The following is a 230,686-nucleotide window of genomic DNA, read 5'->3' on the forward strand; positions in this document are numbered from 1 at the left end:
GATCGTGGGGGTGGCGTGCCGGCTGCCGGGCGGCGTCGACGGCCCCGACGGGCTGTGGCGGGCGCTGGTCGAGGGCCGCGACCTCGTCACCGCGCCGCCCGCGGACCGGTTCGACCCGGACCGGTTCACCGACCCCGACCGGCCGCGGCCCGGCCGCGGTCGCACCGCCGCGGGCGGCTACCTGGCGGACCTGGCGGGGTTCGACGCGGCGCACTTCGGCATCTCGCCGAAGGAGGCCGCGCAGGTGGACCCGCAGCACCGGCTGCTGCTGGAGCTGGCGGCCGAGGCGCTCGACGACGCCGGGATCGCCCGGGACCGCCTGGCGGGCAGCGACGCGGCGGTGTTCGTCGGCATCTCCGACGCCTCCTACGGCGTCCTGCAGATGATGGACGTGCGCGCGATCAACGCCTACACCATGACGGGCGCGGCGTCGTCCATCGCGGCCAACCGCGTCTCGCACTTCCTGGACCTGCGCGGGCCGAGCATGGCCGTGGACACCGCGTGCTCCTCGTCGCTGGTGGCGCTGGACCAGGCGTGCCGGGCGCTGCTGGACGGCACCAGCCGCACCGCGCTGTGCGGCGGGGTGAACGCGCTGATCAGCCCGCACCACTACGTCGGCTTCGCGCAGGCGTCGATGCTGTCGCCCCGCGGCCGGTGCGCGGCGTTCTCGGCCGACGCCGACGGCTTCGCGCGCGCCGAGGGCGGGGTGGTGGTCGTGCTCAAGCGGTTGGCCGACGCCCTGGCCGACGGCGACCGCGTCCACGCGGTGGTGCTCGCCTCGGGGACCAACAGCGACGGGCGCACCGCCGGCCTGTCGCTGCCCGACGCCGAGGCGCAGGAGCGGCTGCTGCGGGAGGTGCACCGGCGGGCCGGCGTGCACCCCGACGACCTGGCCTACTTCGAGGCGCACGGCACCGGCACGCCGGTCGGCGACCCCGTCGAGTGCGCCGCGATCGGCCGGGCGCTGGGGCGGGGGCGCACCACCGGGCCGCTGCCGATCGGGTCGGTCAAGACCAACCTCGGCCACCTGGAACCCGCCTCCGGCCTCGCCGGCGTGCTCAAGGCGCTGCTGGTGCTGCGGCACCGGCGCATCCCGGCGTCGCTGCACGCCGACCCGCCCAACCCGGGCATCGACTTCGCCGGGCTCGGCCTGGTCGTGGCCGCCGAGCCGCGGTCGATCCCCGCCGGCGGCCGGGTCGTGGTGGGGGTGAACTCCTTCGGCTTCGGCGGGGCCAACGCCCACGTCGTGCTGGCCTCCCCGCCGCCACCGCCCGCGCCCGCCGGGCCGCCGGGCGACGCGCCGCGGCCGGTGCTGGTGTCGGGCAGCACGCCGGCGGCGCTGGCCGCCGCGACCGCGGCCCTGGTCGAGCGGCTGGCCGACGCGCCGGACTTCCACGACCTGGCCCACACCACCTGCCGCCGCCGCACCCGCCACCGCCACCGCGTCGCCGTGCTCGCCGACGACGCGGCCGACGCGGCGCGGCTGCTCGCCGAAGCCGCCCCGGTGGAGGCGGTCGGCGCGGGCCGGATCGGGTTCGTCTTCTGCGGCAACGCCTCCCAGTGGGCCGGCATGGGCGCGGACCTGTTCCGCGACAAGGACTTCCGGGTCGCGGTGGAGCAGGTGGACACCGCGCTGGCCCCGCACCTGGGCTGGTCGGTGGCGCGGCGCCTGGCCGAGGTCACCGAGCAGGAGCTGTCGGCCACCGAGGTGGCCCAGCCGCTGCTGTTCGCCGTCCAGGTGGGCCTGACCGAGCTGCTGCGCGCGCACGGGGTCCGGCCCGAGGTGGTGCTCGGCCACAGCGTCGGCGAGGTCGCCGCCGCCTGGGCCGCGGGCGCCCTCGACCTCGACCAGGCGGCCTGGGTGGTCGCCGAGCGCAGCCGCGCCCAGGCGGCGACCGCGGGCGCCGGGCGGATGGCCGCGGTGGCGCTGTCGGCCGCCGACCTGCGCCGGTGGCACCCGGAGGTGGAGATCGCCGGCATCGGCACCGCCGACGACGTCACCGCCGCGGGCCCGGCCGAGGAGGTCGGGCGGCTGCTGGCCGACCTGGCGGCGCGCGGCGTCGCCTGCGCCGACCTCGGCCTGGACCACCCCTTCCACACCGCCGCGATGGACCCGCTGCGCGAGCCGCTGCGGGCGGCGCTGGCCGGGCTGGTCCCCGCCGCCACCGCGATCCCGCTGGTGTCCACCGTGACCGGCGCGCGGGTCGACGGGACCGAGCTGGGCCCGGAGTACTGGTGGCGCAACGTCCGCGAGCCGGTCCGGTTCGCCGACGCCGTCACCGAGGTCCTGGCGGGCGGCGCGGACGTGCTGGTCGAGGTCGGCCCGCACCCGGTGCTGCGCGGCTACCTGCGCAAGCTCGCCGCCACCCGCCCGCGCACCCCGACCGCCGTCGTGCCGACCCTGCGCCGCCACGCCGACGGCCCGGCCGCCGTGCGCACCGCGGTGGCCGCGGTGCTCGCCGCCGGCGGCCGGGTGGACTGGGACCGCTACTTCCCGACCCCCGGCCGGGTGGTCGACCTGCCCGCCTACCCGTGGCAGCGGGAGCGCCACTGGAGCGGCGACCCGCGGCTGTGGGTGCGCACCAGCGGCGACGCCCGCGTCCACCACCCGCTGCTGGGCGAGCGCGTGCCCGCCCCGCACCCGTTGTGGCACAACGAGGTCGAGCCGGTGCGCGTGCCGTGGCTGGCCGACCACCTGCTCAGCGGCGAGGTGGTGGTGCCCGCCGCCGGGTTCGCGGAGATGGCGCTGGCGGCGGGCGCGTCGGCCCTCGGCCGGCCGGTGGAGGTCCGTCGGCTGGAGATCAGCCGCCCGCTGGTCGTGCCCTGGCCGGACACCGCGGGCGTGCGCACCCAGGTCTCGGTCGACCCGGGCGACGGCGCGGTCGCCATCACCAGCACGCAGGGCGCCGATGCCGAACCCCGCCCGCACGTCCGCGGCCGGGTGCGGGCCGCGGTGGGCCGCCCGCCCGCGCCGCGGGACCCCGCCGCCCTGCGCCGCGGCCTGACCCGCCGGCTGGGCGGCGCCGAGCTGTACGACCGGCTGGACGACCACGGCCTCGCCTACGGCCCCGCCTTCCGCGTCCTCACCGGGCTGTCCACCGGCGACGGCCGGGTGCTCGCCGGGTACCGGCACGACGCGCCGGCCGGCGGCTTCGTCGTCCACCCGGTCCTGCTCGACGGCGCGCTGCAGGCGGGGGCGCCGCTGATCAGCGGGAAGCTGGCCGGCGAGGTGTTCCTGCCCGCGGCCTTCGACGCCGTGCGGGTGTGGCGCACCCCCGCCCCGGAGGGGCTGGTGGCGGTGCGCGAGCGGGCCCGCACCACGACGGAGGTCTGCTGGGACATCGAGGTGCTCGACCCCGACGGGGCGGTGGCGGTGGAGCTGGAGGGCGTGCGGGTGCGCCGGATGGTCCGCCCGGACGGGACCGCCGTCGGCCGCCTGCGCACCGCGCTGCGCGCCGCGCCCCGGGCCGGGGAGCCCGCCGGGCCCGGCCCGCTGCCCGGCGCGGAGGTCCTGCTGGCCGCGGCCGGGCCGCGGCTGGCCGACCTCCGGGCGGCCTACGAGGCCGACCTGGCCGGCGCCGCCGAGCTGGGCGAGCAGATCGCGGCGCACCGGCTGGCGGGCGCCCTCGGCGAGCTGGCCGGCCCGGAGTTCGGCCTCGACGACCTCGTCCCCGCCGGGGTGGCGGCCCGGCACACCCGGCTGGTGGAGCTGCTGCTGCCGGTCTGCCTGGCCCGCGGCGCGCTGGTCGGGACCGGCCGCGGTCGCCTGCGGGTGCGCGGCGACGGCCGCGACGTCGACCGCGCGGTGCGCCGGCTGCTGGCGGAGCACCCGGCGGCCGGCGCGGAGGCGGTGCTCGACCTCGCCCTCAACCACGACCTCGCGGCCCTGCTGACGGGGGCGCGCGACCCGGCGCGGCACGCGGCCACCGAGGAGAACGAGCGGTTGCTGGACCGGCACTTCGACCTCGCGCCGAGCTGCCGCTCGCGCAACCTGGTGGTGCAGGAGCTGGTGCGGCAGGCCGCGCGGCGCTGGCCCGCGGACCGCCCGCTGCGCGTCCTGGAGGTCGGCGCGGGCGGCGGCGGGCTGACCGCCGCGGTGCTGCCCGTGCTGCCGGCCGACCGCACCCGCTACACCTTCACCGACGTCTCGGCCCCGCGCCTGGCCCGCGCCGCGCAGCGCTTCGCCCACCACGCCGGCGTGGAGTTCCGCGCCCTCGACCTCGACCGCGACCCCGCCGGGCAGGGCTTCCCCGAGGGCGGTGTCGACCTGGTGCTGGCCGCCGACGCCCTGCACGCCGCACCCGACCTCGGCCGGGCCCTGGCCGGGGTCGCCGCCCTGCTGGCCCCCGGCGGCAGGCTGCTGGCCACCGAGCCGCACAACCCGGTCCGGCTCGCGCCGCTCTTCGGGCTGCAGGCGGAGTTCTGGCAGCCCCGGGACCGGGACCTCCGGCCGCGCACCGCGCTGCTGCCCGCCGACGAGTGGCCGCCGTTGTTGCGGCGCGCCGGTTTCACCGACGTCCGGCAGCTCGGCTGGGGCGGCGGCGACTACTCGGTGCTGGTGGCGACGGCCCCCGACGCCGCCCGCGCTCTCCCCGCGCTGCCGCCGGGCGACCCCGGCCGCCCGTGGCTGCTGCTGGTCGAGGCCGACGACGGGGTCGAGCTGGCCGAGGGGACCGCCCGGCTGCTGCGCGCGGCCGGGTGCCCGCCGCCGCGGGTCCTCCCCGCCGCGCGGTGGGCGCCGGACGGGACCGACCCGCAGGTCGTGCTGGTGCTGGGCGGGCCGGTCGACGACCCGGTGGAGCGCACCACCCGCTGCGCGGCGCTGCTGCGGGCGGTCGCCGGGCGCCCCGGCACGGGGTCGGTGTGGCTGGTGACCCGCCCGTGCGGCGCGCTGCCCACCGAGGTCGAGGAACCCGCCGACGCGGCGGTGTGGGGCGTGGCGCGGGTGCTGGGCAACGAGCACCCCGACCGCGCGGTGCGCCGGATCTCGCTGTCCCGCGCGGGCGACCCGGCCCGGCGGCTGGCCGCGGAGCTGCTCGCGCCCGACGCGGAGGACGAGGTCGCGCTGACCCCCGGCGGCCGGTTCGCGCCCCGCGAGGTCGACCTGCCCGCCGAGCCGACCGAGCCGGGGTCCTTCCGGCTGGAGGTGCGCGGGCACGGGCTGTCCTACGAGCTGGGCTGGCGGGCGGTGGCGCGCCCGCGGCCCGGTCCGGGGCAGGTGCGGGTGGCGGTGCGGGCCGCCGCGCTGAACTACCGCGACGTCATGCAGGCCACCGGGTTGCTGCCGGCGCGCAGCTACGGGTCCACCGGTGAGCACGCGCCGGGGCTGGAGTGCGCGGGCGTGGTCAGCGGCGTCGGCCCGGGGGTGACCGGGTTCGCCGTCGGCGACCGGGTGGCCGGCCTGGCGCCGGGCGCCCTGGCCTCCGAGGTGACGGCCCCGGCGCACGCGCTGGTCCGCGTGCCGGGCTCGCTGACCGACGCCGAGGCCGCGACCATGCCCGTGGCGTTCGCCACCGTCGCGCACGGCCTGGGCGCCCTGGCCCGGCTGGAGCCGGGGGAGACCGTGCTGGTGCACGGCGGCGCGGGCGGGGTCGGGCTGGCCGCGCTCCAGTACGCGCGGGCGTGCGGCGCGACCGTCGTCGCCACCGCGGGCAGCCCGGCGAAGCGGCGGCTGCTGCGCGCCCTGGGCGTGGAGCACGTGTTCGACTCGCGGGGCCTGGAGTTCGCCGACGGGGTCCGGCGGATCACCGGCGGGCGCGGGGTGGACGTCGTGCTCAACTCGCTGGCCGGTCCCGCGCTGGTCCGCAGCCTGGAACTGCTCCGCCCCGGCGGCCGGTTCGTCGAGCTGGGCAGGCGCGACATGTACGAGGACAACGCCCTGCCGCTGCGGCCGTTCCTCGCCGACCTCAGCTTCTTCGCCTTCGACCTGTCCGCGGCGGCGGCCGACCCGGCGCTCGCGGCGCGGGTCCTGGCCGGCGCGCGGGACGCCGTGGCGGGCAGGGCCTTCCGGCCGCTGCCGCACGCGGTCCACCCCGCGGGCCGGGTCGCCGAGGCGTTCCGGCAGCTGCAGCACTCCCACCACGTGGGCAAGGTAGTGGTGGCGTTCGACCCGGACGCCGAACCGGTGGTGGTGCAGGGCCCGCCCGCGCCGCCCGCGCTCGACCCCGGCGGCACCTACCTGGTCACCGGCGGGCTCGGCGGCTTCGGCGCGGCCACCGCGCGGTGGCTGGCCGACCGGGGCGCCCGGCACCTCGCCCTCGTCGGCCGCCGCGGCGCGGACTCGCCCGAAGCGCCCGCCCTGCTCGCCGAGCTGGCCGCGCGCGGCGTCCGGGCGCGGGCGCACGCCGCCGACGTCGCCGACCCGGCCGCGCTGCGGCGGGTCCTGGCCGCGCTCGACCCGCCGCTGCGCGGGGTCGTGCACGCCGCGATGCACCTGGACGACGCCCCGCTGGCGGAGCTGGACGACGAGCGGTTCCGCGCCGTGCTCGCCCCGAAGCTGGGCGGCGCGGTGGTGCTCGACGAGCTGACCCGGGACCTCGACCTCGACCTGTTCCTGCTGCACTCCTCGGTCTCGGCGCTGGTGGGCAACCCGCGGCAGGCCCCCTACGCGGCGGCCAACCTGTTCCTGGAGGCCCTGGTCCGGCAGCGCCGCGCCCGCGGGCTGCCGGGGACGGCGGTGGCGTGGGGCGTGCTGGGCGAGGCCGGCTACGTCGCCCGCAACGGCCTGGCGCCGGCGATGGCCGCGGCCGGCCTGGCCGCGATCGGCACCGGGGAGGCGCTCGCGGCGCTGGACGAGGTGGTCGGGGCGGCCGAGCCGGTGGTGCGCGTGGGCCGCACCGACTGGGCGCGGTTGGGCGCCCTGCTGCCGGCGGTGCGCGGCCCCCGGTTCGGCGCGCCGGCGCGGTCGGCCGGCGACACCCGGGAGGAGCTGGTCGACCGGTTGGCGGCGCTGCGCCCGCAGCAGGCCGTGGCGGCGCTGGCCGGGCAGCTGGCCCGGCTGCTGGGCGAGGTCCTGCGGATGGACCCGGCGGAGGTCGACCCGCACCGCGGCCTGGCCGACTACGGCGTGGACTCGCTGCTGGCCGCCGAGCTGCTGGTCGCCGTGCGCCGGCGGTTCGGCGTCGAGGTCCCGCCGCTGGCGATGACCCGCCACGACGGGACGCTCGCCGACCTCGCCGCCCTGGTCCACGAGCGCCTGGGGTTGCCGCGCCCGGCCGGGACGTCGCCGTGAGCGCGGCGGCCCGGCCGCCGCGCCCGCCGTCCCGGGCCCGCGCCGCGCGGTTGTCGCGGGCGGTGCGGGGCCGGGTGGTGGCCACCGACGCGTCGCACGGCATCGGCAGGCGCACCGCGGCTGCCGGCCGGCGCGGTCGCGGTGGTGGTCGTCCCGGCCCGGTCGGCGCACCCGCTGCGCGGGCCGACCGGCGGTCGCACCTGTCCGGTGGGCCCGGCTGACTTCGACGCCGTGCGGGCGCGGGCCGTGCGCGGCGCGCCGGGGCCGCAGACCCGCGGGCGTTCGCGCACCGCGGGGAATTCCGCGGCGCGCGAATCCCGGCGCGCCGGGCGGAATCCGGTCCGGCGAACCGGACAAGCGGGAGAAAAGGTGATCCGCCGCGCGGGTGGAACGCGCGAACCCGATCGCGCGGAACGCCGCCGCGGGCCGGGGAACCGCTTTCCGACCAGCGGGAACACCCGATCCGGCGAATCGGTCGCGAAACCGGGCCGGCTCGTCCGACTTTGGTAGGTTGGCCGATCACCCGCCCGGTGCCTACAGTGCGTTCAGCCCCTGACCGCCGATATCCCGGGCCGCGCTGTCGCGGTCCGGTGCGGTGACGCCCGCGTTATGAGGTTCAGGTGCCGGCAGACGCAGGACCCGCCCCCGCTGCGCCGGGCGAGCTCGCCCGGGCGTTGCGCTACGGCCCGTTCGACCGCGCGCTGGCGGCGGCCATCCGGCGGCGCGGCCTGTCGCTGTCCCGGCTGCGGGCCCACCTGAGGTCGCACGGCATCACGATCGCCCAGTCGACGCTGAGCTACTGGCAGCGCGGGCTGCGGCACCCGGCGGCGCCGCGCGCGCTGGACGCCGTGCGGGCGCTGGAGCGGGTGCTGCAGGTGCCGGAGGACAGCCTGGTCGTGCTGATCGGGCCGCAGCAGCGCACGCCCGAGCCGGACGCGCGGCTGCGGTCGATCCCCGAGCTGAGCCGCAGCTGGGAGCGCACCGGGGCGCTGCTGGCCGAGTTCGACGGGGTGTCCGGCAGCCCGTGCAACTCCCACCTCGACGTCGTCACCGCGTTCGACGACGTGCGGCTGACCGCGGCGGGCGGGATCGCGGCGATCACCTCGACCGTGGCGGTGCGCGCCCGCCGGTCCGGGCCGGACGGGTTCGTGATGACCCACCAGGGCGAGCCGGGCTCCGACATCGGCGCCGCCCTGCTCCGGGCCGGCGACGGCTGCCGGGTGGGCCGGGTGCGCAAGCAGCGGTCCTCGGCGGGGATGGTGGTGGAGCTGCTGTTCGACCGCAGGCTCACCGAGGGCGACGTGCACGTCTTCAGCTCCACCATCGTGTGCGCCGAGCCGGTCCGCGCGCCGACGTTCTTCCGGGTGGTCCGCGCCCGGATGCGCAACTACCTGATCCGGCTGCGCTTCGACCCGTCCCTGCTGCCGGTCCGCTGCACCCGCGTGCAGCGGGAGCGGGAGGGCCTCGCGCCGGCGGTAAGCGAACCGCTGCTGTGCGGGCCGGACGGCTTCGCCTGCGCCTACTTCGAGGAGCTGGAGCCCTCGCTGGCGGGCGTCGACTTCCTGTGGGAGTAGCCGAGCGCGTCCCGCGCGGGCTGCGGCTCGTGCCGGTCCTGTGCCGGTCCTGTGCCGGTTCAGGGGAGCGGCGGGCCGTCGGGGCGGCAGGTCTAGGCCGACCGCCCGCGGGAGTGGCGCCGCCGCCGCAGCAGCGCCACCGCGAGCGCCAGCACCAGGACCGCACCGCCGGCCGACCACCCGACCACCGCCGCGGAAGGCCCCCCGTCGGCCTGCGCGGCGGCGTCCGGCCCGGTGAACCCGATGCCGCGGTCCCGGTCGGGGGAGGAGCCCGGCAGCCGGTCGCCGTACCGGGAGCGGACCTGCTCCTGGTAGCGGGCCAGCGGGACGAACTCGCCGACGGGGGTCTGCGGCAGGCTCGCCCGCAGCAGCACGACGCCGGTCGCGGTCAGCTCGTACCAGCCGTTGATCTGGGGTTCGTTCAGCAGCACCGAGTCCGGCCGCAGGCGCTTGCTCAGGGTCTCCTCGTCGTCGCCGGAGAACACGCTGCCGACCTGCCAGCCGCCCGCGCCCTGGCGGTCGGCGCGCAGCGTCGCGCGCGCCCCGCTGTCGGCGGTGGCGGTCACCGCGATGTACTGCAGCACCCCGGCCGGCGCGCCGGCGACGCCCCGGACGAAGTCGGGGTTGAGCACGTAGGCCGCGACACCGCGGTCGGCGACCGCCACCGCGCTCGGCTCGATGCCGTGGACCTGCCGGAAGTTGGTCTTCGCGAAGCTGATCGCGGCCGGCGCCCGCGCGGCGTCGAGCGCGGCGGCGAAGTCCGCCGGAGAGGGTGGCGGCACCGCCTCGCGCGCCGAAGCCGGGGAGCACGGCAGTGCCAGGGCCAGCACGACCGCGGTGAAGACGGACAACTTCCGGCAGATCACGACCGCACCCCCGCTACGCCTTGGTGATGTTGACGATGGTGTCGTTCCAGCGGAACCTGCTGTTGCTGCGGTACTGGGTGTAGTTCCAGGTCTGGTAGCGCTGGTAGGACGGCCAGGGGTCGCCGACCATGATGGTCTGGTTGGTGGTGTCGTAGCCGTAGATGACCTCGGCGTGGCCGCCGCCGGAGGTCCAGTAGATGCCGGTCAGGTGCGGGATGCCGGCGTCGATCTGCTGGGTGATCGAGGCGAAGCTGATCGGCCCGCGGGCGTCCTGGGCGTTGAAGCCGGTGCCCCGGAAGCCGCGCACGATCTCGGGGATCTGCGCGGGCTGGTTCGGGCAGTAGCCCGCCGAGGTCCCCTTGCCCGCGGCGCAGAACGCCTGCTGGCTCACGGTTACGCCGAGCGTCTGCTCGATGCTGGCGCCGGTGGCGGCCCAGCACCACTGGTTCTGCTGCTGCACCTGCTGGGTGTAGTTCAACTGCTTGGCCGCCAGCGGCACCGCGCTCAGCGACGCGCGCGCCGGCGCGATCTCCCTGACCTGGGTGTGCTCCTCGGTCTTGATCAGGCCGTGCGGCGTGCCCGGGTCACCGGCCGCCACCGCCGGTGACGGGAGCACGACGGAGGCGGCGAGGGCTGCGGCGACGGCGAGCAGGCTGGGGAGCCCCCGTCGGGTGGTTGTCCGATCCACGAGCGTTCTCCTTGCAGGGAGGGGAAAAGTCTGCGCCGGTCCACCGCTGGTGGGCGGTCCGGCCGGGAACACCGTGACGCGCCCCCGCCACCCCGGACAACGACCGAGCGCTCCCGGGCCGCCGCGGTGTGATCGTTCACCGCCGCGCGGCTCGCGCCCGTGAACCGCGACAACAGCCCTTCCCCGTGCTCCGCGGGCCGCCGGGCGGTGTTACGGCCGAGAACGTTCACCCGGCGTTCACGGCGGGTGAACGCCCTCGGCCCGGGTGGGGCGGATCAGGCCCGCTCCCAGCGGATGCCGCACGGGCCGGGTCGGGCGTCGTGGGCTGCCGTCAGGGCCGGGGAACCGGCCGCCCTCGCCCGGCGGGCCCGAGCCGGCGGTGACCGGCTCCACTGCTGGACCGCCGGTGAGGCGCGCCGGGCGCCCCGCTCGCCGCCGAGCGCGAATGCCGCGCGTTCCCGGGTCGCGGGGAATAACCGCGATTCGCCGGTTCGGCGCGGATGCCGCAATCGGTCGGCGTGTTCGGACCGGTTCCCGATCGCGACCGGGTACCGGGGCCGATTCCACTTCGCTGATTACCGCATCTTGCGTTGCCCGCCCGCGGGCCCGTGCAAAGAATGTGGTCGCGCACAACCCAACGTCCCCACGAAGTTCTCGTAGAGGTGACAACAGTGGTCAGGAAACACTTGTCGGCCCGTCCGCCGCGACCGCTCGGCCGACGTGCCGTGGCCGCGGTGGCGGGTCTGCTCGCCGCCGCCGCCCTCGTGGCGCCGCCCGCGTCGGCCGGGTCGGGCCGGCCGGAGGTCATCGCCACGGTCGACGTCAAGGTCGAGCCGTTCGGGGCCACCACCAGCCCGGACGGCCGCACGGTGTGGGTCGCCAACTCCGGCCCGCTGGACGGGCACACCGGCAACCGCGGGCGCACCGTCACCGTCCTGGACGCGAAGACCCACCGGGTCCAGTCGGTGATCGAGGTCGGCGTCTTCCCGGAGGACATCGCGTTCGCGCGCGGCGGGCGCCAGGCGTTCGTCACCAACTCGACCTCCGCCACCGTCTCGGTCATCGACACCCGCACCCGCCGGGTCACCCAGACGATCGACCTCGCGCCGGTCCCGATGACCTACCCGTTCGGGATCATCGCCTCGCGCGACGGCAAGAAGGTCTACGTCACCACCTTCGGCGGGGCCTCCGACGCCGGCATCGCCGTCCTGGACAACCGCGACCCGCACGACGTCAAGCTCGGCGGGACGATCAGCCTGCCCGGGTTCACCGGCCGCCCGGCCCTCACGCCCGACGGCTCGCTGCTGGTCGTGCCGCGCGGCCAGATCCGCGGCGGCGCGGCCCCGGAGGCGGCCCTGGTCGACACGGCCACCGACCGGGTCGTGGCCACCGTGCCGCTCTCCGACGCCGGCGCGCCCCAGGCCGCCTCGGTCACCCCCGACGGCAAGTACGCCTACGTCGGCATCTTCGGCGGGGTGCTCGGCGGCCGGGGCGGCGTGGCGGTCGTCGACCTCGCCCGGCGGACCACCGTCAAGCTGATCGCGACGCCGGCCCCCGAGGTCCACGGCGTCCGCGTCAGCCCGGACGGGCGGCTCGTCATCGCCACCCTCTTCCGCAGCGCCTCGATCTCGATCATCGACACGCGGACCAGGGAGATCACGGACACCATCGGGGTGGGCGCCAAGCCCAACGACATCGCGTTCACCGGGAACGGCCGCCGGGCGCTGGTGACCAACCAGGGCGAGACCACCGTCTCGGTCGTGTCGCTGCCCAGGAGGTAGCGGCCGCCGTGCCCGGCCCCGCGCCCGTGCGGCGCGGGGCCGGGCGGCGGCCGGTCAGGCGTGGAAGCCCAGGGACGCGACGAAGCTGTGCTCCGCCGACCGGTTCGACAGCCGGACCAGCAGGAAGTCGTCGTAGAGGCCGGGCGGGACCCCGGTGTCGACCCGGACCCGGACGCTGACGAACGCGGGCGACCGCCGGCCCGCCAGGTCCAGCGCGATCTCCTTGCGGTTGCCGTCCGCGCCGGTGAGCCGCTCGGTCTCCAGCACCGTCTCGGTGAACCTGTCCGGCTCGTCGGACGGCTCGTAGAGGGTCACGGTGATCAGGTGCCCGTTGTAGCCGCCGAAGGTCTCCACGTTGAGCGTCTCCACGACCAGGGTCGTGGTGTCCGGACCGGCCGGGTCCAGCTTTTCCAGCGTCACCGGCAGTTCCGCGGCCAGCCCGGAGTAGGCGGCGTCGCCGAACACGCCGGGTTCGTCGCCCAGGTGGAGTCGCCCCTGCCAGATCAGCTCCGCTTTCGGACTGAGCATGAAAACTCCTCGTAATTCAGGTGGTGGCCGCGCGTGCCCGATCGCGCGACCATCATCCCGGTGAGGCGGTCCGGTCGTCGCCCCGCCACGGCGATTCCGCCGGGTGAATCCCGCCCCGACACCCCGGTGACGACCGGACCGGCGCGGAAAACCGAGCGGTCCTGTTCCGCGGCGGTGAATCCGCCGGCGCCCGGCCCGCGCGGGGGAGACCCCGGCGGGCGGGGGCCGGCTCAGCGGGACCGGCGGCGCAGCAGGTAGGTGTCCATGATCCAGCCCTTGCGCTCGCGGGCCTCGGCGCGCAGCGGCGGGATGCGGTCGGCGACCTCGGCCAGCGGCCCGGCCACGGTCAGCTCGTCGGGCGTGCCGAGGTAGGCGCCCCAGTAGATGTCGAGGTCGGGGTCGTCCAGCCCGGTGAAGGCGTTGTGCGCGTCGAGCATCACGACCACGTCGTCCACCCCCTCGGGGAACCCCTCGGCGGCCAGCCTGCGCCCGGTCGTGACCAGCACCGGCTTGCCGATCTGGTTGACGCTCGTGCGGTGGGTCGCCACCAGCGCGGACACGCTGCTGATGCCCGGCACCACCGAGTAGTCGAACGCCACGTTCCCGCGCCGGTGCACCTGCTCGACCACCGCGATGGTGTTGTCGTACAGCGTCGGGTCGCCCCAGCACAGCACCCCGCCGACCTCGTCCTCGCCCAGCTCGTCGCGGAACACCCGCTCGTAGAGGTCGGCCCGGCGCCCGTGCCACTCCGCGACGGTCTCCACGTAGTTCGCGGGCGCGCGGTCGCGCTCGACGTCGGCCACCTGGACCACCCGGTAGCCGGGCTCCCGGACGTGCCGCTCCAGGATCGCGCGCCGGGCGTCGACCAGGTCCTTCTTCGCCTCTCCCTTGTCCAGCAGGAAGAACACGTCGACCTCGTTGAGCCGGTTGATCGCTTGGACGGTCAGGTGGTCGGGGTCCCCGGCACCGATGCCGATGAGGTGGATCGCGCGCATGACGGCAGTCTCCCACGCCGCCCGCCCGCGCCGGCCGGAGTCCACCGCGGGCCCCGGGCCTCACCCGGCCAGGTGGCCCCACCGGTCGGCCAGCCGCGCCCACGGGCCCGCCGCCGCGGCGACCCCGTCGCACAGCACCAGCACGGTGTCGGCCCGCACGAGGGCGGCGCGCTTGGACGTCGAGCCGATGACGGTCGTGCCGCGGGCGCGCAGCGCCCGCCAGAGGTCCAGCTCGGTCGCCGGGTCGAGGGCGGAGGACACGTCGTCGACGACCAGCAGCTCGGTGTGCGGCGCCAGCGCCCTGGCCAGCGCGAGCCGCTGGAGCTGGCCGCCGGACAGCCGGACGCCCCGGTGCCCGACCGGCAGCGCCGTGCCCCGGCCGGCCACCGCGAGGTCGTGGTCGAGCTGCGCCGCGGTGACCGCCCCGGCCAGGTCGACCTCCCGCCCGAGGTGGATGTTGTCGGCCACGGTGCCGGAGAGCACCCGCGGCTGCTGGGCGACGTACCCGACGCGGGCGGGCCGCAGGAACAGCTCCGGGTCCCGCACCGGCTCGCCGTCCCACCGCAGGGACCCGGTGTGTCGCACGAGCCCGGCCAGGGCGCGCAGCAGGGACGACTTGCCGGCCCCGACCCGGCCCACCACCAGCACCAGCTGCCCGCGGGTGACGGTCAGGTCGACACCGCGCACGCCCACCGTGCCGTCGTCGTGCACCGCGCCGAACCCGACCAGCTCCAACCGGTGCAGCGGCTGCCGGGTCAGGGCGGGCGGCTCGGGCGCGACCCCCGCCGCCAGGTCCACGCCGGGCACCGGGGCGGAGTACGCGCCGGTGCCGGTCATGGCCGCGGTGCGCGCGGTCCACACCCCGGCCGAGCGGACCTGCGAGACCAGCGAGGCGGTGGTCGACGCGAACCAGCGGGCGCCGCCCAGCACGGCCACGGCGACCAGCGTCGCGCCGGGCGACAGGTCGCCGGACAGGTACAGCGCCCACGCCGCGATCGGCAGCAGGCCGCTGAGCGCCGACGCGGTCGAGCCGGCCCACAGGCGGGCGGCGACCTCCCGCCGCGACCGGTCGCCGCGCGCGCCGTCGAGCCGCGCGAGGTGGGCCAGCACCGGTCCGGTGGCCCCGGCCAGCTTGACCGCGCGGGCGGCCGACAGCGCCGAGCCCAGGGCGGTGGCGAACGCGGCGCGGGCGGCGACGGTCCGCCGCGCGCGCCGCCCCAGCGCCGGCCCGAACAGGGCGGCGGACAGCCCGGCGAGGACCATCGTGCCGCCGAAGAACGCCGCCGGCGCCCACGAGCCGGAGACCACCGTCATGGCCACCATGGCGAGGACCGCGACGAGGTGGTCGTGCAGGCCGTCGGCGAGCACGACCGCCCGCCCGGCGTCGCCGCCGTGCGCGACGACGTCCGCGGCCGGGTGCCTGCCGACCCGGCGCGGGCCGGTCTGCCCGTGCACCAGGCGCAGGCTCACCCGCAGCACCTGGCGCGCCCACCACTCGGGGTACCACCGGCCGGCCCAGTAGCTCAGCGGCGTGGTCGCGAGCAGCACGGCGGTGATCACCAGGGCGGGCCCGAACGGCTCGCCCCGGCCGTCGCTCACGTCCGCCCACAGCCACGCCGGCACCGGGCCGTCCAGGGCCAGCAGGACCAGGCCGAGGAAGAGCAGGACGCCGGTGGTCCCGTAGCGCGGGTCGTTGTGGGACAGCCGGAACACCTCGCGCAGGGTGCGCGCGGGAGGGGGCTCGGGCATCGGCGGGGGATCGACCCGGCGGGCGGCGGGCGGCCCCTGCGACGCGCACCGCCCGTCCGGCGCGCCCCCCTCGGCTCGCTCGTCCTGCTCGGCTCGCTCGTCCTGCTCGGCTCGCACGTCCCCCTCGACTCGCTCGTCCCCCTGGGTTCGCGCGTCCTGCTCGGTCTGCTCGTCCTGTTCGGTTCGCGCGTCCTGCTCGGTCTGCGTGCCTTGCTCGGTCTGCGCGCCCTGCTGGGCCCACGTGCCCTGCTCGGTTCGCGCGCCCTGCCCGATCGGGCCGCCCCGCTCGACCGCCGGCGTCGGCCCGTCGGCGTCGAGCAGCCGGGCGAACCGCTCGGACCCGCGCAGCGGGCCCGCCTCGACCACCCGGCCGTCGGCGAGCACGACCACCTCGTCGCACCGCCGCACCGACGACGGCCGGTGCGCGATGACGATGCCGATCCGGTGGCGCAGCAGCCGTTCGCCGGCCCGCTGCACGCGCGCCTCGGTGACCGGGTCCAGCCGCGCCGTCGCCTCGTCCAGGACGACCACCCGCGGGTCGCGCACGAGCAGCCGCGCGAACGCCAGCAGCTGCTCCTGCCCGGCCGACAGCACGTGCCCGTCCTCGCCCAGCCTGGTGCCCAGCCCGGCGGGCAGCCCGGCGGCCCACGCGGTCAGGCCCAGCTCCGCCAGCGCCCCGGGCACGGCCGGGAGCAGCCGGTCGTCGAAGAGGGTGATGTTCTCCGCGAGCGTGCCCGCCAGGATCTCGGTGCGCTGCGGGACCAGGCCGATCCACCGCCGCAGCGCGTCCACGTCGAGGTCGACCAGGTCGGCGCCGCCCAGCCGCACCGCGCCGCGCGGCACGTCGACGGTCCGGGTGAGCACCCTGGCCAGCGTGGACTTCCCGGCCCCGGTGCGCCCGACGAGCGCGTACGACCGGCCGCGGACGAACGTCAGGTCGACGTCGCGCAGCGCCGGCCCCCGCCCGTCGCCCGGGTAGCGGAAGGTCAGCCCGCGGACCACCAGGTCGCCGTCGGCCGGCTCGGCCCCGCCGGAGGGCTCCTGCGGGGCCGAGCGCAGCGACCGCAGGCGCTCCCACGCGCCCAGGGCCTGCTCCAGCCGGGGCGCCGTGCGGCTCACGTGCTCGACGATGCCGCCGAAGGCGATGGCCAGCAGCCACACGGAGGTCAGCTGCGCGGCGTCGACGCGACCGGCGGCCAGCGCCGCGACCCCGCCGAGCACGACGGCCGCGACGCCGCACCGGACGACGCCGGTGGCGGTGGCGGTGACCCGCGCGGACAGCGACCACACCCGCCGCCCCCGGACCAGCACGCGGCGGGCCTGCCGCGCGCACAGCCGCAGCACGTAGGGCTGGGCCAGGCTGGCGCGCACGTCGTCCTGCCCGTGGACGGCCTCCTCCACCACCGCGGCCAGGTCCGACCACGCCTCCTCCTGCGCGGCGCGGGCCTCGGCGATCCGGCGCGCCCGCCCGCGCAGGCAGACCGCGAGCAGCGCGGCGAGCCCGACCATCACGAGGCCGGCGGGCCACCAGACGAAGGACGTGGTGACCACCGACAGCACGCCCAGCACCAGCGACTGGGCCAGCCGCACCCACGTGCCGCGCAGCTCGGACGCCACCTGCTGCACGTCGCCGTCGACGCGGTCGAGCAGCTCGCCCGCGGGCGTGGCCTCCAGCGCCGGCAGGTCCTGCCCGAACGCGACGCGGCACAGCCTGCGGCGCACGTCGGTCGCCCAGTCGGTGGTCAGCCCGGCGGTGACCAGGCCGACGGCCAGGTCGCCGGCGACGGCCACCACCAGCGCCGCGGCCAGCGCCGCGAAGTGCCCCGGCGAGCGGTGCAGCAGCACCGCCCCGGACAGCGCGGGCGCGGCGGCCTGGCCGCAGCCGGCGAGCAGCAGCAGGCAGGCGACGGCCGCCGTGCGGCCGGGCGAGGTCGCCCAGAGGTCCCGGAGGAGGCCCACCCCGGCCCGCCCTACGCGGTGCGCCCGGCGCGCAGGCGGTCGCCGAACGCGGTGCCGAGGGCGTCCAGCGCGGGCCGCCAGCGGGCGCGCCACCGCTCCTGCGCCCGGACGTCGCGCTCCAGCGCGGTCACCACCAGGTGGAGGCGCTCCAGCGCGGCCCGCGGGTCGGGGAAGCGCCCCCGGCCGCGCAGCGAGCGCACGAAGCGCGGGTCCAGCGACCCGACCGCGTTGCGCACGAGCACCGCCCGCACCCGGTGGTCCCACCGGAGGAAGGACACCAGTCCCGGCCACGCGGCGGCGCGCCAGTGCCGGAGGGCGGCGGGGTGGCGGTCGGCCCACTTGGCGGCGACCCCGGCGAACCGCTCGGCCGCCGCCTGCTCCGAGCCGGCCGCGTAGAGGGGCTTGAGGTCCCGCAGCAGCTCGGCCCGGTCGCGCTTGGCCATCGGTCCGGCCGGCCGCGGGAAGGCGGTGCGCACCAGGTGCGCGGTGCTGGGCTGCACGACCGCCCCCGGCCAGAGCCCCCGCACGGCCGCGGGCACGCCCTCGACCCCGTCGCAGACCACCAGGCACGCGTCCTGCGCGCCGCGGTCCCGGATGCCGGCCAGGGCGTCCCGGTCGGGCTCGTCCGCCCACAGCGCCAGGAAGTCCCGCCCGCCCTCGGCGGTCACGCCCACCGCCAGGCGGAAGTCGCGCCCGCCGGGCGTGCGGACGCCGGGCAACTCGTCCACGAAGATCGCCGCGTACACCGGTTCCAGCGGCCTGGCGCGCCAGGCCGCCATCCCGTCGACCACCCGGCCGACGACCTCGGCCACCGCCTGCTCGGTCACCCCGGCGCCCCACGCCCGCGCGGCGCGCGCGGCGATCTCCCGGTGCGCCAGGCCGGTGGCCGCCAGGCAGAGCACCAGGTCGTCGAGCGCGGGCCGGGGCCGCGGCAGGCCGCCCGCCGGTCGCCTCCGGTGGGCGGCGCCCTGCTCCCGCAGGGCGGTCGCCTCGGCGGCCCGGCCCGCGGCCCGGTAGGCGCGCGCGAGGTTCTCGCGCGTGGCCGCGGTGCCGGGGTGGTCGGGGCCGAGCACCTCTTCGCGGGTGGCGAGGGTGTGCCGGTGCAGGGCGATCGCCTCGGCGGTGCGGCCCGCCGCCTGGTAGGCGAGGGCGAGGTTGTTGCGGGAGGCGAGGGTGTCGGGGTGGCGGGGGCCGAGCACTCGCTCGCGGGTGGTGAGGGTCTGGTGGTGCAGGGCGATCGCTTCGGTGGTGCGGCCGGCGGCCCGGTAGGCGAGGGCGAGGTTGTTGCGGGAGGCGAGCGTGCGGGGGTGGTCGGGGCCGAGCACCCGTTCGCGGGTGGTGAGGGTCTGGTGGTGCAGGGCGATCGCCTCGGTGGTGCGGCCGGCGGCCCGGTAGGCCAGGGCGAGGTTGTTGCGCGCCGCCGATGTGGCGGGGTGGTCCGCGCCGAGCACCCGCTCGCAGTCCGCCGCCGTCCGCTCGTGCAGGGCGATCGCCTCGGTGGTGCGGCTCGCGATCCGGTAGGTCACCGCGAGGTTGTCGCGCGCCGCCAGGGTCTTCGGGTGGTCGGCGCCGAGCGCGCGGCCCTCGTCCGCGGCCAGCGACCGCGCCGTCAGGACCGCCTGCGCGGGGCTGTCGCCCAGCTCGTTGAGCAGCGTGGTGGCCCACCAGCGCAGCCGGGTGATCCCGCCGGTCGCGGCGTCGTCGCCCCGGCCGCACGCGGCCGCGTCGTGCAGGGCGGCGATCTGCCCGACCAGGTCCCGCACGGCGCGCGGGTCCCGGTGCCGGTCCGGCCACAGCTCGACCGCCCGCGCGTCCAGGAGGGCGGTCGCCGCCGCGCACGCGGCGTCGCCCGCCCGCTCCCGGCGGACCACGTCCAGCACCAGGCGGTGCGCGCAGACGCCGGCGGTCGTGGTCACCAGCGACGCCCGCGCCAGCCGCGCGAGCGCGCGGTCGACCACCTCCGGGGCCGCCCGGACGCCACCGGGCAGCCCCGCCCCGCCCGCCGCGCGCACCAGCGCCGCCGGCGCCCCGTTCGGCGACAGCACCGACAGCAGTTCCAGCAGCGGACCGCACACCCCGGTGGGGTCGTCCTCCCGCACGGCCTCCAGCGCCAGCAGCGCCGCCCCCTCGGCCGGCCCGCGCACCTCCAGGGCCCGCAACCGCTCCAGGAGCGCCCGGTACCCCACGCCCCGGGTGCGGATCACCCCGGCGGCCAGCTCCAGCGCCAGCGGCAGGTTGCCCAGCCCCGCCGCCAGCTCGCGCGCGCCCGCGTCCTCGGCCAGGCCCGCCCGCTCCGCCAGGAACGCCGCGGCCTCGGCCCCGGTGAACGCGCCCACCGGCACCACCTCGCCCAGCCCGGCGGCCCCGTCGCCCACGACGACGACCCGCGCGCGGCCACCACGGGGGAGGAACGGCCGCACCAGGCCCGCGTCCGCCACGTCGTCGAACACCAGCAGGCACCGGTCGCCGCCCGCCTCCAGCCGCCGCCGCACCGCCGGCCCGGCCTGCTGCTCGTCGCCGCACCGGGCCAGGCCCAGCGCGCCGCAGACCTCCGCGAGACCGCCCAGCACGCCGCGGACGTCCGAGGCGTCGACCCACGCCACGAGCCACCCCTCGGCCCGGCGGGCCCGCGCGACGGCGGCGGCCAGGTGCGTCCGCCCGGCGCCCGGCGGCCCGGTCAGCACCCGCACCCGCGGGCCGGGGCGCGACAGCGCGGCCACCAGGTCCGGTCGGGGCCGGAACCCCGGCGGTGGGGCGGGCACCCGGCCCGACCGCACCGGACCGGTCTCGGCACTGGACAAGTCGGCGCCCCCTCTTCGCCCGTTCGGCCGCGCCGCACGGCAGGACGTGGACGAGCCGCCGGCGCCGGGACGCGGCCCATCCTGCCGGCACCCGGCCGCGGTGCGCCGCAACACCGTGCGGGGGACCGGAGCGACGCCCGGCGCGGCGCGCGCGGCGCGGGACCGCGGCGCACCCGGTGTAGGACACTGGGGCCGCCCACCGCGCGGGGGCAGGAGGGAGCGCAGCGCCGATGGAGGTCGAGTTCATCGGGTACGTCCCGGCCGGCACCAGGGAGTCCGCCATCGACCTGCCGCGCATCCGGGAGGGCGTCCGGCGGCACGAGGAGGCCGGGTACGACACGGTCCTCATCGGCTACGGGCCCGACAGCCCGGACCCGTTCCAGGTCGCCGCCTACGCCGCGGCGCACAGCAGCCGCATCCGGATGCTGCTCGCGCACCGGGCCGGGGTGGTGTTCCCGACGGTGGCGGCGCGCATGATCGCTTCGCTGGACCACTTCACCGGCGGCCGGATCAGCCTGAACCTGGTGCCCGGCGGCACGCTCGACACCCACCCCCGGCAGGACGGGGACTACCTGTCCAAGGACGAGCGCTACGCGCGCACCGGCGAGTACCTCCGGGTGCTCAAGGCGGCGTGGACCTCCCCGACGGCCTTCTCCCACCACGGCGAGCACTACCGCTTCGACGACTACGAGCCCCACGTCCGCCCGCTCCAGCGGCCCTGGGTCCCGCTGTACGTCGCCGGGTCGTCGCCGGCCGCGCAAGCCGTCGCCGGGGCGCACGCCGACTGCTACGCCTGCTACGGCGAACCCCTCGCGCGCACGGCCGAGGTCGTGTCGTCGGTGCGCGCCGAGGCGGCCCGCGCGGGCCGCTCCACCGCACCCTGCTTCGTCGCCCGGTTCACCGTGGTCCTGGGCGAGGACGACGACCACGCCCGGGAGCGCGCGCGGCAGCACGTCCGCAGAGCGGGCGCCCCGGTGGACCCGGGCATCCTCAACAACGAGGGCAACAGGCGGTTGAAGGCGGCGGCGAGCGCGGCCGAGCACCACGACCGGGCACTGTGGACGGTCCCGATCGGCTCCTGGGGCAGCGTCCTGAACGCGCTGGTCGGCAGCCCCCGCACGGTGGCCGACGCGCTGCTGGACTACGTGCGGCTGGGGGTCACCGGTTTCCGGATCAGCGGCATCTCCGAACCGGAGGACACCGTGGCGATCGGGCGTGAGCTGATCCCGCTGGTCCGCTCGGCCGCGGCCGGGCGCGGACCGGGCGCCGGCTGACCGGGCAGGGGTGGCGATGCTGTTGCGCAGCCCGCGATGGGTGCTGCTGGACCTGACCTCCGCGCGGCCGGGCGCGGCGCGCCGGCTGGCCGACTTCCTGGCGTCCTGGGACATCCCGACCGAGCTGCGCGCCGAGGAGTCCGAAGTGGACCCCGAGCCCGCCGGGCGCGCCCCGGTGGGACCGCCGCGGATCACGCGGCACGTGCTCGCCCTCGACCGGCTGCCGGCGGGGGAGTGGGTCGAGACCGGGTCGGTGCGCCGCACCTACCTCCGGGGCGCCGCCGTGCTCTACGCCGCCAGGGTGGACGGACCGCCCGGCGCGCACCCGCTGCTGGCGTGGGCGGACCGCACGAGGACGCCGGTCGTGCTGGTGCTGCCGGCCCAGGGGGGCGCGGCGGGCTCGCGGTGGGCCGACCTGGCCGACGCCGTGCTGTTCTCCGGCCCGCCGGGCGCGCCGCCCGGCCGGCCGAGCCTCGGTGTGCTCGACCCGGCGGCGACGGGGGCCGACCTGCCCGGCTTCGACCTGCCCGCCTTCCTCGAACTCGGGCTGCGCGCCCCCGAACTGTCCACACCGGACCCGCCGGGCGGGGGCGGCGCGCGGGCGCCGGGCGGGTCCGCGCCCCGGCCGGCCGGGCGGCGTCGTGCCGGGGCGGCCGTGCTCATGCTCCAGGGCACGCACAGCGCGGCGGGCAAGAGCTTCCTGACCGCCGCGCTGGCCCGCAACTTCGCCAACCGCGGCATCCGCGTCGCGCCCTTCAAGGGGCAGAACCTGTCCAACAACGCCCGCGTCGCGCGCGGCGGCGAGATCTCGGTGGCCCAGTACCTCCAGGCCCTGGCCGCACGGGTGGAACCGGACGTCCGGATGAACCCGGTCCTGCTCAAGCCCGAGTCCGGGCGCACCTACGCGATCACCCTGGGCAGGCCGCGGCCGGAGCTGACCCGGCTGCCGTGGCGGCACCGCAAACCCGTGGTGTGGCCGGTGGTCCGCGCCGCGCTGGCCGAACTGCGCGAGGAGTACGACCTCGTGCTCATCGAGGGCGCGGGCAGCGCCGCCGAACCCACCATCTACCACAACGACGTCGTGAACATGCGCGTCGCGCGGGAGGTCTCCGCGCCCACCGTGCTGGTCACCGACGCCGACCGCGGCGGCGCGGTCGCGCACTGCTACGGCACCTGGGCCCTGCTGCCGCCCGAGGACCGGGCACTGCTGCGGGGCGTGATCTACAACCGGTACCACGGCTCGCCGCAACTGCTGCACGAGGCCGGTGCGCGGCTGACCGAGCTGACCGGGCTGCTCGCGCTCGGCGTCGTGCCCAGGCTGGAGCACCACCTGCCCGACGAGGACACCACCGGCGCCGAGCTGACCCGCGACCGCGGCGACGTCGTGGTCGTCCGCTACCCGTACCTGGCCAACTTCGACGAGTTCGAGCCGCTGCGGCCCGCCGGCGTCCGGTGGGCGCGCCGGCCCGCCGACCTCGACGGGGCGAGGCTGGTGGTCCTGCCCGGCTCCAAGGACGTGGCGGCCGACCTCGCGTGGCTGCGGGAGTCCGGGCTGGCCGACGCGGTCACCGCCCGCGCCGCCGCCGGCGGGCTCACCCTGGGCGTGTGCGGCGGGCTCCAGATGCTCGGGCTCGAACTGTCTGATGTGGACGGACGGGCCGGGGTGCGCGCGACCGGGCTCGGGCTGCTGCCGCTGCGCACCGGGTTCTCGCCGGACAAGCGGCAGGACACCGTCACCTGCCGGTTCGCCGACCTGCCCGAGCCGTGGCGCGGGCTCTCCGGCGTGGAGTACACCGGCTACGAGATCCGCCACGGCCGGACCGGCGTCGTGCCCGGCGGCGAGGTCGCCGCGGTGCTGCCCGGCGGGCGCGGGTTCGCCGCCGGGCCGGTGCTCGGCGTCTACACGCACGGGATGTTCGAGAACGCCGCGGTGCTGCGCGCGCTCGGCGACCTCGGTCCGGGCGCGCGGCTCGACCGGACCTTCGACGCGCTCGCCGCGGCCATGGACGAGCACGTCGACGTGGACCGGCTGCTCCGGCTGGCCGGGCTGTGACCCCCGCGCGCCGCCTTCGGCCTGCCGAAGGCGGCCGAAGCCGCCGGGAAGCCCTTGCCGGGAAGCGTTCTCCGGCAAGCCCCCGCAGGGCTTCCGCGCAGGCGGGCCCTCGTCGCCCCGCCGGGATCGCCGCCGCCGCCGGGTGCCCGCCCGCGCGTCGCGGGCACCGCAGGCCCCGCGGCGCCGGCCGGTTGCCCGATCGGCCGCGGTGCGCGACCCTGGCTCCCGTCGTCGGCGCGACGAGCGCGGGGGGAGCGTGACTGACCGGGTGCTCTACGACCTGTTGGCCGACCGCCGGGTGGCCGTGTTCGGCGGTGGCGCCCCGGTGCTGCCCGAACTCGGCCGCCTGCTCGCCGCCGGCGCCCTGATCACCGCGGTGGCCCCGGAGGTCTGCCCGGCGGTCGAGGCGCTGGCCGCCGCCGGCCGCCTCGACCTGCGGTCCGGGCGCTGGCGCGAAGACGACCTGGACGGGGTCTGGTACGCCTTCGCCGGCACCGCCGACCCGGTCGACGACGCGGCCATCGCCGAGGCCGCCGAGCGCCGCCGGGTGTTCTGCCGGGTGCTCCGCGGCGCGCCGGCCCCGGCCGCCGAACGGTCCACTTCGGACGGTGGCGTCGCGCTGGTCGGCGCCGGGCCGGGCGACCCGGACCTGATCACCGTGCGCGGCCGGGCGCTGCTGGCCGCCGCGGACGTCGTCGTGGTCGACCGCCTGGCGCCGCTGGAGCTGCTGGCCGACCTGCGCCCCGGCGTCGAGGTGGTCGACGCCGCCAAGATCCCCCACGGCCGCGCCGCCGCCCAGGGCGAGCTGAACCGGCTGCTGGTCGAGCACGCGCGGGCCGGCCGGTCCGTGGTCCGGCTCAAGGGCGGCGACCCGTACGTCTTCGGCCGGGGCTTCGAGGAGGTCCTGGCCTGCGCCGAGGCGGGCGTCCCGGTCACCGTGGTGCCGGGGGTCAGCAGCGCGCTCGCCGTCCCGGCCCTGGCCGGCGTCCCGGTCACCCACCGGGGGATGACCCACGAGCTGACCGTGGTGTCCGGCCACCTGCCGCCCACCCACCCCGACAGCCTGGTGGACTGGGCGGCGCTCGCCCGCCTGCGCGGCACGGTCGTCGTGCTGATGGGCGTCACGCACCTGGCCGGCATCGCCGAGGCGCTGGTGGGCGGCGGCCGGGACCCGTCGACCCCGGCCCTGGCCGTGCAGGACGGCGGGACGCCGGCCCAGCGAGTGCTGCGGTCGACCCTGGCGGCCCTGGCGGGCGACTGCTCCGCGCACGGGATCCGCCCGCCCGCGGTGTTCGTCGTCGGCGAGGTCGCCGGCCTCGCCCGCACCGCCGGGGCCGGCGGTGGTTGACCGGCTGGTCGTCGCCGCGCCCTCGTCCGGCAGCGGCAAGACCACCGTGGCGACCGGCCTGATGGCCGCGCTGCGCGCCCGGGGCCGCGTCGTCGCGCCGTTCAAGGTCGGCCCCGACTACATCGACCCCGGCTACCACGCGCTGGCCACCGGGCGGCCCGGCCGCAACCTGGACCCGGTGCTGGTGGGCGAGCACCGCGTCGCCCCGCTGTTCGCCCACGGCGCGGCCGGGGCGGACATCGCCGTGGTCGAGGGCGTCATGGGGATGTTCGACGGCCGCTCGCCCGACTCGGACTCCGGCTCGACGGCGCACGTGGCGAAGCTGCTCTCCGCCCCGGTCGTGCTGGTGGTCGACGCCTGGGGGCAGGCCCGCAGCATCGCGGCGCTGCTGCACGGGTTCCGCGCCTTCGACCCGGAGGTGCGGCTGGTCGGGGTGATCGCCAACCGGGTCGGCTCGCCCGGCCACACCCGCATCCTCGCCACCGCCTGCGCGCAGGCGGGCCTGCCGCTGCTGGGCGGCCTGCCCCGCACGGACCTCGTCGGGCTGCCCTCCCGGCACCTCGGCCTGGTCACCGCCGCGGAGCACGGCGCGGCGGCCACCGCCGCCCTCGACGCGATGACCGGGCTGGTCGCCGACCACGTCGACCTGGACGCCGTGGTGGAGCTGGCCCGCGCGCCCGCGCTCGACGCCGCCGCCTGGGACCCGGCGCGGGAGGTCGCGCCGGTCGCGGGCGCGCCGCTGATCGCCGTCGCGGGCGGACCGGCGTTCACCTTCGGCTACGCCGAGCACCTGGAGCTGCTGGCCGCCGGCGGGGCGCGGACCGCCACCGTGGACCCGCTGCGCGACACCGGCCTGCCGCCGGGCACCGCGGGCCTGGTCCTGCCGGGCGGCTTCCCCGAGCAGCACGCCGCGCCGCTGTCGGCCAACTCCGCGCTGCGCCGCGACGTGCTGGAGTTCGCCCGCGCGGGCGGGGCCGTCCACGCCGAGTGCGGCGGCCTGCTCTACCTCGTGCGCAGCCTCGACGGCCACCCCATGTGCGGCGTCCTGGACGCCGACGCCGGGATGACCGGCCGGCTGCGGCTGGGCTACCGCGACGCGACGGCCGCGGTGGACTCCGTCCTCGGCCCGCGCGGGGCCCGCCGCACCGGCCACGAGTTCCACCACACGGCGATCAGCCCGCCGACCGGCTCGCCGCCGGCGTGGCGGTGGCGCGGTGCGGACGGCGCGGTGGCGGCCGAGGGCTTCGTGCGGGCCGGCGTGCACGCGTCCTACCTGCACACCCACCCCGCCGGGAACCCCGACCTGGTGGCGGCCTTCCTCCGGTCGGCGGCGTCCGCCTGAGCCGCTACGGCAGGGCCTGGTCCACCCGGGCGACGCCGCCGTACCCCAGGGGGCGCGCGACGCTGGTCTCCTCCTGGTCGCCGTCCGGCCGCCAGTCGGGCAGGCACACCAGGCCCGGTTCGACCAGGGTCGTGCCCTCGTCGAACCAGGCCAGGACGTCCCGGTGGGTGCGGACGTGGACGTGCTCGTCGGCGGCGGCGTAGGCGTCCACCAGCCGGGACACCTCGGCCTGCAGCTCGGGGCCCGCCTGCTCGCTGGCGATGTGCGAGATGGCCAGGAAGCTGCCCGGCGCGAGGTGCTGCCGGTAGGTCCTGACCAGCTCGCCGGGCCGGTCCTCGTCGGAGATGAACAGCAGCACCCCGACCATCAGCAGGGCGACCGGCTCGGAGAAGTCGATCAGCCGCCGGGTCTCGGGGTGGTCCAGGATCGCCGAGGGGTTGCGGATGTCGGCCTGGACGATGGTCGCGAACGGGTTGCCCACCAGCAGCTGCCGGGCGTGGGCGTAGGCGACCGGCTCGTAGTCCACGTACACCACGCGGGAGGCCGGGTCGACCTGCTGGGCGATCTCGTGCACGTTGCCGACGGTCGGGATGCCCGAGCCGAGGTCGAGGAACTGCCGGATGCCCTGGTCGAGGCAGAACTTGACCACCCGGCGCAGGAACGACCGGTTGAGCTTGGTGACCGCGGGCACCGAGGGGGCGATGGCCAGCACCTGGTCGGCGAACGCGCGGTCGACGGCGAAGTTGTGGGCGCCGTCGAGGAAGTAGTCGTAGGCGCGGGCGGCGGACGGCACGCTGAGGTCGACGTCGCTGCGGGGTTCGAAGGACGAGGAGGACACGGTGGCGGCCTTCCGTGGTGCGGCGGTTGCGTGGGATGACGAGCCTAGGTGGCCGCTCGCGCGCACGGGACCCCAGGGTGACCGGGACGACGGCGTTCCCGCGACGGCGCGGTCGCGCTGCTCCGTTTGGGCTACGGGGGCGCGGGCACCCTCCCGGGACGACCGGGTGACGGAAAGCACCTACCGAATCGGTCGGTAAGCCGACCGGATCGGTAGGTCGATTGCTACGTTGAGGACCATGGTCCGACCACTGCGCCGACACGTCGACGAGCAGATCCTCGACCGCGCGGCAGGGTTGTTCGCGCGGCACGGCTTCGCGCACACGTCGCTGAAGGACCTGGCCGACGCCGTCGGCCTGTCCAAGGCCGGGTTGCTGCACCACTACCCGAGCAAGGAAGCCCTGTTCGACGCCGCGCAGGAGATGGGCCGCGCGCACAGCCGGCGGGTGCTGGAGCAGGTGCTGCCGCTGCCCAGCGGGCCGGCCCGGGACCGGCGGGCGGTCGAGCTGCTGGTCGACTTCGCCCTGGACCGCCCCGGCCTGATCGCCCTGGCGTCGCGCGCGATCAGCGCCCTCGGCGCCGGCGACCGCGACGGCGCCCACGACGGCGCGGACGGCAGTTCTCGCGTCAGCGCCGACGGCGCCGGCGACAGCGCTGACAACGGCTCCGGCGACAGCGCTGACAACGGCTCCGGCGACGGCGGCCGGGGCGCGGACGGCGGGCTGGACGGCGCGGACCAGTTCGTGTTCTCGGTGTTCGAGGTGGACCCGGACGCGGGCGGCACGGAACGCCTGGTGCGCGTCGTCGGGATGCTCGGCGCACTGGCCGTGCTCAGCCTGTCGGCCAACCACGAGGGCGACAAGACCGGCTGGCGCCCGCACATCATCACGACCTGCCTCGACGCGCTCGGCCACCGCGGCCCGCGTGCCGGGGCTTCCCAGGTGGAGGCTTGATCCCCATGGCACGTCTGCTCTACCGGCTCGGCTACGGCGCGCACCGGCGCCGGCTGGTCGTCGTCCTGCTGTGGCTGCTGGTCCTGGCCGGCTCCGCGGTGGGCGCGGCGACCCTGGCCGGGACGACCGCCAACTCCTTCGCCATCCCCGGGCAGGAGTCGACCACGGCCCTGGACCGGATCAAGGAGGAGTTCGGCTCCGGCGGCGGCGCGACCGCCCGCGTGGTGGTCAAGGCCCCCGAGGGGCAGAAGCTGACCACCCCGGAGAACGCGCCCGCGATCGGCGAGCTGGTCGCCCGGCTCGGCGGGCTGCCGGGCGTCGCCTCGGCGAGCAACCCGCTCGACCCCGCGGCCCCGACCGTGAACGCCGACCAGGACGTCGCCTACAGCACGGTCACCTACACCGCCGAGGTCGGTGAGGTCACCGACGAGCAGCGCGCCGCCCTGGACGACGCGGTGGCCGACGCCCGCGCCGGCGGCCTGACCGTCGAGGCCACCGGGGAGGCCACCCAGGCGCCGCCGCACGTCGGCGGCGCGGCCGAGGTGATCGGCGTCGTCGTCGCCCTGGTGATCCTCGCGCTCACCTACGGCTCGCTGGTCACCGCCGGCATGAACATGCTCACCGCGGCGGTCGGCGTGGGCATCGGCGCGCTGGGCGTCACCATCGCCACCGGCTTCCTGGAGCTGCAGTCCACCACGCCGATCCTGGCGGCCATGCTGGGCCTGGCCGTCGGCATCGACTACGCCCTGTTCATCATCAACCGCTACCGGCAGGAGCTGCGGCGCGGCCGGGACGTGGGCGAGGCCATCGGCACGGCGGTGGGCACCGCCGGGTCGGCCGTCGTCACCGCCGGCCTGACCGTGGTGATCGCCCTGGCGGGCCTGACCGTCGTCGGCATCCCGTTCCTGACCCAGATGGGCGTCGCCGCCGCCGCGACCATCGTCGTGGCCGTCCTCGTGGCCGTCACCCTGGTCCCCGCCGTGCTGAGCTTCCTGGGCCGCCGCGCCCTGCCCCGCAAGCAGCGCTCCGCGCCGGTCGAGCCGGGCGCCGAGCAGGCGGAGCACCACGAGCGGGGCTTCTTCCGCGGCTGGGTCGGCGGCGTCACCCACCGGCGGGTGGCGGCGCTGCTGCTGTCGGTGGTGGGGCTGGGCGTGATCGCCGTGCCCGTCGCCTCGATGCAGACCACCCTGGTCCTCCCGCCGGCCGAGGGCACCACCCAGGCCCGCGCGGAGCGGCTGCTCACCGACGGCTTCGGCGAGGGCTTCAACGGCCCGCTGGTCGTCCTGTTCGAGGGCGACGGCGTGGTGGAGACCGCCAACCGGACCGGTCGGTCGCTGTCCGACCTGGACGACGTCGCCCTGGTCACGCCCGCCGTGCCCAACCCCGCGGGCACCGCCGCCATGGTCACCGTCATCCCGGAGTCCGGGCCGGCCACCGCGGCGACCGAGCAGCTCGTCACCGACCTGCGCGGCCGGCTGGCCGACGTCGACGGCGCCACGACCTACGTCACCGGCACCACCGCCGTGAGCGTGGACGTCGCCGTGGCCCTGGACGAGGCCATGCCGGTCTACCTCGCCCTGGTCGTGGGCCTGGCGCTGATCCTGCTCGTCCTGGTGTTCCGGTCCCTGCTGGTGCCGCTGGTCGGCGTGCTCGGCTTCCTGCTCACCATCGGCGCGTCGCTCGGCGCGACGGTCGCGGTGTTCCAGTGGGGCTGGCTGGCCGACGCGGTCAACCTCGACACCACCGGCCCGCTGCTCAGCCTCACCCCGATCCTGATGGTCGGCATCCTGTTCGGCCTGGCCATGGACTACCAGATCTTCCTGGTGTCCCGGATGCACGAGGCCCACCACCGCGGCGACCCGCCGCGCGGCGCGATCGTCACCGGCTTCCGGCAGGCCGCGCCCGTGGTCGTGGCGGCGGCGCTGATCATGTTCTCGGTGTTCGCCGGGTTCGTCCCGGCCGGCGAGGGCCCGATCAAGTCCATCGCCTTCGCGCTGGCGGTCGGCATCCTGGTGGACGCCTTCGTCGTGCGCATGGTCCTGGTGCCCGCCGCGCTGGCCCTGCTGGGCGAGCGGGCCTGGTGGCTGCCCCGGTGGCTGCGGTGGCTGCCCGCCCTCGACGTCGAGGGCGCCGGCCTGGAGGACGACGGGTTCCCGGCCGGCCGCCACGCCCTGGTCGAGGCCGAGCGGTGAGGTGACCGCGGTCCGGCGCCGGGACCCGGCGCCGGACCGCGGCGGGCCTTGACGGTGCGTCGCGGACCGTCCTACGTTCCGGAGTCGGACTCGATCACCGGACCGCGGAGGCGGGGATGGCCACCGGCACACCGCAGCGGAGGGGTCTCGCCAGGGTCCTCGCGGCGAGCGTGGCCGGCACGACGATCGAGTTCTACGACTTCTTCCTCTACGGCACGGCCGCCGCGCTGGTGTTCGACAAGGTGTTCTTCCCCGTCGGCGACCCGCTCACGGGGGTGCTGGCGGCGCTGGTGACCTACGCCGTGGGCTTCCTGGCCCGGCCGCTGGGCGGCGTGCTGTTCGGCCACCTCGGCGACCGGCTCGGCCGTCGCCGGACGCTGTCGCTGAGCCTGGTCCTGATGGGCGGCGCGACGGTCGCGATCGGCCTGATCCCGTCCTACGCCACCATCGGCGTCGCCGCGCCGGTCCTGCTGACGCTGCTGCGGCTGGTGCAGGGGCTCGCGCTGGGCGGCGAGTGGGGCGGCGCGGTGCTGCTGGTGGCCGAGCACGGTTCGGCGGCGCGGCGCGGGTTCTGGAGCAGCTGGCCGCAGACCGGCGGCCCGCTGGGCAACATGACCGCCACCGGGGTGCTCGCGCTGCTCGGGCTCGGCGTCACCGACGCCGAGTTCCTGGCGTGGGGCTGGCGCGTCCCGTTCCTGCTCTCGGCGGTGCTCGTGGTCATCGGGATCTGGTTGCGGCACGCGGTGGAGGAATCGCCGGTGTTCCTGGCCGCCCGCGAGTCGTCGGCGGCCGGGCCGGCCCGCGCGCCGATCGCGACCGTGCTGCGCCACCACCGCGAGCCGGTGCTCATCGCGGCGCTGGCGAACGTGGGGGAGAAGGCGACCTACTACACGTTCAGCATCTTCCTGATCCCCTACCTGACGCAGGTCGTGCACCTGCCCAAGGGCGCCGTGCTGTCGGCCGTCACCATCGCGTCGGTCTTCCAGGTGGTCGCGATACCGGTGGGCGGGATGCTCGCCGACCGGTTCGGGCGGCGTCCGTGCAGCATCGCGCTGGCGGTGCTGGTCGCGGTGTGGGCGCTGGTCGGGCTGCCGCTGGTGGACACCGGCCGGTTCGCCGCGGTGACCGCCGCGGTGGTCGTCGGGCTGACCCTGCACGGGCTGCTGACCGGCGGGCAGTCCGCGTTCTTCGCCGAGCTGTTCCCCAGCGAGGTGCGCTACACGGGCGCGTCGCTGGGCTACCAGTCGGCCACCGTCGTCGGCGGCTCGCTCGCGCCGATCATCGGAGTGGCGCTGCTGCAGCGGTTCCCGTCCACGCTCCCGGTCGCCCTGTTCCTGTGCGCCACGCTGGTGTGCACGGTGGTCGCGTTCCTGTGGTCGGGCGAGACGCGCGGGCGCGACCTGCACGACATCAGCCGGCGCCACGAGACCCCGGAGCGAACCTGAGCGGTGCTCCGAGACGGGCGTGAACCGCCTCCGGCGGGTGGTCGCGGGCGCTAGCGTTCCCGCCGTGCTCGCCAGGTTGCGCTCCCTGCCCCGGTGGTTGGTGGCTGTCGTCGTCCTGGTGGTGATCGGCACGGGGCTCTGGCTGCTGCTGCGCACCCCGATCCCCACCCGGGAGGAGGCGGAACAGCGGATCTCCGCCGAGGTCGGCGCGACCGAGCGCGCGGAGGTGACCGCGAGCTGCGCGGAGCCCAGGCCGTCCGGTTACCGCTGCCTGCTGCGCGACGACGCGGGCCGCTACGGCTGGGCCGCCGTCCACTACGCGGAGCGGGAGTCGGCGGGCGACCGGGGAAGCGCCGGCACGCGCACCGAGGTGTCGACCCACTGGGACTTCCCGCTCGACCGCGACGGCCTGCTGGTCGAGCAGTTCGACGCCGAGGACGAGCAGACCCTCCGGACCCGGTTGCACGGCTCGGCGGCGCAGGCCGGCCAAGCGCTCGGCCAGGACCTGCCGGCGCAGGTCGCCTCCCGCCCGACGTGCCCGCCCGTGCCGGTCGGCGGGTCGGTCGAGTGCGCCGGCCAGGGCCTGGTCCGCACCGCCACGCTGCGCCGCCTCACCGACACCCGCTACGAGCTGCGCGCGCACTTCACCCTCCCGTGACGCGGCCGGCCGCGCCGCCCGCGGGCCGGCCGCGTCACCGCCGACCAGGGGAGAAGGTCCCGTCGCGAGCACGACGTTGATCTCTGCACGGGCCCGCGGAACCGGCGCAGAGTGGTCCCCGCGGGGTGGCCCGACCACCGGCAGCCGCGCGCCGACGGCGTCGCGCGAAGCCCGGCCCTCCCCGCCGCCGGACCCGCCGCGCCGGCCGCCCGACCCTTCCACCGCAGGAGCACACCCATGCTGTCCGCTGCCTCAGCCGAGGTGGTGCGCGCGACGCTGCCCGCCGTGCGCGACCACGCCGTCGAGATCACCAGCGCGTTCTACCCGTCCCTGTTCGCCGCCCACCCCGAGCTGCTGGACCTGTTCAACGAGGGCAACCAGGCCGGTGGGCAGCAGCGGGTCGCCCTGGCCTCGGCCGTCGTCGCGTTCGCCGGGCACCTGGTCGACCGCGACGCCGCGGGGCCCGGCGCCGCGCCGTTCGACGCCGTCGCCGAGCGCATCGCCCACAAGCACGTGTCGCTGGGCATCCGGCCCGAGCAGTACCCGGTCGTCGGCCGGCACCTGCTGGGCGCGGTCGCGGCGGTCCTCGGCGACGCGGTGACCCCGCGGGTCGCCGCGGCCTGGGACGAGGTCTACCAGCTGCTCGCCCGCCGGCTGGTCGACGCCGAGGCCCGCCTGTACCGGCGCGGCGGGATCGACCCCGGCGCGCTGTGGCGGCGCTGGCGGGTCGCCAAGCGGCGGGACGAGGCGGTCGACGCCGTGTCGTTCACCCTGGTGCCCGACGACGGCGGCGCGGTGCCGGACTTCACGCCCGGCCAGTACGTCTCCGTCGCGGTGGACCTGCCCGGCGGCCACCGCCAGCCCCGCCAGTACTCGCTGTCCCAGGCCCCGGGGGGCGACGCGCTGCGGATCACCGTGCGGCGCGTGCGCGGGGTCGGCGGCGCGCCGGACGGCGCGGTGTCCGGCCACCTGCACGACCACGTGCACCCCGACCACGTCCTGCTGGTGGGGCCGCCCGCCGGGGAGCACACCCTCGAACCGGGCACGTCGCCGGTGCTGCTGGTCAGCGCGGGCATCGGGATCACCCCCATGGCGTCGATGCTCGACCACCTCGCCCGCACCCAGCCCACCCGCCACGTGGTGCTCGTGCACGGCGAGCGCTCGCCCGACCGGCACCCGCTGCGGGCGGAGGTCGACCGGCTCGCGTCCGCGCTGACCCACGTCGAGCAGCGCACCTGGTACGAGCGCGGTCCGGGCGGCGGCCTGGTCGACGTGGACGCCATCCCGCTGCCCCCCGGCGCGACGGCCCACCTGTGCGGCCCGGTGCCGTTCATGCGGCACGTCCGGGCGGGCCTGCTGCGGCGCGGCGTGCCGGCCGCGCGCATCCGCTACGAGGTGTTCGGGCCCGGGATGCTGGACAACGCGCTCGACTGACCGCCCGGTCCGCGGCCACCGGGGCGCCGACCCCTATCATCCCGCGGGTGACCGCCTACGACGACCTCGACGCGTTCGAGCACCTGGACACCTCGGCGCTGCCGCCGCGCCAGCAGCGGATCCTGGCCGCGATCCGGGACTGGGTGGTCGAGCACGGCTACGCGCCGGGCACGCGGGAGATCGGCGACGCGGTCGGCCTGCGGTCGACGTCCTCGGTGGCCAGGCACCTGGCGAGCCTGGAGGAGAAGGGCTTCCTGCGGCGCGGCGGGTCGCTGTCGCGGCCGATCGACGTGCGGCTGTTCCTGGGCGGGCAACGCGCCGAACCCGCGGGCGACTCGGTCCGCGTGCCGGTGGTCGGCCACATCGCCGCGGGCAGCCCCATCGCGGCCGAGGAGCACGTGGACGACGTGCTGACGCTGCCCCGCGACCTCGTCGGGCGCGGTGAGGTCTTCGGGCTGCGGGTGCGCGGCGACTCGATGGTCGACGCCGCGATCCGCGACGGCGACATCGTCGTGGTGCGGCGGCAGCACGAGGCCCGCTCCGGCCAGGTCGTCGCCGCCGTGATCGACGGCGAGGCCACCGTCAAGGTGTACCGGCGCAGCGACGGCCACGTCCGCCTGGAGCCGCGCAACCCCGACTACGACGTGATCGACGGTGACCGGGCGGTCGTGCTGGGCGTGGTCGTCTCGGTGCTGCGCAGCGTCTGACCGGCCGCCCGGCCGCCGGCGCGGGCGGCCGCGGCGGTGCTCAGAGCGGGTCGAAGATGCGGATGTAGCTGCGCATCCGGGGGTCGGTGAAGCGGTAGACCCCCCTGGCCGTGCGCCGCAGGACGGACCGGCCGTCCGCGGCCGCCAGCCGGCGCAGCGGACCGGCCGGGTCGCGCCCGCCCAGCGCCGCGCGCAGCTGCGTCGTGGTGAACTCGTCGGCGTCCAGCGACGCGGCGGCCACGAGGACGGCGCGGTAGGAGTCGCTCTGGGAGCGGATGCTCTCGGAGTAGCTGGTGCGCAACGTCTCCTCGGCGTCCTCGACCGCCGTCGTCATGGCCAGGGGCAGCACCGACGGGTCGATCCGCGACCGGCCGGCCCGGATGGCGTTCTCCGCGCACTTGAGCGCCAGCAGGTGCGTGAAGTGCGGGTAACCCGCGCTGAGCCGGGCGATCCGGCGGACCACCTCCTCGTCGAACTCCAGCCGCAGCGCGTCGCCGCCGGTGCGCACGATCCGCGACAGGTCCTCCTCGTCCATCGGCTTGAGGTTGGTCTCGCGCAGCGCGCGCTGCGCGGACGGGTGCGCGTCGGTCAGCCCGGCGGCGGTCTCGGCGATCCCGACCAGCATCAGCTTGAACCCGGCGGCCTCGTCGCTGAGGTGCTTGATCAGCTCGGCGATCTTGCGGCGGGTGGTCCCGTCCGCCACGACGTCCAGTTCGTCGATCAGCACGAAACCCCGCAGCCGGGCCAGGCGCCGCGCCGCTTCGGCGGCCCCGACCACCCCGCCCGGCCGGTGGGTCGTCTCGACGCCCCGCTGCTGCTCGCGTCCGAGCGTCAGGCCCGCGTGCGAGAACTCCGCCTTGCCGGTCACCGACCGCTGGGTCGTGTACTCGACCAGCCCCACGTCCACCCCGGCCGCGAGCAGCGGCCCGGCGAAGATCGACTCGAAGGTGTCGGCGTGGTCGCAGCGGTGGCGGAAGAACTGCTGCTCCACCGTGGTCGCCTGGAGGAACGCGTGGGTCACCGCGTTGGCCAGCGAGCTCTTGCCCACCCCGCGCGAGCCGTAGAGCAGGGCGTGCTGGCCGGGCGTGTTGAGCACCGCGATGAGGTTGCCGACCTCCTTCCGGCGACCGGCCAGCGCCTCACCGGGCTTGACGGGCTGGTGCGGCGTGAAGACCTCGCGCACCCCGGACTCCACGATCGCCGCCTCGTGCGCCAGGTCGAAGTGGTCGCCGACCAGCGGGCCGGCCGCGTAGGTGTAGGTCTGGCGCGGCCGGAACCTGCCCAGGGGGCGCCACCCCTGCGCGCCGCTCACCGCCGCCTCCGGTCGAGCAGTTCGCGGTCCAGCGCGAGGTTGTGCAACGAGCCCGCGGTGTCGGGGTGGTCGTCGCCGAGGGTCCGGCGGAACCGCTCGGAGGTGTCCTCGTCCAGCGCCAGCGCCTCCTCCAGCCGGCCCAGCTTCCGGTAGTCGTCGGCGAGGTTGTTGGCCGCCAGGAGGGTCGACGGGTGGTCGTCCCCGAGGACTTCGCGGGACCGGTCGAGCGTGTCCCGACCCAGGGCGACGGCGCCGTCCACGTCGCCCAGCGCGGAGAGGTTCGCCGCGAGGTTCAGGGCGGCGGTCAGCGTGTCGGGGTGGTCGGGGCCCAGGATCCCGCGGTACTTGCGCAGCACGTCCTGGTGCGCCGCCCGCGCCCGCTCCAGTTCGCCCGCCTCGACCAGCATCGCCGCGAAGCTGCCGGTGGCCAGCAGCGTCCGGGGGTGCGCCGGTCCCAGCACCTGCCTGCTCTGCCGCACGACCCGCTCCAGCAGCGACAGCGCGTGGCCGCGGTCCCCGTGCTCGAACAGCGCTTCGGCCAGGTTGGCCTGCGCCGCCAGCGCGTCCCGGTCGTCGGGGCCGAGCACCTCGACGGCCTGGTCGACGACCGACGACAGCAGGGAGAGCGCCTCGGCCGGTCGGCCCCCGTCCCGCAGCAGCGCCGCGAGGCCGGTCGCCGCGGCGAGCCGCGCGGGGTGGGTGGCGGTCGAGTCGCCGTGGACCACTTCGCGCAGCAGCCGCAGCGCCGTGTCCTGGTGGCCCGCGTCCCGGAGCGCGTCGGCGTACCCGGTGGCCGCCTCGGCGGCTTCCGCGCTGTCGACGCCGAAGGAGTCGACCGCCGAGCGGTACCTCCGCTCCAGGACGGCCAGGCGTCCTCGCGCGCGCGAGTCGACGTGGATGCGCAGCAGGGCCGACCGCTGCTCCCGGACCCGCGCCGCCTCCGCCGCCCTCCCGGCGTCGGTCAGGTAGTCCGCCGCGCCGGCCAGCAGCCGACCGGCTTCGTGGGAGACCTCGTGCAGCGGTCGGTGGGGCTCGCAGGCGGCCAGCACGTGCGGCAGCGCCCGTTCCCACGCCGCGCGGGAGGCCCGGTCCGCGGTCGGGTCGTCGGGCAGCGCGGCGAACAGCACCCGCACCGCCGTGCCGGCCCACGTCCCCGGCCGCCGCTCGCGCTGCTGGGCGTAGTCGCGCAGCTCCGCGGCGGAGTGCCGGTGCACGGTCAGCGCGCCGGCGGCCACCTCCACGAACCCCAGCTGCCGCAGCGAACCCACGGCCTCCGCGATCGCCAGCGACGGCGCGGTCCCCCGCACGGGGTCGGGCAGCAGGTCCAGGTGCCCGGTGAACAGCGAGTAGGGCACGGGTCCGGGCGCGAGCCAGGCGGCGAGGGTGAGCACCTGCCAGGCCAGCGGGTCGCGGGTCGCCAGGTCCTCGACCACCACCCGGAGGGCCGCCGCCGTCGACAGCGCGACCTCCCGGCCGGACGACCCGCCCGGCCAGGACCGGCCCACGGCGTCCAGCCGCCGCAGGAAGTCGCGCGCGGTCCCGCCGCTGCGCTCCAGGTGGGCCGCCGCGACGCCCAGGGCCAGCGGGTGGCCGCCCACCCGCCCGGCCAGCCGCCTGGCGTCCTCGTCGTCCACCCGCGAAGCCCGGTCGCGCAGGAAGCGCACCGACTCGACCGGGTCGAACGGCGGCACGAAGACCAGGTCGCCCGGCAGGTCGTGCCGCCGGCTGGTGATCAGCACCCGGCCGGGGAGGCCGAGCAGGGGGGTGACCGACGCCGGGTCGACCACGTCGTCCAGCACCACCAACCAGTCGCCGCGGAGGTCGGTCAGCGCGGCGCGCAGCGCCTCGACCGGGTCACCCCGGCCCGGGTCGGCCCCCAGGGCGGTGGCGAGGTCCGCCAGCGCGTCCGGGACCGCCTCCGGGGTCGAGCACGACACCCACCAGGCCAGCTCCAGCCGGTCGCGCACCCGGTGGGCGTGCTCGACGGCGATGGCGGACTTCCCGATGCCGGCGGGCCCGCTCAGCAGCGAGGTCCGGCCGTGCTCCAGCTCCTGCAGGACGTCCTCGCGGCCGGTGAACCGCGGGTTGCGCGCCGGGATCGACGACAGCCGGCGGGCGGCGCCGGGCGATCCGGCCCGCAGCGCCGACAGCGCTTCGCGCACCGCCGTGTGAAGCTGCTCCGGCGAGGAGACCGTGGCGGTGACGGCCGAGGCGGCGCGCAACTGGCGGCGGAAGCCCTCCTGCCGTGCGCCGTGCTCGGGGTCGGCGAAGATCCGGGCCGGGCCGACGGTGTCCTCGCCGAGCAGGAACACCAGGCGCGGCAGGCCCAGCACCCCGGCCCGCTCGAAGTCCGCCTCGGTGGTCGACAGCCCGGAGCGCCCGTCCGGTGGGCCGTGGCGGAAGCCCACGACCGCGACCAGCGCGTCGGCCGCGTGCAGCTCCTCGGGCCGGCCGGACACGACCGGCGCCGGCCCGCAGGCCCGCCGGACCTCGTCGGCGAACGAGCGGTCCTCGGGGTACTCATCCAGTTCGGGCGTGTGGCTCAGGTACACCCTGAACGGCCTCGGCGGGACCATGGTCGACATCATCCCAGGCGGGCGGCGGCCCGCGGGGCCGCACCGCCGGGCGCGTCGGACGCCGCGCCCGGCCCGTCGCGGGTCCGCCCGTGCCGGTGGACCCGCCCGCCGCCGCGCCCGGACCGGTCAAGCGGTGCGAGTTCACCCCCACCCCGGACAACCCGGCCGCCGAGCCCGTCCGCCCGCCCCGTCCGCCCGCCCCGGCCGACGGCCCCCACCCGGGGCACCGCGACCGCGGATCCTGCGGGGCCGACCCTGCCGTTCCGACCGGATCCCCGCGGGCCGGCGCTCCGCCGCCCGCGTCGGTTCTGTCCGGTATGCCGTTATGCGTCAAGCCTGCGCATGGGTTACCGTGCGGGCCACGGCCTGCGGCACCCCCGACCCCCGCAAGCCTGCGGGAAGCGAGGTCACCGGTGCTGGAGATCGACACCCTCACCTGGGCGGTCACCGTCGGCCTGATCCTGTTGCTGCTCGCGATCGACCTGGTGGTCGCCGCGCTGCGCCCGCACCGGGTCGGGTTCGGCGAGGCCACCGCGTGGTCGGTGTTCTACATCCTGGTCGCGGTCGGCTTCGGGGTGTGGCTCACGCTCGCCCACGGCGGCGGGTTCGGCACCGAGTACTTCGCCGGCTACATCGTCGAGAAGAGCCTCTCGGTCGACAACCTGTTCGTGTTCGTGATCATCATGACCACGTTCGCGGTGCCCGAGGAGCACCAGCACAAGGTGCTGACCTTCGGCATCGTGCTCGCCCTGCTCATGCGGGCGGTGTTCATCGCGCTCGGCGCGACGCTGCTGTCGCTGTTCTCCTTCATGTTCCTGGTCTTCGGCCTGCTGCTGATCTACACGGCCGTCCAGCTCTTCCGGCACCGCAACGAGGACCCGGACGTGGAGAACAACGCGGTGGTGCGCACCGCGCGCCGCCTGCTGCCGCTGTCCACCGAGTACGACGGCGGCCGGCTCACGACCAGGGTGGACGGCCGGCGCCTGGCCACCCCGCTGGTCGTGGTGCTCGTCGCGATCGGCGGCATCGACCTGCTGTTCGCGCTGGACTCCATCCCCGCGGTCTTCGGCGTGACCGAGGAGCCGTTCATCGTGTTCACCGCCAACGCGTTCGCGCTGCTCGGCCTGCGCGCGCTGTTCTTCCTGGTGAAGGGCCTGCTCGACCGGCTGGTGTACCTGTCGACCGGTCTCGCGGTGATCCTGGCGTTCATCGGGGTGAAGCTGATCCTGCACTGGGCGCACGTCGACCTCTCGCCGAGCGTGCCCGAGATCGCCACCCCGGTCAGCCTGGGCGTGATCATCGGCATCCTGGCCCTGGTGACGGTGGCCAGCCTGGTCAAGACCCGCCGCGACCCGACCGCCAAGGCCCACCCCGGCTCGCTGCGCGCGGGTCGGTCGGTCCAGGACGCCGAGGACGACCGCTAGCCGGTCCGTCCACACCGGACGGACGGCCGGGCGGCCCGCCGGCCGGCGCCCCCTCGACCGCGGCCCGTCAGCGCAGCGGGGTGTGCGCCGGGTCCACCCGCTCGCGCGGGTCGACCGGCGCGGGCGGGGCGCCCTCGCCGAACGGCCGGCCGCCGAGCGCCTCCCGCCCGTGCGGGGTGACCCACCCGGACAGGTCCGGTCCGACGGGGACGATGCCGTTGGGGTTGATGTCGCCGTGCACGACGTAGTAGTGCCGCTTGATCTGGTCGAAGTCCACGGTGTCGCCGAAGCCGGGCGTCTGGAACAGGTCCCGGGCGTAGCCCCACAGGTTGGGCAGCTCGGCCAGCTTCTGGCGGTTGCACTTGAAGTGCCCGTGGTAGACCGGGTCGAAGCGGACGAGGGTGGTGAACAGCCGCACGTCGGCCTCGGTGATCGTGTCGCCGACCAGGTACCGCCGGTCGGCCAGCCGTTCCTCCAGCCAGTCCAGGGCGGTCCACAGCCGCTCGTAGGCGGAGTCGTAGGCTTCCTGGCTGCCCGCGAAACCGCACCGGTACACGCCGTTGTTGACCTCGGTGAAGACCCGCCGGTTGACGGCGTCGATCTCCTCGCGGTGCTCGGCGGGCAGCAGGTCGGGCGCGCCCTCGCGGTGGTGCGCGCGCCACTGCGTGGACAGGTCGAGCGTGATCCGCGGGAAGTCGTTGGTCACCACCGCGCCGGTCGTCGTGTCCACGATGGCCGGCACCGTGATCCCGCGCGGGTAGCCCGGCTCGCGCCGGAAGTAGGCTTCCTGGAGGCGTTCGATGCCCAGCACCGGGTCGCGCCCGCCGGGGTCGAGGTCGAAGGTCCACGAGCGGGCGTCGTGCGTGGGCCCGACCAGGCCCATCGGGAGCGCGTCCTCCAGGCCGAGCAGGCGGCGGACGATGATGGCGCGGTTGGCCCACGGGCACGCGCGGGCCGCGATCAACCGGTAGCGCCCGGGTTCGACGGGGAACCCGTCACGGCCGTCGGCGGTGATCCGGGTGGTGATGTAGTTGGTGTCGCGGGTGTACTCCTTGCCCTTGACCGAGTACGTGCCGCCCCGGCCGTGCTCCGGGTTGCCGCCGGTCTCCGCGTCCTGCGCAGTCTCGCTCACGAGTGGCGAGCCTACGCCGTCCCGCTGGGCGGCGGCCCGGCCCGCACGCGGCGTGAGACCGGGAACACCGCGGGTGACAAGGGGTTCCGGTGAGCCGGTGCGTCGTCAGTGGACGGTCGCGGGCCACGCGACGTCGCGCGGCTCGGCGCCGGCCAGGGCGGCCAGCGCGGTCAGCGCCCGGTCGGCCCACTCGTCGAGCCGGTGGCGCGGCAGGCCCTCGGGGCCGGTGAGGCGCAGGTCCACCGCGCTGCGGTGCGGCGCGATGCGCAGGACCCGCAGCCTGCCCGCGTAGGTCGGCGTCGCCTCGCTGGCCCACGTCACGCGCAGGTGCTCCCAGTCGATCGCGATCCGCCGCTCCACCACCTCGTCGCGGTGGGTCCACAGCCGCAGCAGGTCGGGCCCGTACCGCTCGACCTCCACGCCGGGCGGCAGCCAGGAGGACAGGTTGTCCAGGTCCGTGACGATGTCGAACACGACCTCCGCGCCCGCGGGCATGGCGCGGGCGCAGGTCGACGTGCCGTGCGCCGCGGTCATGCGGTCCGCGTCGGCACGCACAGGCCGCCCAGCCGGTGGTGGGCCAGGCGGTGCAGCATCTCGCCCAGCGCCTCGGGCACGACCTGGCCGTCCAGGTCGCGCCGCGCCGCGAACACCGTGTCGGCCACGACCTTGCGCGACAGCGTTCCGCTGAACTCGGCGGCGAGCCGGACGACGACCTGCCTGCACAGCAGGTCGCCCGGGTAGTCGTCAGGGTGCACGTCTGCTCCTTTCCGGAGTGCGGGGGATCGGCTCCATCCTCCGGGAAGTGCCTGGTGGTGGACCTGACGAGTAGCTGACGATCGGCCCTTCAGGGCCGCGGCCCGGCCGGCGCGCCGCCGGCGGCGGGGGCCGGTGCGGGCGCCGACGCGGCGGCGGGGGCCGCTGCGGGGACCGGTGCAGGGGCCGCTGCGGGTGCCGCTGCGGGCGTCGCCGCGGGTGCCGCTGCGGGCGTCGCCGCGGGAGCCGTGCCGGTTGCCTGCCCGGGTGTCGGCCCGGGTGTCGGCTCGGGGGTGGGGGTCGGTGTCGTCGGCGTGGCGGTGGGCGTCGACGGGGTGGGGGAGGGCGACGAGCGCGGGTCGGGCCGCTGGGTGAGCGTCGGGGTGGACGCCGGGCCCGCCGTGGAGGTCACCAGCGGCTGCGGCTCGTCCTGGGCCGTGACCCCGCAGCCGGCCAGGCCGAGGCCGGCCGCCAGCGCCACCCCGGCGAGCGCGACCGCCGCCCTCATCGGGGGGTCTCCGGGAGTTCGACGACGAACCGCGCGCCGCCGCCGGGCCGCTCCTGCACCCACACGGCCCCGCCGTGCCGCTGCACGTGCTGCGCGACCAGCGCCAGCCCCAGGCCGCTGCCGGTGTCCCCGCCCCGGCTGCCCGCCCGCGCGCCGCGGTGGAACCGGTCGAAGATCCGGTCCCGCAGCTCGGGGGGCACGCCCGGACCGGCGTCGTCCACCTCCAGCCGGACCACGTCGCCCACGGCGGTCACCGCGACCCGCACCGCGCCGCCGGCGTGGCGCTCGGCGTTGTCCAGCAGGTTGGCCACGACCCGGTCCAGCCGCCGCCGGTCGCCCAGCACGTGCGCGGCCGGGTCGGCCTCCACCGCGACGGGCCTGCCCGGCCGCGCGGCGACGACGTTGGCGACCAGCACGGACATGTCGATGGGCTCCAGCGTCGGGTCGTCCGCCTCCTGGTCGGTGCGGCTGATCTCCAGCAGGTCGACCACCATGCGGGCGAACCGGTCCACCTCGGAGGTCAGCAGCTCCAGCGCCTTGCCCGCCGTGCCCGGCACCTCGGCGCGCCGCCGGTGCAGCACCGCCGCGGCGTTGACCATGGTGGTCAGCGGCGAGCGCAGCTCGTGGCTGACGTCGCCGGCGAACCGCGCGTCCTTGACCACCCGCTGCTCCAGGGCGTCCGCGGTGGCGTTGAACGTCGTCGCCAGCGGGGTCAGGTCGGGGTCGGTCTGGGTGGGCAGCCGGGCGCGCAGGTCGCCGCCGGCGATCCGGGACGCGGCGCTGGTCAGCTCGGTCAGCGGGCGCAGCGCGCGCCGGCCCGCCCACGACCCCAGCGCCACGCCCAGCAGGCCGCTGACCACCGTGCCGGCCATCAGCACCCCGCTGAGGAACCGGAACGCGCGGTCGAGCTGCATCAGCGGCGCGAGTTCGACGTAGACGCCGTCGGCGGAGGTGATCGGCAGCGTCACCGCCAGCACCGGGATGCCGTCGACGATGATCCGCTGCGCCGCGGGCACGCCGTCGCGGCCCAGGTCCAGCAGCGGTCCGGGCAGCACGGCGGTGTCCACCTGCCGCCCGCTGGTGAGCACCTGGCCGGGCCGGAACAGCAGCACGGTCGTGTCCGGGCCGGTGGTCAGGCCGGTCAGCAGCTCGTTGAGCCCGTCCGAGCCGCTGCGCAGCGACTCGTCCACCAGCCGCGCGTTCACCTCGGCCTGGCGCACGCCGCTCTGCTCGCGCTGGCGCAGCATGTAGCCGGAGGTGAGGTTCCAGATCGTGATGGCCAGCGCGCTGGTGACCAGCAGCGACCCCAGCCCCAGGGTCAGCGCCACCCGCCAGCGCAGCGTCAGCCGCGGCACGGCGTCACCGGTCCGGGTCGATCCGGTAGCCCGCGCCCCGCACCGTCAGCACCAGCGTGGGGTCGTCCGGGTCCGGCTCGACCTTGCGCCGCAGCCGCCGGATGTGCACGTCGAGCAGCCGCGTGTCGCCGAAGTAGTCGTAGCCCCAGACCCGCTGCAGCAGCTGCTCGCGGGTGACGATCCGGCCGCCCGCGCCGGCCAGCTCGACCAGCAGCCGGAACTCGGTGCGGGTCAGGTGCACCTCGGCGCCGTCGCGGTGGACGGTGCCGGCGTCCGGGCGCACCTCCAGGCCGCCGAACCGCAGCACCTCGTCCTGGCGACCGCCGCCGCGCCGCCGCAGCAGGGCCCGGATGCGGGCCGCCAGCTCGCCGGCCACCAGCGGTTTGGTCACGTAGTCGTCGGCGCCGGCCTCCAGGCCCGCGATGACGTCGGCGGTGTCGGTGCGGGCGGTGACGATGATGATCGGCAGGTCGCCCCGGTCGCGCAGCGTGCGGCAGACCGCCAGCCCGTCGACGCCGGGGAGCATGAGGTCCAGCAGCACCACGTCGAAGGTCTCGTGGTCGAGCAGCCGCAGCGCCTCCTCGCCGGAGACGGCGTCGGACACGGCGAAACCCTCGTCGCCCAACGCCAGGCCGAGCGCCTGCCTGATGTGCGCGTCGTCCTCGACGAGCAGTACGGAGTAGTCCATGTCCCGTCGATCCTCGCGTCCGGCCGGGGCGTTCCTCCACCACCCTGCCGGGTCGTGCGCCGATCGCAAGCTGATCGCAAGGTTCGCCGGCGCGGTTGCGGGCCAGGCTGGACGTCGAGCGCCACGAGGATTCCCGGGTGCAAGACCAGGCGTCGGCCGCAAGGGCGCGGCCGGCGCCTGCCCCACCCGCGCCCGTCGAGAAAGCCGATGCACCCGCCGTGACCGCGATTCCCGGGCACCCGGACCCGACGACCCTGCTCCTGATCTGCGACGGCTGCGGCCGGGCCTTCGACTGCGCCGACCCGCCGCGGCGGTGGCGCGCGCTGTGGGAGCGGGCGTCCGCCTCGGGCTGGCGCGGCCTGGACCGCCAGGTGGGGCCGCACAGCTGCGCGCGCTGCGGCGACTGAGGCCGACCGGTGCGGATCGGGGCCGACCGGGATCACCGGCGGGCCGGCCGCGCTGTTCCGAACAGGTGAGGGCAATACCGGATCGCGTTCGCTGACCGGGTTCACGTGATCGGTGTCCGGTGGGCGAAGACGGAAATAGGCCGTCGTGTGCCACGAAAGAATGAATGGTTATACCGAGAGCACGTCCACGGGGTTCGCCGGGTTTTCCATTCGACCTCGCCTAAAGCCCTGAGCTGCGATTTCTTCGGAGTGCTGCGCTGTTCGGTGTACGCACGGGTGAACGTTCCCGACGAGTCTTGACAGCCCGAACGGTGGTCGGCAGGCTAATCCCGCCGTGCGGCCACCGGAGCGGATGTCCCGCCGACCAGCGTCCGGTCAGGCCCCCGGACGGCCGGCAGCACGGGCTTGTTCCCCGTCATCGGGAATGGTGCGCAACACCGGCCGGGAAAGCGCGCACGCACGTTCCCCGATCGCCCGCGAGGACCTGATTGATGTCAGCACAGACCCCGTCCAGTGTTCCGGCGGCGGGCCCCTCGGCGTGGCCCGCCGCGGTCGCCGCGGTGAGCGCGCTGGTCGTCGTGGGCGGCCCGGCCGCCTGGGCGGTGCGCTCCGCGCCGCCGGGCGCGCCGACCGCCGTCGCCTGGTGGGCCGCGGCCGTCGCGGTCGCGCTGGTGGCCGCCGCGACCGCCGCCGCGTGGCAGCGCGACGCCGCCCGGCGCTGCCGGGAGCGGGCCGACGCGCTGGCCGGCGAGTCCGCCGACCTGGCCCACCGCCTCGTGCCCGCCCTCGTGGAGCGGCTGCGCGCGGGCTCGTCGTCGGAGACGGCGCTCGCCGAGGTCGACCGGCCCGCCAACCCCGACCACGACCACGTCCTGCGCACCCTCGCCGAGGAGGTCGGCCGCGGCGAGCGCGCCCGGGCCGCCGCGATGGCCGCCTGCGGCAACGCCGCGGGCCGGATGCAGGCGCTGGCCACCACCATGCTGGCCGACCTGCGCGAGATGGAGGAGCGGCACGGCGAGGAGGTGCTCGGCGACCTGCTCGAACTCGACCACAGCACCGCGCAGGCCGGCCGGCTGGCCGACAGCATCGCCGTGCTCACCGGCTCGCGCTCGGGCCGCCGCTGGACCAAGCCGATCGTCATGGAGTCGATCCTGCGGGGCGCGGTCGGCCGGGTCAGCGCCTACCAGCGGGTGCGCACGCACTCCGCCAGCTCCGCCGCGATCGTCGGCTACGCGGCGGAGGGCGTGATGCACGCCCTCGCCGAGCTGATCGACAACGCGTGCGGCTTCTCCCCGCCCTCCGAGCAGGTGCACGTCTACGTGGAGGAGGTGCAGGCGGGCGTCGTCGTCACGATCGAGGACGGCGGCCTGGTCATGGGCGACCTGGCGCTGCGCCGCGCCGAGCGGACCGTCGCCGGCGGCGCGCTGGACCTCACCGAGCTGTCGGGCACCCGGCTGGGGCTGGCGGTCGTCGGCAGGCTGGCGCGCAAGCACGGGCTGACCGTGTCGTTCCGCCCGTCGTCGCGGGGCGGCACGGGCGTGGTGGTGATGATCCCGCGCGCGCTGGTCACCGAACCCCGGCCCAGCGGCGGGCGGCGGCGCTCGGCGGACCCGTCCGGCACGCCGACCGCCCTCCCGGTGGTCGGGGCGCCGGAGGCGCCCGCGCCCGCCGTCCCCGAGCAGGGGGTGCCCGCCGCCCGGCAGCCCGCCGAACCGACCACGTGGCACGTCGCCGAGCCCCCCGCGGAGCAGGGCGCCGAGCCGGCCGCGTGGCAGCCCGCGGAGCCCGCCACGTGGCAGGTCGAGCCGTGGCAGGTGGAACCGGGGCAGGTCGAACCGGCCGCGGACACCGGCACGTGGCGGCCCGCCGAACCCGGCGCGCGGCAGGCCGCCGACGCCGCCGGGCAGGCCGCGTGGCAGCCCGCCGACCAGCCGGACGAGGTCGTCCTGCCGCGCCGCCGGCGGGGCAGCACGCTGGGCTCCGCGTCCTCGCCCGCGCCGCGCCGCCCGGCCGAGGGCGCCGGGCCGCACCCGGACGCGGCCGTCCGGTTCAGCGCGTTCCGCAACGCCGGCCGCCCCCACCGCGACGCCCGCCCCGAGGGCCACCCGCCGGAGAACCACGGCCCGCCCGACCACGGCGACGCGACCCGCGACGAGCGGTCGGCGGGGGAGCGGTCCGAGGCCGGGCCCGAACCCGACGAGGCCCCCCGCTGGCCGTCCTGAGGTGTCCCACCAGGCCCGCCGAACACCCGAGAAGATTGGAGGCAGGGGCACGGCGCTACCGCGGCCCCGAACGCCCGGATGAACACCACCGACCGCGACCTCGACTGGTTGCTGGAGAACCTCCTCGACCGGACGCCCGGCTCCCGGCACGCCCTGGTGCTGTCCAAGGACGGGCTCAAGCTCTGCCGCACCGGCGGCCTCTCGGTGGACCAAGCCGACCAGCTCGCCGCCATCGCGTGCGGGATGCAGAGCCTCGCCTACGGCGCGTCGGTCGAGTTCGGCGACGGCACCGGCGGCGTGCGCCAGTCGATGACCGAGTTCCACGGCGGCCTGCTGTTCATCGTCGAGGCGGGCCAGGGCGCGCACCTGGCCGTGGTCGCGGCGGACGACGCCGACGCCGGCATCATCGGCCACAACATGGTCGAGCTGGTGGAGCAGCTCGGCGACTACCTCTCGGCGCCGCCGCGCCGCCACCCGCACGGCCGGCTGCCGGCATGAGCCCGCGGCTGCACGACGAGGACCCGGACCGCCTCTACACCATCACCGGCGGGCGCAGCCGGGTCCACGGCCCCTCGATCGACCTGGTGACGCTGATCGTCAGCGAGAGCGAGCCGTCGCCGGGGATGCAGTCCGAGCACGTCCGCATCCTGCGGACCTGCCGCCGCCCCACCGCCGTGGTGGAGCTGTCGGCCGAGCTGGGGCTCCCGGTCGGCGTCGTGCGCATCCTGCTGTGCGACCTGCTCGACGCCGGCGTGGTCACCGCGCGCCACCCCCGCCCCCGTCCCGCACCGGACGCGCTGCCGTCCCCGGACCTGCTGAAGCGGATTCTCCTTGGACTCCAGAAGCTCTGACCCCGCTCCGCTGCGCGCGACCGCCCGCCACGGCCTGAAGGTGGTCGTGGTCGGCGGCTTCGGCGTGGGCAAGACGACGATGGTGCGCTCGGTCAGCGAGATCAGGCCGCTGTCCACCGAGGAGACCATGACCGGGGCCGGCGCCGGCGTGGACGACACCAGCGCCGTGCGGGCCAAGACCACCACGACCGTCGCGTTCGACTTCGGCCGGATCACGCTGGACGACGAGCTGGTCCTCTACCTGTTCGGCGCGCCCGGCCAGGAGCGGTTCTGGTTCCTGTGGGACCGGCTGTTCAGCGGCACGCTGGGCGCGGTGGTCCTGGTCGACACCCGGCGCGTGCGCGACTCGTGGTACGCCATCGACCGCCTGGAGCACCACGGCACGCCGTTCATCGTGGCGCGCAACAACTTCGGCCACCCACGACACTCGCTCGACCAGCTCCGCGACGCGCTGGACCTGCCGCACCACGTGCCGCTGGTCGACTGCGACGCGCGCCGGCGCGACTCCGGCAAGGCGGTGCTGGTCGCGCTGGTCAACCACCTCTTCGCCTTGTCCTCCGCCAGGGAGCCCACGCCGTGAACCAGCAGACCGACCGCACCGCGCCGACCACGCCCCACGGCACGCCCGCGCCGCCGGGGTGCCCGGCCCACGCCAAGCCCGTGGTGGCGCTGCACGGGCCGCTGTTCCGGCAGCGGCCCGCCGAGCTGTACCGGCGGCTGCGCGGCGAGCACGGCCCGGTCGCGCCGGTGGAGCTGGAGGGCGGCATCCCCGCCTGGTACGTCATCGGCTACCGGGAGGTGCACCACGTCCTGACCAACGACCAGGTGTTCGCGCGGGACTCGCGCCGCTGGAACCAGTGGGACCGGATCCCGCCGGACTGGCCGCTCATGCCCTACGTGGGCTACCAGCCGTCGGTGATGTTCGCCGAGGGCGACGAGCACCGCCGCCGCTCGGGCGCGATCAGCGACGCGCTGGGCGCGGTCGACCAGTTCGAGCTGCGGCAGCGCTGCGAGGCGGTCGCGGACTCCCTGGTCGACGCGTTCGTGGTCACCGGCCAGGCCGACCTGATGAGGCAGTTCGCGCACCCGATGCCGTCGCTGGTGGCGGCGAAGCTGTTCGGCCTGCCCGACCGGGAGGCGCCCGCGCTGGCGCGCGACCTGTCGCTGTCCCTGGACGGCGGCGACGAGGCCATCCCCGCGTTCGGCCGGGTCTCGGTGGCGATGCGGCGGCTGGTGCACCGCAAGTCCTCCGCGCCGGGCCCGGACGTGCCGTCGCGGATGCTGGCGCACCCGGCGGGCCTGACCGAGGAGGAGCTGACGCGCGACCTGCTGGTGGTGCTGGCCGCCGCGCAGCAGCCGACCGCGAACTGGATCGGCAACACGCTGCGGCTGATGCTGACCGACGACCGGTTCGCCGTCACGCTGTCCGGCGGGCGGCGCAGCGCCGGCCAGGCGCTCAACGAGGTGCTGTGGGAGGACACGCCGACGCAGAACTTCGTCGGCCGGTGGGCCACCCAGGCGACGCAGCTGGGCGGCCACCGGATCATGCCGGGCGACCTGGTGATCATGGGGCTCGCCGCGGCCAACACCGACCCGCAGGTGCGGCCGGACCCGGTCTCGGGCGCGGTCGGCAACCACGCGCAGATGTCGTTCAGCCACGGCGAGCACCGCTGCCCGTTCCCCGCGCCCGAGATCGCCGAGGTGATCGCGAAGGCGGCGGTGGAGGTGCTGCTGGACCGGCTGCCCGACGTGGTGCTGGCGGTCGGCCCGGACGAGCTGGTGTGGCGGGAGTCGGTGTGGATGCGCGGCCTGGAGGCGCTGCCGGTGGAGTTCACCCCGGCCTGCGTCAACCGCTGAGCCGCGCCCGGTCCGCCGGGCCGCACCGCGCCGCGTCCGATTCGCAGGGCCGCACCACGCTGCGTTCGCCGGGCTACGCCGCGCCGGGCGGCACCGGGGTGAACTCGACCGGCAGCTCCGCCGGGCCGCGGGTGAACACGCCGCGCTCGCCCGCCCGGTAGCCGGCGGGCAGGCGCACGTCGGGCATCGCGTCCAGGAGCAGGTTGACGCCGACCTCCACCTCCGCCTTGGCCAGCAGGGCGCCGACGCAGAAGTGCCGCCCCAGCGCGAAGGCCAGGTGGTCGGCCGCCGCGGTGAACGCGGTCGCGGCGTCCAGGTCGGTGCGGTGCAGGTCGAACTCGTCGGGGCGGTCGTAGCGCGCGCCGTCCCGGTTGGCCGCGCCGATCAGGCAGATCACCGTCGCGCCCGCGGGCACCACGCCGCCGGACAGCCGCGCCTCCGCCGCGGTCTGCCGCATGATCATGTGCACCGGCGGGGTGTACCGCAGCGTCTCGGCGAACGCCCGCGCCACCAGCGACCGGTCCGCGCGCACCGCCGCGAGCTGGTCGGGGTGCTCCAGCAGGTTGCGGAAGACCGCCGCGATCGCCTTGTCCGTGGTTTCCCCGCCGGCGGCCAGCAGCAGCGAGCAGAACGCCTTGATGTCCTCGTCGGACATCCTGGTGCCGTCGACCTCGGCCCGGCACAGGGTGGACAGCAGGTCGTCGCCGGGCTCCCGCCGGCGCTGCCGGATGATCGGGATCAGGTAGGCGGCGAACTCGTCGTGGCAGCGCAGCCCCTCGGCGGTCACGCCCGGGTCGCCGGAGAGGTTGCCCAGGAACGCGATGACCGAGGTGTACCAGCGGTGGAACCGCGCGTGGTCGGCCTTGTCCAGGCCGAGCACGTCCACGATGACGTTGATCGGGAAGTGCGTGGCGAACTGCGCCACCAGGTCGGCCCGGCCGGCGTGCCGGAAGCCGTCGACCAGCTCGCGCGCGTTGCGCTCGATGACCGGGCCGAACTCCTCGCGCAGGGTCGTGCCGCGGAACGCGGGCGCGACGAGGGCCCGGCGCACCGAGTGCTCCCGGCCGCTCATCTGCAGGATCGTGCGCCCGTGCACCGGCTCGACCTGCCAGTCGTAGTTGTCGCTGGTGAACACCGGGTCGCGGAAGGCGCGCGCGACGTCCTCGTGGCGCGACACCAGCCAGCTCCGCGTCCCCTCGTGGTAGAGCAGCGGCGCCCGCTCGCGCAGCACGCGGTAGGCGGAGTACGGGTCAGCGGCGAACTCGGGGGACAGGATGTCGGGTAACTCCCGTGCGATGACCATGGATCCTCCAGGTGACGGGGGATCTTGCCCGGTCGAGGCTAGCCGCCGGCCTCCGTTCGGACGAGCCGCCACCCGTGGGAACGGACCGTCCACACAGGACGGTCGGTCACCCGGAAGGCGGTTGCGCGGGCGGCCTCACCCGCGGGCGGCCAGCGCGCCCTCCACCGCTTCGGCGACGCGCAGCAGGCGCGCGTCGCCGAAGGCGTGGCCCTCCAGGCACACGCCGACCGGCAGCCCGCCCGCCGTCGCGCCCGCCGGCAGCGACAGCATCGGCACGCCCGCGACGGTGCCCGGCCCGGCGTTGCGGGTGACGGTCGCGAAGGTCGGCGCCGCCCGCCCGTTGAGGTGGACCACCTCGTCCTGCCCGAGCAGCGGCGGCGGCACGGGCGACGTCGGGCCCAGGAGCACGTCGACCCGGGTGAACACCTCGGCGTAGGCGCGCCGCAGCCGCCAGCGGTCGGCCCGCGCGTCGCCGTAGGCTTCGGCGGTGAGCGGGAACGAGCACAGCACCTCGATCAGGGCGCGGACGTCGGGGGAGGCGACCGCCTCGGCCCAGTGCCGCGCGGGCGCGGCGACGCGCTGGGCCAGCAGCCGCGGCGCCTCGTAGAACACCAGGTCGTTCCCCGGACCGGCGGCCAGCTCCAGGTCGTCGCCGAGGTCCACCTCGACCGGCACCGCCCCGGCCCGCTCCAGGGTCGACACCGCCGCGTCGACCACCCGGGCCACCTCGGGGTCCACGTCGCGGAAGCGGCTGCGCGGCAGGCCCACGCGCAGCCCCGCGAGGTCGACCGGGTCGCCGGCCGGCTCGCGGGTGACGACCTCGTCCACGGCCCGCACGTCCCGCACCGCGCGGGCGTGCACGCCGACGGTGTCGCGGCTGGTGGACAGGTTCACCACGCCGTCGCCCGGGTACCGGCCGGTGGACGGGCGGAACCCGACCACGCCGCAGAAGGACGCGGGGATCGTGACGGAGCCCCCGGTGTCGGTGCCCAGCGCGAACGGCACGACGCCCAGCGCCACGCCGACCGCGCTGCCGCCGCTGGACCCGCCGGCCGACCGGGCGGGGTCCACCGGGTTGCGCACCGGTCCGAAAGCCTTGTTGTTGCTGGTGATCCCGAACGCCAGCTCGTGCAGGTTGGTCTTGCCGACCACGACGGCGCCGGCGTCCCTGAGGGCGCTGACGACGCCGGCGTCGACGGCGGCGGGCGCGTCGCCCAGCAACGGGCTGCCGGCCGTGGTCGCGAGCCCCCGGACGTCGACGTTGTCCTTGACCGAGAACGGGATCCCCGCCAGCGCGCCGGCTCCGTGCGACAGGTCCCCGGCGAGGCTGATCCAGTCGCCGTGCGCCGAGGCCGCGGCCCGCCGGGCGGACCCGGCGAGCAGCCGGGCGCGCTCGGCGGGCTCGGCGGCCTGCCAGTCGGCCAGGGACAGGGCGGTGGGAACCTCGTCGGTCATGTCCGTCCTTCCTGCCACGGGTCTTGGTCGAACGTAGGTACGGCGGTGGTGGCGTTCGTTGTCCGTGTGCGTCCTCCACTTTTCCCTGAGCGCACCGCAGCGGTGGTCGCAGCCCTGTGAAGAGCGGGTGAGCACTGTGTTGCGCCCCGCCGTGCATCACCCGGTCGGGTGAATGTCGGGCCGGGTCCGGGCGGGCGCGCGAAACGTGATCGTTTTCCGCGCGTTCCGGGTACACGGCGGGTGGGGCCGGGCGCCGGGGACCGGCCCGCTTCGCCGTCCGCCCGGGTGGAGGTCGCATGTGGCGCGTGCTGGTGCTCGTCGGCGTGCTGGTGGCGGGGTGCGGGTTGCCGCACGACGTCGACGGCACCCTGGACCGCGTGCGCGGCGGGGTGCTGCGGGTCGGTGTCACCGAGCACCGGCCCTGGACGGTGCTGGGCGACGAGGTGACCGGCGCGGAGGCAGAGCTGGTGCAGCGGCTCGCCGACCGGCTGGGCGCGCGGGTGCGGTGGCGGCGCGGCGCGGAGTCCGAGCTGATGGCCGCGGTGGCGCGGCGGCAGCTGGACCTGGTCGTCGGCGGGCTGGCCGAGGACGCGCCGTGGACCGAGCACGCCTCGCTGACCCGCCCCTACGCGACCAGCCGCGTGGTCGTCGCGGCGGCCGGGGAGGTCCCGGCGGACCTGGCCGGGGTGCGCGTCGCGGTGCGCGCCGGCACCGCCGAGGTCGCCGCGCTGACCGCGCAGGACGCCGTCCCCGTGCCGGTGGACGACGTGGCCGGGGCGGTCGACCTGCCGGTGGCGGTGGAGCACTGGCGGGCGGCCGGGCTCGGCCTGCGCGTCACCGACCACGTGCTGCTGGAGCGCGAGCACGTGTGGGCGCTGCCGCTGGGGGAGAACGGGTGGCAGGTGGAGGTGGAGCGGTTCCTGCTGGGGCTGCCCGACGGCGAGGTGGACCGGCTGCTGGCCGAGGCGGGCGGGGTGGCGGTGTGAAGGTCTCCGACCGGTTCGAGCTGCCACCGGACAAGGCCGCCCTGCACCGCCGGGCGGTGCGGCTGGAGTGGTGGACGATCGCGTTCTTCGCCGCCGCCGTCGCGCTGCTGGCGGTGACGCTGGGCCAGTCGCAGGCGATGAAGGCGGCCTGGATCGAGGACATGCTCGGGCTGGTGCCGCCCGCGGCGTTCCTCGTCGCCGACCGGTTCCGCAACCGGCCGCCCGACCGGCGGTTCCCCTACGGCTACCACCGCGCGGTCAGCGTGGCGTTCCTCGCGGGCTCGGTGGCGCTGCTCGGCCTCGGCGGCTACGTCGTCTACGACTCCGCGGCCCGCCTGCTGGCCGGCGAGCGCGCGCCGATCGGCCTGGTCGAGCTGTTCGGCGTGCAGCTGTGGCTCGGCTGGCTGATGATCGCGGTGCTGCTGGCGACCATGGTGCCCGCCATCCTGCTCGGCCGCGCCAAGCTCCGGATCGCCCGGGAGCTGCACGACAAGGTGCTCTACGCGGACGCGGAGATGAACCGCGCCGACTGGCTGACCGCCGCCGCGGCGGTGCTGGGCGTCCTGGGCATCGGGTTCGGCCTGTGGTGGGCCGACGCGGTGGCCGCGCTGGTCATCGGCGGCGACATCGTCCGCGACGGCGTCCGCACCACGCGCGGCGCGGTGGCCGACCTGATGGACGACCGGCCCCGGGTGGTCGACGGCAGCCGCCCGCACCCGACGCCGGACGCCCTGCTCGCGGGGGTGCTCGACCACGACTGGATCGCCGACGCGTGGCTGCGGGTGCGGGAGGAGGGCCACGTCTTCGTCGGCGAGCTGCTGGTGGTGCCGGTCGCCGGCGTCGACCGCCTGGTGGAGCGGCTGGAGGAGCTCCAGCGGTGGGCGCGCGCGTTCGACTGGCGCGTGCACGACCTCGTGGTGGCCCCGGTGACCCGCGTCGACACCGGCTGACCGCCGCGGCGGGGCGGCCCGGCCGGTCAGCGGCGCCCGGCGACCCCGAAGGACCGCAGGCGCTCCAGGTCCGGCACCAGGACGTCGCGGCGCACCCCGGTCACCACGACGCCGGCCCGGCGCAGCTCGCCGAAGGACTTCTCGGCCGTGCGCGGCTTCATGCCGGCGATCGACGCCAGCTCCACCTTGGTCAGGGGGAAGCCCAGCACCCAGCCGGTCGGCTCCTCGCGGCCGTGCGCCTCCACCAGCTCGGCCAGCACGCGCGCGATCCGCGTGGCGGCCGGGCCGGGCAGCTCGCGCCGCCGGTCGTTGGCCCAGCGCAGGTGCGCGCTGCCGATGTTGATCAGCTCGACGAACACGGTGCTGTGCCGGCTCAGGAACGCCAGCAGCGCGGGCCGGGTGATGAAGTCGGCCTCCACCGCGTCGCAGGCGATCACGGAGGCGGACCGCGGGTTGCCGTCCAGGGCGGCCATCTCGCCGACGATGTCGCCCGCCGTCTTGACCGTCAGCAGCGTCGTGCGCCCCGCCTCGTCGACCGTCCGCACCTTCACCGCGCCCTTGCGCAGCAGCAGCGCGTAGCTGTCCGTCGCGCCCTGCCGGACCATCTCCCGGCCGGGCGCGTAGCGGACCGCGCTGCCCAGGTCGAGCAGCTCCTGCCTGGTGGATTCGGGCAGCCGCCCCAGCAGGCTGCCCCTGGGCCACTCTCGGACCATCACTCACCTCCGGACCACCCGTCCGGACAACTGTCGCACACCGGGCGGCGAAGACCCACCGGCCGGTGCGCCCCGCCGGGCCGGATTCGCCGGAACGGACCGCTCCCGGCCCGCCGGCGCGGGACCGGCGCCGCTCCCCGCGGCCGGGCCCCCGCCGCTCCCGGCCCGACCCCGCTTCGCGGACCGGCCTCGCCGGCCCGCCTGGTCGGCCCGCCTGGTCGGGCCGCCTGATCGGGCCGCCTGATCGGGCTGTCGGGCGCGCCCCGCCCAAGCGCGCCCCCGGCGGACGGGCCCGCGCCGGGCCGCCGCCGCGGTGCGGTCGGACGGCCCGGCGCGGCCGGTCAGTCCCAGGTCAGGGACGACCCGCCGGCGTACTCGGTGACCCGGGTCTCGAAGAAGTTCTTCTCCTTCTTCAGGTCCATCGCCTCCGACATCCACGGGAACGGGTTGTCCACCGGGCCGAACACCGGCGCCAGGCCGAGCTGGGCGCAGCGGCGGTTGGTGATGAAGCGCATGTACTGCTCGCACAGCTCCGCGTTGAGGCCGAGCAGGCCGTTGGGGATGGTGTCCCGGCCGTAGGCGACCTCCAGCTCGCAGGCTTGCGCCAGCATGGCGCGCACCTCGGCCTGGAACCGCTCGGTCCACAGGCCCGGGTTCTCGATCTTGATCTGGTTGATCGCGTCGATCCCGAAGTTCAGGTGGATCGACTCGTCGCGCAGGATGTACTGGTACTGCTCGGCGACGCCGACCATCTTGTTGCGCCGGCCCAGGGACAGGACCTGCGCGAACCCGGTGTAGAACCACATGCCCTCGAACACCACGTAGAACGCCACGAGGTCGCGCAGGAAAGCCTGGTCGGCCCCGTGCGTGCCGGTGCGGAACCCGGGGTCCTCCAGGTGCCGGGTGTACTCCAGCGCCCACGCGGCCTTGTCGGTGATCGAGGGGACCTCGCGGTACATGTTGAACAGCTCGCCCTCGTCCAGGCCGAGGGAGGAGCAGATGTACTCGAAGGTGTGAGTGTGCACGGCCTCCTCGAACGCCTGGCGCAGCAGGTACTGGCGGCACTCGGGGTTGGTCAGGTGCCGGTAGACGGCCAGCACGACGTTGTTGGCCACCAACGACTCCGAGGTGGCGAAGAACCCCAGGTTGCGCTGGACGGCGTGCCGCTCGTCCTCGGTCAGGCCGTCCGGGGAGCGCCACAGCGCGATGTCGGCCTGCATGGAGACCTCGGTGGGCATCCAGTGGTTGGCGCAGCCCGCCAGGTACTTCTCCCACGCCCAGTGGTACTTCAGCGGCAGGAGCTGGTTGACGTCGGCGCGGGCGTTGATCATCGCCTTGTCGTCCACCTGCACGCGGCCCGCGCCGCGGTCGATGGCGCCCAGGCCGGAGGTGTCGGTGCTCACTGGCAAGCCTCGCAATCGGGGTCGTCCACGGCGCAGGCCAGGACGTCGGTCGGCACGGGCCGAGGGGGAGCGGTCGGGGTCGGGGCCGGGACGGCCGGGTGCAGCGCCACGCCGGTCAGCTTGCCGTCGGTGCCGCGCAGGGTGCTCTTCTCCACGTGGGTGGCGCTGGTGGAGCGCAGGTAGTAGGTCGTCTTCAGGCCCTTGCGCCAGGCCAGCCGGTACACCCGGTCCAGCTCGCGGCCGTCGGCGCCGGCGACGTAGAGGTTGAGCGACTGGGCCTGGTCGATCCACTTCTGCCGCCGCGCCGCGGCCTCCACCAGCCAGTCCGGGGCGATCTCGAACGCTGTGGCGTACAGCGACTTCAGGTCGTCGGGCACCCGGTCGACCGGGGCCAGCGACCCGTCGAAGTACTTCAGGTCCGCCACCATGGCCTCGTCCCACAGCCCGCGCGCCTTCAGGTCGGCGACCAGGTGGCGGTTGAGCACGGTGAAGTCGCCGGACATGTTCGACTTCACGTACAGGTTGCGGTACAGCGGTTCGACGGACTGGCCGACGCCGCAGATGTTGGAGATCGTCGCCGTCGGCGCGATGGCCGTGATGTTGGAGTTGCGCACGCCCACCGCCACGACCCGCGCCCGCAGCGCGTCCCAGTCCAGCGTGGACGAGCGGTCCACGTCGACCGCGCCGCCGCGCGCCGCGTCCAGCAGCGCCAGCGAGTCCACGGGCAGGACGCCCCGGCTCCACAGCGACCCGTCGAAGGTCTCGTACCGGCCGCGCTCCGCCGCGAGGTCGGCGGAGGCCGCGATGGCGTGGTAGCTGATCAGCTCCATGCTGCGGTCGGCGAACTCCACCGCCGCCGCGGAGGCGGGTGCGACGCGCTGCGCGAACAGCGCGTCGGTGAACCCCATGAGCCCCAGGCCGATCGGGCGGTGGCGCAGGTTGGACCGGCGGGCCTCGGGGATGGTGTAGAAGTTGATGTCGATGACGTTGTCGAGCATCCGCACGGCGGTGCGCACGGTCCGCTCCAGCCGCGCGCGGTCCAGGCCGTCGGCCGTCACGTGGTTGGCCAGGTTGACCGAGCCGAGGTTGCACACCGCGACCTCGTCGGCGCTGGTGTTCAGGGTGATCTCGGTGCACAGGTTGGACGAGTGCACGACGCCGGCGTGCTGCTGCGGCGAGCGCAGGTTGCACGGGTCCTTGAAGGTGATCCACGGGTGCCCGGTCTCGAACAGCACCGTCAGCATCCGCCGCCACAGGTCCACCGCCCGCACCCGCTTGACCACGCGGATCTCGCCGCGGTCCGCGGCCTCCTCGTAGGCGCGGTACCGCTGCGCGAACGCCGCGCCGTACAGGTCGTGCAGGTCGGGCACCTCGTCGGGGGAGAACAGCGTCCAGTCCGCGTCCGCCTCGACCCGGTGCAGGAACTCGTCGGGCACCCAGTTGGCGGTGTTCATGTCGTGCGTGCGCCGCCGGTCGTCGCCGGTGTTGCGGCGCAGGTCGAGGAAGTCCTCGACGTCGACGTGCCAGGTCTCCAGGTACGCGCACGCCGCGCCCTTGCGCTTGCCGCCCTGGTTGACCGCCACCGCGGTGTCGTTGGCGATCTTCAGGAACGGCACGACGCCCTGCGACCGCCCGTTGGTGCCCTTGATGTGCGCGCCCATGCCGCGCACCGGGGTCCAGTCGTTGCCCAGGCCGCCGGAGTACTTCGCCAGCAGCGCGTTGTTGCGGTAGCCGCGGAAGATGCCGTCCAGGTCGTCGTCCACCGTGGTCAGGAAGCACGACGAGAGCTGCGGGCGGGTGGTGCCGGAGTTGAACAGCGTCGGCGTCGAGCACAGGAAGTCGAACGAGGACAGCAGCTCGTAGAACTCGATCGCGCGCGCCTCGCGGTCCGCCTCGCGCAGCGCCAGGCCCATCGCCACCCGCATGAAGAACGCCTGCGGCAGTTCGTACCGCACGCCCCGGTCGTGCAGGAAGTACCGGTCGTACAGCGTCTGCATCCCCAGGAAGTCCAGGGCCAGGTCGCGCTCTGGCCGGATCGCGGCGGCCAGGCGGTGGAGGTCGAACTCGGCCAGCTCCGGGTCGAGCCGGTCGACGGAGATGCCCAGCCGCACGTACCCCGGGAAGTAGTCCGCGTAGGACAGCTCCGCGCCGGTCGGCGCCACCGGCCGCCCCGCGAGGTGGCTCAGCGCCTCGCGCCGCAGCCGGTCCAGCAGCAGCCGGGCGGCCACGAAGCTGTAGCCGGGCTCGGTCTCCACCAGCGTGCGCGCGGCCATCACCTGCGCGACCGCCAGCTCGTCCGCGGTGATGCCGTCGTAGAGGTTGCGCCGCGTCTCGGCCAGCACCGGGTCGGGGGAGACGTCGGGGAGCCCGGCGCAAGCCTCGCCCACCACCAGCGCGACCCGGTCCCAGTCCAGCGGCCCGGTCCGGCCGTCGGCGTCCCGGACCCGCACCTCCGGCCGGGCGGGCGCGGGCGTGCCGCGCAGCTTCGCCCGCTCCTCCCGGTAGAGCACGTACGCGCGGGCCACCCGGTGGTGGCCGCCGCGCATCAGCACCAGTTCGACCTGGTCCTGGATCTGCTCGACGTGCAGCGCGGCGCCCGGTCGCGCGTGGCGGCGCAGCGCGGCCACCACCTGCCCCGCCAGCTCCTCCACCAGGGGGTGCAGCCGGGACGACGACGCCGCGCCGTCGCCCTCGATCGCCAGGAACGCCTTGGTCATCGCCACCGAGATCTTCGTGGCGTCGAACGCCGAGACACTGCCGTCGCGGCGGACGACCCCGGCCGCAGCGGTGCCCGTGGTTGTGGTCGACACAGCCCTCTCCTCGCGAGCCTGGACGGCCCGGGGCGGCGCGAGGGCAGGCACACAGGACGCGCGACAGCGCGAAACCACCCGTGTCGGCCCGCCCACGAGGCCCCGGACACGCGCACGCCGGTCGGCGCGCGCATCGGTGGCAGGTCTTCGGACTCGCGGACACCCGGCACGAAGCCGGACCTACTGGCCGTCGCTTCCCGCGCGCTACGCGCAGTGCTTGATGACGGCGGTCGTTTCCACTCACCGCTGCGGGGCAGTCCCGGATTCGCACCGGGTTCCCTCTTGCCTCCGCGCGCCTGGCTCGACGCGCGGAACCATCGACGGCGCGAACACTACATGTTGTAGATCCATTCGCGAAGCACCCCCACATGAGCGCGCGTCGTCGGGCGTGCTACGGCACTCGGGTGATGGCGCCCGGCGCTGCGGCGCGGCCGGCGGCGAACCGCGCCGGAGGTGTTCCGGGTTGGCGGCGGACCGCTTGGCCGTGCTCCCGGTGGGCGGCGGACCGGCCGGCCGTGCCCCCGGTGGGCGGCGCCTCGGCTCCCGGCGCGCCGGGAGCCGAGGCACCGTGCCATCGGACCGCCTCCCGACCATCGCGCCCCCGGGCCGCCCCCCCGGGCCACCGCGCCACCGGACCGCCCCCGGTCCCGTGCGGGACCGGCTCACCCTTGCCGTGCGCAAAAATCGGGGTTGCCGAAGCGGAATTCCCCCTGGACCCGTATGGGGCCTTGACCGGGCACCGCCGGCCGGCAGGCTGGGCGGGCAGCCATTCGCGCGGTCGCGGGGGAAGTCCGGTGCGATCCCGGCGCCGGCCCACGGCGGTGCTCCGCACCCGGTGGGCGGGCCGACCACCCGCTCCGCGCACCAACTCCTGTCGTGGCTCGCGGGAAGGGTCAACACCGCCATGAGACGCCGTCTTCCGATCGTCGCCGCGCTGCTGTGCGGCCTCGCGCTGCTCGTCCCGTCCACCGCGTCGGCCTCGCCGACCACGCACAGCCGAACCGACGCCGCCGCCGGCTGGCTGGCCCGCCAGCTGGTCGACGGGGAGCGGTTCGAAGCCGTGTTCGGCGGGGTGGCCTACCCCGACCAGGGCCTGACCGCCGACGCGGTCTTCGCGTTCTCCGCCGCGCGCACCGCCGACGCCTTCGCCGACCGCGCGATCACGTGGCTGGCGCGCCCGGAGATCACCACCGGCTACGTCGGCTCCGGCGGCGAGTCCTACGCCGGGCCGCACGCCAAGCTGCTGCTCGCGGCCCTGGTCAAGGACAAGGACCCGACGTCGTTCGGCGGTGTGGACCTGGAGGCGGGCCTGCTGGCGCTGCTCACCCCGTCCGGTCGGTTCTCCGACCAGTCGGCCTACGGCGACTACAGCAACGCGTTCACCCAGTCGCTGGCCCTGCTGGCGCTGGACCGCACCGCGACGGGCGCGCCCACCGCGGCCGTGGACTTCCTGGTCGGCACGCAGTGCGCCGACGGCGGCTTCCCGCTGACCTTCGGCGCGACGCCGTGCGTGAGCGACGTCGACTCCACCGCGATGGTGACGCAGGCGCTCCAGGCCACCGGCCGGCACACCGACGCCCAGGATGGCCTGACCTGGCTGGTGAGCGTGCAGAACGCGAACGGCGGCTTCGGGGTGGGCTCCGCCGCGCCCAACGCCAACAGCACCGGCCTCGCCGGTGAGGCGCTGTTCGCGGGCGGCCGGTTCACGGCGGCCTTCAAGGCGCGCGGGTTCCTCAAGTCGCTGCAGGTCGACTGCTCGGGCGCGCCCGCCGACCGCGGCGCGGTCGCCTACCAGGCGAGCGGGTTCGACCCGGCCACCGCGACCAGGGCCACCGCGCAGGCCGTGCTCGGCCTGTCCGGCGTCGGCCTCGCCCACCTCGACGGCGGTGGCGACGACGAGGACCCGGTCCTCGCCTGCTCCTGATCACCCGGTCGTGAGCGCCGGGGCGGTGGTCCGCGCGACCGCCGCCCCGGCTCCCGCCGACCTCCCCGGGACCGCTGCTGTCCACTGAGGACCGGACGGCTGCGGGCGCGCGGCGTCCGCGGTGGACCGGGCCCGAGCGGTGCGGGGCTCCGCGCGCGGCCCGCACCCGCCGGTGATCACCACGGGGCTGTCTGTCGACGGTGGCGCGCGACGCCGCCGGCCTGTCCTCCCGGGACCGCGCGCCCCGCGATTCCCGGCGCGGCTGCGCCCGAGTGGTGGATTCCGGCGCGGCGTGGGTACCCGTGGCGTCCACAGGGGATGAACCGCGGAGGGAGCCACGATGGAGCGAGGAAGCACCCAGCACGGCCCGATGGCCGACGACCAGCTCAAGCAGGAGATCGACAACAACCTGCGGGGCACCGGGCCGACCCGCGCGGAGGACTGGCGCGACCCGGAGATGCCCGACGAGGAGGAGGTCGGCGAACTCGGCCTCGACGGCCCCCGCCGCGCCGAGCCGCCCACGGGCTGACCCCGGACCCGACGCCGGCGCGGCGCCCGCGGGCGCCGCGCCGAACGCCCCGGGCGAGTCCGCGCCCGCCCGACCGGTCGGATCGGCCCGTCGGAGGCGAGGCGGTCGCGGGGGCGCTGGTCGCGGGCGTGCCGGGGGAGCCCGGGTCTTCGTGCCCGGAGGGCCACCGGCGGTGTGCGCATTCACCTTTTCCCGGCCATTGCCGGGCATTTTTCTGCTCCACCCGTGAAGCTCACCGGAATTGGCCGACCGGCTCCGCCCGGGTTGGCGACCCGGTTTTCCGGTGCTCTTTCGCGACCGGCCCCGGGAAGTTGCCGGAATACCGGACCTCCCGGGCCGGGAACGCGTCGCGACCGCCCGGCTACCCGGTGGTGATGCCCAGGTCCCGGGTGGCGGTGTGGAAGTCCTGGTAGAGCAGCGCCCACCCGCCGCACCCGCTGAGCGTGCCGACCGCCCGCACGACGCCGGTCCCCGCCGGGGTGAACACCGGGCCGCCGCTGTCGCCGCCCCGGCACACCGTCCGGGTCCGGTCCTCGGCGTAGGCGTAGACCAGGTCGCTGTAGCACTCGTAATTCCCGTACGCGTCGGTGTCGCAGTAGGAGTGCACGAAGTCGTCGGAATTGCGCACGCCGCACAGCGCGCCGCTGGTCGAGCCGGACTGGCACACCATCGCGCCGGCCACCGCGCGGTCCCAGCCGGACACCCGCTTGGTGAAGCTGTTCGCGGTGGCGCCCCCGTCCCACATCCGGTCGCTGGAGTTCGCGGCGACCAGCAGCAGGTCGTGCGCGGCGTGCTCCGCGCGCGCGTCGCCGATGAACCGGCTGCGGTTGCCGTTGTCCCAGCCGCGGCCGACCCGGCCGCAGTGCCCCGCGGTCAGCAGGAACCGCGCGCCGGAGCCGTCGCGGACCCCGAAGCCGGCCGTGCACCGGGTGCCGTTCTCCCGGTTGACGATCGCGCCGCCGCCGGCGAAGGGGCCGTGCGCGTCCCCGTTCCAGCCGTCGTTGTACCGGGTGGCCGGCCCGGCGGCCGGGTGCAGCCGCTGGTGCCGGACGACCTCGACCGGGACGCCCGACTCCGCCGGCGAGACGTCGGTGACGTCCCGGTCGACCAGGGCGACGACCCGGCTGCCGTCCACCGGGACCCGCACCATGTGCACCGGGCTCGCGGGGTCGGCCTTCATCCGCGCGGCCACCCGGTCGGCGGCGACGCGCAGCTCGGCCCAGGAGTGCGCGGCGGGCCGCACCTCCACCCGCACCCGCGACCGCCCGACCTCCTCGGCCACCCGTGCCGGCGGGTCGCCCTTCCACCACACGACCACCCGGTCGTCGCGGACGGCCACGCCGGCGAAACCGGCGGCGTCGTGGGCGGCCCCCTCGATGCGCGAGGCCGCGTCGACGTACGGGCGCTGCGCGAGCATCCGCGCCTGCACCGCGGCGGAGGAGGGCCCGGCGCCCTCGTCCGGCCCGATCCCGGAACCGCCTCCCGGCGCCGCCGAAGCGGTGCCCGGCCCGATCACCGCGAGTGCCGCCAGCACTGCCGCTGCCAGGCTCCCCTGAAATGCGCCGGGTGGTTTCCCGGCCATGCGAAAAGACATGTGGATCCTCCTCGTCGAATGACCCGACCGGTGGTCCCCTCCGCTTTCGCGCCCGATTGCCATCGGGGTCCGCGGGAATCCTCCACCGGCGGTGGCGAGGGTGATCCTGTCACCCCGGCGCGGTACTCCGGAATGGCCGAAGGGGCACATCCGGCGCGTCCCGGGAAATGCGCCGGACCGGTGGGCCGGGCACCGCGGGAAAAGCCCGCCGGGCGGCCGTCACCCCGGCCGACCGCTCCCGGCGCGGGCCCGCCGGCGGGTCCGGAAGTCCCGCGCGGAGGGGGTCAGCGCGGCGGCGGCCGGCGCGGCGAAGCAGACCGCCGCGCACACCGCCAGGACCGGACCCGGGCCGAACCACCCGATCGCGGGGGCGATCAGCGCCAGCCCGAGCGGCGCCAGGCCGTAGGACAGCAGGAAGTCCAGGGACGACACCCGCGCCAGCGCCGACGGGTCGACCTCCCGCTGGGTGGCGGTGAACCACGGCACGTTGAACAGCTCGATCCCCAGCCCCGCCACGGCGTAGGCGGCGACGACGAGCGCGGGGTGCACCGGCAGCAGCAGGCTCAGCGGCGCGAACCCGTAGCAGGCCAGGCCGGCGAGGGCGGCCCACCCCGGCGCGCGGGGCCGCCACCGGGCGATGACGAGCGCGCCGCCGAGCGCGCCGAGGGTGTAGGCGGTCGTGGCGGCGGCGAGCACCGCCCCGGTCCCGTAGCGGTCGCGGCTGACCAGGGGCAGCACGACGCCGGTCGCCGAGTACCCGGTGGCGATCACCGCGGTCAGCGCGCCGAGCCCGGCCGCGAACCACGGGTGGCGGCGCGCCTCGCGCAGCCCGTCGAGGAAGTCGGCGGCGAAGCGCGGCCGGGCCGCGGTCGGGCCGGGGCGCCGCGCCCCGGCGGGCGGCAGCAGCGCGGCGACCAGCCACAGGACCGCCGTCCCGACCACGAGGGCGGGCGTGGCGAGGACCAGCGCCAGCACCGCGGTGAGGCCCGGCGCGACCAGGGTGGTCACCCGCACCGCCAGCGTCATCGCCGCGTTCGCCCGCTGCCGCTGCTCCGGGGGGACGACCTCGGCCGTCAGCGCCTGGAACGCGGGGCGGCACGCGCCCTGCCCGGCGCCCACGACGGCCGCCGCCGCGGCCGTCAGCACCACCGAGCGGCCCAGCCCGACGGCGATCAGCGGGGTGGCCAGGCCGGCGACCAGCCCCGCCCACAGCACCACCCCGCGCCGCGAGTGCCGGTCGGCCAGCACCCCGGCGACCGGCACCGCGGCCAGGAAGCCCGCGGTGCGGGCGGCCAGCACCACGCCCAGCTCGACGGCGGTCGTCGACCGCTGGAGCGCGGCGAGCCCGAGGACGAACGGCAGCGCCCAGGTGGCCAGGCCGGAGGCGGTGGCGCCGGTCCAGAGCCGGAGGAAGGACGGGTCGCGCAACACCGTCGTCGGCTGCGCACCCGCCCGCGCGACGTCGTGGATCACGCTGGTCGATCTCCTCGGGACTTGATGTGAAAATAATTCATGTTCAGGGCGACGGGCGTCCGCGGAGGTCCGGGGGAGTCACGTCGTCGCCCGTCCGGCCGGGTTCGGTGGTCGTGGTGGTGGCGTTCGCACCCGGCAACCGCACCACACCGCCCGCGCCCGCCGAGCAGGTGGTGGTCGAGAGCTGCCGCCGGCGGCTGCGGTTCGACGCGGGTGGTGGCGCTGGGCCGGTCGTCCACCGGGACGCCGCTCGCCCTCGGGGCGCGGGACCGGGTGGTCGGCACCGCCGACCTCGGGACCGGGGGCGCGCCCGAGCACGCCGAGGCTCACGCGCGCGCCCCGGTGCTCCCGCCGAAGGCGCGCACCGCCGATCCGCCGCGCGCGGCGGCGCCCGACCCGGTGGCCTCCTCCCCGGAGTCGTTCTCGCCCGACCGGGCGGGTGGGCCGGTCGCCGCGCAGCGGGCCGGGGGCGCGGCGCGTCGGCCGCGGTGGACGTCAGCCGGGCGGCACGAGGTCCGGCGGCGTGAAGGCGAGCACGTCGGGGAGGGGGCCGTCGTAGGGCTCGACCTCGACCAGCGCGCTGAGGGCGCTCGGTCCTTGGGACAGCCGCGAGCACGGCCGGTCCGCCGTGAGGGCGTTCGGGTTGCCGTGGCGGTCCAGCGTTCCGCTCAGACCCGGCTGGACCGGGTCCCACCACGCTCCCGTGGACAGCTGCACGACGCCCGGCATGACGTCGTCGGAGAGGACCGCGCCCGCGAGGCAGCTGCCCCGGTCGTTGTGGACGCGCACGACCATGCCGCTCCCGATGCCGCGCGCCGCGGCGTCCGACGGGTTGATCGTCACGGGCTCACGGCCGCGGATCTTCGTACCGAGGCTGTGGCCGCCGTTGTCGTACTGGCTGTGCAGGCGCGCGGCGGGCTGGTTCGAGATCAGGTGCAGCGGGAACCGGTCCGCGAGCCCGGCGCGGAGCCACTCCGCCGGTTCGAACCACTTGGGGTGCCCGGCGCAGTCGTCGTAGCCGAACGAGTCGATCTCCGCGGAGAAGACCTCGATCCGGCCCGACGGCGTGGGCAGGGGGAAGCGCCGCGGGTCCGAGCGGAGGGCCTCGAAGCTGCCCGGGAACGGCCCGGTCGACGCCGGCAGCTCGGCGGTGGAGGCCCGCCAGAAGTCGTCGAAGCCCGGCAGGGCGGCGTCGCCGAGCTGCGCCCTCGTCCGCTCGTAGAGGTGCCGGACCCAGTCGGCCTCGGAGCGCGACTCCGTGAACTCCCGCTCGAACCCGAGCCGGGCGGCCAGGGCGGCGAAGACGCGGTGGTCGGTGCGCGACTCGCCCGCCGGCTCGCGGACCTTCGGCATCGCGAGGAGGTGGGGGTCGGCGAACCCGGCGGCGAAGTCGTCGCGCTCCAGGCCGGTGGCGACGGGCAGGACGATGTCCGCGAACTTGGCCGTGGTGTTCCACCAGGCTTCGTGCACCACCACCGTGTCGGGGACCTGCCAGGCGCGGGCCAACCGGTGGAGGTCCTGGTGGTGGTGGAACGGGTTGCCCCCGCACCAGTAGATCAGGCGGAGCTCGGGCAGCGTGAGGCGCCTGCCGTCGTAGTCGATGACCTCACCGGGGTGCAGCAGGGCGTCGGCGATCCTCGCGACGGGGATGAACCCCGGGACGGGGTTGGGGACCTCGGGGATCGTCGCCACGGAGGGGCGGCCCCGGGCGACGCCCGTCGCGTCCATCGTCGCGTGGCCCGCGCCCCAGCCGCAGCCGGGCCGGCCCATCGAACCCGCCATGGCGGCCAGCACGACGGACATCCAGATCGGCTGTTCGCCGTGGTCCGCCCGCTGCACCGCGTAGTTGACCGTGATGAGGGAGCGGTGGGTGGTGAGGCGGCGGGCGAGGTCGGTGATCGCGTCGCGACCGGCGCCGGTGATCCCCGCCGCCCAGGCGGCGTCCTTCGGGGTGCCGTCGAGCTCGCCGACCAGGTAGGCGGCGAAGCGGTCGAACCCGACGCAGCACCGGCGCAGGAAGTCCTCGTCGTGCCACCCGTTGACCAGCATCGTGTGCGCGACGCCGAGCATCGCCGCGGTGTCGGTGTTGGGGACGAGGGGCAGCCACTCGGCGTCGAGGAAGCCGGCGGTGTCGCTGCGGAGGGGGCTGATGTTCACGAACCGCACCCCGGCCTCGCGGCACCGGCGTTGCAGGTCCCGCGTCCGGTGCCTGGCCAGCCCGCCGGGGTTGACCCGGCTGTTCTTCAGCGCCAGCCCCCCGAACGCCACCACGAGCTCGCAGTTCTCGGCCACCTCGTCCCACAGCGGCATCCGGGTCTGGTAGCTCCACGGGTGGCCGCCGATCACGTGGGGGAGGATGACCTCCAGGGCCGCGGTGCTGTAGGTGTTGCGGGAGTCGGTGTACCCCCCGCCCAGCGCCAGGAACCGGTGGAGCTGCCCCTGCGCGTGGTGGAACCTGCCCGCGCTCGCCCAGCCGTAGGACCCGCCGAACACCGCGCCGTCCCCGTGCTGCGAGCGAACCCGGCGGAGTTCGTCGCTCACCAGCGTGATCGCGCGGTCCCAGCTCACCTCCACGAAGGCGTCCGAGCCCCTGGCCGCGCCGCGGGCGCGCGGCTCGCCGTTCAGCCAGCCCCTGCGCACCGCGGGGCGCAACACGCGAGCGCTGTCGTCGGCGGCCACCACCATCCCGGGGCCGATGGGCGACGGAGCGGGGTCATCGCGCCTAGGTTCGATCCGCACCAACCGGCCGGAGTCGACCACGGCGGTGAAACTGCCCCAGTGCGTCGCGACCGACATGCGTCGTTCCACCGTGCATCAACTCCACCTCTGCGGTTTCCTCGTTCTCGGACAACGGTTCTTGCGTTGCGGGAGTGATGTGCCACAAGGGGAGGCCGTCGCTCACGCCGTCCGGTTCGCGGGAAGGGGTCGGTGTCCGGCCACGGGAGCGGGGGAGTCCCGCGCGGGGTGGCACCCACGGTAGCCCCGACCGGGGCGAGGGTGAAGACGACGCCGAACGGCGAGGGGGTTCGTGCGGGGGTCGGGGTCGTCGGTGCGGGCGGTTCCGGCGGTGTCGCCCCGGCCGGCGTCGGTGCGGTCCAGGGGTTCCGCGTTCGCGGCGCAGGGTCGACGCTGCGCGGATCGCCGCCGTGCAGGCCGGGGCGCGCGAGGGCGGTGGCGCCGACTACCCGCGCTTCCGCGCTCACCGCGGCACGAGCAGGCACGGCGCCCTACCGGGGCTTCGTCCCCGCGTGCCGCCGGGCGGCGTCGGTCAGGCGGGCTGCCGGGCGTGGTCGGGGGGCGTGCAGGCGAGCTGGGCCCACACCGTCTTGCCGTCGGGGCAGCGGTCCACGCCCCACCGCCTGCTCAACCGGTCCACGATGATCATTCCGCGGCCCCGGTTGACGCCGAGGCGGGACCGGCCCAGGACCGGCTGCTCGGGGGAGGCGTCGTCGACCTCGATGCGCACCGAGCACGGCCCGGCCGGGCGCAGCAGCCGGACGCGGCGGGGCGCGCTGCCGTGGTCGTAGGCGTTGCTGACCAGCTCGGTGACCACCAGCATGCAGTCGTCGAGGTCGTCCTCGCCGAGGTCGGCCAGGGCGTCGCCGGCCCAGCGGCGCACCGAGCCGAGCGACGGGACGCCCTCGGCCAGCGGCAGGGTCAGGGGTTCGGGCTCCGCCCGCCGGTCGTCGGTGTCCACGCGCCTCGCAACCACTTCGCTGACGACACCTCGTCCACTTCGCTGAAGGCACCTCGCCGGCGGGGGGACCGCGGTGCGGCCGGGTCCGTGCCCGGGCCGCGACCACCATAGGTGACGAGGCGGGCGGGCGGGAAGTCGGCGGCCCGGCGGGCACTGTCCGCTGATCGATCCTCACCGCTCGTGGCCGGCCGCCGCGCCGCGACGGCCGGGTCCGTGGCGGAGGGGATTCGGACACCACCGGATGGGGTATTCATCCGACGGCGTGCGAGGGCGCGCCGTACGCCCGGTCACGTTGGGGGGTGGCATGAACATCGGTACCCGCACTCCGGACAGTGAGTTCGACTTCACGCCGGAGCAGGCGCCGCCGCTGGCGCGGGTGCGCGAGTGGGTGCGCGACCGGTTGCGCGCACTGCACCCGGACCTGGTCGGCGACACCGAGCTGGTGGTCACCGAGCTGACCACCAACGCCATCGAGCACACCAGCGGCCTGCTGGCCGTGCGCCTGGAGCTGCTGCCCGGTGACCAGGGGCTGCGGGTGGAGATCGACGACGCGAGCCCGCACACCTCGCCCCTCGTCGGCCGCTCGACCCTGGGGACCTGGCGCGGCCGGGGGCTGGTGATGGTCGAGCACGTCTGCGCGTCCTGGGGGGTGCGCCGCCACAGCGACCACAAGACCGTCTGGGCCCGCCTGCCGGTGGCGGCCTGACCCCGGCGGTCCGACGCTGCCGCGGTCCGGCGCCGCCGGGAGCGGTCAGCCGTCGGCCCGGTCGTCCTCCACCACCTCCACGGCGGTGAGCCCGGCCAGGCCCGAGATGGTGAGCACGGACACCAGCAGGGGCCGCGTGCGGATCCGGATGTCGTCCGCGTGGGCGAACAGCACGGCCAGCGCCCCGCTGTCGAGGTAGGCGACCGCGGCCAGGTCGACGGTGAGCGGCGCGCCGCGGGTCAGGCCGTCGGCGATCGCCGCGGCGAAGGCCCCGCTGTTGGTCAGGTCGATCTCGCCCGCGACGACGAGCACCTCGGCGCCGTCGGCCCCCCGGGCGGCGGTGAGGGAGAGCGGGGTGGTCATCGGGTGATCCTCGCGTGCATCTCGACGGTGGTGCCGGCGGAACCGGTCAGGACGGTCACGTCGTGCATCAGGGCGCGGATCAGCTCCAGGCCGCGCCCGCGGTGCGGTGCGGCGCCGGGCTCCGGCTCGCGCCACTGCCCGCTGTCGGCGACCACCAGCGCGACCCGGTCCGCCAGGGCGGTCGCCCGCAGGCTGACGCGGGCGCCGGGCGAGCGGCGGTGGCCGTGCTCGACGGCGTTGGCGCACGCCTCCCCGGCGGCGATCAGGACGTCGAGCGCCTGCTGGGCGGTCAGGTCGCAGCGGTCGAGCCAGCGGCGCAGGGCGTGCCGCACCGGGGCCAGTTCGGCCGCCTCGGCGGGGAAGTCGACCTCCAGCGGCGCGGGGTGGCGGTAGACCAGCAGGGCGACGTCGTCCTCGTACCCGGAGCCGGGCGCCAGCCCGGTCATGATCCGGGTGGCCAGCTCCTCCACCGGCACGTGCCGGCCCGCCCGCACGGCGGCGACGGCCTGGTCGATGCCCGCGTCCAGCGACCGCCGGCGGCGCTCGACCAGGCCGTCGGTGTAGAGCAGGAGCGTGGCGCGGGCGGGCACCGCGGTGCTCGCCTCCGGGCGCGGCAGGTCGGGCCGCACGGCCAGCGGCAGCGACCGGCCCTCGTCCAGCAGCCGCGCCGCGCCGTCGGGGTGCACCAGGACGCCCGGCGGGTGGCCCGCGCCGGAGTACACCAGGTCGCCGGTCGCCGGGTCCAGGACGGCGCAGAACACCGTCGTGCACAGCGCGCCGGGCAGCGTGGCGGCGAACCGGTCCAGCGCGCTGAGCGCGCCCGCCGGGCTGCGGTCCTGCAGCAGCAGCGCCCGGCAGGCGCTGCGCAGCTGGCCCATCACGGTGGCCGCCTCCAGGCCGTGCCCCACGCAGTCGCCGACGACGATGGCGATCCGGCCGTCGGGCAGCGGGAACGTGTCGTACCAGTCGCCGCCGACCTTCAGCGGCCGGGTGGCCGGCTCGTAGCGCACGGCGAAGCCGGCCGGCAGGTTCGACGGGCCCAGGATCGCGCGCTGCAGGGCGAGCGCGGTCTCGCGCTGCTGGTCGATCTGGTGGCTGCGGTGCAGGCTCTGGCCGAGGTGCCCGGCCAGCAGCGCCAGCAGCGTCTGGTCCTCGGTGGAGAACGGGCGCTGCTCGCCCAGGTCGACCCAGATCACCAGCACGCCGCGCGGGTGCTCCAGGGCGATGCCCGCGCAGCCCGGCCGGGGCACCACCGGGGTCAGCAGCCCGCCCGCGCGCACCTCGCCGATGGCCTCGCGCACCTCCGCCGGCAGGTCGGCCCACCGCGCCCGGCCCTCCGCGCAGACCAGGTCCGCGTCGCCGACCCGGTCGAACGTCACCCCGAGCACCCGGCGCGCGCTCCACAGCGACCGCAGCTCCTCCAGCGCGCCCCGCAGCGCGTGCGCGGTGTTCTCCGCGCCGGCCAGCCGCAGGTTCAGCGCCGCCAGCGCGGAGCTGCGCTGCACGGCGTAGTGCTCGGCGGTGACGTCGCGGAAGGTGCCCACGATCACCTGCCGGCCGCTGGAGGGGTCCGCGACGCGGGTGAAGGTCGCCGCCACCCACAGCCGGTGGCCGTCCCGGTGGGTGACCGGGACCGCCTCGCTGCCCCCGCCCCGGCCCAGCAGCCGGCTGAAGGCGCCGCCGGCCAGGGCGTCGACGTCGGTGTCCTCGTCGGGCCACCACGGTTGCCGCGGCGGGTAGGGCAGGCCCTCCGGGCCGTAGCCGAGGATGTCGGTGAACGCGGCGTTGATCTCCACCACGGTGCCGTCCTCCTCGCAGACGAAGAAGCCCTCCTGCAACGAGTCGATCAGCGCGGCGCGCCACGCGGCGTGGTGGTTGCGCAGCCGGGACAGCTCCACGTTGGCCCGCACGCGGGCCAGCAGCTCGGCCGCCGGGAACGGTTTGACCAGGTAGTCGTCGGCCCCGGCCTCCAGGCCCTCGACGGCGGCCTCCTGCCCGGCGCGGGCCGACAGCAGCAGCACCGGCACCCCGGCGGTGCGCGGGTCGGCGCGCAGCGCGGCGACCAGCCCGAGCCCGTCCAGGCGGGGCATCATCACGTCGCTGACGACCATGTCGGGCGGCTGCGCGCGGACCGCTTCCAGCGCGGCCTGCCCGTCGGCCACGGCGGTCACCCGGTAGGCGGGCGACAGCAGCCGCAGGAGGTACTCGCGCATGTCGGCGTTGTCGTCGGCGACCAGCACCCGGGCCGGCTCGCGCGCCCGCTCGCGCGCCGGGTCCGGCGCGGGCGGCGACTCCTGCGCGCCGGGCAGCCAGCGCAGCGCCTCCTGCACGAACGGCTCGGCCGCGGTGGGGACGAAGCCCGAGCCGTCGGCCTCCACCACCGAGTCGGCGGGCAGGTGGGCGTGGCCGAAGGGCACCCGGATGGTGAACGCGGTGCCCTCGCCGGGGGTGCTCTCGGCGGTGATCGTGCCGCCGTGCAGGCCGACCAGCTCGCGCACCAGCGCCAGGCCGATGCCGCTGCCCTCGTCGGAGCGGGCGCGGGCGGTGTCGATGCGGTGGAAGCGCTCGAACAGGCGCGGCATCTCCTGCTCGGGCACGCCGATGCCGGTGTCGGACACGGTGACGACCGCGTGCCCGGCCGCGGGCCGCACGGTGACGCCGATCGTGCCGTCGAAGGTGAACTTCAGGGCGTTGCTCAGCAGGTTGAGCACGACCTTCTCCCACATGCCGCGGTCGACGTGGACCGGCGCGGGCAGCGGGGCGCAGTCCACCTCGAAGGCCAGCCCGGCGCGCTCGACCGCCGAGCGGAACAGCCCGGCCAGCTCGGCGGTGAGCGCGGCGAGGTCCACCGGCTCGTAGCGGGCCTGCATCCGGCCGGCCTCGATGCGGGAGAAGTCCAGCAGCGCGTTGACCAGCTTGCCCAGGCGCAGGGCGTTGCGGTGCACGACCTCCAGCTCCTCGCGCGCCCGCGGGTCGTCCTGGCCGAGCCGGTCGCGCAGCTCCTGCACCGGGCCCATGATCAGGGTCAGCGGCGTGCGGAACTCGTGGCTGATGTTGGAGAAGAACGCGGTTTTGGCCCGGTCCAGCTCGGCCAGCTCCTCGGCGCGGTGCTGCTGCGCCTCGTACGCCTGGGCGGCGTTGACCAGGTCGGCGGTCTGCCGGGCCACCAGCCCGAGGAACGACTCGTAGCCCTCGTCCAGCGCCCGCCCGGCGCTCGCGGCCAGCACGATGACGCCCACGGGCTCGCCGCCGGTCTCCCCGGGCAGCGGCAGCACCACCGCCTCCGCGGGCGGGGTCCGCCAGCCGCCGGTGGGCAGCTCGCCGAACCGCTCGACCACGTCGCGCAGCACCACGCCCTCGCCGGTGCGCAGCACCTCGTCCAGCCGCCACGCGGCCCGGTCGCCGGCGGCGGGCGCCGGGGTGCCGGCCACCAGGGTCGTCCCCTCGGAACCCGGCCGGCGCAGGTGGATCGCCGCGAACGGCACGACCGAGCCCGCCCGGTCCAGCGCCTGCACCACCAGCTCGCACGCCTCGACGACCGTGCGCGCGTTGCCCGCCTGCGCCCCGAGGTCGTGCAGCACCGACAGCCGCCGCTCGCCGATCACCCGCTCGGTGGTGTCGCTCACCGCGGTGAACACGCCGCGCACGACGCCGTCGTCGTCGTGCAGGGGGCTGTAGGAGTAGGTCCAGTAGGTCTCCTCCCAGTACCCGTGGCGGTCCATGGGCAGCAGCAGGTCCTCCGACCAGGTCGCCTCGCCGGAGGCCATCACCGAGCGCAGCATCGGGCCGATGGTGTGCCAGATCTCGGTCCACACCCGGTCGCCGGGCTTGCCCAGCGCCGGGTGCTTGGAACCCAGCAGCGGCAGGTAGGCGTCGTTGTAGAGGAACCTCAGCCGCTCGCCCCACCACACGATCATGGGGAACCGCGAGGTCAGGCAGATCCGCACGGCGGTGCGCAGGGCGGCGGGCCACGTGCCGGGGTCGCCCATGCCGACGTCCGCCCACGGGTGCCCGCGCATCCGCCGGGCCATCTCGCTGCCGCCCGGGAAGACCAGGTCCACCGGGGCGGGACGTCCCGCAGCGCTCATGCTCCCGCCTTTCTCGCACCGGCCGCCGGGTCCCGCGGCTCCCGGCGCTCGGCCGGCGGAACGATACAGCAACCCGCCGTGCGCGGCCGTTCTCCGCGCGTGGGCGCGCCCGCTGCGCCGTGCCCGCCGTGCCCGCTGCGCCGTGCCCGCTACGCGGAGCGGTCGTCCGCTCCGATGTGGTGCTTGCGCAGCGCCGCGTCGAGGTCGCCCTGCTCGTGCGCGGCCACCAGGTCCGCGGCGATGTCGCGCAGCTTGCGGTTGCTGTGCTGGGAGGCGCGGCGCAGCAGGTCGAAGCCACCGCTGGTGTCACACCCGAAGCGGTGCATCAGCAGGCCCTGGGCCACCCCGATGGCGTGCCGCGTGCCCAGGGCCGTGGTCAGGTTCTGCACCATGCGCCGGCCGTCGAGGAAGACCTCGGCGTTGTCCAGCGCGATGCCCGCGTGCAGGGTGACCAGCAGGACGATGTCGTAGGCGTGCTCGTCGAACCGGTGCGGCGTGCGCGACAGCAGCGTCAGCGCGGCGGAGTGCGAGCGCTCGGTGGGCACCGGCAGCGTCAGGCAGCTGCGGTAGTCCCGCAGCGCGAGCCGGGAGGCGAACAGCGGCCACCGGCGGTCGACGCGGGTGTCCTCCAGCCGGCGCGGCTCCCGGTACCGCAGGACCTCCGCGATGGGCCCGGCGCCCTCCGGGCTGGTGTCGGCCGGGTTCACCGGCGGCGCCCCGCTGGCCGCGACCACCTCGACGCCCTCGCCCCGGCCGACCGAGATCCAGGCGACGTCGCAGCCCGACACCGCGTGGACCACGCGGTCGACGAACCGGTGCGCGGTCGCCTCGTAGTCCTCGTCCTCGATCAACCGGGACATCTCGGCCAGCTCGCCCGCCAAGGACAGGACGGCGTCGGTCGAGTCGTGTGTCATCGGTGCACCCCTGGGAAACGCGGTTCACCCGGCGCGCCGGGACTCCGCGGGGAAGCCGGGCGACGGGGAGCGGACATCGCGGGATGCTTCGCTGCTGAACACCCGTCGGCCGTGGACAATAACCTACGGCCGCGCCGCCGCCGCCCGCGCTCGCCGGCGAGTCGCTCCCCGCGCCGGGGCGGGCGCGGCTCGCGGTGCTCCGACCGGAGGCGCGCCCGCTGCCCCGCACGGCCGCCGCCCCGGCCCGATCGCCGCCGCGCGGCCGTCCTCCCGCGCCGGCGCCGCCGGTCGCGTCCGCCGCCTTGTCCTGCCGGTACCGCACGGCGGTCCGGTCGCGGACCAGCGCGTCGGTTCCCCGTCACCCCAACCCCACCGGCGGCGACACACCCCGCAACCGCGTACCCGCGCGTGGGTTTCCCGTCGTGGCAAGACCCCGCCCCGACGGCGGGTGCGGGTCCTCGGCCGGAGGCGTGTGTTCGACCACAGCGCCGGAAGCGCTGCCGCGCAAGGGGTTGCCGCGCGCCGCGGGACCCGTCCGGCGCCGCGGCGGCGCGGCGGGCCGGTTGCGCGCCGACTCGCCGGCGCAAGATCACTATGCCCGGGGGCGGGTCACCGACGATGATGTACCCGTGAACGCAGCCGAATCGCCCCAGCCGGAGCTGACCAGCGACACCCATGGCGACACGACGGTCGTCCGGGTCGTCGGAGAGATCGACATGTCCAACAGCGACGAGTTGCGCGAGCGGTGCGCCGACCTGCTCGACAGCGGTGTGGCGGCCCTGGTGCTGGACCTGTCCGAGGTGACGTTCTTCGCCTCCTCCGGGATCGCCGCGCTCGGCCACGTCCGCGTGCACAACGCCTCGCTCGGCCGGCGGCCGGTGCACGTGGTCGCGAGCCGCAGTGTCCGCCGGTCGCTGGAGGTCACCGCGATGGACGGCCTGCTGCCGCTGCACGAGTCGCTGGACGAGGCGCTGCGCGCGGTCCGGGCCGGCGCCTGACCGCCCCGCCGGGTGGGCGGCCCGGCCGCGGCCGGTGTCGGCGGGACGCGCCGGCCGCCCCAGGGTGTGTCCACTGTGGACTGACGGGCCGGTGGGCCCGGACCGGCCGGGCGTCGGTGCGCCCGGCCGGCGCGGGGATCGCGGCGGCGTGACGCCGGGGCGGTGGGAGGGCGACCGGCCCGGCGTGTCCCGGTGGCCGCGGGCGGGGCCGGAGCCCGGTCGGGAGCGCTCCCCGGCGGACCGCCCCGCGGTCACGCCCCGGTAGTCGGGTGGTGGGGTCGGGTGGTTCCCGCGGATCGCGCGAGAGCGGCGAACCTCCGCCGATCGAGTGGGAACCAGCCTCGACGAGTGAACGACCTCTGGTGGGGCGCGGGTGCGCGCTCGGCGTCGCCACGACCGGAGGGGCGCCCGTGACCGCGTTGCCCGCGCGGACCGGCGGCCCCGCCACCGGTCACCCGACAGGGGGAAACCGGGCCCGGAGCCGGCCCGGCGTCCCGGTCGCCCGGGCCGGCCGCTGCTAGAAAGCGAGCGGCAGTCGCCTCCCCGGGCGCGGACGAGGAGGGGGGCGGCGTTGCTCATTACAGTGAATATCACTATTACTTCAGTGTTGACTGAAGTCAGTCTTCACGGCCCACCGCCCGGCCGAGCAGTCCGCGGAACGGAGCCTCGACCACCACCGGGGCCGGCGCCGTGATCACGTGGCGTCGCCCGCACCGCCTGCCGGTCGGTCGGTCCGGGCCAGTTCGGCGAGCGCCCTGGCCAGGCCCTCGCGGGCGCGGGACTCCTCGGCGGGGAAATCGGCGGCCCGCGCGGCCTCCACGGCCGCGCGGTGGTGGGGCAGGGCGGCGGCGGGCCCGTCCGCGAGGTGCACGCTGCCCGCCATGTCGACCAGCGCGGCCACGTGGATCGTGCGCAGCGTGCCCCGGCCGGACAGCTCGACCGCCCTGCGGTGGTACCGCTGCGCGGCCGGCTGGTCGCCGAGCACCCGCGCCAGGATCCCGGCGTTGCTCAGCGCCACGGCGCCCAGCCCGGGGTCCCCCAGCTCCTCGGCCACCGCGCGCGCCTGCCGCAGGCAGTCCCGGGCCTCGGCGTACCGGCCGGCGGTGGTGTAGCCCTCGCCGAGGTTGACCAGCGAGATGCCCTCGCTGTGCCGGAAACTGGCCCGGCGCGCCACGGCCAGCGCGCGTTCGTGCAGCCGCACCGCCGCCTCGCGGTCCGCGCCGGCCAGCGAGATGCCGATCAGCGTGCACGCCGTGTGCTCCAGCGCCGCGTCGCCGGTCGCCTCCGCTCGGGCGAGGGCCCGGTCGTACAGCTCGGTCGCCTCGGCCGCGCGGCCGAGGCGGCTGTAGGTGGCGCCGAGGTTGGCCTGCACGAAGCCGTCGGCCGGGTCGGCGGCTTCGTGCAGGGTGAGCGCGGCGTGGAACTGCGAGGTGGCGTCGAGGTAGCGGGCCAGCGCGCGGGACAGGTGGGTGGCGTGGCGCGGGCCGCAGCGCGCGGCGGCGGCGAGGATCGAGGGTTGTTCGGCCGTCAGCCAGCGCTGCGCCTCGCGGAAGTCGGCGAACTCCGGCGGCGGGCCGGCGGGCGCGGGCACGGGTGGGCGGCGGTGGGCCTCGCCGGGGGTGAACAGGGCCGCCGCGAGCGACGCGCCGAGGCAGTAGTGGTCGAACAGCCGGTCCAGCTCCGCGGTGGCGTCGCCGGCCAGTTCGCCGGCGTGCAGGCGGACCAGGTCGTGCATCCGGTAGCGGCCGGGCACGTGCTGGTGGACCAGGTGGACCTCTTCCAGCTCCCGCAGGGCGCGGCGGGCGTGGGCGGCGGTGCAGCCAGCCAGCGCGGCCGCGCCGAGGACGCCGATGTCGGGTCCGGGCGCCAGGCCGAGCAGCGCGAACAGCCGCGCCGTGGCGGGCCGCAGCCGCCGCGTGGACGCGTCGAACACCGCGCGCAGGGTGGTGGACAGCTCGCCGGTGTCGAGCGCGTCGAGCCGGGCCGACGCGTCGCGCACCTCCGCGGCCAGGGCCGCGAGCGGGATGTCGGGCCGGGCCTTGGCGCGCGCGGCGAGGACGCCGAGCGCGAGCGGCAGCCCGGCGCAGTGCCGCCGCAGCTCGCGGGTGGCGTCGGGGTCGGCGTCGGCGGCGGGGCCGAGGTGGCGGGCGAGCAGTTCGGCCGCCTGGTCGTCGTCCAGGGCGTCGACCGGCACGGGTGTGGCGGCGTGGGTGGCGATCAGGCCGGTCAGCCGGTGCCTGCTGGTCACCAGCACGGCGCCGGAGGCGCCGCCGGGCAGCAGGGGGGTGACGTGCGCGGCGTCGCGGGCGTTGTCCAGGACCACCAGCAGCCGCCGGTCGGCGGTCAGCTCCCGGTACAGCGCGGTCTGCGCGTCGGGCGCGGCCGGCACGGCCTGCGGTGCGACGCCCAGCGCGGTGAGGAACCCGCGCGTGACGGCGTCGGTGGCCGCCGGTTCGTCCACCGGGTCGAAGCCGCGCAGGTCGGCGTGCAGGCGGCCGTCGGGGAAGTCGGCGCGGTGGTCGTCGGCCCAGCGCAGCGCCAGCCAGGTCTTGCCGTGCCCGCCCGCGCCGGTGAGCACGGCGATGCGGGTGTGGTCGGCCGGGGCGAGCGCGGCGTCCAGGGCGCGCAGCTCGTCCCGACGCCCGCTGAACGACGGTGGCGGGGGCGGCACCTGCTGGGGGACCCGGACGGGCCCGGGGTCGGGCCTGGGTTCGGGGTCGGGCGCGGCGCCCTCGGTGAGGATGCGCTGGTGCAGGCGGCGCAGCCGGGGGCCGGGTTCGGCGCCGAGGTGCTCGACGAGCGCGGCGCGGGTGGCGGCGTAGTGGCGCAGGGCGTCGCCGGACCGGCCGCTGCGGTGCAGGGCCAGCACGAGCTGGCCGGCGAGCCGCTCGTCCAGCGGGTCGGCGGCTGCCCGCACCGGCAGTTCGGCCAGCAGCCGGTGGTGGTGGCCCAGGTCGAGGGCGAGGTCGATGCGGTCGGCGTCGGCGGCGGTGCGCTCCGCGGCGAGCGCGTGGCGGGCCGAGTCGGCCCACGGCGTGTCGACGCCGGCGAGCGCTTCGCCGCCCCACAGGGCCAGCGCGTCCTCCAGCAGGGCCAGCGCCCGTTCGCCGGTGTGCCGCCGCGCCTGCCCGACCAGCCGTCGGAAGCGGTGGAGGTCCACCGCGTCGTCGTCGGCGAGCAGCGCGTACCCGCCGTGCCGGGAGGTGATCCGCGCCCCGGTGCCGGCCAGGGCGCCGCGCAGCCGGGACAGGTAGGTGCGCAGCACCGAGGCGGTGCGCAGCGGCGGGTGCTCGCCCCACACCCGCTCGACCAGCCGTTCGGTGGGCACGACGCGGTTGAGGTCCACGGCGAGGGCGGCGAACGCGCAGCGCCGGCGGGCGTGCCCCAGGTCCAGCTGCCGCCCGTCGAACGCCGCCCCCACCCCGTCGAGCACCCGCAGCTCCAAGCCCACCCGCCCTTGATACCGGTGTTGAGCAGCGGGTTCAACGTTCATTCCGCTCCTGCGCGGCGCGCGGCGGCGACGCTGGTCCCGGCGGTGGGCCCGATCAGGGGGTGTTCCACCGCCGGCACACCGGAAGGGGACCACCGTGCACCACGAGACCGCGTACGCCATCGTCGAGCAGTTCCGCCGCGAGGCCGAGCGGGCCGCCGCCGAAGCCCGCTTGGCCACTGAAGCCCGCTTGGCCGCCGGAGCCCGATTGGCGGCTGAAGCCCGCTTGGCCGCCGGAGCCCGATTGGCGGCTGAAGCCCGCTTGGCCGCCGGAGCCGGCCCGCCCGACCGCTGATGAGCCCGACCGCCGGCGAGCCGGTGACCGGCCCCCGCCCGGTGGGCGGGGGCCGGTCACCGCAGGAAGTGGTCCAGGGTCAGCGGGAGGTCTCGGACGCGGACGCCGGTGGCGTGGTGGGCCGCGTTGGCGATCGCGGCGGCGGTGCCGACGATGCCGATCTCGCCGACGCCCTTGGTGCCCATGGGGTTGGTGTGCGGGTCGTGCTCGTCCACCCAGTGCGCCTCGACGTGCGGGACGTCGCTGTTGGTGGCGATGTGGTACTCGGCGAGGTCGTGGTTGACGACGTGCCCGAAGCGCTCGTCGAGCAGGCTGTGCTCGTGCAGCGCCATGGACAGGCCCATGGTCATGCCGCCGACGAGCTGCGAGCGGGCCAGGCGCGGGTTGACCACGCGGCCGACGGCGAACACGCCCAGCAGGCGCGGCACCCGCACCTCGCCGGTGTCGGCGCTGATCCGGACCTCGGCGAACTGGGCGCCGAAGGCGTGCATCGCGAGGTCGGCGGTGGTCGGGGGGTCGGGCATCCCGGCGCCGGCCTCGTCGCCCGCGGCGGGGTGGTCGCCGAACCGCGCGCGGAAGGCGCGGGCGGCGGCCACCACGGTCGAGCCCCACGAGGTGATGCCCGAGGAGCCGCCCGCCACCGACGCCGCGGGCAGCGCGGTGTCGCCGATGCGCAGGTCGACGTCGGCGAAGTCCGCGCCCAGCGCGTCGGCGGCGATCTGGGCCAGCGCCGTCCAGGTGCCGGTGCCCAGGTCGGCCGCGCCGATCTCGACCCGGTAGCGGCCCGGCGCGGTGCACCGGACGGTGGCCGCCGAGCCCGGCGACCGGTTGACGGGGTAGGTGGAGGCCGCCACCCCGGTGCCCACCAGCCAGCCGTCCTCCTCGCGCGCGCCGGGGGTCGGGTCGCGGTCCCACCAGCCGAAGCGGCGGGCGCCCTCGCGCAGGCACGCCACCAGGTTCCGGGTGGAGAACGGCCTGCCCGACTCCGGTTCGACGTCGGGTTCGTTGCGCAGGCGGAACTCCACCGGGTCCAGGCCCAAGGCGGCGGCCAGCTCGTCCACCGCGACCTCCGGCCCGAACATGCCGGGGCACTCGCCGGGCGCGCGCATCCACGCGGGCACGGGGACGTCGAGCCGGGCCAGCCGGTGCGTGGTGCGGCGGTGCGGCGCGGCGTACATGGTGCGGCTGGGCACGGCGGTCTGCTCGGCGAACTCCTTGAGCCGGGAGGTCTGGGCGACCGCGTCGACCGCGAGGGCGGTCAGCCGGCCGTCGGCGGCGCAGCCCAGGCGCACCCGCTGGATCGTCGGCGTCCGGTAGCCGACCAGGGAGAACATCTGCTGCCGGGTCAGGGCCAGCTTCACCGGTGTGCCGGGCAGCGCGCGGGCGGCCATCGCGGCGAGGATGGCGTGGACGTGGGCGGTGCCCTTGGAGCCGAAGCCGCCGCCGACGTGCGGGGAGATCACGCGCACCCGGTCCGGTGGCAGGCCGAGCGTCGTGGCCACGGATTCGCGGGTGGTGTGCACGCCCTGCGTGGACTCGTAGAGCACCAGCCCGTCGTCGTCCGACCACACCGCCGTGGTGGTGTGCGGTTCCATCGGGTTGTTGTTGTACCAGGCGGTGCTGTAGGTGCGGTCCAGCGTCGTGGCCGCCTCGGCGAACGCCCGGTCGAAGTCGCCCTTCGCGGTGTCGGTGTCGGACCCGCCGTTGACCTGCTCCGGCGCGTACAGGTCGGGGCGGTCGGCGGACAGGCGCACGTCGTGGGGCAGCGGGTCGACCGCGACGCGCACCAGGGCCGCGGCGTGGCGGGCGGTCTCGGGCGTGCGGGCCACGACCAGGGCCACCACCTGCCCGCGGAAGGACACCTCGTGCGACTGCAGGGCGGCCAGCTCCGGGTCCTCGTCGGAGGTCAGGCGCGGCGCGTTGTCGGGGGTCAGCGCGGTCAGCACCCCGTCCAGCGCGGTCGCCGCCCCGGTGTCGACCTCCCGCACCCGGCCGCGCGCCACCTCGGCCTGCACCAGCCAGGCGTAGGCGGGGTCGGTCACCGGCTGGTCGCCCGCGTACGGCGCGGCGCCGCGGACCTTGGCCGGCCCGTCGACCCGGCGCGGCGACCGGCCCAGCTCGCGGGTCCGCAGCGGTTCGGTCATCGGTCCTCCCGGCTCAGCGCGCGCAGCGCGGACACCACCGCGTTGCGCGCCAGCGGCACCTTGAAGGCGTTGCCCGGCAGTGGTTCGGCGTCGGCGAGCTCGGCCTCGGCGGCGTGCCGGAACGCCTCCTCGGTCGCGGGGCCGCCGCGCAGCGCGTCCTCGGCCAGCCGCGCCCGCCACGGCTTGTGCGCCACGCCGCCGAGCGCGACGCGCACGTCGCGCACCACGCCGTCGGCGACCCGCAGCACCGCCGCGACCGACACCAGGGCGAAGGAGAACGAGGCCCGGTCGCGCACCTTCCGGTACAGCGACCGCGTGCCGGCGGGCAGCGGCGGCAGGTCCACGGCGGTGATCAGCTCGGCGGGCGACAGCACGGTGTCGCGGTGCGGCTCGCCGCCGGGCAGCCGGTGCAGCCCGGTCAGCGGGAGGGTGCGCGGGCCGTCCGGGCCCAGCACCCGCACCTCGGCGTCCAGCGCGGCCATCGCCACCGCCATGTCCGACGGGTGGGTGGCGACGCAGTGGTCCGACGCGCCCAGGATGGCGTGGTTGCGGGTGTGGCCGCCCAGCGCGGAGCACCCGGCGCCCGGGTCCCGCTTGTTGCACGGCGTGGACAGGTCCTGGAAGTACGGGCACCGGGTGCGCTGCAGCAGGTTGCCGCCGGTGGTGGCGAGGGTGCGCAGCTGCCCGGACGCGCCCGACAGCAGCGCCCGCGCCAGCACCGGGTAGTCGCTCCGGACCGCCGGGTGGGCGGCCAGGTCGCTGTTGCGCACCGTCGCGCCGATCCGCAGCCCGCCGCCGGGCAGGGCCTCCACCTCGTCCAGCGGCAGGCGGCTGACGTCGACCAGCGCCCGCGGCGCGGCCACGCCCAGCTTCATCCGGTCGACCAGGTTGGTGCCGCCCGCCAGGAACACCGCGCCCTCCCGGTCCCGCACGGCGGTGACGGCGTCCCGGGCGTCGGTGGCCCGCCGGTAGTCGAACGGGATCACCGCGCACCGTCCCGCACCGCGGCCACGATGTTGACGTAGGCGCCGCACCGGCACAGGTTGCCGCTCATCCGCTCGCGGATCTCCGCGTCGGACAGCTCGACCGGGCCGGTGAGGTCGGGTGTGACGTGGCTGGGGTGCCCGGCGCGCGCCTCGGCCAGCGCGCCGACCGCCGAGCACACCTGGCCCGGCGTGCAGAACCCGCACTGGAACGCGTCGTGCTCCAGGAACGCCTCCTGCACCGGGTGCGGCTCGCCGCCGGCGGCGAGCCCGTCGGCCGTGGTGACGGTCGCGCCGTCGTGCGCCACGGCCAGGGCCAGGCAGGTCACCGCCCGCCGGCCGTCCAGCAGGACCGTGCAGGAACCGCACTGGCCGTGGTCGCAGCCCTTCTTGGGCGAGGTCACGCCCAGCCGCTCGCGCAGCGCGTCCAGCAGCGTCGTCCGGTTGTCCACCCGCAGCCGCCGGGCGCGCCCGTCCACCTCGAGTTCGATCTCACCGTCCACGGCAGGCTCCTCCACTCGGCACCCCCCGAGGCTTCCCGCGCAGCGGTGGCCCAACCACCCGCGCCAGTCCCGCGCGGTCTTCCCGGGCACGGCGGCGCGGGGATCAGTCGTGCGCGGGCACGGCGCCGCCGCGCGGCGCGGGCACGTCCAGGTTGTGCCGCAGCAGCGACTGCGAGTCGGCCACGCCGATCGAGTCCTCGGGCAGGCGGCCGTCGGCCTCGCGCAGGCGGGTCAGGGCGTCGTCCACGGCCCGGTGGGCGGCGAACAGGCACGGCGTGCTGTAGATCGCCACGTCCACGCCCAGCCCGGCCAGCTCGCCCAGCGACAGCGCGGGGGAGCGCCCGCCCGCGATCTGGTTGAACACCAGCGGCGTGGGCGCGGCCGCCGCGGCCACCCGGCGCAGCAGCGCGGTCGACGGGATGCCGTCCACCAGCACGGCGTCGGCGTCGGTGCGGGCGAACGCGGCGGCGCGCTCGACCATCTCGGCGGGGTCCGTGGCGTCGGTGCGGGCCACCACGAACAGGTCGGCGCGGGCGTCCAGGACCGCGTCGAGCTTGGCCAGGTACTCCGCCACCGGCAGGACCTGCTTGCCCGCCACGTGCCCGCAGCGGCGCGGGCGGCGCTGGTCCTCCAGCACCACGCCGGACGCGCCCACCTGCTCCAGGGCGCGCACCACGTGCCGGGCGACCTCGACGTCGACGTAGCCGTCGTCGATGTCGACCAGCAGGTGGTGGCGCGGGAAGGCCAGCCGCAGCCGCTGCACGAAGGACACCACGTCCGGCCAGGCGACGAACCCGATGTCGGGCAGGCCGTACCGGGAGGCGGCCAGGCCCAGGCCGGAGACGAACAGCGCGTCGTAGTGCCGGGCGGCGATCGTGGCCGACAGCATGTCGAAGACCCCGATCACCGGCGTCGTCCCGGTGGTCCCGACGGCCTCGCGCAGGGCGTTCCCGTGTGCCATGCGGCGAACCTGCCACCGGCGCCGCGCCCGGTCGAGATATCGGAAGGATGATCTTCGCCCACGACCGGGTCGACCGCTGCGACCCGCGCCGGCCGGTCCGCCCGGCGCCCCCGCCCGCCACCGGCAACCCCCGGTGCCCGTCCACCGGGGTGCCCCGCCCACCCGGCGGCTCACCCGGCGCTCCGCCCACCCGGCGGCTCACCCCGGTCCGGTGGCGCCCGCCGACCGCACCCGCGCCCTCCGGTGGGCGCGGTCACCGACCGGTGGGGGTCCCGCGCCACCGGTCGGCGCGGGACGCAGCCGCCCGCCGCTCCGGGTCACAGCCCGTGGCGGCGGTTGCCCATCACCAGTTCGCACAGCCGGGACTCCGCCGCGGCCGAGAACGGGTTGCGGTAGGCCGCGACCGCCCGGAGCGTGTCCTCCTCCACGAGGTCCGCGTTGATCCGCGCGGCGGCGGTGGCGCCGGCCGCCGCGGCGGCGCCCACCTGCGCGGCCGGGTCGGTGACGTTGCCGGCGACCCACACGCCGGGCACGCCGGTGCGGCCGGTCGGGTCGGCGGGGACGTGCTCGCCCAGGCCCGACGGGTGCTCGGCCACCGGCAGCCCGAGCGCCGCCAGGAAGCCTGCGCGCGCCTCCACCCGCGGCGCGACCGCCAGCGCCTCGCGGGCGACCGCGGAGCCGTCGGCCAGCCGCAGCCCGACCAGGCGGTCCCGCTCGACCACCAGGGAGGTCACCTCGCCCTCGACCACGGCGATGCCGCGGGCGGCCAGCCGCTCGGCCTGCTCGCCGGTCGGCGCGGGCGCGGTGTGCGCGAACAGGGTGACGTCGTCGCTCCACTGGCGGAACAGCAGCGCCTGGTGCACCGCCATCGGCCCGTCGGCCAGCACGCCGATGGCCCGGTCGCGGACCTCCCAGCCGTGGCAGTACGGGCAGTGCAGCACGTCGCGGCCCCACCGGGCGCGCAGCCCCGGCACGTCGGGCAGCCGGTCCACCAGGCCGGTGGTCACCAGCAGCCGGCGCGCGCGGACCGACCGCCCGTCGGCCAGCGCCACGGCGAACCCGTCGCCCTCGCGCGCCACGGCGGACACCTCGCCGGCCACCAGCCGGCCGCCGTAGCCGCGGACCTCCTCCCGGCCGCGCGCCAGCAGCTCGGCCGGCGACACCCCCTCGCGCGCCAGCAGCCCGTGCACGCCGGTGGCCGGGGCGTTGCGCGGCGCGCCCGCGTCGACCACCACCACCGACCGGCGGGCGCGGGCCAGCATCAACGCCCCGCTCAACCCCGCGGCCCCGCCGCCGACCACCACGACGTCGCACCCGTCGTCCAGCTGATCTGTCATGACGACCACCTCCGCGACCACCATGCGAGTGCGAGGCCGGTCTTGGCAACGCCATTTGCCGGAATGGCAAATCCTCGCCGGGCGCCCCGCCTGCCGCCGCTCCCGGCGGCCGAGCGGCCGCGCGGTCGACAGGTGCGGTCTCCCGTGCGAAGGGTGCGTCTTTCCGGGGTGAGCACGAAGTCGTTCGGTTGACACCCCTCGCACCGGCCTATTTAGATAGGCTTACCTAAGTCGAGGGTGGGGTCATGCGGGTGGGGGATACCGGAATCGTGGGCCGGGTCGCGGTGCGTCACGCCGCGCCGGCCGGCTCCACCGACGCGGGCCTCTGCGCGGGCCCCGCCGCACACCTCGGCTCTGATGCCACCGCGCACCCCGCCACCGCGCACCCCGCCACCGCGCACCCCGCCACCGCGCACCCCGCCACCGCGCACCCCGCCACCGCGCGGCGTCCGCCCCGCGGCGCTCGCGCGGGAGTCGGCCACACCCGAGCGGACCGCGCGGGAGCCGGTCGAGCGGGAGTCGGCCACACCGGGTCCGGCGGCCCGGCGGCGACCCGTTCCCCCCGCACCGCCCTCCCGGACCGCCCCGGCGACGTGCCCGCGGCTCCGGGCCGGCGGCGCGGTGTCGTGCGAGCCCTGCTCGCGGACGGGAGCGCGATGCCGCGCGCGTGATCTTCGCGACGCAATCGTGCCTTCCCGGCATGGTCAAATTAGGTTAGCCTTACCAAATATGAGAGCCCGCGCCCGGCGGTAGGACAGCCGCCGGGCGTGCACTCGCGCGGCCTAGACCGCTCTTCCTTGCCACGAAAGGGGATCACGCCGTGCTTCCACCTGCTCTGGCGCGACCGCGGCCCGTGCACCGGGCAGCGGACCTGCTGGCCGCCTACCTGCCGGGGTCGTTCTACTACTCCTCGGCGCGCGGCTCGCTGCTCGCCGACGGCGTGCACGCGACCGTGGGCGACCGGCACGGCAGCCGGGCGCTGGACGCGGCCGAAGCGCTGGACGCCGCCACCGGCGTGGCGGACCCGGTGGTCGTCGGCGCGATCGGCTTCCGCCCGGACGCCGAGGCGAGCCTCGTCGTGCCCGCCGTGGTGCGCCGCGCGGGGGCGCCGACCGCCGCCGCCGGGGCGCCCGCGCCGTTCGCCCGCGCCTGGGACGTCGCACCGCGCCCCGAACCCGACTCCTACGCCGACGCCGTGCGCCGGGCCCTGGACCTGATCGGCGACGGCGCCCTGAGCAAGGTCGTGCTGGCCCGCTGCCTGGACCTGACCGCCGACGCGCCGGTCCCGGTGCCGGCCCTGCTGGCCCGCCTGGTGCACGCCGACCCGGCCGCGCACGCCTTCGCCGTCGACGTCAGCGCGCCCGGCGACCCGGCCTCGCGCACGCTGGTCGGCGCGAGCCCCGAGCTGCTGGTCTCCCGCCGCGGCGACACCGTGGTCGCCAACCCGCTGGCCGGCTCCCTGCCGCGGGTGGCCGACGAGGCCGAGAACCGCCGCCGCGTGGCCGCGCTGCTGGCCTCGGAGAAGGACCGCGCCGAGCACGCCCACGTCTCCGCGCAGGTCGCCGAGGTCCTCGGCCGGTTCTGCGCCGAGCTGGACGCCCCCGCCGAGCCGGTCGTGATCGGCACCCCCACCATGTGGCACCTGTCCACCCGGATCACCGGCCGGCTGGCCGACCCGGCCGACCCCGGCTCGTCCGCCCTCGCGCTGGCCGAGGCCCTGCACCCGACCCCGGCGGTGTGCGGGGTGCCCGTCGGCCGCGCCCGCGACGCCATCGCGGCCCTGGAACCGGTCGACCGCGGCTACTACGCCGGCCTGGTCGGCTGGACCGACGCGCGCGGCGACGGCGAGTGGGTCGTCACCATCCGCAGCGCCGAGGTCTGCGACCGGACCGTGCGGCTGTTCGCCGGCGCCGGCATCGTCCTGGGCTCGGACCCGGCGGCCGAGCTGGCCGAGACCAGCGCCAAGTTCCGCACGCTGCTGCGAGCCCTGGACCTGGAGGGCGCCGCGTGAGCGACCACGTGCCCTTCCCGCCCGACTTCGCCGCCCGCTACCGCGCGGCCGGCCACTGGCGCGGGCAGACCTTCGGCGCGCTGCTGACCTCGCTGGCCGCCGCCCACGCCGGGCGCACGGCCGTGGTGGGCGAGGGCGCGCGGTGGACCTACGCCGAGCTGGACGACCGCGCCCACCGCATCGCCGCCGGGCTCGCCGGGTCCGGCGTGCGGCCCGGCGACCGGGTCGTGGTGCAGCTGCCCAACGTGCCGGAGTTCGTCCCCGCCGTGTTCGGGCTGTGGCGCGCGGGCGCGCTGCCGGTGTTCGCGCTGCCCGCCCACCGCGACAGCGAGCTGCGGCACTTCGCCGCGCAGAGCGAGGCCGTCGCGATCCTCACCGTCGACCACCACGAGCGCCACGACCACGCCGGCACGGCGCGCGCCGTCGCGGACGACGTGTCCTCGGTGCGCGAGGTGCTGGTGGTCGGCTCGCCCGAGTGGGCCGACCTGGTGGCCACCGCGCCGCGCGAGCTGCCCGACCCCGACCCGGGGGGCGTGGCGTTCCTCCAGCTCTCCGGCGGCAGCACCGGCCTGCCCAAGCTGATCCCGCGCACCCACGACGACTACCTCTACAGCGTCCGGGAGAGCGCCCGCATCTGCGCCCTGCGCCCGGACAGCGTCTACCTGGCCGCGCTGCCCGCCGCGCACAACTACCCGCTCAGCTCGCCCGGCGTGCTCGGCGCGCTGCACGCGGGCGCGAAGACCGTCCTGGCGCCCCGGCCCGACGCGGACACCGCCTTCCGGCTCATCGAGCAGGAGGGCGTCACGATCAGCGGCGTCGTGCCGCCCCTGGCCGCCGCCTGGGTGCAGGCCGCCGCGCGCACCACCCGCGACCTGTCCACCCTGGAGGTCCTGCTGGTGGGCGGCGCGAAGTGCGGGCGGGAGCTGGCCGAGCGCATCGGGCCCGCCCTGGGCTGCCGGCTGCAGCAGGTCTTCGGCATGGCCGAGGGCCTGGTCTGCTACACCCGCCTGGACGACCCGGACGAGGTCGTGCTGGGCACGCAGGGCCGCCCGATCTCCCCCGACGACGAGATCCGCGTGGTCGACCCGGTCGACCCGGCCTCCGGCTCCGACGCCGAGGTGCCGCCCGGCGAGGTCGGCGCGCTGCTCACCCGCGGCCCGTACACCATCCGCGGCTACTACCGGGCCGAGGAGCACAACCGGGTCGCCTTCACCCCCGACGGCTTCTACCGCACCGGCGACCTGGTGCGGCGGACCCCGACCGGGCACCTGGAGGTCGTCGGCCGCGCCAAGGAGCAGATCAACCGGGGCGGGGAGAAGGTGGCCGCCGAAGAGGTGGAGAACCACCTGATGGCCCACCCCGACGTGCTCGACGCGGCCGTCGTCGCCGTGCCCGACCAGTACCTCGGCGAGCGCACGTGCGCCTACGTCGTGCCCGCCGAAGGCGCCGCACCCACCCCGGCGCAGCTGCGCCGCTTCGTCCGCGACCGCGGCGTGGCGGCGTTCAAGGTGCCCGACCTGGTGCAGGTGGTCGCCGAGTTCCCGGTGACCGGCGTCGGCAAGACCAGCAAACGCGAACTGCGGGCCGCCCTGGCGGCGCTCGCCGAGAGGGGATGAGCGGTGTCCCTGCCCACTATCAAGCCCTACCCGCTGCCGACGGCGGCCGAGCTGCCGCCCGGCCGCGTGGACTGGCGACCCGACCCGGGCCGCGCGGCGCTGCTGGTGCACGACGCGCAGCGCTACTTCCTCGCGCCCTACCAGGGCACGCCGATCCCCGAGATGACCGCCAACATCGCCGCCCTGGTCGCGGCGGCCCGCGACCGCGGCGTGCCGGTGTTCTACACCGCCCAGCCCGGCCGGCAGGACGCGGCCGACCGCGGCCTGCTCACCGAGTTCTGGGGGCCGGGCATCGGCGCGGTCATCGACGACGACCCGCGCGCCGCGGACGTCGTGCCCGACCTCGCGCCCGAGCCCGGCGACACCGTGCTGGTCAAGTGGCGCTACAGCGCCTTCCAGCGCAGCACGTTCGCCGACCAGCTCGCCGCGCTGGGCCGCGACCAGCTGCTGATCACCGGCGTCTACGCGCACATCGGCTGCCAGGCCACCGCGGTCGAGGCGTTCATGCGCGACATCCGCCCGTTCCTGGTCAGCGACGCCGTCGCCGACTTCTCCCGGGAACGCCACGACCAGGCGTGCGAGTACGTCGCCCAGCGCTGCGGCGCGGTCACCACCACCGCCGACGCGCTCGCCGCGCTGTCGGCGCCGATCACCGCGGGAGCCACCCGATGAGCACCACCCCCACCGCCGAGCAGATCCGCGCCGAGGTCGCCGAGCTGCTCGGCTGCGACCCGGCCGGCATCGACCCCGGGGCCGACCTGCTCGACCTCGGCCTGGACTCGATGCGGATCATGAGCCTGGTCGAGCGGTGGCGCGCCGCCGGCGCGACCGACCTGGAGTTCGCCGACCTCGCCGAGCGCCCGGAGCTGGGCCACTGGACGGCCCTGGTGACGGGGGCGCGCCGATGACCCGCGCGGACCACCGCGGTCGCCACCACGAGCGCATCGCCGAGGTGCGGGCGGGCCGGGCACCGGAGAAGGTCGGCTACCCCATCCGCATCCGCCGCGCCGAGGTCGTGCGCACGGCCATGGTCGGCGCCGGGCTGCTGCGGGTCACCCTCGGCGGCCCCGGCACCGAGGGCTTCGAGGCCCACGCGCCCGACGAGCACGTCAAGGTGATCTTCCCGGACCCGGACGGGACGCTGCGGCTGCCCGAGCCCGACGGCGCGCTGCTGCGCTGGCCGCGGCCCTCGCCGACCTCCCGCGAGTACACCGTGCGCCGCTACGACCCGGTGACCGGGGAGCTGGATCTGGACGTGGCGCTGCACCCCGGCGGCCTGGGCTCGGACTGGGCCCGCACCGCCGCGGTCGGCCAGCCGGTGCACGTCGCCGGCCCGCCCGGCGGGCTGATCGTGCCGCACGACTACGACCGCTACGTGCTCGCCGGCGACCTCACCGCGCTGCCCGCGATCGCCCGGTGGCTGGAGGAGCTGCCGCGCGACGCGGCCGGCTGGGCGTTCGTCGAGGTCGCCGACGGAGCCGAGGAGATCCCGCTGGACGTGCCGACCGGCTTCGAGGTGACCTGGCTGCACCGCGGCGCCACGCCGCCCGGCACGGGCACCGCCCTGGCCGACGCCGTCCGCGCCACCGTCAAGGCCGCCGAGGGCGAACGCCTCTACGTGTGGGTCGCCGGCGAGGCCGGCGCGATCAAACCGCTGCGCCGCTGGGTGCGCGACGACCTCGGCCTGGACCGGGCCGACCACGACATCACCGGCTACTGGAAGCGCGGCGTCGCCGACTACGACGACGACCACGACCACCCCTAGACCCCCTTTTGATCGCAGAACCCCCGAGGAACACCGATGTCCATCGCCAGAACGTCCCTCGCCGCCGCCGCGGCACTCGCCCTCGCCGTGGTCGCCGGCTGCGGTTCGGGCGACGCGGACCAGGCTCAGGCCCCCGCCGAGTCGCAGACCCGCGTCTTCACCGCCGACAACGGCGACATCACCATCCCGGTGGCGCCCAAGCGCGTCGTGGCCACCGGCTACGCCGTGCCCGCCCTGCTGGAGTCCGACGCGCCGCTGGTCGGCGTCTCCACGTGGAAGCGCGGCATCCCGCTGATGACCGACGACGACCGCAAGCAGTACGAGGAGCTGCCCAAGGTGGCGGGCGAGTCGGCCGCCGAGACCAACTACGAGGCCATCGCCCAGGCCGAGCCCGACCTGATCGTCATCGGCGTGCCCAAGCCGGTGCTGGCCGACATCGACCTCAAGCGGCTGCAGGACATCGCGCCGGTGGTCGCCATCGGCCCGTCGGTGCCCTCGATGTGGCGCGACCTGTCCCGCAAGCAGGCCGACGCCGCCGGCGCGCTGTCGTCGTTCGACGCCACCCGCGGCGAGTACCAGGCCAAGGCCGAGGGCATCGCGAAGAAGTACGCCGACGTGCTGCCCCAGCTCAAGCTCGGCCACGTGGGCGCCTACGGCGAGGTCGCCAAGGGCAACTTCCAGCGCGAGTTCAACGGCTCCTGGGGCACCAACATCGCCCAGGACGCCGGCGCGAACTACTACGGCCAGGTCAAGGTCAAGGGCGGCGGCTCCAAGGACGTCAGCGAGTACCCGTCGATCGAGGAGCTGACCGCGGCGTTCGCCGAGGCCGACGCCATCTCCTACTCCGTCAGCGCCGACGGCACCGTGCCCGCGGCCGTGCAGTACGTCCTGGACTCCGAGCTGTGGAAGAACCTGCCCGCCGTCAAGGCAGGCAAGACCTTCGCCTTCCGCTACACCGAGGCGGCGACCTACCGCGCCGCTATGAAGACGCTGGACTCCGTCGACGAGGCGTTCGCGCCGCTGCTGGCGAAGTGACCGGCAAGCGGGTCGCGCTGCTGGCCGGCGCGCTGGTCCTGCTGGTCGCGGTCGCGGTGGTGGGCGTCGGTGTCGGCGCCCACGCCATCGCGCCCGTGGAGGTCGTGCGGGCGCTGCTGGACCACGACGGCTCCAGCGACCACGTGGTGGTGCGCGACATCCGCGTGCCCCGCGCCGTGCTGGCCGTGGGCGCGGGCGCCGCGCTGGCCGTGTCCGGCGTGCTGATCCAGGTCCTCTCGCGCAACCCGCTGGCCGAGCCGGGCGTGCTCGGCGTCACCGCGGGCGCCGGGTTCGCGATGGCCGCGGGCTCGGCGCTCGGCCTGGCCGCCTCGCCGGTGGGCGAGCTGCTGCTGGCCGTGGTCGGCGCGGTGCTGGCCACGCTGCTGGTGTACTCCGTCGGGCGGCGCTCGCCGCTGCGCCTGGTGCTGACCGGCGTGGCGCTCAGCGCCGTCCTGACGGGCGTGACGCTGGGGCTGCGGCTGGTGCTGCCCGACGTGTTCGACAAGTACCGCTTCTGGTCGGTCGGGTCGCTGGCCGGCCGCGAGCAGGCGCCCAACGCCGTGCCGCTGCTGGTGATCGCCGTCGCGCTGGTGTGCGCGCTGCTGCTGAGCCGCCAGCTCGACGCCGTCGCCCTGGGCGACACCGTGGCCCACGCCCTGGGCGCGAACGTGGCCCGGGTGCGGCTGGCCTCGCTGGTGCTGATCACCGTGCTGGCCGGCGCGGCCACCGCCGTCGCCGGGCCGATCCTGTTCGTCGGCCTGATCGTGCCGCACGTGGCGCGGCGGCTGGCCGGCGCGTCGGTGCCCTGGCTGATCGGCTTCGCCGCCGTGCTCGGGCCGGTGCTGCTGCTGGTGGCCGACGTGGGATCGCGGGTGCTGCTGCCCACCGGCGAGGTGCCGGTCGCGATCGTGACCGCGTTCCTGGGCGGCCCGGTGCTGATCTGGGCGGCCCGCCGCTACGGGGCGGTGCCGGCATGAGCGCCGCCGTGGTCCTGCGGGGCGGCCCGGTGTCGGTCCGCGTCGAACGCCGCACCCTGGTGCTGACCGGCGTGCTGCTGCTGGTCATCGCCGGGCTGGCGCTGCTGGGCCTGTGCCACGGGGCGACCTGGGCCAGCCCGGCCAAGGTGTTCGACGCCCTGACCGGCGGCCGGGGCGGCGTCGTCATCCGCGACTGGCGGCTGCCGCGCGTCCTGGCGGGCCTGGTGTTCGGCGCGGCGCTGGGCGTGGCGGGCGCGATCTTCCAGAACATCACCCGCAACCCCATGGGCAGCCCCGACGTCATCGGCCTGGACGCCGGCGCCTACACCGGGGCGCTGGTCGCGATCACGGTGCTGTCGGGCACCTCCGCGCAGCTGGCCACCGGCTCGGTGGTCGGCGGCGCGCTGGCCGCGCTGGCGGTGTACCTGCTGTCGCTGGGCGGCGGCCTGTCCGGGCTGCGGCTGGTCGTGATCGGCATCGCGGTCAACGCGATGCTCACCGCCCTCAACTCGTGGATCGTGCTGCGCGCCGAGCTGGAGATCGCCATCGCGGCGGTCGGCTGGAGCGCGGGCTCGCTCAACGGCGTCGACTGGGCCGACGTGCGCCTGCCGTTCGGCCTCATCGCGGTGCTGCTGGCGCTGGCGGCGGCGTGCTCGCACGCGCTGCACCAGGACGCGCTGGGCACGTCGCTGGCCGTCACGACCGGCGTGGGCGTGCAGCGGCTGCGCCTGCACCTGGTGCTCATCGGCGTGGGCCTCACCGCGGCCGTCACGGCGGTCGCCGGGCCGATCGCGTTCATCGCGCTCGCCGCGCCGCAGATCGGGCGACGCCTGGCGCGCTCGCCCGGCGTGCCGCTGCTGCCCGCCGCGCTCACCGGGGCCGTGCTGCTGCAGGGCGCCGACCTGCTCGCGCAGCTGCTGCTCGCGCCGGTGCCCCTCCCCGTCGGTGTGGTCAGCACGGCCATCGGCGGCTGCTACCTGATCTGGCTGCTCACCAAGGAGGTGCGGCGACGATGACCCGACTGACCGCCCGGGGCCTGACGCTGCGCTACGGCGACCGCGTCGTGTCGACCGGTCTCACCCTCGACGTCCCCGACGGCGCGTTCACCGCCATCGTGGGCCCCAACGCGTGCGGCAAGTCCACCCTGCTGCGGGCGTTCGTCCGGCTGCTGCGCCCCGCCGAGGGCGGTGTGCGGCTCGACGGGCGCGACGTGGGCGCCTTCCCCACCAAGGTGCTCGCCCGCTCGCTGGGGTTCCTGCCGCAGGACCCCGTCGTCCCCGAGGACATCCGCGTGCGGCAGCTCGTCGCGCGCGGCCGGTTCCCGCACCAGTCGCTGCTGTCCACCTGGTCGGAGCGCGACGAGGCCGCCGTCACCCGCGCGATGGTCGCCGCGGGCGTCGTGGACCTGGCCGACCGGCCCGCCCAGGAGCTGTCCGGCGGGCAGCGGCAGCGCGCGTGGATCGCCGTCGTCCTCGCCCAGGACACGCCCTACCTGCTGCTGGACGAGCCCACCTCGTTCCTCGACATCACCCACCAGTACCAGCTGCTGTCGCTGCTGGCGGACCTGCGCGACGAGGGCCGCACCGTCATCGCCGTGCTGCACGACATCAACCAGGCGTGCCGCTACGCCGACCACCTGGTGGCCATGAAGGAGGGCCGGGTCGTCGCCGAGGGCGCGCCCGCCGACGTCGTGGACGCGGCCCTGCTCAAAGAGGTCTTCGACCTGCCCAGCGTCGTCGTCCCCGACCCGGTCACCGGGACACCCATGGTCGTGCCCGCCCTCTGACCGCGGCACCACACCGACCCGCGAGGAGCGTGAGTTGAGCATCACCCGGCTCCAGAGCCCCACCGCCACGTCCCACCCGGTCCTCGAACTCACCAGCGCCCAGCTGGGGATCTGGCACGCCCAGCGGCTGGAACCGGACTCGCCGTACTACGTCGTCGGCGACGTCGTGGAGATCGCCGGCCCGGTGGACGCGGACGCGCTCGCCGCGGCCGTGCGCGCCACCACCGACGAGGCGGAGAGCCTGCGGCTGCGGGTGTTCGACACCGCGGACGGGCCGCGCCAGGCGGTGTCCGACCAGCCCGCGCCGCTGCCGCCGGTCGTCGACCTGTCCGGCGAGCCGGACCCGGTCGCCGCGGCGCGGGAGCTGGTCGCCGCCGAGCGGGCCCGCCTCGCCGCGGACTGCCGGGAGATGACCGACCGGGACCTGTTCTCCCACACCGTGATCCGGGTGTCCGAGCGGGAGACCTGGTACACCCAGCTCGGCCACCACCTGGTGTTCGACGGCTACACCGCGGCCATGCTCGCCCGCCGCACCGCCGCCCACTACACGGCGCTGGTGCGCGGCGAGCAGCCGCCGCCCTGCCCGTTCGGGCGGTTCGCCGACGTCGTGGCCGCCGACCTGGACTACCGGGGCAGCGCGCGCGCCGAGGCCGACCGGGACTACTGGCGCGACCGGTTCACGCCGCTGCCCGAGCTGGACGTCGCCGCCGACCTCGCCGACGGCGGCGCGCCCGAGCGGACGCTGACCGCGCGGGCCGTGCTGCCCGCCGAAGCCGTGGCGCGGCTGCACGAGGTCGCCGCCCACGCCGGCACCACCTGGGGCGAGGTGCTGATCTCCTGCTACGCCGCGTTCCTGCACCGCGTCCTGGGCCGCACCGACGTGGTGTTCGCCCTGCCGCTGATGTGCCGCACGGGCGTGGCGCTGCGCACCCCCGCGATGGCGGTCAACGTGCTGCCGCTGCGCGTGGCGGTGCACGGCGACGACCGGATCGACGGGCTGAGCCGCCGCGTCGCCGCCGTGATGCGCGAGATGCGCGCCCACCAGCGCTACCGGGGCGAGGACCTGCCCCGCGACGTGCCCGGCTCCGCGGCCCTGCTGCACGGCCGCGGCGTGAACCTCAAGGCGTTCGACCTCGCGCTGGACTTCGCGGGCGCGACCGGCGTGATGCGCAACATCGCGGGCGGGCCGCCGGAGGACATGGGGCTGAGCGTCCTGCCGGTGCCCGACGGCGGGCTGCTGCTGGGCTTCGAGGTCGACGCCCGCGCCCACGACCAGGCCGGCGTGGACCGCACCCTGGCCTCGCTGCTGCGCCTGGTGGACGAGCTGACCTCCGAGGCCGCGCCGCCCGTCGGCCGGGTGGACCTCGCGGGCGTGCCGGTGCCGGGGGAGTGGGCGACGCCCGCGCTGCCCGGCGAGCCCGCCGACGTGCCCGCGCTGCTGGACTCCCTGGCGGCGCTGGGCGACACGACCGCGCTGGTGCACGGGTCGCGGCGGATCGGCGCGGCCGACCTCGTGTCCCGCGTGCACGCCGTGGCGCGCGGGCTGCGGGCGCGCGGCGTGGGGCCGGACGACGTCGTGGCGCTGGCCCTGCCGCGCTCGGTCGACCTGGTGGTGGCGCTGCTGGCGGTGCTCGACGCCGGGGCCGCGTTCCAGCCGCTGGACGTGGAGCACCCGCCGGAGCGGCTGCGGGAGCTGGTCGCCGACACCGGGGCCGTGCTCGCGCTGGTCGCCGACGCGCCCACCGGCGACGCGCCCGCGGGTGACGCGGTGATCGCCGGCGGGCTGCCCGTCCCGTGCGCGCGGGTCGCCGACCTGGCCGGGCACCCCGGCGAGCGGCTGTCCGCCGCCGAGCTGGCCGCGCCGCGCCACCCCGACCACCTGGCCTACGTCATCCACACCTCGGGCTCCACCGGCTGGCCCAAGGGCGTGCTGGCGCGCGTGGGCGGGCTCACCGCCCTGATCCACCACCACCGCGCCACGACGGTGGCCGACACCGCCGCCGGCCGGCGGCTGCGGGTGGCGCACACCTACTCGTTCGCGTTCGACTCGGCGCTCGACCAGCTGCTGTGGCTGCTGTGCGGCCACGAGCTGCACCTGTACGACGCGGACACCGCGCGGGACGCGGACGCGCTGCTGGCCGCGTTCCGGCGCGACCTGATCGACGTCGTGGACACCACCCCGTCGCTGGCGGCCCCGCTGGTGGACGCCGGGCTGCTGCACGGCGGGCGCCGCCCGGCCCTGCTGGTCCTGGGCGGCGAGGCGACGCCGCCCGCCCTGTGGCGGCGCGTCGCGGCCACCGGGGTGCCGGCGCGCAACATGTACGGCCCCACCGAAGCCGCCGTGGACAGCACCACGGCCCGCGTCGAGGGCGCCGAGCCGACCATCGGCCACCCGCTGTCCGGGACCCGGGTCTACCTGCTGGACAACGCCCTGCGCCCGGTGCCGCCCGGCGCGCGCGGCGAGCTGTACGTCGCGGGCCCGCACCTGGCGCGCGGCTACCTGGGGCGGCCGGCGCTGACCGCGGAGCGCTTCGTCGCCGACCCCCACGGCGCGCCCGGCGACCGGATGTACCGCACCGGCGACCTGGCCCGCTGGGTCCCCGGCCGCGGCCTGGAGTACGCGGGCCGCCGCGACGACCAGGTCAAGGTCCGCGGCCACCGCGTGGAGCTGGGCGAGGTCGAGGCCGCCCTCGGCGCGACGCCCGGCGTCCGCGCCGCCGCCGCCGCGATCCACACCGGGACCGGCTCGCCGCGCCTGGTCGGCTACGTCGTGCCCACCGGCCCGCTCACGCCCGGCGAGGTGCGCGAGGAGCTGGCGCGGCGCGTGCCCGACCACCTCGTGCCCTCCGTCGTCGTGGTGCTGGACGCGCTGCCCGTCACCGCCAACGGCAAGCTCGACCGGGCCGCGCTGCCCGCGCCGCGCACCGCCGGCGGCGGCCGGGCGCCGCGCACCGAGCGGGAGCGGCTGCTGGTCGACATCGCCGCCGAGGTCACCGGCGCGAGCGAGGTCGGCGTGGAGGACGACTTCTTCGCCCTGGGCGGCGACAGCATCTCGGCCATCAGCGTCAGCAGCAGGCTGCGCGCGCACGGCCTGGAGCTGCGCCCGCGCGACCTGCTCGGCCGGCGGACCCTGGCGGCCCTGGCCGCCGCCGCCCGCGAGATCGACGCGGCCGGCCCCGGGGGCCCCGACGCGCACGACGAGCCGACCGGCCCGGTGCCCGCGCCGCCGATCGTGCGCGCCCTGCTCGACCCGAACCCCGACCCCGACGCCGTCGCCGGCTACGCCCAGTGGACCGCGCCGCACGTGGCCGACCTCGACCTGCCCGCCCTCACCGCGGGCGTGCAGGCCGTGCTCGACCACCACGACGCGCTGCGCCTGCAGGTGATCCCCGACGGGCTGGTGGTGCGCCCGCGCGGCGCCGCGACCGCCGTCGTCACCGAGGTCCGCGCGGACGGACCGGCCGAGGTCGCCCACCGGCTGGCCGGCGAGCTGGACCCGCGCCGGGGCGAGGTGCTGCGGGTGGCCCTCGTGCGCACCCCGACCGGCGACCGGCTCGTCGTCGTCGCCCACCACCTCGTGGTGGACGGCGTCTCGTGGCGCGTGCTGCTGCCCGACCTCCAGGCGGCCTGCGAGGGCCGCCCGCTCGCCCCGGTCGGCACGTCCTGGCGGCGCCACGCCACCGCCCTGGCCGAGCAGGGCCGCACCGGCGCGCGGCGCGCCGAGCTGGACCACTGGCGCGCCACCCGCGACGACCTGCGACTGGGCCACCGCCCGCTGGACCCGGCCCGGGACACCGCCGCCACCGCCCACCGCAGCACCACCACCGCGACCGCCGAGCAGACCGCCGCCGTCCTGACCACCCTGCCCGCCGCCTACCGCGCGGGCGTGGACGAGGTGCTGATCGCGGCGTTCGCGCTGGCCCTGCGGCTGTGGCAGCGCGAGCGGGGCCTGCCCGGCCGCGCCGCGGTCACCGTCACCGTCGAGGGCCACGGCCGGGACCTGCCCGGCGCGGACCTGTCCCGCACGGTCGGCTGGTTCACCGGCGAGCACCCGCTGCGCGTGCCCGCCGACGCCGTCCGCGCCGACGCGGACCTGGCCGACGCGCTCGCCGGCGGCGCCGCGGCGGGCCGCCTGGTGCGCGCCGCCAAGGAGGCCAAGCGGGCCGTGCCCGACAACGGCGCCGGCTACGGCGTCCTGCGCCACCTCGACCCCGCCACCCGCGCCGAGTTCGCCGTGCCGCCGCCCGACGTGCTGCTCAACCACCTGGGCCGGTTCGCGCCGCTGCCCGGCCCGTGGCGGCTGCCCGCGGGCGACGCGTTCGCCGTCACCGAACCGCCCGGCAAGGCCCTGGAGCAGGTGCTGGCGCTCAACAGCTTCGTCCACGAGGACGGCGGCGCGCCGCGGCTGGCCGTGGAGTGGACCGCCGCCGGCGAGGTCCTCACCCGCGAGGCGGTCGCCGACCTGCACGCCGCGTGGCGCGCCGCGCTGGACGCGCTGGACCGGCACGCGCGGCGCGTCGGCCCGGACGGCGGCGGCCTGACCCCGTCCGACCTGCCCCTCGTCGCGCTCGACCAGGACGCCATCGACGCCCTGGAGCGCCTCGGGCGGGTCGAGGACGTCCTGCCCGCCACGGCGCTGCAGGCCGGCCTGTCGTTCCACAGCCTCGTGCGCGGCGATGAGGACACCGACGTCTACGTGGTGCAGGCCGTCACGCTGCTGCGCGGCGACCTGGACCCCGACCGGATGCGCGCCGCCGCCGCGGAACTGCTGCGCCGCCACCCCGCGCTGCGCGTCCACCTGCACACCACCGCCGCCGGCGAGGTGGTGCAGATCGTGCCCGCCGACGTGACCCTGGACTGGCGGCACGTCCGCACCACCCCCGACGGCCTCGACGCCGAGTTCCGCGCCGACCTGACCCGGCCCCTGCACCCCGACCGGCCGCCGCTGATCCGGTTCCTGCTGTGCACGCTCGGCGGCGACGAGCACCGCCTGGTGATCACCAACCACCACGCCCTGCTGGACGGCTGGTCGATGCCGCTGGTGGGCCGCACCCTGCTCGCCCTCTACGCCGAGCTGGGCGGCGGCCCGCCGGCGCCGGTCGCGCCGCCCCCGGGCGAGTACCACCGCTGGCTGGCCGGGCGCGACCACGACGCCGGGCTGACCGCCTGGCGCGAGGCCCTGGCCGGGCTGGAGGAGGGCACGCGGCTGGCCCGCGAGTCCTCGGTGGTGGACCGCCCCGAGCGGGTCACCGTCGGCCTGGGCGCGGAGTTCAGCGACCGGCTGCGCGCGTTCGCCCGGTCCCGCGGGGTCACCACGACCACCGTGCTCCAGACCGCGTGGGGCGTGCTGCTGGGCCGGCTCACCGGCCGCCGCGACGTCGTCTTCGGCTGCCCGGTCTCCGGCCGCCCCGCCGAGGTCGACGGCGTCGAGTCGATGATCGGCCAGCTCGGCAACACCATCCCCGTCCGGGTGCGCCACACCGCCGCCGACACCGCCGCGGACCTGCTCGACCGCGTGCACGCCGAGAGCGTCGCCCTGGCCGAGCACCACCACGTCGGCCTGCCCGACATCCAGCGCGCGGCCGGCCTGGGCGAGCTGTTCGACACCATGCTGGTGATGGAGAACTTCCCGCTCTCCAGCCGCCACCGCGTCACCCTCGCGCCCGGCCTCGACCTGGTCGGCGTCGACATCACCGACGCCACCCACTACCCGCTGACGGTGATCGTCCTGCCCGACGAGGAGATCACCCTCGGCCTGGGCTACCAGCCGCAGGTGCTCGACGAGGCCACCGTGCGCGGCTACGGCCGCTGGCTGCGCACCCTGCTGCACGAGATCGTCGACGACCCCGACCGCCCGGTCGCCCGGCTGCGCGCCCTCGACGCCCGCGAGCAGGACGACCTGCTGCGCCTGGGCGCCGGGCCGCGGCCGAAGCGGGCGCGCGGCGACGTGCTGGCGGAGTTCGGCCGGTGGGTCGCCGACACCCCCGACGCCGAGGCCGTGGTCTGCCGCGACCGCTCGCTGACCTACGCCGAGCTGGACCGGCGCGCCAACCGCCTGGCCAACGCCCTGCTGGCCCGCGGCGTCCGCCCGCAGGACCCGGTGGCGGTGCTGCTGGGCCGTGACGTGGAGCTGGTCGTCGCCCTGTTCGCCGTGCTCAAGGCGGGCGCGGTGCACGTGCCGATGGACCCCGACTACCCGCGCGACCGGCTGGCCTACATGGCCGAGGACATCGCGCCCGCCGCGGTGATCGCGCAGTCCCACCCGGGCTTCGGCGACCAGCCGCTGGTGCGGCCCGACGCCGACGCGCCCTCCGACGACGACCCGGTGCACGCGCGGGCCGGGCTGACCCCCGACTCGCTGGCCTACGTCATCTACACCTCCGGCACGACCGGCAAGCCCAAGGGCGTCGCCGTGCCGCTGCGCGGCCTGCCGAGCCTGATCGCGCTGCAGGAGGACGTCGTCGGCATCGGCGGGCGCGAGCGGTACCTGCACTTCGCCTCCACCAGCTTCGACGTGGCGTTCTGGCAGTTCATGCTGCCGCTGCTGTCGGGCGGCACGTCGGTCATCGCGCCCGAGGAGGTGCGCGTGCCCGGCGACGAGCTGCTGGACTACATCGCCGAGCACCGCGTGACGGGCGTGAACCTGCTGCCGTCGTTCCTGGCGGCCATGCCCGACGACCGGACCGTGCCGCCGGAGGTGTTCTTCGTCGTCGGCGCCGAGCGCCTCGACCCGGAGCTGGCGCGCCGCTGGGGCGACCGGCGGGCGCTGTTCAACGCCTACGGGCCCACCGAGGTCACCATCAACTCCGTCACCTGGCACTACGCCCCCGACGACCCGGGACCGCTGCCGATCGGCCGCCCCGACCCCGAGGTGCGCGCCTACGTGCTCGACGGCGGCCTGCTGCCGGTCGGCGTCGGCGTGACCGGCGAGCTGTACCTGGCGGGCCCGAAGCTGGCCCGCGGCTACGTCAACCGGCCGGGCCTGACCGCGGAGCGGTTCGTGGCCGACCCGTTCGGCGCGCCCGGCGAGCGCATGTACCGCACCGGGGACCTGGTGCGGTGGCGGCCGGACGGGCAGCTGGTGTTCCTCGGGCGGGCCGACCACCAGGTCAAGGTGCGCGGGTTCCGCATCGAACTGGCCGAGGTCGAGACGGTGCTGTCGCGGCACCCCGGCGTGCGGGCGTGCGCGGTGATCGTGCGCGAGGGCCGGCTCGTCGGCTACGTCATCCCGGCCACCGCCACGACCGACACCGCCGCCACTCCCGGCACCGCTGCCGCCCCCGACAGCGCCGCCGCCCCCGACAGCGCCGCCGCCCCCGACAGCGCCGCCACTCCCGGCACCGCTGCCACGACCACCGCGGTTGCCGCCGGGTTGGACCTCGCCGACGTGCGCGCCCACCTGGCCGCCGAGCTGCCCGACCACATGGTGCCCGCCGCGCTGGTGGTGCTCGACCGCCTGCCGCTGGGCCCCACCGGCAAGCTCGACCGGGCCGCGCTGCCCGCGCCCGAGGTGCGCGCCGCCGCCGCCCGCGAACCGGCCACGCCGACCGAGGCCGTGCTGCTGGAGGTCTTCCGCGAGGTGCTGGGCCGCGCGGACGTGCAGCTCGACGACGCGTTCCTGGACGTCGGCGGCGACAGCATCGTGTCGCTGCGCCTGGTGTCCCGGGCCCGCCGGGAGGGCCTGACGCTGACCGCGCGGGACGTGTTCGAGGGCGCCACCGTCGCGGGCATCGCCGCCCGCTGCGGCGCGGCCGAGGAGCCCGAGGCCGCGCCGGCGGTCGGCGACGCGCCGCTCACGCCGGTGATGCGGGACCTGCTGCTCCGCTGCGCGGCCGGCGGCGCCTCCGCCGACAGCTTCTGCCAGTGGGTCGAGGTGTGCGTGCCGCCGGGCTCGGTCGACACCTGGCGGCGGGTCCTGGACGCCGTGTTGGCCCGCCACGACGTGCTGCGCGCCCACCTGGCCGACACCGGCGCCGACGGCCCCGTGCTGCGCATCCCCGAGGTGGGCGCGGTGACCGCCGCCGACGTGCTGGTGCACGTGCCGGCGACCGGCGACCTGCGCGCCCTGGCCGACCGGCACGTCGCCGAGGCCCGCGCCCGCATGGACCTGCGCACCGGGCCGCTGCTGCGCGCCGTGTGGCTCGACGCGGGGGAGCGGCCGGGCCGGCTGGTGCTGGTGGGCCACCACGTCGTCGTGGACGCGGTGTCCTGGCGCGTGCTGCTCGACGACGTCGAGCACGCCCACGCCGGCCACCCGCTGCGCCGCCACGGCCAGTCCTTCCTCGGGTGGGCCCGGTCCCGCCGCGACCACCGGCCGGTCCTGGTCGCGGACGTCCCGCCGCCGCTGGCCCGCACGCCGCTGGACCCCGCGCGCGACACCACGGCCACGGCCGTGCACCACGTGGTGCACCTCGACCCGGAGACGACCAGGACCCTGCTCACCACCCTGCCCGCCGCCTACCGCACCACCCCGGACACCGTCCTGCTGACCGCCCTGGCCCGCGCGGCGGCCCGGTGGCGCGGCGGCGCGGCGGACCTCCTCGTCGCCCTGGAGAGCCACGGCCGCACCGACGAGCTGTCGCAGACCGTCGGCTGGTTCACCGCCGTGCACACCGCCCGGGTCACCCCGGCCGGCACGGCGTCCGCCGCGCTCAAGGCGGTCAAGGAGCAGCTCCCGCGCGCGGTGGCCGCGACGCCGGAGGTCTCCTGGAACTACCTGGGCCGCTTCCCCGCCGCCCCGACCGCGGAGGTCCCCTGGCAGGCCCCGCCGGACGCCGACCCGCTGGGGTCCGGCGGCGACGACCTGCCGCTGCCCCACGCGCTGATGGTCAACGCCCTGGAGCGCGACGACCGGCTCGGCGTCCGCTTCACCTGGCCCGGGGCCCTGTTCGACGCCGAGGAGGTCGCCGAGCTGGCCGAGCACCTGCGCCGCGCGGCGACCGACCTCGCCGCCGACCCCGACGCGCGCGAGCGCGCCGGGCTCACCCCGTCCGACCTGCCGCTGGTGGACCTCGACCAGGCCGCGATCGAGCGGCTGGAGGGCGACCGCGCCGTGGCCGACGTCCTGCCGCTCACGCCGCTGCAGGAGGTGGTGCTGCGGCACGCCGAGGTCTACCCCGTGCAGGCCGCGTTCACGGTGGCCGGCGCGCTGGACGTGCCGGCGCTGCACGCCGCCGGCGCGGACCTGCTGCGCCGCCACCCCAACCTGGGCGCGGTGTTCCCGCCCGACCTGCCCGTGCAGGTGGTGCCCGTCGACCCGCGGCCGGACTGCCGCCTGGCCGAGGTGGCCGACGTCGAGCAGGCGCTGGCCGACGACCTCGCCGAGCCGTTCGACCCGGCCACCGGCCCGCTGGTGCGCCTGTCGGTCCTGCGGCACGGCGCCGAGCAGGTCGTCGTGCTGACCACCCACCACGTGCTGTCCGACGGGTGGTCCGCGCCGCGCATCCTCACCGAGCTGTTCGCCCTCTACGCCGCGCGGGTCGCGGGCGTCGCGCCGGACCTGCCCGCGCCCGTCCCGTTCGCCCGCTACCTGCGCTGGCGCGCCGGGCGGGACCACGACGCCGACGTGCGGGCGTGGCGGGAGGAGGTCGCCGGCCTGCCCGAGGGCGACTACCTCACCCGCGGCAGGCCCACCCCGGTCGGCCCGGTGGACCCGGTGCTGTTCGCGGTCGGGCCGGACGTGGTCGCCGGGCTCACCCGCGCCGCCGCGCGCCGCGGCCTGACGCCCAACACGCTGCTGCAGGGCGCGTGGGCGACGGTGCTGGCCGCCCGCTCGGGCCGCGCGGAGGTGTGCTTCGGCGCGATGGTGTCCGGGCGGCAGGCCGACGTGGAGGGCGTGGAGGACATCCTCGGCCTGCTCGCCGGCACGGTGCCCGTGCGCGTCCGCCTCACCGGTGTCCTGGGCGACGCGCTCGCCGACCTCCAGGCCCGCCAGCAGAACCAGGCCGTCCACGTGGGACTGTCCGAAATAGAGGGTGATCGCGTGCGGCTGTTCGACAGCCTCGTGGTGTTCGAGAACTACCCCGTGGACCCCGAGCGGCTGCGCGAGCCCGCGCCCGGCCTGACCGTCACCGCCGCCCGGTTCCGCGAGCGCACCCACCACCCGGTCACGCTCACCGTCGTCCCGGAGGGCGGCGGCTGGACCGGTGTCCTGGGCTGCCTGCGGGGGGTGTTCACCGCCGCCGAGGAGCGCGCGCTCGCCGACGACCTGCTGGCCGCCCTGCGCGACCTGCCCGCCGGCCTCGACGCCGACGCGGGCGACTTCCTCGCGGGCCGCTCGTGACCGCCCCCGTGGTCGACCGCTCCCTGTGGCGGGCCGCGTTCGTGCTCGTCCTGGGCACGTTCATGGCCACGCTCGACAGCACGATCGTCTCCGTCGGCCTGGACGCGCTCGCCGAGCGGTTCCACGCGCCGGTCACCGAGGTCCAGTGGGTCGGCACCGCCTACCTGCTGGCCGTGGTCGCGGCCGTGCCCGCGTCCGGGTGGCTGGCCGACCGGTTCGGCGGGCGGCGGGTGTGGCTGTGCGCGGTCGCGCTGTTCCTGCTCGGCTCGCTGCTGTGCGCGGTGGCGTGGTCGCTGCCCAGCCTGGTGGTGTTCCGGGTCGTGCAGGGCCTGGGCGGCGGCCTGCTGCCGGCGACCGGGCAGGCGCTGCTGGCGCGGGCCGCCGGGCGCGAGCGCATCGGCCGGCTCATCGGCGTGGTCGGCGTCGTGCCGCTGCTCTCGCCGGTGCTCGGGCCGCTGGTGGGCGGCGCGATCCTGGGCGTCGCCGACTGGCCGTGGCTGTTCCTGGTCAACCTGCCCGTCGGGCTCGGCGCGCTGCTGCTGGCCCGCCGGCACGTGCCCGCGGCGCCGCCGGCCGAGCGGCCCGGCGCGTTCGACGTGCGCGGCGCGCTGCTGCTCTCGCCCGGCCTGGCCGTCCTGGTGTACGGGCTGTCGGGCTTCGGCCACGGCCCCGCGCTCACCCCGGCGCTGGTCGTCGCGGTCGGGGCGGGGGCGCTGGTGGCGTTCGTCGTCCACGGCCTGCGCACCACCCGCGTCCCGCTGATCGACCCGCGCCTGTTCGCCCGGCCGCCGTTCGGGGCGGCGGCGCTCGCGCTGGCCCTGCTCGGCGCGTCGGTGTTCGGCACGATGTTCCTGCTGCCGCTGTACCTGCAGACCGACCTGACGGCGTGGCAGGCGGGCCTGCTGCTCGCGCCGCAGGGCGTCGGCGCCGCGCTCGGCTCGGTGCTGGTGACCCGGGTCGTGGACGCCGCCGCCCCGCGCACCCTCGTGCTGGCCGGCATCGGGCTCGTCGCCGCGGGCACGGCGCCCCTGACCCTGCTCGGGCACGACCTGCCCGACGCCGTGATCGTGTTCGCGCTGCTGGCGCGGGGCACCGGCGCGGCGCTGGTCGGCGCACCCGTGATGGCGCTGGTCTACCGGGCGGTCGAACCCGCCCGCCTGCCGCGCGCCGCCGGTGCGCTGAACCTGCTCAACACCGTCGGCGGTTCCGTCGGCACCGCGCTGCTCGCCGTCGTGCTCCAGAGCCGGCTGGCCGCTCGCGGCGCCGACCCCTCCGCCGTCTCCGCCGCGTTCGCCGACACCTTCTGGTGGGTGCTCGGCCTGGTCCTCGTCGCGGCCGCCGCAGCGACCAGGCTGCCCCGCCCCGACAACGAGAAGGGCACTGCCGATGCTTGACACCCTGCCCACACCCGCCGACGTGGCCGCAGCGCACCCGCTGCCGGCCACCGCCGCCGACGACATCGCCCGGCACCGCAACACCGTCGCCGACGTGCTGGCCGGGCGCGACCCCCGACTGCTCGTCGTGGTCGGGCCGTGCTCCGTGCACGACCCGCTCGCCGCCCTGGAGTACGCGCGCCTGCTCGCCGCCGAGGCGAGCCGGCTCGCCGACGACCTCGTGGTCGTGCTGCGGGCCTACCTGGAGAAGCCGCGCACCGTCTCGGGGTGGACCGGCCTGCTCACCGACCCCGCGCTGGAGGGCAAGGGCGACATCGCGACCGGCCTGCAGGTGGGCCGGGCGTTCCTGGTGGAGGCGGCGGCGCTGGGGCTGCCGCTGGCCTACGAGTTCGTGGACCCGATGCTGGCCCACCACGTCGCCGACACCGTGAGCTGGGGCGCGGTGGGGGCGCGCACGGTGGCCGCGCAGCCGCACCGGCACCTGGCGTCGTGGCTGCCGATGCCGGTGGGGCTGAAGAACTGCGTCACCGGCCACCTGGGCACCGCCATCGACGCGATCCGGGCGTCCCGGCTGCCGCACACCTTCCCCGGCGTCGGCCTCGACGGGCGCCTCACCACGCTGCGCAGCACCGGCAACCCGGACACCCACCTGGTCCTGCGCGGCGGCCGGGAGCCCAACTACGGGGCCGCGCACGTGTCGGCCGCCCTCGACGCCCTGAACGCGGCCGGCCTGCCGCCGCGGGTGGTCGTGGACGCCTCGCACGGCAACAGCGGCAAGGACCACAACCGCCAGCCCGGCGTGGTCGAGGACCTGGCCGGCCAGATCGCGGCGGGCAACCGCCGGCTGACCGGGGTGATGATCGAGTCCTACCTGTCCGACGGCAACCAGAAGGCGCCCCGGCGCCCGGACGTGAGCCTGACCGACGCGTGCCTGGGCTGGGCCCGCACCACGCCGCTGCTGGAGGTCCTGGCCCGCGCCGTCCGGGCGCGGACGGCGGTGCCCAGCGCGGCGACGGTCTGACGGCGCGGCGCTCGCGCCGGGGGAGGGGCCGCGCGCCCCTCGTGGCGGCGGGGCGGCGGCCCGTCGAGCGGTCCGGGAGGGGACCGCTCGACGGGCCGCGCGGCCCGCGCGAACCGGCGGACCCGGGGCCGCGCGCGGGGAAGCGGCCGGGCGCGGGGGCGGCTCGGTGTACGGTTCCCGCCGTGGAGCGCTCGATCTTCCCGACCGGCAGCCGGAACCGATCCCTGACCAGCCTGCGCGCGCCCGGCGCCGAGCCGGACGGGAGCGCCCCGGCCGACCAGGCCCCGCCGCCCGCCGCCCCGGTCCCGCCGGCCGACACCCCGGCCGACACCCCGGACGACCTGGAGGCCGCCGTCGAGCGCGCCTACCGGCTGATCCTCGGCCGGCCGGCCGACCCGGAGGGCCTCTCCCGGTACGTGGCGGGGCTGCGCTCCGGCGAGGTCGCGCTGCCCGACGTCTGCGCCGGCCTGGCGGCCTCCGAGGAGTTCGCCCGGCGGCTGACCCCGCCGCCCGCGCCGACCGCCGCCGACACCCGCCCCGAGGACGACCCGGACTGGGTCGACGTGGCGGAGCTGATCAGGACGGTGACCGTGGAGGAGCTGGCCGAGCGCGCCGAGGGCTACTTCCGGGCGGTGGAGGACCCCGAGCTGCTGCTGACCAAGCCGGCCAAGGACCCGACCGACGCGCCCGACCTGCTGGTCACCTTCGGCCAGGTGCTGCGCGGCCTGCGCCCGCAGCCGGGCATGACGGTCCTGGACTTCGGCGCCGGCACCTGCTGGACCAGCCGCTTCCTGACCCAGCTCGGGTGCCGCGTGATCGCGCTGGACGTCTCGCCGACGGCGCTGGAGCTGGGCAGGCGGCTGTTCGAGGTCCAGCCCGTGCTGGGCGACCAGCCCGAGCCGGACTTCCTCGTCTTCGACGGCCACCGCATCGACCTGCCCGACGCGAGCGTGGACCGCGTCCTGTCCTTCGACGCCTTCCACCACGTGCCCAACCCCGACGAGGTGATCCGCGAGATGGCGCGGGTGCTGCGCCCCGGCGGCATCGCGGCGTTCTCCGAGCCCGGCGACCGCCACTCGGTCCAGGCGCAGTCGCAGTTCGAGATGCGCAACTACGGGATCATCGAGAACGACGTCCTGATCGACGAGGTCTGGGCGTGGGCGCGGGAGGCCGGGTTCGCCGAGCTGCGGCTGTGCCTGTTCGACTCCGCGCCCCGCTGGGTGGACGTCGAGACCTTCCACGACGTGGTCGCCGGGCAGGAGGCCGGCCAGGACGTGTTCTCCGCGCCCACCCGCGCGGCGATCGGCGACCGACGCCTGTTCGTGCTGCGCCGCGAGGGCGAGGCGGCGCTGGACAGCCGCGAGGCCAGGGGCCTGGTCGCCGAACTGGCGCTGGACGACGTCGAGGTCGACCGGTCGGGCGAGGTGGTCGTCGTGACCGGCTCCTGCCGCGTGCGCAACCCCGGCCCCCGGACCTGGCTGCCCTCCGACGCCCGCTTCGGCCCCGTGCTGCTCGGCGTCCGGCTCCACCTGGCCGACCGCACCACGCGCGATCTGACCCGGGTCCCGCTGCCGGGGCGCGGCGTCGAGCCGGGCGGGAGCGCCGGGTTCCCGGTGCGGGTCGAGGTGCCGCCCCAGCCCGAGGGCGTCGTGGCGGTGGAGTTCGACCTGGTCAGCGAGCGGGTGTGCTGGTTCGGCGCCAACGGCTCGCCGGTGGTCAGGCTCGCGCTGTGACCCGGGCGGGGCTCACCGCCCCGAGGGCGTCGATCGCGGGGTGGTGAGCCCCGCCCGTTCCGCGTCGGGAACGCCGGCCGCCGGCAGGGGGGCGTCCCGTGCCACCCGGCCCGGCGGCACGGGCCGCGCAACTGCCGACATTCCGCACTGGGACGCCCACCACCGCGTCGGACGCCCGCGGGCTACCAGGTCACGGGCAGCTCGTGCACGCCGTAGACGAACCCGTCGTGCTTGAACGGGATCCGGTCGAGGTCGACGGCCGAGCGCAGGCCGGGCACGCGGCGCAGCAGGGTGCGGTAGGCCACCTCCAGCTCCAGCCGGGCCAGCGACTGGCCCAGGCACTGGTGCGCGCCGAACCCGAACGCGAGGTGGTGGCGGGCCTCGCGGGTCAGGTCGAGCCGGTCCGGGTCGGGGAAGGCGGCGGGGTCGCGGTTGCCGACGTCGGTGGGCAGCACCAGGCCCTCGCCCGCCCGCACGAGCTGCCCGCCGACCTCCAGGTCCGCCAGCGCGAAGCGGCGGCGCCCGCCGTGGGTGATGGTGAGGTAGCGCAGCAGCTCCTCCACCGCGCGGGCGGTGGTGGCCGGGTCATCGCGGTCGCGCAGCAGCGCGAGCTGGTCGGGGTGGCGCAGGAGCAGCAGGGTGCCCAGCGCGATCATGTTGGCGGTGGTCTCGTGGCCCGCGAGCAGCAGCAGCACGGCCAGCTCGGCGGCCTGCCCGGCGCCCAGCTCGCCGGCGGCGACCCGCTCGCCCAGCCGGGACAGCAGGTCGTCGCCGGGGCGGTCGACCCGGTCGGCCAGCAGCCCGGCCAGGTACCGGCCCAGGTCGGCGATCGCCGCCGCGCGCTGCTCGCCGGTGGAGCCCCGGTGGACCAGGGTCCGGCTGCGCGCCTGGAAGAAGCCGTGGTCGGCGTAGGGCACGCCGAGCAGGTCGCAGATCACCAGCGACGGGACGGGCAGCGCGAACGCCTCCACGAGGTCCACCGGCCGGGGACCGGCCGACAGCGCGTCGACCGCGTCGTCCACGACCCGCTGCACGACCGGGCGCAGGGCCTCGACCTTCTTCACCGTGAACGCGGCGTTGACCATGCGCCGCAGCCGGGCGTGCTCGGGGTCGTCCATGCCGACCAGGCTCAGCGAGCCGGTGCCCGGACCCTGCAGCGGGTAGGCGGGGTGCGCCATGTCGGCGCTCACGCGGGGGTCGGCGAGCACGGCGCGCTGGTCGGCGTAGCGGGTGACCAGCCACGGCGTGCTGCCGTCCCACAGCTCGACCTTCGCCAACGGCGCCCGCTCCCGGAGCCCGCGCAGGGCGGGCGGCGGGTCGAACGGGCAGCCGTCGGCGCGGGGCATCGGGTACCGGGGGAGGCGGGCCGTGCCCTCGCCGACGGGCTGCGACGGGTTCGTCATGGCCTACCTCCCGGTAGCGGGCCGCGCCGGGGTCAGGAACCGGCGCGGACGGGGTGGTGCGGGACCACCAGGCGCTCCTGCCGGAGCAGGCGGGTCTGCTTGGGCATGTTCCAGCCCAGGACGCCGACCGCCTCGCCGTCGTCCTGCTCGTACAGCGCCACGAAGCGGCGGTCGGCGACCTCGCCCTCCACCACGGTCACCCGCGTGCCCGCGGTGGGCACGCCGTGGACGTGGATCTTCGCGTCGAACTGGTCGGTCCAGAAGTACGGCACGGGCGCGTAGGGCCGGTCCGCGCCCAGGATGTCCTCCGCCACCGCCGCGGCCTGCTCGGTGGCGTTCGTGCGGTTCTCCAGCCGCAGCGACCCCAGGCGGGGGTGCTGCCAGCGGGCGACGTCGCCGACCGCGTAGACGCCCTCGGCGGCGCGGCACCGCTCGTCGCACACCACGCCGTTGTCCAGCGCCAACCCGCTGTCGGCCAACCACTCCGTGTTCGGGACCGCGCCCACCGCGACCACGACCACGTCCGCCGGGAGCACCTCGCCGCCCGCCACCCGCACGCCGGTGACCCGGTCGCCGTCGTCGACCAGGCCGTCGAACGCGGTGCCCGGCCGCAGCCGGACACCGCGCTCGACGTGCAGCGCGGTCAGCGCCCCGGAGGCCAGCGGCCCGAGCGGGAACGCCATCAGCGAGGGCTGGAGCCCCAGGACGGTGACGTCCACGCCGAGTTCGCGCGCGGTGGCGGCGATCTCGGTGCCCAGCACGCCGTCGCCGACCACCACCAGCCGCCGCGCGGCCACCAGGTCGGCGCGCAGCACGAGCGCGTCGGCCACCGTGCGCAGCACGTGCACGCCGGCCACCCGCGGCCCGCCGCCCAGGGTCCGGGGCCGCGCCCCGGTCGCCACCACCACGGTGTCGGCGGTCAGCGTGGCGCCCGAGGCGGTGCGCACCGCCCGCGCCCCGACGTCGAGCGACACCGCCGCGTCGCCCAGCACCAGGCGGGCGCGCAGCGCCTCCAGCGCCTCGGCGGTGCGCAGGTGCGCCCGGTCGGGCTCCCACCGGCCGGACAGCACCTGCTTGGACAGCGGCGGCCGGTCGTAGGGCGGGTGCCCCTCGTCGCCCAGCAGGGTCACCTCGCCGGTGTAGCCCTTGCGGCGCAGTGCTTCGACCGTGGCCAGCCCGGCGGCGGAGGCGCCGACGACCAGCACGGAGGAAGGCACGCTCACGCGTCGGCCCCGAGCGTCAGCGTGATGGCCGCGACCGGGCAGACCTCCACGGCCTCGCGGACGCTCTCGTGCAGGTGCTCGGCAGGCTCCGCGTCCAGCACGACCACCACGCCGTCACCGATGCGCTGGTCGAACACCTCCGGCGCCGCCAGTGCGCACATGCCCGCGCCGCAGCACTTGTCCTCGTCCACAGTGATCTTCATGTCCCGCGTCCCTCCGCGTCCTCGTCCTGGTGGGAACCCGGGTCGCGGTGGTCTCCGCGACCGGCCCGGAGGCCACGTCCCCCAAGGTCCCCCACACCACCGCCGGCGTCCGTCCGCCTCGTCCGCGGCCCGGTGCCGGCGGGGTGCGGGGCCGTCGCGCCCAGCTAACCGAGTGCCGGAAACCCGGTCAAGCAAGTGACTTGGTAAAGCCGGAGTGGCATCGCCGCCGTCGCGCCGGGACGGCGCACATCGGATGATCGCCCCACCGCGGCCCGGCCGCCGCGCCGGACCGGCGCGGGGAGCACCGCCGCCGGCGCGCGCCCCGGAGACCCATAGGGGTTCCTTATGGTCTTCCTGTAACGCTTTTGTGCCACGCGTTGAACGCCGCCGGACAGCGCTCCCACCCGCTTCCCGGCCCCGGTCGGCCTTTGCCGCTTCAGTCCACAGTGGACCGATGTCGGCCGCGGTGGAGTTCCCCGGCGGCGCGGGTGCTCGCGTGCCTGTGCGCCGGCGAGTCCGGCGGTTCCACCGCGCCGAGCCGGTCGCGCGGCTGCGGGTCGGCCCGGCGTCGGTCTCCAAGGCCGTCAACCACCTCGGACCGCTGGAGGCGGTCCGGCGCGAGCGCGACGGCGGCGGCCTGCGCGGCGGCGACCCCGCCGGGGGCGCGTGGGGACCGCCCGGCCGGAGAGCGTCCCGACGGCCTCCCGACACCCTGACCGGGCCACCGGGGACCGCTCGGCGCCGGGGTGGGTCAGGTCGCGCCGCCGGTGAGCGGCCGGCCCGCCACCTGCCACTCCAGGACGCCGTCCGCCAGCCGCACCGCGCGGTAGCCGCGCGTGGACAGCAGGCGGACGGCGTCGTGGGCGTAGGAGCAGAACGCGCCCCGGCAGTACGCGACGATGTCCAGGTCGGTGGGCAGCTCGTCGAGGCGCCCGGCCAGCTCCTCCATGGGGATGGACAGCGCGCCGGGGATGTGCCCCGCGTCGTACTCGGTCTTCGGCCGCACGTCCACCACGACGGCCCGCCCCGCGCTGACCCGGCGCAGCAGCTCGTCGCGGTCGACCTCCTCGGTGTCGTCCGGGCCCACGTGCCTGCGCCGGGCCACGGCGACCTCCGCGGACTGGGTGGCGGCCACCGTCAGCAGCCGGGCGTACAGCGCGGCGACCTCGGCGCTGGCGATGCTGTAGCGGATGGTGGTGCCGTCGCGCGAGGTGGTGAGCAGACCCGCCTGCCGCAGCGTCTGCAGGTGCGCCGACGTCGTCGTCACGTTGAGCCCGGCCGCGCGCGCCAGCTCCACGACGCCCCTGGAGCGCTGCACCAGCAGCTCGATCAGCTCCAACCGCTTGCCGTTGCCCAGTGCCTTGCCGACGCGCGCCAACAGCTCGAACAACTCGGGCCGGGAACCGTCATCGCTCATGTGGCATCACACTCCAGTGTTCCCTGGATCTGTGGAATACGGTAATTTCCGCCTGGTGGGACATCAAGGGAAGGGGGTTGACATGGACTTGATCAGCAGAAACCGGGCGCTGGGGGCCGTCGTCGACCCCTGTGCGAGCCGGTGGCGGCCGACCGGCTCGCGGACCCCCGAAGCGTCCTGCGGCCCGTTGTACCCCGGGACGCCCCGGGCTCCGCCGGGTGGCTCCGGCTGTCACCCTCGGAGTGGGGCGTCCTGGGGAGCTCCTGGCGCGGGTGGCCGTCGACGGCGACGGGGTCGTTCGGGGCGATCCCGCTCCGGTCGTCCGGAGCAGCCCGCCGCCCCGGTGGCGCGGGCGGGTGGTCGGGCAGCACGTGGAAAGCGCCCGGTCGCCACATCGCCCTGCTCCATCCGTCCCAGAGCCGACACAGTAGTGCGTCGGCGTGTTCCAGTCGATCCGAATAGCCGGAAGAAGTGTCCGGCGGTGGTGCGGCCAAGCGGCCGACCAGTGGTTCCTGCAGGTAGCTCCGTCACCGAGCGACCTTGCTTTCCGTTGCATTTTGGCTACGCTGGTCCGGGGACCTGTTCGATACGCGCGGTGGCTGGGTGGCACCGCGTCGTTGTCCGGGTCCGCAACTATGGGGAAGACTTTCCGGCTGCGTGTGCTGACTGTGTCGGCTAGGGGGAGAAAAATTGCTCCGCTATGTCGAGTACCAATTACCGGATGTGATCGACCGATGTGTTCCGGAGTCCGCGGATAATATTGAGCTGTGGCTCGACGGTCAATCCGCGGTGCCGGTCCCGGTCACCGCGCTGAGGCCGTCGGACTCCCCCCGGCTCGCTGGGGAGGACTGCGAGCACGCCCGTGCCCTGGCCGAGTCGGAGACGGCTCTGCCGCCGGTGCTGGTGCACCGGCCCACCATGCGGGTCATCGACGGGATGCACCGGCTCCACGCCGCGGTGCTGCGCGGTGAGGAGACGATCCGCGTGCGCTTCTTCGACGGTGACGCCGCCGACGCCTTCGTGCTCGGCGTGCGCTCGAACGTCAAGCACGGCAGACCGCTGACGCTGGCCGACCGGCGGGCCGCGGCCCTGCGCATCATCGCGTCGCACCCGCAGTGGTCCGACCGGGCCATCGCCTCGGCCACCGGGCTCGCGGCCAAGACCGTCGGCGCGATCCGCGCCTGCGCAACTGGTGAGGATCCGCAGTCGCGCAGCCGGGTCGGCCGGGACGGCCGCGTCCGGCCGCTCAACAGCGCGGACGGCCGGCTGCGGGCCAGCGCCCTGCTGCGGGAGAAGCCCTCCGCCTCGCTGCGGCAGATCGCGGTGCAGGCGGGCGTCTCGCTGGGCACGGTGCGCGACGTGCGCGACCGCCTGGCCCGCGGCGACGACCCGGTGCCGCCCCGGCAGCGCCGCGGTCCGCGCGGCACGGGCTCGGCTTCGGGCGCCGGCTCCTCCACTCGGGCCAAGGAGCCGCAGCGGGCGCCCGCGGCCGACCGGTGCGCCGAGCGGGTGGAAGCGCAGCGGTCGCTGCTGGTGCGGCTCAAGCGCGACCCGTCGCTGCGGTTCACCGAGGCGGGCCGCACGCTGATCCGCCTGCTCAACTCGCACGTGGTGGACCAGCCGGAGTGCCGGCAGGTCCTCGACGCGGTCCCGGCGCACTGCCGCGGCATCGTCGCCGAGATCGCCCAGTCCTACGCGGACACCTGGAAGGAGTTGGCCGTGTGGCTGGACCGGGGGACGTCCGCCGGGTCCTGACCGCCGTGCCCGAGGGGCTCGCCACCGCCGGTGGCGAGCCCCGGCGCGCGGCTCACGCCGACTGCGCGGCCAGCAGGTCGCCGACGATCTTCGCCACCTCCGGCGGCGGGGGCATCGTCGGGTGGTGCGACATGGAGCGCGACCCGACGTCGTAGCTGTCGTGCCACTCCGGCTCGGGCACGTGGCCGCCGTCCGCGCGGATCTGCGCGACGTTGCGCTGCACCGCGGGCTTGCGCCACATGGCCGCCCCCATCGACGGGAAGTACACCACCGGGCAGGTGGTGGACAGGATCACCGTCGTCAGCCGGTTGGGCGCCGCGCCGGTCGCGACGGCGGCCAGCATGTTCGCCGTCGCGGGCAGCACCACCACGACGTCGTGGCCGGCGGCCAGCCGGGACGGCTTGTCGGTCGGCCAGTCCTCGGGGGACTCGCCGCTGACGACGCGCTCGGCGTGGATCGCCACGGTGGTCGGTGGCAGGAAGGTCGTCGCCGTGTGCGTCATCAGCACGGTGTAGGTGCCGCCGAGCCTGCTGCGCATCTCGGTGAGGTAGGCGGGCAGGGCCGTCACGGCGACCGAACCGGTGGCTCCCACGAGCACGCGCGGGCCGGTGGGAATTCCGCTGTTCTCGATCATAAGTCCATGGTGCCGCGACCCGGGACGAGTATCAACGCCGCGGTCGCGCACGCCCGGACGCGCATTTGTGCGCGCCGGCGGCCCGGTTGACAAGGCTCGAAGCCGGCTGCTGTCATCCCTGTGCCGGGTGCGGCGCGCTGGGGTGAATTTTGCGCCGGACGACCGGTGGTACCAGTTCTTCTGCGTTTTCGCCACGCTCTCGGGAGAGGTAGGGCAGTGAACGACCAATATTCATCTCTGATGGAGCTCCTGAATGGTCGGGCAGAATCAAAGTGTTCCCCGGAAGCACCTGTCCCGAACCACCGGCCGTTCCCGCTGACCGATCTCCAGCACGCCATGGTGATCGGCCGCCACCGGGGGATCGAGCTGGGCGGGGTGGCCGGTCACGTCTACTTCGAGTTCGAGGGGCCGGCCCTGGACGTCGAGCGGCTGTCCCGGGCGCTGCGCGAGGTCGTCGCCCGCCACGACATGCTGCGCGCGGTGACCGCGCCCGACGGCGCCGGCCAGTGCGTGCTGGACGAGGTGCCCGACTACGAGATCCGGGTCACCGACCTGCGCGACCGCACCGACGAGGAGCGCCGCGCCGCGCTGGACGCGATCCGGGCCGAGCTGTCCGACGAGGTCCGGCCCACCGACCAGTGGCCGCTGTTCGACATCCGCGCCACGCTGCCCGCCGAGGGCCGCACCCGCCTGCACCTGAGCTTCGACCTGCTGTTCGTCGACGTGCGCAGCCTGTACGCCGTGCTGGCGGAGTGGCGCCGCCGCTACGACGAGCCGGACTGGCGGCCCGAGCCGCTGGACGTGACCTTCCGCGACCACGTCCTGCGCCAGGCGGAACTGCTCGACGGCGACGAGGGGCGCCGGGCCCGGGAGTACTGGGAGGCCCGCCTGGACGAGCTGCCCGCCGGGCCGGACCTGCCGCTGGCCACGTCGCCGGAGCTGGTCGGCCGGCCGGTGTTCCGCAAGCTCGACGCCGTGGTGCCCGCGCCGCGCTGGGCGGCGATCAAGGAGGCCGCCGCCCGCCGTGGCGTGCCGGTGAACGTCGTGCTGCTGGCCGCTTACGGCGAGGTGCTGCGCCGGTGGTCGCGGCGGTCGGACTTCACGATCGCGCTCACCCTGCTCGACCGGCTGCCGGTGCACCCGCGCATCGGCGAGGTGGTGGGCGACTTCCTGTCCCTGGGCCTGCCGGTGACCCGCGCGTCGGGCGGTGGGACGTTCGAGGACCGCGTCCGCGCGCTGGCCGACCAGGTGAGCGCCGACGCCGACCACGCGGCCTTCAGCGGCATCCGCGTGCTGCGGGAGCTGACCCGCGCCCGGGGCGACGGCCGCCCGGTGGGGATGCCCGTGGTCTACTCCAGCACGCTGGGCGGCGAGCCCGGCGGCGACGCCCTCGGGCTGTTCGGCGAGGTCGTGCACAGCGCCTCCCAGACCCCGCAGATCTGGCTGGAGAACCAGGTCCGCGAGCAGGCCGGCGGCCTGGCGCTGAGCTGGAACGCCGTCGAGGGGCTGTTCCCCGCCGGCGTCGTCGACGACATGTTCGACGCCTACCTGCGGCTGCTGGCCGCGATCGCCGACGACGAGGCGCTGTGGGCCCGCACCGGCGGCGTCGTGCCGCTGCCCGAGCACCAGCGCCGGGAGCGGGACGAGGCCAACGACACCGCCCAGGACCTGCCGCCCGCGCTGCTGCACGAGCTGGTGGGCGCCGCGGCGGCGCGGACGCCCGACGCCGTGGCGGTGATCGCCGACGGCGCCGAGGTGACCTTCCGGCGGCTGAGCGAGGACGCGCACCGGCTCGGGCACCGGCTGCGCGCCGAGGGCCACGGCGTGCCGAACACGCTCGTCGCGGTGTCGATGCGGCCGGGCGCGCGGCTGTTCTCCGCGCTGCTGGGCGTGCTGCACTCCGGCGCCGCCTACGTGTCGATCGACCCGGAGCTGCCCGAGCAGCGCCGCCTGAAGCTGCTGGCGCGCTGCGCCGCCACGGCCGTCGTCACCGAGCCCGAGCTGCGCGACCACCTGACGTGGCCCGAGGACGTCCAGGTGATCACGCCGGACGACGAGGCCACCCTCGCCTGCCCGGCGCAGCGGCCCGAGGACGTCCAGGGCCACGACGACCTGGCGTACGTGATCTTCACCTCCGGGTCGACCGGCGAGCCCAAGGGCGTGATGATCACCCACCGCTCGGCCGGCAACACCGTCCAGGACATCAACCGCCGGTTCGGCGTCGGCCCGGGCGACCGGGTCCTCGCGCTCGCGCCCACCGGCTTCGACCTGTCGGTCTACGACGTGTTCGGCGTGCTGGGCGCGGGCGGCGCGATCGTCGTGCCGGAGGCCGGGCGCAGCGGCGACGTCGCGCACTGGACCGAGCTGATCGACCGGCACCGGGTGACGGTCTGGAACAGCGTTCCCGCGCCGATGCGGCTGTGGGCGGACTCGCTGGCCGACGCGCCCGCCGAGGCCGGCGCGAGCGTGCGGCTGGCGCTGCTCAGCGGCGACTGGATCCCGGTGACGCTGCCGGGCAGGCTGCGCGAGCGCTTCCCGGACATGGCCGTGATCAGCCTCGGCGGCGCCACCGAGGGGTCGATCTGGTCGATCCACTACCCGATCGGCGAGGTGTCGCCGGACTGGGCGAGCATCCCGTACGGCAAGCCGCTGGCCAACCAGACCATGCACGTCCTCGACGAGCGGCTGGAGCCGTGCCCGGTCTGGACGACCGGCGAGATCCACATCGGCGGCGTCGGCGTCGCGGCGGGCTACTGGGGCGACCCGGAGCGCACCGCGGAGCGGTTCTTCACCCACCCGGTCACCGGCGAGCGGCTCTACCGGACCGGGGACCTGGGCCGCTACCTGCCCGGCGGCGACATCGAGATCCTGGGCCGGACCGACTTCCAGGTCAAGATCAACGGCTACCGGGTCGAGCTGGGCGAGATCGAGTCGGCGCTGAGCAAGCAGCCCGGCGTCGGCCACGCGCTGGTCGCCGCGCCGGTGCACCCGCTGAGCGGGCAGCGGCAGCTCGCCGCGTACGTCATCGCCGACGGCAGCGGCAAGCCCGACCCGTCGCTGCTGCGCAAGGCGCTGGCGGACGTGCTGCCCGGCTACATGGTGCCCACGCACTACGTCGCGGTCGACGCGTTCCCGATGACGCCCAACGGCAAGATCGACCACGCCGCGCTGCCGACGCCGTGGCACGACGGCGGCGAGAGCGACGAGCGGGCCGAACCGCGCGACGACGTCGAACAGCGCCTGCTGACGATCTGGTTCGACCAGCTGGGCCACACCGACTTCGGCGTGGAGGACGGCTTCTTCGACGTCGGCGGCGACTCGCTGCACGCGGTCGGCATCATCGGCAAGCTGCGCGCGGAGTTCGAGATCGACTCGGCGGCCGAGCAGAAGGTCGTCGAGGGCCTGTTCACCAACTCCAGCATCACCGAGTTCGCGGAGCTGATGCGCTCACTGGTGAAGGTGCGCGCATGACCGACGAGCGGTGGGACCTGGTGGTCGTGGGCGGCGGGTCGGCCGGCGTGGTGGTGGCCACCCGCGCCGCCGCCCGCGGCAGGCGCGTGCTGCTGCTGGAGGCGGGGCCGGACCAGCCGGTGTCCCGGGACGAGCCCAACCCCGTGCGCGACGGCACCCGGCTGATCCTCGACGGGTTCAACTGGGACCACCGGGCCAACCTGCGCACCGCGGGCGGCCGGCCGTCCCGGGCGCTGTGGAGCCGGTTCCCCTACCCGGTGGGCAAGGTCGTCGGCGGCGGCTCCTCGGTCAACGGCGCGGTGGCCATGCGCGCCCTGCCCCGGGACTTCGACGACTGGGTCAAGCACGGCAACCCGGACTGGTCCTGGGACCACGTGCTGCCCCACTTCCGGGCGATCGAGCGCGACGCCGACTTCCCGGGCGGCGACCACGGCGACAGCGGGCCCATCCCGATCCGGCGTCCCCGCCGGGAGGGCCTGCACGTGCTGGACGCCGCGTTCTGGGTCGAGTGCGAGCGGATGGGCGTGCCGTCCCTGGCCGACCTCAACGGCACCGACGAGTTCGGCGTCGGCGCGGTGCCCGCCAACGCGGTCGACGGCGAGCGGATGGACGTCACCGCCACCTACCTGGCGGCGGCGCGCCACCTGCCGAACCTGGAGGTCCGGCCGCGCAGCCGGGTCCTGCGGGTGCTGCTCGACGGGCGGCGCGCGGTCGGCGTCGAGGTCGAGCGGGACGGCGCGGTCTCGGTCGTGCGCAGCGACGACGTCGTGCTCAGCGCCGGCGCGATCGGCTCGCCGCTGGTCCTGCAGCGCTCGGGCATCGGCCCGGCCGGCGTGCTCGACGCGCTGGGCGTGCCGAGGGTCGCGGAGCTGGCCGGGGTCGGCGAGAACCTGGTCGACCACCCGTCGGTGGTGCTGTGGGCCAAGCCGCGCGACGGCCTGTGCCGGCCCGGCGTCCCGTGGCGGCAGGTCGCCGCGCGGGTGCCCAGCGGCCTGGACGACGACGTGGACCTCCAGGTGTGGCTGCTCAACAACGTCGAGCGGACCACCATCCCGGGGTTCGCCGACCGGCTCGGCTGGCACATGGTCGTCGGCATCTCGGTGATGCTGCTGCGCCCGGAGGGTCACGGCCGGGTGCACGCCGACCCGTCCGGCGCGCCGGTGATCGAGCTGGGCTTCGGCTCGGTCGACGAGGACGTGGAGCGCCTGGCGCTGGGCGTGCGCAAGGCGTGGCGCATCCTGCGGTCGCCGGTGTTCGCCGACAACATCGAGGAGGTCCAGCTGTGGACCGACTCGATGGTGGAGGACGACCAGCTGCTGCGCAAAGCCGTGCGCAACGTGATGAGCCCGGGGTGGCACGCCATCGGCACCAACCGGATGGGCCCGCCGGACGACCCGATGTCGGTGGTGGACCAGCGCTGCCGGGTGCACGGGTTCACCGGGCTGCGGGTGGTGGACGCCTCGGTGTTCCCCACCATGCCCGGTGCGCCGACCAACCTGACGACGATCATGCTCGCCGAGCGGATCGCGTCCGAGGCGGGGGAGTGACCGGCGTGGCCGCACGGCTCTACTGCTTCCCGCACGCGGGCGCCACCGCCGCGGTCTACCGGCCGTGGAAGGAGGCGGCCGGTCCCGACCTGCGGGTCGTCGGGCTCGACCGCCCCGGCCGGGGCTCCGCGGCGCGGCACCCGAAGATCGGCGACCTGCCGTCGCTGGTGGACTGGACGGCCGCGCGGCTGCTCGCCGACCTGGGCGAGGGCCGCGCCGAGGACCCGGGGCTGCGCTGGGCGACCTTCGGGCACAGCTTCGGCGCCCTGCTCAGCCTGGCCGTCGCCGCGCGGGTGGCGGCGGCGCTGGACGAGCCGCCGGCGTGCGCGGTGCTCTCCGCCGCGCTGCCGCCCCGGACGCAGGAGGTGGGCGACGTGACGACCTCGCTGTCCGACGAGGAGTTGCTCGCCAAGATCATGCGCGACGGCGGCACCCCGCCCGAGGCGGTGTCCTCCAGCGCCATGGCGGGCTACTTCCTGTCGCTGATGCGGGAGGACTACGGCATCCGCGCGCAGTACCCGAGCCAGACCGGCCTGCGGGTGGACTTCCCGCTGGCGCTGGTCGCGGCGGCCGACGACGTCCACGTGCCGCCCGAGCGGATGTGGGAGTGGGCGGAGCACAGCAGCGAGCCGTGCCGGCGGCTGGAGCTGGCGGGGGACCACTTCGCCGCGATCCGCGACCCCCGCGAGGTGCTGGCGCTGGTGCACGAGAACACGACCCGAGCCGCTGATCTGGCCGACAAGGGGAGATGACGTGGAGCACAACCCCTACGACGAGGTGCACGAGGACTTCCGGTCCCTGTGCCGCGCCTTCCTGGAGCGGGAGGCGGTCCCGCACCACGACCAGTGGGAACGGGACGGCATCATCGACAGCGCCCTGTGGAAGAAGGCCGGCGCCGCCGGGCTGCTCGGCGTGGACGCCCCCGCCGAGCACGGCGGCGGCGGCCAGGACGACTTCCGGTTCACCGCGGTGTTCATCGAGGAGCTGACCAGGGCCGGGGTGACCGCACCGGGCCTGGTGGCGCACAACGACATCGTCTCGTCCTACTTCGCCGCCCGCACCACCCCGGAGCAGCAGGCCCGGTGGCTGCCCGGCCTGTGCTCGGGCGAGCAGATCGCCGCCATCGCGCTGAGCGAACCCGAGGCCGGCTCGGACCTGGCGGGCATCCGGACCACCGCGGTGCGCGACGGCGACCACTACGTCCTCAACGGGCAGAAGACGTTCATCACCAACGGGGAGAAGGCGGGGCTGGTGCTCGTGGCGGTCAAGACCGCCACGCCGCGCGGCGCGCCCGGGATCAGCCTGCTGGTCGTGGAGGCCGGCACGCCCGGCTTCTCCCGGGGCCGGCGGCTGGACAAGCTCGGCTGGCGGGCCAGCGACACCAGCGAGCTGTTCTTCGACGACTGCCGGGTGCCGGTGGCGAACCTGCTCGGCCGGGAGAACGCCGGGATGGGCTACCTCATGGCCGGGCTGCCCAGGGAGCGGCTGTGCATCTCGGCGGTCGCGGTCGCCACGGCGGAGAAGATGCTCGCCGACACCCTGGAGCACGCCCGCAACCGCCAGGCGTTCGGCCAGGCCATCGGCAGCTTCCAGCACAACAAGTTCGTGCTGGCCTCGCTCGACACCGAGATCACCGTGGCGCGGGTGTTCTTCAACCACTGCATGGCGGAGCTGAACGCCGGGCGGCTGACCGTCACCGACGCGGCCAAGCTCAAGTGGTGGACCACCGAGCTGCAGGTCCGCGTCGCCGACAGCTGCCTGCAGCTGCACGGCGGCTACGGTTACCTCCGGGAGAGCTCCATCGCCCGCGAGTGGGCCAACAGCCGCGTGCAGACCATCTACGGCGGCACCACCGAAATCATGAAAGAGCTGATCGGCCGGTCTCTCGGCCTGTGACGCTGGGCGAGGAAGGAAGTGCTGTGGGAGAACAGGTTCCGTCCGTGTACGAGTGGGCCGGTGGCGCCGAGGCGTTCGAGCGGCTCACGGAGGTCTTCTACCGCAAGGTGCTCAAGGACGACCTGCTGGAGCCGCTGTTCCGCCGCATGACGCCGGAGCACCCGCACGACGTGGCCGTCATGCTGAGCGAGGTGTTCGGCGGCCCCCGGAAGTACACCGACGAGCACGGCGGCTTCAAGCGGCTGGTCGGCAAGCACCGCAACCGCGACATCCAGCCGGAGCAGCGCAACCGGTGGGTGCAGCTGATCCTGGAGTCGGCCGACGAGGTCGGGTTCCCCGAGGACGCGGAGTTCCGGTCGGCGTTCGTGAGCTACATCGAGTTCGGCTCGCGCCGCGCGATGGCCAACTCGAAGCCGGGCGCGGTGCCCAAGGAGCGGGAGATGCTCAAGCGCTGGGGCTGGGGCGAGGCGACTCCCGGCGAGGAGTGAGCGCACCGCGGCCCCCGGCGGGGGCCGCGACGGGGAACCCCCGGCGGACCGGGCGGCGTCGTGGCCGCGGGTGCGCCGGGGGTTCCCCTTTGCCGTTCTCCGCCCGGTTCGCAGCCGCGCGGGCGCGCCGGAACCGTGGACGGGACCGGAACCGCAGGCGGGTGTGTAGAACCGCGGACGTGCCGGAACCGCGGGCGGGTGTGCCGGGGTTCGCCGACGTGGGCGCTCATGCGCGGATGCCGCGTCGGAGAGGCAGGGGGTCCTCTCCGACGCGGCATCCTCATGTGGCTTCGCGGGCCGTAAGGGGAGGCCGACCCGCGGGCCGGGTCACCAGACTTCGCGGGTCCGGGCGTAGTACTCGCGCAGCAGCTTCAGCGCCTCCGGGTCCATCCGGGACAGGAAGACCAGCTCGGCGGGCGGCGTGAACTCGGGGTCGATGTCCTCGACCCAGCGCTCGGTCGCCGGCCGCAGGTCGGTCTCGATCCACTGGTGCCAGTCGACCGGGATCTGCCAGTCCTGCTCGTAGCCGATGCCGATCCAGTGCTCGACGGTGTCGTTGACGATGCGGTCGCGGGTCCACTCCTGCAACGGCTTGCGCAGCGGCGTGAACCGGTCGAGGTCCACCGAGCCCGGCTCGCCCAGGATGCGGTCGGCCATCTCCTGCGCCAGCAGCGGCGACAGGTGCACGCCGTCGCGGTAGGTGCCGGTCAGCAGCCACAGGCCGGCCATCCCGCCCGAGCCGATCAGCGGGAAGCCGTCGAGCGCGATCGGCCGGTTGCCGACCTGGACCTTCTCCACCTGGCTGTCCCACAGCTTGCGGCGGACCTGCCGGTGCGCGCACTGGAGCAGGAACACCAGGTCGCGCATGTCGGCGACGTCGCGCGGCCGGATCGACACGACGTTGGTCGCGCCGAGGTAGACCTCGCCCTCGCCGCGCGGCACGACGTGCAGGCCGCAGGCGAAGGAGCGGTTGGGCGTGCGGATGACGCTGCGCGGGGCCGTGCCGTCGACCGTCTTCATCAGCACCGACACGCCGTAGCCGCTGACCAGCGGCGGGATCCGGCCGGCCACCGGCAGCCCGTCGATCAGCGCCTGGGACTGCGCGCCGGCCGCGAGGGTGACCTGCCCGGCGGTGAGCCGGTCGCCGTTCTCCAGCGTCACGCCGGTGACCCGGTCGCCCTCGTGGTCGACCCGCGTCGCCTGTTGGGCGATGACCGTCCCGCCCTCGGCGAGGAATGCGGACTGGAGCCGCTCCAGCAGCGCGGGCGTGCTGACCGCGTGCTCGCCGGGAATGTGGAACGCCCGCAGCGGGCGGGAGATCGGCTCGGCGTCGACCCATTCGAGGTCGAGCGGGTCGACGTCCTCGTAGGCGCCCGAGTAGCGGTCGAGTTCGGTGCGGATGGCCCGGTAGTTGGTGTCGTCGATCTCGGCCATGCCGATCGCGTTGAGAATGACCGTGGTGCCGTCCGCGGTCACGATCCGCTCGGCGGCGTCGTCGCCGAGCCCGGCGAGCCACTCCGGCCACAGGGAGGTCGCCCGGATGCCGAGTTCGAGCTTGGCCCGACCGGCCTCGCTGGCCACCAGCGAGGTCGTGACCTCGGCGAAGCTGCCGAGCATGGCCCCGGCTGCGGTGGAGCCCGCCATCGGGCGGTGGGGTTGCCCGAGCACGGCGACGGTCTGCCCGCGGCGGGCCAGCACGAGCCCGAGGGAAAGCCCCAGGGCCCCGTTGCCGACCACGACCACGTCAAAGCTGCTCTGGGAGACGCCAGGAGAATTCATGCCGGTTCCCGTTCTGCTCGTGTGAAACCGCGCGGCAGTTGGAGATATCGACGCCCGGCAGGGTGGGCGAGGAATTCCGCGCGGTCACCGACGAGGCTGGCACCCGGCCGCGGAGCCCGGCAATGAACTTCCCGGAAATAGCAACGAAGATTATTTCTCTTCGTTTGTCCGTACACGCAAGTGGATTCGCTCGCCCTGTGGTCCTAGGATGTTCAGCACTTCCACGGGGCATTCCCCGGTGCTGCCGAACCAGTGCGGCAGGCGGGTGTCGAACTCGGCGGCCTCGCCCGCTTCGAGCACCAGGTCCTGCTCCGCCACGACCAGCCGCAGCCGGCCGGACAGGACGTAGAGCCACTCGTAGCCCTCGTGCGTGCACAGCTCGGGGATGTTGCGCGACGGCGGGATCATCGTCTTGAACGTGTGCTGCGGCCCGGGTTGGCGGGTCAGCGGGAGCACCACGCTGCCGTCCACCCGCCGCGGCGTCGGGCGGATGCGCGGGTCGGCCACCTCCGGGCCGCCGATCAGCTCGTCCAGCGGGATGCGGTAGGCGCGCACGACCGGCAGCAGCAGCTCCAGGCTGGGGCGGCGCTGCCCGGCCTCCAGTCGCGACAACGTGCTCTTCGAGATCCCCGTCATCTCCGACAGCGCGGACAGGCTGAGCCTGCGCTGGGTGCGCAGCCGCCGCAGCCGGGGGCCGATGTCGGACAGGGCTCCGCTGATGTCCTCGAACTCCCTCATGCCGCCATCACACCACGGGAAGCGCGTCCCGAAAACAGCAACGGAGTTTGCTCGCGCGGGGCCCCGCGTCCGAGCATGATCGACGGAGGTGATCGTGATGGGTGCCAACGGGAGCAGTGGGACCGACTGCGACGTGGTGGTGGTCGGCGGGGGAGCCGCGGGGCTGAGCGCCGCGCTGCTGCTGGTCAGGGCGCGGCGGCGGGTCGTCGTCGTCGACGGTTCGGAGCCGCGCAACGCGCCGGCCGCGCACGTGCAGGGCTTCCTGACCCGGGACGGCGTGGAGCCCACCGCGTTCCTGGAGGCGGGGCGGGCCGAGGTCACCGGGTACGGCGGTCGGATCGTCCGGGGCCTGGTGGACACCGCCGTGCCGCTCGACGGCGGGTTCGCCGTCCTGCTCGACGACGGCGACGCGCTGCGCGCCCGCCGGCTTGTCGTGGCCACCGGCCTGCGCGACGAGCTGCCCGGCATCCCCGGCGTCCGCGAGCGCTGGGGCCGCGACGTGCTGCACTGCCCGTACTGCCACGGCTACGAGGTCCGCGACCGGCCGGTCGGCGTGCTGGGCACCAGTCCGGGCGCGGTGTTCCACGCCCAGCTGGTCCGGCAGTGGAGCGACGACGTGGTGCTGTTCGCGCACACCCTCGACCTGTCCGACGAGGACCGGGTGCGCCTCGACGCCCGCGGCGTGCGGGTCGTGGAGGGGGTCGTGAGCCGGGTGCGGGTGGTCGACGACGTCCTGCGCGGCGTGGAGGTCGACGGCGAGGTGGTCGCCCGCGAGGCGGTGTTCGTCGTGCCGCGCATGGTGCCGCGCGACTCGCTGCTGACCGGCCTGGGCTGCGCCGTCGGCGAGGGCGGCTGGGTGACCGTCGACCGCTCGGGCCTGACCAGCGTGCCGGGCGTGTGGGCGGCCGGGAACGTGGTCGACCCGCGGGCGCTGGTCGTCACCTCGGCGGGGATGGGCTCGGCGGCCGGCTTCGCGGTGAACGTGGACCTGGTGGAGGAGGACGTGGCCGAGGCGATGGCGGTGGGCGCGGGCAGGTGAGGCGCCGGGTCGGCGACCGGGAGTCGGCCCTGCCGCGGGGTTTCCCACGATGATCGCGGTAGTCCGCTTGCTCGTCCATTGTGGACGTCCACAGCGGACGTCCGATGTGGACTACCAAGGTGTCGTCACCCGCGTTCGGCCGACCCCGGTCGCGGCGTGACCGGGCGCAGCAGGCGGGCGGCCACGATCCCCAGCAGCAGCACCGCGATGGGCAGCAGGAGCGTGGCCCGCACGGCGTCGGTCAGGCCCGCCTCGACGGCCTGCGCGGCGAGCCGGCCCGCCTGCCGCGCCACCTCCGGCGGCAGGCCGGACACGTCCGCGTGCCCGCTCTCCGCGCCGAACTCGCCCGCGCCCGCCGCCGCCTCGGCGATGCCGGCGGTGAACGGGGCGCGGTAGGGCTCGGGCAGCTGCTCGGCGGCGACGGCCGCCTCGTGCGCGGTCGACGTGCTGATCCGGGCCTGCAGCAGCACGCCGATCGCGGCGCTGCCCAGCACGCCGCCGACCTGGCGGGCGGTGTTGAAGATGCCCGACGCCGCGCCCGCCAGCCGGGGCGCCACGCCGTTCATGGTGAGGTTGCTCATCGGCGGGAACACCAGGCCGATGCCCAACCCGCTGAGCAGCAGCGCGGGGACGAGCGCCCACGGGTTGGTGTCCGGCCGCGCCTGGAGCGCGATGACGGCCATGCCCGCCGCCAGCAGCGCCAGGCCCGCCACCACCAGGTGGCGGCCGTCGACCCGGTCCGAGGCGCGCCCCACGAACGGCGACACGACGCCCGACAGCAGCGACATCGGCGCCGTCAGCACGCCCGCCATGGTGGGGCTCAGGCCCAGCACCGTCTGGATGTAGATGATCAGCGGCAGGAACATCCCGGTCATCGTGAAGCCGACGGTGACGGCGGTGAGCGTGCCGGCGGAGAAGTTGCGGTTGCCGAACACCTCCAGCGGCAGCAGGGGTTCCCGCCGGTTGCGGCGCTGCCAGAGCACGAACGCGACCAGCAGCGCCACGCCCGCGCCGACGACCTCGAACACGGTGACCCCGCCGGCGACCTCGCCCCAGTCGTAGTGCTGGCCGTTCTGCAGCCCGAACACCACGCAGAACAGCCCGGCCGCCGACAGCGCGATGCCGGGCAGGTCGAAGGAGTGGGCGGTGCGCGGCTGCCAGTCGGGCACCAGCAGCAGGGCCGCCACGACCGCGACGGCGCCGACCGGCACGTTGACGAAGAAGATCCACTCCCAGCCGAGGTGCTCGACCAGGAAGCCGCCCAGCAGGGGGCCGGTGATCGTCGCCAGGCCCGCGACACCGCCCCACAGGCCCATGGCCGGGCCGCGCTCGGCGGGCGGGAACAGGTGGGTGATGAACGCCAGCGTCTGGGGCGTCATCAGCGCCGCGCCCAGGCCCTGCGCGGCGCGGGCCGCGATGAGGGTTTCGACGTCGCCGGCCAGGCCGCACCACAGCGACGACGCGGTGAACACCACCAGGCCCGCCAGGTACACCCGCTTGGGGCCGAACCGGTCGCCCAGCCGACTGGTGAACAGCATCGGCACGGCGTAGGTGAGCAGGTAGACGCTCATCACCCAGACCACCGAGTTCAACCCGGCGTCCAGCTCGCGCAGCATGTCCGGCACCGCGATGGACACGATCGTCGTGTCCAGCAGGATCATGAAGAAGCCGAGGCAGAGCGCGCCGATCGCGGCCCACGGGTTGGCCTGTCGCGGGTTCATGGGCTCCCTCGGCGGTGGGGTCGGGCGGCGCGGGGTCCGGCGACCGCTCGGGGCCGGGTCGCCCGGTGTGAATCCTTGAACAGCCGCCCGGTTCACGCCAGTCCGCGGGGAGGGCACCCGATCTGACAGTGTCACGTTGACAGTGTCATGACGGGCGGGCAGCATGGCCGGCGTGGACGACGAGCTGTGGACGATCGAGCAGCTCCCGGAGCAGGTCGCCGCGCTGCTGGCGGAGAACTACGGCGGGCAGCGCAACGGCCGGGTGCGGGAGCTGCCCAACGGCCGCGCCATCCGCTGGTACACGACCATCGGGCTGGTCGACCGGCCGGTCGCCGGTCGCGGGCGGACCGCCTGGTACGGGCGGCGGCACGTGCTGCAGCTCGTCGCGGTGAAGAAGCTGCAGGCGGCCGGGCACTCGCTGGCCGAGGTCCAGGCGCTGCTGCTCGGGGCCTCGGACGCGAAGCTCGCGGAGCTGGCCGGTGCGGGCGACGTGCCCGCCCGCGCGGCCGGGTCGCGGGGGGAGGGCTTCTGGCGGGAGCGGCCGGCCGCTGCGCCGACCGGCGGCGAGCCCGCGCAGGCAGCCCCCGCTCCGACCGGCGGCGAGTCCGCGCGGTCCGTCGAGTCCGCCGCCGTACCGGCCGGCGGCGAGCCCGCGCGGTCCGCCGGGTCCGCCGCTGCGCAGGTCGGCGTCGAGCCTGCGCCCTCCGCCTCGGACCGGCCCGCGGCTCGGGCCGCGCGGTCCGCCGGCGCCGTCACCGCCGTGCCGGCCCTGCGCCTGACCGACGGCGTCACGCTCGTCCTGGGCGCCGCCGAGCGCCTGCCCGACCCGCGGGAGCTGGCCGAACTCCGCGCCGCCGCCGCGCCCCTGCTCGACCTGCTCACCCGCCTGGGCCTGGCCCCGACCACCGGAGAGGACGACCAATGAGCACCCCCATCGAGGTGATCGACGCGGTGGCCGGCCCCGCCGACGACGACGGCCTCGGCTGCCTGCGCACCGAGCGGGGCAACCTGCCGCTGGAAGCGGTCGACGTGCGGGCCGCGATCACCGGCCTGGCGTCGCGGACCACGATCACCCAGACCTTCCGCAACCCGCACGGGCAGCCCCTCGAAGCGACCTACGTCTTCCCGCTGCCGTCCCGCTCGGCGGTGACCCGGCTGCGGATGGAGGCCGCCGGCCGGGTGGTCGAGGGCGTGCTCCGGGAGCGCGGCGAGGCGCGCGCCGACTACGACCGGGCCGTCGCCGGCGGCCGGCGCGCCGCCATCGCCGAGGAGGAGCGGCCGGGGGTGTTCACCACGCGGGTCGGCAACGTCCTGCCGGGGGAGCGGGTCACCGTCCGGCTGACGCTGGCCGGGGTGCTCGCCCACGAGGACGGCGCGGCGACCTACCGGCTGCCGCTGGTGGTCGCGCCCCGCTACGTCCCGGGCGCGCCGCTGGCGGGCGGGCAGGTCGGCGACGGCGTCGCCGCGGACACCGACGCGGTGCCGGACGCCTCGCGGATCAGCCCGCCGGTGCTGCTGCCGGGTTTCCCCGACCCGGTGCGGCTGTCGGTCGAGGTGGACGTCGACACCGCCGGCCTGCCACCCGCGACGCCCTCGGCGACCCTGCACGCGACCGTCGTGGAGCGGACCGGGAGCGGGTTCCGGGTCCGGGTCGAGCCGGGCGCCCGCGTGGACCGGGACTTCCTGCTGCGGCTGGCCTTCGCCGACGACGACGCGGTGCGCACGTCGCTGGCCGTGCGACCGGACGAGGACGGCCGCGCCGCGACGTTCGCGCTGACCGTCCTGCCGCCCGCCGCGCGGGTCCCGGCGCGCGGCCGGGACGTGGTGGTCGTCCTGGACCGCTCGGGCTCGATGCACGGGTGGAAGGTGGTGGCCGCCCGGCGCGCGGCGGGGCGGATCGTCGACAGCCTGGGTGCCGGTGACCGGTTCGCGGTCCTGGCGTTCGACGGTGTGGTCGAGACCCCGGTCGCCCTGCCCGCCGGCCTGGTCGGGGCGACCGACCGCAACCGCTACCGGGCGGTGGAGTTCCTGGCCGGCCTGGACGCCCGCGGCGGCACGGAGATGGCCGAGCCGCTGCGCCGCGCCGCCGGGCTGCTGGGCGCGGTGGAGGAGCGGGAGCGCGTGCTGGTCCTGGTGACCGACGGCCAGGTCGGCGACGAGGACCGGCTGCTGCGCGAGCTGGCGGGGCCGCTGTCCGGGGTGCGCGTGCACGCCGTCGGCGTCGACCGGGCGGTGAACGAGGCGTTCCTGCACCGGCTGGTCGGGTCGACGGGCCGCTGCGAGCTGGTCGAGTCGGAGGACCGGCTGGACGAGGTGATGCGCCGCGTGCACCACCGCGTCGGCGCGCCCGTCCTGACCGGCCTGGCGGTGCGGTCGGCGGGCCTGGCCGTGGACGAGGGGACGCTGACGCCGTGGCCGCTGCCCGACCTGTTCCCCGGCGCGCCGGTCGTCGTCCTCGGCCGCTGCGCCACCGGTGGCGGGGGCGGCGTGGAGCTGTCCGGCGCGGGCGGGTGGCGGCAGGAGGTGCCCGCGGTCGCGAGCGACAACCCGGCGCTGGCGGCGCTGTGGGCGCGCTCGCGCGTGCGCGACCTGGAGGACCGGTACGTGGTCGGCGAGGACGACCCGGCGGAGCTGGAGCGGCGGATCGTGGCGACGTCGCTGGAGTTCGGCGTGCTGTCGCGGTTCACGGCGTTCGTCGCGGTGGACCCGCGGGTGGTGGACGAGTCGGGCGAGCTCCACCGCGTGGTGCAGCCGGTGGAGCACCCCGACGGCTGGGGGACCCCCGCCGGCCCGCCCGCTCCCGCGCCGCTCGCCGGCGGGGTCGGCCCCGCGTTCGCGGCGGCCCCGGGGTTCGCCGCGCCGCCGGCCCCGGCGACGTCGTTCGCGCGCCGCCACTCCGCCCCGCACCGGGCGCGGTCGTCCGCCGACGCCGTGCCGCCGCCCGTGGCCCTGCCGCCGCCCGTGGCCCTGCCGCCGGCCGGCGCCGTGCCGCCGGCCGTGCCCTCGCCCGCTGTGCCCTCGCCCGCTGTGCCCCCGGCCGCCGCCCCGCCGCCCGCTGCGCCCCCGGCCGCGCCCGAAGCCGCCCCGGAACCGCTGTCCCGCTTCCTGACCCGCGAGTTGGACGCCCTGCGCCGCACGGCCCCGGCCGACGCCGTCGCGGCGCTGTCCCGGCTGGTCGCCGGGATCGAACGCCTGCACCCGGCCTGGACCGCCGCGGGCGAGCCCGCGGACCACGTGCGGGCGCTGCGGGACCTGGCGGCGGCCCTGTCCGCCGCCTTGCCCACGGCCCCGTCCGCAGCCCCGCCCACGACGACCGACCCGGCCCGCCGGCTGCGGGAGGCGATCACCGCGCTGGAGGGCCTGACCGCGCCGCGCCGCGGGTCGTTCTGGAAGCGCTGACACCGACGCCGGCCGCGTGGTCCCCGCACGCGGCCGGCGGCGCCGGGCGCCGCCCCTTCGCGGTGCCGCACGACACCACGCCCTGCCGGAGAATGCGCGGCGGCGCGCGAGCCGAATTCGGCGCTTTTCCAGTGCGCGCGGTGCGGCGGGCCTAACCGGCCCACGGTGCGCTCGGCCCTTTCGGGCAGGCGCCCGGCCGCTCGACGGCGGAGATGGCAGGGCCAAGTCCGGGAACACCTCCGGGCCGGAGGTCGTGGACCTCTGGTGCTCCGCCTTCCGCGGTAATCCGCCGACCGGGCGGAGAGTGCTTTCCGGGTGGTTCGGACTGCCGCCACCCGTCCGGTGGGCGGCCGGGCCGGTGATCACCGGGTGAGCCGGCCGCCGCTCGCGGGTGTCGGGGTCGCCGGGCCGCCGACGACCGATCGGACCAGCGCGCGGGCGTTCCGGGAGGTCCCCCGGGACCGGGTGGACCGGGCCGGGGGCACCGCCTCGGAAGGAGGCGGACCGGTCATTCCCGGTGCCCCTTCCCGCCACTCCAATGGAGCTAGACACCGTTGTTCCGGATAAGTGAGATGGAAGACGAGCAGCGCATTGCCGGCCAATTCCTGCCGGATCGCCACCGTCGTCCGCTCTCCACGCCGACCGCGGCAAGCCGAGCCAACGGGGAAAAACGATGACAAAACCCGAAGCGGAACCGCTGGAACGCGCCGTCTGGCCCTCGCCGGTGGAGATGAACGCGCTGGAAACGCTGTTCTGGCGAGCGGACGACCACCCCGGGATGCGGTCGAACATGCTGGGCGTCGTCGTGCTCGACCGCTGCCCCGGGTGGGACCGGCTGGTGGCCAGGCACGAGTGGGCCACCCGCGTGGCCCCGCTGCTGCGCCACCGGGTCCTGGAGCCGCCGCTGCGGCTCGGTCGACCGTTCTGGGTGGTCGACCCCGCCTTCGACGTGCGCAACCACCTGCACCGGGTCCGCCTGCCGACGCCGGGCTCGACCGGCCTGCTGCTCGACCTGGCCCGGGACGTGGCCTCCGCGCCGTTCGCCCGGGAACGCCCGCTGTGGTCCGCGACGCTGGTGGAGGGCCTCGACGACGGCCGGGGCGGCGGCGCGGCCTACCTGCTCAAGCTGCACCACAGCCTCAGCGACGGGATCGGCGCGGCGCAGCTGGTCACCGTGCTGCTGGACCCCGCGGCCGAACCGCCGGCCGACCCGCTGCTGCCGCCCGCCCCCCGGCCGGGAGCCGCCTCGCCCGCCGCGCTGCTCGCCCGGCGCCTGGGCCGGCGGCTGGCCGCGCTGCCGCCGTCCGCCGTCCGGGCCGCGCGGCGCGCACGGGTCGCCCCGGGTGACGGCTCCGGCCGGGAGACCCGTCCGGCCGACCGGCTCACCGACCGGGTGCTCTCCTTCGCCCGCACGACGCTGGTGCCGCCGGTCCCGGCTTCGCCGCTGCTGCGCGAACGCAGCCGGGCCATGCGCTTCGACGCCCTGGAGGTCCCCGCGGAGGCGCTCAAGGCGGCGGGCCGGGCCGGCGGCGGCACGCTGAACGACGCCTTCGTGGCCGCCCTGATGGGCGCGTTCGAGCGCTACCACCGGGCGTTCGGGGTGGAACTGGCCGCCCTCCCGCTCGTCGTCCCGATCAGCGTGCGCGGGCGCGCGGACCTGCCGGCGGGCAACCGGCTGGCCAGCACGCGGCTGGCGATGCCGGTCGCGGGCCCGGGGCCGGCCGAGCGCGTCGCGGAGTCGCGCCGGCGGGTCGCGCGGGTGCGGACCCCGGCGACGCTGCGGGCGCTGGACCTGCTCAGCCGGCCGATCACCCCGTTGCCGGGGCCGCTGGTGCGGCTGGTGTTCACCGGCATGTTCCGCGGCAACGACCTGATCGCGACCAACTTCCGCGGCCTGCCCGGCGGGCTGTCCCTGGCGGGGGCGCGGGTCCTGGGGATCACGCCGTTCCCGCCGCTGCTGCGCGGCGCGACGAGCATCGCGCTGACCACCTACGGCGGGACGTGCCACATCGGGGCCACCCTCGACACCGGCGCGTTCACCGCGCCCGCCGCGTTCGCCGCCTGCCTGCGGGAGGGCTTCGCCGAAGTCCTCGCCCTGGCCCCGCGGCACGCCGCCACCCCGAGGACCGCGTGAGCGCGGCCCCGCCCCGACCCCACCCGGAGGAACGATGCCGTCCCCGCTCGACCTGTTCGACCTGAAGGGCAAGACAGCGCTCGTCACCGGGGCGTCCCGGGGGATCGGCCGGGCGATCGCGGTCGGGCTCGCCGCGGCCGGCGCCGACGTGGCGGTGCTGGCGCGGAGCACGACCGCGCTGGAGGAGGTGGCCGGGGAGGTCGAGGACCTCGGCCGCCGCGCGCTCGTGCTGACCTGCGACGTGACCGACGGCGAGCAGGTCCGGGCCGCGGCGGCGACCGCCCGGGCCGGGTTCGGCGACCCGGACGTGCTGGTCAACAACGCCGGGGGGATCGGCCACGCGGGACCGTTCCTCGACCTGGACCTCGCCGACTGGACGCACGTGCTGCGGCTGAACCTGGAGTCGGTGGTCCACGTCTGCCAGGTCTTCGGCCGGCGGCTGGTGGAGCGCGGCGGCGGCTCGGTCGTCAACGTCTCGTCCATCGCCGGGCTCGCGGGCACGCCGATGCTGGCCCACTACGCGGTGACCAAGGCGGCCCTCATCTCGCTCACCCGGACGCTGGCCGCCGAGTGGGCGCCGGCGGGCGTGCGGGTGAACGCCCTGGTGCCGGGGTGGGTCCGGACCGACCTGACCGAGGCGTTCCTCGCCGACCCGGACGCCGCGGCCGGGCTGCTCGCCGCCGTGCCCTCCGGCGCGTTCGGCAGCCCCGAGGACGTCGTCGGCGCGGTGGTCTACCTCGCGGGCGACGCCTCGCGCTCGGTCACCGGCGGCTGCCTGGTCGCCGACGGCGGCACGACCTGCTTCGTCGGCGGCCCGCAGATGCTCGGCTTCCTCCGGCACGGCCGCACCCCCGCCTGACCCGACCACACCGGCTCCCGGAGGGACCCACCGTGTCCGACCGCCCCGTTCTGCTGTTCCCCGGTCTCGGCGCCTGCTCCGCCGGGGTCCTCAGACAGGCCCGGCAGCACCACGCCGAGGTCGACGAGACGTTCGCGGAGATCGACCGCGCCGCCGCCCGGCTGGGCGTGCCGGCGGTGTCACCGGTCCTGTTCGCCGGCGCGCCGGTGTCGGTGCGGGACCTGCTCGCCGGACCGGCGGAGGTGGCGCAGCTCGCCGTCTTCGGCGTGTCGGTGGCCGTGCACCGGATCCTCGCCGCCCGGGGGGTGCGGCCCCGGCTGCTCGTCGGGCACAGCTTCGGCGAGATGGCGGCCCTGGTCGCGGCCGGGGCGTTCACGCTCGCGGACGGGGTGCGGCTGGTGTGCGCGCGGGCGGCGGCGCTGGAGCCGTGGGAGGGCCGCGGCGGGATGGCCGCGATCGGCCTGGACGAGGAGACCGCCGGCCACCTCGTGGGCGTGCTCGGGGACACCGACCTCGTCGTGGCGTGCCTGAACGCGCCCCGGCAGACGGTGCTGGCCGGCTCCCCGCCGGAGCTCGACCGCGCCGAACGGCTCGCCGCGGCGCTGGGCGTCCAGTTCGCCCGCCTGCACCTGCCTTACGCCTCGCACCACCCGTCGATGAGGGCTGCGGTGGGCGATTTCATGGCCCGGATGGCGAACGTGCGGCAGCAGCCGTTGCAGCAGCCGGTGTACTCACCGATCCACCGCCGCCACTACACCGATGACGACGACCTGCGCCTGGCCCTCGCCGAATGCCTGGTGCTGCCCGTGCGGTTCACCGACACCGTGCGGTGGTTGCACGCCAGGGGGTGCACGACGTTCATCGAGAGCGGGGCGCTCAACGCGTTGACCAAGTGCGTGCAGCAGACCGTGCCGGGGGTGCGCGTGTTCGCCCCGTTGCTCGACCCGGCGCGGGAGGACGCCGGGCTGCGCGCCGCGGCCGAGTCGGGCGGGCGCGCGGACCCGCTCCCGGACCCCTTGTCGCACAACGGCAACGGACAGGTGGGCACGCCGCCGACCGTCCCGGCTGCCCCGTGGCCGGTCCCGGTCGAGCCGCCGGCCCCGCTGTCGTCGGTCGCTCCCGCACCGCAGGCTGCCCTGCCGACGCCGTCCGCGCCGTCGCCCGCCACGTCGTCACCCGCCACGCCGTCGTTCGCCGCGCTGACGCCGTCCGCACCGCCGCCGTCCGCGCTGACGCCGGCCGAGTCGATGCCCGCCGAGCCGTCACCGTTCGCGCCGTCGCCCACCGGGTTGCCGGCGGTCGCGGTGGAGAGCCAGGTGGTCGGTGTCGTCGCCGAACCGCCCGCCGCCCCCTCCGCGCTCGCGGGGTGGGACCGGCCGCGGGTCGTCGCCGAGCTGCGCGAGCTGTACGCGCGGGCGCTGGAGTACCCGGCCGACCTGCTGACCGAGGACGCCCTGCTGGAAGCGGAACTGGGCGTCGACTCGCTGAAGCAGACCTCGCTGCTGACGAAGGTCGCCGCGCGGTTCGGGCTGCCCGACCGGGTGGCGGACCTGCCCGTGTGGGAGCTGCCGACGCTGGGCCGCATCGCCGACTACGTGACCGGTGCGGGGACGGCGCGGTGACGGGGGAGTTCGCGGGTCGCGTGGTCGTGGTGACCGGGGGCGCGCGCGGTGTGGGGCGGGCGATCACCGAGGCGTTCGCGCGGCGCGGCGCGCAGGTGGTGCTCAACTACTTCCACGCCACGGCCGAGGCGCCCCGGGTCGTCGCCGAGCTGACCGGCCGCGGCGCGTCGGTGTGGGCGGTGCGCGCCTCGGTCGCGGTGGCCGAGCAGGTCGACGCCCTGTTCGACGAGGTGGAACGCCGGTGCGGCGCGGTCGACGTGCTGGTGAACAACGCGGCCTCGGGCGCGCTGCTGCCGCTGGACCGGCTGCACGAGTCGCACTGGCAGCGGGCCGTGGACACCAACCTGCGCGGCGGCCTGCGGTGCGCCCGGCGGGCGGCGGCGCTGATGGCGCGGCGCGGGGGAGGCGCGATCGTCAACCTGTCCTCGGTCGGCAGCTCCCTGGTGATCGGCGACTACGCCGCCGTGGGCACCACGAAGGCGGCGGTCGAGGCGCTGACCCGCTACCTGGCCGTGGAGTTCGCCCCCGCCGGCATCCGGGTCAACACCGCGTCCGGCGGCCTGCTCGACGGCGCGGTGGCCGGCCTGTTCCCCGACGCCGCGCGGCTGGCCGAGCGGGTGCGCGCGGCGACCCCGCTGGGGCGCCGGCTGGGGCGGGAGGAGGAGCTGGCCGAGCTGGTGGTGTTCCTGGCCTCGCCCGCCGCGTCGTGGATCACCGGCCAGACGGTGGTCGCCGACGGCGGGCTGTCCCTGGGCTCCGCGATGCTGACCGCCCCGGACCGGGCGGACGCCACGCCGCCCCTGCTCCCCGCGACCCCGCCACCCCCGGACCCACCCCCCGCCCCGACAGGCCCGACGCCTCCCGCCGCGACTCCACCGGCCCCGCCTCTTCCCGACCCGGCCTCTCCTGCTCCGGCACCTTCTACCCCGACCCCACCGGTCGCGACTGCGCGGACCCCGCTCCCGCCGGCGTCGCCCACCCCGGAACCACCGCCGTCCGCCGCCGTGGTGCGCTCCGACGCCATGGAGGTGGCGGTGGTCGGTGTCGGCGTGGTGACCCCCGGCGCGAACGACCCCGAGGAGCTGTGGCGGGTCCTGTCCGAGGGCAGGAACGTGTTCCGCCGCCCCGTCCTGTTCGACGTCGAGTCCTTCCACTCCACCGATCCCGAGGCCGAGGACCGCACCTACTCCCCGGAATCCGGCTTCATCACCGGCTTCCGGCCCCACCCGCGCCTGGCGGCGGAGCTGGCCGAGGACCCGGCGCTCAGCCGCGAGGCCACCACGCTCTGGCTGCGCCACTGCCTGCACACGGCGCTGGACGGGGTGCGCGGGCACGCCCGCGGGCGCTGCTTCGCCGCGTTCGGCTACACCGCCGACGGCAGCCAGGACCTGGAGGGCCACCTGGTGCTGACCGGCTACCTCGACCGGCTGGCCGACCGGCTGCCCGCCGACGCCGCGCACCTGCTGCGCGCCCGCTACGACCGGCTCGGGCAGCCACCGCACGAGTTCCTGCCGCACCGGGTGGGCCGCAACGCCGTCGCGGGTCTGCTGCCCGCCGACACCGAGGTGGTCATGGTCGACACCGCCTGCTCCTCCTCGCTCTACGCCGTCGACCTGGGCGTGAAGGCGTTGCGGGAGGGCGCCGCCGACCTCGCCGTCTGCGGCGGCGCCTTCGCCTACAGCGCGCGCAACCTGGTGCTGTTCTCGAAGCTGCAAGGGCTTTCCCGCTCGGGCGTCGTGCGCTGCTTCGACCGCGCGGCGGACGGCGTGCTGTTCTCGGACGGCGCGGGCGTGGTGGTGCTCAAGCGGCTGGACCGCGCGCACGCCGACGGCGACCGGGTGCTCGGTGTCGTCGAGGGGATCGGGCTGGCCGGTGACGGCCGCGGCAAGGCCATCTACGCGCCCAACGCCGCGGGGCAGGCGCTGGCGCTGCGGCGGGCGCACGAGCGCGCCGGGGTCGCCGCGCCCGACCTCGGCTGGGTGATCGCCCACGCCACCGGCACCAGGGCGGGCGACAGCGCGGAGTTGGCGGCGCTGCGGGAGGTCGCCGGTCGGGGCGGGCCCGTGCCGCTGTCGTCCAACAAGGCCGTCGTCGGGCACACCGGCTGGGCGGCGGGCCTGGTCTCGGTGAGCCAGGCGCTGTCCGGGCTGGCGCGCGACGAGGCGCCCGCGCAGCCGTACCTGAGCGACCCCATCCCGGCCGTGGTCGGGAGCCGGTTCGCGCCGCCGACGGGCCGCGCCGCGCGGGGCATCCCCGCCGGCGGCGACGGGACGCGCCGGGTGGGCGTCTCGTCGTTCGGGTTCGGCGGCACGGACGCGCACCTGGTGCTGGCCGAGGACCGGCCCGGCCGGCGGCCGGCGGTCGGCGCGGCGAGGTCGGCGGAGGACGTGGTGGTCGTCGGCTGGGCCGCCGACCTGCCCGGCGGCGTCGACCCGGCCGCCTGGCTGCGCGGCGGCGAGCCGCCGGCCGCCGGGTTCGGCGAGCACCACCCGCTGCCGGGCCCCCGGGAGGTGGCGCTGCCGCCCGCCACGCTGCGCGGCATGGACCGCGCGCAGGTCATGGTGCTGCGCGCGGTGGCGGCGCTCACCGGCCCGGTCCGGGCCGCGCTGGCGGCCCTCCACGACACGACCGGCGTCGTCGTCGGGCACGCGGGGCCCACCCGCCGGGCGGTGCACCACGCGCTGCGGTGCTACCTGGGCGACCTCGACCGGGCGCTGGCGGGGCACACCGCCGCGGACGCCGGCCTCCGCGCCTCCCTGGACCGGCTGGGCGCCGAGGTGCGCGCCCTGGCGCCCGCCGCGACCGAGGACTCGTTCCCCGGCATCATGCCGAACATCATCGCCTCCCGGCCGGCCGCCGCCCACGACTTCCGCGGCCTGAACGCGACCTTCGACGGCGGCCCGGACTCGGGGCTGGTCGCGCTGCGCGCGGCCGAGCGGTACCTCGGGCACGGCGACCTCGACGTGGCCGTGGTCGCGGCGGTGAGCGGCAACACCACCGCGGAGTACCGGCGGGTGCTGGGGTCGGCGGGCGGCGGCGCGGAGCCGGCCGAGGGCGCGTTCCTGCTCGTGCTGACCCGCGAGTCGACCGCGCGGGACCGGTCGCTGCCGGTCCTGGGGCGGCTGCGCACCCGGTTCGGCCCGCCCGACCCGGCGACCGCGCCCCACCGCCGCGCGCCCCTGGCCGGGTCCGGGCGCACGTACCCGGGCGCCGATCCGCTGGTGGCGGTGCTGGCCCACCTCGTGGGCGGGCGGGGCGCCACGACGGTCGGCTCCGCGGCGGAGCCGGGCGTGCAGGTGGACGTCACCGCGCCGGCCGGGGTGACGAGGGTGGCGCGGCGGCTGCTCCCGGCCGCGCCCCGCCGGGTGCGGGCGGGGCTGCCCGCCGTGCCGCCGGGCAGCCTCGTCCTGCTCTCCGAACCCGGCCTGCTCGACGGCGCGACCCTGCCCGACGGCGTGCGCGTCGTCATCGCTCCCGCCTCGCGGCCCGACCGCCCGGCGACCGCTGAGGCGACCGCTGAGGGGGCCGCCGCTGAGGAAGCCGCTATCGGGGAAGCGGCCATCGAGGAAGCCGAGGCCCTGCTGCCCGCGACCGGAACGCCGTTCGAGCACGTCCGGGTGCTGGCCCGGTTGGACGCCGCCGACGCGGATCCGGCCGACCTCTCCGCGCTCGACCGCCTGCGCGGCCTGCACGACCTGGCGCTGCTCGCCGCCAAGCGGTGGAGCGGGGGAGCGGGCTCCTCCTACGCGGTGCTGATGGTGGACGCGGTCCGCGCGGGTGCGCCCCACCCGGCGACCGGTCCGTTCACGGGGCTGGTCAAGGCGTTGGCCAGGGAGGCTCCCGACGCCCTGGCGTTCGCCGTCGTGACCGACGAGCCCGACCCGGCGGCGGGCCTGGGGCTGGTCGCCCTGGAGACGGCCAGAGCGCACGACCTGGCCGTGGTGGTGCACGCGTCGGCCGGGCGCGGGGAATACCGGCTGGTGGAGGACACCGGCCCGGCCGCTGCCGCCGAGCCCTCACCCGTCGAGCCTTCACCCACCGGGCACTCGACCACCGGGCACTCGACCGACGGAAGCCCGGCCGACGGAAGCCCGGCCGACGGGCAGCTCCCCGAGGGGCGCTCACCCCGGGGTCGCCCCGGCGACCGGCCGCCGGAGCGGGGGCTCCCGCGCGGCGTGGTCGTGGTGGCCGGTGGCACGCGGGGCCTCGTGGCGCGGGTCCTGACCCGGCTGGTGGAGCAGGCCGCTCCGGAGGCGGTGTACCTGCTGGGTCGCCACGCGCCGCAGGCCGCCGACCTCCCGTCGCGCCCGGACTTCCTCGCCGAGCAGCACCGGAGGCACCCGGAGCGGGCGGTGGCGCGGTTGTCGGCCGAGTACGACCGGCGCGCGGCGGCGGCCTCGGTGGCGCGGACCGTGCGCGACCTCGCCGAGCGGTGCGGCGGCGACCGCGTCCGCTTCCTGCCCTGCGACCTCACCGACCCCGAGCAGACCCGGGCGGCGATCGGTCGGGTGCTGGCCGCGCACGGCGAGGTGGACCTGCTGGTCAACGCCGCCGGCGCGCACCACGGCGGACGCCTCGCGACCACCCCGCCGGCCACCCTGCGCCGGGTGCGCGACACGAAGCTGCTGGCCTACCTCAACCTGCGCGGGGCGTTCGGCGACCGCGGCCCGGCCCGGTGGCTCAACGTCGGCTCCCTGCTGGCGGTGCTGGGCTGGGCCGGCGAGGCGGACTACTGCTCGGCCAACGACGTCCTGTCGGCCGCCGCGCACTGGCGGGCCGCGACGGGCGGCGGCCACGAGGCGACGCTGGCCTCGCCGCTGTGGGACGAGTCCGGCTTCGCCGCCGCGCCGGTGGTGCGCGACCTGCTGCGGCAGCGGGGCGCGCTCACCGGGGTGTCCGACCGCGAAGGCGTCGACCTGGTCCTGGGCGAGCTGCGGCGCGGCCTGGCCGAGCCCGAGGTGACCTGGGTGGGCGCGGCGGAGCGGCGGCTGCTCGCCGGTGGCCGGGCCCACGCGGTCGAGGTCGGGCCGGGCGCGGGCGAGGGGCTGGTGTGGCGCCCGCAGCCGGAGCTGGACGGCTACCTGCGGGGCCACCGGCTGCACGGCGTGCCGACGCTGCCGGGGGCGTGGTTCGCCGAGCTGGCGGTCGCGGCGGCACTGCGCCGCGGCCGGGAAGGGGCGCCGGTCGCGCTGTCGGACCTGGTGTTCCACGCGCCGCTGACGGTGGACGACCGCGTCTGCCGCCTGGACGTCGCGGACGACGGCGAGCACGCCGTGCGGGTGCGGGTGCTGCGCGACGTGGTCGCCCCCGACGGCCGCGTGCTGCGCCGCGACCGGCTGCACGCCGAGGCGGTGGTCGAGTTCGCCGGCGGGCGCCCCGCGCCCGAACCGCCGGACCCGCCCGACCCCGGCGCGCCGCCGGACCCGCCCGACCCCGGCGCGCCGCCGGGCGCGGGTTTCCGCTACGCGGCGGGCCCGGTGGCCCTGGACCAGCCGTTCACCGGCCTGGTCGGCGTGCGCGTCGGCGACGGCCGGGCGCGGGCCCGGTTCCGGCCCGCGCTCGGCGGGTGGGCCGAGCGGCTGGCGGCGCTGCGGCTGCCGGTGCTGCTGGTCGACGCCCTCCTGCAGGGCGCGCTGCTGGCCCGCCACCCCGGCGCGGCGGGCGGCCTCCTGCCGGTGCCCGTCGGCGTGGCCCGGGTGGACCTGCTCAGCGCCCACAACGACGTCGAGCTGCTCGACCGGCACGGCGACGGCATCGCCGTGGTCGCGGACGGGGACGGGGCGGCGGCGCTGGCCCCGGACGGCACGCCGCTGCTGCGGCTGGCCGGGGTGCGGGCGGTGGACGTCGCCCGCGGTCGGGAGGTGAGCCGTGCGGGATGAGGGCTTCCGGGAGGCGCTGGCCGAGCTGTACCGGCACGAGGTGTTCCGGCCGCGCGAAGGGCTGGACTACCGGCAGCGCTGCGCGTTGACCTACGACCGGCTGCGGGTGCTGGGGCAGCGCCTGCCGCCGGGCAGCGCGCTGCTGCGCGACCCGGCGCGGCTGCACACCGCGCTGGAGTGGGCGGCGGTCGCCGACCCGCCGCTGTTCCTGGCCCTGACCCTGCACGTGTGCCTGAGCCTGGGCGCGATCGTGGAGTTCGGCGGCGAGCGGGCCGCGTACCACGTGCGGGAGCTGGACCGCATGGCGAGCTTCGGCGCGCTGCTGGTGACCGAGGCCGGTCGGGGCAACAGCCACCTGGGCATCCGGACCGAGGCCGAGTACGACCCGGCGAGCGGGCAGTTCGCGCTGCGCACCCCGGACGAGGCCGCGCGCAAGTTCATGCCCAACGTGGCCCTGCCCGGGGTGCCCAAGACGGGGGTGGTGTACGCGCGGCTGCTCGCGGGCGGGCGCGACCACGGCGTGTTCCCGTTCGTCGCGCCCATCCGCACCGCCGACGGCCTGCCGGAGGGGGTGCGCGTCACCGCGCTGCCGGAAGCGCCGCTGCTGCCGCTGGACTACGCGCTGATCGAGTTCGACGGCCTGCGGCTGCCCCGCACGGCGCTGCTGGCCGACGACGCCCGCTTCGACGCCGACGGCGGCCTCGTGGACCCGCTCGGCGACCCGGCCCGCCGCCTGCGGCGCTCCCTGGCCGTCCGGCACGACGCGTGGGTCGCCTCCGCCGCGGCGCTGGCGGCGGTGGCCAGGGCGAGCGCGGTGAACGCGGTGCGGCACGCGCGCGAGCGCGTCACCGTGTCGCCGTTCACCGCCGAGCGCGCCGTCCTGGACCACCGCGCCCACCAGCGCCCGCTGTTCGGCGCGCTGGCGGCCTGCCACGCCCTGACCCGCCTGGTCGACCGGGTCAAGGCCACGCGCGGCCGACCGGCGGGGGACCGGCCGCCCGAGACCGACACCGCCTGGGCGCCCGGCCCCGGGCTGGACCGCACCTGCGGGCTGGTCAAGGCGGTGGCGAGCCGCGTGGCGGAGCGGGTGGCCACCGAGTGCGGCCTGCGCTGCGGGGCGCACGGCATGTTCACGCCCGGCCGGTGGGTCGAGTACCGGGGGCTGGCGCACATGCTCGGGCCGGCCGCCGGGGACGGCTACCTCATCGTCCTGGAGGCCGCGCGCGGCATGGCGGCCGGCGAGCACTACGCGCCGCCGCCACCGGACGACGACGAGGACAGCGGGGACCTGCTCGACCCGGCGGTGTGGCTGCGCCTGTCCCGCGCGCGGGAGCGGTTGCTGCACGAGCGGCTGGTCGCGCGGCCGGCCGGCCGGGACGGGTTCGAGGGCTGGAACGACCGGAGCCTGCCGGGCCGGGAGTTCGTCGACGCGCACGTGGAGCGGCTGATGCTCGAAGCCGTGCTCGCCCCGCCGACCGACGCGCTCCCCGCCGCGGCGGTCGACCTGACCCGAGCGCTGAGCGCCCTGCACGCGCTGCACCACGTGGTCCGCCACTCCGGCTTCCACCTCCGCGCGGGCCTGCTCACGCCGGACCAGGCCGGGCGGCTCGACGCGTTCGACAACGGGCTGTGCGATCGGGTGGCGGCGGGGCTCGACCAGCTGCCGGCCGTGCTCGACGTGCCGGCCGAACTGCTCGCCCACCCGAGCCCGGTCGCGCTCCCGCCGCCGGCCGGCCGGAGCCGGCGGTGAGTTCCCCACCGCCCGCCGCGGATTCGGCCGGGCGCCCCGGAGGGGTCGTCCGGGAGTGCCCCGCGGGGGCGCCCGGACGAACGGCGTATGGAGGCGCGGATGACTTCGTGGGAGACTGCTGTGCCGATCGCCACCGAAATCGGGAAATTCGCGCCGTCGAGGGGTTCCCGGCCATGTCCCCAGCACCGCCCGGCGAGGCCGGCGACCAGCCGGAGCAGGACCTGATCAGCCTGCTCCGCTCGGCGCAGGCGCATCAGCGGATGGCACAGCAGTTGATCGCCCAGGTCGTGGAGAGGGGTCTCCGGTGCTGCTCCGAGGAGCGCCCGGACATCGCAGGCGGAGCGGCGGGGGAGGGGCGGCGGGTGTTGACCGGACGTGAGCGGGATGTGGCCGGCCTGCTCGTCGAGGGGCTGTCGAACCGGCGGATAGCCCGGTCGCTGGAGATCTCGGAGAGAACGGTGAAGAACCACCTGCACTCGATTTTTCACAAACTGGGTGTCGCCGACCGCACCCAGGCGGTGATCCTGCTGATGCGCGGCGCGCGGACCTGACGGCGCGCCGGGGTCGTGGTGCGGGCGCGACCCGCCCGGCGGGGCGGCACGCGACCGGCCCCCGCGGTCGGTGCGTCGCCACCACTCGGAAAACTTTCACCCGAGAGGAATCGGCAGGCCGCGGGACCGGGGTCAGAGGCGGGTGATCACGTCGAAGTCGTAGCCGTCGGCGACGGCCAGGTGCACGCGCTGCTCGGCCTGCTGCCCGCGGAACTCCACCGTGCCGCGCGGGCCGTGGTAGGCGACGCCGTCGATGGCCGCGTTCAGCTCCGGCAGGCGCGTGGTGCCCGCGCGCCGCACGAGGCTCGCGAGCGTGCGCAGCCCCTCGTAGCAGGACTCCGCCGCGTTGTTCAGCGCCGGCGCGTCCGGCCCGTGCAGCCCGGTGTAGCGGCCGAGCAGGTCCATCGCGTCGGCGCCGACCATCGACCGGAAGTACGCGGCGGAGACGAACAGGTTGCGGGTGGCGCGCAAACCGCTGGCCAGCAACATGTTCTCCTCCATCAGCGGGCTGAACCGCACCAGTCGCTCGTGCAGGCCGCGCGCCGCGAACCGCCGGTTGAACTCCACCGCGTCCTGGCCCACCAGCAGCATCAGCACGCCGTCGCACGAGGCGCGCTCGACCTGGTCGATCAGCGGCGCGGTGGCGCCGGAGCCCAGGCCGACGAACGCCTCGCCGACGATGCGCAGGTCCAGCCGCCGGGCGTAGTGGCGCACCGCGGCGGCGGAGGTGTGCGGCCAGACGTAGTCGTCGCCGACCACGAACCAGTCGCGCGCGCCCACGTTGTCGCGCAACCACTCCAGCGCGGGCGCGAGCTGGAGGCGGGGGGTCTCGCCGGAGCAGAAGATGCCGGGGCGGCGCTCCCCGCCCTCGTACAGCGACGTGTAGACGTAGGGCAGCCGCCCGGCGACGACGGGCGCGATCGCGTTGCGCACCGAGGAGATGTGCCAGCCGGTGACCGCGTCCACCTGCCCGGCGTCCACCAGGCCGCGCAGCTCGGCGGCCACCTCGGCGGGCGCGCCGCCGCCGTCGACGACCTCGAAGGTCACCTCGCGGCCCAGGATGCCGCCCTCGGCGTTCAGCTCGCGCGCGGCGAGTTCGGCGATCGCCTCGCAGGACGGCCCGAACAGGCCGGCCGGACCCTGGAGGGGGATCACCAGGGCGACCCGCCAGTCGGCGCGGGTGCTCCGCGCGGCGACTCCTGCCATCCGGACACTCTCGACGTTCGGCTGTTGTTTGCAGGCGGAACGCTATCAAGGTGGAGTGGGACCTGCATAGCAGCGGAGGGTGTCGGTCCAACTGCGGAAACGCGGGTCCCGGGCGTGACGTCGAGCCAGTACCGGTCGCCGGTGCGCCGCCGGCCTTGGTGATCGTTTCGGCCCCGCCACCGGCACGTCCGGGGTCGGTCGGCCCACGGGAAAGGGTCACGACGGGTGGAGAGGCGGTCCGAAGGATGTTGTCGCCCGGGCTGCTGCGACTGTTGGAGAACTGGTCGGACGAGATCGACGCGTTGATGGCCCTGGGCGACGAGGAGTTCTACTGGGAGGTGGAACACGCCGTCGCGGGCCAGTTCAGTACGGAACAGTGGGAACCCCGTGACGCCCCGTGGGCCTTGGCCGACGCCCACCGCGTCCTGGACAGGCTGTCCAGCGGGTGGTTCGGTCAGGACCGCCTGCTCTCCCCGGTGGCGCGGTACGTGGATCCTTCCGACCCGAAGATCGGCGCAGTCGAAGCGGCTTCCGGCGGCCGGGTGAACGCGGAGAAGCCGGAGAAGGGGGTGTGGACCGCGTCCCTGTTTCCGTCCGGTCGCACGACGTGGGATCGCGGGGAGGCGAGGTTCCGACACCTGGGGCGGGTCCGGTGTGTCGTCGAATTCGACGACACACGGGTGCGCGTCCACACCATCCACTCGCTGCAGGACTTCGCCGACCTCGTCCTCAGGTTCCCGGTTCCCGCTCCCGACGGCCGCGCGCGAGTCGACTGGACCGCCGTCGCGCGCTCCTACGACGCGGTCCACCTCACCGCCAAGGGCCTGCTCACCGCCGACAGGGTGCCGGTGCCGACCGACTGGGGTGTCGCCGAACTGTGGGGCTGGGGGTCGCAATCGACCGTGTGGTTCCGCCCTGCCGATCTGCACATCCATGTCGCGACCACCTCCACGTAGGAAGCGGCCCACAGCCGGTGGGCGCACCGCTCGGAGTGCAACCGCAGCGCAGATGGCCATGGGCCACGCCCCGCCCGACCGTCACCCCGGAGGCGCACCCGGGTCACTGGCCCGACGACGGGCGCGACGGCGCGCGGGATCGCCGACAAGGCGTTCGAGGGGTTCGCGGAGCGGATTCGCACCCGTTCTGCACCGGCTCTCGCAGGGCGGCCGGTCAACCGGCAAGAGCCGGTGCGGGTACTTTCAGGTGGAAGTCTTACAATCGGTGGCAAGTTCCGCAAGAGGAGGGCCGGTGCGCGACCCGCTGACCAGAGCGCTCACCCGGGCGGCCCGCACGGTGTCCGGTCGCGTCGAGCAGGTGCTGCGGCCCGAGGGCCTCACCGTCGACCAGTGGCTGGTGCTCGCGGCCCTGGCCGAGCAGCGCAGCCTGACCATGACGGAGCTGACGGCCCGGACCCCGGCCAGCGGGCCGACGGTGACCAGGGTGGTGGACCGGCTGGTCAGCACCGCGGCGGTCTACCGCGAGGTGGACCCGGAGGACCGCCGCAAGGTCCGCGTCTACCTCAGCCCCCGCGGCCGGGCGCTGCACAAGCGCGTCGCGGTGAAGGTGGACGAGGTCGAGCGCGAGCTGCTGGGCCAGTCCGGCACGAAGGTCCTGGACCTGCTGCACCGCCTCGCCGACGGCTGATCCGGCGGGGCGCGGGCCGTCCTGGCCCGGTGACCACCGCGGCGTCAGCGGGTGGTCCGTCGGGAGGGCCGGGCCGCGGTCACTGCCGGTAGCCCTCGACCTCGGCGGCGGGCCGCACGTCCGCCTCGTCCGGGTCCTGGCCGGCCGCCTGGCGGGCGCGGCGCTGCCGCAGCAGGTCCCAGCACTGGTCCAGGGCGATCTCCACCTCGCGCAGCCGGGCCTGCTCCTCGGCCGGGGCCAGCTCGCCCGCCGCCACCCGCTGCCGCAGCTCGTGCTCCTCGGCGACCAGCTCGCCGATCCGGGTGTGCAGCTCGGTGTCCGTCATGCGGCCAGCGTAGGCAGGCCCGGACCCGCCCGCCACCGAAGCGCCGGCCGTGCCACCGGGACCGCCGGCGCGGGATCGTGGCGGCATGGACACCCGGCGGCGCGTGCTCATCGTGGCCTACGACGACGCGCAGATCCTCGACATCGCCTGCCCCGCGGGGGCTTTCGACATCGCCAACCGGTACGGCGCGACCCCCGCCTACGCCATCGAGCTGGGCACCCTGGGCCGGCGGGCGGCCCGCAGCTCCGCCGGGGTCGTGGTGGGCGCCGCCCGCGGGCTGGAGTCGGTGACCGGGCGGCTGGACACCGTGATCGTCGCGGGCGGCATCGGGTTCGAGCGGGCGGCGGCGGACGCCCGGCTGCTGGCCCAGGTGCGGCGGCTGGCGAAGCGCAGCAGGCGCGTCGCGTCGGTCTGCACCGGCACCTACGTGCTGGCCGCCGCCGGGCTGCTGGACGACCGGAGGGTGACCACGCACTGGGGCTACGGCGAGCAGCTGGCCGCCCGGCACCCCGCCGTGGCGGTGGACGTGGGGCCGCTCTACATCCGCGACGGCGACGTCTACACCTCCGCCGGCGTCACCAGCGCGCTGGACCTGACCCTGTCGCTGATCGAGGACGACCACGGGCCGACGCTGGCCCGCGCCGTGGCCCGCGAGCTGGTGTCCTACCTGCACCGGCCCGCCGACCAGGCCCAGATCAGCGTGTTCCTGGCCGCGCCGCCGCCGGGCGACCGGCTGGTGCGCGACCTCGCCGGCTACATCGCGGGCCACCTGGCCGAGGACCTGTCGCCGGCCGCGCTGGCCGCGCGGGCGGGCGTGAGCCCTCGCCACCTGACGCGGCTGTTCGGCGCGCACCTGGGGACGACGCCGGCGCGCGCCGTGCGGGCGGCCCGCGCGGAGGCCGCGGTGCACCTGGTGCGCTCCAGCGAGCTGTCGCTGGCCGCGATCGCCCGCCGCTGCGGGTTCCGGTCGCCGCAGACGCTGCGCCAGGCGTTCCTGGACCACTACGGCGTCGCCGGGGACACGATCCGCAGGATGCCGGACATGCCGCGGGCGCGGGCGCCGCGGGCCGCCCAGGATCCGGTGGCATGACGAGTTCCACGACACGCAGGGCGCTGCTGGGCGCGACCGCGGCCTCCGCGGTCCTCGCGGCGGCCGGTGCCGCCGGGGCCGGGACCGCCGCGGCCGGGACCGCGCGCGCCGGGCAGCCGGCCGGCCCCGACATCGGCGTCCTGCTCTACGACGGCTTCAGCCTGCTGGACCCCACCGGCCCGGCCGAGGTGCTGTCCCGGCTGCCCGGCGCGCGGGTGACGATGATCGCCGAGCGCCGGGGTCCGGTCCGCACCGACACCGGGGACGTGGCGCTGCTGGCCGAGCGCTCGATCCACGAGGTCGACCGCCTGGACGTGCTGCTGGTCCCGGGCGCGGGCAACCGCGGCACGGTCGCGGCGATGGGCAACCGGGCGCTGCTGGGGTGGATCCGCCGCATCCACCGGCACAGCCGCTGGACGACGTCGGTGTGCACCGGGTCGCTGGTCCTGGCGGCGGCGGGCCTGCTCGACGGCCGGGAGGCCACCACCTACTGGGCCTCGGCCGACTACCTGCAGTCCGAGTTCGACGTCACCTACCGCCCCGAGCGGTACGTGCGCTCGGGGCGGATCGTCACGGCGGCCGGGGTGTCGGCGGGCATCGACATGGCCCTGTACCTGGCGTCGCTGATCGCGGGCGACACCGTGGCGAAGGGGGTGCAACTGGCCGTCGAGTACGACCCGCGGCCCCCGTTCGACGCCGGCGACGCCGCGGACGCCGACGCCGCGCTGAAGGAGCTGGCGCTGCGGCTGCTCGCCGAGTCCCAGGTGTGAGGGCCCGAACCGCGGCGGGCCGGGGTCCGCCGGTCGAACACCTGACCGGCCGCGCCACCCGACCGGCGAGTTTCACCGTCCATTCCGGGCGGCCGGCGGTTCCGGCGGGCGCGGGCGGGCACTCGGGGACGCAGCCGGGCGAGGTGGCGGTCGGACGGCTCCGGGCGCCGGTGACCTCGTCGGGCTCCGACCGCTCACCGAGGAGTACCCCGTGGGACAGAGGAAGACCGGCCCGCGCACCCGGATCGGGACGCTGTGCCTGATGCTGGCGGCGGTGCTGTCCGCCGCCCTGATGCCCGCCGCGTCGGCCGCGCCGCCGACGCCCGACTTCGGCGCCGGGATCGACGCCTACGCGGCCCACGAGCCGCAGAGCGCCTGCGAAGCCGACCCCAAACCCGGCGTGGTGGGTTTCAAGGACCTGCTGGTGGCGACCTACGGCGAGCGCGCCTGGGGGATCAGCCGGTCCTGCGACCAGGGCGGGGTCAGCGAGCACAAGGACGGCCGGGCGCTGGACTACGCCTTCGACGTCACCGACGCGGCCCAGCGGGCCGAGGCGGATGACCTGCTCGGCTGGCTGCTGGCCACCGACCGGCACGGCAACGCGCACGCGCTGGCCCGGCGGCTGGGGATCATGTACATCATCTGGAACAACCGGATCTGGCTGTCGGTCGACCCGCAGTGGAAGCAGTACAACGACTGCGCGGACGGCAGCGGCGACCCCACCGCCTGCCACCGGGACCACGTCCACTTCAGCTTCGGCTGGCCGGGCGCCCGCAAGGAGACCACGTGGTGGACCGCCTCCGCGGTGTCGCGGGTGGACTGACGCGGGTGGACCGGCGCCCGCGGGCGGACCCGCGCCCGCGGGCGCCCCGGCGCGGGCTCACGCCGCCGGCCCGGGTTCGGCCCAGCTGTCGTGCGCGGGTCGGACCTCCACGATGTTCGCGGCGTCCAGCACGACCATGGTCCGGTCGGGGCGCAGCACCGGCACCCACGAGCGGTGGGTCTCCGGGTCGACGACGTGCGGCCCGGTGATGACGCCGTGCGGGAACACCACCGGGTCGAAGACGTTCGGGTTGAGGTAGGTGACGATCGCGCCGCTCACGGGGCGGGGTTGGTAAGTCATGGCAACGTCCTTCGGCAGTAGACGTCGATCGCCTTCTCAGCCGACATCGCGTGCGACGCGGCGACCGTTCAACGTTCGGTTGGAATACCCCACCCCGTCCGCCGCAACCGCTCGTGGCCGCGCCCGCGGCGGTCGATCCCACCCCGTCGACCGGCCCGCACGCGCGCGGGGGCCGGGCCGGGCCACCCGCGGGGTCCACCGACCGGGTGACAGCGGTGGCCACCCGCCGGCGGCGGCGCGCACCGGGTGGGCTTGAAGCAGCCGCCGGCGGGAATACCCGGGGGGTGAGCGCACACCGATCCACCGAGGGGCGACCCGCATGACCCAGGACCAGCACGCGCAGCAGGACCCGAGGGAGCAGCACCCCGGACCGGAGCAGCAGGAGGGCCGGCCGCAGCAGCACCCCGGCACCGGCGGGGAGATGACGCCGGAACCCGACCACGGCGAGTCCTCCTACCGGGGCGCCGGGCGGCTGACCGACCGCAAGGCGGTGATCACCGGCGGCGACTCGGGCATCGGGCGCGCGGTGGCCATCGCGTTCGCCCGCGAGGGCGCCGACCTGGTCCTGTCCTACCTGCCCGAGGAGCAGGAGGACGCCGAGCGGACCGCCGAGCTGGTCCGCGAGGCCGGCCGCGAGGCGGTGCTCGTGCCGGGCGACCTGACCGACGAGGCGGCCTGCCGGCAGCTCGTGGAGCGGGCGGTGGCCGAGTTCGGGCGGATCGACGTCCTGGTCAACAACGCCGCCTACCAGATGTCGCAGGACGAGGGCCTGCTCGGCATCTCCAGCGAGCAGTTCGACCGGGTGCTCAAGACGAACCTGTACGCGATGTTCTGGCTGTGCAAGGCGGCGGTCCCGCACCTGCGGCCGGGGTCGTGCATCGTCAACACCTCCTCGATCCAGGCTTACCAGCCGTCGCCGCAGCTGATGGACTACGCGGCCACCAAGGCGGCGATCGTCAACTTCACCAAGGCGCTGTCGGCGGACCTCGCCGAGCGGGGCATCCGGGTCAACTCGGTCGCGCCGGGTCCGGTGTGGACACCGCTGATCCCGGCCACCATGCCGGCGGAGAAGGTCGACAGCTTCGGCGGGGACACCCCGCTGGGCCGCGCCGGGCAGCCGGCCGAACTGGCGCCCGCCTACGTCTTCTTCGCCTCGCAGGAGTCCAGCTACATCACCGGCGAGGTCCTGGGCGTGACCGGCGGCAAGTCGCTGAGCTGAGCCCGGGGCGCGGCCCGCACCCCTTCCCGAATGCGCCGGCCACCGCGACGACCCGCGGTGGCCGGCGCATTCGGCCATAGCGCACCGCGCATCATTCCCGACCCGTTATGGCCCGGTCGCGCCATTGCCCGGAAGCGTTCCGCGCGGCCTACGGGCTATCGCGCACTGCTGAACGGCTTCACTTCCGCACAACTGCTGGCGCCCGCCGGTCATCCGCGCGAGTGTTGCGGTCCCTTCCCTTCGCCCGGTCGCCCCGGAGGCGCGATCGGGCGGAGGTCCCTGCATTGAAGGAGACCATTCATGGAAGCAGTTCGTGCGCGCGGGCGGTGGCGGCGCGCCACCGCCGGCGCGGTCACCGCGGTCCTGGCGCTGGGCGTGAGCGCGGTCCCGGCCGCCGCGGCCGAGGGCGTCGTGCTGGGCGCGGACCGGCCCGGTTCGATCAAGGACAGCTACATCGTCGCGGTCAAGGACGTCCAGGGCGCCGCGGTCGCGGGGAAAGCCGCCGGCCTGACCGCCGAGTACGGCGGCACGGTCACCACCACCTGGCAGCACGCCCTGCGCGGCTTCTCGGCCAGGATGACCGCCGCGCAGGCGCGCCGGCTGGCCGCCGACCCGGCCGTCGCCTTCGTCGAGCAGGACGCCGAGGTCCGGGTCTCGGGCGAGCAGACCAACCCGCCGAACTGGGGGCTGGACCGCGTCGACCAGCGCGACCTGCCGCTGGACGGCAAGTACTCCTACGGCACCCGAGCCGAGAACGTCACCGCCTACGTCATCGACACCGGCGTGCGCACCTCGCACAGCGCGTTCGAGGGGCGGGCCACCTGGGGCGCCAACACCGTCGATTCCAACAACACCGACTGCCACGGCCACGGCACGCACGTCGCGGGCATCGTCGGGGGCAAGGAGCACGGCCTGGCCAAGGGCGTCCGGATCGTCGGGGTCAAGGTCCTCAACTGCACGGGCTCCGGCTCCAACACCGGCGTCATCAGCGGCGTCGAGTGGGTCACCGCCAACGCCGCGAAACCGGCCGTGGCGAACATGAGCCTGGGCGGCGGCGCGGCCACGGCGCTGGACACCGCGGTCCGCAACTCGATCGCCTCGGGCATCACCTACGCGCTCGCCTCGGCCAACGACAACCGGGACGCCTGCAACACCTCGCCCGCCCGCGTCGCCGAGGGCATCACGGTCAACGCCTCGGACAAGGGCGACACGCGGGCCACCTTCTCCAACTTCGGCACCTGCACCGACATCTTCGCGCCGGGCGTGGGCATCGTGTCGGCCTGGAAGGACAACGACAGCGCCACCTACACCGCCAGCGGCACGTCGATGGCGGCGCCGCACGTGGCGGGGGCCGCGGCGATCTGGCTGGCCGACCGGCCGGGCGACACCCCCGCGCAGGTGGGCGCGGGCATCATCGCCGCGGCCACCACGGGCAAGGTCGTCAACCCCGGCACGGGTTCCCCCAACCGGCTGCTGCACGTCGACCCGGGCGCCCAGGGCGACCCGGTGACCCTGCCCAACCCCGGCCGGCAGACCGGTGTCGTGGGCAAGCCGACCTACGTCAAGGTCGTGGCCTCCGGCGGCACCGGCCCGTACACGTGGTCGGCCAAGGGGCTGCCCGCCGGCATCGCGCTCCAGCCGAGCACGACCGAGGGCGCCATCGCGGAGGGCACGCCGACCGCCGCGGGCTCCCACGAGGTGGCGCTGACGGTGACCGACGCCGGGGGCTCCTCGGCGACCGCCGAGTTCACCTGGACGATCACCGACGGCGGTGGCGGCGGCGACCCGGTGGTCGCCGACCCCGGCCCGCAGGCCGGCGAGGTCGGCCAGGACGTCGAGCTGGAGATCGTGGTCGACGGCGGGACCAAGCCCCACACCTGGGCGGCCACCGGCCTGCCGGGCGGGCTGGCGATCGACGCCGGCACCGGTCTGGTCACCGGCCGGCTCGCCGCGGCGGGCAGGTTCACCACCACCGTGACGGTCACCGACGCGCAGGGCCGGTCCGGCCGGACGACCTTCGACTGGACCGTCACCGGGGGCTGCGCGCCCGGGCAGCGGGTGGTCAACCCCGGCTTCGAGTCCGGCGGCACGGGCTGGACGGCGTCGGCGCAGGTCATCGGCGAGCACGCGGGCGACGGCCAGCCCGCGCGCACGGGCAGCTGGAGCGCGTGGCTGGGCGGCTGGGGCCGCACCAGCAACGACTCGGTCAGCCAGAGCGTCGCGGTGCCGACCGGGTGCTCCAGCCTCAAGCTGTCGTTCTGGGTGCACATCGACACCGACGAGCGGGGTTCCACGGCCTACGACCGGCTCACGGTCACCGTCGGCGACAAGACGCTGAAGACGCTGTCCAACGTCGACGCCGCCGCCGGCTACCGGCAGCACACCTTCGACCTGGCGGCGTTCGCCGGGCAGACCGTGACGGTCCGGTTCAACGGCACGGAGGACACCAACCTGCAGACGTCCTTCGTCGTGGACGACGTCGCGCTGGACGTGGCGTGACGGCCCGCCGGTGACGACCGCGGGCGGCGGGCGACCCCGCCGCCCGCGGTTTTCCGGCGCGGTCGGGGAGGACAGGCGCACCATTCCCGGAGAAATCGGCTGAGCACATGTCGGTGGAACTCGAAGTGAGGCACCTGCGATTCCTCGTGGCCGTCGCGGACCACGGCAGCATCACCCGGGCCGCGGCTTCGCTCGGGATGTCGCAGCCTTCGTTGAGCACGCAGTTGAAGCGCATCGAGCGGTCGGTCGGCGGGCGGGTGTTCACCCGCAGCCGGCTCGGCGTGGAGGCGACCGCCTTCGGCCGCGGCCTGCTGGCCAGGGCCCGCTCCGTGCTGCGCGAGATGAACGGGCTGCTGGCCGCGGCCGAGCCGGTGGACGACCGCCGGTTCGCCCTGGGTGACGCGGGCGTGCTGCTGTCGGCCGTCGTGCCCCGCCTGGTGGCCGAACTGGCCGCCGACCCGCACGCCGGGCCGCCGCCGACCGTGCGCGCGCACATCGACCCGGCGGCCACCGTGCTGGTCGCGATGATGCGGGCGGGCGAGCTGGACGCCGCGGTGGTCAGCGACGTCATCGACTTCGGGACGGTGGACTACCGCGCCGTGCCGAACGCGGCGGTGGTGCCGCTGGAACCGGTGTTCGTCGCCCTGTCCCGGCGGCACCCGCTGGCCGGGCGAGCGGCGGTCGACCTCGCCGACCTGGCCGGCGAGCAGTGGTGCGTCAACCCGCACGACAACCCCGGCTGGCTGGCCGCGCTGCGCGCGGCGTGCGCCCGCGCCGGGTTCGGGCCGCGCGTCGCCTACGAGTGCAGCCACATGGCGGGCGCCCGCGCCCTCGTCGCCGGCGGGCAGTGCGTGGCCATCGCCGACCCGCTGTCCGCCGAGGGCCAGGACGTCGTCTTCCGCCCGCTGGCCGGCGACCCGGTGCGCGGCCGGGTCGACCTCGCCTGGGTCGACCCGTGCCCGGTGCCGCCAGCGCTGCTGCGGAAGGTCGTGGCCGAGTCCTACCTGGACATGGTCGACCACAACCCCACCTACCGCCGCTGGTGGTCCGAGCACGGCGGCGTCCTGACCTGACCGCGGCGGCGCCGTCGCCCGGCCCCGGCGCACCGGGCCGCACCCGCGGGGTCCGCGGTGGACCGGCGGGCGCCCGTGGCGGGGATCAGCCCTTCACGTGCAGCACAGCCTTGCCCCGCAGCTTCCGGTCCGCCAGCAACCCGAGCGCCTCGCCCGCGCGCGACCACGGCAGCCGGTGGCCGACCTGCGGGTGCAGCCGACCCGCCGCCGTCAACCGCACCAGGGCGGCCAGGTCGGCGTCCCACCGGTCACCGGTGTCGTGGACGGTGAACTGCCGCAGCGTCGCGGACTCGAAACCGCTGAAGTAGTCGAAGAAGTCCAACGTGACCGGCGTCCCCGAGACCTGGCCGAACCACAGCGCGAGACCGCCGCGCCGCAGCCGGGCCAGCGCCGTGCGGAGGTGGTCGCCGCCGACGGACTCCAGCACCACGTCGAACGGCCCGACGGCGTCCTCCACCCGGTGCACGACCGCCGCCGCGCCCAGGCCCGGCAAGCCCTGCCACGGCTCGTGGTCGGCCGCCACCGCGGTGACCTCCGCGCCCGCCGCGGCGGCCAGCTCCACCACGTAGTGCCCCACGCCGCCGGTGGCGCCGGTGAGCAGCACCCGGCGGCCCAGCAGCGGTCCGGCGGCGCGCAGCAGGCGCGCGGCGGTGGTGCCCGCCGTCGGCAGGGCCGCCGCCGTGGCCGCGTCCACCCCGGCCGGCAGCGCGGCGAGCCGGTCGGTGGCGACGGCGGCGAACTCCGCCCAGCCGCCGCCCGCGGGCGAGTGGCCGACCACGCGCTGCCCCGCGGCCGGTCCCGAACCGTCCCGGGCGGCCTCGACCACGACCCCCGCCAGGTCGTCGCCGGGCCGCCACGCCGCGTGCGGGCGCAGTTGCGGCGTGCTGGTCAGGTAGAGCAGGTCGGCGCGGTTGAGCGCGGTCGCCTCCACCTCGACCAGCGCCTCGTTCGCGGCGGGGACGGGCGCGGGGACGTCGGCGAGGGTCACCAGGGGGTCGGGCTCGCCGGTGGGCACCAGGGCACGCATCGCGGATCTCCGTTTCTTCCTTGCGGTTACCTGGTCACCGTAGGAAAGTGACGGGTGGGCCGGAAGAACGCACTTGCGGGTGAGAGGGGTACCCAGAGGTGAGCGACCAGGTCGCGCAGCCGCCGACACCGCCGGATGTGATGCGCGCCAACACGGTGGCGCGGGAGATGTTCGACCGGATCGCCGACAAGTGGGCGTTGCTGGTCGTCAACGCGCTCGGCGGGGGGACCCTCCGGTTCTCCGAGCTGCACGCGCGGGTCGAGGGCGTGAGCCACAAGATGCTCACGCAGACGTTGCGGGGCCTGGAACGCGACGGAGTGGTGGAGCGCCGCGTCCACCCGACCTCACCGCCCCGCGTGGACTACACCCTCACCGCCGCCGGCAGCGCCCTGTTGGCCACGGTGGCCGGCATCTGCGACTGGACCCGCGACCACATCGCGCACATCGAGTCGTCGCGCGCTTGCTACGACGCCCGGTCCGCGCAGCGCTGACGGGTCGACGAAGGGGTGGGATGGCGCAGGAGCGCCGGGGCCGGGGAATCCGGATCGGGATCCACGCGACGCGACCGAGGAGCAGGCCCGTGACCTGGTCGAGCGGGTGGAGCCGCTGCTGTGCCCGGAGCCGGGGCACAGCGGCCCGTACCGCGTCCCGCGGGGCATCGGGCTGGTCCCGGCGGAAGCGCTCGGGGAGGGCGCCCACCCCGAGCCGGTGGGGCAGCACCGCGTCGAACAACGCCTCGAAGACCCCTGAGCAGCGGTCGGGCCCGCCAGTGGTGCGGCCGGAACCGGTTGTCCGGTGCGGTCAGAACCAGTTGTCGCCCTTCTCCGCGGACTCCGTCTCGGTCTCCGCGGTGGCGCTGTGGGCGAGGACGGCCACCGCCTCCTCCAGGCCGCGCTGGACGTCCGGGCCGCCCGCCCGCTCGGTGTGCAGCGTCACCGCGATCTCGCTGCGGCCGGCGTCCAGGTCGGTGACCTTCAGGTCGCCGTGGTAGTCGCTCTCGCCGGGCGTGCCCCAGGACAGGGTCCGGCGGTCCCGGTCGACGCGCAGCCAGCCCTCCGCCTCGACGTGGCGGTCGCCCAGGTCGGCCTCCACGTGCACCCGGTCGCCGCCGGTCGGGTCCACCTCGGTCAGCTTCGGGAAGTAGCGGGGCAGGTTGTTCGGCTCCGCGAGGAAGTCGAACAGCCGGTCCGGTGGCACGTCGATCGTCGCTCGGTGCTCGTAGGTGCTCAACGTCCGACTCCTTCAGTCCGTCGTTCCGGTGCCACGGGTACCCGCCCGCGTGCGCGGCACACCGCTCATAGGGTGCGGCACACCGCCGGTCGGCGCGACACGTCGCCGACCGGCCCGTCACACCGGGGAAGGGCGCGCCTCGGCGCCTATGGGGGCGTGGCCGGGTGCGGCGCACATGCCGTGGGCGCGGTGCGTATGTCGGGAGCAGCGCTCATGCCGGAAGCGCGGTGCACGGCCGGCCGAAGGGGCGTGGCCCGTGCCGCCATGCGCACGGGCGGCGGTCACCCTACGGTGATCCACGGGGCTACCGGGCACTGGTCGGGCGGAGGACGCGATGGATCGTTGGCAGTACCTGGCGGTGCCGGCGGCGTCCCTGGCGTCGACCGCTGTGCCGGAGCCGGTGGGCGTCCACCGGTGGACCTCCCGGCCGGCGAGGTCGGGCGCGTGAGCGGGTGGGGCGTGGGTGGGGGAGTGCCCTGTGTTGGTGGCGCTGGGATCGTGCTCGCCATGCCGGACGGCGGTCGGCCGTCCGAGCCGGGCGCGCCGGGCGTGCGGTGCGCCGAGCGGGCGGTCGGCGGTGTGCGGTTGCCCCGGGATGTTCCGGTGGAGGACTTCTTGTCCGGTTTCTCGATGGTGACGTTGCCGCCACGGGGCCGGGAGTCGGCGTGACGCGCCGGTTGCGGGTGGCGGAGGTGCCCGGCGCGTTCGACGGCGCGGCGTCCGGGTACGACCTGCTGGTCGGGATGAACCCGGGCTACCACAAGGCACTGCGCCGGTCGGCCGCCGCCCTGCGGTTGCCCGCCTCGGGCGCGCGGGTGCTCGACCTGGGCTGCGGCACGGGCGCGTCCACGGCCGCGCTGCTGGCGGTCGCGCCGCACGCGGAGATCGTCGGGGTGGACGCGTCGGAGGGGATGCTGGCCCGCGCGCGGGCCAAGTCCTGGCCCGCCAACGTCTCGTTCGTCCGCGCGCGGGCCGAGGACCTGGCCGGAGCCGGTGTCACCGGCCCGTTCGACGCCGTGTTCGCCGCGTACCTGGTGCGCAACCTGGCCGACCCGGACCCGACCCTGCGCGCGGTGCGCGACCTGCTCCGCCCCGGTGGGCGGCTGGTGCTGCACGAGTACTCGGTGGCGGATTCGCCGCTGCGGCGGGCGATCTGGACCGCCGTGTGCTGGGCGGTGGTGATCCCCGGCGGCTGGGCCGTCACGCGCGACCGGAGCCTCTACACCTACCTGTGGCGCAGCGTGCTGCGCTTCGACGGCGCGAGCGCCCTGCGGGAGCGGTTGCGGCGCAACGGTTTCCGCCAAGTGCGCAGCGGCACCGCGACGGGGTGGCAGCGCGGGATCGTGCACACGTTCGTCGGGTGCGCGGAGGGTGAGGCGGCCGATGGCGAGCCGTGACCGCAAGGCGGTGCGGATCGACGGGCCGGCCGGGCGGCCGTCGTTCACGGGCAGCCCGCCGGTCGTGGTCGTGGTGGGTGGCGGCATCGCCGGGCTGGCCGCGGCGACGTCGCTGGCCGAGCGCGGCGCGCGGGTGGTGCTGTGCGAGCGGGAGGACCACCTCGGCGGCCGGGCCGGCGGGTGGCCGACCAGGCTGGCCGACGGCAGCGCGGCGACCATGACGCGCGGTTTCCACGCGTTCTTCCGGCAGTACTACAACCTGCGGGCGCTGCTGCGCCGCGTCGACCCGCACGGGGACGCGCTCGTCGGGTTGCCGGACTACCCGCTGTGGCACGCGGACGGGCACCGCGACGGCTTCGCCGGGCTGCCGACGGCCGTGCCGTGGAACGCGCTGGGGTTCCTGGCGCGCAGCCGCACCTTCCGGTGGCGCGACCTGCGCGACGTGGACGCCCGGGTGGCGCTGCCGCTGCTGGACGTCTCGGTCCCGCGCACCTACCACGAGCTGGACCGGCTGGACGCCGCCGACTACCTGGCGCGGCTGCGCTTCCCGGAGGCCGCGCACGCGCTGGCGTTCGAGGTGTTCTCGCGCAGCTTCTTCGCCCACCCGAGCCGGATGTCGGCCGCCGAGTTGGTGACGATGTTCCACACCTACTTCCTGGGTTCCAGCGAGGGCCTGCTGTTCGACGTGGCCGCCGACCCGTTCCCGCACCGCCTGTGGGACCCGCTCGGGCGACGCCTGACCGACCTCGGCGCGACCGTCCGCACCGGGGTCGAGGTGACGGCGGTGTCGCGCGGCGGGCCGAAGCGGTTCACCGTGCACTCGGCGAGCGCGGCTGCCGCGCTCGGCGGGGCGACCGCGGATGGCGGGGTGATAGCGGCGGACGCGGTGGTGCTGGCCCTGGACGTGCGCGGGCTGCGCCGGGTGGTCGAGTCCTCGCCGGAGCTGGGAGACCGGCCGTGGCGCGCCGACGTGGCCCGGCTGGAGACCGCGCCGCGGTTCCTGGTGTCCCGGTACTGGCTGGACCGACCGGTGGCGGCGGACCGGCCCGGTTTCGTGGGCACCAGCGGGTACGGGTTGCTGGACAACGTGTCGGTGCTCGACCGGTACGAGCACGAGGCGAGGGCGTGGGCGTCGCGGACGGGCGGGGCGGTGGTCGAGCTGCACGGCTACTCGCTGCCGGACGAGGTGGACGGCGCGGCGGCGCGCGGGCTGCTGCTGGAGCAGCTGCACGAGGTGTACCCGGAGACCAAGGCGGCCCGGGTCGTGGACGAGCGGCACGAACTGCGCGCCGACTGCCCGCTGTTCCCACCCGGCGGTTTCCCCCACCGCCCCCCGGTGCCGACACCGGAACCGTTCCTGGTGCTGGCAGGGGACCTGGTGCGGATCGACCTGCCGGTCGCCCTGATGGAACGCGCGGCCACCACCGGCTTCGCCGCGGCGAACCACCTGCTGCGCCGCTGGGGCGTCGCAGGCACCCCGCTGTGGTCGGTGCCGACCGCAGGCCGGGTGCCCCTGCTACGCGCGATCGCACGCAAGTGGGGCCACAACCCGCAACCCGGGTGACCCGAGCGGCGCAGGCAGCCCAAGCGGCCCTGTGGCTCAGGTGGCTTGGTGGCTCAGGTGGCTTGGTGGCTCAAGCGGTCCGGTGGCTCAGGCAGCTCTGTAGCTCAAGCGGCTTGGCGGCTCAGGCGGTCCGGTGGCTCAGGCGGTCCGGTGGCTCAAGCGGCTTGGCGGCTCAGGCGGTTCGGTGGCTCTGCGACCGGCGGTCCGGCGGTGGTTCTGCGGCCCGGCGGTGGTTCTGCGACTTGGCGGTGGTTCTGCGGCCTGGCGGTGGTTCTGCGGCTTGGCGGCCCTGTGGTCGGCTGCTCTGCGACCTGGCGGCTCTGTGGTCGGCTGCTCTGCGACCGGCGGCCTCTGGGTTGCTCAAGGCTTGTCTGCTTACTCCATAGTGGAGTCGACCGGTCAACTACCTTGTCATTCGCAGTGTGGTGGAGTGGATGAAGGCTTTTTCGGCTACTAGTTGGAGATGACTGGTCAACTACTGGTTTATTGAGGTGATCTTAGGGTTACGGGTTGGCGGGTGTTGGTGTGAGACGACCGGTCAACTAATGGGGAGGTGGGTTAGTTGACCGGTCGTCTTGAAGGGGTGGGGCGGAGTTGATCAATGGTGTGAGTGCTGGTCAGGTTGGTAGGCGGCCGGTGCTGCGCAGGGCGTAGCGGCGTTCGGCGTAGGCCAGGTCGTCGCGCCAGAGGCGGGCCGCCGCCCAGCGCATCAGCGGGCGCAGTGCCGGTGCGGCGGGGCGGGCCAGGGCGAAGCCGCGGCGTGCCGAGTGCGCGATGGTCGCTTCGATCACCGCCGTCCGGGCCGCGCCGTCCCGACCGGGCGACAGGGGCGTGGCATGTGTCTCGACCACGCTGCCCTCGCCTTCGCCGGACACGATGTGCATCACGACGGTGCGGGGTTCGGGGCAGGTGAAGGCCGCTAGGACCGGCACGCCGACCCGACCCGCCAACCGGAACGTCACCTCCACCAGGAACCGGTCGTCCGCCTCCGACGCCGCGTCCACCACCCGCAGGTTCGCGAACGAGTACGGGTGGAACCAGGCGCCGTGCCACGGGTCCAGCCGGTTGGCCACCACGTCGTCCGGCTCGCACCGGCCGATCACCGTCATCACCGCGTCGACCGACCCCTGCGGCGGCCGTTCCGGCAGCACCGGCTCCAGCAGCGGCTCCTCACCGCCGACGTCGTCGAGCCGCACCCACGCCAGCACGCCGTCGTCATGAGCCGGGTACGGGCTCCACGCGCCGAACTTCCGGCCGTCCAGCGCCAACCCGTGCCACCGGCACACCAACCGCCCGTCGTGCACCGCGCCGTCGCACAGCGGCGCGCCCAGGTGCGGGCACTCGCCCGCGCCCGCCCGCAGCCGGCCTCCCCGGTCGCGCCACAGCACGACCTCCCGCCCGGCGACGGTCCGCCCGAACGGCGCGTCGGCCTTGACCTCCCGGCTCCCGGCCACCACGAACCAGTTCCCCGAAGGTTTGGCCTGCGCCCGTTTCAGCGCGGCCTCGATCAGCGCGGGCTTCGCGTCCCGCCACGTCGGCTCCTGCTCGGGCCAGGGGCGGCTGCGGAACAACCGCAGCGGAATGCGTTCTGACATCCAGCCTCCACTTCGGACGGTTCCGGTGCTCCGGACGGGGGCGGACCGGCCGGGGCACCGCCGACCTGCCGGCGCTGCTGACCCGCCGGCACCGCCGACCTGCCGGCGCTGCTGACCTGCCGGCGCTGCTGACCTGCCGGCACCACCGACCTGCCGGCACCGCCGACCAGTCGGCACGCACGGTGGTTGATGCGCACGGTGGTTGGTGCGCATTGCGGTCGACCGGCACGCCCGGCGGTCGACCGGCACGGGGAGCCGACCTCACCGGGAACGACGCGCCCAGGGATCGGCCGAAGCGGCGATCGGCCGGCACCGGGAAACCGGTGCCGGGAACCAGGTGCGGGGGGAGCCGGCACGGCGGGTCAGCCCGCGGCGGCCAGGGCTGCTCGGGCGAACGCCGGCAGCGCCACCGCGAGCCGCCCGCGCCGGGACACCACGACCCGGCGCGACACGATGTCGTAGTCGGCCTGCTCGATCAGGTCCAGGATCCGCCCGTACAGCCGGAACGCGGTGTCCACGCACGGCCGCGACCGGCGCGCGAGCATCCCCACCCCCGGCTCGGCCTCCCGGTACACCGCCCGCGTGCGCGCCACCTGGTGCGCCAGCGCCCGCCGGATGCGCGGATCGGTGCGGCCCGACCGGCGCGCCCACATCAGCAGCTCCCGGTCCACGCCGAACGCCGCCAGCTCGTCGGCGGGCAGGTACACGCGGCCCCGGTCGAGGTCTTCCCCCACGTCGCGCAGGAAGTTCGTCAGCTGGAACGCCACGCCCAGCGCCGCGGCGGCCGGCTCGGCCTCCTCCTGGGGGACGCAGGTGCCCAGCACCGGCAGGACCTGGAGCCCGATGACGGCCGCGGACCCGTGCACGTACCGGGACAGCGCCGCGTAGTCCGCGTAGTCGGTGACGGTCAGGTCCATCCGCATGGACGCCATGAAGTCGTGGAAGTGGCGGTGCGGGATGCCGTAGCGGCGGGCGGTGTCCACGACGGCCGCCACCACCGGGTGCGGGCCGGAGCCGGTCGCCAGGCCCTCGGCCAGCGCCGCGTCGAGCCGGGCCAGCTCGGCGGCGCGCTCGTCCGGCGTCCGGCCGTCGTGCACCTCGTCCACGATGTCGTCGACCCAGCGGGCGAACCCGTAGAGCGCGTGGACCGCCGGCCGCCGGCCGGGGCTCAGCAGCCGGGTGGCGAGGTAGTAGGTTCGGCCGTGCACGGCGTTGAGCGCGCGGCACCGCTGGTACGCCGCCCGCAGCGCGGGGTCCGTGATCGCGGCGGCGTCGAGTTCGCGGTCGACCGACATCGGGTTCGAGTCCTTCCCGGGGAGCACGGGACCAACGCTATGTCCGCGCGAGACGTCCCGCACAACGGGTGCGCTCGTCATGCAGCGCGCCGGGCGCGCTGCTTAGCTCATGCCTGACGCGGACGGTGAGGAGACGGCATGTCGCTGGCGAGTGCGATCGACCCGTGTGAGCAATCCCCGGTCGACGACGCGCTGCCCCGGCTCCTGCGCGAGGGGCTGGAGGCGTTCCTGCGCCACCGGCCGCACGCCGAGCCCGCCGCCGACCTCGTCGCCGAGCTGTCCGCCCTGGTGCTGTCCGGCGGGAAGCGGCTGCGCCCGACGTTCGCCTGGTGGGGCTGGCGCGCCGCCGGCGGCGAGTCGCGCGGCCCGCGGGCCGAGGCGGTGCTGCGCGCGCTGATCGCCCTGGAGCTGCTGCAAGCCTGCGCCCTGGTGCACGACGACGTCATGGACCGCTCGGCCACCCGCCGGGGGCGCGCCACCGCGCACCGCACGTTCGCCACCCGCCACGCGGCCGGCCGGTGGGCGGGCGACGCGGAGCACTACGGCGACTGCGCGGCCGTCCTGGTCGGCGACCTGGCGCTGGCCTGGGCGGACGACGCGCTGGTCACCGCCGGGCTGCCGGCCGACGCGCTGGTCCGGGCGTGGCAGCCGTGGCAGGCGATGCGCACCGAGATGATCGCCGGTCAGCACCTGGACCTGCTGGCGGGCGCGCGGCGGGAGGAGTCGCTGGAGCGGGCGCTGCGCGTGGCGCGGCTGAAGACGGCCTCCTACACCGTGCAGCGCCCGCTGCACCTGGGCGCCGCGCTGGCCAATGCCGCGCCCGAGGTCACCGGGGCGCTGTGCGCGTTCGGCCGGGACGTCGGGGTGGCCTACCAGCTGCGCGACGACCTGCTGGGCGTGTTCGGCGACGAGGAGGTCACCGGCAAGCCGGTCGGGGACGACCTGCGCGAGGGCAAGCGGACGCCGTTGATGGCCGTCGCCCTGGAACTGGCGCGCGCGGCCGACCGGCCCGAGGCGGTCCGGGAGCTGCGCCGCTGCCTGGACGGCGGCGAGGTCGACGCCGATGCGGTGCGGGAGCTGCTGCACGACCTCGGCGCGGTGGCGGCGGTGGAGCGGCGCATCGCCGTGCTGACGGCCCGGGGGCTGCGGGCGCTCACCCGCGTGCCGCTCGACCCGACCGCCCGCGGGCGGTTGATCGGGCTGGCCGACCGGGCCACCGCGCGGAAGCGCTGACGCGCCGCCTCCGCCGGCCGGCCCACCGCGCGCCACGCGGCGACGCAGCGCCTGCCTTGCCCCGCTGCGCCTCGTTGCGCCGCGCCCTGCCGACTGCGCTGTGCTGCACCGTCCGAGAAAAGATCACCGGCGCCTATTTCGCCGATCAGTGGAATTACACCACCTGATCGGGTGAACATTAGGCCGTTGTCGCACTTCAACGCGCGAGTGATGATGGAAGCGGCCGTTATTCCCTTGAATCATTACTCCGTTGTGTCACCATTAGTCCGTTCGAGCAGCCGGGGGGCTGCGGGAAGTGACTCGGTGAAGTCGACCGGGTCGTTCTTCCGAACCGGACAAATCCACTGGGGGAGAAGAGATCACTCATGGCCACCGTCAAGAAGGAACTCCTGCGCAAGCCCGTCGCGCGCAGCGCGAGCGCTCCGGCCGCGCCGGAGGCCCAGCCGGAAGAGCACGCTGAGCAGCACGGGCAGGAGCACTCGCACGAGGGCGACGAGCTGTCGCCGCTGTGCTCGGGCAACGGGTGCGTCCAGACGCCGCCCGACCACTGATCCTCTCGCGGAAGGCGGAGCCCGTCGACCGGGACCCGGGTCGGCGGGCTCTGGCCGCTCCACTTCTGTGCTGTCATGGACCGGTGCCAGTGATCGCCGCGCACGGCGACGCCGCGGTCGTCCGGGAGGCGCGTCGGCTGCACCGCGGCGGGGTCGACGCCTCGTGCTCCGGGCGGCACCGCGAGGCGGTGCGGCTGCTGGAGCGCGGCCGGCGGCTGGTCGAGGCGGTCGACCCCGTCGACCCGGAGGTCCGGGCCGAGTGGCGGATCACCCGCATCCGGCTGTCGTCCACGCTGGCGGTGCTGCTGGCGGAGTCCGCCGGCCCGGCCGCGGGCCTGGCCGGGCTGGCCGCGGTGCGGCTGCTGGTCGAGGAGGTGGCGGACCCGCTGGTGCGGGCGGAGCTGCGCGGGAGCGTCGACCACAACCGGGGCCTGCTGCTGCTCAACGCGGGCCTGATCGAGGACGGCGTGGCCGCCCTGGACTCCGCGCTGGACGGCGAGGAGCGCCGGCTCGCGGGCGGCGAACCCGGACCGCGGCTGGTCGAGCCGGTCGTCAAGACCCTGTGGAGCAGGGGCACCGCGCACACCAGGCTCGGGTCGGTCGCCGCGGCCCGGCAGGACCTGACCAGGGCCGTGGCGCTGGCGACCGAGCACGGCCTGTGGACCAGGGCGGCCGACGTGAGCCACGCCCTGGGGCGCCTGGACCTGCGCGTCGGCGACGTCCCGGCGGCCCTGCGGCGCTACGAGAGCAGCGAGCGCTCCTACCGCGCGCAGGGCCTGCCGGTGCCGGCGCTGCTGGGCCTGCACCGGGCGCAGGCGCTGCTGGCCGCCGGGCTCGCCGAGGAGGCGGGCCACCAGCTCGACCTGGTGCTGCCCGGGATGCGCGCCGAGCACAGCGTCACCCGCGACCTCGCCGACGTGGAGCTGTGCCGGGCGGTGGCCGCTCACCTGACCGGGGACGGGGAGCTGGCCCGCGCCATGGCGACCTGCGCCCGGCGGCGGATGCGCCGGTGGGGCTGCGCCACCTGCGTGGCCAACGCGACGCTGCTGGGGCTGCGCGTCGACGCGGAGGCGGCGCTGCGGTCGGACCGGGCGACCCGGTCGCTGCCCCGGCGCGCGGCCCGGTTCGCCGACGCGCTGCCCGTGCCCCGGCTGGCGGAGCAGGCCGCGCTCGCGCGCCTGCTGGCGGCGCGGCTGGAGCTGCGGCGGGGTGACCCGCAGGAGGCCGAGCGCCTGCTCGCCCGGGTGCCCCGGCCGGGGCGGCTGGCCCCCGTCGACCACCGGATGCTGCGCCGCCTGTGCCGGGCGGAGCTGGCCGTCGCGCGCGGGCGGCGCGGCGCGGCGCTGGCCGAGATCAGGGCCGGCCTGACCGAGCTGGACCACGTGCGCGACCGGATGGGCGGGCTGGACCTGCTGTCGGGGACGGCGCTGCACGGCCGGGAGCTGGCCGAGCTGGCGGTCCGCCTGGTGCTCGGCGGCGGTGACGCGCGCCGGCTGTTCGCCTGGCTGGAGCGGACGCGGGCGCAGCTGTACCGCTACGAGCCGCTGGTCCGCGCCGGGAACCCCGAACTGGCCGAGCGGATCGCCGAGGTGCGCAGCCTCACCCAGTCGATCCACCAGGCCGAGCACGACGGCCACCCGACCGCCGCGCTGCGCGCCCGGCGCGCCGAACGCCTCCGCGAGGCCAACCGGCTCGGCTGGCACAGCGGCCGGTGGGGCAGGCCGCGCCCGGTCGCCGCCCTGGCCGAGGTGGCGGCGCGGCTGGGCGACCGCGCCCTGGTCAGCTTCGCGTCCTCGGCGGACTCGCTGGTGGCGGTCGTCGTGGTCGGCTCCCGGGTCCGGCTGGCGCGGCTCGGGTCGGCCGGGCGCGCCGCGGAGAGCGCCCGGGTGCTCAACGCCGACCTCGACGCCCTGGCGCCGGACCACCTGCCCGACGCGCCGGCCCGGGTGGTGGCGGTGTCGGCCCGCCGGCAGGCGGACCGCCTCGACGGGCAGCTGATCGGGCCGCTGGCCGGGCTGGTCGGCGACCGGGAGCTGGTGGTCGTGCCGACCGGCGCGCTGTACGCGGTGCCGTGGGGCGTGCTGCCGGCGCTGCGGGGGCGGCCCGTGGCCGTGGCTCCCTCCGCGACCGCGTGGCTGGCCGCGGACCGCGCCGAGCGCCGGTCGACCGGCCGGACCGTGCTGGTGCGCGGTCCCGGCCTGCCCGCCGCGGTCGGCGAGGTCGACGGGCTGGGCGCGCACCACGCCTCCGCCGCGCTGCTGTGCGGGGAGCGGGCCACCGTGTCGGCCGTGCTCGGGGCGTTGGAGGGCGCCGAGATCGCGCACTTCGCCGCGCACGGCGTCCACGAGCCGGAGAACGCCCTGTTCTCCCGCCTGGAACTCGACGACGGCCCGCTGTACGCGCACGAGCTGGCCGGGGTGGCCGACCCGCCCCGGCAGGTCGTGCTGGCGTCCTGCGAGCTGGCGCTCAACCGCATCCGCTCCGGCGACGAGCCCCTCGGGTTCGCCAGCGCGCTGCTGGCGAGCGGCTCGCGGGTGGTGGTCGCGCCGCTGAGCCGGGTCGGTGACCAGGCGTGCGCCGCGACGATGGACGACTACCACCGCGGCCTGGCCGCCGGCGCGCAGCCCGCCGCGGCGCTGGCGGACGCGGTCGCCGCCGACCCGCTGCGCCGCCCGTTCGTCTGCCTCGGCAGCGGGCGGGTGTGACGGCGTCGTGCCCGTTTCACACCGGAGTGGCTCTGGAACGGGTTAACGCCGTCGCGGTACGTCGATGGATTGGCCATTCGGATTTCTTTGCGACACCACATCGTCGGGTTCAGCCGCCCGTCGGTGGGGGCTTCCGCGAATGGGGAATCCGGGCGGTCGCGGCGGGTAATCCACGGCCTGGTGCAACACCCGACCCAGGATGAGTGGAGACCATGATGACGAACAAGCACAAGGCGTTCCTCGCGGTGATCGCGCTCGGTTCGGTCCTCGGCGGCGGCGTCGCCTCGGCCGACGCGCCGCCGCAGGACCCGGCGGGCAAGTCCTACGAGTGCTCGGCGCTGGCCAGCGCCTCCTCCGACCAGGGGCAGTCCGCCCTGGCCGCCGAGGGCCTGGACCCCGCCCAGGTCACCGGGCCGGTCGGCCTGATGTGCGGCGCCGGGCAGCGGGCCGCGCAGGACGGGTTCGAGGCCAAGCTGGCCGGCATCGAGGGCATCGCCTACACCTGCACCAAGGCGGAGGAGAAGAAGCTGGGGATCGTCGTCTTCAGCGAGTGCAAGGCGTGAGCGCACGCCGTTGAGGGCGCCCCTCGGGGGCTCGCCCGACCGGCGGCCGGCCGTTCTTCGCGCAACGGCCGGCCGCCGGTCGGCGTGAACGGGCGCGGGGCAGCGGGAATCGGTCGCGGCGTGTCACCGGATGGGGCGATCGGCGCGCTTCCCGGTTTTTCCCGGGATCGGCGCGGAATCCTCGGGGCGGATCGCCCGACCCGGCGACCGGGGTCACCGCCGACGTGGTCGAGCCGGTGGGGGCGCCCGCCGGGACCGCGTTGTCGGAGCCGTTCCGGGGTCGGCCCCCGGAGCCGGGGCGGTCCGCGATCGCGGGGTGACGACGAGCCCGGCCCGACACGACCGTCCATTGAGGACAGTCGTGTCGGACCGGGCTCGCCGTCGTCCGGGTGGGTGCCCGCGATCGGCGCCGGCTAGGGTGAGCCCGTGTGGGGAGTGGTGGAAGCGCTGTGGCGTTATCCGATCAAGTCGACCGGCGGTGAACGGCTGACGCGGGTGGAGGTCGAGCCGCGCGGTGTGGTCGGCGACCGGCTCTGGGCGGTGCGCGACGCGAACGGCAAGTTCGGCTCGGGCAAGAACACCCGGCGGTTCCGGCGGATGCCGGGGTTGCTGCTGCTGGGTTCGCGGCACCGGGGTGAGGACGAGCCGGAACTGCTCGACCCGGACGGGCGGCCGGTGCCCGACGCCGACGCCTACCTGCGGGCCTACCTGCGCCGCGACGACGTGTCCCTGGCGCGCGAAGCCGGGATCTCGCACTTCGACCAGCTGCCGGTGAGCGTGGTGACCACCGCGACGCTGGACTGGGTGCGGCGGGCGGTGCCGGGCGTGGCCGTGGACGAGCGGCGGTTCCGCTGCAACGTCGTGGTCCGCACCCCGCCGGGCACCCCGCCGTTCGTGGAGGACGACTGGCTGGGCCGCAGCGCGGTGATCGGCGGGACGACGCGGCTGGGGTTCGTGCGCGCCAGCGAGCGCTGCGTCATGGTCAACGAGGCCCAGCCCGGCCTGCCGCACTCGTCCGCGGTGCTCAAGGTGATCAGCGCTGCGCACGACACCCGCCTGGACGCCCTGGCCACGGTGCTGGCGCCCGGCAGCATCGGGCTCGGCGACCCGGTCGTCCCGGCCTGAACCGGCCCGGCGCCGGTGCGCGGCGGTTCCCGATCGGCGGCTTGTCCCGCGGGCGCCACCGGCGCGACGATGGACCGGTGGCGCTGCCCGGCCGGGTCGGGGCGGCGCCACGGATGCCGTCGCAGCCGATCTACCCCGGGAGTACCGTGGAATTCCAGGACGTGGTGCGCCGCAGGCGCATGGTGCGCAACTTCACCGACGAGCCGGTCGCCGACGCGAGCGTGCAGCGGATCATGCGCAACGCGCAGCGCGGCCCGTCGGCCGGGTTCTCCCAGGGGCAGGGGTTCCTCGTGCTGCGGGGGGCGGAGCGGGAGCGCTTCTACGGGCTGGTCGCGCAGCTGTGGACCTTCGACTCGGTCAAGGTCGCGCCCGTGCTGGTCATCGCCTTCGCGGTGAAGGACGCCTACCTCGACCGGTACGCGGAGCCGGACAAGGGGTGGACCGACCGCGGCGAGCACCACTGGCCCGTCCCGTTCTGGCACATCGACACCGGGATGGCCGTGCTGCTCATCCTCCAGACGGCCGTCGACGAGGGGCTCGGCGCGGTGTACTTCGGCATCGGCGCGGAGGACTTCGACCCGCTGCGCGCCGAGTTCGGCGTGCCCGCCGACCACGTGCCGATCGGCGCGATCGCGATCGGGCACCCCGCCGACGAGCCGCCGATCCCGACCTCGTCGTGGACCCGCAAGCGCCGGGACTTCACCGAGGCGGTGCGCTTCGGCCACTGGTGACCGCGGGCCAGCCGGGGACCACCGATCGGGTCCACCCGACCGCGGGGGCGCTTCACCGGGGCTTGTCCATCCACATCGGACAAGTCATTGCCGAGTCGGGTGATCGGCCCGCTCGTCAAGCACCGACCGCGATCCACCGCCGGCAGGGCGGCCGACAGCTCTCCTGCGGTGCGCCTTGGCGTCCACAATGGACAGAAGTCGGCCGTCCGGCCCGGCGGCGCGGCAGGTCGCCGGGCCGGGCGCGGCTCACCGCGCGAACACCTGGATCTCGTTGACCCTGGTGTACGTCGGCTGGTGCGAGGGGCCGACCTTGGCCAGGATCTTGACGCCCTTGGTCCTGCGCGGCGGGAACCGCACCGTCAGCTCGTCGGAGGTGTTGTAGTTGTAGGTGCGGACGGTGTCCCACCAGCCCTCGTCCTCGTGCAGCACCTGCACGTCGAAGTCGCGCAGCTCGTAGCCGTCGGTGGTGTGGACGACGACGCGGCTCACCGGGCGCTGGTGGGGCCAGCGGACGAACACCCACTCCGGGTTGGTCGTCGGCGACCGGTCGATGTCGTTGGCCCAGCTGTGCTCGCCGCCCAGCAGCGTGCTGGTGTCGCCGTCGTTGACCTTGGCGGCCGAGTAGCCCGTGAACGTGGACGACGCGGTGGCCTTGCCGGACAGGGCGAAGTTCTCACCCGGCCTGGGCGGTGGCGCCGAGGGGTGCGAGGTGGTGGTCGGCGGGTAGGTGGTGGAGGGCGGGTAGGCGGTCGTCGTCACGTCGGTCGGCGCGGTGGTGGTCGGGCCGGTGGTCGTGGGTCCGGTGGACGTCGTCGTGGGTGCGGTGACCGTGGCCGTGGTCGGTGCGGCGGGGTCCGGCGGTTGCGCCGATGAGGACTGGTCGGCGAGCGCGGCGGGCGCGAGGGCGGTCACGACCGCCAGGCCGAGCAGCGCGAGCGCGACCCGGAGCGGTTTTCCGGCAGGGGAGGCCAACGGGTTTCCTCTCATCGGGTGGCAGGGGGGCGGGAGGGCCCGATCGGCCCGTCCCGCTGGGGGAACGGTGCCCGGTCCCGCCGCCGGTTCCCACCGCCGATGCGGCTAAGCGCCCCCGCCCCGAACGGCTCCGCCGCTCCCGGCCCGGTCCGGCGGCTACACCCGGTACGCGGCCACGTAACGGGCGGGGTCGCGGCCGAACTCGCCCTCCCAGCGCCGGATCACCCGGTCGGCGAAGGTGGTCCCGGTCTCGACGACCTCCTCGACCGGGTCGAGGTAGCCCAGCACCTCCGCGCGCTCCAGCCCGGCGGCCACGCGGGCGGCCAGCCCGGCGCGCGCCAGCCGCAGCAGCTCGCGCCCCAGCTCGCGCACCGGCACGCCGCCCGCCGCGGCCGACAGCCCCCGCGCGGGCACGTCCCGGATCGCCTGCCGCAGTTCCGCGGCGGTGTGGTGGCGCAGCAGCTCCCACGCGGCCAGGCGGGACGGCCGGTGGTAGGTCAGGCCCACCCACAGCGCGGGCACGGCCTGGACGTGCGGGTAGGCGGGGCCGTCCGCGGCGCGCAGCTCCAGCGTGCGGCGCACCCGCACCTCGGTCCACACCTGCGACAGGTGGGAGGTCCAGTCGTCCCAGGTGGGCATCGAGCCGTCGGGGAAACCGCGCTCCAGCAGCTCGCCGAAGGCGCTCCCGCCCGCCGCGCGGTAGGCGCCGTCGGCGGTCCGGTGGTAGATCATGGGCAGGCCCAGCGCCCACTCCACGAAGTCCTCGGCGGTCATGCGGTCCCGCAGCCCGACGGGCAGCAGGCCGCAGCGCCGCGGATCGGTCCTCAGCCAGCCCTGGCAGCGCCGCGACTGCAACCCGGTCAGCTCGCCGCCCTCCAGGGGCGAGTTCACGAACAGCGCGGCCACGACCGGCGACGCGGCGACGTGCACCCGCACCTTCTCCGCCAGGTCGTCGGCCGAGGTGTAGTCGAGCGTGGCCTGCGTGGACAGGGTCAGCGCCATGACCACCTGCCCCAGCGAGCCCGCGTCGCCGAGGTCGTCGAAGAACCCGCGCATGAGCGCGCCGCGCGGCTTGGGCACCCACGGCACGTCCGCCAACCGGTTGAACGGCAGGTTCGCGCCGGGCAGGACGGCCAGGCCGAGGCCGCGCGCGACCTCGGCGAGGTGGTCCACCGCCTGCCGCAGGCCGGTGACGGCGGTCGCCAGGTCGGCGACGGGCGGCGAGGCGTACTCCAGCGCCCCGCCGTGCTCCAGGGTGATCTCCGTGCCGTCGCCGGTGCGCACGCCCGTCAGGTGCTCGCCGTCGTGCAGCGGTTCGCCGCCGGTCTCGGCCTGCACCACCCGCAGGAGGTCGCGCACACCGTTGCGGTCGGCGTAAGGCGCGGCCATCCCGGTTTGGGGGTCGACCACGGCGTTCTCGATCTCCACCCCGATCAGTTCCCGAGTTTCACCCGATTTAGTGAACAGGGACGCGAGTTCTGCTCGGCTGAGCGACTTGGTGGTGCTCGACGGCATCTCGCCTCACCCTCTCCGAAAGACCGGTCGGGCCACGTCCCGCCGCGATCCGCCGGCGGGCGCGCGGGCCGGTGGTGACACGCACGCGTGACATCACTACCCGAAAGAATCGAATGTCACTCCTGCTGTGGATCTTGCACGACGGGTGGGTGAAGATGCCAGGGGCACGGTGCTCCGCGTGCCCTCCGAGGTGGGCCCCGCCCTGGAAGAACGGCCAGCCATGAACTTCGTCCCGAACGAGCTCCTGCCGCGGTCGGCCGCCACCGCCACGCCGGGCAGCGCCGGCGCGGCTCCCGGCGGCGCCCCGCCCACGCCCGGCACCGCCCCCGCGGCGCCCGCGGCCACGTCCGGCCCCACCACCTCCGGCCCCACCACCTCCGGCCCCACCACCTCCGGCCCCATCGCGCCCGGCCCCGTCGCGCCCGGTCCCGCCACCCCCGGCTCCGTCGCGCCCGGCGGCGCCACCCCCGAGGCCCCCGCGCCCGGCGGCATCGCGCCCGCCGGTCCCACCGCGGTGCCCGGGAGCGCCACCGCCCTGCCCGACGGCGTCACCGTGGTGGCCCGCGGCACCGCGGCCGGCCCCGACCTCACCGCACCGGTGGTCGACCTCGGCGCGGGCCGGGGCCCGGCGTGGCTGGACGCCTGGCTCGCCGCCAACCTCGGCCAGGTGATCGCCTGGCGGCGCGCCCTCCACGCCCACCCGGAGCTCAAGCGCCGGGAGTTCCGCACCACCCGCACGATCGTCGGCGTCCTGCGGTCGGTGGGGCTGGGCGCGCGGGTGCTGCCCATCGACACCGGGGTCATCTCCGAGGTCGGCTCGGGCCCGCGGTGCGTGGCGCTGCGCGCCGACATCGACGCCCTGCCCGTCACCGAGGGCGTCGACTTGCCGTTCAAGTCCTGGATCCCCGGCGTGGCGCACGCCTGCGGGCACGACGCGCACACCGCGATCCTGCTCGGCGCGGCGGCGGCGCTGGCGTCCGCGCCCGAGCTGCCCGGCCGCGTCCGCCTGCTGTTCCAGCCCGCCGAGGAGGAGCCGGGCGGTGCGCACGACGTCATCGCGGCCGGTGGCCTGGAGGGCGTGGAGCGGATCTTCGGGCTGCACTGCGACCCGAAGCTGACCGTCGGCACCGTGGGCACCCGCGTCGGGCCGGTGACCTCGGCGTGCGACATGATCGAGCTGAAGCTGTCGGCGCACCCCGAACCGCACGGCGACGTCCACACCGACGTGGTGCACGGGCTGGGCGTGGTGGCCACGGGCCTGCCGTCCATGCTGGCCCGCCGCGTCGACCCGCGCGCCGGCACGGTGCTCGCCTGGGGCCTGATGGACGCCCCGGGGACCGACTGCGGCACGCCGTGCGAGGGCACCCTGCGCGGCACCCTGCGCACCGGGGACTCGAAGGTCGGCGCGCAGCTCACCGGCCTGGTCGAGGAGATCGTCGACTCCCTGCTGCAACCGCTGGGCGTGCGGTACCGGCTCGACCACCTCCCGGCCGTGCCGGTGGTCGACAACGACGCCACGAGCACGCTGATGCTCCAGAGCGCCGTCGAGGCGGCCGTCGGGCCGGCGGCGCTGGTGCCCACGGCGCAGTCCTCCGGCGGCGAGGACTTCGGCTGGTACCTGGAGCACGTGCCCGGCTCCTACGCGCGCCTGGGCGTGTGGTCGGGGGAGGGCCCGCAGTGCGACCTGCACCAGCCCGGGTTCCGGCTGGACGAGCGCGCGATCGCGGTGGGGGTGCGGACGATGGTGCACGCGGCCCTGACCGCCCTGTCGGCCGGCGCCTGACCGGCCACCGCCGACGGTGTGGTCCCGTGCCGGCGGCGTCGATACGGTGGCGGGCGTGGACGAGGACGAACGGCTGCGCCACGCTTCGTCGTTCGGTGCGGCGGCGACCGCCTACGCGGAGCACCGCCCGGGCTACGCGGTCGCCGCGGTGCGCTGGGCGCTGGCCCCCGCGCCCGGTCCCCGCGTGCTGGACCTCGGGGCCGGCACCGGCAAGCTGACCGCCGCGCTGGTCGCGCTGGGGGTCGAGGTCGTCGCGGTCGAGCCGGACTCGGCGATGCTCGCCGAGCTGCGCCGCTCGCTGCCGGGCGTGCGCGCCCTGCCGGGCAGCGCCGAGGCGGTGCCGCTGCCGGCCGCGTCGGTCGACGCGGTGCTGGCCGGCAACGCCCTGCACTGGTTCGACATGGCCGTCGCGGGGCCCGAGATCGCCCGGGTCCTGGCGCCCGGCGGCGTCCTGGCCGGCCTGTGGAACGTCGTGGACGACGGGGTCGAGTGGGTCGCCGGGCTCGCCGGGGTCGGCGGGAGCGCGGCCATCGGCCCGCGCGACACGCCCGCCGGCTGGCGCGCCGAGACGGCCGGCGCGCACCTGCCGGAGGCCGGTGGGCCCGCCCGGTTCGGCTCGTCGGAGCAGGCGTTGTTCCCGCACGGGCAGCGGCGCACCGCCGACTCCCTGGTCGCCACCCTCGCGACGCGCGCGGGGGTGCTGGTCATGCCGCGGCAGGAGCGGGAAGCCGCGCTGGGCCGGATCCGCGCCTTCCTCGCGGGCAGGCCGGAGACCGCCCGCGGCGAGTTCACCTTCCCGATGCGGACCGGGGTGCTGCGCGCCCGGCGGCTGTGAAGCGCCACCGCGATCCGCGCGGGACCGGGCCGCCGCGGTGACACCGGTCCGGGGCGCGCCGCGCCGGTGGCGACCGGGTCGCGGGGGGTGCGGGAGACTGGGGCCGTGAACGACCGAACCCGTCCGCCGGTGTCCAGCACCTCGATCGTCGTCCTGGCCCTGGCCCGCAGGATCGAGAACGAACTCGGTGCCGCCCTGGCGCCGCTGGACCTCACGGTCGCCAGGCTGGGGCTGCTCGGGCACATCTCGGGCGTGCCGGGCGCGTCGTTCAGCGAGTTGGCGCGGATGTCGGGCACGTCCGTGCAGTCCGTGCACGCGGCGGTGAAGGCGCTGGTCAACGCCGGCCTGGTGCGCGACCTCAACGCCCGGCCGGGCTCCGCGTCGACGATCGAGCTGACGCCGGAGGGCGCGCGCCTGCTCCAGCGGGCCCGCGAGGCGGTCTCCGCCGTGGACGAACGCCTGTTCGGCGAAGCCGCCGACCCGGTGCAGCGGCAGGTCGGGGCGGCCGTGCGGGCGGCGTTCCTCGCCTGACCCCCCTCGCCTGACCCCCCTCGCCCGATCCCCGCTCGGCGGTCCGGTCGCCCCGTTCGACCCACCCACCTTCAAGACGGTTGAAGCTTGCGCTAGGCTTCAGTCACCTTGAAGGTTGGCGGTCGCTCGAACCCCGTGCCGCTCCCGGCCCGGTCCGCCCGGCCGCCGACCTGCCCGCGCCCGCGCGGGACCCGCCTCCCACGGAAAGCCGACCGACCATGGAAATCCACGGCGACCTGCCGTTCCCGGACACCGCACTGGCCACCGCCGCGACGCGCTTCGCCCGCGACATCGAGGGGCCGGCGATCTTCAACCACAGCATCAGGACCTACCTCTACGGCCGGTTCCTCGGCGAGCAGCGCGGCTGGCGGCCCGACGAGGACTACGACGACGAGCTGCTGTTCCTGGGGTGCGTGCTGCACGACGTCGGGCTCAGCGAGGAGGGCAACGGCGACCAGCGCTTCGACGTCGACGGGGCCGACCTGGCCGCCCGGTTCCTCACCGAGCGGGGCGTGGCCGCCGACCGCGTCGAGGTCGTCTGGGACGCGATCGCCCTGCACCTGACCTTCGAGGTCGCCCAGCGCAAGCGGCCGGAGATCGCGCTGGTGACCGCGGGTGCGGGCTACGACCTGACGCCGGACGCCGAGCACCCGCTGCCCGCCGGCTACGCCGAGCGCGTCCACCGGGTGCTGCCCCGCCTGGGCGGCGCGGTCGAGCTGCGCAACGCGGTCGTGGCCCAGGCGCTGGCCAACCCGCTCAAGGCCCCGCCGTACAGCCTGCCCGCCGAACTCGTGCGCCAGGAGACCGGCCGGCCGTGGCCGACCTGGGAGCAGCTGATGGGCCAGGAGCCGAGCTGGCACGACTACGACCCGCGGAACTGACCCCGGACCGGGAGCGGACACCATGACCACGTACGGCCTGCTCGTCTTCGACGAGGTGGAGGAGCTGGACTTCGCCGGCCCCTGGGAGGTCTTCACCACCTCCGCGATCCTGCGCGGCGGCGGGGACGGCGCGCTGCTGCTCGCCGAGCGCCCCGACCCCGTCCGGTGCGCCAAGGGCCTGCGGGTCCTGCCCGACCGGGTCCTGGACGACCACCCGCCGCTGGACGTGCTGCTCGTCCCGGGCGGCCGGGGCGCGCGCGTGGTCCAGCCCCGCAACCCCGCGGTGACCGGGTGGGTCGCCAGGGCGGCCGGGGCGGCCCCGTGGGTCGCCGGCGTGTGCACCGGGGCGTTCCTGCTGCACGCCGCCGGCGTCGCGCGGGGCCGGCGGGTGGCCACGCACCGGGACTACGAGGACGCCCTGGAGCGGCAGGGCGACGTGGTGGTCGTCAGGGACGCCCGCTACGTCGTGGACGGCGACCTCGTCACCAGCCAGGGCGTCTCCGCCGGGATCGACGCCGCGCTCTGGCTGGTGGGCCGCCTGCACGGCCGCGACCACGCCCGCCGGGTCCGCCGCGAGCTGCAGTACGAGCCCGCCCCGCCGTACCTGGCGGACGAACCGCTCTGACCGCGGCCTCAGGTCCCGCAGAAGGTCTGGTAGGAGGCGCCGAAGTCCTCCGGGGCGGGCGCGGCGTAGCGCTCCAGGCCGGGGCGCTCCTCGTACGGCGAGGTGACCGCTTCCAGGAGGCGGCCCAGCGGGTCGAGGTCCCCCGCCGTCGCGGCGGCGAGGGCCTCCTCGACCAGGTGGTTGCGGGGGACGTAGGCGGGGTTCGCGCGGTCCATCGCCCCGGCGTCCGGGCCCAGCGCCCGCCAGCGGTCCAGCCAGCCGTCGATCCCGGCGAGGTCGAGGAACAGCTCGCGCGCCGGCTCGGCGTCGCCGCGGGCGGCGTCGCCGAGCCGGCGGTGGAACGAGGTGTGGTCGACGTGGTTGTCGTGCAGCAGGACGAGCAGGTCGTCGACCAGCGGCGCGGCCACCGCGTCCGCCACCGCGCCGGGCAGGCCGAGCTTGACCCGCATCCCCGCCGACCAGGCGCTGCCGTACCGCTCGCGGAACCCGGCCAGCGCCTCGGTCGCCAGCGCGATCGCCCGCTCCTGGTCGTCGGCCAGCAGCGGGAGGAGGGCTTCGGCGAACCGCGCCAGGTTCCACTCGGCGACCAGCGGCTGGTTGCCGTAGGCGTAGCGCCCGCCGTGGTCGATGGAGCTGTAGACGGTGGCCGGGTCGAACGCCTCCATGAACGCGCACGGCCCGTAGTCGATGGTCTCGCCCGAGATCGTCATGTTGTCGGTGTTCATGACGCCGTGGACGAACCCGACGAGCATCCACCGCGCCACCAGCGACGCCTGGGCGCCGAGCACCGCCTCGAACAGCGCGAGGTAGCGGTTGCCGGCGTCCGCGGCGTCGGGGTGGTGGCGGGCGATGGCGTGGTCGGCCAGGCGGCGCAGGAGGTCGACGTCGCCCGTGGCGCGGGCGTACTGGAAGCTGCCGACCCGCAGGTGGCTGCTCGCGACCCGGGCGAGCACGGCTCCCGGCAGCACGGTCTCGCGGCGCACCGGCTGCCCGGTCGCCACCACCGCGAGGGAGCGGGTCGTGGGGATCCCGAGGGCGTGCATCGCCTCGCTGACGACGTACTCGCGCAGCATCGGGCCGACCACCGCCAACCCGTCGCCGCCGCGGGCGAACGGCGTGCGCCCGGAACCCTTCAGGTGCAGGTCGCGCGGGTGGCCGTCGACGTGGTCGACCTCGCCGAGCAGCAGCGCGCGGCCGTCGCCGAGCCGCGGGGAGTAGTGCCCGAACTGGTGCCCGGCGTAAGCCTGCGCCACCGGGGTCGCGCCGGCCGGGACGTCGTTGCCCACCAGCAGGCGCAGCCCTTCGGGACCGCGCAGCCACGCGGCGTCCAGGCCGACCTGCGCGGCCAGCGGCTCGTTGAGCACGAGCAGGCGCGGCGCGGGGGCGCGCTCGGCCTGCCAGGGGACGGCCATCTCCGGGAGCGCACGGGCGAAGTGGTCGTGCAGGGTGACGGTCGGTGGCGGTGCGGTGCTCACCAACCCAAGGTACGTGGCGTGACGCCGCCGCGTGGCACGGCGGACCGGGAAGCACCCCGATGCCGGAGCGGCGGGGGCATCACCCGACCGGGCCGCGCTCGCGTGGTCGCCCCGACGCGCGGCGGGCGTCAGCCGTGCATCGCCAGGGGGTCGGCGGCGGGCGGGAGGGGCGCGAGGACCAGCCGGGCGCCGCCGGTGGCCTTGGCGGTCTGCTGCGCGGTGTCGGCGGCGAGCAGCAGGTCGTCCACGGTGGCGCCGTGCGCGGGGAACAGCGCCGCGCCGACGGACGCGGTCAGGCCGGGCAGGCGGGCCTCGCCGGTCGTGGCGGTCACGGTGGGCTGCAGGCCGTGCAGGGCCCGCAGGAGGCGCGCGCCGATGTCGTGGACGTCGTGCGGGCCGCTGCCGGGCAGCAGGGCCACGAACTCGTCGCCGCCGAAGCGGCCGAGCAGGTCGTCGCCGCGCAGCTCGCCGCGCAGCGCGCGGGCGACCGCGACGATCACCTGGTCGCCCGCGGCGTGCCCGAGCCGGTCGTTGATGTCCTTGAAGCGGTCGAGGTCGATCACCAGCAGGACGGCGGTGGCGCCCTGGTCGCGCAGGCGGTCGAGCCGGGCGGCGCACATCCGCGCGAAGTAGGTGGCCTCCATCAGGCCGGTCTTGCCGTCGGTCTGCGCCTGGCGCTGGAGCTGGGGCAGCAGGAAGCCGCGGTGCAGCGCCAGCACGGTCGTCATCAGCACGGCCACCAGCCACGGCGTGTGCACCAGCAGGGCGGCCATGCCGATGCCCAGGCCCAGCGCGGCGGCGACGACGAGCTGGTCGTTGAGGTCGCCGAAGGCGGTGCGCACCGGCGCGGTGGGGTCGTTGAGGGCCAGGACGGCGACGACGAGCGCGAAGTTGACCACCCACCAGGTGATCGCGGCGGCCACCAGGACCAGCGCGCCCGCCGGCCCGTCGGGCACGCCCGCGCCGGGGGCGTGGCCGGCGGCGTCGAGCACCGCGGCGGCCAGTCCCGAGGCCAGGACGAACGTGGCGGCGCTGAAGACCTTGCGGCAGGCGACGGAGCTGTCGTCCACGCGCAGGAACGAGTACAGGAAGCTGACCGCCACCAGGGCCCCGACCAGCGGCAGCGGCAGCACGATGACGCCGGTGAACACCCACAGCGACTTGAGGTTGACGTAGGGCACGCCGCCCGCCGCCACCTCCCGCAGGCGCTCGATGCCGCGCGCGGCCTCCAGGTGCACCAGGGCGCCGGCGGCCAGCACGCCGAAACGCACCAGGTCACCGGTGGTGAGGGTGGTGGAGGCGGCGGTGGTCGCGACGAGCAGCAGGGCGGTGGCGTCGACGGCCAGCACGTAGACGAGCACCGACCGGGGTAGCTCCCACAGCCGCCACCGGGACGGCTGAACCGCTCTCAGCCGCCAGTTCGGTATTCGCCGCTGCGCGGACTCCGCGCTCACACTCATCACGTACCCCATACGGTTTCTACCGGTCGCACCCGGGACGTATCACTACACGGTAATCACGAGCACACCCCACGTCACGACCCCGTACGGGTGCGGCGACGACCCGGCCCCGCACGAACAGCAACGAGGAGCACCCCATGTCCATCACCCCCGGCAACGAGTGGAACTTCTGCGGCAACGAGTGGACCGCGCGCGGCAACGAGTGGTCCTTCCGCGGCAACGAGTGGACCGCCCGCGGGAACGAGTGGTCCTTCCGCGGCAACGAGTGGACCCGCGGCACAACCGGCTGCCCGCGCTGACCCGCGACTCCCGGTGGCCGAGCCGCGCAGCCCGTCGCCGTGCCCGCCCGGGCTCACCCGCCCGTCCCGGGCACGGCGACGCGGCTCGCCCGCTGCCACGCCGCCGCGGCGGTCACCGCGAGGACCGCGCCGAGCGCGCCGAAGGCCGCGATGACCGCGGACGCCGGCGCCGCGCTCGCCGCCAGGCCGGCCAGCATGATGCCGCCGCCCTGGGCGGTGCGCAGCGCGGTGACGGCCAGCCCCAGGCACTGCCCGCGGTGCCGGTCGGGCACCAGCTGGACGAACTTGGCGCGCGCCACCGTGTGGTAGCCCGAGGCCATCCCGGACAGCGCCCACAGCAGCGCGGTCAGCGCCAGGCCCGGCCGCCACGCGCACAGCACCAGCGGCAGGCACGCCCCGGCGGCCAGCGGGCCCAGCAGCCTCAGCCGCGCGTGCGGGGCGAGCCGGGTCACCAGCACCGTCCCGACCACGGTGCCCGCCGGGGAGGCCGCGAGCAGCAGCCCCACCGCCGCGGTGCCCTCCCCGATCTCGCCGGCGTAGGGCACCGCCAGGCCCTCCACCGTGACGTAGCAGCCGGCCACGCACGCCAGCGCCAGCAGCGCGCGCAGCCGCCGGTCGCCCAGCACCAGGCCCAGCCCGGTGCGCAGCGAGCCCCACCACGACCACACCGCCCCCTGCTCGGCCGGGGTCGCGGCGTGCGGCGCCGGCCGGGCCCGCACGCCGAACCGCACGATCACGGCGGACAGCAGGAACGACCCGGCGTCGAGCAGCAGTCCCTGCCCCGTGCCCGCCAGCGCCACCACGGCCCCGCCGGTGGCGAAGCCGACCACCTGGCTGGTCTGCACCATGACGTCCTGCGCGGCGGCGGCCACCACGTAGCGGTCGCCGGTCATCGCCGCGGCCAGCGTCGCGCCCCGGGCGGCGCCGTGCGGCGCGCCCAGCGCCTGGACCAGCACCAGCAGCACCGCCGCGCACCACAGCGGCAGGCCGGGCACGGCCATCGCCGCCACCAGCCCCGCGCGCCCGAGGTCGGTGGCCACCATGACCGCCCGGCGCGGGTACCGGTCGGCCAGCCCCGACAGCAGCGGGCCGGACACCAGGTCCGGCACGTAGGTCAGCCCGTAGGTGACCGCCGTCCAGCCGGCCGACCGGGTCCGCTCGTACACCAGCACCGACACCGCCACCCGCGCCAGCTGGTCGCCCAGCACGCTGAGCAGCTGCGCCGCGAACAGCGCCCGGAACTCGCCGGACGCCACGACCGAGCGCCACCCCGCCGGCCCGTCACCTGCTCCAACCATCCACACCCCTACGAACGGCCCGTGTCCAGGGCCCCAGAATGCCCGGCCCGGCCACCACCGACCCGGTGACGCGCCGTCGGCGACAACGCCGGGAGCCGGTCGTGAACGCGCCGGGGGCGGGCATTCGACGAATTGACGGAGCAGCGATTCTCGGGCATCGCGGTGACCGTGTCCGCTTTTCTCCCGTGAATACCTCGTTCGGTCGATCGGACTGCACCGCGACGGCGCATTACCAGTCAAAACCGTCAACCGGTAGGCGGTAGGAGCGGATACCCGCCGGCGCCGCCGGCGCGGAGCCGGGTCCGGCGCCGCTCCCGGACACGGCGCGGATATCGGACGCCCCGGGTGCGCGGGGCCGGCCGGGGGTTTGCGCCGGCTCCCCGCGGGGCCGGTAGTCCGCCCAGCGGGGAATCGCTCCGCGGGGTGGTGGCGCGCGGCTCGCCGGGAGCGGGGAACCGCCGCTGCCGCGGGCCGGGCCGCCGCGGTCCGCCCCGGTCCCTGGGCCAGGGCGCGATCCGCGTCGCCGACGCGTCCGACCTGGGCCGATCCGGGTCCGCCGACGGTGGCGGGGCGGGGGCGGCCCGGCTGCCGGCCGCGCGCCCACCGGGCCCGCCGGGGCGGCGGCCCGCCCGGCGCATTCCGGCGCGGCGGACGCCAGTTTGTCGTTTTGGCGGACGGGTACTCGGACGGGGAGAGCGCCGCACCCATGCCTTTGGAGGGCAGATGTCCCGGATTTCCCAAACCTCGCGCACCCCGGTGCAAATGGCCGCGATGGTCGTCGGCGTCGTGTTCCTGCTCGTCGGCATCGCGGGGTTCATCCCCGGGTTGACCACGAACTACGACACGCTCCAGTTCGCCGGCCACCACTCCGAGGCGCTGCTGCTGGGCCTGTTCCAGGTCTCCATCCTGCACAACCTCGTGCACCTGGCCTTCGGCGTCGCCGGCCTGGCCCTGGCCCGCACGGTCCGCGGGGCCTACCTGTACCTGGTCGTCGGCGGCGTCGTCTACCTGCTGCTGTGGCTGTACGGGCTGCTGATCGGCCACGACAGCGCCGCGAACTTCGTGCCGCTCAACAACGCCGACAACTGGCTGCACCTGCTGCTGGCCGTCGGCATGATCGGCCTGGGCCTCGCGCTGGGCAAGCGCTCCCTGGCCGGGCACGACCGGACCTGACCCGCACCGCCGGAGCGGGACACCGGCGGGCACGGGGCACCGACGCGGCCATCCGCGCGGTGCCCCGTTTTCGTCCACCGGTCACCACTTTTCCGGCGGGCCGCGCCGCAATGCGCCGCAATGCGGCACGAACCGCGGCCGGCCGCGCCGGGGAGCCGGGAAATCACCCGATCCGCTGAACAAGTGCCGAGCGGTCGGCGTCAGGCGGTGCGGCGCGCGCGGTCGGAGGCCGGCCACACGTACGGCAGGTCCGCCGGCACGCCGGGGAACAGCGGGCCGTAGTGGGCGGGGTCCTTGCGCACCAGCGCCGAGCGGTGGCTCAGGTGCAGGTCCTCGTCGCCCAGCCACGGCGGCAGGTCGCCCGCCTCGGCCAGCTCGGCCTGCCCGCGGACGTCGGTGTCGCCCCGGACCTCGGCCAGGCCGGTGCGCAGCGTGGTGGCGCAGGTGTCGGCGTGCCCGATGGCGCACCAGGCGGCGCAGATCTCCAGCCCGTACCGGACCAGCGCCTCCTCGTACCCGGTCCACATCTTGACCGCCGGGTGGTGCCGCCAGCCGTAGCCGGGCACGACCAGGCCGCGCAGCACCTGGATCGCCTCGACCCGCTGCTTGCCCAGCCGCCGCTTGTCCAGCACGCGGGCGGTGGCGGCGAAGTCCGCGTACGGCAGGAACGTCTGCACGCCCGACGGATACCCGGTCGCGGCGGTCCCATGTCCGAGGCGCGCCGCGACTCCCGTCGGGATCGCCGAGGGCTACGTGGCCGCCCACCATCCACTGCGCCACCGACGCCGCCGATCCACTGTGCCACCGATAACGGACCTGACGAAAACCTGACGATCCGGCGCTCGGGGTGCGACGGGGATCCGCGGCCGACATAATGCGATCGCGATTTTCCCGGCACATCAGGACAAGTGACCACTCTCACCTTGTCGGGAAGGGCGCCGCGGCACAGTCCACACGGGATTCACGCCGGTGGCGGAGCACGTGGAACCCTTTGGCCGCAGGGCTTTCGGTGTCCTTCGTCCGAGTGAACCGAGTGATCGGGGAATTGCCCGTGTTGACGGTGCGCGGGAAATCGTCCTAGGGTCGCCGGGTCCGTCACGCCGGTTCCGGCACGGCGGGCTGTCCTGTCGTCGAAGTCGGGGAACCTGCTTCGTGTCTTCTTCTCCGCTGTCCCGCCGGCGATTCCTCGCCGCAGCCGGTGGTGTGGGCGTCGCGCTGGCCACGGCCGGGTGCAGCGCCGTGGACCTGACGTCCGAGCAGGGCGGCGGGAACCTCCTGGAGCGGCTGCGGGCCGTGGGGGAGGTGCGCGTGGGCTTCGGCAACGAGGCCCCCTACGGCTACATCGACAGCCGCGGCGAGCTGACCGGCGAGGCGCCGGAGGTGGCGAAGGCCGTGTTCCGCCGCCTGGGCGTGGACCGCTTCGTGCCCGCGCTGTCGGACTTCGGCGCGCTGATCCCCGGCCTGCGCGCAGGGCTGTTCGACGTCATCGCCGCCGGGATGTTCATCACCCCCGCCCGCTGCGAGCAGATCCTGTTCTCCGACCCCGACTACAACGCCCCCGAGGCCATCCTGGTGCGCGACCGGGACGCCGGGAGGATCACCTCCCTGGCGGACTTCGTCGCCGACCGCGGCCTGAAGCTGGGGCTGCTGCTGGGCAGCGTCGAGGTCGACGTCGCGGCCGGCTACGGCGTGCCGCCCGAGCGCACGGTGGTCTTCGCCACCCAGGCCGGCGGCATCGACGGGGTGCTGGCCGGGCGCGCCGACGGGCTGCTGCTCACCGGGATCTCGTTGCGGCACGCCCTGTCCACCCGGCCGGACGCGCCGCTGCGGCTCACCGCGCCGTTCGTGCCGGTGCTCGACGGCGTCGAGCAGTACGGCGCCGGCGGCTTCGGGTTCCGGCCCGACCAGCTGCGCCTGCGCGACGCGTTCAACGCCGAGCTGGCCGCGCTCAAGCGCTCCGGCGAGCTGCTGGAGATCGTGCGCCCCTTCGGTTTCACCGAGTCCGAGATGACCGACCTGACCGCGGACCGGCTCTGCCGGGCCCGGCCGGCCTGACCGGGAGGCGATCCGTGTCCGGTGGTCTGTGGCTGCGCCTGCTCGACGGGCTGCTGGTGACCCTGCAGCTGACCGCGTTCGGCGCGGTGCTCGGCCTGCTGTTCGCCTTCGCCGCGGGGCTCGCGCGGCTGGCGCGCAGCCGGGTCGTGCGCGGCGTCGCCCTCGGCTACACCGAGGGCTTCCGCGGCCTGCCCGCGCTGGTCGTGCTGTTCTGGCTGGTGTTCGCGCTGCCCGGCCTGGGCTGGCAGCTGGAGCCGCTGTTCGCCGGTGTGCTGGCGCTCGCGCTCAACATCGGCGCGTACGGCGCGGAAGTCGTGCGCGGTGCGGTGCTGTCCGTGCCGGCGGCGCAGCTGGAGGCGGCGACCGCGCTGAACTTCACGCCGTGGCAGCGGATGCGGCTGGTGGTGCTGCCGCAGGCGCTGGTCGCGATGGTGCCCCCGATGGGCAACCTGCTGATCGAGCTGCTGAAGGCCACCGCGCTGGTGTCGTTGGTGTACCTGCAGGACCTCACGTTCCAGGGGCAGATCGTGCGGGCCGCCACCGGTGAGACGGCCGCGGTGTTCGCCGGGCTGCTGGTGGGCTACGGCGCGATCGCGCTGCTGCTCACCGGGCTGGTCAGGATCGTCGAGCGGCGGGCCGCGGCGTCGCTGGGCCGCGCGCCCCGCTCCGGCGCGCGCGCAGGGGAGGGTGCGAGGTGACGTTCGACTGGCAGGCCGCGTGGGACGCGGTGCCGCCGCTGCTCGACGGCCTGGTGGTCGCCCTGTGGGCGACCGCGCTGGGCTACCTCGTCGCGCTGGCGCTGGGGCTGGTGTTCGCGCTGCTGCGGCGCAGCGGGCGGGCCTGGGTGCGGCTGCCGGTGGCGTTCGTGGTCGAGTTCGTGCGCTCCACCCCGCTGCTGGTGCAGCTGTTCTTCCTGTTCTTCGTGCTGCCCGCCGTCGGCCTGGAGCTCTCGCCGCTGGCCACCGGCGCGATCGGCCTCGGCGTGCACTACGCGACCTACACCTCCGAGGTGTACCGGGCCGGCATCGACGGCGTGCCCGCCGGGCAGTGGGAGGCGGCGAAGGCGTTGAGCCTGCCCAGGAGCCGCACCTGGACCAGGGTCGTGCTGCCGCAGGCCGTGGCCAGGACGGCGCCCGCGCTGGGCAACTACGCCATCGCCATGTTCAAGGACACCCCGCAGCTCACCGTCGTCACGGTCGCCGAGGTCCTCAGCGTGGTCAAGGCCGTCGGCGCCCAGAACTTCCGGTACCTGGAGCTGATCACCGTGGCGGGGGTGCTGTACCTGGTCACGGCGCTGCTGATCGCCTGGCCGGTCCGGGTCGCGGAACGCCGATACCGAAAGGGGACCGCGTGAACGCGGAGCGCTTCATCGCCTTCGACGGGGTGAGCAAGAGGTTCGGCGCGAACACCGTGCTCGACGACCTGACCTTCGACATCCGCGCGGGGGAGCGGGTCACGCTCATCGGGCCCAGCGGCTCGGGCAAGACCACCATCCTGCGGATGCTGATGACGCTCACCCGGCCCGACGCCGGGGTCATCACCCTGGACGGCACGCCCCTGTTCCAGCAGCGGCGCGGCGACGCCCTCGTGCCCGCCGGGGAAGCGCACCTGCGCCGGATGCGCCGGCGCACCACGATGGTCTTCCAGCAGTACAACCTGTTCCCCAACATGCGGGTGCTGCGCAACGTCACCGAGGCCCCGGTGCACGTGCTCGGGCTGAGCCGGGAGGAGGCGGACCAGCGGGCCCGGGAGCTGCTGGACCTCGTCGGGTTGGGCGGCAGGCTCGACGCCCACCCGGCGCAGCTGTCCGGCGGCCAGCAGCAGCGGGTCGCGATCGCCCGCGCCCTGGCGATGCGGCCCGACGTCCTGCTGCTGGACGAGGTGACCTCGGCGCTGGACCCGGAGCTGGCGGCCGAGGTGCTCGACGTGCTGCGGGACGTGGCGCGGACGTTCGACGTGACCATGCTGTGCGTGACGCACGCGATGAAGTTCGCGCGGGACGTGTCCGACCGCGTGCTGATGTTCAACGAGGGCCGCATCATCGAGTCCGCGCCGCCCGCCCGCCTGTTCGACTCCCCGGAGCACCCGCGCACCAAGGCGTTCCTGCGCTCGGTCATCGACGAGGGCTGACCCGGCCACCGAGGCCGCGCCGGGTCCCGCGAGCAGGCGGCGGGTCGCTCCGGGCGGTGGCGTCGCCCGCCGCGGCGATTCCCCTTCGGGCAGACCTCGCAGCGGTCCTCGCGGTCGCGCGGGCGGCTGTGGCAGGGTCGTCCTCCCGAGGGCGCCGGGACGTTCCGCCGCACGACCCCGGGCCCGTGCCCCCGCGTCGGAACGCCCTGCGCACCGCGAACGGAGAGACCGGGTATGGCTCGCCGCTTGTTCCCCCTGCTTCCCGCGCTGTCGGTGGTGGTGTCGTCGGTGGTGGCGCTGCCCGCCGGCGCCCCCGCCCGGGCCGCCCCGGCGGCGGAGCCGGCCCCGGACGCGTCGGTCCGCGCGGTCCGGCTCGTGACCGGGGACCGGGTCCTGGTCTCCGGGGACGGCCGCCGGGTGTCGGTCGACGCCTCCCGGTCCCGACCCGGGGCGCGGTTCCTGGTGCGCGAGGTCGACGGCCACCGCCACGTCATCCCGACGGACGCGCTGCCGCTGCTCGCCGAGGGCAGGCTCGACCCCCGCCTGTTCGACGTGACCGCGCTCGTCGCGGACGGCTACGACCGGCGGCCGGACCTCCCGCTGCTGCTGACCCACCCGGAGGGCGCGACGGCGGCGCGCGCCGCCCTCGACGGGACGGGCCTGGTCGTGACCGCGGTGTCGCCGGCCGCCCGCGCCGTCGCGGTGCGGCAGGACGGCGAGACCGCGGTGTCCTCCTGGCGCAGCCTGGTCACCGACGGCGGCCGGGCGCTGCGCCCCGGTGTCGAGAAGGTCTGGCTCGACGGCACGGTGAAGGTCTCGCTCGACGTCAGCGTCCCGCGGGTCGGCGCGCCCGCGGCCTGGGCGGCGGGCTACCGCGGCGCCGGGGTCGCCGTCGGGATCATCGACAGCGGGGTCGACGACACCCACCCCGACCTCGCGGGCAAGGTCGTCGAGCGGGTCGACTTCACGCCCGAGGCCGACGACGTGGACCACAACGGCCACGGCACGCACGTCGCGTCGATCGCGGTCGGCACCGGGGCCGCGCAGGGCGGCAGGCACACCGGCGTCGCCCCGGACGCCCGGCTCTACGTCGCGAAGGTCTGCAAGCGCAACGGCACCTGCCAGGAGTCGGCCGTCCTGCAGGCGGTGGACTGGATGGCCGCGAGGGGCGTTGAGGTCGTCAACATGAGCCTCGGCGGCGCCCCGAGCCCCCACCTCGACCCGCTGGAGGCCGCCGTCGAGGCGCACCCCGGCACGCTGTTCGTGGTGGCCGCCGGCAACGAGTCGGACGTCACCGGCTCGCCCGCGACCGCCCCGAGCGCCCTGGCGGTCGGCGCGGTGGACGACGCGGACGAGCCCGCGCCGTTCGGCAACCGCGGCACGCTGCCCGAGGAGCTCGCGGTGAAGCCCGAGATCGGCGCGCCGGGCGTCCGGATCGTCGCGGCGCGCGCCGCCGGGTCGGCCGGGGCCGGGGACTACGCCGAGCACAGCGGCACGTCGATGGCGGCGCCGCACGTGGCGGGCGCCGCCGCGCTGCTGGCGCAGCGGCACCCCGACTGGAGCCCCGCCCGGATCAAGCAGGCGCTCGTCGGCTCGGCCGGCGCGTCGGCGCGGAACTGGTTCGCCACCGGCGCCGGGCGGCTCGACGCGGGGCGCGCGATCGGCCAGGAGGTCGTCGCCGAACCGGCCGCGGTCTCCTTCGGCCTGCAGCGCTTCCCGCACGACACCGCAGTCCGCCGGGCGGTGACCTACCGCAACGACGGCCCCGCGCCGCTGAGCCTGGACCTGCGGCTGGACGCGCTCGACAGCGCCGGCCGACCGCTCCCGGCCGGGTTCCTGACCGTCGACCGCCCGGTGGTCACCGTGCCCGCCGGGGGCACGGCCACCGCCACCGTGACGATGGACCCGGCGGTCGCCGCCCCGGTCGGCGCCGACCTCGGGGGAGTGCTCTCGGCGACCGCGGCCGGCGTCAGCCTGCGCACGCCCCTGGCCGTGCGCCTCGAACCGCGGATGCACACGCTGACCATCAGGACGATCGGGTGGGACGGCAACCCGACGGAGAACGCCTCCACCTACTTCGTGTCCCAGGACGACGGTTCGGGCGGCCGGCCGGTCCGCCACCCCGGCGGCGTCGCCACCCTCCGGCTGCCGGAGGGCCGGTACGCGTTCGACACGTTGATGTACGGCGGCACCTGGCCGACCGGCACCGAGAGCATGCTCGTCGCCCCGCGCGTCATCATGGACCGCGACCGGAGCGTCACCGTCGACGTCCGGACGTCCAAACCCCTCTCCGTCACCCCGCCCCGGCCCGACTCGGCCCAGACCATCGCGCAGATCGGGTTCAACTACCGGGTGAAGAGCGGGGAGTGGTACCTCGGCGACACCCTGCTCGGGACGACCTTCGACCGGCTGCTGGCCGGGCAGGTCGGCCCCGACGACCCCGACGGCGCGGTCACCGGCAACGCCGGGGCGGGCTTCCTCAGGAGGAACGAGGACGGCACGACGCGCAACTCGCCCTACGCCTACAACCTCGGCTGGTACTCGCGCCCGGGCGCGTTCTTCGACGGCTTCGACCGGACGTTCACCGCCGAGGACCTCGCGGTGACCGAGGCGCGGTACGCGGCCACCACGCCGGGCGAGCGCGCCTCGGTCTACACCGGCTACAAGACCTCGCGGGACGTGCACTCGGCCTGGTTGGGCTTCCGGGGCGAGTTCGACCTGCCCTTCACGCGCACCGAGCACTACGCGGCGTCGGGCGACGTGCAGTACGACAAGACCCTGCGGACCGAGACCGGCGCCGGAGCCGGGCACCACAGCCGCGAGCCCTTCACCGCGATGACCCCCGGCCGCACCACGAAGGAGGTGTGGCACCTGGGCGTCCTGGGCCCGGCTTTCCGCGCCTACCCGCCCGGCACGTGGGATGGACCGCAGGTCGCCATGTCGCGCAAGGGCGACCGGCTGTCCCTCGTGCCGTCCCTGGCGACCGACAGCCGCACGCACACCGGCCTGCAGTACATCCCCACCTCCACCGCCACCCTGACCCGCGACGGCGTCGTGGTGGCCCGCAACGCGCGTGGCACGCAACTGCACGTCGACGTCCCGCCCGGTGCGGCCACGTACCGGTTCACCGCCACCCGCGACATGCCCGACCAGGACATCGTGTCCAAGTCGATCACCGCGCAGTGGACGTTCCGCTCCGGGCACGTCGACGGGGGCGTCGAGCGGAACCTGCCGCTGTCCGCGATCCGCTTCACGCCGCCGCTGGACGTCCACCAGCGCGCCCCGGCGGGCCGGCCCTTCGCCGTCCCGTTCACGGTCCAGCGCCAGCCGGGCTCGTCCGTCGGCGCGACCCGGGAATTCGACCTGCGGGTGTCGTTCGACGACGGTGCGACCTGGGTGAAACCGGCGTTCGTGCGGGCCGGGGACTCGGGGACGGCCCTGGTGGCGAACCCGCCGGCGGGCGGGTTCGTGTCGCTGAGGGCTTCGGCGGAGGACGCCGCGGGCAACCGGGTCGAGCAGACCATCCTGCGCGCCTACCGCACCTGAAGCCGGCCGTCGTAGACCTGCAGCACGGTCCCGTCCGCCGGCACGGCGCCGAACTGCCGGCGCCGACGCCGCACAGCGCGAACGCGGTACGCCGCGCCGCGTCGAACCGCGCCGAGTGGAAGTCGGCGAAGTCTTCATCGAAACCGGCCACCGGCACCCCGGTCGGTAGCGGCAGGGGCGCGCGCCGACGCGGGCACGCGCGCCGGACAGCCGGATCCACTTTCGCCGACCACCGGCAGCAACCTCACCGGAACCGACGACCGCGGAACCCGCGCCTGCGCCGGCAATCAGCGCCGAACCCGGCGCGCATACCGGTTGCCTCGTGTTCTCCTCCCCGTACGGCCTGGGCGCAGCCCAATCAGATTTGTCGGGGGCTGTCAAGCACGCTTTTCGCTTGACAGCCCCCGACAAATCTGATTGCCTTCGGCAGGCCGTGCGGGGAGGAGAACACGACCGCTTTTTCTTTTCCTCCTCCTTGGGGGCCTCTCGGCCGCTCTTCATACTCGTGTCGCGCACGGATCCGGGTAAGATTTGGTGCGGTGCGGATCTCATTGGTGCGGTAGTGCTCGAAGCTGAAAAGATTAAAAGAGTCCTCGCCGGACAGGCAGGCCGCCAAGGAGAATGAAAAGAAACAGCGGTCGTGTTCCCCCCGTATGACCTGTCAAAGACGACCATGCTTTTCCTGGGGGTGCAAGCGAAAAGCGTGCTTGCACCCCCAGGAAAAGCATGGTAGCCCTCCGGGCAGGTCATACGGGGAGAACACGAGGCGACCGGTCTGCACGGGGTGTGCCGCCCAGGGCGTCAGGGTGCGGGGGTGCGGGGAGTGTCGGTTGCGCGGAATTGCGGGAAGTCGGTCAGCCGTCCTCGCGGTCCGGGCTTTCCAGGCGGAAGAAGTTGCTGGGGAGCCGTCGGAGCGCTGTTCCTGGTAGATGAAGTTCAGCCGGCGCTGGTCGAAGGTGGCGAACCACTCGTCCCACTCGACGTGCCGCAGGGTGTCGCCGCGGTGGCCGGGGAAGTCCAGGCGCAGGACGCCGAGGTGGTCGCCGTGCTCGGTGCCGTCGACGGTCGCGGGTGCGGCGTTGCGCTGGCCCGCCCACTGGCGGATGACGTCGTGGCTGGTGGTGACGAGGCTGCGGCCGGTGCGCTCGGGCTCGTCGTCGGGGGAGGCGACCTCCTGGGAGTACTTCAGGCTCTTGGAGGTGCCCTTGCCGGTGCGCATCCCGCCGCCGGCTTCGCCCTCGCCGCGCGGGCGGGGCGCGCCCCGCCCGCCCATCGCCTCCGCGACCGCCTCGACCAACTCGTCCTTGCGCATGGCGTGGGCGCCGCGGACGCCCAGCTCGGAAGCCTTGTGCCGCAGTTCCGCCACGGTCATCTCGGTCAGCTCGCCGGGCCGCACCGGACGTGTGCGGCCACCGTGCTCCTGCGTTCGCTGTTCGCTCATGTCGTCCTCCTCGGGAACGGGCTACCCCGCGCGGACCTGCCGATGCGGTTGTCCGACCACCCGATCAGGCCCTTGGGCGCGGTGTCGTGGTGACGGTTCGCGACACCGGTCGGCGACGCCAGGGAGACGAAGGCGGGCAAGTGCGTCGTCGCCCCCTCCCGGCGTTGTCGCGTCCCACCGCGGTGTGTCCTTTCAGGACGCGCAGCGCCACGACACGCCCCGCGGTGCGCGCGGCGAAACCGCGAATTCGCCCGTCCGGGTTCCGATCTGTCCTCACGGGTGTTCGCGGGACGTGCCCCCGCGGAGCCGACCTGCCGGTACGGTCACGCGTGTGAGCATGTCCTCCTCCGCGGGCGGGTCCGTGCCCGGTGCGCCGAGCCCGGCGCTGGACGTGTTGCTGGTGGAGGACGACCCCGGTGACGCGCTGCTGGTCGCCGAAGCCCTGTCCGGCAGCGAGATCCGGCTGCACACCGTGCGCGACGGCGAGGAGGCGATGGCGTTCCTGCTGCACGCCGCCCCGTTCGCCGACGCGCCTCGGCCCGGCCTGGTCCTGCTGGACCTCAACCTGCCCGTGGTGGACGGCCGGGAGGTGCTGGCGCGGGTCAAGGCGGACGAGGACCTGCGCAGCATCCCGGTGGTGGTGCTGACCTCGTCGGCGGCCGAGGCGGACGTCGTGGCCGGTTACACCGGCCGGGCCAACGCCTACGTCGCCAAACCGCTGGCCGCCGACGCGTTCCAGGACGCCGTTCGCCGGATCGGCGGGTTCTTCGGCACGGTCGCGCGGCTGCCCCGCTGAGCGACGTCCTCCCCGGATCGCGCCGCCGGGCAGGGGCGCCCGGCGCGGGTTTGCCGCCGCGCGCCGGGGGTAGTCGGGTGGTTCGCGAGCAGATCGTCCACACGAGGGGGACGGGGTGGCGGCATCGCCTGCACGGCGAGGAAGTGCGCGGCCGTCGGTGGCGGCCGCCGCCGTGATCGGCGTCGCGGTGATGGCGGCGGTCGACGAGGTGGTGTTCCACCAGATCCTGGGCTGGCACCACTTCTACGACCTGTCCACCCCGGCGGTGGGCCTGCTGTCGGACGGGTTGCTGCACGCGGCTGAGCTGCTGGCGCTGGTCGGCGGCTTCTTCTGGTTCGCCGACCTGCGGCGGCGGGACGCGCTGGCGCCGCTCGCGGCGTGGGGCGGGTTCCTGCTCGGGGCGGGGGCGTTCCAGCTGTTCGACGGCTTGGTCGACCACAAGGTCCTCCGCGTGCACCAGGTCCGCTACGGGGTCGACGTGCTGCCCTACGACCTGGCGTGGAACATCGGCGGCGCGCTGCTCCTGCTCGCCGGGGCGGTGCTGGTCCGGCGCGCGACCCGGCGCGCGGTCGCGCGGTGACCCGGGCGGCGGTCGAGCCGGTGCCCGCCGCCGGGCACCACCCGACGCCCGACGGGGCGGACGCGTGGCTGCAGGCGGGTCCCCAGGTGCTGGTGGTGGCGGCGGTGGCCCTGGGCTACCTCGCGGCGGCCCTGCACGCCTCGGCCGGCGCGCGCGGCTGGAGCCGGTGGCGCACCGCCGCCTGGCTGCTCGGCTGCGCCGTCGCGGCGGTGGCCCTGTCGCCCGCGCTGGCGGACCACGACCCCCGCGCGCACATGGCGCGGCACCTGCTGCTGGGCATGGTGGCCCCGCTCGGGCTCGTGCTGGGCGCGCCGGTGACCCTCGTGCTCCGCATCGCCGGCGCCCCGGTGCGGCGGGGCATCGGCCGGGTGCTGCGGTCGCGGCCGGTGCACGTGCTCGGGCACCCCCTGACCGCGGCCCTGCTCAACGTCGGCGGCCTGTACGCGGTCATGCTGACGCCGCTGCACCGGGTCGCCGGGGCGCAGCCGCTGCTGCACCTGCACTACCTGGCCGCCGGGTACCTGTTCACCTGGGCCGTCGCCGGGCCCGACCCCGCGCCCCGCCGCCCCGGCCTGGGCACGCGCATGGTGGCGTTCGTCCTGGCCGCCGGGGCGCACGCCGTCCTCGCCAAGCTCCTCTACGCCGACACCTTCACCTCGGCCGGGGACGCCGGAGGGCTGCGCGCCGCGGCCCTGCTGATGTACTACGGCGGCGACGTCGCCGAGCTGGCGCTGGCCGTCGTCCTGTTCACCGCCTGGTACCGGCGCCGGGCCGGCCTCGCCCGCGGGGCGCACCCGGCACGCGCGCCCCTCGCCTGACGACCGGCGCGAGCGCGGACCGACCGCTCACAGCATCGGCGGGACCAGCCGGTAGCTCTCGGTGTAGTAGTCGCCGACCAGGTGGCGGTAGGACTCGTGGTCGGCGCCGCCCGGGTCGTAGCCCGGCGCGTTCCTGATCTGCTCCTTGGTGCGGTCGACGTGGATCGTGCGCTCCCGGTGGTCCACCCGCTCGACGGTGCCGACGGGCAGGACCACCTTCTGGCCGAAGATCCACGGCCCGGTGTCGACCACCAGGCAGTCGGCGGGGACCTCGGCGGCGGCCCGGTCCACCTTGCCGATGCCGCCGTCGGTGGCTTCCACGTGGTAGCCGACCAGCCCGGTGTCGGTGCGGTCGGCCGCCGCGTCGGCGGGGTCGGTGGAGGGGTCGGCGCCCCGGTCCCGGTCGGTCGTCCAGGTCGGGTCGCGCCACGTCCACGGGGTGAACGGGAAGGGTTGCATCTGGGCCTCCGCTGTCGGCGTCCGGTCGCCGCGGGACTACCCCCGATCCGGGCGGGGGACACGTCGCCGACCACGCCCGGCGAGCCGCCGCTGCCGGTCGCGCACCCGACCCCGGGCTGCCCGCGGCGCGCACGGGCGGAAAGCACCGGAGCGCCCACTGCCGGGACAATCCGGATTTCGCTCGGCGCCCTTCTGCGGAAAGCCCCGACACGAGCGGACCTCGATTCCGGATAGGCGCGAATAAACATTTCGGCGGACCGCGCGCGGGGTCCGCCGTGCCACAATGGCGCGCACATCGGCCGCAATCGGGACGGGGAACGGATGCCGGGCAGGTTACGCCGCCGCGCGGAGCGCTCGGCACTGGTCGTGATGGCCGTCCTCGGCATCGCCGTCCTGGTCGCGGACGCGGTGGGGTGGCTCGACCGGTTGGCCCCCGGCGGGGTCATCCCCAAGATCACGCTGCTGGTCCTGAGCACCGTCACCGTCGTCCTGCTGCTGGAGGTGGAGCGCTTCCAGGCGCTGGACCGGATCCAGGACTCCCTGGCGGGGCTGGACATCAAGGGCATCGCCGCGGCGCTGCGCGAGGAGCACTACGCCGGCCTGGTCAAGGTGCACCGGAAGTTCGACGACGAGCTGTTCGGCCGCTACGTCGACCAGGCCAAGCGGGTGACCGTCCTGAACACCTGGATCCCCAACCTGGAACTGCTGCGCGCCGACCTGGAACAGGCCCTCAAGCGGCGCGCCGAGGTCCGCATCCTGCTGCTGCACCCCAAATCGCGGGTCACCGACATCCGGGACCGGGCGCTGCGGGAGCGGGGTGTCGACCCGGTCGCCGAACCCGTGCGGGACGGGATCCTGCGGTGCCTGCGGATCCTGCACTCGATCCACCGGGACCTGGACGAGCGCCGGCGGGGCCGGCTGAAGGTGCGGCTGTACAACTCGCTGCCCGCCGTGTCGGTGTACCGGGCGGACGAGCGCTACCTCGTGAGCATGTTCCTGCACGGCCAGCTGGCGATCGACTCGCCGCAGTTCGAGATCGACGGTGCGGACACCCGCCTCGGCCGGCAGATCCAGCGGGAGCTGGACACCCTGTGGGAGATCGGGCGCGACATCGACCCGGGCGACTGGCAGCGCGGCATCGGAGCCACCCAGAGGTGAGGAGTTCGCAGTGAAAGAGCTGGACGAGTTCGAGGACGCGCTGGTCGAGCGGTTCCGGGAGCACCCGGTCCTGGCCGCGGTCGACGACCTGCCCGAGCGGGACTTCCACGCCGTCCTGCTCCAGCGGCGCTTCCTGTCCCACGCGTTCACCAGCGCCTACGACCTGGCCATCGACCTGCTCACCGACGAGGAGGCGGTGGAGATCGCCCGCGTGATCATCCGCGAGGAGTACCCGCGGGACAAGGGCGACGCCCTGACGCCGTCGCACCGCGAGGACATGAAGAACGACCTCCTGGCGCTCGGGGTGCCCTGGGAGCGGTTCGTCGCCTCCCGGCCGACGGAGGCGACCGAGAGGACCAACAAGGACACGTGGTCGCTCATCCTGGACGCGGGCGCGGCGCCGAACGCGAACCTGGGGCTGGTGACGATCCTGCGCTTCTGGGGCGAGGTGCTGGTCTCCGCCGAGTACGGCCGGATGTGGCCGCGGATCCAGCGGCGGCTCGTGGTCGGCGGCGAGAACCGGTCGCTGTTCTACTACCCGCACTACGAGCACGACGCCAAGACCAGCCCGCTGGCCGACGCGTCGGTGCTGTCGCTGACCCACTCCGACCAGCTGGGCGTGCGCTTGGCGCAGCTGGCGGACTCCGAGGCGGCGTGGGAGACGTTCAAACGCGTGGAGACCGAGGTCCTGAACCTCAAGACCCGCTTCTACGACCAGTTCCTGCCCATGGTGGCGTGAGACCCGGGGCGGCGGTCAGTCGACGCCCAGGTGCAGGCGCACGGTCGTGCCGGGGCCGCCGGCGTGCACCTCCAGCAGGTCGCACAGCTGGCGGACGGCCCACAGGCCGTGCCCGCGCGGCTGCGCCGGGTCCGGCGGCAGGTAGCCGGTGAACCAGCCCGCGCCGCCGCGGCCCCGGTCCCTGACGTCGCAGACGACCCTGGCCCCGGCGCGCCAGAGGGAGACCTCCCCGCGGCCACCGCCGTGCTGGACGGCGTTGGCGGCCACCTCGTTGACGGCGAAGACCAGGTGGTCCACCCGGCCGGGGGAGGCGCCCAGCGCCGCGGCGGTGGCGGCGACGAAGGAGCGCACGGCGGTGAGGTCGGCGTCGAAGCCCATGGTCGCCTCCCCCTCGGCGCGGACCGGGGTCGGCCGCCGCTCCCAGGTCCCGTCGTGGGGGTGCGCGTAGTCCCGGCTGCGCTCGACGCCCGCGCCGGTCACCAGCTGCGGGTGGGTCCGCCGGGCGCCCGCGACGACCGGGGCGGGCAGCGCGCGGCTGTCGTAGGGGCAGACGATCCAGGCCGCGCTGCCGGCGAACGCCACGTTGATCGCCGCCTCGTAGCGGATCCACTCGGCGGTCTCCAGCTCGTCGCGGCCGTGCCAGACCGGCTCGCCGATCACCCGCACCCGGCGGCCGGGGGCGGTGTGCCCGTCGACGCGGCGGTGGTAGGCGGCCAGCGTCCGCCCGGGGGTCCGGTACCACTCCTCGGCCGCCGTGAACCCCACCTCGCCGGCGGCGTCGCCCAGCGCCTGGCGCAGCAGGTCGAGGTTGCCCGGCCGGGTGATGGCCAGGACCTCGTCACCGCGGTCCAGGCCCTCCAGGCAGAACGGCACGGTCGCGGCCAGGAAGTCCTCGTCGGAGCCGTAGACCAGGCCCTGGTGGACCAGACCGGGGGTGCCCGTCACGCGCCGGCCCCCCGAGGGGTGACGACCAGGGCGGGGTGCCGGTCGAAGCCCGCCAGGCCGATCACGTGGCACAGCGGCGGAGCCAGGTCCACCACCCGCAGCCGCCGCCCCGCCGGCAGCCGCCGCGCGGCGTGCGCCAGGGCGCGCAGGCCGGCCAGGTCGATGAACTCCAGGGCGCCCATGTCCACCACCACGTCGCCGGGCCACCGCAGCGCCGCCTCCAGCGCGTCGACCAGCGCGCCGGTGGTGCGCAGGTCGACGGTCCCGACGACCCGCAGCGCGCGTTCGCCGTCCCGGAAGGCGGGGACGATGCGCAGCAGCCCGTGGCGGTAGACCGGCTCCAGCTCCACCGCGCCGGGGTGGCAGCGGTCGAACACCCGCAGCTCGGCGGGGGAGAACAGGCGGGCGTCGTACTGGCAGATCGCCGAGGCCGGCCTGCTCTCGAACACCGCGTTGACGGCGGTCTCGTACGCGGCCAGCTGGTCGGCGCCCGGGATGTCGCGCAGGCCCCAGCCCATCTCGCCGCTGACGCGGAACCCGGTGTAGCCGGCCGCGAGGCTGGCGTCGACCTCCCGCTCGAGGGTCTCGACCATCGTCGCGGCGTCGAACCCGCCCGCGGCCAGGTAGCTGTCGTCGGCGGTGACCACCCGCAGCTGCCCCCGGGTCAGCGCCGGTCCCGGGTCCACCCCGGCCGACCGCAGCCAGCGGAGCACCGTGCTGGGCCGCTGCTGGTCGGCGAAGTAGAGCACCCGCTCCCCCCGCGACAGCCCGGCCGACAGGTACGCGGAGACCACCCGGCGCTGCTCGGCGTCGTCGGCGAACGCCAGGCACACGTGGTCACCCCGGTCCAGGTCCTCGACCGGGCGTTCCCGGAGACTTTGCGCGATCACCACTTCTTCCCGGAGCCCTCGTCCACTCCGCGGACCGACGGCGCGCCTGCCGCGACACCGTCCCGCCGGACCCGCGGACTTGCCGTCGTCATCCTATTGAGCAGGTCACGCGCGGTCCACCGCGCGGCGGGGGCGCGGGCCGACGTCACACCAGGCGCGTCGCGGGGGCGGCGGCGTAATGCGGGTGCGCCGGGCGGTGCGCTGCTGACAGACTCCCGGTCGTGCTCCGAGCTGATGCCGGCGCCGTGGTGCGCGGGCACTTCGACGCCTTCAACGCCCGCGACCTCGACGCCCTGCTGGCGGGCTTCACCGACGACGCCGTGTGGATCACCGGCACCGACCTGGCGCGCGGGCGCGCGGAGCTGACCGCGCTGTTCGAGGGCGCCCTGCGGGAGCTGTCGCCCACGCTGGTGGTGCAGGACCTGCTGGCGGTGGGCGACCGGGTGGCCTGCCGCCTGGTCGAGACGCTGACCGCGGGCGAGGAGGAGCGGACCTTCTTCATCGCGGGCTTCTACCGGGTGCGCGACGGGCGCATCGCGTGGGCGAAGGTCTACCGCGAGGGCAGCGCCGAGGTCTCCTGACCGCCCACCGGGGACGGCCACCGGGGAGGTCCACCTCGGACGTCCGGCGCGGACGGTGGTCGGCCGGTTCGGGTCGGATCGGGCGGTGGTCGGATCGGGCGGTGGTCGGATCGGGCGGTTCGGATCGGGTGGGTCGGCTCGGCCCGGGGTGGTCAGGCCGACTCCCGGACGACCAGCTCGGCGAACAGCAGCTCGGTCGGCCCGACGGCGCGGCCGGCCAGCGCGTCCACCGTCACGCCGGTCAGCACGCGGGCGGTGCGGGGGCCGTCGAACCGCACCGTCGTCAGCGGCGGGTCGGTGAACGCCGACGGCGGGTTGTCGTCCACGCCGACGACCGCCAGGTGCCCGGGCGCCCGGCGCCCCAGCCCGCGCAGGCCCGCCAGCAGCGCCATGGCGACGTCGTCGTTGAACGCGCACACCGCCGTCACGCCGGCGTCGAGGAAGGCCCGCACCGCCGCCCCCGGCGCGGCCGGCTCGACCACGAGCGCCACCGGGGCGTCGCGGCCGTGCCCGGCGCAGGTCCGCCGCACGCCCTCCGCCCGCCCGCGGGCCAGCTCGGCCCCGGTCGGCCCGGGCGGCAGCGCGTACCCCAGCCGGGTGTGGCCGCGCCCGAGCAGGTGCTCCGCCTGGATCCCGCCGACGCGGTCCTGCGAGAAGTGCAGCGGCCCCTCGCCGAACAGGTGCACGTCCAGCTCCACGGCGTTGGGGGAGAACGGGACCGGCGGTCGGGCGGACCGGAACCGGATGACCGCCGCCGCGTCCAGCGCCCGGCGCAGGTGCGCGATCGAGGTCCCGCCGTCGTCGAGGCGGTGGGTGAGCAGGACCAGGCCCGCCGCGGCCAGCCCGACCGACAGCTCGCGGGCCAGCTCGGCGCGGGCCAGGCTCAGCGGCCAGTCCGGCTCCAGCATCAGCACGACGTCGCTGCGGCCCCGGCGCAGGTCCCGGGCCGCCGCCGACGGCGCGTAGCCCAGCCGCTCGGCCGCCTGCCGCACGCGCTCGCGGGTCGCCTCGGTCAGCGACTTGTTCGGCGTGCCGTTGAGCACGAAGCTCACCGTCGCGCGCGACACCCCGGCCGCGCGCGCGACGTCGGCGCTGGTCACCTGCCGCCGACCGGTCTGCTCCGCCATCCCGCCCCTTGTGCCGCACCGGAACCCGGCGCTAGCGTACCGGTCTGGTTACACGTGTAACCTGCGGCCGGGGAGCACCGGCCGCCGACCGACCCGCCGGAGTGGACGCCCGATGACCGACGTGATCCCGCAGCCGCCCACCCACTTCGGGCCGCCGCCCGCCGAGCGCACCCCCGAGGGCCGCCTGCTCTACCGGGACGTCGTGTACGCGGCGGTGCCGGGCTTCCGGCACCTGCTGCTCGACCTCACCGTGCCGCCGGCGGAGCAGCCCGTGCCGCTGGTGGTCTGGCTGCACGGCGGCGCCTGGCGGCACGGTTCGCACAAGCCCGTCGGGGCGCTGCCGTGGCTCGGGCGGCTGACCGAGCGGGTGCTCGCCTCGGGGCTGGCCCTGGCCGCCGTGCAGTACCGGCTCAGCGGCGAGACGCCGTTCCCCGGCCAGCTGCACGACGTGAAGGCGGCGATCCGCTGGCTGCGCGCGTTCGGCGGGCGGCTCGGGGTCGACCCCGACCGGATCGGCGTGTGGGGCGAGTCCGCCGGCGGGCACCTCGCGGCGCTGGCCGCGCTGACCGGCGACAACCCCGCCGACGCCGCCACGGAGGGCGCGCAGGGCGTCGTCGGGGTCGACAGCCGGGTGCGGGCCGGCGTCGACTTCTACGGGCCGGCCGACCTGCTGCGGCTGGGCGAGCAGTCCGGCGACACCGCGCCGATCGACCACGACGCGGCCGACTCGCCGGAGTCGCTGCTGGTCGGCGGGCCGGTGCAGGACGACCGGGCCGCCGCCGCGTTCGCCGGGCCGATCACCCACGTGCACGCGCAGGCGCCCCCGCTGCTGATCGTCCACGGCGAGCGCGACCGGCTGGTGCCCTGCGCGCAGAGCCGCGACCTGGCCGCCGCGCTGGTGGACGTGGGCGCGCCCGTGGAGTTCGTGCCGGTGCCCGGGGCGGACCACGTGCTCGCCGGCGTCGACCCGGACCCGGTGGTCGACCTCGCGGTGGACTTCCTGGCCCGCGCCCTGCGGGCCTGAGACGACCGGACTTGCTGGGCCGATCCCATCCGCCGCCCTGACCGGAACGGGAGTGGTGACGTGGCAGGACTGGACCGACGTCGGCTGCTGGGCGCGGTGGGCGCCGCGGCCGGCGGCCTGGTGCTGGGCCGACCGGCGACCGGCGCGGCCTCGACCGACGTGCTGGTGCGCACGCGGGAAGGGGTGCTGCGGGGGCGGCCGGGGGTGTGGAAGGGGATCCGCTACGCGCAGCCGCCGGGGCGCTTCGCCGCGCCGCGCCCGGTGCTGCCGTGGCGGGGCGTGCGCGACGCGCTGGAGTTCGGCCCGTCGGCGATGCAGCCGGCGATGCCCGTGCCGGGCGGCCCGCCGCCGGTGGGCGAGCAGAGCGAGGACTGCCTGTTCCTCAACGTGTGGTCGCCCTCGACCGCCGGCCGCCGGCCCGTGGTGGTCTGGCTGCACGGCGGCGCGTTCGTGTTCGGGACGTCGAGCGCGTTCGACGGCGGCGTGCTCGCCGGGCGCGGCGGACTGGTGGTGGTGACGATCAACTACCGGCTGGGCGCGTTCGGCGGCCTGGTCGGCGCGGGCGGTCCGGGCTCGGGCAACCTGCGGCTGCTGGACCAGGTGGCGGCGCTGCGCTGGGTGCGGCGCAACATCGCGGCCTTCGGCGGCGACCCGGCGAACGTGACCGTCATGGGCGAGTCGGCGGGCGCGATGTCGATCGGCGCGCTGCTCGGCGCGCCCGCCGCCGCGGGCCTGTTCCGGCGGGCGATCGTGCAGAGCGGCGGGCCGCGCCCGGTCGTGTCGCGGGCGGCGGCGGCCCGGACCACCGACGCGGTGCTGCGCTTCCTGGGCGTCACCGACCCGGCCCGGCTGTCCTCGGCGCCGGCGGCGGACCTGGTCGCGGCGACCGACGCCGTGCAGCGCGACACCGCCCTGGCCGAGCCGTTCGGGCACGTGCTCGACGGGGTGGTGCTGCCGGCGCACCCGCTGGACCGCGTCGGCGGCTCGGTGGACCTGCTGATCGGCACGTGCGCGAAGGAGGCCGACCCGCTGCTGCCGGCGCTGGGCGCCCGGTTCGAGGCGTCGGCCCGCGCCGCGCTCGGCGACCGGGAGTGGGACCGGCTGCTGCGCGTCTACGCCGAGACCGCCGTGCCCGGCCACGACGCGCGGGCCGACCTGCTCAGCGGGTGGTTCGCGGTGCTGCCGTCGGTGTGGCTGGCGGAGGCGGCGCACCGGGCCGGGGCCTCGGCGTGGCAGTACACCTTCGACTACGCCGGCGCGTCCCGGTTCGGCGCGGGGCACGGCTCGGACGTCCCGTTCACCTTCGGCCGGGTCGACCCGGCGTTCCTCGCGCCGGGGGCGGACCCGGTGGCGGCCCAGCGGCTCGCGGACACCGTGGTGGACGCGCTCGCCGCCTTCGCCCGGACCGGCGACCCCGGCTGGCCCCGGTTCGCGCCGGACCGCCGCGCGTCGCTGTCGTTCGACGTGCCGCCGCGCCGCACCGACGACCGGCTGCCCGCCGCCCGCCGGGAAGCCTGGTCGGGCATCGACCCGCGCACCGTCTGCTGAACCGCCCGCGCCGCCCGGTCCCGCGCGGGACCGGGCGGCGCGGGGTACCCGCGACGACCGGGAACCGAGCGGCGCCGCGCTCCGACCGGCAGGGCTGGGGGCCGCGCGCCGGTACGGGACGAGCACCCGCGACGGCCCGGTCGGCGGACCGCGCAACGCGCGAGCGGCCGGGTCGCCGGCGGTCGATCGGCCGGTGGGCGCGGGCCGCTCCCGCGCGGCGAACCGCCCGCCGCCGGCTCCTGCCCGGCGTTCCGGTGTTTCCGGCGTTTCCGGCCGCGATCCCCACAGCCGTACCGGCGCGGGCGGAACCCGCGGGCCCGGTTGTGCTGTCTCAGTAGGGTGGTGCGATCGCGGAACAGGGGGCGTCGATGGCCGATCAGCGGGCCGAGTTACCGGATTTCGGGCCTTACCGCATCCTCGGGGTGCTGGGCCAGGGCGGCATGGGCGTGGTCTACCGCGCGCACGACACGGTGCACGACCGGGTGGTGGCGCTGAAGAAGCTGCCCGCCTCGGTCGCCGACCCCGAGTTCCGGGCCCGCTTCCAGCGCGAGTCGCGGCTGGCCGCCGCGCTGAGCCACCCGAACATCGTCCCGGTGCACGCCTCCGGCGAGATCGACGGCCAGCTGTTCCTGGACATGGTGCTGGTCGACGGGGTCGACCTGCGCCGGCTGCTCGGCCAGGGCGCGGTCGACCAGGACCGGGCGATCGCGGTGCTGCGCCAGGTGGCGCGGGCGCTGGACGCCGCGCACGCGGCCGGGCTCGTGCACCGCGACGTCAAGCCGTCGAACATCCTGGTCGACGGCGCGGGCAAGGCTTACCTGGCCGACTTCGGCATCGCGCGGGAGACCTCGTCGGACGCGACCGCGCTGACCCGGTCCGGCGACCTGATCGGGTCGTGGGACTACATGGCGCCCGAACGGCTCTCCCACGGCGAGGTCGACGGGCGCGCCGACCAGTACTCGCTGGCCTGCGTGCTGTTCGAGTGCCTGACCGGGCGGCTGCCGTACCCGGCCGACGACATGGCGGCCAAGGTCGCCGCGCACCTGCTGCACCCGCCGCCCGCGCCGTCGGTGTTCGTGCCGACGATCACGCCCGCGCTGGACGCCGTCGTGCTGCGCGGCCTGGCCAAGGAGCCCGGCCGCCGGTTCGACAGCGCCACCGCGCTGGTCACCGCCGCCGAGGCCGCCGCCTACTCCGGCGAGACGGGGCGGTCGGCCGACCCGACGCAGCCCGGCCCGTCGAAGGAGCGCGACCAGGGCAGGCTGGTGCGGGCGATCGTCCGGGCGTCCGGCGCGCGACGGCCGGCGCCCCGCCCCGCGGCCTCGCCCGCGGTCTGCCCGTACCCCGGCCTGAGCGGTTTCGAGCGGGCCGACGCCGCGCTGTTCCACGGCCGCGACCACGTGGTGACCGACCTGCTGGTGCGGCTGGCCGAGCAGCTCGACGGCGGTGAGCCGGTGGTGCTCGTCGGCGCGTCCGGCTCGGGCAAGTCGTCGGTGCTGCGCGCGGGCCTGCTGCCCGCGCTGGCGGCCGAAGCCCCCGAGCGGGAGTGGCCGCAGGTCGTGCTGACCCCGGGCCCGGACCCGGTGGGCGGCCTGGCCGCGGCGATGGCCGCCCGCTCCGCGGTGGGCGCGGCCGAGTGGGCGCGGGTGGTCCGCGAGACGCCCGGCCGGTTCGGCGAGCTGTGCGCGCGGTCGGTGGGCGAGGCGACGACCCGGCCGGTGATCCTGGTCGACCAGTTCGAGGAGCTGTTCACCCACGGCGCGCCGGAGGCCGACCGGTTGGCCTACGCCACCGCGCTGGCCTCGGCGAGCCCGGCCGCGGTGGTGCTGGCGGTCCGCGCCGACCTGGTCGACCGGTGCATCGAGCTGGCGCCGCTGCGGCCCGCGCTGACCGCGCCGGTGCTGCTCGGCCCGATGGACGCCACCGAGCTGCGCCGGGCCATCGTCACCCCGGCCCGGGACGCGGGCCTGGAGGTCGAGCCGGGCCTGCCGGAGCGGCTCATCGCCGACCTGGGCGTGCGCGGCGAGATCGGCTACGACCCCGGCGCGCTGCCCCGGCTCGCGCACGCCCTGCGGGAGACCTGGAACCACCGCGAGGGCAACGTGCTCACGCTCGCCGCGTACCGGCGGGTCGGCGGGATCGACGGCGCGGTGGCGCGCACCGCCGACGAGATCCACGACCGGCTGGACCCGGTGGGCCGGCAGCTGCTGCGGACCACGCTGCTGCGCATGGTGGCGGTGTTCGACGACGGCACGGCGGTGCGCCGCCGGGTCGACCCGCGCGAGCTGCCCGCGCCCGCCGTCGTCGACCACCTGATCACCGCCCGGCTGGTCACCGTGGACGGCACCGGCGCGCGGCTGAGCCACGAGGCGCTGCTGACCGCGTGGCCGCGGCTGCGCGGCTGGATCGACGAGGACCGGGCCGGGCTGGTGCAGCACCGCCGGTTCACCGACGCGGTGCGGACCTGGGCGGAGTCCGGGCAGCACGCCGACGACCTGTACCGGGGCGTGCGGCTGGCGGCGCTGACATCCTGGCTGGACACCGCCCGCGACCGGGTCCGGCTGCACCCGGTCGAGCAGGAGTTCCTGTTCCGCTCCACCGCGGCGGAGCAGGCCGGGCAGGTCGCCGCGCGCAGGCGGACGCGGCGGCTGCGGGTGCTGGTGGCCGCGCTGAGCGCGCTGCTGCTGGTGGCCTCCGGCGCGGTCGTCCTGGCGACCTGGAACCAGCGGGTCGCCAAGGACGAGCGGGACCGGGCCGCCGCGGCGCGGCAGCTCGGGCTGTCCCGGCAGCTGGCCGCCGAGGCGGCGCTGGCCCGCGGCATCGACCCGCGCCGCAGCGCGCTGACCGCGCTGGGCTCGTGGCAGGCGGGGGAGACCGTCGAGTCGCGCAGCGCGCTGCTGTCGGCGGCCTCCGACAGCTACCGGGGCCGCATGACCGGCCACCGGGGCCCGGTCTCGTCGGTCGCGGTCAGCGGCGACGGCGGGGTCGCGGCGACCGGCGGGCGCGACGGCACCCTGCGGCTGTGGGACGTGCCGGCCCGGCGCGAGCTGGCCGTGCTGGACGACAGCGGCGGCTGGTACCGGACGGTGTCGATGAGCGCCGACGGCAGGCTGCTGGCCGCGGCCAACCCCGAGCAGAAGGCCGTGACGGTGTGGGACGTGGCCGGGCGCAAGCTGCTCAAGCGGCTGCCCGGCGTCGGCATCGACACCGCGATCGCCCGCGACGGCAAGACCCTGGTCGCGCACATGGACAAGGGCGTGGTCGTCTGGGACACCAGGACGTGGGCCGAGCTGTCGGTGTTCCAGGTGTCGCCGTCGATCATGATGTCCTACCACGCGGAGAGCGGGCTGCTCGCCACCACCGCCGCCGAGAAGGTGGAGGTGCGCCGGGTCGGCGACGGCGCGCTGGTGGCCACCCTGGCCGGGCACACCGCGAACGTCTCGGCGATGGCGTTCAGCCCGGACGGCTCGACGGTGGCCAGCGCGGGGATGGACAACACCGTCCGGCTGTGGGACACCCGGCAGTGGACCGAGCAGCGGGTGCTGGCCAGCTCCGAGGGCGGGTTCAGCTCGGTGGTCTTCAGCTCCGACGGGCAGGCGGTCGTCGGCAGCGGCATCGGCACCAGCGTGTTCGCCTGGGACCCGGCCAACGGGATGCTGCTGGCGCGGCTGGCGACCCGCTCGGTGACGACCTTCGGCGTGGCGCTGACCGCCGACGGCCGCACGCTGCTCGGCTCGGACTCCGCCGGCGAGGTGACCGTGTGGTCGCTGCTGCGCTCGGCGCTGGGCGACCGGTCGGCCGCCGTCATCGCCGCGGCGTTCCAGCCCGGCGGCGACCTGGTGGTCTCGGTGGACGGGGCCGGCGTGGTGCACCTGTGGGACGGAGCGAGGAGCAGCCTCGTCAAGCGGGTCAAGGGCCACCGGGACGCGATCTACGACGTGGCGTTCAGCCCGGACGGCGCGGAGTTCGCCACCGTCGGCGAGGACGGCGCCGCGGTGGTGTGGAAGGCCGACGGCACCGAGGCGCGGCGGTTCACCCGCGACCGCACCGTGCTCACGTCCGTGCGGTACAGCCCGGACGGCGAGCTGATCGCCGTCTCCGGCCGCCCGCCGGTCGGCTCCGAGGAGGACCGCGACGAGCTGCTGCTGCTCAAGGCGTCCGACCTGACCGAGTCGCCGGTGCGCCGCCCGACCAGGAACGAGCCGCGCAACCAGCCGGCGACCGACAACGCGGCGAACTACCCCAACGGGATCGCGTTCAGCCCGGACGGCCGGACGCTGGCGGTCACGCTGTCGGCGGGCAAGGTCGGGCTGTGGAACCTGGTCGACCCCGGCGCGGAGTGGACCGTCCTGGCCGGCCACGACGGCATCGCGATCGACGCCGAGTTCAGCCCCGACGGCACGACGCTGGCCACCGTCGGCTCCGACCGCCTGGTGCGGCTGTGGCGGGCGCGCGACGGTCAGCCCGCCGGCGAGCTGACCGGCAGCGACTCGACCGTGCGGCGGGTGGCGTTCAGCCCGGACGGGCGGACCATCGCGGCGGTCGGGCAGGACACGGTGGTGCGGCTGTGGGACGCGGCCGACAAGCGCCTGCTGGCGCGGCTGGACCGGCACGAGGACCAGCTCAACGACGTGGCGTTCCACCCCTCGGGCTCGCGGATCGCGAGCGCGAGCGCGGACGGCACGGTGCGGCTGTGGGACCTCGACCCGCGGCGCGGCGGCGCGGTGCTGTGCGGGCTGCTGGACCGGGACCGGCTGCCCGACGAGTGGTCGGCGCTCGGCCCGGACCGCGGGTCGCCGCCGACCTGCCCGGGCTGAGGCGCCCGCGGGTCGGCGCCGCCGGCCTGGAGTGCTCGTGGGACAGGGGATCCGACCGGTGTGCCGGCCGGTCCGCGGTGGTGGGGAACGGGCCGGTGGTCGCCGGCCCGCCGAGGTGGGGAGGGTGCGATGCCGCGGGTCGTCGTGCGCGGGTCCGGGATGGCCTCCGTGGTGCTGCGGGCGGGGGAGTCGCTGCTGTTCGGCCGTGCCCCGCACGCGGCGGCGCGACCGGGGCCGGGACGGGTCGCGCTGACCCTGCCCGACTGCGCGCCGCACGTCTCCCGGCTGGTCGGCGAGCTGGTGGTCGGCGCGGACACGGTGAGCCTGCACTGGCTCGGCGCGGGGGAGGCGCAGCTGTCGAGCCTGTTCGACGCGCCCGGCGGCGCGCGCCGGGTGATCCTCGCGCGGTCGATGTCGGCGCTGCTGGACGCGGGCGAGAACCAGCTCGTGGTGCTGCTGGGCAGGCAGGCCGCGCACGGCTTCGCCGACCTCGTGGTCAACATCGACGTCGAGGTGGGCCCCGCGGCGCCGCCGGACCTGCCGGAGGGGCAGGACACCGGCACCGGGCCGGGGCTCGTGCGCGGCGGCCGGGACTGGTTCGTGGCGCTGGCGCTGTGCGAGCCGTGGCTCGCGGGCAAGGACGACTACCCGCGCCCGCCGTCGAACCGGGAGATCTACGAGCGGGTCCGGCAGTGGCACGGCTACACCTGGAACCTGCACCGCCCGCAGCGGGTGGACGACGCGATCCGGGCCATCTCGGCGATCGCCTTCGGCGTGGCCGACGACCCGTTCCTCGCGCCCCGCGTCGGGCGGTTGCAGAACATCCGGTTCGCCGTCGCGCGGCGCGCCGCCGAGACGCGCCTGGTCACGTCGGCGGACCTGGCGGAGGTGGAACGCGCCGCCCGAACGCGGAAAGTTCCACCCCCGCAGGGGTCGCCGGGCGACTCGCGCGCTCACTAGCGTCTGCGACCACACCGATCCCCGCGGCGCCCGGCGCTCCCGGTCGGTCGCCGCCTCCCGCTGTCGTGAGAGGACCGCGCATGTCCCAGCCGTTCCCGTCGGACCCGTCCACGCCCGGCGCCGCCGAGCCCCGGGCGAAGAAGCACGTCGGCATCATCGTGCTGCTGGTGCTGCTCACGCTGTCCAACGCCGCCCTGCTCCTGATCGGCGTGGTCGAGATCGCCGACCAGCTGGACCGGTCGCGCAGCAGCCGGTTACCGGCGCTGCTCTTCGGCGCCCTGCTGAGCGCCGTCGCCCTCGCGGGCCTGGTCGGCGCCTGGATGACCCGCAAGTGGGGGCCCCGGCTGTACGCGGCCATGGCCGCGCTCGGTCTCGTCGTCGGGCTGGTGCTGACCGAGGGCTCCTTCTCGCCGCTCAGCCTGGTCGGGGTCGGCCTCGCCGCGCTCCTGTGGGTGCACGCCGAGACCAACTGGTAGCACCGGGACGCGGGCCCGCGTGACGGTTTCCGGCGCCCCGCCCGCCGGTTCCGCCCGCACGGGCGGCGGGACCGCGGCGGGCGGGATCCCGGTGAGCGGCGTGCCCGGCGGGGGCGTGCCGACGGGGAGACCGGCCGGGAGGCCCGCGGGCGCGCCGGTCCGCCCGTCCGCGGGCGGGCCCGCCTGGACGGGTGGATCGAAGGCGGCTGCGGCGGGTGGCGTGCGGAACGGGACCGCGGTGGGCGGTGCCCCGAGCGGGACCGCGGCGGGCGGCGCTCCGGTCGGGGGCGCAGCCCCGCCGGCCGCCGCGAGCCGCTTGCGCCGGGCCAGGGCGACGGCCGTGCCCGCCGTCGCGGTCGCCACCGCGATCCCGCCGCACAGCGCCGCGAGCACGGCGAGCAGCGTCGACGGGCCGCCGGCCTCGCCGCCCCCCTCGACGGCCAGCCGACGGTGCTCGGTGGCGCCCCGGTGGCCCGGCGAACCCGCCAGCACCGCGTCGAAGTGCTCCACCGCGCCGTCGTGGTCGCCCTCGAAGTACCGGTCGAGCCCGGCCCGGTAGTCGCGGTCGTGCTGCCCGATGCCGACCGCGATCCCCTTGTGCGCCAAGACGTCCACCAGCGTCCGGGCCGAGGCGGCGAGGCCGGGCGACCGCGCCTCGCCGGTCGGGCCCCGGCTGATCAGGCCCACGACGCCGCCCCGCAGGTCCACCACCGGCCCGCCGCCCGTGCCGTGCGCGTCGGCGGCATCGAACTCGTGGAAGGCCCGGCCCGCCTGGGTGCGGTGCGCGGTGACCCGACCGTTCCGGGCGACGGGCTCCGTGCCCGGGTCGGCGGTGGCGTTGGGCGGGGCGGGGTGGCCGATGGCCAGGACGGGGGCGCCGACCGGTGCCGGGTCCGACCGGATCTCCAGCGAGGGCAGGCGTTCGCGGGGCACCTTGAGCACCGCCACGTCGCCGTCCTCGGGCGCGACCAGGTCGACCACCGCGGCCGGCGCGACGTCGCGGACCTGCTCGGTGCCGCGCGCCTCCACCCGCTCCACCTGGATGCGCCGGTCGACCGCGCTGTCGGGGACCGGGCCCTCCGCCGAGCCGTGCTGGGCGATCTCCGCGCGCGCCTTCCCGGCGTCGCGCACCCGGCCCGTTTGGGCGAGGTCGGCGACGGCGGCCTCGAACAGCGCGCCGCCACCGCCCAGCGGTCCGGTGTGGACGCAGCGGCTGGCGGTGGCCACGTAGCCGTCCGGGCTGATCACCGCGCCGCTGCACGAGGTCCTGACCTCGTAGCCCGCCGTGCCGCCGAACACCTCGCCGGTCCGCTTGTCGCGCACCCAGCCGTGCCAGGTGACGGAGACGAGCACGACGCCCGGCCGCGCCACGGCGGCGGCCCGTTCTTCGCCGCCGGCTGGCTGCGCGGCGGCCGGCGGCGCCACGGGCATTGCCACGCCCAGCAGCGCCACCGCGCCCAGCACGGCCCCGAGCCGCGCCATCAGCCGTACATCCCCGTCGCGTCGGTGCGGACCCAGTTGGCGCTGTAGCCGCCCGCGTTGCTCTCGGTGGCCCGGTTGCCCCGGCACGTGTAGTCGTCCACCTCGTTCAACGCCGGCTCGACGGTCTGCGGCTGGGTGCTGAGCAGCCCGCGCCGGTCGTAGTACGACCACGTCAGGGTCGTCGCGGTGCGGGCCAGGTAGGTGATCCGCTGGTCCGTCGCGCTCCACGTGAACTCGACCGTGCCGTTGCCCACGACGCGCAGCTCGTTGCCCTCGTGGGTGCTGGTGAGGATCACGTTGTCCTGCCGCTCGGTGCCCGTGCCGTCGGGCCGGAACTCGTACCGCCGGCCGCTGCCGGTGAACCGCATCGGCTCGGCGTCGGTGTAGAACTCGACCATGAGCTGCTCCTCCACCGCGTACCAGGAGCCGATCACGCACGTCGGCGGGCCGGCGTCACGCTCGGACCTCGCGCGCGGCGTCGGCGACGGGCGGTCGCCGGCGGGGACCGGGGCGTCGCGCCCGGGACCGGGGTCGGCCACCGCGAAGGCGGTCAGCGCGGAGGCGCCCGCCACGGCGGCGACGGCGAACAGCGTGACCACCACCGACCTGGCGGGCGGAGGGGGCGAATCGCTCACCGACCCAGGATATTGATCTCCCCGGCCGCTCCGGATCGCAACGGTGCGGAAGTTTCCACGCCGTTATGCCTGGCCGCGCCGCCGGCCGACCCCGGTGGTTCGGGTGGCGCAACCACCTCCCGGACAACCGGGCGCACCACCCACGACTCCGGTATGCGAGGGCCTTGCGCGGCGGCCCTTCAGTTCTCGCCTCAAGCCGTACTCCGCGCGGTGGCGCTTCAGTTCTTGCCTCAGGCCGCGCCTCGCGCGGCGGCGCTGTTCAGCGCAGCCGTGTGCCTCGTGTTCTCCCCGTACGGCCTGGGCGCAGCCCAATCATGCCGAGCTGGGGGTGTCAAGCACGCTTCACCGCTTGACACCCCCAGCTCGGCATGATTGCCTCCGGCAGGCCGTACGGGGAGAACACGACGCACTTCCCTCCTCCTTGGGGGCCTCCCGGCCGCTCTTCATACCAAGATCGCGCACCGATCCAGGAAATACCAGGTGCCGTACCGATCCAGGTAAAAACCAAAAGAGTCCTCGCCGGACAGGCAGGCCGCCAAGGAGAATGAAAAGAAACAGCGGTCGTGTTCCCGCCCGCATGACCTCCAAAGACGACCATGCTTTCTTGGGGGGCCGTGGTGGGCTTCATCGCGGGTGGGTTGCCCTACCTGCTGTTGATCAGTGCGGTGGGCTGATGGCGAACTGGTCCGGGGGCGCCCGCCGTTGAGCAGCGCTACTGGAAGCTGTCACCCTGCGTCGCACTGATCGGGATGTCTTCGACGCGCTAGCCTGGGAGCGGACTCCGCTGGGCAGCGGGCCGGGCCGACTCGGCACGCTGGCGTGAGCACGTCGACGGATGGGGTTGCTGTGGTTGCTGAAGCCGTCGCCAATGACATCGGTACCCGACTTCGGTCTATTCGCCATGCCCGGAGGAAGTCGCTGACCGTGATCGCCGGCCGGGCCGGGATCTCGGCTTCGCACCTGTCGCGGCTGGAGTCCGGCAAGCGGGCGCTCGATCGCAGGTCGCTGGTCATCGCGCTGGCCGACGCGCTGGAGGTCGCGCCCATAGACCTGGTCGGTCCGACGGTCGTCACCCCGGGCGAGGTGGAGGAGGACCGCGCGCTGGCGGCGGTGCGGCTGGCGTTGCTCGAAGTCAGCATGGACGACCCGCGAGGCGCCGTCCTCCCGGCGGACGTGCTGAAGGCACGGGTGGCGGACCTCCTTTCAGCCCAACGCGACTGTGAGTACGGCGTCGTGGGGGAAGCGCTCCCCGCGCTGATCCGGGACCTCCACCGGACGCTCGGGGCCCGACGTGACGAAGCCGCCGTGCTGCGTCTGCTGCCGCTGTTCCACGTGCAGGGCACCCAGGCGTGGCTGATGGACGTCGGAGCTTCGACCGATCTGGGCTGGCACGCGGTGACGTTGGCGCGCAAGGCCGCGGACAAGCTGGAGGACGACCCGCTGGCGCACGCCATCACCGCTTTCGGCACGGCCTTCGGCCTGATGGGCGGCGGCGCGCTGGACTTGGCCGCGAAGGAGCTGCAAGTCCCCGAGGCGCAGGTCGGCACGGCGAGCAGCGAGGCGATGCAGGTCACGGGGATGCTGACGCTCACCTCTTCGCTGGTGTCCGCGGCGCAGAACGCCCACGCGAACCGCTCCGCCGCCCTCGACCAGGCAACGGAGTTGGCGGCGCGCACGGGCGAGGGCAACGCGCTGTGGCTCGGCTTCGGCCCCAGCAACGTCGGGGTCTGGCGCATGTCGGTCGCGCTGGAGGCGGGCGACCACGCCGAAGCCGCCCGCATCGCGGCGACCGTGGACCCGGCCGCGTTGCCCTCTCCGACCAGGAAGTCCGCCTACTGGCGGGAGTACGGCCGCGCGCTGGCCAGACTGCCCCGGCGCCACGACGAAGCGGTGGCGATGCTCCGGCGCGCCGAGCGGATCAGCCCGGTCCGAATCCACCGGCACCCGTTCATGCGCTCGCTCCTGACCGAACTGCTGTCACGGGTGAAGACCGGCGCCGCCCGGCGGGAGCTGACAGGCATGGCCTACCGGGCAGGGCTGCCCGTCTGACCCGATCAGGTGACTTTGCCCGCCAGGCAAAAGATCACCTCGCCGCGTTCCTAGCGTCGCCAGCATGGAAAGTTTGATCACCCGCCGAGCCGGAGCAGCCGTCACCACGGGAAGCGGCATCCGCGCAACGCATCACCCCGGTCGGCTGCCTCGTCACCTCATACCGATGACTCGCCCCGCGCTGGTGTGAGCAGCGTGGGTGCCTCGGTCACCCACTCGCTCACCGGAGTGCCGAACCGTTGGCGCTGGAGACGGGTCAGCGGGCCCCGTTGCCGTGGGTCGGCGTGGTGAGCGTGATGGTGCACGACTACTGGGCGCGTGCTCCATTTCGCTGGTATCCGCACGATGGTGTCCGTCACGCGATTCCTGCCGACCTGCGGCCGGGTGACGACGGAGAAACTTTGTGCGGAGAACCGGTGACGTTACCCAGCGTCCTGCCGCTGCTCGGGATCGAGCCCGAGTGCGCGCAGTGCGACGACTCCTGGCGCAAGGCTGTTGGAATCCGGACTCGACACGAGCTGCTAACTCGTCTCCGAACCGGGAAGGCTTCCCCATCGCAGAGCGGCGATGAACGCAGCGCTGAGACTCGGCGAACCTGCGCCCTGCCCGTACTTTCGTTTCCGCGAATAAAAGCGCTTCTTCTCGTGGTTCGCTCTCTTCGTCAAGTCGAGGGCGAGGAAGTTGAAAGGAGTTGAGTTGCCGGTCAAACCCGATCATTCCAGTTCAAAACGGCCGGAAAGTTACACGATCAGACTGCGCGTCGGAACCTTGGACCGGGCCGCACTGCTTGCCGGATTCAAGTCGGATTATGCGCTTGCAAAAGCCATGGGAGTAAGCCGCTCCACCATTGGCCGGGTCAGGCATGGAGACCTCCAACCGGGTCCTGCGTTCATCGGCGGCGTGCTCGTTGCCTTGGCGCCGATGCAGTTCAACGATCTGTTCGAGGTGGTTCCCTGTGCTCGCAAGGCGAGGGAAGAAAAGCCTTGTCCGGATCGGTGACATGCTCCACCGTGGCCGGAATGTATCCAAGGGGAAAATTTATGCAGAAAGCCGACCCGCTTTCCGCGCTGTCCGACAGGTATCAGCGTGCAGCTCTGGGCTACGTCGAACTGAGGTGGCCAGTCCTCCCTGGCGGAGTACTGCACGAGGGTCGCTTGGTGGATCCGGTCACCGAGGACCCCGTGGCAAACGTGAATCTACACCCGACGAACGAGGCTACAACTGATGTCGACCTCGTGCGTCGATGGTGGAGTGCTCCCAGGCGCCATGTTCCGAACCCGTGCCTACGAGGAAGGCGTAGTGATTCCGTTGCCGCCGACCGCTGTCGGAGACCTTAAGACCTCCTGGATCCACTCGCCGGAGGAAACGGGCAACACGTTGGCCGAGGCGAGCAAGTTGGCCGAACTGCTGAAAACTGTGCAAGGAGATCCTGAATGACCGACGTGGTCAAGTCGGAACCACTCTGGGACGCGGCCGGGTTCAGTGCATTTCTGACCGGGTTGGCGGAGGACGACGCACCACGACTGTTTGCTGTAGCGGTCGAATACGGCGAGCGTCACGACGGTTACATCGCCGCCTACGGCATGGCCTTCCCCGACTCCGCTGACGTGATCAACAGGGAAGGTGACCTCCGACTGCACCTCCAGGCACCCGAGGACGCGCTGAAGTACTTCATGGACCACGACCTCTGCGAAAAAGCGCGGATCGTGTGGCTATCCGGACCCGGTACCCGCATCCGAGCCTCTTCGAGGCCGAGCAAATCAAGGCCGCTAGTGTCTGACTAACTTGGCCGCCCTTGCTCTTTGTCGCTGTGGCCGCCCGGACGCGCGCAAGTTGAGGTCTGGGCGGCCACGGAGCCCTGACCTGCACAAACCGGTTTCCTCTCAATGGTGCCAGAGTCGGAAGTTGACTACACGAAGCCACCGGTCTGCACGGGGCGTGCCAAGGGCCACAAGCAAAAGCAGGGTTCGGGGCGGGCGTCCGGGCGGTGAGCCGGAGGGCTTGTCGGTGGGAGGTCGGGCGAGGGCGACCGACTTGGTTGCGCCGGGGGGGCTTGGGGCGCAGTGCACGGTGGGGCGCGGTGCACGGTCGGGTGGAGTTCGCTTCCGTCGCCAGCGGTCGGGTCCCGGTCATGCCTACGTTCGTCCACGGGTTGCCGGGCAGGCGACCGCCGCTGCCGTCCGGATAGGGCAGCAGCGCTGAACGGGCTGGTGAGGGGGTCGCAGTGGTGACGATGACGAGGCGGGGCCGTGGCCTGCTCGTGACAGTGGTGGCCGTGGTGGTGTGCGCGGGGGCCACCGTGCCCGCCGCCGCACAGGAACCGGCACAGGCGGAGCCGGTGTCGACGGTGTTCTTCGGCGACTCCTACACCGCGAACTTCGGTGTCGCCCCCATCTTCGGGGCCTGGGACCCGCAGGAGTACTACTGCTTCCGGTCCGAGGTGAACTACCCGGCGTTGGCGGCGCGGGAACTCGCCGAACGGGGCACCCCGCTCGACGTGGCCTCCGACCGGTCCTGCGGCGCCGCGCTCATCGAGCACTTCTGGACCGCGCAACCCCTGCCGAAGGGCAAGAGCAAGCCGCCCCAGCAGGAAGCCCTGAGCGACGGGACCGGGCTCGTCGTCGGCAGCCTCGGCGGCAACACCCTCGGCTTCGTCCAGATCCTCCAGCAGTGCTCCCAGACCTTCCGCGACCTGGACGCGGTGCTGCCCGGTGGCCCGGTCGACCCCGCCGACCCCGCCGAGCTGTGCGCCGCCTTCTTCACCGCCGGTGAAGGCAGGCAGTGGCTGGACTCCCGATTCGCGACGGTCGAGGCCGAGCTGGAAGAGCTGTTCGTCAAGATCAGGGACCTCTCCCCGAACGCCGAGGCCGTGCTGGTCGGCTACCCGCGGATCGTGCCCGCCGACATCGTCAAGTGCCAGGTCCCCGCACCCGGGCGGAAGTACAAGCCCCTGGCCGACATCCCGACCGACGCCATGCCCGTGTTCGACAACGCCCAGCAACGCCTCAACGACCTGATGCGCGCCGAGGCCACCGAAGCCGGAGCGGTGTTCGTCGACCTCTACGCGGTCACCGGCGACAACACCGCCTGCGACGGCGACGACCGCGGCATCGGCGGTCTGTTCGAGACCTCCCAGGTCAGCATGTACGGCGTGCCGCTGCCCTGGCTCCTGCACCCCAACACCCGCGGACGCGACATCCAGGCCCACCACGTCGCCACCGCCATCCGGAACGCCCTCGGCGGCTGACCTCAGCCGGGTCCCCGCCGACCACCGCCCCTGCGCCGGACGGCGCTCTGGTGGCGCAACGGCTTCACGACCCCGTCGGCCTGGGCCGCGGACGTCGGTGTGGCGGGTCAGGCGAGGTTGTGGAAGCGGGTTGCCGCCGAGGCCAGGGCGTCCACGCACGCCCTGATCGCGCCTCGGTCGTCGTCCTCGGCGCGGTTGATCGCGTAGATGGTGCGGTTGAGGGCCGGGCGGGTGGTGAGGATCCGCACGCCGTCGGGCACCGAGTCGCGGCCCAGGCGGGGGATCACGGCCGCGCCCACGTTGCCCGCCACCAGGGCCAGCTGGGTGGGGTAGCTGCCCACGGTGCAGGTGATCCGCGTGCCCGTGCCCTGCTGCCGCAGCACGTGGGTGAGCCAGGCGTGGCAGCCGGAGCCTGCGCTCCAGGCGATCCACGGTATGTCGTCGACCTCGGCCAGGTCGACGGCCTTGCGGTGGGCCAGGCGGTGGCTCGCGGGCAGGGCGAGGTCGGCCACGTCGGACAGCAGCGTGGTCCGCGAGGTCGACGGGGGCACGGTGGTGGGGCGGTGCTCCCAGCTCTCCAGGACCGCCACGTCGAGCCTGCCGTCGACCACCTGCGGCATGGTCTCCTCGGCCTCCCCCTCGTGCAGGGTGACCTCCAGGCCGGGGTGCTGGGCGCGCAGCGCCGCGAGGACGGGTGGCAGCAGGGCGTGCACGGTGGTGGGGATGGCTCCCACGCGCAGGGGGCCGGTGATGTCCTCGCGCAGCAGTTCCAGGTCCGAGCGCGCCTTCTCCACCCGGGCGAGGATGCCCGCCGCGTGGCCGGCGAGCAGGTGCCCGGCGGTGGTGAGGCGGACGGTGCGGCCGTGGGGTTCCAGCAGGCGCTGGCCGGCTTCCCGCTCCAGCTTCGCCAGCTGCTGGGACACGCCCGAAGGGGTGATGTGCAGCGCGGTCGCCGCCGCCGCGACCGTCCCGTGGGTGGCCACGGCGTGCAGGGCGCGCATCCGCTCCAGACCGAACACGGTAGGGATGCTACCGGGATCCGCTGACGAACATTCGCTTGTCCTTGATGGTCCGGGCATCGCAGGGTGGGCTGGTGACCACGACCGGAACCCGTCCCGCGACCGCGCCGCCTGCCCGCGCGCGGGTGCACCCGGCGCTGTTGGCGATGGCGGGCAGCCTGTGCATCGCGCTGTCGTCGGTGTTCATCAAGGTGTCCGGCGCCAGCGGCAGCACCAGCGCCTTCTGGCGGTGCCTGTTCTCGTTGCCGGTGCTGGCCGCCCTGGTGTGGTGGGAGCGGCGGCGCGGCACGGCGCGGCGGCGGTTGGTGCTGCCGGTGCTGGCGGGCGTGGGGCTGGGCGTGGACTTCGTGCTGTGGGGCGACGCCATCGCGCTGGTGGGGGCGGGCATCGCGACCGTGCTGCTGTCGGTGCAGGTGGTGATCGTGCCCGCGGTGGCGTACCTGGTGTTCCGGGAGCGGCCGTCGAAGCGGTTCGTCCGCGCGGCGCCGGTGCTGCTGGCCGGGATCGTGCTCGCGGGCGGGCTGGCGGGCACGCCCGCGTTCGGGCCCGACCCGGTCCTGGGCGCGGTGCTCGCGCTGGGCGCGGGTGTGGGGTTCGCCGCCTACCTGGTGCTGATGCGGCGCAGCACGGGGCCCGGCGCCCGCGACCACACGCTGTTCGTGGCCACGCTGTCGGCCGGTGCGGTGGCGGTGGCGATCGGCGTGCCGACGGGCCGGCTGGACCTGTCGCCGGGGTGGCCCGCCCTGGGCTGGCTGCTGGCGCTGGCGCTGATCGGCCAGATCGCGGGCTGGCTGCTGATCTCCACGGCGCTGCCCCGGCTGTCCAGCGCGACGGGCGCGACGATGATGCTGCTGCAACCGGTCGGGGCGATCCTGATGGGCGTCGTGCTGCTGGGCGAGCGGCCGAGCGCGCCGCAGCTGGCCGGGTGCCTGGTGGTGCTGGGCGCGGTGGCCTTCGTCGGCGCCGGGTCGCGCCGGTCGCCTCGCGGCGGGTCGGCGGCAGCGCGTCAGCGGCGCCCGGAGCACCGCTCGTTCGGCGGAACACCTCCGGGCTCGGATCGGGTAGGCAGGGCAGGCCACCGGACCGGCGCGTGAGGGGAGGACCGCGTGGCCCTGCTGGACGGCGTCGTCGGGAACGCGACGGGCAACGCGGTGGGCGTCGCCCTGGCGCTCGCCTCGCTCGTCGTGGTGGTCCGGGTCGGAGGCGCGCAACGCCGCGCCTGGGAGGAGTTGGCCGGCGCCGCCGGCCCCCCGCGCGCCGCCGGCGCGCGCCTGGGCCTCTACGAGCTGATCGTCCTGACCTCGTGCTCGGCCGCGCCCGGACGGATGATCATCACCGCCCTGGCGCGGATGCACGCCGACGGGCGGCTGCGCGTCGTGCCCGAGGAGTACCACCGGTTCCGGGTCGACGTGCTCGACCCGCAACCGCAGGACGGGCCCGAGGCCGCGCTGCTCGACCTGCTGGCCAGGACCGGGGGAGTGGTACAGGACTCCGGCGACCCGGGCTCGGCCGACGACCGGTTGGCCGCCGTGCGCCGCGGGCTGGTCCTCGACGGCCTGGTGTGCGATCCGGGGTTGCCCGTCGGCGTGCCCGCGGACTCGCCGGCCGTCGGGCGGTGGCGGGTCCGCCACCGGCGGCTCGACGGCCGGAAGACCGGCCTCACCGCCGTGCTGCTGACCGCCGGCGTCACCGTTGCCGTCGTGTTCGGCTCCTGGCTGCCCGTGGTCGCCCACGCGCTCGTGCTCGTGGTGGCGTTCCTGAGCGAGGGCAGCGATCGCCCCCCGCCCTGGTGGTGCAACGGCACGCCGTCGGGCCGGGCCGCGGTCGAGGCCGCCGAGGGCGACGGCTGGCTCACCGCCACCGACACGGCGCTGCTGCGCCGGGTGGCGTTGGAGGGGCTCGCCCGGATGCCCGAGGGCCACCCGCTCCGGCCCCTGCTGCCCCCGGCCCCGCCGCGGCGGGGCGAACCGGACCCGCCCGCGGTCACGCCGGTCAACCTCGACCCGCCCGGCCTCGGCGGCCTCTGACCGCGCGGCGCCTCGACCGGTTCCGGCGGCGTGGCGCTGCCGCGGTCGGGCCGTGCCGGCGATTCGGCCACCCGCGCGGGGTGACGAAGGACAGGCATCCGAGTCCTGGAGGTCGCGCGGGGCGGCTCGGCGAACTTCGTCGGGTCGGTGGTCCTGCCCGGCGGCCACACCCCGGGCGGCGTCGGGCCGGGTGCGGCGGCGCCGTCACGCGCGCCGAGGTGATCAGGCGCGCGGAGTGCTGGTGGGTCGAGAAGGCCCCGTACAGCCGGAAGAAGGCCGTCGTGTGGATCTACGAGCAGGGCAGCGCCAAGACCGACATGGACCACGGGAAGGTGTCGGCGCTGAAGGGCGACGGCTGCCGGCCGCGGGCGGTCAGTCCGGGGTGAGCGCGTAGCGCTTGTCCTTGAGCGGGCGCACCGGGGCGTTCGGGCAGGCGCGCCCCAGCGCCTGCGCCAGGGCCCACACCTCGCTGTCGTCGGTGGTGTAGTGGGAGTCGGTGCGGTACTTCCGGCGGCCGATGCGCAGGGCCAGGACGCGCACGCCCTCGGTCTCGCCGCCGGTGTAGCCGACCAGGAGCGGCTGGATCTCCCGCACGTCGTCGAGCGAGCGGACCACGAGCCGCCCGCCGGCCCGGTGGAGGGTGATCCGGCGCGGGGCGCCGGGCTCGACCACGACCCGGCACGCGTCCCCCGAGTCGGACCTGATGCCCTTGACCAGGAAGACCAGGAACGGCAGCGCGCCCACGGCGGCCAGCACGAACCCCGCCCAGTGCACGAACCCGAACAGCCCCGGCACGGCCGAGGCGGCCAACGCCCCGTACAGGTCCTTGCGCCCGTGCCTGGACCTCCCTCGCGGGCGGCCCCACGCGAAGGGCTCGTCGCCGTCGCCCGGTAAGCGGCCCTCCTCGCCCGGCTCCGCCGGTCCCCGCATCGGCGGCGGGGTGTCCGGCGGGCCGTCGGCGCCTGTGCTCATGGGGCGACGGTAGGGGGTGCGGGCGTCCGCGGCGACGGTCACGCGGGTGGAACCTTCCGCCGAGCCGGTCGGCGCGCCGGGCGCCCGTCACGGCCCGGCCGCCCGGCGACGACCGCGGGACGGGGATCAGCGCGGCAGCGGGGCCGGTGCGGCGACGGGGTCGGCGCGGGGGAGGGGGCGGCGCAGGGGCGGGGTGCTCGCCGGCGGCCGGCGGTGGCGGGTGGCCTGCTCGTAGTCGAACCCGAACGCGAGCAGCACGGGTTCGCTGAACGGCCGGCCCAGCAGTTCCACCCCCACCGGCAGGCCGTCCGGGGTGAAGCCGGCCGGGACCGTCAGGGCCGGGTGCCCGGTGTTGGCGGCGAGCGCGCAGGTCCGGCCGCCCGGTTGCGGCTGCCCGATCGGGGCGGCCTGCTGCTGGACCGTCGGGTAGACCAGCGCGTCCAGGTCGTGGTCGGTCAGCAGCGCCTGGAGCAGCTGCTGCGCCCGGGCGCGCCGGGCCAGCCGCTCGTGGTAGCCGTCCTGCGGGCCGGTCGAGCGGCCCAGGCGGACCTTCAGCCGCTCCAGCACCGTCGGCGTGACCTGGCCGGAGGTGACGATGTCGGCCAGCGTCACGGTGTCGGCGGGCGGCTCCAGCCGGGCCAGCGAGCGCGGGAAGCGCGACCCCGGCGCCGCCAGGTAGCGGTTGAGGTCGCGCTCGAACTCGTCGTCGATCAGCCAGGAGCCGTCCACCGCCGACAGCAGGGCGGGCTGGGTCGGCAGGTCGACGACGGTCGCGCCCTGCCGCGCCATGTCCTCGGCGGCGGCCCGCACCAGCGCCGTGGTCGCCCGCGCGGGGGGCGAGGTGTCCAGGTAGTCGGTGAGCACGCCGATGCGGGCGCCCGCCAGGGCGGTGTCGTCCAGCGCGGCGGTGTAGGTGGGCGGCACCCGGCCGATGGACGCCCCGGTGGCCGGGTCGTCCGGGTCGTACCCGGCGGTGGCGTCCAGGACCAGCGCGACGTCGCCGACCGACTTGGCGATGGGGCCGCCGACGTCCTGGGTCAGCGCGAGCGGCGCGATGCCGTCGCGGCTGGACAGCCCCAAGGTCGACCGCAGCCCGACCAGGCTGTTGTGCGCGGCCGGGTTGCGGATCGAGCCGCAGGTGTCCGAGCCCAGGCCGACCGCGCCGAACCCGGCCGCGACGCCGGCGGCCGTGCCGCCGCTGGACCCGCCGGGGTTGCGGGTCTGGTCGTGGGGGTTGCGGGTCTGCCCGCCCAGCGAGCTGAGGGTCTCGACGCCGGAGGCGAACTCGTGCAGGTTGGTCTTGGCCACGACGACCGCGCCCGCCGCGCGCAGCCGCGCGACCTGCTCGGCGTCGTCGGGGGCGCGCCAGTGCCGCAGCGCCAGCGAGCCGTTGGTCGTGGGCAGGTCCTCGGTGTCGTAGTTGTCCTTGAGCAGCACCGGGATGCCGTGCAGCGGGCCGCGGACGTGGCCGCGGCGGCGTTCGGCGTCGAGCCGGGCGGCGTCGGCGAGCGCCGACGGGTCCCGGCGGATGACCGCGTTGACCCCGGGCTGGTCGGCGTAAGCCCGCTCGTAGGCGTCGATGCGCTCCTGGTACGCCCTGACCAGGCGGACCGAGGTGACCCGGCCGCCCGCCAGCAGGTCGCGCAGGCCGGTGACGTCCAGGTCGACCACCCAGCGCGCCACCTCGGCCGGGGTCGCCCGGCCGCTGCCGGGCGCGTCGTCGCCCGCCGCCTCGCCGACCGGGACCACTGCCGCGGCCAGGGCGACCACACCGGCCGCGAAGCCCGTCGCCCGGCCGCGTCGGTTCGACCACCGCCCTGCCACATCGGCCTCCTCGTGACCGCCGGGCCACCGCGCCGCGCGGCGCGGTCGGAGCCGCGGGGGTCCACCGCGCCGGCCGTGGTCGGCCGCTGACCGGTAGCGCCGATTGTGGGGCGGGGGAGGCGGGGCGGATACCACCGGACGGGGCGCACCGCGCCGCGGGAGCGGCCGGGTCACGCGTTCGGCGGCGCGCCGATCGGGTGCCCCGGCGCCGATCGGGCGCCCCGGCGCCGCCCGCGCCGGGGCGCCCGATCGGCTCACGCCGCGGCGAACTGCGCCGAGTACAGCCTGTGGTAGGCCCCGTCGCGCGCGATCAGCTCCTCGTGCGTGCCCTGCTCCACGATCCGGCCCGACTCCATCACCAGGATCAGGTCGGCGTCGCGGATGGTGGACAGCCGGTGGGCGATGACGAAGCTGGTCCGCGACGACCGCAGGGCCGCCATGGCGTGCTGCACCAGCGACTCGGTGCGGGTGTCCACCGAACTGGTCGCCTCGTCCAGGATCAGCAGCGCCGGGTCGGCCAGGAACGCCCGCGCGATGGTGATGAGCTGCTTCTCGCCCGCGCTGACGTTCGTGCCCTCCTCGTCGATCACGGTGTCGTAGCCGTCGGGCAGGGTGCGCACGAACCGGTCGACGTAGGTCGCGCGGGCGGCGGCGAGGACCTGCTCCTCGGTGGCGCCCGGCCGGCCGTAGGCGATGTTGTCCCGGATCGTGCCCCCGAACAGCCAGGTGTCCTGCAGCACCATGCCGGTGCGCGAGCGCAGGTCCTCGCGCCGCAGCGCGGTGATGTCCACGCCGTCGAGCGTGATCCGGCCCTCGTCCAGCTCGTAGAACCGCATGACGAGGTTGACCAGCGTGGTCTTGCCGGCGCCGGTCGGGCCGACGATCGCCACGGTGTGCCCCGGTTCGGCGACCAGCGACAGGTCCCGGATCAGCGGCTGGTCGGGCCGGTAGGAGAAGCCGACGCCCTGGAACTCCACCCGGCCCCGGCGCTGCGCGGGCACGGTGGCGTCGGCGGGGTCGGGCTCCTGCTCCTCGGCGTCGAGCAGCTGGAAGACCCGCTCGGCGGAGGCCACCCCGGACTGCATCAGGTTCGCCATCGACGCGACCTGGGTCAGCGGCTGGGTGAACTGGCGCGAGTACTGGATGAACGCCTGCACCTCGCCCAGCGTCATCGCCCCGGAGGTGACGCGCAGCCCGCCGACCACCGCGACCGCGACGTAGCCGAGGTTGGACAGGAACATCATCATCGGCATGATGAGCCCGGAGATGAACTGCGCGCCCAGCGCCGAGTCCACCAGCTCGTCGTTGCGGCGGCGGAACTCCTCCTCGGTCTCGCGCTGGCGGCCGAACACCTTGACCAGCTGGTGGCCGGTGAACGACTCCTCGATGTGCGCGTTGAGCGCGCCGGTGTGCTTCCACTGCGCCACGAACAGCTTCTGCGACCGCTTCCGGATGCGGCCGGTGGCCACCACCGACAGCGGGACGAGGGCCAGCGAGATCAGCGCCAGCAGCGGCGAGATGGTCACCATCATCACCAGCACGCCGATCACCGTCAGCAGCGCGGTCAGCAGCTGGCTGAGGGTCTGCTGGAGCGACATCGCCACGTTGTCGATGTCGTTGGTGACCCGCGACAGCAGCTCGCCGCGCGGCTGCCGGTCGAAGTAGCGCAGCGGGAGCCGGTGCAGCTTGGCCTCCACGTCGGCGCGCAGCGTGAACACGAACCGCTGCACCACGTTGTTGAGGATGCGGCCCTGCGCCCACGCGAACAGCGACGACGCCAGGTACAGCCCCGAGGCCCAGGCGAGCACGCGGCCCAGCGCGGCGAAGTCCACGCCGCCGGGTCCCCCGCCCCGGCGGACCAGGACGCCGTCGAAGATGATGTCGGTGGCGTGCCCGAGGACCTTCGGGCCGACCACGCCGAGCCCGACGCTGACGACGCCCAGCGCGAGGACGGCGGCCAGCGCCGACCGCTCCGCGCGCATCCGGGACACCAGCCGCCGGGCCGAGGGGCCGAAGTCCTCCGCCTTGCCCATCGGGATGCCCATGCCGGGCAGGCCGCCGCCCATCCGGGACGGCGTGGGCCTGCCGGTCGCGGTGGCGCTCATGCGGCCTGCTCCGAGGTCAGCTGCGACTGGACGATCTCCACGTAGGTGGGGCAGGTGTCCAGCAGTTCGCGGTGGTCGCCGATGCCGACCACGGCGCCGTCGTCCAGCACGACGATCCGCTCGGCGTCGATGATGGTGGACACGCGCTGGGCGACGACGATGACGACCGAGCGCGCGGTGTGCGGCTTGAGCGCGGCGCGCAGCCGGGCGTCGGTGGCCAGGTCGAGCGCCGAGAACGCGTCGTCGAACAGGTAGACCTGCGGCCGGCGGACCAGGGCCCGCGCGATGGACAGCCGCTGCCGCTGGCCGCCGGAGACGTTCCCGCCGCCCTGGGCGATCTCCGCGTCGAGCCCGCCCATCTCGCGCACGAAGCCGTCGGCCTGCGCGACCTCCAGGGCCTGCCACAGCTCGTCGTCGGTGGCCTCGGGCCGGCCGTAGCGCAGGTTGCTCGCGACGGTGCCGGTGAACAGGTACGGCCGCTGCGGCACCAGACCTATCCGCTCGCACAGCGCGTCGGGGTCGATGTCGCGCACGTCCGCCCCGCCGACCAGCACCGCGCCGCCGGTGGCGTCGATCAGCCGGGGGATGAGCGAGAGCAGCGTGGTCTTGCCCGAGCCGGTGCTGCCGATGACGGCGGTGGTCCGGCCCTGCTCGGCGCGGAAGGAGATGTCGCGCAGGACCGGTTCGGCCGCGCCGGGGTGGCGGAACTCCGCGCCGCGGAACTCCACGGACGCCGCGGCCGGCAGCTCCACCACACCCGCGGTCGGCGGCGTGACCGACGAGTCGGTGTCCAGCACCTCGTTGATCCGCTCCGCGCACACGGCGGCGCGCGGCACCATCATGGAGATGAAGGTCGCCATCATGACCGCCATCAGGATCTGCATCAGGTAGGCGAGGAACGCCGTCAGGGCGCCGATCTGCATCTGCCCGGTGTCCAGCCGCTGCGCCCCGAACCACAGGACGGCCACGCTGGAGCCGTTGAACAGCAGCATCACCACCGGGAACGTCAGCGCCTGGAGGCGCCCGACGCGCAGGGCGGTGTCGGTCAGCGCGGTGTTGGCCTCGCCGAACCGGCGGGTCTCGGCGCGCTCGCGGACGAACGCCCGGATGACCCGGATGCCCGACAGCTGCTCGCGCAGCACGCGGTTGACCGCGTCGACGCGCTCCTGCATCAGGCGGAACTGCGGCACCATGCGCACCACGATCAGCCCGATCGCGACGGCCATCGCCGGGACGCAGACCAGCAGCAGCCAGGACAGCCCCACGTCCTCGCGCAGCGCCATGACGATGCCCGCGGCGCACATGATCGGCGCGGTGACCAGCATCGTGCACACCATCACCACCAGCGTCTGCACCTGCTGCACGTCGTTGGTGGTGCGGGTGATCAGCGAGGACGGCCCGAACGCGGCGACCTCGCGGGCGGAGAACCGGCCGACGCGGTGGAACACCGCGGAGCGGACGTCCCGGCCGAACGCCATCGCCGTGCGGGCGCCGTAGTAGACCGCGCCGCCGGCGCAGAGCACCTGCAGGGCGGTCACGCCGAGCATCCAGCCGCCGGTGGACAGGATGTAGCCGGTGTCGCCGGTGACGATGCCGAAGTCGATGATGTCGGCGTTGAGGCTGGGCAGGTAGAGCGAGGCGACGGTGCCGACGAACTGCAGCGCCAGCACGATCGCCAGCTCCCGCCGGTAGGGCCGGAGATATGTCCGGAGTAGGCGTGTTAGCAACGTTTCCCCCCATAAGAAACGGCCGGTGTCTAAGGTGTGGGAGAACCGTATCCGGTCGGATAAGAAACGCAAAGTATCTTAGGGGTAGGGTGACGGAGCCGAAGTCGCGCCGCCGCGGTGCCGAGCTGGAACAGGCCATCCTCGATGCCGCCTGGGCCGAGCTGAGCGAGCTGGGCTACGCCCGGTTCACCGTGGAGGGCGTCGCCGCGCGCGCCGGCACCAGCAAGCCCGTCCTCTACCGCCGCTGGAAGGGCCGCGCCGAGCTGGCCCTCGCGGCCTGGGACCGGCGCGTCCCGACCGGCTCGCGGGAGGCGCCCGACACCGGCGGCCTGCGCGGCGACCTGATCGCCCTGTTCCACCGGATCGCCCGCCGCACGGGCGCGCTGATGACGGACCTGGTCGCCGGGGTGATGGCCGACGCGTTCCGCCACCCGGAGGTGGCGGACCTGCTGCGCGCCCGGCTGGCCGAGCCCTCGCCGCTGACCGACACCGTCCGGGTGATCGTCGCGCGCGCGGTGCTCCGGGGCGAGCTGCCCCCGGTCCGGCTCACCCACCGCGCCGCGCGCGCGGCGCTGGACCTGGTGCGCAACGAGTACGTCACCTGCGGGGCGGTGCTGGGGGAGTCGACCATCGAGGAACTGGTCGACGACGTCTACCTGCCGCTGCTGCGCGGGCTGCGCGCGGACCCCGACCGGTCCGACCCGGCCGCTGCCGCCGCGGTCGGGGCCGCCGCCGACACCGTCGCCGCCGCTGCCGACGCGGCTGTCCGCGACGCCGTCGACACCGCCGTCGCCGCTGCCTGTGACAGGCCGTGCGGTGATCAGTCGCGGTAATCCGCAGCGGTGATCAGATGCGGTGATCAGCGCTGACCGCCGCTCTCCGGCGCGGCGTGCGGGTCCAGGGCGGGAAACACCTGATCTGTACGTGGAATATTCTGCTCTATAGCTTCAGTGCTGACTGAACAAAGGTATCGCGGCGGCGCTCCGGCCCGGGTCCGGCTCACCCCGGGGAAGCGTCCTGGAGGGGGCGCAGGATGGCGCGGCCGATGATCTCCACCAGGACGCCGGCGGTGACGCCGATCGCCGCGCCCACCAGCAGGCGCTGCGGTGTCACGGCGAGCAGGAAGAGACCGCCGCCGAGGGCGGGCACGGCGAGGATGACCGCGACGCCGCCGCTCAGGCCCAGCAGCAGGCCGAGCTTCCACGCGGTCAGGGGCCGGGCGAGCAGGGACAGCGTCCACAGCGACGCGATGACCACGACGACGGTCGCGACGGTCTGCCCGGCGGGCCGCCCGCCGGTCGGCTCCAGGCCGCGGATGGCGAGGTCGCCCGCGTAGGCGGCCAGGCCGATGACGGCGCCGGTGGGCACGGCCAGGCGCAGGACGCGGCCGAGGAAGCCGGGGACGTAGCGGCGGCGGTTGGGCGCGAGGGCCAGGACGAAGCCGGGGATGCCGATGGTGGCGGCCGAGATCATGGTGAGCTGGATGGGCGCGAGCGGGTAGGCCAGCGAGGTCGCGACCACGACCAGCGCCAGCACCAGCGAGTAGACGTTCTTGACCAGGAACAGGTTGGCGGCGCGCTCGATGTTGGCGATGACGCGGCGGCCCTCGGCGACGACGTCGGGCAGGTGGGCGAAGCGGCTGTCCAGCAGCACGAGCTGGGCGACGGCGCGGGTGGCGGCGGCCCCGTTGCCCATGGCCACGCCGATGTCGGCGTCCTTGAGCGCCATGGCGTCGTTGACGCCGTCGCCGGTCATGGCGACGACGTGGCCGCGGCGCTGGAGCGCGCCGACGACGGCGCGCTTCTGGTGGGGCGTGACGCGGCCGAGGACGACGGTGTCGGCCAGGACGTCGGCGAGCCGCTCGGGGTCCTCGGGCAGGGTGCGGGCGTCCACGGCGTCGGAGGCCCGCTCGATGCCGGGCAGCCCGACGGCGACGGCGACCGCGCCGACGGTGCGGGGGTTGTCACCGGAGACGACCTTGAGCGCGACGCCCTGCTCGGCGAAGTAGCGCAGGGTGTCGGCGGCGTCGTCGCGGATGCGCTCGGCGAGCACGACCAGGGCGCGGGCGGTGAGGTCGGGCGGCAGGCGGTTTTCGGCGGCGGGTTCGCGGGCGGCGGCGAGGACCAGGACGCGCCTGCCCTCGGCGGTGATGTCGGCGGCCCGGTCCAGCAGGGGCTGCCCGGCGTCGTCGGGGAACACCACCTCGGGCGCGCCCAGGACCCAGGTGCCGTGGTCGTCGGTGGTGACGGCGGACCACTTGCGGGCCGAGGAGAACGGGACGCCGCCGGTGCGCCGCCAGGCGGGGTCGGTGAACCGCGCGGCGAGGGCGGCGGAGGTGGCGTTGGCGTCGGGCGCGGCGGCGCACAGCGCCAGGGCCTCGGGCACGTCGGGGTCGTCCGGGCGGTCGGTGACCAGCCGGTCGAAGACGATGTCGCCGTCGGTGAGGGTGCCGGTCTTGTCCAGGCAGACGGTGTCGACGCGGGCGAGGACCTCGACGGCGGGCAGCTCCTGCACGAGGGTCTGCGCGCGGGCCAGGGTGACCGCGGCGATCATGAACGCCAGGCTGGTCAGCAGCACCAGCCCCTCGGGGACCATGCCGACGAGCCCGGCGACCGCGCCGGTGACGGCCTCCTGCCAGCCGTCGGTGTCGGGGGTGCGGAACTGGCTCCACAGCAGCAGCGGCGCGACGACCAGCATCACCACCGAGATCCAGCGCAGCAGCTTGTTGGTGCCCTCGACCAGCTCGGAGCGGACGACGGTGAAGCGGCGGGCCTCGGCGGCGAGCCGGGTGGCGTAGGCGTCCGCGCCGACGCCGGTGGCGCGGAACCGGCCGGTGCCGGCGACCACGATGGAGCCGGAGCGGACCTCGTCGCCGGTGGACTTGGCCACCGGGTCGGACTCGCCGGTCAGCAGCGACTCGTCGATCTCCAGGCCGGTGGTGGCGGTGATGGCGCCGTCGGCGACGACCTGGTCGCCGGTGCGCAGGTCGACCAGGTCGTCGGCGACGACCTGGTCGACCTGGACCTCCTCGGTGCGCCCGGCGCGGATGACGCGGGCGCGGGGCGCGTTGAGCACGGCGAGCCGGTCGAGGGTGCGCTTGGCGCGCAGCTCCTGGACGACGCCGATGCCGGTGTTGGCGACGATGACGAGCCCGAACAGGCCGTTCTGCCAGTGGCCGGTGGTGAGGACGGCGGCGAACAGGGTGAGCAGGAGCCCGTTGAACGGGGTGACGACGTTGGCGCGGACGATCTGGGCGGTGCTGCGGCTGGTCCGCGCGCCGGCGGCGTTGGTGCGGCCCTCGGCGACCCGCCGGGCCACCTCGTCGTCGGTCAGACCGTCGTCGGGGGTGACCGGCGCGGTGCGTTCGGCCATCCCCACCTCCCACCGGACCGGCCCTGGGGGCCATCCTGCACCGGGAGCGGCGCGCGCGCCGGGCGGCGCGGGTCAGCGCAGGTCGGCCACCGCCGCGGCGGCGTTGTCGGCGCCGCCCGCGTCGAGCGCGGCGGTGACCAGGGCGCCGGCGGCTCGCGCGGGGTCGGCGACGGAGCGGGCGATGCGGGCGATGGCGTGCGCGTCGAGCACGTGGTGCACGCCGTTGGTGACCAGCACGAGCCGGCCCGGCCCGGGCGGGCCGGCGGCGGCGCCCGGTTCGCCCTTGCGGGCGGTGGTGGTGAGGACCCGGTCCAGGGAGGGGGCGGCGGGCACGCCGCGGTCGCGCAGGTATCGGCCGATCGTGTGATCCGCGGTGGCCGGGAGCGCCGGTCCCGCGGTGTCGGGCGACGGCGGCACGAAGTAGGCGCGGCAGTCCCCGACCCACGCCACCGACCAGCCGCGCTCGGCGTCGCCCGCCGCCACGGCGAACGTGGTGTCACCGGCGGCGGGCCGGTCGGCGGCCGGGGCCGCGGTGGGCCGGGTGGTTGCCGCGGCGGTCCGGTCGGTGGGGCCGGTGGTGGTTTCGGCGGGGCGGCCGGCGGGGCGGGTGGCGGGGCGGGTGGAGGCTTCGGTGAGCCGGGTCGCAGGTCCGGTGGTGGTTTCGGCGATGGTTTCGGTGGTGGTTTCGGTGGTGGTTTCGGTGGGGCGGGTGGTGGATCGGGCGGTGGTGTCGGTGGGCCGGGTCGCGGGCCCGGCGGGTTGCCCGGCGGTCGCCGGGGGAGGGGTCGGTCCCGGGGTGACCGGGGTGGTGTCGTGGACGGGCGCCCGGACGGCCGGGATGGCGGGCGCGGTGTCCCCGGCCCCGCCCGCGACCGGCCCGGCGGGGGCGCGCGGGTGGTCGAGGGCGTGGCGGATCGCGGCGGGCGCGCCCGGCACGCCCGAGCGCCAGGCCGCGTCCACCGCCGCGTCCGCGGCCCGGCGCGCGGCGAGCGCCGCCGCGGCCGTGTCGCCGATCCCGTCGGACACCGCGATCGCGAACCGGCCGCCGGCGGTGCGCGCGGCGGCGGCGTCGGCGCTG

171 protein-coding genes and 1 riboswitch (2 of these 172 running past the window's edge) are annotated in these 230,686 nt (G+C 75.9%); of the genes, 104 read left to right on the plus strand and 67 right to left on the minus strand.

Going from position 1 to position 230,686, the window contains the following annotated elements; all coding sequences use genetic code 11:
- A protein-coding gene (locus JOE68_RS29380; RefSeq protein ID WP_204845616.1) for a type I polyketide synthase crosses the window boundary here: on the plus strand, positions 1-7,231 show its 3' portion. 38 nt of this gene lie to the left of the window's left edge; only the last 7,231 of its 7,269 coding nucleotides appear in the window; its start codon lies beyond the left edge, outside the window; its stop codon occupies positions 7,229-7,231.
- 620 nt (positions 7,232-7,851) lie between these two features.
- Positions 7,852-8,805, plus strand: a complete 954-nt coding sequence (locus JOE68_RS29385) for an XRE family transcriptional regulator (RefSeq protein WP_204845617.1) — start codon at positions 7,852-7,854, stop codon at positions 8,803-8,805.
- Between the two features lie 92 nt (positions 8,806-8,897).
- Here the strand turns inward: JOE68_RS29385 and JOE68_RS29390 are convergent, their stop codons facing one another.
- Both JOE68_RS29390 and JOE68_RS29395 read right to left on the minus strand, forming a co-directional pair.
- Positions 8,898-9,671, minus strand: a complete 774-nt coding sequence (locus JOE68_RS29390) for a hypothetical protein (protein WP_204845618.1) — start codon at positions 9,669-9,671, stop codon at positions 8,898-8,900.
- A 13-nt stretch (positions 9,672-9,684) separates the two neighbouring features.
- Entirely contained in the window at positions 9,685-10,359 is a 675-nt protein-coding gene (locus JOE68_RS29395; RefSeq protein ID WP_204845619.1) for a papain-like cysteine protease family protein, read from the minus strand.
- A 734-nt stretch (positions 10,360-11,093) separates the two neighbouring features.
- Between JOE68_RS29395 and JOE68_RS29400 the strand changes: the two genes are divergently transcribed.
- Positions 11,094-12,140 (plus strand): beta-propeller fold lactonase family protein, encoded by a 1,047-nt coding sequence (locus tag JOE68_RS29400; protein WP_204845620.1) that lies wholly within the window; start codon positions 11,094-11,096, stop codon positions 12,138-12,140.
- A 54-nt stretch (positions 12,141-12,194) separates the two neighbouring features.
- On the opposite strand, the gene JOE68_RS29405 is transcribed toward JOE68_RS29400, so the two are convergent.
- The 4 genes from JOE68_RS29405 to JOE68_RS29420 form a co-directional block, all read right to left on the minus strand.
- Entirely contained in the window at positions 12,195-12,668 is a 474-nt protein-coding gene (locus tag JOE68_RS29405) for a hypothetical protein (RefSeq protein ID WP_204845621.1), read from the minus strand.
- A gap of 230 nt (positions 12,669-12,898) precedes the next feature.
- Positions 12,899-13,663, minus strand: a complete 765-nt coding sequence (cobF, locus tag JOE68_RS29410; RefSeq protein WP_204845622.1) for a precorrin-6A synthase (deacetylating) — start codon at positions 13,661-13,663, stop codon at positions 12,899-12,901.
- Positions 13,664-13,723: 60 nt separating this feature from the next.
- Positions 13,724-17,371 (minus strand): ATP-binding cassette domain-containing protein, encoded by a 3,648-nt coding sequence (locus JOE68_RS29415; RefSeq protein WP_204845623.1) that lies wholly within the window; start codon positions 17,369-17,371, stop codon positions 13,724-13,726.
- A gap of 11 nt (positions 17,372-17,382) precedes the next feature.
- Positions 17,383-20,172 carry a tetratricopeptide repeat protein gene (locus JOE68_RS29420; RefSeq protein ID WP_204845624.1) on the minus strand — a complete coding sequence of 930 codons (2,790 nt, stop codon included), beginning with the start codon at positions 20,170-20,172 and terminating at the stop codon, positions 17,383-17,385.
- A 230-nt stretch (positions 20,173-20,402) separates the two neighbouring features.
- Between JOE68_RS29420 and JOE68_RS29425 the strand changes: the two genes are divergently transcribed.
- The 4 genes from JOE68_RS29425 (at position 20,403) to JOE68_RS29440 (ending at position 26,189) form a co-directional block, all read left to right on the plus strand.
- On the plus strand, positions 20,403-21,446 hold the full coding sequence (locus JOE68_RS29425; protein WP_204845625.1) for an LLM class flavin-dependent oxidoreductase: 1,044 nt from the start codon (positions 20,403-20,405) through the stop codon (positions 21,444-21,446).
- Positions 21,447-21,462: 16 nt separating this feature from the next.
- Positions 21,463-23,499, plus strand: a complete 2,037-nt coding sequence (locus JOE68_RS29430; RefSeq protein ID WP_204845626.1) for a cobyric acid synthase — start codon at positions 21,463-21,465, stop codon at positions 23,497-23,499.
- A 256-nt stretch (positions 23,500-23,755) separates the two neighbouring features.
- Complete coding sequence (gene cobA, locus JOE68_RS29435; protein WP_204845627.1) at positions 23,756-24,847, plus strand: uroporphyrinogen-III C-methyltransferase; 1,092 nt, start codon at positions 23,756-23,758, stop codon at positions 24,845-24,847.
- Positions 24,840-26,189: a cobyrinic acid a,c-diamide synthase CobB gene (locus JOE68_RS29440; protein WP_204845628.1), complete on the plus strand. Its 1,350-nt coding sequence runs from the start codon at positions 24,840-24,842 to the stop codon at positions 26,187-26,189. The genes cobA and JOE68_RS29440 overlap by 8 nt, the downstream gene beginning before the upstream one ends.
- A gap of 4 nt (positions 26,190-26,193) precedes the next feature.
- Here JOE68_RS29440 and JOE68_RS29445 read toward each other — a convergent pair whose 3' ends face one another.
- The gene (locus JOE68_RS29445) at positions 26,194-27,027 is read right to left on the minus strand and encodes an SAM-dependent methyltransferase (RefSeq protein ID WP_204845629.1); all 834 of its coding nucleotides are present in this window, start codon (positions 27,025-27,027) and stop codon (positions 26,194-26,196) included.
- A gap of 238 nt (positions 27,028-27,265) precedes the next feature.
- Between JOE68_RS29445 and JOE68_RS31555 the strand changes: the two genes are divergently transcribed.
- The 6 genes from JOE68_RS31555 (at position 27,266) to lexA (ending at position 34,415) form a co-directional block, all read left to right on the plus strand.
- Complete coding sequence (locus JOE68_RS31555) at positions 27,266-27,979, plus strand: TetR/AcrR family transcriptional regulator (RefSeq protein ID WP_239562394.1); 714 nt, start codon at positions 27,266-27,268, stop codon at positions 27,977-27,979.
- Between the two features lie 5 nt (positions 27,980-27,984).
- A complete protein-coding gene (locus tag JOE68_RS29455; protein WP_204845630.1) occupies positions 27,985-30,171 on the plus strand; it encodes an MMPL family transporter in 2,187 nt (728 codons plus the stop codon).
- 116 nt (positions 30,172-30,287) lie between these two features.
- Complete coding sequence (locus JOE68_RS29460) at positions 30,288-31,616, plus strand: MFS transporter (RefSeq protein ID WP_204845631.1); 1,329 nt, start codon at positions 30,288-30,290, stop codon at positions 31,614-31,616.
- 64 nt (positions 31,617-31,680) lie between these two features.
- Entirely contained in the window at positions 31,681-32,274 is a 594-nt protein-coding gene (locus tag JOE68_RS29465) for a hypothetical protein (RefSeq protein WP_204845632.1), read from the plus strand.
- Positions 32,275-32,511: 237 nt separating this feature from the next.
- The gene (locus JOE68_RS29470) at positions 32,512-33,708 is read left to right on the plus strand and encodes a globin domain-containing protein (protein ID WP_204845633.1); all 1,197 of its coding nucleotides are present in this window, start codon (positions 32,512-32,514) and stop codon (positions 33,706-33,708) included.
- A 47-nt stretch (positions 33,709-33,755) separates the two neighbouring features.
- Positions 33,756-34,415, plus strand: coding sequence for a transcriptional repressor LexA (gene lexA, locus JOE68_RS29475; protein WP_204845634.1), 660 nt, complete (start codon positions 33,756-33,758; stop codon positions 34,413-34,415).
- Positions 34,416-34,455: 40 nt separating this feature from the next.
- Here the strand turns inward: lexA and JOE68_RS29480 are convergent, their stop codons facing one another.
- Together JOE68_RS29480 and JOE68_RS29485 are read right to left on the minus strand one after the other, a co-directional pair.
- Positions 34,456-35,727: an AAA family ATPase gene (locus JOE68_RS29480; protein WP_204845635.1), complete on the minus strand. Its 1,272-nt coding sequence runs from the start codon at positions 35,725-35,727 to the stop codon at positions 34,456-34,458.
- Positions 35,724-38,303: a tetratricopeptide repeat protein gene (locus tag JOE68_RS29485; protein ID WP_204845636.1), complete on the minus strand. Its 2,580-nt coding sequence runs from the start codon at positions 38,301-38,303 to the stop codon at positions 35,724-35,726. Before JOE68_RS29485 ends, JOE68_RS29480 begins: the two co-directional genes overlap by 4 nt.
- A 413-nt stretch (positions 38,304-38,716) precedes the next feature.
- On the opposite strand from JOE68_RS29485, the gene JOE68_RS29490 reads away from it, so the two are divergent.
- Complete coding sequence (locus tag JOE68_RS29490; RefSeq protein ID WP_204845637.1) at positions 38,717-39,727, plus strand: TerC family protein; 1,011 nt, start codon at positions 38,717-38,719, stop codon at positions 39,725-39,727.
- Between the two features lie 67 nt (positions 39,728-39,794).
- Here JOE68_RS29490 and JOE68_RS29495 read toward each other — a convergent pair whose 3' ends face one another.
- The 5 genes from JOE68_RS29495 to JOE68_RS29515 all read right to left on the minus strand — a co-directional run bounded on the left by JOE68_RS29495 (position 39,795) and on the right by JOE68_RS29515 (position 44,163).
- Positions 39,795-40,754 (minus strand): glutathione S-transferase family protein, encoded by a 960-nt coding sequence (locus tag JOE68_RS29495; RefSeq protein WP_307820052.1) that lies wholly within the window; start codon positions 40,752-40,754, stop codon positions 39,795-39,797.
- A gap of 210 nt (positions 40,755-40,964) precedes the next feature.
- Positions 40,965-41,393 carry an SRPBCC family protein gene (locus JOE68_RS29500; RefSeq protein WP_204845639.1) on the minus strand — a complete coding sequence of 143 codons (429 nt, stop codon included), beginning with the start codon at positions 41,391-41,393 and terminating at the stop codon, positions 40,965-40,967.
- Entirely contained in the window at positions 41,390-41,614 is a 225-nt protein-coding gene (locus tag JOE68_RS29505) for a hypothetical protein (protein ID WP_204845640.1), read from the minus strand. The genes JOE68_RS29500 and JOE68_RS29505 overlap by 4 nt, the downstream gene beginning before the upstream one ends.
- A gap of 502 nt (positions 41,615-42,116) precedes the next feature.
- A complete protein-coding gene (locus JOE68_RS29510; RefSeq protein ID WP_204845641.1) occupies positions 42,117-43,475 on the minus strand; it encodes a HAMP domain-containing sensor histidine kinase in 1,359 nt (452 codons plus the stop codon).
- A 4-nt stretch (positions 43,476-43,479) separates the two neighbouring features.
- Positions 43,480-44,163: a response regulator gene (locus JOE68_RS29515; protein WP_204845642.1), complete on the minus strand. Its 684-nt coding sequence runs from the start codon at positions 44,161-44,163 to the stop codon at positions 43,480-43,482.
- Positions 44,164-44,381: 218 nt separating this feature from the next.
- Between JOE68_RS29515 and JOE68_RS29520 the strand changes: the two genes are divergently transcribed.
- The 6 genes from JOE68_RS29520 (at position 44,382) to JOE68_RS29545 (ending at position 49,500) form a co-directional block, all read left to right on the plus strand.
- Entirely contained in the window at positions 44,382-44,570 is a 189-nt protein-coding gene (locus JOE68_RS29520) for a hypothetical protein (RefSeq protein ID WP_204845643.1), read from the plus strand.
- A 491-nt stretch (positions 44,571-45,061) separates the two neighbouring features.
- Positions 45,062-46,792, plus strand: coding sequence for an ATP-binding protein (locus JOE68_RS31560; protein WP_239562395.1), 1,731 nt, complete (start codon positions 45,062-45,064; stop codon positions 46,790-46,792).
- 78 nt (positions 46,793-46,870) lie between these two features.
- Positions 46,871-47,290, plus strand: a complete 420-nt coding sequence (locus JOE68_RS29530) for a roadblock/LC7 domain-containing protein (protein ID WP_204845644.1) — start codon at positions 46,871-46,873, stop codon at positions 47,288-47,290.
- Entirely contained in the window at positions 47,287-47,643 is a 357-nt protein-coding gene (locus tag JOE68_RS29535; RefSeq protein ID WP_204845645.1) for a DUF742 domain-containing protein, read from the plus strand. Before JOE68_RS29530 ends, JOE68_RS29535 begins: the two co-directional genes overlap by 4 nt.
- Positions 47,624-48,223, plus strand: a complete 600-nt coding sequence (locus JOE68_RS29540) for a GTP-binding protein (protein WP_204845646.1) — start codon at positions 47,624-47,626, stop codon at positions 48,221-48,223. The genes JOE68_RS29535 and JOE68_RS29540 overlap by 20 nt, the downstream gene beginning before the upstream one ends.
- 89 nt (positions 48,224-48,312) lie before the next feature.
- Entirely contained in the window at positions 48,313-49,500 is a 1,188-nt protein-coding gene (locus JOE68_RS29545; RefSeq protein ID WP_204846351.1) for a cytochrome P450, read from the plus strand.
- A 73-nt stretch (positions 49,501-49,573) separates the two neighbouring features.
- On the opposite strand, the gene JOE68_RS29550 is transcribed toward JOE68_RS29545, so the two are convergent.
- Positions 49,574-50,803, minus strand: coding sequence for a cytochrome P450 (locus JOE68_RS29550; RefSeq protein WP_204845647.1), 1,230 nt, complete (start codon positions 50,801-50,803; stop codon positions 49,574-49,576).
- Between the two features lie 135 nt (positions 50,804-50,938).
- Complete coding sequence (locus JOE68_RS29555) at positions 50,939-52,258, minus strand: amidase family protein (protein WP_204845648.1); 1,320 nt, start codon at positions 52,256-52,258, stop codon at positions 50,939-50,941.
- A 296-nt stretch (positions 52,259-52,554) separates the two neighbouring features.
- Here JOE68_RS29555 and JOE68_RS29560 point away from each other — a divergent pair, with 296 nt between their 5' ends.
- The gene (locus JOE68_RS29560; protein WP_204845649.1) at positions 52,555-53,244 is read left to right on the plus strand and encodes a substrate-binding periplasmic protein; all 690 of its coding nucleotides are present in this window, start codon (positions 52,555-52,557) and stop codon (positions 53,242-53,244) included.
- On the plus strand, positions 53,241-54,194 hold the full coding sequence (locus JOE68_RS29565; protein WP_204845650.1) for a cation diffusion facilitator family transporter: 954 nt from the start codon (positions 53,241-53,243) through the stop codon (positions 54,192-54,194). The genes JOE68_RS29560 and JOE68_RS29565 overlap by 4 nt, the downstream gene beginning before the upstream one ends.
- A gap of 26 nt (positions 54,195-54,220) precedes the next feature.
- Here the strand turns inward: JOE68_RS29565 and JOE68_RS29570 are convergent, their stop codons facing one another.
- The 3 genes from JOE68_RS29570 to JOE68_RS29580 all read right to left on the minus strand — a co-directional run bounded on the left by JOE68_RS29570 (position 54,221) and on the right by JOE68_RS29580 (position 59,120).
- Positions 54,221-54,907, minus strand: coding sequence for a Crp/Fnr family transcriptional regulator (locus tag JOE68_RS29570; RefSeq protein WP_204845651.1), 687 nt, complete (start codon positions 54,905-54,907; stop codon positions 54,221-54,223).
- Positions 54,908-55,248: 341 nt separating this feature from the next.
- Complete coding sequence (locus JOE68_RS29575; RefSeq protein WP_443705452.1) at positions 55,249-56,325, minus strand: ribonucleotide-diphosphate reductase subunit beta; 1,077 nt, start codon at positions 56,323-56,325, stop codon at positions 55,249-55,251.
- Entirely contained in the window at positions 56,307-59,120 is a 2,814-nt protein-coding gene (locus tag JOE68_RS29580; RefSeq protein ID WP_204845653.1) for a ribonucleoside-diphosphate reductase subunit alpha, read from the minus strand. The genes JOE68_RS29575 and JOE68_RS29580 overlap by 19 nt, the downstream gene beginning before the upstream one ends.
- A gap of 121 nt (positions 59,121-59,241) precedes the next feature.
- Positions 59,242-59,455, minus strand: a riboswitch (cobalamin riboswitch).
- 569 nt (positions 59,456-60,024) lie between these two features.
- On the opposite strand from JOE68_RS29580, the gene JOE68_RS29585 reads away from it, so the two are divergent.
- Positions 60,025-61,044 (plus strand): prenyltransferase/squalene oxidase repeat-containing protein, encoded by a 1,020-nt coding sequence (locus JOE68_RS29585; protein ID WP_204845654.1) that lies wholly within the window; start codon positions 60,025-60,027, stop codon positions 61,042-61,044.
- A 340-nt stretch (positions 61,045-61,384) separates the two neighbouring features.
- Positions 61,385-61,573 carry a hypothetical protein gene (locus JOE68_RS29590; protein WP_204845655.1) on the plus strand — a complete coding sequence of 63 codons (189 nt, stop codon included), beginning with the start codon at positions 61,385-61,387 and terminating at the stop codon, positions 61,571-61,573.
- A 361-nt stretch (positions 61,574-61,934) separates the two neighbouring features.
- Here the strand turns inward: JOE68_RS29590 and JOE68_RS29595 are convergent, their stop codons facing one another.
- From JOE68_RS29595 to JOE68_RS29610, 4 genes are all read right to left on the minus strand, one after another.
- On the minus strand, positions 61,935-63,107 hold the full coding sequence (locus tag JOE68_RS29595) for a S1 family peptidase (protein ID WP_204845656.1): 1,173 nt from the start codon (positions 63,105-63,107) through the stop codon (positions 61,935-61,937).
- Between the two features lie 279 nt (positions 63,108-63,386).
- On the minus strand, positions 63,387-64,598 hold the full coding sequence (locus tag JOE68_RS29600) for an MFS transporter (RefSeq protein WP_204846352.1): 1,212 nt from the start codon (positions 64,596-64,598) through the stop codon (positions 63,387-63,389).
- 537 nt (positions 64,599-65,135) lie between these two features.
- Positions 65,136-67,436: a molybdopterin-dependent oxidoreductase gene (locus JOE68_RS29605; protein WP_239562396.1), complete on the minus strand. Its 2,301-nt coding sequence runs from the start codon at positions 67,434-67,436 to the stop codon at positions 65,136-65,138.
- 472 nt (positions 67,437-67,908) lie between these two features.
- Positions 67,909-68,352, minus strand: a complete 444-nt coding sequence (locus JOE68_RS29610; protein ID WP_307819977.1) for an ATP-binding protein — start codon at positions 68,350-68,352, stop codon at positions 67,909-67,911.
- Positions 68,353-68,641: 289 nt separating this feature from the next.
- Between JOE68_RS29610 and JOE68_RS29615 the strand changes: the two genes are divergently transcribed.
- Positions 68,642-69,043, plus strand: coding sequence for an ATP-binding protein (locus JOE68_RS29615; RefSeq protein ID WP_204845658.1), 402 nt, complete (start codon positions 68,642-68,644; stop codon positions 69,041-69,043).
- Between the two features lie 45 nt (positions 69,044-69,088).
- On the opposite strand, the gene JOE68_RS29620 is transcribed toward JOE68_RS29615, so the two are convergent.
- The 3 genes from JOE68_RS29620 to JOE68_RS29630 all read right to left on the minus strand — a co-directional run bounded on the left by JOE68_RS29620 (position 69,089) and on the right by JOE68_RS29630 (position 74,408).
- Positions 69,089-69,406, minus strand: coding sequence for an STAS domain-containing protein (locus JOE68_RS29620; RefSeq protein WP_204845659.1), 318 nt, complete (start codon positions 69,404-69,406; stop codon positions 69,089-69,091).
- Complete coding sequence (locus tag JOE68_RS29625; protein WP_204845660.1) at positions 69,403-73,494, minus strand: SpoIIE family protein phosphatase; 4,092 nt, start codon at positions 73,492-73,494, stop codon at positions 69,403-69,405. The genes JOE68_RS29620 and JOE68_RS29625 overlap by 4 nt, the downstream gene beginning before the upstream one ends.
- A 149-nt stretch (positions 73,495-73,643) precedes the next feature.
- Complete coding sequence (locus JOE68_RS29630; RefSeq protein WP_204845661.1) at positions 73,644-74,408, minus strand: GAF and ANTAR domain-containing protein; 765 nt, start codon at positions 74,406-74,408, stop codon at positions 73,644-73,646.
- 629 nt (positions 74,409-75,037) lie between these two features.
- Between JOE68_RS29630 and JOE68_RS29635 the strand changes: the two genes are divergently transcribed.
- Complete coding sequence (locus JOE68_RS29635) at positions 75,038-75,406, plus strand: STAS domain-containing protein (protein ID WP_204845662.1); 369 nt, start codon at positions 75,038-75,040, stop codon at positions 75,404-75,406.
- Between the two features lie 694 nt (positions 75,407-76,100).
- Here the strand turns inward: JOE68_RS29635 and JOE68_RS29640 are convergent.
- A complete protein-coding gene (locus tag JOE68_RS29640; protein ID WP_204845663.1) occupies positions 76,101-78,857 on the minus strand; it encodes an AfsR/SARP family transcriptional regulator in 2,757 nt (918 codons plus the stop codon).
- Between the two features lie 136 nt (positions 78,858-78,993).
- Here JOE68_RS29640 and JOE68_RS29645 point away from each other — a divergent pair, with 136 nt between their 5' ends.
- The gene (locus JOE68_RS29645) at positions 78,994-79,191 is read left to right on the plus strand and encodes a hypothetical protein (protein WP_204845664.1); all 198 of its coding nucleotides are present in this window, start codon (positions 78,994-78,996) and stop codon (positions 79,189-79,191) included.
- 56 nt (positions 79,192-79,247) lie between these two features.
- Here the strand turns inward: JOE68_RS29645 and JOE68_RS29650 are convergent, their stop codons facing one another.
- The 5 genes from JOE68_RS29650 to JOE68_RS29670 form a co-directional block, all read right to left on the minus strand.
- A complete protein-coding gene (locus JOE68_RS29650; protein WP_204845665.1) occupies positions 79,248-81,335 on the minus strand; it encodes a xanthine dehydrogenase family protein molybdopterin-binding subunit in 2,088 nt (695 codons plus the stop codon).
- Positions 81,332-82,321, minus strand: a complete 990-nt coding sequence (locus JOE68_RS29655; RefSeq protein WP_204845666.1) for an FAD binding domain-containing protein — start codon at positions 82,319-82,321, stop codon at positions 81,332-81,334. Before JOE68_RS29655 ends, JOE68_RS29650 begins: the two co-directional genes overlap by 4 nt.
- Positions 82,318-82,821, minus strand: a complete 504-nt coding sequence (locus JOE68_RS29660) for a 2Fe-2S iron-sulfur cluster-binding protein (RefSeq protein WP_204845667.1) — start codon at positions 82,819-82,821, stop codon at positions 82,318-82,320. The genes JOE68_RS29655 and JOE68_RS29660 overlap by 4 nt, the downstream gene beginning before the upstream one ends.
- A 103-nt stretch (positions 82,822-82,924) precedes the next feature.
- Entirely contained in the window at positions 82,925-83,782 is an 858-nt protein-coding gene (locus JOE68_RS29665; RefSeq protein WP_204845668.1) for an isocitrate lyase/PEP mutase family protein, read from the minus strand.
- 317 nt (positions 83,783-84,099) lie between these two features.
- On the minus strand, positions 84,100-85,119 hold the full coding sequence (locus JOE68_RS29670) for an NAD(P)/FAD-dependent oxidoreductase (RefSeq protein WP_239562397.1): 1,020 nt from the start codon (positions 85,117-85,119) through the stop codon (positions 84,100-84,102).
- 820 nt (positions 85,120-85,939) lie between these two features.
- Here JOE68_RS29670 and JOE68_RS29675 point away from each other — a divergent pair.
- The 13 genes from JOE68_RS29675 (at position 85,940) to JOE68_RS32360 (ending at position 108,739) form a co-directional block, all read left to right on the plus strand.
- The gene (locus tag JOE68_RS29675) at positions 85,940-87,130 is read left to right on the plus strand and encodes an isochorismate synthase (protein WP_204845670.1); all 1,191 of its coding nucleotides are present in this window, start codon (positions 85,940-85,942) and stop codon (positions 87,128-87,130) included.
- Positions 87,127-88,746, plus strand: a complete 1,620-nt coding sequence (locus tag JOE68_RS29680) for a (2,3-dihydroxybenzoyl)adenylate synthase (RefSeq protein ID WP_204845671.1) — start codon at positions 87,127-87,129, stop codon at positions 88,744-88,746. Before JOE68_RS29675 ends, JOE68_RS29680 begins: the two co-directional genes overlap by 4 nt.
- Positions 88,747-88,749: 3 nt before the next feature.
- Positions 88,750-89,418 carry an isochorismatase family protein gene (locus JOE68_RS29685; RefSeq protein ID WP_204845672.1) on the plus strand — a complete coding sequence of 223 codons (669 nt, stop codon included), beginning with the start codon at positions 88,750-88,752 and terminating at the stop codon, positions 89,416-89,418.
- Positions 89,415-89,654, plus strand: a complete 240-nt coding sequence (locus JOE68_RS29690; RefSeq protein WP_204845673.1) for a phosphopantetheine-binding protein — start codon at positions 89,415-89,417, stop codon at positions 89,652-89,654. Before JOE68_RS29685 ends, JOE68_RS29690 begins: the two co-directional genes overlap by 4 nt.
- Positions 89,651-90,511, plus strand: coding sequence for a siderophore-interacting protein (locus tag JOE68_RS29695; protein WP_204845674.1), 861 nt, complete (start codon positions 89,651-89,653; stop codon positions 90,509-90,511). The genes JOE68_RS29690 and JOE68_RS29695 overlap by 4 nt, the downstream gene beginning before the upstream one ends.
- Before the next feature lie 36 nt (positions 90,512-90,547).
- Positions 90,548-91,546 (plus strand): ABC transporter substrate-binding protein, encoded by a 999-nt coding sequence (locus JOE68_RS29700; RefSeq protein ID WP_204845675.1) that lies wholly within the window; start codon positions 90,548-90,550, stop codon positions 91,544-91,546.
- On the plus strand, positions 91,543-92,523 hold the full coding sequence (locus tag JOE68_RS29705; RefSeq protein ID WP_204845676.1) for a FecCD family ABC transporter permease: 981 nt from the start codon (positions 91,543-91,545) through the stop codon (positions 92,521-92,523). The genes JOE68_RS29700 and JOE68_RS29705 overlap by 4 nt, the downstream gene beginning before the upstream one ends.
- Complete coding sequence (locus tag JOE68_RS29710) at positions 92,520-93,539, plus strand: FecCD family ABC transporter permease (RefSeq protein ID WP_204845677.1); 1,020 nt, start codon at positions 92,520-92,522, stop codon at positions 93,537-93,539. The genes JOE68_RS29705 and JOE68_RS29710 overlap by 4 nt, the downstream gene beginning before the upstream one ends.
- The gene (locus JOE68_RS29715) at positions 93,536-94,309 is read left to right on the plus strand and encodes an ABC transporter ATP-binding protein (RefSeq protein WP_204845678.1); all 774 of its coding nucleotides are present in this window, start codon (positions 93,536-93,538) and stop codon (positions 94,307-94,309) included. The genes JOE68_RS29710 and JOE68_RS29715 overlap by 4 nt, the downstream gene beginning before the upstream one ends.
- A gap of 34 nt (positions 94,310-94,343) precedes the next feature.
- Positions 94,344-104,591 carry a non-ribosomal peptide synthetase gene (locus JOE68_RS29720; RefSeq protein ID WP_204845679.1) on the plus strand — a complete coding sequence of 3,416 codons (10,248 nt, stop codon included), beginning with the start codon at positions 94,344-94,346 and terminating at the stop codon, positions 104,589-104,591.
- On the plus strand, positions 104,588-105,985 hold the full coding sequence (locus JOE68_RS29725; RefSeq protein ID WP_204845680.1) for an MDR family MFS transporter: 1,398 nt from the start codon (positions 104,588-104,590) through the stop codon (positions 105,983-105,985). Before JOE68_RS29720 ends, JOE68_RS29725 begins: the two co-directional genes overlap by 4 nt.
- Positions 105,978-107,006: a 3-deoxy-7-phosphoheptulonate synthase gene (locus tag JOE68_RS29730; RefSeq protein WP_307819978.1), complete on the plus strand. Its 1,029-nt coding sequence runs from the start codon at positions 105,978-105,980 to the stop codon at positions 107,004-107,006. The genes JOE68_RS29725 and JOE68_RS29730 overlap by 8 nt, the downstream gene beginning before the upstream one ends.
- 182 nt (positions 107,007-107,188) lie before the next feature.
- Positions 107,189-108,739, plus strand: coding sequence for a methyltransferase domain-containing protein (locus tag JOE68_RS32360; protein WP_204845681.1), 1,551 nt, complete (start codon positions 107,189-107,191; stop codon positions 108,737-108,739).
- Positions 108,740-108,921: 182 nt separating this feature from the next.
- Here JOE68_RS32360 and JOE68_RS29740 read toward each other — a convergent pair whose 3' ends face one another.
- The 4 genes from JOE68_RS29740 to JOE68_RS29755 form a co-directional block, all read right to left on the minus strand.
- On the minus strand, positions 108,922-110,142 hold the full coding sequence (locus tag JOE68_RS29740; protein WP_204845682.1) for a cytochrome P450: 1,221 nt from the start codon (positions 110,140-110,142) through the stop codon (positions 108,922-108,924).
- A gap of 32 nt (positions 110,143-110,174) precedes the next feature.
- Positions 110,175-111,365, minus strand: a complete 1,191-nt coding sequence (locus JOE68_RS29745) for an NAD(P)/FAD-dependent oxidoreductase (RefSeq protein ID WP_204845683.1) — start codon at positions 111,363-111,365, stop codon at positions 110,175-110,177.
- The gene (locus JOE68_RS29750) at positions 111,362-111,568 is read right to left on the minus strand and encodes a ferredoxin (protein ID WP_204845684.1); all 207 of its coding nucleotides are present in this window, start codon (positions 111,566-111,568) and stop codon (positions 111,362-111,364) included. The genes JOE68_RS29745 and JOE68_RS29750 overlap by 4 nt, the downstream gene beginning before the upstream one ends.
- A gap of 751 nt (positions 111,569-112,319) precedes the next feature.
- Positions 112,320-112,985: an ArsR/SmtB family transcription factor gene (locus tag JOE68_RS29755; RefSeq protein WP_204845685.1), complete on the minus strand. Its 666-nt coding sequence runs from the start codon at positions 112,983-112,985 to the stop codon at positions 112,320-112,322.
- Between the two features lie 789 nt (positions 112,986-113,774).
- Between JOE68_RS29755 and JOE68_RS29760 the strand changes: the two genes are divergently transcribed.
- Positions 113,775-114,740 (plus strand): ParB/RepB/Spo0J family partition protein, encoded by a 966-nt coding sequence (locus JOE68_RS29760; protein WP_307819979.1) that lies wholly within the window; start codon positions 113,775-113,777, stop codon positions 114,738-114,740.
- Positions 114,741-114,792: 52 nt separating this feature from the next.
- Here JOE68_RS29760 and JOE68_RS29765 read toward each other — a convergent pair whose 3' ends face one another.
- Positions 114,793-115,374, minus strand: a complete 582-nt coding sequence (locus JOE68_RS29765; protein ID WP_204845686.1) for a flavoprotein — start codon at positions 115,372-115,374, stop codon at positions 114,793-114,795.
- Positions 115,375-115,710: 336 nt separating this feature from the next.
- Between JOE68_RS29765 and JOE68_RS29770 the strand changes: the two genes are divergently transcribed.
- The 5 genes from JOE68_RS29770 to JOE68_RS29790 are packed head-to-tail and all read left to right on the plus strand — an operon-like array spanning position 115,711 to position 122,776.
- Positions 115,711-118,845, plus strand: coding sequence for a non-ribosomal peptide synthetase (locus JOE68_RS29770; protein ID WP_275584753.1), 3,135 nt, complete (start codon positions 115,711-115,713; stop codon positions 118,843-118,845).
- Positions 118,842-120,392 (plus strand): GMC family oxidoreductase, encoded by a 1,551-nt coding sequence (locus tag JOE68_RS29775; protein ID WP_204845688.1) that lies wholly within the window; start codon positions 118,842-118,844, stop codon positions 120,390-120,392. Before JOE68_RS29770 ends, JOE68_RS29775 begins: the two co-directional genes overlap by 4 nt.
- 5 nt (positions 120,393-120,397) lie before the next feature.
- Positions 120,398-121,144: a thioesterase II family protein gene (locus JOE68_RS29780; protein ID WP_204845689.1), complete on the plus strand. Its 747-nt coding sequence runs from the start codon at positions 120,398-120,400 to the stop codon at positions 121,142-121,144.
- 1 nt (position 121,145) lies between these two features.
- Positions 121,146-122,288: an acyl-CoA dehydrogenase family protein gene (locus tag JOE68_RS29785; protein WP_204845690.1), complete on the plus strand. Its 1,143-nt coding sequence runs from the start codon at positions 121,146-121,148 to the stop codon at positions 122,286-122,288.
- Positions 122,289-122,311: 23 nt separating this feature from the next.
- Positions 122,312-122,776, plus strand: a complete 465-nt coding sequence (locus JOE68_RS29790; RefSeq protein WP_204845691.1) for a group II truncated hemoglobin — start codon at positions 122,312-122,314, stop codon at positions 122,774-122,776.
- Positions 122,777-123,103: 327 nt separating this feature from the next.
- On the opposite strand, the gene JOE68_RS29795 is transcribed toward JOE68_RS29790, so the two are convergent.
- Both JOE68_RS29795 and JOE68_RS29800 read right to left on the minus strand, forming a co-directional pair.
- On the minus strand, positions 123,104-124,555 hold the full coding sequence (locus tag JOE68_RS29795) for an NAD(P)/FAD-dependent oxidoreductase (RefSeq protein WP_204845692.1): 1,452 nt from the start codon (positions 124,553-124,555) through the stop codon (positions 123,104-123,106).
- 150 nt (positions 124,556-124,705) lie between these two features.
- The gene (locus JOE68_RS29800) at positions 124,706-125,293 is read right to left on the minus strand and encodes a helix-turn-helix domain-containing protein (protein ID WP_204845693.1); all 588 of its coding nucleotides are present in this window, start codon (positions 125,291-125,293) and stop codon (positions 124,706-124,708) included.
- A gap of 97 nt (positions 125,294-125,390) precedes the next feature.
- Here JOE68_RS29800 and JOE68_RS29805 point away from each other — a divergent pair, with 97 nt between their 5' ends.
- A complete protein-coding gene (locus JOE68_RS29805) occupies positions 125,391-126,332 on the plus strand; it encodes an NAD(P)/FAD-dependent oxidoreductase (RefSeq protein ID WP_204845694.1) in 942 nt (313 codons plus the stop codon).
- A 125-nt stretch (positions 126,333-126,457) separates the two neighbouring features.
- Here the strand turns inward: JOE68_RS29805 and JOE68_RS29810 are convergent, their stop codons facing one another.
- Positions 126,458-128,053 carry a DHA2 family efflux MFS transporter permease subunit gene (locus JOE68_RS29810; RefSeq protein WP_204845695.1) on the minus strand — a complete coding sequence of 532 codons (1,596 nt, stop codon included), beginning with the start codon at positions 128,051-128,053 and terminating at the stop codon, positions 126,458-126,460.
- Positions 128,054-128,225: 172 nt separating this feature from the next.
- On the opposite strand from JOE68_RS29810, the gene JOE68_RS32055 reads away from it, so the two are divergent.
- From JOE68_RS32055 to JOE68_RS29850, 8 genes are all read left to right on the plus strand, one after another.
- Positions 128,226-128,978 (plus strand): MerR family transcriptional regulator, encoded by a 753-nt coding sequence (locus tag JOE68_RS32055; protein ID WP_307819980.1) that lies wholly within the window; start codon positions 128,226-128,228, stop codon positions 128,976-128,978.
- On the plus strand, positions 128,975-131,452 hold the full coding sequence (locus JOE68_RS29820; RefSeq protein ID WP_204845696.1) for a VIT domain-containing protein: 2,478 nt from the start codon (positions 128,975-128,977) through the stop codon (positions 131,450-131,452). The genes JOE68_RS32055 and JOE68_RS29820 overlap by 4 nt, the downstream gene beginning before the upstream one ends.
- Positions 131,453-132,125: 673 nt before the next feature.
- Positions 132,126-133,586 (plus strand): wax ester/triacylglycerol synthase domain-containing protein, encoded by a 1,461-nt coding sequence (locus JOE68_RS29825; RefSeq protein ID WP_204845697.1) that lies wholly within the window; start codon positions 132,126-132,128, stop codon positions 133,584-133,586.
- A 34-nt stretch (positions 133,587-133,620) separates the two neighbouring features.
- Entirely contained in the window at positions 133,621-134,445 is an 825-nt protein-coding gene (locus JOE68_RS29830) for an SDR family NAD(P)-dependent oxidoreductase (RefSeq protein WP_204845698.1), read from the plus strand.
- Positions 134,446-134,477: 32 nt separating this feature from the next.
- Positions 134,478-136,067, plus strand: coding sequence for an acyltransferase domain-containing protein (locus tag JOE68_RS29835; protein WP_204845699.1), 1,590 nt, complete (start codon positions 134,478-134,480; stop codon positions 136,065-136,067).
- Positions 136,064-141,946: an SDR family oxidoreductase gene (locus tag JOE68_RS32365; RefSeq protein ID WP_204845700.1), complete on the plus strand. Its 5,883-nt coding sequence runs from the start codon at positions 136,064-136,066 to the stop codon at positions 141,944-141,946. The genes JOE68_RS29835 and JOE68_RS32365 overlap by 4 nt, the downstream gene beginning before the upstream one ends.
- On the plus strand, positions 141,936-143,696 hold the full coding sequence (locus tag JOE68_RS29845) for an acyl-CoA dehydrogenase family protein (RefSeq protein ID WP_204845701.1): 1,761 nt from the start codon (positions 141,936-141,938) through the stop codon (positions 143,694-143,696). The genes JOE68_RS32365 and JOE68_RS29845 overlap by 11 nt, the downstream gene beginning before the upstream one ends.
- 173 nt (positions 143,697-143,869) lie before the next feature.
- A complete protein-coding gene (locus JOE68_RS29850) occupies positions 143,870-144,247 on the plus strand; it encodes a response regulator transcription factor (RefSeq protein ID WP_204845702.1) in 378 nt (125 codons plus the stop codon).
- A gap of 132 nt (positions 144,248-144,379) precedes the next feature.
- Here JOE68_RS29850 and JOE68_RS29855 read toward each other — a convergent pair whose 3' ends face one another.
- A complete protein-coding gene (locus JOE68_RS29855; protein ID WP_204845703.1) occupies positions 144,380-145,453 on the minus strand; it encodes a substrate-binding domain-containing protein in 1,074 nt (357 codons plus the stop codon).
- A gap of 245 nt (positions 145,454-145,698) precedes the next feature.
- Between JOE68_RS29855 and JOE68_RS29860 the strand changes: the two genes are divergently transcribed.
- Both JOE68_RS29860 and JOE68_RS29865 read left to right on the plus strand, forming a co-directional pair.
- Positions 145,699-146,409, plus strand: a complete 711-nt coding sequence (locus tag JOE68_RS29860; RefSeq protein WP_204845704.1) for a hypothetical protein — start codon at positions 145,699-145,701, stop codon at positions 146,407-146,409.
- A gap of 292 nt (positions 146,410-146,701) precedes the next feature.
- A complete protein-coding gene (locus JOE68_RS29865) occupies positions 146,702-147,097 on the plus strand; it encodes a MarR family winged helix-turn-helix transcriptional regulator (RefSeq protein WP_204845705.1) in 396 nt (131 codons plus the stop codon).
- Positions 147,098-147,176: 79 nt separating this feature from the next.
- Here the strand turns inward: JOE68_RS29865 and JOE68_RS29870 are convergent, their stop codons facing one another.
- Positions 147,177-147,422 carry a DUF2630 family protein gene (locus JOE68_RS29870; protein ID WP_204845706.1) on the minus strand — a complete coding sequence of 82 codons (246 nt, stop codon included), beginning with the start codon at positions 147,420-147,422 and terminating at the stop codon, positions 147,177-147,179.
- A gap of 85 nt (positions 147,423-147,507) precedes the next feature.
- Between JOE68_RS29870 and JOE68_RS29875 the strand changes: the two genes are divergently transcribed.
- The 3 genes from JOE68_RS29875 to JOE68_RS29885 all read left to right on the plus strand — a co-directional run bounded on the left by JOE68_RS29875 (position 147,508) and on the right by JOE68_RS29885 (position 150,105).
- Positions 147,508-148,512, plus strand: coding sequence for a GlxA family transcriptional regulator (locus JOE68_RS29875; protein WP_239562398.1), 1,005 nt, complete (start codon positions 147,508-147,510; stop codon positions 148,510-148,512).
- Entirely contained in the window at positions 148,509-149,282 is a 774-nt protein-coding gene (locus JOE68_RS29880) for a DJ-1/PfpI family protein (protein WP_204845707.1), read from the plus strand. The genes JOE68_RS29875 and JOE68_RS29880 overlap by 4 nt, the downstream gene beginning before the upstream one ends.
- 211 nt (positions 149,283-149,493) lie before the next feature.
- Positions 149,494-150,105: a VldE C-terminal domain-containing protein gene (locus JOE68_RS29885; protein ID WP_204845708.1), complete on the plus strand. Its 612-nt coding sequence runs from the start codon at positions 149,494-149,496 to the stop codon at positions 150,103-150,105.
- A 57-nt stretch (positions 150,106-150,162) separates the two neighbouring features.
- On the opposite strand, the gene JOE68_RS29890 is transcribed toward JOE68_RS29885, so the two are convergent.
- Positions 150,163-150,405, minus strand: coding sequence for a hypothetical protein (locus JOE68_RS29890; protein ID WP_204845709.1), 243 nt, complete (start codon positions 150,403-150,405; stop codon positions 150,163-150,165).
- A 319-nt stretch (positions 150,406-150,724) separates the two neighbouring features.
- Between JOE68_RS29890 and JOE68_RS29895 the strand changes: the two genes are divergently transcribed.
- From JOE68_RS29895 to JOE68_RS29905, 3 genes are all read left to right on the plus strand, one after another.
- On the plus strand, positions 150,725-151,624 hold the full coding sequence (locus JOE68_RS29895) for an SDR family oxidoreductase (protein ID WP_204845710.1): 900 nt from the start codon (positions 150,725-150,727) through the stop codon (positions 151,622-151,624).
- 300 nt (positions 151,625-151,924) lie between these two features.
- Entirely contained in the window at positions 151,925-154,123 is a 2,199-nt protein-coding gene (locus JOE68_RS29900; protein WP_204845711.1) for a S8 family peptidase, read from the plus strand.
- 125 nt (positions 154,124-154,248) lie between these two features.
- Positions 154,249-155,196, plus strand: coding sequence for a LysR family transcriptional regulator (locus tag JOE68_RS29905; RefSeq protein ID WP_204845712.1), 948 nt, complete (start codon positions 154,249-154,251; stop codon positions 155,194-155,196).
- 85 nt (positions 155,197-155,281) lie between these two features.
- On the opposite strand, the gene JOE68_RS29910 is transcribed toward JOE68_RS29905, so the two are convergent.
- On the minus strand, positions 155,282-156,223 hold the full coding sequence (locus JOE68_RS29910; protein WP_204845713.1) for a zinc-binding dehydrogenase: 942 nt from the start codon (positions 156,221-156,223) through the stop codon (positions 155,282-155,284).
- 98 nt (positions 156,224-156,321) lie between these two features.
- Here JOE68_RS29910 and JOE68_RS29915 point away from each other — a divergent pair, with 98 nt between their 5' ends.
- Together JOE68_RS29915 and JOE68_RS29920 are read left to right on the plus strand one after the other, a co-directional pair.
- Positions 156,322-156,714: a winged helix-turn-helix transcriptional regulator gene (locus JOE68_RS29915; protein WP_372443345.1), complete on the plus strand. Its 393-nt coding sequence runs from the start codon at positions 156,322-156,324 to the stop codon at positions 156,712-156,714.
- 106 nt (positions 156,715-156,820) lie between these two features.
- The gene (locus tag JOE68_RS29920) at positions 156,821-156,973 is read left to right on the plus strand and encodes a hypothetical protein (RefSeq protein WP_204845714.1); all 153 of its coding nucleotides are present in this window, start codon (positions 156,821-156,823) and stop codon (positions 156,971-156,973) included.
- Between the two features lie 51 nt (positions 156,974-157,024).
- Here the strand turns inward: JOE68_RS29920 and JOE68_RS29925 are convergent, their stop codons facing one another.
- Complete coding sequence (locus tag JOE68_RS29925; RefSeq protein ID WP_204845715.1) at positions 157,025-157,453, minus strand: SRPBCC family protein; 429 nt, start codon at positions 157,451-157,453, stop codon at positions 157,025-157,027.
- Positions 157,454-158,118: 665 nt separating this feature from the next.
- Here JOE68_RS29925 and JOE68_RS29930 point away from each other — a divergent pair.
- Both JOE68_RS29930 and JOE68_RS29935 read left to right on the plus strand, forming a co-directional pair.
- Entirely contained in the window at positions 158,119-158,850 is a 732-nt protein-coding gene (locus JOE68_RS29930; RefSeq protein WP_307819981.1) for a class I SAM-dependent methyltransferase, read from the plus strand.
- On the plus strand, positions 158,837-160,414 hold the full coding sequence (locus tag JOE68_RS29935; RefSeq protein ID WP_204845716.1) for an FAD-dependent oxidoreductase: 1,578 nt from the start codon (positions 158,837-158,839) through the stop codon (positions 160,412-160,414). Before JOE68_RS29930 ends, JOE68_RS29935 begins: the two co-directional genes overlap by 14 nt.
- Positions 160,415-161,031: 617 nt before the next feature.
- On the opposite strand, the gene JOE68_RS29940 is transcribed toward JOE68_RS29935, so the two are convergent.
- Positions 161,032-162,009 (minus strand): Rieske (2Fe-2S) protein, encoded by a 978-nt coding sequence (locus JOE68_RS29940; RefSeq protein WP_204845717.1) that lies wholly within the window; start codon positions 162,007-162,009, stop codon positions 161,032-161,034.
- A 362-nt stretch (positions 162,010-162,371) separates the two neighbouring features.
- Entirely contained in the window at positions 162,372-163,304 is a 933-nt protein-coding gene (locus tag JOE68_RS29945; RefSeq protein ID WP_204846359.1) for a phytoene/squalene synthase family protein, read from the minus strand.
- Between the two features lie 138 nt (positions 163,305-163,442).
- Here JOE68_RS29945 and JOE68_RS29950 point away from each other — a divergent pair, with 138 nt between their 5' ends.
- The 6 genes from JOE68_RS29950 to JOE68_RS29975 all read left to right on the plus strand — a co-directional run bounded on the left by JOE68_RS29950 (position 163,443) and on the right by JOE68_RS29975 (position 170,212).
- Positions 163,443-164,537, plus strand: a complete 1,095-nt coding sequence (locus JOE68_RS29950) for a polyprenyl synthetase family protein (protein WP_204845718.1) — start codon at positions 163,443-163,445, stop codon at positions 164,535-164,537.
- A 365-nt stretch (positions 164,538-164,902) separates the two neighbouring features.
- On the plus strand, positions 164,903-165,088 hold the full coding sequence (locus JOE68_RS29955; RefSeq protein WP_204845719.1) for a hypothetical protein: 186 nt from the start codon (positions 164,903-164,905) through the stop codon (positions 165,086-165,088).
- An 83-nt stretch (positions 165,089-165,171) separates the two neighbouring features.
- Positions 165,172-167,793: a CHAT domain-containing protein gene (locus JOE68_RS29960; RefSeq protein WP_307819983.1), complete on the plus strand. Its 2,622-nt coding sequence runs from the start codon at positions 165,172-165,174 to the stop codon at positions 167,791-167,793.
- Between the two features lie 215 nt (positions 167,794-168,008).
- On the plus strand, positions 168,009-168,356 hold the full coding sequence (locus tag JOE68_RS29965; RefSeq protein ID WP_204845720.1) for a hypothetical protein: 348 nt from the start codon (positions 168,009-168,011) through the stop codon (positions 168,354-168,356).
- Positions 168,357-168,782: 426 nt separating this feature from the next.
- Entirely contained in the window at positions 168,783-169,481 is a 699-nt protein-coding gene (locus JOE68_RS29970) for an MOSC domain-containing protein (RefSeq protein ID WP_307819984.1), read from the plus strand.
- A gap of 146 nt (positions 169,482-169,627) precedes the next feature.
- Positions 169,628-170,212, plus strand: coding sequence for a nitroreductase family protein (locus JOE68_RS29975; protein ID WP_204845721.1), 585 nt, complete (start codon positions 169,628-169,630; stop codon positions 170,210-170,212).
- A 246-nt stretch (positions 170,213-170,458) separates the two neighbouring features.
- Here JOE68_RS29975 and JOE68_RS29980 read toward each other — a convergent pair whose 3' ends face one another.
- Both JOE68_RS29980 and JOE68_RS29985 read right to left on the minus strand, forming a co-directional pair.
- Positions 170,459-171,184 carry a galactose-binding domain-containing protein gene (locus JOE68_RS29980; RefSeq protein ID WP_204845722.1) on the minus strand — a complete coding sequence of 242 codons (726 nt, stop codon included), beginning with the start codon at positions 171,182-171,184 and terminating at the stop codon, positions 170,459-170,461.
- Between the two features lie 156 nt (positions 171,185-171,340).
- The gene (locus tag JOE68_RS29985) at positions 171,341-172,699 is read right to left on the minus strand and encodes a glutamate-cysteine ligase family protein (protein ID WP_204845723.1); all 1,359 of its coding nucleotides are present in this window, start codon (positions 172,697-172,699) and stop codon (positions 171,341-171,343) included.
- A 220-nt stretch (positions 172,700-172,919) separates the two neighbouring features.
- On the opposite strand from JOE68_RS29985, the gene JOE68_RS29990 reads away from it, so the two are divergent.
- From JOE68_RS29990 to JOE68_RS30010, 5 genes are all read left to right on the plus strand, one after another.
- Positions 172,920-174,482 carry an amidohydrolase gene (locus tag JOE68_RS29990; protein ID WP_239562399.1) on the plus strand — a complete coding sequence of 521 codons (1,563 nt, stop codon included), beginning with the start codon at positions 172,920-172,922 and terminating at the stop codon, positions 174,480-174,482.
- A gap of 55 nt (positions 174,483-174,537) precedes the next feature.
- A complete protein-coding gene (locus JOE68_RS29995; protein WP_204845724.1) occupies positions 174,538-175,317 on the plus strand; it encodes a class I SAM-dependent methyltransferase in 780 nt (259 codons plus the stop codon).
- A gap of 105 nt (positions 175,318-175,422) precedes the next feature.
- Entirely contained in the window at positions 175,423-175,848 is a 426-nt protein-coding gene (locus JOE68_RS30000) for a MarR family winged helix-turn-helix transcriptional regulator (protein WP_307819985.1), read from the plus strand.
- Positions 175,849-176,066: 218 nt separating this feature from the next.
- Positions 176,067-176,729, plus strand: coding sequence for an HD domain-containing protein (locus tag JOE68_RS30005; protein ID WP_204845726.1), 663 nt, complete (start codon positions 176,067-176,069; stop codon positions 176,727-176,729).
- A gap of 22 nt (positions 176,730-176,751) precedes the next feature.
- Positions 176,752-177,354, plus strand: coding sequence for a DJ-1/PfpI family protein (locus JOE68_RS30010; RefSeq protein ID WP_204845727.1), 603 nt, complete (start codon positions 176,752-176,754; stop codon positions 177,352-177,354).
- 8 nt (positions 177,355-177,362) lie between these two features.
- On the opposite strand, the gene JOE68_RS30015 is transcribed toward JOE68_RS30010, so the two are convergent.
- Both JOE68_RS30015 and JOE68_RS32370 read right to left on the minus strand, forming a co-directional pair.
- Positions 177,363-178,829: a protein adenylyltransferase SelO gene (locus JOE68_RS30015; protein WP_204845728.1), complete on the minus strand. Its 1,467-nt coding sequence runs from the start codon at positions 178,827-178,829 to the stop codon at positions 177,363-177,365.
- Between the two features lie 128 nt (positions 178,830-178,957).
- Positions 178,958-180,190, minus strand: a complete 1,233-nt coding sequence (locus JOE68_RS32370; protein ID WP_307819986.1) for a GGDEF domain-containing protein — start codon at positions 180,188-180,190, stop codon at positions 178,958-178,960.
- A 236-nt stretch (positions 180,191-180,426) separates the two neighbouring features.
- On the opposite strand from JOE68_RS32370, the gene JOE68_RS30025 reads away from it, so the two are divergent.
- A complete protein-coding gene (locus tag JOE68_RS30025) occupies positions 180,427-180,588 on the plus strand; it encodes a hypothetical protein (protein ID WP_204845730.1) in 162 nt (53 codons plus the stop codon).
- A gap of 53 nt (positions 180,589-180,641) precedes the next feature.
- On the opposite strand, the gene JOE68_RS30030 is transcribed toward JOE68_RS30025, so the two are convergent.
- A complete protein-coding gene (locus tag JOE68_RS30030) occupies positions 180,642-181,886 on the minus strand; it encodes an MFS transporter (RefSeq protein WP_204845731.1) in 1,245 nt (414 codons plus the stop codon).
- 762 nt (positions 181,887-182,648) lie between these two features.
- Between JOE68_RS30030 and JOE68_RS30035 the strand changes: the two genes are divergently transcribed.
- Positions 182,649-183,059 (plus strand): DUF4383 domain-containing protein, encoded by a 411-nt coding sequence (locus JOE68_RS30035; RefSeq protein ID WP_346038775.1) that lies wholly within the window; start codon positions 182,649-182,651, stop codon positions 183,057-183,059.
- A gap of 200 nt (positions 183,060-183,259) precedes the next feature.
- Here the strand turns inward: JOE68_RS30035 and JOE68_RS30040 are convergent, their stop codons facing one another.
- The gene (locus JOE68_RS30040; RefSeq protein WP_204845733.1) at positions 183,260-183,736 is read right to left on the minus strand and encodes an MSMEG_6728 family protein; all 477 of its coding nucleotides are present in this window, start codon (positions 183,734-183,736) and stop codon (positions 183,260-183,262) included.
- Positions 183,737-184,211: 475 nt separating this feature from the next.
- On the opposite strand from JOE68_RS30040, the gene ehuB reads away from it, so the two are divergent.
- The 5 genes from ehuB to JOE68_RS30065 all read left to right on the plus strand — a co-directional run bounded on the left by ehuB (position 184,212) and on the right by JOE68_RS30065 (position 190,790).
- Positions 184,212-185,114 carry an ectoine/hydroxyectoine ABC transporter substrate-binding protein EhuB gene (gene ehuB, locus JOE68_RS30045; protein ID WP_204845734.1) on the plus strand — a complete coding sequence of 301 codons (903 nt, stop codon included), beginning with the start codon at positions 184,212-184,214 and terminating at the stop codon, positions 185,112-185,114.
- Positions 185,115-185,128: 14 nt separating this feature from the next.
- The gene (gene ehuC, locus JOE68_RS30050; protein WP_204845735.1) at positions 185,129-185,812 is read left to right on the plus strand and encodes an ectoine/hydroxyectoine ABC transporter permease subunit EhuC; all 684 of its coding nucleotides are present in this window, start codon (positions 185,129-185,131) and stop codon (positions 185,810-185,812) included.
- Positions 185,809-186,468, plus strand: a complete 660-nt coding sequence (ehuD, locus tag JOE68_RS30055) for an ectoine/hydroxyectoine ABC transporter permease subunit EhuD (protein WP_204845736.1) — start codon at positions 185,809-185,811, stop codon at positions 186,466-186,468. The genes ehuC and ehuD overlap by 4 nt, the downstream gene beginning before the upstream one ends.
- A complete protein-coding gene (locus JOE68_RS30060) occupies positions 186,465-187,244 on the plus strand; it encodes an amino acid ABC transporter ATP-binding protein (protein ID WP_204845737.1) in 780 nt (259 codons plus the stop codon). Before ehuD ends, JOE68_RS30060 begins: the two co-directional genes overlap by 4 nt.
- Positions 187,245-187,490: 246 nt before the next feature.
- On the plus strand, positions 187,491-190,790 hold the full coding sequence (locus JOE68_RS30065; RefSeq protein ID WP_204845738.1) for a S8 family peptidase: 3,300 nt from the start codon (positions 187,491-187,493) through the stop codon (positions 190,788-190,790).
- 661 nt (positions 190,791-191,451) lie between these two features.
- Here JOE68_RS30065 and JOE68_RS30070 read toward each other — a convergent pair.
- Positions 191,452-192,231 carry a Rho termination factor N-terminal domain-containing protein gene (locus tag JOE68_RS30070; RefSeq protein ID WP_204845739.1) on the minus strand — a complete coding sequence of 260 codons (780 nt, stop codon included), beginning with the start codon at positions 192,229-192,231 and terminating at the stop codon, positions 191,452-191,454.
- A 337-nt stretch (positions 192,232-192,568) separates the two neighbouring features.
- Here JOE68_RS30070 and JOE68_RS30075 point away from each other — a divergent pair, with 337 nt between their 5' ends.
- The 3 genes from JOE68_RS30075 to JOE68_RS30085 all read left to right on the plus strand — a co-directional run bounded on the left by JOE68_RS30075 (position 192,569) and on the right by JOE68_RS30085 (position 194,425).
- A complete protein-coding gene (locus tag JOE68_RS30075; protein WP_204846363.1) occupies positions 192,569-193,027 on the plus strand; it encodes a response regulator in 459 nt (152 codons plus the stop codon).
- Positions 193,028-193,184: 157 nt separating this feature from the next.
- On the plus strand, positions 193,185-193,607 hold the full coding sequence (locus JOE68_RS30080) for a DUF2243 domain-containing protein (protein WP_307819988.1): 423 nt from the start codon (positions 193,185-193,187) through the stop codon (positions 193,605-193,607).
- A complete protein-coding gene (locus JOE68_RS30085) occupies positions 193,604-194,425 on the plus strand; it encodes a cytochrome c oxidase assembly protein (protein WP_204845740.1) in 822 nt (273 codons plus the stop codon). The genes JOE68_RS30080 and JOE68_RS30085 overlap by 4 nt, the downstream gene beginning before the upstream one ends.
- Positions 194,426-194,452: 27 nt before the next feature.
- On the opposite strand, the gene JOE68_RS30090 is transcribed toward JOE68_RS30085, so the two are convergent.
- Positions 194,453-194,884, minus strand: coding sequence for an HU family DNA-binding protein (locus tag JOE68_RS30090; protein ID WP_204845741.1), 432 nt, complete (start codon positions 194,882-194,884; stop codon positions 194,453-194,455).
- A gap of 321 nt (positions 194,885-195,205) precedes the next feature.
- Between JOE68_RS30090 and JOE68_RS30095 the strand changes: the two genes are divergently transcribed.
- The gene (locus JOE68_RS30095; protein ID WP_204845742.1) at positions 195,206-196,042 is read left to right on the plus strand and encodes a hypothetical protein; all 837 of its coding nucleotides are present in this window, start codon (positions 195,206-195,208) and stop codon (positions 196,040-196,042) included.
- Between the two features lie 10 nt (positions 196,043-196,052).
- Positions 196,053-196,781, plus strand: coding sequence for a hypothetical protein (locus JOE68_RS30100; RefSeq protein ID WP_204845743.1), 729 nt, complete (start codon positions 196,053-196,055; stop codon positions 196,779-196,781).
- A gap of 15 nt (positions 196,782-196,796) precedes the next feature.
- On the opposite strand, the gene JOE68_RS30105 is transcribed toward JOE68_RS30100, so the two are convergent.
- Together JOE68_RS30105 and JOE68_RS30110 are read right to left on the minus strand one after the other, a co-directional pair.
- Positions 196,797-197,726 carry an anti-sigma factor RsbA family regulatory protein gene (locus JOE68_RS30105; protein ID WP_204845744.1) on the minus strand — a complete coding sequence of 310 codons (930 nt, stop codon included), beginning with the start codon at positions 197,724-197,726 and terminating at the stop codon, positions 196,797-196,799.
- Positions 197,723-198,616, minus strand: a complete 894-nt coding sequence (locus tag JOE68_RS30110) for an MEDS and STAS domain-containing protein (RefSeq protein WP_204845745.1) — start codon at positions 198,614-198,616, stop codon at positions 197,723-197,725. Before JOE68_RS30110 ends, JOE68_RS30105 begins: the two co-directional genes overlap by 4 nt.
- 221 nt (positions 198,617-198,837) lie before the next feature.
- On the opposite strand from JOE68_RS30110, the gene JOE68_RS30115 reads away from it, so the two are divergent.
- The gene (locus tag JOE68_RS30115; protein WP_307819989.1) at positions 198,838-199,197 is read left to right on the plus strand and encodes a nuclear transport factor 2 family protein; all 360 of its coding nucleotides are present in this window, start codon (positions 198,838-198,840) and stop codon (positions 199,195-199,197) included.
- A 152-nt stretch (positions 199,198-199,349) separates the two neighbouring features.
- Here JOE68_RS30115 and JOE68_RS30120 read toward each other — a convergent pair whose 3' ends face one another.
- Positions 199,350-200,324 carry a LacI family DNA-binding transcriptional regulator gene (locus tag JOE68_RS30120; protein WP_204845746.1) on the minus strand — a complete coding sequence of 325 codons (975 nt, stop codon included), beginning with the start codon at positions 200,322-200,324 and terminating at the stop codon, positions 199,350-199,352.
- Between the two features lie 112 nt (positions 200,325-200,436).
- On the opposite strand from JOE68_RS30120, the gene JOE68_RS30125 reads away from it, so the two are divergent.
- The 4 genes from JOE68_RS30125 to JOE68_RS30140 all read left to right on the plus strand — a co-directional run bounded on the left by JOE68_RS30125 (position 200,437) and on the right by JOE68_RS30140 (position 208,673).
- Positions 200,437-201,348 carry an alpha/beta hydrolase gene (locus tag JOE68_RS30125; protein WP_204845747.1) on the plus strand — a complete coding sequence of 304 codons (912 nt, stop codon included), beginning with the start codon at positions 200,437-200,439 and terminating at the stop codon, positions 201,346-201,348.
- A gap of 60 nt (positions 201,349-201,408) precedes the next feature.
- Positions 201,409-202,896 carry a carboxylesterase/lipase family protein gene (locus JOE68_RS30130; RefSeq protein WP_204845748.1) on the plus strand — a complete coding sequence of 496 codons (1,488 nt, stop codon included), beginning with the start codon at positions 201,409-201,411 and terminating at the stop codon, positions 202,894-202,896.
- Between the two features lie 368 nt (positions 202,897-203,264).
- Complete coding sequence (locus JOE68_RS30135) at positions 203,265-207,713, plus strand: serine/threonine-protein kinase (RefSeq protein WP_204845749.1); 4,449 nt, start codon at positions 203,265-203,267, stop codon at positions 207,711-207,713.
- A 129-nt stretch (positions 207,714-207,842) separates the two neighbouring features.
- Positions 207,843-208,673 carry a hypothetical protein gene (locus tag JOE68_RS30140; protein WP_239562400.1) on the plus strand — a complete coding sequence of 277 codons (831 nt, stop codon included), beginning with the start codon at positions 207,843-207,845 and terminating at the stop codon, positions 208,671-208,673.
- 254 nt (positions 208,674-208,927) lie between these two features.
- On the opposite strand, the gene JOE68_RS30145 is transcribed toward JOE68_RS30140, so the two are convergent.
- The gene (locus JOE68_RS30145; protein WP_204845750.1) at positions 208,928-210,631 is read right to left on the minus strand and encodes a trypsin-like peptidase domain-containing protein; all 1,704 of its coding nucleotides are present in this window, start codon (positions 210,629-210,631) and stop codon (positions 208,928-208,930) included.
- Positions 210,631-211,266 (minus strand): hypothetical protein, encoded by a 636-nt coding sequence (locus JOE68_RS30150; protein ID WP_204845751.1) that lies wholly within the window; start codon positions 211,264-211,266, stop codon positions 210,631-210,633. The genes JOE68_RS30145 and JOE68_RS30150 overlap by 1 nt, the downstream gene beginning before the upstream one ends.
- An 846-nt stretch (positions 211,267-212,112) precedes the next feature.
- On the opposite strand from JOE68_RS30150, the gene JOE68_RS30155 reads away from it, so the two are divergent.
- The 5 genes from JOE68_RS30155 to JOE68_RS30175 all read left to right on the plus strand — a co-directional run bounded on the left by JOE68_RS30155 (position 212,113) and on the right by JOE68_RS30175 (position 216,562).
- Positions 212,113-213,315: a helix-turn-helix domain-containing protein gene (locus tag JOE68_RS30155; RefSeq protein WP_307820055.1), complete on the plus strand. Its 1,203-nt coding sequence runs from the start codon at positions 212,113-212,115 to the stop codon at positions 213,313-213,315.
- A gap of 296 nt (positions 213,316-213,611) precedes the next feature.
- On the plus strand, positions 213,612-214,010 hold the full coding sequence (locus JOE68_RS30160; RefSeq protein ID WP_204845752.1) for an HC3 family zinc finger protein: 399 nt from the start codon (positions 213,612-213,614) through the stop codon (positions 214,008-214,010).
- A 1-nt stretch (position 214,011) separates the two neighbouring features.
- Positions 214,012-214,314: a helix-turn-helix domain-containing protein gene (locus JOE68_RS30165; protein WP_307819990.1), complete on the plus strand. Its 303-nt coding sequence runs from the start codon at positions 214,012-214,014 to the stop codon at positions 214,312-214,314.
- Positions 214,315-214,748: 434 nt separating this feature from the next.
- Complete coding sequence (locus JOE68_RS30170; protein ID WP_204845753.1) at positions 214,749-215,099, plus strand: hypothetical protein; 351 nt, start codon at positions 214,749-214,751, stop codon at positions 215,097-215,099.
- Positions 215,100-215,548: 449 nt separating this feature from the next.
- Positions 215,549-216,562, plus strand: coding sequence for an SGNH/GDSL hydrolase family protein (locus JOE68_RS30175; protein ID WP_239565055.1), 1,014 nt, complete (start codon positions 215,549-215,551; stop codon positions 216,560-216,562).
- A gap of 107 nt (positions 216,563-216,669) precedes the next feature.
- Here the strand turns inward: JOE68_RS30175 and JOE68_RS30180 are convergent, their stop codons facing one another.
- On the minus strand, positions 216,670-217,581 hold the full coding sequence (locus JOE68_RS30180; protein WP_204845755.1) for a LysR family transcriptional regulator: 912 nt from the start codon (positions 217,579-217,581) through the stop codon (positions 216,670-216,672).
- 47 nt (positions 217,582-217,628) lie between these two features.
- Between JOE68_RS30180 and JOE68_RS30185 the strand changes: the two genes are divergently transcribed.
- From JOE68_RS30185 to JOE68_RS30195, 3 genes are all read left to right on the plus strand, one after another.
- Entirely contained in the window at positions 217,629-218,675 is a 1,047-nt protein-coding gene (locus JOE68_RS30185; RefSeq protein ID WP_204845756.1) for a DMT family transporter, read from the plus strand.
- 12 nt (positions 218,676-218,687) lie between these two features.
- Positions 218,688-219,608, plus strand: a complete 921-nt coding sequence (locus JOE68_RS30190; protein WP_204845757.1) for a hypothetical protein — start codon at positions 218,688-218,690, stop codon at positions 219,606-219,608.
- A gap of 218 nt (positions 219,609-219,826) precedes the next feature.
- Positions 219,827-219,994: a hypothetical protein gene (locus JOE68_RS30195; RefSeq protein ID WP_204845758.1), complete on the plus strand. Its 168-nt coding sequence runs from the start codon at positions 219,827-219,829 to the stop codon at positions 219,992-219,994.
- Here the strand turns inward: JOE68_RS30195 and JOE68_RS30200 are convergent.
- From JOE68_RS30200 to JOE68_RS30215, 4 genes are all read right to left on the minus strand, one after another.
- Entirely contained in the window at positions 219,981-220,580 is a 600-nt protein-coding gene (locus tag JOE68_RS30200; RefSeq protein WP_204845759.1) for a hypothetical protein, read from the minus strand. The two genes, JOE68_RS30195 and JOE68_RS30200, sit on opposite strands and share 14 nt — an antisense overlap.
- A gap of 126 nt (positions 220,581-220,706) precedes the next feature.
- Entirely contained in the window at positions 220,707-222,404 is a 1,698-nt protein-coding gene (locus JOE68_RS30205; protein WP_307819994.1) for an amidase, read from the minus strand.
- Positions 222,405-222,658: 254 nt separating this feature from the next.
- On the minus strand, positions 222,659-224,509 hold the full coding sequence (locus JOE68_RS30210) for an ABC transporter ATP-binding protein (RefSeq protein ID WP_372443346.1): 1,851 nt from the start codon (positions 224,507-224,509) through the stop codon (positions 222,659-222,661).
- Positions 224,506-226,236: an ABC transporter ATP-binding protein gene (locus JOE68_RS30215; RefSeq protein ID WP_204845760.1), complete on the minus strand. Its 1,731-nt coding sequence runs from the start codon at positions 226,234-226,236 to the stop codon at positions 224,506-224,508. The genes JOE68_RS30210 and JOE68_RS30215 overlap by 4 nt, the downstream gene beginning before the upstream one ends.
- 89 nt (positions 226,237-226,325) lie before the next feature.
- On the opposite strand from JOE68_RS30215, the gene JOE68_RS30220 reads away from it, so the two are divergent.
- Positions 226,326-227,069, plus strand: coding sequence for a TetR/AcrR family transcriptional regulator (locus JOE68_RS30220; protein ID WP_204845761.1), 744 nt, complete (start codon positions 226,326-226,328; stop codon positions 227,067-227,069).
- Between the two features lie 166 nt (positions 227,070-227,235).
- On the opposite strand, the gene JOE68_RS30225 is transcribed toward JOE68_RS30220, so the two are convergent.
- Together JOE68_RS30225 and JOE68_RS30230 are read right to left on the minus strand one after the other, a co-directional pair.
- On the minus strand, positions 227,236-229,608 hold the full coding sequence (locus JOE68_RS30225; RefSeq protein ID WP_204845762.1) for an HAD-IC family P-type ATPase: 2,373 nt from the start codon (positions 229,606-229,608) through the stop codon (positions 227,236-227,238).
- 72 nt (positions 229,609-229,680) lie between these two features.
- Positions 229,681-230,686, minus strand: the 3' portion of a protein-coding gene (locus JOE68_RS30230) for a hypothetical protein (RefSeq protein ID WP_204845763.1). It continues 77 nt past the right edge of the window; the window shows 1,006 of its 1,083 coding nt (coding positions 78-1,083); the start codon falls outside the window, past its right edge; its stop codon occupies positions 229,681-229,683.

This window comes from Saccharothrix algeriensis (assembly GCF_016907655.1).
Classification (GTDB): Bacteria; Actinomycetota; Actinomycetes; order Mycobacteriales; family Pseudonocardiaceae; genus Actinosynnema; species Actinosynnema algeriense.

Bases quoted from the DNA above. Each gene is read 5' to 3' on its own strand.
- JOE68_RS30125 (WP_204845747.1), top strand. From the start codon at position 200,437: ATGACCGACGTGATCCCGCAGCCGCCCACCCACTTCGGGCCGCCGCCC.
- JOE68_RS29470 (WP_204845633.1), top strand. From the start codon at position 32,512: ATGCTGTCCGCTGCCTCAGCCGAGGTGGTGCGCGCGACGCTGCCCGCC.
- JOE68_RS29615 (WP_204845658.1), top strand. From the start codon at position 68,642: ATGAACATCGGTACCCGCACTCCGGACAGTGAGTTCGACTTCACGCCG.
- JOE68_RS30210 (WP_372443346.1), bottom strand. From the start codon at position 224,509: ATGAGCGCCACCGCGACCGGCAGGCCCACGCCGTCCCGGATGGGCGGC.
- JOE68_RS29810 (WP_204845695.1), bottom strand. From the start codon at position 128,053: ATGAACCCGCGACAGGCCAACCCGTGGGCCGCGATCGGCGCGCTCTGC.
- JOE68_RS30175 (WP_239565055.1), top strand. From the start codon at position 215,549: ATGACGAGGCGGGGCCGTGGCCTGCTCGTGACAGTGGTGGCCGTGGTG.
- JOE68_RS29990 (WP_239562399.1), top strand. From the start codon at position 172,920: ATGAACTTCGTCCCGAACGAGCTCCTGCCGCGGTCGGCCGCCACCGCC.
- JOE68_RS29430 (WP_204845626.1), top strand. From the start codon at position 21,463: ATGCTGTTGCGCAGCCCGCGATGGGTGCTGCTGGACCTGACCTCCGCG.
- JOE68_RS29605 (WP_239562396.1), bottom strand. From the start codon at position 67,436: ATGTCGGTCGCGACGCACTGGGGCAGTTTCACCGCCGTGGTCGACTCC.
- JOE68_RS30185 (WP_204845756.1), top strand. From the start codon at position 217,629: ATGGTCCGGGCATCGCAGGGTGGGCTGGTGACCACGACCGGAACCCGT.
- JOE68_RS30030 (WP_204845731.1), bottom strand. From the start codon at position 181,886: ATGGTTGGAGCAGGTGACGGGCCGGCGGGGTGGCGCTCGGTCGTGGCG.
- JOE68_RS30200 (WP_204845759.1), bottom strand. From the start codon at position 220,580: ATGAGCACAGGCGCCGACGGCCCGCCGGACACCCCGCCGCCGATGCGG.
- JOE68_RS29405 (WP_204845621.1), bottom strand. From the start codon at position 12,668: ATGCTCAGTCCGAAAGCGGAGCTGATCTGGCAGGGGCGACTCCACCTG.
- JOE68_RS29500 (WP_204845639.1), bottom strand. From the start codon at position 41,393: ATGACCGCGGCGCACGGCACGTCGACCTGCGCCCGCGCCATGCCCGCG.
- JOE68_RS29630 (WP_204845661.1), bottom strand. From the start codon at position 74,408: ATGACACACGACTCGACCGACGCCGTCCTGTCCTTGGCGGGCGAGCTG.
- JOE68_RS29955 (WP_204845719.1), top strand. From the start codon at position 164,903: ATGGCCACCGTCAAGAAGGAACTCCTGCGCAAGCCCGTCGCGCGCAGC.
- JOE68_RS29695 (WP_204845674.1), top strand. From the start codon at position 89,651: ATGACCCGCGCGGACCACCGCGGTCGCCACCACGAGCGCATCGCCGAG.
- JOE68_RS29535 (WP_204845645.1), top strand. From the start codon at position 47,287: ATGAGCCCGCGGCTGCACGACGAGGACCCGGACCGCCTCTACACCATC.
- JOE68_RS29650 (WP_204845665.1), bottom strand. From the start codon at position 81,335: ATGACCGAACCGCTGCGGACCCGCGAGCTGGGCCGGTCGCCGCGCCGG.
- JOE68_RS29425 (WP_204845625.1), top strand. From the start codon at position 20,403: ATGGAGGTCGAGTTCATCGGGTACGTCCCGGCCGGCACCAGGGAGTCC.
- JOE68_RS30225 (WP_204845762.1), bottom strand. From the start codon at position 229,608: ATGGCCGAACGCACCGCGCCGGTCACCCCCGACGACGGTCTGACCGAC.
- JOE68_RS29560 (WP_204845649.1), top strand. From the start codon at position 52,555: ATGTGGCGCGTGCTGGTGCTCGTCGGCGTGCTGGTGGCGGGGTGCGGG.
- JOE68_RS29550 (WP_204845647.1), bottom strand. From the start codon at position 50,803: ATGGTCATCGCACGGGAGTTACCCGACATCCTGTCCCCCGAGTTCGCC.
- JOE68_RS30005 (WP_204845726.1), top strand. From the start codon at position 176,067: ATGGAAATCCACGGCGACCTGCCGTTCCCGGACACCGCACTGGCCACC.
- JOE68_RS29570 (WP_204845651.1), bottom strand. From the start codon at position 54,907: ATGGTCCGAGAGTGGCCCAGGGGCAGCCTGCTGGGGCGGCTGCCCGAA.
- JOE68_RS30025 (WP_204845730.1), top strand. From the start codon at position 180,427: ATGTCCATCACCCCCGGCAACGAGTGGAACTTCTGCGGCAACGAGTGG.
- JOE68_RS29870 (WP_204845706.1), bottom strand. From the start codon at position 147,422: ATGACGGACACCGAGCTGCACACCCGGATCGGCGAGCTGGTCGCCGAG.
- JOE68_RS29625 (WP_204845660.1), bottom strand. From the start codon at position 73,494: ATGAGCGCTGCGGGACGTCCCGCCCCGGTGGACCTGGTCTTCCCGGGC.
- JOE68_RS29935 (WP_204845716.1), top strand. From the start codon at position 158,837: ATGGCGAGCCGTGACCGCAAGGCGGTGCGGATCGACGGGCCGGCCGGG.
- JOE68_RS29750 (WP_204845684.1), bottom strand. From the start codon at position 111,568: ATGAAGATCACTGTGGACGAGGACAAGTGCTGCGGCGCGGGCATGTGC.
- JOE68_RS30160 (WP_204845752.1), top strand. From the start codon at position 213,612: ATGGTGCACGACTACTGGGCGCGTGCTCCATTTCGCTGGTATCCGCAC.
- JOE68_RS29950 (WP_204845718.1), top strand. From the start codon at position 163,443: ATGTCGCTGGCGAGTGCGATCGACCCGTGTGAGCAATCCCCGGTCGAC.
- JOE68_RS30070 (WP_204845739.1), bottom strand. From the start codon at position 192,231: ATGAGCGAACAGCGAACGCAGGAGCACGGTGGCCGCACACGTCCGGTG.
- JOE68_RS29850 (WP_204845702.1), top strand. From the start codon at position 143,870: ATGTCCCCAGCACCGCCCGGCGAGGCCGGCGACCAGCCGGAGCAGGAC.
- JOE68_RS29940 (WP_204845717.1), bottom strand. From the start codon at position 162,009: ATGTCAGAACGCATTCCGCTGCGGTTGTTCCGCAGCCGCCCCTGGCCC.
- JOE68_RS29620 (WP_204845659.1), bottom strand. From the start codon at position 69,406: ATGACCACCCCGCTCTCCCTCACCGCCGCCCGGGGGGCCGACGGCGCC.
- JOE68_RS29740 (WP_204845682.1), bottom strand. From the start codon at position 110,142: ATGACGAACCCGTCGCAGCCCGTCGGCGAGGGCACGGCCCGCCTCCCC.
- JOE68_RS30120 (WP_204845746.1), bottom strand. From the start codon at position 200,324: ATGGCGGAGCAGACCGGTCGGCGGCAGGTGACCAGCGCCGACGTCGCG.
- JOE68_RS30075 (WP_204846363.1), top strand. From the start codon at position 192,569: ATGTCCTCCTCCGCGGGCGGGTCCGTGCCCGGTGCGCCGAGCCCGGCG.
- JOE68_RS31555 (WP_239562394.1), top strand. From the start codon at position 27,266: ATGGTCCGACCACTGCGCCGACACGTCGACGAGCAGATCCTCGACCGC.
- JOE68_RS29515 (WP_204845642.1), bottom strand. From the start codon at position 44,163: ATGGACTACTCCGTACTGCTCGTCGAGGACGACGCGCACATCAGGCAG.
- JOE68_RS30145 (WP_204845750.1), bottom strand. From the start codon at position 210,631: ATGGCGCGGCTCGGGGCCGTGCTGGGCGCGGTGGCGCTGCTGGGCGTG.
- JOE68_RS29715 (WP_204845678.1), top strand. From the start codon at position 93,536: ATGACCCGACTGACCGCCCGGGGCCTGACGCTGCGCTACGGCGACCGC.
- JOE68_RS29710 (WP_204845677.1), top strand. From the start codon at position 92,520: ATGAGCGCCGCCGTGGTCCTGCGGGGCGGCCCGGTGTCGGTCCGCGTC.
- JOE68_RS29555 (WP_204845648.1), bottom strand. From the start codon at position 52,258: ATGACCGACGAGGTTCCCACCGCCCTGTCCCTGGCCGACTGGCAGGCC.
- JOE68_RS29455 (WP_204845630.1), top strand. From the start codon at position 27,985: ATGGCACGTCTGCTCTACCGGCTCGGCTACGGCGCGCACCGGCGCCGG.
- JOE68_RS30035 (WP_346038775.1), top strand. From the start codon at position 182,649: ATGGCCGCGATGGTCGTCGGCGTCGTGTTCCTGCTCGTCGGCATCGCG.
- JOE68_RS30010 (WP_204845727.1), top strand. From the start codon at position 176,752: ATGACCACGTACGGCCTGCTCGTCTTCGACGAGGTGGAGGAGCTGGAC.
- JOE68_RS29965 (WP_204845720.1), top strand. From the start codon at position 168,009: ATGACGAACAAGCACAAGGCGTTCCTCGCGGTGATCGCGCTCGGTTCG.
- JOE68_RS29855 (WP_204845703.1), bottom strand. From the start codon at position 145,453: ATGGCAGGAGTCGCCGCGCGGAGCACCCGCGCCGACTGGCGGGTCGCC.
- JOE68_RS29820 (WP_204845696.1), top strand. From the start codon at position 128,975: ATGAGCACCCCCATCGAGGTGATCGACGCGGTGGCCGGCCCCGCCGAC.
- JOE68_RS31560 (WP_239562395.1), top strand. From the start codon at position 45,062: ATGTCAGCACAGACCCCGTCCAGTGTTCCGGCGGCGGGCCCCTCGGCG.
- JOE68_RS29880 (WP_204845707.1), top strand. From the start codon at position 148,509: ATGACGAGTTCCACGACACGCAGGGCGCTGCTGGGCGCGACCGCGGCC.
- JOE68_RS29670 (WP_239562397.1), bottom strand. From the start codon at position 85,119: ATGACAGATCAGCTGGACGACGGGTGCGACGTCGTGGTGGTCGGCGGC.
- JOE68_RS29890 (WP_204845709.1), bottom strand. From the start codon at position 150,405: ATGACTTACCAACCCCGCCCCGTGAGCGGCGCGATCGTCACCTACCTC.
- JOE68_RS29825 (WP_204845697.1), top strand. From the start codon at position 132,126: ATGACAAAACCCGAAGCGGAACCGCTGGAACGCGCCGTCTGGCCCTCG.
- JOE68_RS29585 (WP_204845654.1), top strand. From the start codon at position 60,025: ATGAGACGCCGTCTTCCGATCGTCGCCGCGCTGCTGTGCGGCCTCGCG.
- JOE68_RS29805 (WP_204845694.1), top strand. From the start codon at position 125,391: ATGGGTGCCAACGGGAGCAGTGGGACCGACTGCGACGTGGTGGTGGTC.
- JOE68_RS29795 (WP_204845692.1), bottom strand. From the start codon at position 124,555: ATGAATTCTCCTGGCGTCTCCCAGAGCAGCTTTGACGTGGTCGTGGTC.
- JOE68_RS29860 (WP_204845704.1), top strand. From the start codon at position 145,699: ATGTTGTCGCCCGGGCTGCTGCGACTGTTGGAGAACTGGTCGGACGAG.
- JOE68_RS29910 (WP_204845713.1), bottom strand. From the start codon at position 156,223: ATGCGTGCCCTGGTGCCCACCGGCGAGCCCGACCCCCTGGTGACCCTC.
- JOE68_RS29830 (WP_204845698.1), top strand. From the start codon at position 133,621: ATGCCGTCCCCGCTCGACCTGTTCGACCTGAAGGGCAAGACAGCGCTC.
- JOE68_RS29900 (WP_204845711.1), top strand. From the start codon at position 151,925: ATGGAAGCAGTTCGTGCGCGCGGGCGGTGGCGGCGCGCCACCGCCGGC.
- JOE68_RS30140 (WP_239562400.1), top strand. From the start codon at position 207,843: ATGCCGCGGGTCGTCGTGCGCGGGTCCGGGATGGCCTCCGTGGTGCTG.
- JOE68_RS29485 (WP_204845636.1), bottom strand. From the start codon at position 38,303: ATGGTCCCGCCGAGGCCGTTCAGGGTGTACCTGAGCCACACGCCCGAA.
- JOE68_RS30095 (WP_204845742.1), top strand. From the start codon at position 195,206: ATGCCGGGCAGGTTACGCCGCCGCGCGGAGCGCTCGGCACTGGTCGTG.
- JOE68_RS29800 (WP_204845693.1), bottom strand. From the start codon at position 125,293: ATGAGGGAGTTCGAGGACATCAGCGGAGCCCTGTCCGACATCGGCCCC.
- JOE68_RS29700 (WP_204845675.1), top strand. From the start codon at position 90,548: ATGTCCATCGCCAGAACGTCCCTCGCCGCCGCCGCGGCACTCGCCCTC.
- JOE68_RS29730 (WP_307819978.1), top strand. From the start codon at position 105,978: ATGCTTGACACCCTGCCCACACCCGCCGACGTGGCCGCAGCGCACCCG.
- JOE68_RS29875 (WP_239562398.1), top strand. From the start codon at position 147,508: ATGGACACCCGGCGGCGCGTGCTCATCGTGGCCTACGACGACGCGCAG.
- JOE68_RS29665 (WP_204845668.1), bottom strand. From the start codon at position 83,782: ATGGCACACGGGAACGCCCTGCGCGAGGCCGTCGGGACCACCGGGACG.
- JOE68_RS29530 (WP_204845644.1), top strand. From the start codon at position 46,871: ATGAACACCACCGACCGCGACCTCGACTGGTTGCTGGAGAACCTCCTC.
- JOE68_RS30135 (WP_204845749.1), top strand. From the start codon at position 203,265: ATGGCCGATCAGCGGGCCGAGTTACCGGATTTCGGGCCTTACCGCATC.
- JOE68_RS30090 (WP_204845741.1), bottom strand. From the start codon at position 194,884: ATGCAACCCTTCCCGTTCACCCCGTGGACGTGGCGCGACCCGACCTGG.
- JOE68_RS29765 (WP_204845686.1), bottom strand. From the start codon at position 115,374: ATGATCGAGAACAGCGGAATTCCCACCGGCCCGCGCGTGCTCGTGGGA.
- JOE68_RS29775 (WP_204845688.1), top strand. From the start codon at position 118,842: ATGACCGACGAGCGGTGGGACCTGGTGGTCGTGGGCGGCGGGTCGGCC.
- JOE68_RS29985 (WP_204845723.1), bottom strand. From the start codon at position 172,699: ATGCCGTCGAGCACCACCAAGTCGCTCAGCCGAGCAGAACTCGCGTCC.
- JOE68_RS29460 (WP_204845631.1), top strand. From the start codon at position 30,288: ATGGCCACCGGCACACCGCAGCGGAGGGGTCTCGCCAGGGTCCTCGCG.
- JOE68_RS29770 (WP_275584753.1), top strand. From the start codon at position 115,711: ATGGTGATCGGCCGCCACCGGGGGATCGAGCTGGGCGGGGTGGCCGGT.
- cobF (WP_204845622.1), bottom strand. From the start codon at position 13,663: ATGCGCGCGATCCACCTCATCGGCATCGGTGCCGGGGACCCCGACCAC.
- JOE68_RS29945 (WP_204846359.1), bottom strand. From the start codon at position 163,304: ATGTCGGTCGACCGCGAACTCGACGCCGCCGCGATCACGGACCCCGCG.
- JOE68_RS30170 (WP_204845753.1), top strand. From the start codon at position 214,749: ATGACCGACGTGGTCAAGTCGGAACCACTCTGGGACGCGGCCGGGTTC.
- JOE68_RS29690 (WP_204845673.1), top strand. From the start codon at position 89,415: ATGAGCACCACCCCCACCGCCGAGCAGATCCGCGCCGAGGTCGCCGAG.
- JOE68_RS29895 (WP_204845710.1), top strand. From the start codon at position 150,725: ATGACCCAGGACCAGCACGCGCAGCAGGACCCGAGGGAGCAGCACCCC.
- JOE68_RS29590 (WP_204845655.1), top strand. From the start codon at position 61,385: ATGGAGCGAGGAAGCACCCAGCACGGCCCGATGGCCGACGACCAGCTC.
- JOE68_RS29755 (WP_204845685.1), bottom strand. From the start codon at position 112,985: ATGAGCGATGACGGTTCCCGGCCCGAGTTGTTCGAGCTGTTGGCGCGC.